We start from the raw sequence: 230,686 nt of genomic DNA, 5'->3' as shown, positions 1-230,686 counted from the left end.
GAGCCGGTGCGCGCGATCTGGCGCGAACATATCAGCGGAAAACGCTCGCGGGCCTACGAGCTCTGGAACGTCTTGATGTTTCAGGCCTGGCTTGAGCATCAGCATCCCGGCCGCAGCCGCCGCGCCGCCGGCCGCACCACCAGCCCCACCCTGGTGGGCTCACCCTCGATGGTGGGTCGCCGATGAATGAGGTTTTTGCCTGCACCATCCTGATCTTCACCGGCGTCTTCGCCCTCTTTGTGGGCCAGACCCGGCTCCCTGGCGAGGATCGCCGCTTTGTGTGGATGAGCTTCTGGGCGCACGTCATCGCTGCCTTTGTGCTGATCGTGCTCACCTACGAGTTCTTCGGCCGCGGCGATATGGAGGTCTATTACGGCTATGGCGAGGCGCTGGCCGACTACATTCGCGTCGACCCGCTGCGCTGGGGCCCGGAGGTGCTGCGCCTGATCTTCCAGCAGCCCGCCGAGATCCCCATTGAGGTCTTCGGGCAGGAGGGGACGTCGACGACCACGATGATCGGCATCACGGCGTTTTTGCTGATTCTGACGGGCTCTTCGATGTTTGGCTGCGGGCTGATCTTGAGCTTTGTGGCGTTCAGCGGGCAGCTGGCGATGTACCGCACCTTCAGCGCGCATTTCGGCCGCGAGCTGCGCCTGCAGGTGATGGTGGCCACGCTGCTGGTGCCCTCGGCGGTCTTCTGGACGAGCGGGGTCGTTAAGGAGGCGGTGGCGATGGGGGGCTTAGGGTGGATGATCTACGGGCTGCACCGCCTGCTGGGCCGCCGCGGCAAGGGCTGGGGGATTTTATGGCTGGCCGCCGGTGCGGTGGCCGTGGCCCTGGTCAAGAGCTACATCCTCTTTCCGATGGTGGCTGCCGCCGCGCTCTGGTGGTACTGGCGGCGCGCGATGGCCACGCATGGTACGGTTGCGATTGCCAAAAAGCCCTTTCAGATCGCGATCTTAGGGGCGATGTGTGTGGGCGGTATGATCGGCCTGGGGCAGATCTTTCCGCAGTACTCCCTGGACTCACTGGCTGAGGAGACGGCCAACCTGCAGTACCAGGGCGAACGCATCCAGGGGGGCTCCTCGTACAGCATCGGCGACGGCACCACGACCAGCCTGGGGGGGCAGCTGGCCTTTGCGCCGCTGGCGATCTCGGCCTCGCTTTTTCGGCCCTTTATCTTTGAGGCCCATAACGCGGTGGCGGCCATCAACGCGGTGGAGACCACGCTGGTGCTTTTGCTCTGGGTGCGCATCTTATGGGTACTGGGGGCGAGGGGGGCGTGGCGGGTGCTGCGCAGCTCACCGCCGCTGATCTTTTGCGTGGTCTTTGTGCTGCTCTTCGGCCTGGGCGTGGGGCTTGCGACCACCAACCTGGGCACCCTCTCGCGCTACCGGGTGCCCATGATGCCGATGTACCTGCTGGTGCTCCTGATCTTGAGCGCGCGCCCCTGGCGGCTGCGCGCCGGCCTGATGGGAGGCCAGGGGACCGGCGGCGCGTCCTTTGCCGAGCCCACATCGAAGGCACGCACGCGCACATTTGCCTACTTCACCGAAGATTTTCGCAGGGGGGCGAGATGGAGAGGCCGTTAGTCAGCGTATATATCACCTGCCATAACTACGGGCGTTATCTGGAGCAGGCCGTCGAGAGTGTACTGGCGCAGAGCCTGCAAAACTGGGAGCTGATCATCGTCGATGATGCCTCCAGCGATGAGACGCCGGAGATCTGCCAGCGTTATCAGGAGCAGGATCCGCAGCGCATTCGTGTGCTGCGCCACGAGGAGGCGCAGGGCCTGCAGCGCAACGCCAACCGCGTGCTGGAAATGGCCCGCGGTAAGTACATCATGCGCCTGGACGCCGACGACTGGCTCGATGAGTCGGCGCTGCTGGTGATGAGCGAGCGCATGGAGCGCCGCGCGGAGGTGGCGCTGGTCTACCCCAACTACTTCTATGTCGACGCCGAGGGGCGTTTTCTGGGGGTGGAGCAACGCAAGCTCCCCGGCAGCGAGGCGCGCCTGCTCGACCTGCCGGCGCACGGGGCCTGCACGATGGTCCGCCGCCGGGTGCTCAAGGCGCTGGGCGGCTACGACGAGCGCCACAACGCGCAGGATGGCTATGAGCTCTGGCTCAAGGTCTCCCGGCATTATGCGGTGGAGGGGGTGGCCACGCCCCTCTTTTTCTACCGCCAGCACCCTGAGTCGCTCAGCCGTAATGAGGATCGCCTGCTCACCGCGCGTCGCCAGATCAAACGCTCCCTGGCCGAGAAGCTCGAAGGAGCGGTCAAGCCGCGGGTGGTGGGGATTGTGCCCGCCAAAAACACCTACAAGAGCATGCCGGACGTGGTCTTGAAGGAGGTCGGCGGCCGCCCGCTCATCGACCACACCCTGGAGGCGGCGCGGGCCAGCGGGCGTTTTGATGAAATCTGGGTCACCACCGACTGCCCGCGGGTGGTGGAGCACTGCACCATGCGCGACATCCCGGCGATGCTGCGCCCCTCCGCGCTCTCGGAGGCCGACCGCAAGCTCTCGGAGGTTGTGTACGACGCCGTCACGCGTCTGGAGACTGACCACGACCTTTTTGCCGATGTGGTGGTGGTGCTCAGCGCCCACAGCCCGCTGCGTCGCGCCGAACATATCACCAAGGCGCTCGACACTCTGGTGCTTTACGACGCCGACAGCGTGATCAGCGTTTACGAAGACTTCGACATGCACTTTCAGCATGGCGCCGACGGCCTGGAGCCCCTCAACCCCGCGATGATGCGTAAGCTGCGCCTGGAGCGCGAGGGGCTCTACGTCTTTAACGGCGCCATCACCGCGGTATGGCGCGACGCGATCCGCCCGGACGATTACCACGGCAAGAGCATCTCGCATGTGGTGATGCCCTGGCGGGAGAGTTTTCAGCTTAAGAGCGATTTTGATCGCTGGATGCTCGATCGCCTGCTGCGCGAAGACAACGAAGACCGGCAGGAGCCGCCCACGGCTGCTGCTGAATAGTACGCCATGAGCTCTCGTTGAGGTCGCGTCTGCTGCATTGAGTGCACCGCGTGCTGCGTTGCAAAGCCTCGACGATGCTTTCAGCATCGCCTGCGTTTTGCGCCTTGCCCGCGTCACTCTCAATCTCGCATCCAGCGACATCAACATCGGCCCAGGGCGTAAGAAGTGATTTGAGAATCAACAGGTTATGCGCTGCTTGTGAGGCGCCTTTAAGGGGAGGGAAACCATGCTTTTTGTCGCCGAGATAGGACTCAACCATGAGGGGAACTTCGACCTGGCCTACGAGCTGATCCGCCAGGCGAAGCTCTCCGGGGCCGATGTGGCCAAGTTTCAGTTTGGCTGGCGCGACCAGCCCGGGGAGCTCAACCATATCAACCCCGATATGGCCATGCAGCTCAAGCGTTGGTGCGAGTGGTGGGAGATCGACTTCATGGCCTCGATCATCAACGAGGAGGCCCTGGAGCTTGCGCGCCCGCTTAATCCGCGTCGCTACAAGATCGCCTCGCGCACCGTCGTCGATAAGCCGGAGCTTGTGGAGCGGGTGCTGGAGCAGGGGCGCGAGACCTACATCTCGCTCGGCTGGTGGACTGGCGAGGAGCTGCCCTTTGGGCCGCCCACCGACAAGCTGCGTTACATCTTCTGCCGCTCGCATTACCCCACCTACCCGGCGCATCTGGAGGGGCTGCCCGAGCGCTTTGAGCCCGAGGGGTACTACGGCTACAGCGACCACATGCACGGCATTGAGGGCTGCCTGCTGGCGATCGCGCGCGGCGCGCAATTTGTCGAAAAGCACTTCACCCTCGACAAGACCATCCGCGGGGTGCACCGCGACCACATCTTAAGCGCCACACCCTCCGAGCTCCGACAGCTGGTGGATCTGGGCCGACCGCTCAGCCGGCTCGCCAGGGGCTTGAGCGGCGATCAACCCGCCGTGGGCGGCGTGCCGGGCTAAACGAAGCGCGCCGACCTGGTCGGGGGGGCCGGGTCGGCGAAGGCGGAGGTTCTGACATCATTTCAGGGGCAAGGGGCAGGGGGGCGACAATGACGGAGCGAGCAAAAGTGGTGGCAGTGGTCCAGGCGAGGATGAGCTCGGAGCGGCTCCCGGGGAAGGTGCTGATGCCCCTGGCCGGGCGACCGGCCCTCTGGCACATCATCGAGCGCCTCAAGCGGGTCTCGCAGATCGATGAGATCATCATCGCCACAAGCGACCGCACAGACGACGACCCGATCGAAGCGCTGGTCAGCTGGCTGAACACCCCCGGGGTGCGCCTCTTTCGGGGCTCGCGCGATGACGTGCTCAGCCGCTTTTATCTGGCGCTTGCCCAGACCGAGGCTGAGGTCGTGGTGCGCATCACGGGCGACACGCCGCTGATCTGCGTGGAGCATCTTGAGCGCATGCTCACACATCTTCTGCAGAGTGACGCGATCGGCGTCGACGGCCATTTTGCCCGCACCGGCCTCACCTTAGGCTTTGGCAGTGAGGCGTACCGGGTGAGCGCGCTGGTCGATGCCCACCTGCTGGCGATGCGCCCCGAAGAGCGCGAGCACGTCACGCTCTTTATCAAGGAGCGGCCCCAGGTCTACCCGGTCGACTACCTCAAGCCCGACCCGGCGCTCTGCTCGGACTTTCGGCTCACGATGGACTACCCCGAAGATTATGCGCTCTTGCGCGAGATCTACGACGCCCTCTACCGCCCCGGCGACATCGTGGACTGCCGGCGGGTGTTGGAGTGGCTGCACCGCCGCCCGGACCTGGTGGAGCGCAACGCGCATTGCCTGCAGCGCAGCGCCCGCTGAGGCCGGGGCAGGAGCGGGGCGTGAGGAGTGAAGCCGAAAGAGGAGGTGGCCCGACGCTTAAGCGTCGGAGGGCCGCGGCGTTGCTCCCTGCGTCGACCTTAAGGATCGCAGCACCGGGCGCGGTCCTCCGACCTCGGGCATTGTGGCGTTGAGGCTCAGGTAATGTTCCCGCAGCACCTCGCCAAGCTCGGTGTACCACTCCTGCGCCGGCGATGAGGCGCGCCACTGCAGCGTCAGCGTGCGCCCGGGCGGGTCGTCGCCAAAGCTGCGCGCGACCAGATCCTGGCCCGGGCGCACCTCCGCGCTCAGCGCGCTGGCCGGCAAGAGCGTGGCGCCCAGCCCGCTCTCCACCATCCGCACGAGCGTCGCGACGCTGGCCGCGGTCACCGTGGTCGCCGGCGGGCTTCCCGCCAGCCGACACACATCCATCGCCTGATCCCTCAAACAGTGGCCATCCTGCATCAAAATCAGACTCGCCCCGGCAATCTCGTCGGTGGCGATGCGCTCCGGCGCGCTCAGCGGATGGCCCGCCGGCGCCACCAGCACAAAGGGCTCCACGATCAGGTCCGGCCCGCTCAACCCCTGATCCTCAAAGGGGCGGGCGAGTAACCCCAGGTCGATCGCCCCCAGGCGCAGCTCCCTTAAAAGATCGTCGGTCTGCAGCTCCTCGATGGCAAAGGCCACCTCGGGGTAGAGCCTGCGAAACTTCGCCAGCAGACCGGGCAGCCCGTAGGGCGCGATGGTAGGGATCACCCCCAGGCGCACCGTGCCCTGGCGCGCGCCGGCATACGCCCGCGCCGCGCCCACCAGCTCCTTCGCCTCCAGCAACAACCTCCTCGCCCGCGCCACAACCTCCTCGCCAGCCCCCGTCAAGAGCACCCGCGGGCGCGCCCGCTCGAAGAGCTCCACGCCCAGGAGCTCCTCCACTTCCCGGATCTGCTTGCTAAGTGCGGGCTGGCTGACCGAACATACGCGGGCTGCTTCCACGAATTGTCCGCTGTCTGCCAGAGCCACGATGTACTCGAGTTGGCGAAGGGTGGGCAGCATCTTATTAACCTGAGGTTATGGGAGGTATATCTACAATATCTTTGTCTTATGCACGACGCGTGTTTAAAACAAGCTCCGTCAACGGGTCCGGGTGCATCAGGCGTCTGCGACCCCCTGCAAAACCAACATCCCATCATCCACATCAGGAGAGGCCATGTCCGAGAACGCGAAAGCGAATAAGTGTCCTGTGATGCACGGCTCCACCGGCCCCCGGCCGACCGGCTCGATCGCCAACAAGCACTGGTGGCCCAACCAGCTCAACCTGAAGATTCTGGTGCAGAACACCAAATCGGTGGACCCGATGGGCGAGGAGTTTGATTACGCCTCGGAGTTCAAGAGCGTGGATCTGGCGGCGGTGAAGGCCGATATTGAGAAGGTCCTGACCACCTCGCAGGATTGGTGGCCGGCCGACTACGGTCACTACGGTCCGTTTATGATCCGCATGGCCTGGCATAGCGCGGGCACCTACCGCATCAGCGACGGCCGCGGCGGCGCCACCTCCGGCACGCAGCGCTTCGCCCCTCTGAACAGCTGGCCGGACAACGCCAACCTCGACAAGGCTCGCCGACTGCTCTGGCCGGTGAAGCAGAAGTATGGCCGCAAGATCTCGTGGGCCGACCTGATGATCCTCACCGGCAACGTCGCGCTGGAGTCGATGGGCTTTAAGACCGCGGGCTTTGCCGGCGGCCGCGCCGACGTGTGGGAGCCGGAAGAAGACATCGACTGGGGCCCCGAGACCGAATGGCTGGGCGATAAGCGCTACAGCGGCGACCGCGAGCTTGCCAACCCCCTGGCCGCAGTGCAGATGGGCCTGATCTACGTCAACCCCGAGGGCCCCAACGGCAAGCCCGACCCGGTCGCGGCGGCGCGCGACATCCGCGAGACCTTCGCCCGCATGGCGATGAACGACGAAGAGACCGTCGCCCTGATCGCCGGCGGCCACACCTTCGGTAAGACCCACGGTGCCGGCGATGCCGCGCACGTCGGACCGGAACCCGAGGGCGCCGGCATCGAAGAGATGGGCCTGGGCTGGAAGAGCAGCTTCGGCAGCGGCAAAGGCGCCGACACCATCACCAGCGGCCTGGAAGGCGCCTGGACCCCCACCCCCACGAAGTGGGACAACAGCTTCTTCGAGACGCTCTTCGGCTACGAGTGGGAGCTCACCAAGAGCCCGGCCGGCGCCTACCAGTGGACCCCCAAAGATGGGGCAGGCAGCGACACCGTGCCCGACGCCCACGACCCCGATAAGCGCCACGCCCCGATGATGGCCACGACCGACCTCGCGTTGATCATGGACCCGGCCTACCGCGCCATCTCGGAGCGATATTATAAAAACCCCGACCAGCTCGCCGACGCGTTTGCCAAAGCCTGGTTCAAGCTCACCCACCGCGACATGGGCCCGACCTCGCTTTACCTGGGGCCGGAAGTTCCGAGCGAAGAGTACATCTGGCAGGATCCGGTCCCGGCGGTCGACCACACGCTTATCGACGCCGACGACATCAGCGCGCTCAAGGCCAAAATTCTCGACTCCGGCCTGAGCATCGCGCAGCTGGTGAAGACGGCCTGGGGATCGGCCACGACCTTCCGCAACAGCGACAAGCGCGGCGGCGCCAACGGCGCCCGCATTCGCCTGGCGCCCCAGAAGGACTGGGCCGTCAACGAGCCCGCCGAGCTCGCCACGGTGCTCAAGGTGCTCGAAGAGGTGCAGACCGGCTTCAACAACGCCCAGTCTGACGACAAGCGCGTCTCGCTTGCCGACCTCATCGTGCTCGGCGGCTGCGCGGCGGTCGAAAAAGCCGCAAAAGACGCCGGCTACGACATCGAGGTGCCCTTCACCCCCGGTCGCACCGACGCCTCCGAGGCCCAGACCGACGCGGACTCGTTTGCGCCGCTCGAGCCCAAAGCCGACGCCTTCCGCAACTTCTACACCGAAGGCCTCAAGCGCTCGGCCGAAGAGCTCCTGGTCGACCGCGCCCAGCTCATGACGCTCACCGTCCCCGAGATGACCGCGCTCATCGGCGGGATGCGCGTCCTCGACGCCAACACCGGCGGCGACAAAGCCGGCGTCTTCACCGACGCCCCGGGCACCCTGACCAATGACTTCTTCGTCAACCTCCTCGACCAGAACCTCGAGTGGCAGGCCTCCGACGATAAGGGCTACCGCTTCGAAGGCCGCGACCGCGGCACCGGCGAGGTCAAGTGGTCGGCCACCCGCGCCGACCTGATCTTCGGCAGCAACTCCCAGCTGCGTGCCATCGCCGAAGTCTACGCCTGCGACGACGCCGACGAGCAGTTTGTCAGCGACTTCGTGGCAGCCTGGAACAAGGTGATGAACCTGGATCGCTTTGATATCGCTTAAGTGTGAGTCGGAGGGGTGATGCCCCTTCGACCCGCATAGCATCAGGACTTCGGGCCTGATCGCCAAACCCCTCGCCGCATCCGCGGCGAGGGGTTTTTTGTTGGGGGAGGCGGATGTAAATGGAAATGGGGGCGCCGCGTGCCGTGTGCAAGACCAGAGCCCATTCAATGAGCGTCGGGCATTCAATGATTTTGGTGAGCTTGAAGCTCAGATATTCTTTGGAGCGTCTTCGCTGTCGATGGGGGAACCCTCTTTCGTGGATGACTACTGCCAAGGGCAGTCGACATGCTCGGATACGCTGCTGGACGCGAAGTACATTCGGGATAACGCGGGACGATTGATGGAGCGTTGGGTTAGCTACAAATTCCCGACGTCCGTTCCGAGAGCTGCGCCCTCATTTAACAACCAGCAGTTTAAGTACGACACGCGTGGTCACCTCGCCAATTTTGTGGAAGAGCGCAACTCCCTCAATCCCATGATACGGGCTGCGTCAACGTTTGAGGTGGACTATACGCGTGGCGTCCATGGATCTGTGACCGCCTGGGACACGACCTTTAACACCCAGAACTTCGTTCATGACGCGAACCGTACAGCGGATGGCCGCGCCATCGCATTCAATCTCGATTTTGGAAGCGGGGTTACCGAACCCGTGAAGTACGAGGATCGGGGCTTCATCGCCGAGCTTGGAGGGTTCTCCTTTGAGTATGATCAGTGGCAGCAACTGACCTCGGTACATCGAAATGGACAGAAGTACGCCGAGAGCTACCTTTACGATTTTGCCGGAAGGCTCGTCGCCACCATCAACCGCAATGATTCGAGTGGTTCTACGATCGACTTCCTTATTCTCGATGGCGAAAAAGTCGTCGAGCAATGGCGAGGCGCCGCAAGCCAGAGCGCGGGCGGCGATCAGCTTGAATTGCGCGGCGAGTATTTCTGGGGGCCGCTGCAACAGCAGATGATTGCGGCCCGCACGGCGGATTCTAACTTCGACCTGGTATTTACTCTCACCGACGCCCTGCAATCCATCATCGGCGTCTGGAACGAGGACGAGCTACGCATCTCCGAATACGCCGAATACGATCCCGAGGGGCGTATCAGCGCCCGCGCCCCCGATGACACGGAGGATTGCTCGGAGCGCAACCTGGCCGAGACGCCCTGCCACATCGGCAGCCTGCCGCACTTCGGGTTTACCGGCGCCTTCCGCTCCACCACCACCGGACTCTACCGCTTCGGCGCCCGCTGGTACTCGCCGCGTTTCGGCCAGTTTATGAGCCCGGACCCGCTGTGGTATGTGGATTCGTTTGATGTGTACGGGTATGCGGCGTTTGATCCGGTGAATCGGTGGGATCCGAGTGGGATGGCGTCGGAGGGGATGGGGGATGCTGGAAGGAAAGGGTTGTGGTCGTGGATAAAAGAACTTTTTGGATTCGGGGGCGATTCGGTAGGTTTAACTGAAAATGAAGAACAGTGGCCAGAGCCGGAGCTAGGTGGATCGAATTTTGGGGATGTGCGTCCACTTGGGCCCTGGGGAGGCCCTTGGGATGGAGCCAATTATCGTCCAGGGCTTCCATCTTATCATGAATCTAAAGCAGAGAATCGAGAATCAAGGCCCGAAGTTTCAAGGGATGGAAATAATATCACCATAACGCTCGATCTATATTTTTACTCGCACCATTCTCCTCCTTGGGTTACACAAAGGTTAGTTGATCGGCTTACACAAACGGCATCCGAAATGTGGTCAGGTCAGTTTGGTAGATATAATGTTACGACTGAAGTTAGGGGGCACATGCATAAAAAGCCATTTTGGCGCCGTAGCGGTCATCAGGTTCATGTAATACGTGATGCACGGGCGATTGACACTAGTGGTGAACATGATGTGATTGCGCGTGTTATAGATGGCGAAATGGAGATAGGGACAAGAGTACCGGAGGATACGTTCGCACATGAGGTAGGTCATCTGCTGGGCCTAGGTGATAGATATGTGAGCGATGGGGGGGCTACGTACCCTGGATGGGAGGGTAATATTATGGGGAGAAATAATACCTCACGTAGTGTTTGGGAGGTTAACATATTAAATATTCTAGAATTTCACGGCCTTGCTGAGCCAGGAGATTATCAATGATTTTAATGGGGCATAAGAGATCTGTGGGACATGCGTTAGCTGTTGTTGTAGTGCTGGTGTTTTTCTTGTTAGGAGGGGTTTTTTTTGATGCGCTTTTCTATCCGGCGGTTAGTTTCTTTGACAGTGAAAGTTTGAACGAAAATGTGGAAAGGGCAGATTGGAAGGTTTATCCAATCGGTTGCCATATTATTCAATTGCCCGACTCCCATAAATTGATTGGTTTTGTTAAAGGGGATCGTCGTTATTATTGGGCAGTTTCTGCGGAGGTGATAGACAGCAAAACAACGAGTCATGAGTTTAAATTGGACTTAACAGGGGCTTCTTCAAAGGCGTTTTCAATAAAGTATTTTAATGAGCGTGACTTTTATTATTTATACGAGAAAATTGATATTGGTTGGCCGCATTTGGTTGATTATGTAGATGATTTTTTTAGTGGGCATGTTGCATACTTAGGGTTAGTGGAGTCTTCAACGTCTAGTGATCAGGGTCTGGTTTTTCAAAACTATTATAAAGAGGGTCGAAATGAAAAACTCGTAGATGCTATTTCTGTACAACCTTCAATGCCAATCAATAACAAGTTTGGTGTTTTTTTTGAAAATCTATTGGAGCCCTCAAACAAGAATTACAACCTTATGTTGGAAGTCGCACGAACCTTGAGGTTAGATCAAAGAAACTTCGCTCGTTATTATTTTGATGATGGTGAAAGAACTCCTTTTGAAGATATGGATTCGGAATATGGTTTGTTTGAGGTTGCGTCAATATCGGCACAAGATTTCGAAGCACTTCCAGGCGGAATGGATCAAAATAAATTTTGGGGACATGGCGACCGGCGTTGTGATGATATTAGCGTAGGCTTGTTGCGGCCGAAGCGTTATCTTCTTGACTATCGGGATGTGATAGAGCAAAGTTTTGAAGAATAATTGAGATTGTTGGATGTGCAGTGCCCCCCCATAAATCAAGCCACCAACTCGCCAGACTGAGCACCATACTCAGCCGGCGATTTATACCCGAGCGCCTGGTGGAGCCGCTGAGTGTTGTAGGTACTCGACTCAGACCTCGATTGCCTCCCGAGCCTGCGCAAAGGTCTTAAAGTCGGTCATCCAGATGCACTTTCCTTCAGAGAGCGGAAGACGCGCTCTATCAGCCCGTTCCGCAGCGGCATCCAGGGTGAGATACGCTTCCAGATCAGGCCGTACTGGTTGGAACCCCCGGTGAGCGCCTTCGACGTGAATGCCGCGTGGTTGTCAGTGCGCAGCACGAGACGCGACTCGCCATTAGCGCAGAGGTTTCGTTGTCCCCGCGAAGACCCGTCTTCAACGCGTCCGCCTCATACGATTCACTCCCAACGTCACTAACAAAAGCGCGGCCAGCGAACCACCGGGGTGCCCGGCCGGCACGCTGGCGCATCCGCCTGCGTGGCCGTCGTTCGATGGGCTGGTACCCGCATCGTTGTCTTCCGCCTCGTCTCCCTCGCCAGTGTCGGGGCTGCTGCCATCCGGTGCGCCGCCGTCCGGCGAGCCTGCGTCGGGTGTCCCTACATCCAAACTGCCTGCGTCTGGCTCGCCGCCCGTATCGCCGCAGGCCGTCGTTACGCGCTCACTCCCCTCCAGCGCGCTGCTCTCGCAGGTCGCGTCGCCCGGGCAATCCGCGTCGCGGGTACATTCCAGCTCCGCGGCGTCGCCAAAGTCGCCGTGTGTGCTATTGGCGCGAATCCGAAAATCCGCCACGCAGAAGGTCGTGTCTTCGGCAAACCCGCCGTTGGCCCAGCCGAGCAGGTAGCCCTGGTCGATGAAGTTGCCGCGCTCCGCAAAGGAGATCTGCTCGTGGAGGGGGACGTCGGCGTAGGAGACGACGTCTTCATCGAGGTTGCCGGTGATGCGCTGACCATCCTTGAAGATCTCAAAAAAGCCGAAGTCGCCCTCTTCGCGGGCCAGGTCCAGGAAGATGTGAATGTCGATCCAGTCGCCAAGGCCGTCTTCGAGCAAGAGGGGCATGATGCCCTCTTTCATGGCGTGGCCGTAGTTGGCGCCGTCCACGCCGATGTAGACCGAGGGGGAGGCCCCGCCCTCGGCGGGCCAGCTCTCGCTGGAGACGGAGATGTTGGCGTTGACCTTGCCGTAATCGCCGGACCAGAGCACGAAGTTTTTGTGGTTCCCGGAGGTGTGGGCGTAGTTCGCGGAGACAAAGAGTTTGAAGGAGATCTCCAGCTGCACGGCGTCGATGGGTAGCGCGAAGCGCCGCTCCGCCCAGCCGTGGCCGGGCTCGGGATCGTCGGGTCGGTAGTCGAAGATGAGGCCATTGCCGTAGGCATCGGAGCCCGGGCAGACGGCGCCGTAGGTGGTTCCGGCTCCGGACGACGCCTAGAAGCCTTCTTCATACGCGCTCTCGAAGTCGTCGGAGAGCTCCCAGTCCGGGTTGACCAGCTGTGTTTGCGCGTGGGCGGCGGCGGGAAGTGCCAGAAGCGCGGCGGTCACGAGTAGGATCGGCTTCATGGGAGTCTCTCCGGGGCTCGAGGCGCGGTCTCGTTGCGACTTCACGTGGGGGAAGTGCGTCGAGGTCGATGCGCGTGAGAGTTATAAAATAAGGTGAGCGCAGGGGAAGGGCGTCTGCCGACACGATAGAGCCGGCAGACGCCTTGCGCTCAGAGACTGTCATTCCACGTGATGTTGTCGACAACGATCTGGGTGTTGGAGGCGCCGGAGGTATTGAGAATTTCGAGGGTGATATCGCCGGTGAACTCGAGGTCTTCGATGATGAGGGTGTGGAGGGTGTCGTCGTAGGGGTCGGTGCCGAAGAAGTGGCTTTCTTCGATGATGGTGCCGTTGATGGCGACGGCGATGAGGCGAGGGGTGGAGCTGGTGTGGGCCTTGCGGTATCGGATGTAGAGGTTGACGAGGGCGTCATCGGCGATGACGGTGCGGATGGAGCTGCCGTCTTCGCGGAGCATCAGGCCTTCGCCGTCGATTTCGTAGGTAGTTTCGGAGCGGACGCCGTTGAGGGTCCAGGTGTAGCCGGCGTCGGTGGTGATGGTGGTGCCGTAGTTGTAGCTCGTGCCGAGGCCGTGGCCGTCGAAAGGCTCAAAGCCGTATTCGGGGACGCTGATGGTGGAGTCGAAGTCGCCGAACTGGTAGGCGCCGATGGTGCAGGAGTAGTGGACGGGGCGGACGACACCGCGCTGGTCGGAGGTGTTGTCGCTCGTATCGAAGGAGAGGGAAGGGCAGGCAAGGGCGGAGAAGGAGAGCTGTTCTTCGAAGGCGGGGTCGATGGCCATGGTGTGGGTGGGTCCGCCGTTATCGGCCAGGGGGAGGAGGGGGTTGGGGAGAGCGCCGGGCTGGTCGTCGGCGTCGTAGTTATGATCCCGGGAATAGAAGCGGGCGCTCCCACCGCCGGTGCAGCGGCGAAGGGAGTCATTGCCGACGAAGATGTTGGCGAGGTAGTCGACGCGGTGGTCGTAGTAGGAGCCGGTGCAGGCGGCAGCGAGGGCGGAGCCGTTGGGGGCGGTGTTGTGGGAGAAGGTGGAGTACTCGAGTTCGTAGAGGGCGGTTTTGTCGGAGGCAACGACGGGGTAGTCGAAGTAGATGGCGCCGCCTTCGTCGGTGGCGGTGTTGTCGGCGAAGGTGGAGTTGGAGATGAGGGTGTCTTTGCCCAGGTAGGTGGCGCCGCCGAGGGTATCGGCAGAATTCGCCTGAAAGAGGGAGTCGCGGATCTGGGAGTAGGTGGAGGCGTGTTCGCTTAAGAAGAGGGCGCCGCCGGCCCCGGAGAGGCTGGTGTTTTGGGTGAAGGTGGAAGCCGAGACATAGATGCGTTCATCGGACTGGTAGAAGAGGGCGCCGCCATCGTCGAGGGCGGAGTTACCCGTGAACTCGGATTTAATGATGCGGAGGCGGTAGGCTTGAGTGCTGCTGGCGATCGCGCCGCCGGAGCGCGCGGAGTGGTTGTTGAGAAAGCGGGTGTTCGTGACAAGGGCGGGGGAGGCATTCTGGTAGATGGCGCCGCCGTCGTCGGTGGAGGAGTTGTCTACAAAGAGGGAGTCGTAGGTGTTCAGGTAGCCGTGGGCTTGAATGACGGCGCCGGGGTGGTCGTTGTGGAAGCCTGTAAAGCGCAGGCCGCGCAGGGTTAAGTCGCCGTAGTAGTTGATCTCAAAGGCGCGGTTGTCTGCGGAGGGCTCGATGGTGAGCTGATCGGCGCCGGGGCCGATGATCTCGAGGGCTTTGTTGATGGTGATGCTGGAGTCGAGGAAGAGCTGGGAGATGGAGGGGTCGAAGGTGATTTCGCTGTCTTCTATGACGCGGCCGACGACTTCGCGCAGCGAGCCGGTGGCGCCGTCCCGGGTTTCCCAGACCAGGGTGGGGACGGGGGCGACGATGTCATGGGAGAGCACGTCATCGCTGGAGATATCGAAGAAGCCGTCGAGGTTGGTGATGTAGTAGGGGTTGCCGAATTCGTCGGTGCCGAGATCGTTGGAGGCGATGGCGAAGGTGAAGTGGCCCGGGTCAAGCGTCAGGGAGGTGGTGCCGGAGCCGCTCAGGGTGAATTGTTGGGTGACGCCGCTGGTGGAGTCGGAGAGGGCAAGCGTCAGCGAGCCTGTGTCGGGGAGGGTGTGGGTCAGATGTAGGGTGCCGGGCACGGACGCGTAGTCGACGGTGGCGTCGGCGGTGGCGTCGCTGGAGACGTCGATGGTGAGGGAGCCTGGCGAGGGGAGGTAGGTGGCGTCGTAGTAGGGGGTGGAGACGGTGCTTGTGTTGAAGGAGATCGTGTAGGTGCCGGGGGTGATGTCGTTGAGGAAGGCGTCGTTGGTGAAGGGCGTGGGGGAGGGGTAGGAGGGGCCCTGGAGGGTCAAGGTGTAGTTGGCGTTGTCGGGGAGGCCGGTGGCGGCGATGGAAAGATCGCCGGGGAGGGCCTCGTAGGTGATGGTGGTGGAGGCGAGCTCGTCGCTGCGCACGTTGATGGACGTGGAGGCGGCGCGGTAGATGACGAGGCCGTCGATGACGTCCGGGGCGGTGATGGTGTGCGTGCCCGGGGTCTGCGCGCGCAGCGTTGTGGAGACGCTCAGTGGCGAGGTCTGGCCGTCGGGGTCGGTGACGATAACGCCGGGGATGAGGCCGGCGGGAAGGCCCTCGATGTTGACTCGAAGATCACCGGGGACTTTTGCGTAGGCGATGGAGAGCGCTGTGGTCTGCTCGCTTCGCACCTGGGCGACTTCGTCCTCGGCGCGGTAGAGCAGGCCATTGCTGCCCAGTTGGGCGCCGGAGAGGGTGTAGTTTCCGGGCTCCAGGTTCTGGAGAAGACCGCCGGGGGAGGTTGTGGTGGAGAAGCCGGCCGGGCCGGTGACTGTGAGCACCGGTGAGAGGTGGGAGGGGTGGCCGGAGGCTTCGACCTGCAGGCGGCCGGGGACGAGGGCGTAGGCCAGGGTGGCGTCGGCGGTGGCGCTGAGGACGTCGATGGTGACGGGGGCGGCGCGGTAGATGCGGTTGGTGAGCGAGACGTCGGCACCGGAGATGGTGTACTGGCCCGTGGCGAGGTCGTTGAGGTGATCGCCGGGCCGGGCGGTGGCGGAGAAGCCGTCGGGGCCGGTGATGGTGAGGCGCGGGGACTGGTTGGAGGGCAGGCCGGTCGCAGCGAGCTGAAGCGCGCCCGCGACTTCGTCATAGTCGAGGGTGACCTCGGAGGTGGTGGTGCTGGCGACGTCGACGGTCTGCGAGGGGGCGTCATAAAACACACCCGCATCTTCGACGCGAGGGCCTGAGACCACATACTCACCGGGCTGAAGACCCTCGACGGGGGCGTGGGGTTGGGCGGTGGTCGAGAAGCCGTCGGGGCCGGTGATGGTGAGCTCCGGGGAGTGGCCTGCAGGGAGCCCGGTCACGCGGGCTTCGAGAGCGCCGGGGATGATGTCGTAGAGGATGATGACGGTCTCGTCATCGTCGCTGGCGAGCTCGATGGTCTTGGTCTCGGCCTCGTACCAGTGGTCGCCGTCTTGAACGACCGAGGGGCGAACCTGGTAGGAGGCGGGGGTGAGGTCGGTGAGTTCGGTGGACTCGGTGAGGGTGAGGGTCTCAAGACCTTCGGAGCGCAGCTCGACATCGGCGGCGACGCCTTCGGGGAGCCCGGAGATCACCACCTCAAGGCTGGCGAGCACGAGTGTATAGTCGACGGTGATCGTCCTGGTTTCGCCGGCCGTGATTTCGAGGCCCTGGTTTTCGGCCTCAAAGGTGGAGAGGCCATCGAGGTAAGGGGCCGGTCGGAGCTGGTAGGAGCCCGGAATCAGGATGATTCGGCCGGAGCTGCCGACGTCGAGGAGGCCCGACGTGCCAAATACCTCCATCTCAGGCCAGGCGCCCTCGGGAAGTCCGGTGACGGTGACCTCCAATACGCCTTCATGATCTTCGGGCTCGCGGTCCGGGTCGGTGTCCGCATTCGCGTCCGTACCGGTGTCCGGGAGGGTGTGGTCGCCCGTATCGCTGGTGTCTCCAACTCTTCGGTTATCACCGCCCTGGTCGCCGCAGCCGAGGGTGAAGAGGGCGAGGAAGCAGAAGAACACGAGTCGATTCAGGACAAGCATTATGAAACCTTTTCAGAGAACGCGCAGCAGCGTCGCGGACGGTTCGCAAAGTTAAAAAGAGGCGCCGAAGGCGCCATCGTGTCTGTCGGGATATCAGAAACGCAGGCAGAGTTTAAATGGGGAGGAGGGCGCGTCGGGGTGGGGTGGTGTGGTTGATTTGCCTGTCATGTCGGTGGTTTACGCGGGGTTGGCGTGGCGAAGTGGCGAGCTGAAAGTGACTGAAAATTGGGCCCTCGAAGGCGTTGGTGCGCTATCAACTTCTGCTCAAGACGTATGAAGAAACCCTTCCGAAGACTCCGGATCGCGTCAGGTCATGCAGACACATCGTCTGGACGCTCCGGATCGTTCATCCGCGATATTCAAACGCGTTCGGAAGTGTCCTCGGAGCTTCTTTGAAGCGCAGCCAGAAGATCGGAAGTGTCCCGAACCTCTGCCTGCACGGACCGCAAAGGTTCGGGACGCTTCCGAACCTTTGTTTGCACGGTCGGCAAAGGTTCGGGACGCTTCCGAAGGTTTCTTTCCCTTTCGAAATGGCGTCTGGAGGGTTCGGATGCCTTATGGCGATTCGCAAAACGCGATCGGAAGCGTTCTGAAGCCTCCCGCACATGAAAAGTAGCGTTCGGTAGGCTTCGGAACGTGTTCTGCGTTGGCCGGGGAGCGATCGGGAGGGTTCCGAAGGTCATTCTGAGGTTGGGATTTGTGTTCGGAAGGCTTCGGATCGCGATTCTCAAAATGGGACACCCCGATCCGAAGCGCATAAACACTGACGAATCGTGTCGTCGGAAGATGTCTTGTTTTCCGCGCGCGAGTGCCCGGCCCGGGCAAGCCAGAGGGCTGTATCGTCTTATTAGAATAGCGGTTCGGCCTACTTCCCTGTCTTTCCCTCATCGAGCAGATCTTCTTCCCCCGAGGCCTCGCGCTCTTCGTCGACCTGGCGTTCGATCTCGTCGTCGAGGCCGACGTCGAGGACCTCGTCTGTGGGGATGCTGCGCACAGGGGGCTTCTTCCGGGGAGGTTGGGGTGAGGCTGGCGAGTCGGCGCCGACGATGTTGATGGTGTAGATGGGGGAAGGCATGTCGATGCCGACGTCATCGAAGGCTTCTTTGACCCGGCGGATGGCTTCGCTTTTGACTTTCAAAAAGCCGACGGCGCGTTGGTCGACCCAGGCGGTGAACCAGATGGTGACGCTGGAGTCGCCGAGCAGCTCGACGAGCCCCTGGGGTCTGGGGTCTTCGAGCACGCCTTCGAGGGCTTTGAGGGTGGAGACGCCCAGAGTGAGGGCGCGGGGGAGATCTTCTTCATTACCGACGCCGACGCAGAAATCGAGGCGGCGGCGCGGGTTGCGGGAGAAGTTGGTGATGTTGGATTTGAAGACGGTGGCGTTGGAGATGCGCACGTGATTGCCGTCTTCGGTCATGAGGATGGTCTCGCGCATGGTGAGGCGGACGATGCGGCCGCGGAACCCTTCGATGTCGACGAGGTCGTTGGCCTCAAAGGGGCGGCGCACGCTCAGGAGCACGCTGGCGAGGTAGTTTTCGGCGATGTCACGGAAGGCGAAGCCCAGCGCGATGCCGAAGACGCCGGCGGTGCCGAGGACGGCGCCGACGATGGTGGTGGCGTCGAGCAGATCGAGGGCGATGAGCAGGCCACCGAGCACAATGATCACGCGCAGGGCTTGTTTGATGAGCCCGCGGGCCAGCACGTTGCGGGTGAGGCGCTCGAAGGGCCACTCCCAGAGCACGAGGGCTTTGGAGAGGAACCAGAAGATGCCGATGATGAAGATGGCGAGCAAAAAGAGAGGGATACGGCGCACGAGGTTGAGCGCGAAGTCGCGAAGGCGCTCCCAGGTGGGGGAGAGGCGATCGGCGACGTCGACGGCCTCGGTGAGTTGGTTGTCGACGTAGAGGACGCCGGGCATCCCGCTTGCGAGCTCTTCGGCGCGGGTGCTGGCCTCGTTGGTGGCGGATTCGCCGCGGATGCTCACAACGCCGTTATTCACCTCGACCTGTACGTCTTGCAGGGGGCGGATCTGTGCGAAAATGGCTTGCAGGCGCTCGGCGATGACCTCATCGGCGGAGAGAGCTTTGGGCTCGGGTTCTTCGGTGTCTGAAGAGGTGTCTTCAAAGTGCTCGAAGTCAATGTTGTTCTGTACGTAGACGACCCCTTCGAAGCGCGATGCGATGTCTCCGGCCAGCTCTTTGTCGGCGGAGCTTGGGAGCTCTCCGGCAAGGCGCACCACGGAGGCGCGCACATCGATGACGACGTCTTGCAGGACGTCGATGGCTTGAAAGGTACGGCGGATCTGGGCCTGCAGGGCTTCGTCGGCGGCGCTCTGATCGGGGAGCTTAAGCGGGACGGTGCGTTCTTCGACCGGTTCGGCTTCGGCGTCACTGTCGGGCTCCTGGGCGCGTAGTGGCAATGCGCAGAGGAGCACGAGGGCCAGTGTGAAGAGAGGGGTTAACAGTGGGGTCGGTCGAGGGTGGCGGGGGGCCATCGGGGAACTCCCAACATGGGTTCAATCCAGTTTCATCGCGCGCAGGGAGCCAAAGATATAGGTCTTTTGCGCCTGATGTGCACGGAGGTGGGGCAGAGCAAGCGCGACAGATGGAGGTGTACGGGCATCATCCTTACGTCCTGTCAGGTAGGCAGCAAGCCGCACTTTTCAACCGGGTTTTGGGAGAGGGGGTGTGTGTCGAAGTGTGAAGCCCGCGGACGAGCAGGTGCGCTTTTGAGCCGGAGTGTTAGTCTAGCGGTCAACGAGGCACAGCGTGGGTGGTAGGTATTCAACAGAGTGGGCTCGGGAGAAGACTATGATGGGAAGGACGTCGGTGTGGGGCCTATGTTTGGCGGTGGCGATCGGGACGTGGACGGGATGCAGCTCCGCGGGGAGCGCGGAGGGCGAAGATGTCAGTGTGGGGGAAGAGCGCGGAGGGAGCGATGAAGATGCTGACGTCGCTGGGGGAGAGGACGATAGCGGCGATGGCCGCGATGGCGGACTCGACGGTGGCGACGAAGAGGGGGGAGAGGGAGATGGAGGGAGCGTCGATGGCGGCGCGGAGGAGGATGGAGGATCGACGAGCGGCTGTGTGGCGCCGTCGCCCCCTTCGTTTGACTATGTGGTGGCCCCCGGAGGTCGTGCCGGGGGAGCGGGGACGCTTGACGACCCTTTGAGCCTGGAGGCGGCGTTCTCCGAGGCCGGCCCGGTGGGGCCGGGGGATCGCGTGATGCTTCGGGGCGGTGTGTATGAGGGGAGGTATGCGCCAGGGGTGTCGGGGGAAGAAGGGGCGCCGGTGGTCTTTTTCGCGGAGCCCGGCGAGCGAGTTACGCTGGATTCGGGTTCAGCTACCGGGGTGGGGAGTGAGCTGGATACGGGCGTTCTGGTGGAGGGGGAGTGGGTGGAGCTTCGTGGTCTGGAGGTCACGAGCAGCGCGGAGCGCTCCGCGCTCGTGAGCGGGCTGACGATTTACGGGGCGAATACGAAGCTCATCAATTCGGTGATTCACGATACCGCCCAGGGGATAAGCTTCTGGAAGCCTGCGGTCGACAGTGAGCTCTATGGCAACATAATTTTTAATAATGGCTATGAGGGCACAAGTCGGGGGCATGGCCACGCGATCTATACGCAGAACCTCGAGGGTACAAAACGCATCGCCGACAACGTGATCTTTTTCGGCTATGCCTTCGGTCTGCACGCCTACACCGAAGGCGGCGATATCCAGGGATTTGATATTGAGAAAAACGTCTGGTTTCGCACCGGCGCCTCGCGGCCGGGGGCATCGAGGGTGGGAATCTCGGACGGGGCGTTGATCGGGGGGTTGCAGCCGGTGGCGCGCGCCACACTCCGGGGTAACCACAGTTGGGCGCCGACAATAAATGCCCGCAGCACGCGGGTGGGCTGGGGCGGATCGGTGCAGAATGAGGACATTACCTTCCTCGACAACTACCTGGTCGGGCTCGTGGCCGCCCAGGGACATTGGAGCACGGGGGTGTTGGAGAACAACGCCTTTTACAGCGAACTCAGTGGGATTGACCCGGCGATGTACCCCGACAACCTCTATGGCGGGTCACTTCCCACCGAGAATCGGGTGGTCTTGCAGGTCAATGAATACAGCGCTGGTCGCGCGCACCTGATCATCTATAACTGGGAGATGCGGGAGGAGGTGGAGGTCGATCTGGGGGCGTTCGCAGACCCCGGTGCCTCGTATACGATCCGCAGCGTATATGATGTGTGGGGTCCGCCCGTGGCGCAGGGCACCTACGAGGGCGAGGGGGTGCGTGTGCCGATGGGAAGCGTGGCGCCGCCGCAACCCGCGGGCGATCTGCAGGGGATTATCGGTGATGATGATCCGGGGGCGGCGTTCGGGGTGTTTGTGGTGGAGGTGGGGTGTTTGTGAGGCAAGGGTGGTGATGCAGTAGGGATTTTCAGCAGTCTAACCAGGGAATGTGCTGGATCGGTTCCATCCGTCTGCTCCGCCAGGATGGGCGGGGGTGAAGTGATGAACGTGAAGACACGTTTGCCAGATCACGGCTGTCTACCAGGTGCCGCTCAAAACTTGATACATTTGCTCTTTGCAAACAGCCAGAGTTTGAACATGACTCGCCAGGCGCGACGGTGAACGTAAACATATGCGGCTTAAAGACGTCATGCTTGAATCGTCAGAGGTATATGACGCCAACTTCCATGATGTTGTAGATGTCAACATACTGCTGGCCATCATGAATGTAGGTCACGTGAACTTTTTCGTCGTCTGTCACGTGAACCGAAATGACCTCGAAGAGCTCGGCAGCGTTCTGGAATTCTTCGGAGGTCGTGTTTATAAATGGGTCATCGGTGGGAACGAGGGGCGTATTGTAAATGCTGGTGATCGTGGGAGGCGGGTTTTCAGGACCACAATCGTCAAACATATCGGTGCAGGCCGATGTTGCGAGGCTGGCGAGCAACACAGCGACGCCAGTAAAGAGGGAGAGAAGAGCGCGTTGTTTTAATGTATGGTTTTGCTGGGTCATTGGTTTTCTCCCGCTAGCGTAAGTACGGATTGTTGTAATGAAGACGTCGACACTTCCCCTTGTTCTTGCGGGCGTAGACGATAAGTCAGTCCACTTTCATTAGAGCCAATTTTTAACGACCACACTCCATGGAGTGTGGGCCTGAAACTTCCAGCCCTTAAGGCGAGCTCCTGAGCCATAAGGCCGTCACTTCCGGGCTCGTGAGAAAACTCAAGTCTGGCCGAGTCTACGCCTACAGAACATGCAGTGTCGGCGTGAGCAGGGTTGGTGCCTGAAAGCGCGGCGGTGAACGCCAGGGTGGCGAGGCCGAAGAAGAAGGGGGCGGCGAGTGCGCGGGGATGAGGGGGCATAGCGCTTGCTCCGACAGGGGGATGGGTATGAGGGGGAAGTGTGGGGAAATGGGGATTGTGATTCAAGGTATTCGCGCGGATTTTCGGCGCCGGATATCTCGAGTTGGGGTAGAGCTTAGAAGAAGGCGTGGCGGGGAGTGAAATTAGAGTGAATGGCGTGTGGGGGCTGAAAGGAAATTAAAACGTGTTTTGTGTGAGTCTGGCGTGGTGCTCAGACAACAAAAAAGCCGCCCCGGAGGGGCGGCTTTTTTGTTGGTGTATGAAGTAACGAATTACTCAACACAATCGATGAGCAGGTACCATTCAGGCACTCCTGCAGAGGCGTTGGTCCATTCGTATTCCATCAGAAGGGTCCAGTCACCCGGTGCTTCGGTTCCATGCAGCGGGGTAAGCGACTCAACCGGCTCGCGCGTGGTGGGGAAGGTGACATCGAGGGCGGAGGAGTTGACCGACGTAGCCACATTGAGCAGGCGGTACTCATCACCACGCGGGTCGATCAGGGTGACGCGGAGGTCATCCTGGTAGGTCCCGCTCGTTGTGGAGAAGTACACCTCAATGCTGCCGACACGCGCGCAGGATTGCGGCACGGTGACCGTAGATTCGGTGGGCTCGAAGGTTCCGCTGGAGGCGGGAAGGTTCAGGGAAATATCGGTCTCGCCAGCCTGGAAAAGGGTGGAGAGGGCGAACGACACCTCCGTCGAAGCGGCGATTTCGGAGGTCGCCGTGATGACGAGCACATAGGCAGCAGGCTCCAGTTCACCGGCGCGAAGGGTGGAGCTATTCGAGCCGGTAACGATGGAGTTGTAGGCGCTGTCGAGGATTTCAAACTCAGCGGTGGCCTCACCGTCGAGAGCGATGACCCAGTTGATGAGTTCGGCGGGCTCAAACATAACATAAGCGGTCTGGCCGGCTTGAAGGGCGTTGCCCAGTTCCACCGAGTCGCCGTCGGAGACTTCGCCAGCGTTGGCTGCTACGCGCACGTTAATGCCGGCCACGAGGCCTTCAAGTGCGTCCTCAGACGTATTTTCGAAGGTGACGGTGACTTCCGTCTCCTCGAAGGCGAACCATTGCAGCGCGCGCGTTCCGGAGGCCGCGGTGCGGGGGCGCAGCGCAGAGCTTTCGACGACGGCTTCGCCAGCGACCGAGATGCTGGCGTTGAGGTTAGCTTCGTCACCATTCCACTGGCTGATGGTGATGTATTCACCGGCAGCGAGTGTGATGGTTTCGGTGATGGTGGCTTCGCCGTCGAGGGTCTGGCTGGAGTTGGGCTGGGCGCTGTAGGCCGTGGCCGGACCGTCGGCGTAGACGCGATCGACGAGGAGGAAGAAGTTCTCGGCGGGGGCGTCCAGAATGAAGACGCCACCGTCGATAGCGACGGTCTCTGCCAGGGTCGTGGCGTCGGTCCAGATCTGGACTTCGGCCTGCGCGTCAGACGGTACCTGATCGAGGAAGAAGACAAACTGATCGCCCGCGGTAACGCCGCTGACCTCGTAGAAGTTCTCGGTCAGGTCACGAACATCGCCGCTGATGGTGTCCTGAGGGAACTCAACAGCGGTCGGCGTCGGCGCGTCAATGAGCTCGATGCTGCCGACGTAGCCCCAGTCTTCGTCGCCGGCGGGACCGGCCAGCTCGAGGAGCTGGGCGATGGGGCCGACGTTGAGGGCGTAGACGCCTTCGGTGGGGATGACGATCTCGCGGCTGAAGTCCAGACCGGCGCCAGCGTCGCTGGTGCGGCTGAAGGGAGCCGGCGGCTCTTCGGCTTCGGGGTCGACGGGCTCGACGGGCTCGGCGACTTCTTCCATGAAGACGAAGCCAGGCTCGGGCATGCCGTCGGCGTGGATGGCCACGCGGATCCACTGGCCCGGGGTGCCGTTGATAAGCAGGGTGTCGAGATCCTGGACGTACTCACCTTCGACCACCTCAGGGGCGTCGATGTTGCCGGTGAAGACCAGCGCTTCGCCGGAGACGAGGTCGACCGGGGTCTCGCCAGCTTCGTCGAGGTTGAGGGTGGCGGTGGCGGCCAGGTCGGCGACGACGCCGGCGCGCAGGAGGCAGGTGCCTTCGATCTGGATGGTGCCCGCGCCGCAGCTCAGCTGGGAGGTGGGCACGCAGGTGCGGGTGGCCACGTCGAAGCTCGTTCCATCACCGCAGGCCGCGTCGGAGGGGCGGCAGCGGTCCTGGCTGTCGGGCTCGGTGCCATCGCCGCAGACATCGTCAGCGGGGACGCACTGGTTGTTGGCGACGACGGTGCCTTCGGCACATTCGACCGCGTCTTCGGGCACGCACTCCCCGTCGACTTCGATGGTGCCTTCGGCGCACTGGATGCCGATGTTGGGCACGCAGCGGCCTTCGCCGGCATCGTAGGTCGTGTTTTCACCGCAGATCTCGCCGGTGGGCTCGCACTGGCCCTCGTCGTTGAGGACGGAGCCTTCGCCGCAGTTGGATTCATCGACTTCGCACTGGCCGTCGACAAGGTAGGTGCCGGGGCCGCATTCACGCTGCTCGACCTCGCCACCGTCACCACCGCAGGCGATGGCGCTGGCAGCCAGGATGGCGAGCGCGGAGAGTTTTGTCAGGGTACGCATGTATCGAATCTCCCGTGATGATTGGGTCTTTCGTAAGGTTCAGGGTGTGCCGCGCCCGGAGGGGGCGCGGCACCAGACGCCGTGGCAGGTTAGATGCTGCAAGTCAGGTTAACGCCCCAGCTGTTGACGGTGCCGGTATCGAAGGAACCGCCACCATCATCGTAGGTGTCAGTGACGGTAAGCGTCCATTCGCCCGAGCCGCTCTCGCCAACAAACGCGTCGAGTGATTCCTCGGCGTCGATATCGTCGGGGATATTACCTACCAGAAGGCCACCGCTGATGTGGTCGGCGTGGACGAGGACTTCGGTGCCTTCAGGGCTGGTCAGGACAACATCAAGGTCGCCGATGAAGCCATGAGCAATGTCCAGGTCGACCGTGATGCTCTCGATAATAATGCAACCCGCGGTGCTCAACGAAGAGGATACGGTGCGCGTGGAGGGTGAGATTTGAAGCCCAGGGCTCACCGATTCATTGACAGCGGGAACACCGGTCACTTCGTCGAAGTCCAGGTCGAAGGAGTAACCGTCGGCGAGCGCGCTGTTAGCGACGACTTCGACGATGATGAGGTCGTTGCTGGCGTAGAGGTCTTCGAAGTTGATGAGGTTACCGACCTGCTCGCGCAGCGTGTTGCGGCTGGCGCGGGAGAAGACCTTGGTGCTGATGGCTTCGCCCTGCGCGACGGAGAAGGTCATGGAGATGAGCATCGCATCGCGTACCCGGAAGAGGTAGTAGTCACGATCGCCTGCGGTGTAGGCGCCGGTGGTGCCCAGATCGAGGCTTCCCAGGGAGGCTTCGAAGAAGTCGGCGTCGGTCACACCTTCGAACTCGTAAGTGGGGCGCAGGATGGCGTCTTCGGTCTCGTTGGTGAGCTCCACGCGGTAGTCGCCGGGGCCGGGGGCAAGCTCCAGGAACTCGTAGTCGCCGCTGGCTTCGGCTTCGAAGATGACAACATCGTCGGGGTTGTAGACGCGGATGGTGGCGCTCTCGCCATCGGCGAACTCGGCGCTGCCGCGGATCAGGTCGTAGGTCTCCAGGGTGAAGGTCTCGGAGATGATCTCTTCCGGGACCAGGGCCTGACGCTCGGTGGCGTCGAGCTCCAGGGTGTAGCCCTGGGTGAGGGCCTCGTAGGCGCTGATGGCGAAGATGTAGGAGCCCGGGGTCAGGAGCGTGAACTCGAGGATCTCAAAGGTGCCTTCTTCGAAGAACTGCTCAGAGACGAAGTTGTCGGAGCCAATGATGACCGCGTCGGGGTCGCCGGCGCCGGGGTTCTCTTCATCGTCGATCCACTGGCCTTCTTCGTCTTCTTCTTCGGGCTCTTCAAAGACGAGCTCACCGGTGCGAAGGAAGCCTTCAAAGCTGGCCGGGGTGGTGATGTCGAGGCGGTAGAATGCGAACCCACCTTCTTCAAGCTCCTCTTCACGGGTGAAGGTGAAGCTCTCATCGCCCGCCACAGGGATGGGGGTGGGGTCGATGATGGTGATCACGGGCACGAAGTCGTAGATGGGCGCCGACCAGTTATCGTTGGTCATACCGACGGTGTAGGTGCCGCCGTCGACCGCGAAGAAATAACGAGCATCAGGTCGCGTGGAGAACGAGGTGGTGCCATTAAGAGGGTCGGTGTTGCCGTAGCTCGCGAGCTCCTCGCCGTTTTGCGACACCTGAAACTGCGCATTGAAAGCGCTGGGGTTGGACGTGGTGTAGCTGATCTTGACCATCTGTCCGGGCTGGGTCGTGACTTCAAACTCATAGGTCTCGTCGATATCGACGTCGACCGCACGCTGGGTGCTGATTTCAAAGCCAGTGGCGGGGCCGGTCTGGCGCTCCACGTCGAAGAGGAGGAAGACCGGCTCGCCGGAGGCGGGGCGCTCGGGCACGAAGGAGCCGCCTTCTTCGAGGTCGAAGGACTCGGTGAACTCGGAGAGGCTGGCCCACTGGTCGACCACGGCCTGCGCGTCGGCGCCGAGCATGTCGACGTTCATCGAGAGGTTGAATTCTTCGGGGAACTCGACCTGGTAGAGGTTCTCGGTGAGATCGGCGAGGTCGCCGGTGGCGACGGCTTCGATGCCGGGCCAGGGCTTGGGCTCGGGAGCCTCGATGCGGCTGATCTGCGCAACGTAGGCCCAGGTGCCGTCACCGCTGTTGGCGGTGCCGTTGAGCTGGTTGAGCGCGTTGGCGATGGTGAGGGTGTAGTCGCCATCTACGGGCATCGCGAAGGTGCGCTGCGCGACGTTGGAGAGGGCGGAGCTGGTGGCGCGATCGTAGCCGCTGTCGTTGACGATGATGGCCATCGGCGAGGGCAGGCCGCGGGTGAAGACGGTCAGCTCGAACCAGTCGCCGGCTTCGGCGCTCAGGGTGAACTGATGCTCACCGGCGTCGTTGGCCTCGATGGTGCCGGCGAAGACCAGGCTGGTCTCCAGCTCGGGGATCGTGAGGGCGTTGTCGCCGCCTTCGGCGTAGACGACGTCGGCGCTGGACGCGAGGTTGTCGGCGACGGTGTCGACCGAGATGCAGCGGTTTTCCACCTCGAAGGTGTCGTCGCCACATTCGACGTTGCCCAGGTCGACGCACTTGCCGAGCGCCACGTCGAAGACGGTGCGGTCGGCGCAGACGGTCTCGCCGATGAGCGCGCAGCCGGCGTCGGCAAACTCGGTGCCTTCGCCGCAGATCTCTTCAGTGAGCTCGCACTGGCCGTTGGCGAGCACGGTGTCTTCGCCGCAGGTCAGCGGGTTATCGACCAGGCAGCGGCCATCGATCTCGATGGTGCCCTCACCGCAGACGATCTCCTCGGGGCCCACGCAGGTGCCCGACTCGGTGTCGTAGACGGTCTCGTCACCACAGAGCTCCTCGGTGGGGACGCATTGATCGTTTTCGTTGAGGGTGAGGCCCGCGCCGCAGGTGTCTTCAGCGAGGACGCAGGCGCCTCCGCTAAGCTCGGTGCCGGGGCCACACTCTAAGAGGTCAGGGGCTTCGGTCTCGCCGCCGCCGCAAGCGGCCAGGGCGAGTGCCAAAATCCCACTGAGGGGAAGGTTCCAGGGGGTGAGTCGCTTCATCCGATTCATCTCCGACTTTCTGACAAGTCCGATCGTGGGTTCTCGTCGATGGGTTAGCGCGGCCGGCTCAACATGTGATGCGCGACCGGCTGGCCTGCAGGCGTTCGGGCACGGCAGAGCCAGGGTCTATGGGGACCGTGGGGGAGACGATAGTCAGCAACCCCCTGTTGATGCAACCAAATTCTGGATCTTCAGGCGGGCCGCGCCTTTTCGGGGGGCGCCGAGGAGGGGGTGGGGCGGGCGCCGCGGTTAAGCAGCATTCCGAGTGCGCGCAGCAGGAGCGCCAGCAGCGCGGCGACCAGGGTCTGGCTTGCGCCCACTGACCAGTCGGTGGCCAGGGCGAGCATGTAGCCGAGCAGGCCGGAGGCAGCGCCGGAGGTTGCGGCGATGATGAAGACCCACTTCAGCCCGACATTTAGCCCGAGGGCGCCGATGGCCGGCAGCACAGTGAGGCCGAAGGTGGGCAGCGCGCCGAGCGCGCGGGTGGAGAGGCCGGTGAGCAGCGCGATGGCGCCGAAGAGGATCGCGTCGAGCCTGCGCACGGGCACGCCCTGGGTGCGGGCGACCAGGGGATCGAGGCTGGCGAAGACAAACGCGCGAAAGGCGACGAGCTGGGTGACGACTACGAGCAGGGTGGCGCCGAGGATGGCGTAGAGATCGCTTTCGCGCACGAGCACCGCCGAGCCGTGAAGCACCGCTTCGACTTCGTGGAGCTCGTGGGCGATCAGCGGGCCTAAGAGCAGCACCAGGGCTGTGGGCACGATAAAGGCCACGCCCAGAAGCGCATCTCGGCCCAGGGTGGGGCGCTCGCCAAGCCATACCAGGCTGAAGACGACGATGGTGGAGAGGAGGATCGCCAGCGCCGGGGCCAGAAGTTCAGCGAGGAGGCCGGCCAGGCCGAGCTGCGCGCTCAGGTAAAAAGCGATCGTGACGCCCAGCGCGGAGGTCTGGCTGAGCGCGGCGCTGACAAAGACGATGCGGCGGCTGACCACGTACACGCCGAGAAGTCCCAGGCCCAGGCCTGCGATCATGGCGGTGAGGATGGGGTCGCGGTAGAGGTCGCCGTAGAGCGCCAGAAATTCAAACATAGGGGTGCCCGCGAAGATCAGTGGGTGTGGTGCGGATCGTCGAGGCAGTCTTTCAGGCACTCCTCGATGGCGATGTGGCCGCGGCGGTCGATGCGCATGATGCGACTTGAGGCGCTGCGCGCAAGGGCGGAGCCGTGGGCGATCATCATGACGGTGACGTCGAGCTGCTGCTGGATGCCGTGGAGAAGTTCAATGGTGGCGGCCTCACGCTCGGGGTCCATCGACGCGGAGGGCTCATCGAGGAGCAGGAGGCGGGGCTTTCCGAGCAGGGCGCGGGCCAGGAGGATGAGCTGTTTCTGGCCTTCGGAGAGCTCGCGGAAGAGGTGATCGCAGAGGTGGGCCATGCCCACGACCTCCAGGGCTTCGAGGAGCTCGGTGCGGCGCGGACGGATGCGCAGCGCGCTTAAGCCCCGGCCGCGGTGAAGGCCCGTGGCGAGCACGTCGAAGACGGTGGCGGGCAGCATTGGATCGAGGGTGCGGGTCTGGGGCACAAAGCGCAGGGCGTCGGCCGGAAGGCTCCAGTCGATGCGCCCGCTCACCGGCGGGATCAGCCCGATGAGGGTCTTAAGCAGGGTGGATTTGCCCACGCCGTTGGGGCCCTCAATGAGCATGAAGGTGCCCTGGTGGAGGTGAAAATCCAGGGGGCCGAGCAGGCCCTTGCCGCCGTAGCCGCAGACCAGCCCCTGCACCTGCAGAAGCGTGGGCTGGCGCGAGATATGATCCTCGGGCAGGCAGGGCGGGATGGTCTCGTGGGCCACCTGGCCGGGCTGGTCGAAGTTGGGGCGAAGATCGGTGTCCGGGCTCATGCAACGCGTCCGAGCAAAGGTTCGGGAAAGAGGCTGAGGGCCGCTAATTCAGGGGGCCGGGGCCGGATTCAGAGTCTCATAGATGCGCTCGGCCAGCGCTTCGAGGTGCGCGACGTAGCGCTGACCTTCGGAGGTCTGGGCGGGCAGGCGCAGGAGTGTGGCGTCGGAGCGCTCGCTGAGCTGCTCGGTGGTGCGCGTGGGGTAGTAGTTGAGCTGGAGGATGGCCGGGATGTTGCGCTCCTGAATCGTCTCTACAAGGCGCGCGACGTGGCGGGGGTTGGGGGGAACGCCGGGCTTGGGTTCGATCTGCATGACGTCGGTGAGGCTGAGCCAGCCGGCCACGTAGGTCCAGGATTTGTGGTAGGTTACGACCTGGCGGCGCTCGGCGGGAAGATCGCGAAATAAGAGCTCAAAACGCTGGGCGACGCGGATGAGATCGCGGGCCAGATTGCGGCTGCGCTCCACGTAAGCGTCGGCGTTGGGCGGGTCGAGCTCGGCCAGGTGGCGGCCGAGCGCCAGCGCGACGCGCGCGCCCTGGCGGGGGTCGGTGGTGTAGTGGGGGTTCCCGCCGGGGTGCACATCGCCCATGGTGCGATCGACCGGGCCGCGGGGCACGTCGGCGGCCACGATATGGGCGGAGGCGTCAAAGTAGCCGGGCTGGCCGGGTTGAAGTTTCGGATTGCGCGCGCCGGTGATCAGCGTGGGGAGCCAGCCAATTTCCAGGTCCATTCCCACCAGCACGAGCAGGTCGGCGCGGTGGAGCAGGGGCACGAAGCTGGGGCGAGGATCGACGAAGTGGGGATCGTCTCCGGGGCGCACGAGGGTCTCGACGGTGCCCTGGTCGCCGAGCACTTCGGTGGCGATGGCGCCGAGGTCGGGGGTGGTGGCCACGACGCGAAGTTCGGCTGTGGCCGGGGAGGCGACCAGGAGCACCAATGTGGCGATGAGGCCGAAGATCGCTTTGATGATGGCGGTTTTCTGGCGTTTGAGCGGGTGTGACATCGGAGCTCCATCCGGGTGGAGAGGCACATAGTGAAGCGCAAAAGCTCTGGGCGCGGCGCGCCGGGCGCGGACCCTAACGTTGAACGGTCGTGAATGCAAATGTATTGCAACAACGCCGGGGGAGGTGGGGCACAGGGCAATCGCAAAGTGGGTCCCCACCATCCGCCACCGTAGGGGGACCCCTTGTGGGTCCCCGCCCTGGGAGTTCCGGAGGGGCACAAGACCCCTCCCTACGGATTGGGTGGGTTCTCCATAAAAAAACCTCGTGGGACTTTGCGATTGCCCTGAGGGGGGCAGCGGTGCGATTGACTTCTGTGCGGGGGCGCTGCGATAGTCCGCCCGAGCGCCTTCTTCTAAAAGATGCGCTTCGTGTCAGGGAACCCGGTGCAAATCCGGGACGGTCGCGCCACTGTGTGCAGCGAGCCGACGGCCAGATGCCACTGTCACCTCGGTTGAGGAGATGGGAAGGCGGTCGGAGGCGATGAGGGTCGAGGTGAATGATCGACGCTCGGGAGCTGTGAGTCAGGATACCTGAACATCATAAAGATCGTTTTGCAGACCTCTTCGCGACAAAGAGCGCCGCATGATGTTGGATTTCAGGACAGCCCCCGGGGGGCTTGTGCGCGTGGTGCGCGCGCTGGCGTGGTGCGCCGGGGTGGGCGTGTGCGTGTGCGCCGCTGGAGAGGCCGCAGCCGGGGAGGCGGAGCGCCTTTTTGAAGAGGTTGCGTCTGCGGGCGATCTGGAAGGTGTTGAAACGATTGGGGTATTGGCGTCGTCGGCGGGAGCATCTTCCGAAAGGGAGGGGCGCGGCGAGGAAGGTGCGGGGGACGAAGTAGACGAAAAAACGCTGCGCGGGCGCACGGTGGTGGGGGATCGGAGCGCGCGCGAGGACGCGCGCCACCCGTCGGGGTTTGTGACCCGGGTGCGGCTCGGGGAGAGCGTGGCGGCCGAGGAGACCCTTGGCGAGTCGCTGGCGCAGGTGGAGGGGGTGCAGCTCTCGAGGGCGTCGAGCCCGGGGCAGCCGGCCTATGTTTCGGTGCGCGGCGGAAGCCCCCGCCAGCTTGTCGTCTACCTCGACGGCCTGCGCCTGAGCTCGCCGGCCGGTCTTGGCTTTGATGTGGGGCAGCTCGGGGTGGGGGGCCTGGCCTCGGCCGATGTGTTTCGCGGGGGGGCGGCGGTGGTGCACGGGGCCGGCGCGCTGACCGGCTCGGTGCAGTTAAACCCGCGGGTGCCCACCCACGGGGTTCGCGCCAGCGCGCGGCTGAGCGCTGGAAGTTTCGGGAGCGCGGGCGCGCAGGCCGCGCTCGGTGTGGCCGGGCAGCGCGCGGGGTTGCGCCTGCACGCCGGCGTGCGCCGCAGCGAGGGCGATTTTGGCTTTGTGGACAATCAGGGTGTTTTGCAGGCCCGGCGCAACAACGACCACCGGCGTTTTGGTGGCGGGGGCACCGGCGTGCTCAAGGTTGGCGAGGGCGGTGAACTTCGCCTGACCACCCTGGTGGAGGAGGGCGCCGGGGGAAGCGCTGGCCCCTCGGAGTTTCAGCGCTCTTTTGAGCTGGCGCGGGTCGACGATCATCGCCGCCTGGCCAGTCTGCGCTACACCTTTGAGGGGGAGCGCTGGCAGGCCCACGCCGACCTGGGTGCCCAGGACCGCGCGTACCGCTACGAGAACGCCCGCGGGCATATGACGCTTGAGCATGTGGAGGCCTACTCGCGCCAGCAGACGGTGGCGGCCACCGGCGGGGCGCGGCTCTTTGCCGGGGCGCATCTTCTGAACCTGACTGGTGAGCTCAGGGCGGAGCGTTATGAGGCCGCCGATGGCGCGTCGACCCTGGGGGCGCAGCGCCTCAATGCGGCGCTGGCGCTCTCGGAGGAGTGGTTGCTGGCGGGCGATGCGCTGAGTCTTGTGGGGGCGCTTCGCGGAGAAGTTCTGCGCGAGCAGGTGTCGGATCTTTCAATGGATTCAAGGGTTTACGTGCCCCTTGTTCCGGCCATCGGCGCGATCTGGCGGGCGCATCCGCGGCTGGAGGCGCGCGCCAACCTTGCAAAAACCTTCCGTTCGCCGCACTTCGACGAACTTTATCTTTCGACCGAAGCGGTGCGCGGCAACCCCGATCTTTTGCCCGAAGAGGCCGTGGTGGCCGACGCGGGCCTGCGCCTTCGGCTGGGCCCCGAGGCCAACCCGCAGGCGCTGGAGCTGGGGGCGGCCTATTTTCATAACGAGATCGGGCAGATGATCCTCTTTTTGCCCATCTCGGCCTACGTCTACCAGGCTCAAAACCTCTCCGGGGCGCGCGCCCACGGGCTGGAGGCGACCCTGGGCTGGGCGCCCTTTGAGCGTCTGCGTCTGGATGGAAGTTACACGCTGACGCGGGCGTATTTGACGATCGACCAGGGGGGCAGCCCCGCGCAGCTTCCGCATCAGCCGCGCCACCGCGCCTTCTTGCGCGCCACGCTCGATCTGGGCGGTCTTCTGCCCGCGGAGACGTTTCAGACCTTTCTTAAGGACGCGCGTCTTCAGGCCACGGCGCGCTATCGCAGCCGAGTGCAACTCGACAACTTTGGCAGCCTGCAGAGCCCCGGGGCGCTGCGCCTGGATCTGGGCGGTCGCGCGAGCCTGGGCGGCGGGCTTCGCTTAGGGCTGGAGGTGCAGAACCTGCTCAACGATCAGCGCGCGCAGGACTTTTTGCAGCGCCCGCTTCCGGGCCGTGCGATTTTTGTCTCTCTGGAGCTTCTGGCCGAGGATTTTTGATGTCTTTCGATTATATCAATTGTTTCAATGGGTTGTGGGGCGCTGTGCTGGTGGCAGGTTTCGTTGCTGGCTGTGGCGAACCTGTGGATGAGGCGCAGCCGGCCGGTGCGCTTGTGGAGGTCTGTGAGGAGGGGGGCGCAAGCTACGATCTTTTTGTGGACTCGCGGGTGAGCACGACCGGGCCGCTGGCCAACGATCTGGCCAAAGGGTCGAGCGGGGTGTGGGTGGTGGAGAGCGGCGCCAACACACTGAGTCTTTTTGATGTGGCGCGCGAGCGTTATGTGGCCGGGGCGGCGGCGCTGGGCAGCGATCGTAACCCTTATGCGGTGGCGGTGGAGGAGGGGGCGGCGCCCTCGGGGGCGGAGCGGCTGTGGGTGGCCAACTATTCGGCGCATAGCGTGAGCGTGGTCGACGGCCAGACAGGCGATATCATCGCGGAGATCGAAGATCTTTCGTTCAAAAACCCCTCGGCGGTGGCGGTGGGGGAGCGCTACGTGTACGTGGGCAACGTCAACTATTTGAGCGTGGCGGAGGGGTTCGGGGAGGGGAGCATCGCGGTGATTTCGCGCGACGCGCTGGAGGTGGTTGCGAGCGTGGCGACGACGTTTAAGAACCCGCACTCGCTCAGCGTGGAAGAGGTCGATGGGGAGGAGGTGCTGGTGGTGAGCGCCGCTGGCGAGGTGGTCTTTGGCGCAGAGGGCGTGACGCTTCGGGGGGAGGCCGGCGTGGAGCTGATGCGATTTGGCGCCGATCCGACCTCACCGGAGGTCGCCTCGTACGCCTTAGGTCAGCGCGAGGGCTCGGTGGTGGGGGCGCCCGGGCGGCCGGTGCGGGTGCCGGGCACCGATCTTTTGTATTTTAGCAGCGCGACCGCGCCGGTGCTTTTTGCCTTCGATCTTGGCGAGACCCGCTGGCTGCACGACGCCTCAAATCCTGTGGAGGTCTATGCTTCGAGCGGTGATGCCACGCATAGCCTGGCGGTCGATAGCGCCGGGCGGCTCTGGCTCACCGCCTTCAACCAGGATGCCCTCTATGTGTGGGATCCCCGCTGCGATACGCTGGCTGCCGGGCCGATTCCGCTGGGCCAGGTCGACGATCTGGTGGAAGGTCCGCAGTCGGTGACGATCGTCGAGGACGCCGAGGGCATCGACGCCTACTACCTGCTCTCCAACGCCAACACCCTGGGCCGCATCCGCCTGTTATTTTAGTTTAATAAACAGGGGGTTGGGGGGGAGTGAGGTGTTTGGGAAAGGTGAACAAGGGTGTAAGTTGTTGATATGGCTTTGGATTTTATGAGGTGTTCGCTGCGCGTTTGAGGGTTGCAGCGCTTTCCAATCATCGAAATACGTTGAGAAAAAAGGTGAGGGTTATGGGTGAAGGTAAAAAATTTCAGGATCCGAATATCGCGATCAATCGCGTGTATACGCGCAAGGGCGATGCGGGGACGACGCGGCTGGTGGGTGGGCAGAAGGTCAAAAAGAGCCACGATCGCATTGAGACCTACGGTACGGTCGATGAGTTGAACGCGGTGGTGGGCGCGGCGCGCCAGACGATCGCCGAGGTGTATGCGGGCCATGAGGGTTTTGAGGGGTTGTCGAAGGTGCTCTTTAAGGTGCAGCACCAGCTCTTCAACCTGGGGAGCGTGCTGGCGACCCTGCCCGAAGATGTAGGCCCGAAGATGCCGCGGGTCGACGCCGACGATGTGGCGGAGCTGGAGGGGTTGATCGACCGGTACAACGAGGAGCTTCCGCCGCTGCGATCCTTTGTGTTGCCGGGTGGCACGCGGCTGAATGTGGAGCTGCATCTGGCGCGCACGGTGTGTCGGCGCGCGGAGCGACTGGCGGTGAAGCTTGGCGATAGCGAGGAGGTCGATGCGCAGGCGGTGGCCTATTTGAACCGCTTGAGCGACGCGTTTTTCGTGTTCAGCCGCTGGGCGTCGGTGGCTGCCGGGAGTGATGAGGTGCTCTGGGACCCCAACGTCTGAGCTGGCGTGTGGTGTGGGGGGGCGGCCAGAGGCGGCGTGGTGGTGGGGGTTAGAAGCTGATGTTGAGGCCGCTGCTGAGGGCGGCGCTGATGTTGAGCGCCGGGTCCAGATCGGTGAGGTAGGCGTGCAGGCGGGGGCGCAGGTAGACGCCGACGCCGTAGCCGAGCTCGATGAGCAGATCGAGGTCGAGGGCGGCGGTGAGCACGGAGCGATCCGGGTTGACCTCTTCGCCGCGCACGGCGGTGCCCAGAGCCAGGGCCACGTCGAATTGCACTTTTTCCATGCTGCGTCCGGCCGAGACGAAGAAGCCACCGACGACCATCAGCGGGTCGTCGTAGCCGAACTCGCGCATGCGCTCCTGGTTGACGTCTTTGCGGATTTCGAAAAAGAGCATCTCCACGCCCCCGTAGAGGCCGATGGCGATGTCGACGGGCCGCGGTGTGCGCTCGTCGCGGGTGCGGGGCTGCACCTGAAAGCGGTAGCCCAGGCGGGCGTGCAGGATCTCCCAGGCCTGAAAGATGTCGGGGTTATCCTCGTTGATCGATTCGAGAAAAGGGGTCTCAAACTGGCCGGTGAACTGCTCGCGGGTCATCATGGCGAGGAGGTCGGGAAGCACCATCAGCCCGGGGATGCGCACGTCAATGTGGTATTCGCCGGCTTTGTAGCGAAAGCCCATATCGGCGTAGCGAAAGAGGTAGGTGTCTTCGGCGCCGAAGAGCATCTGGCCATAGAGCCCCACGCGTAGCGCGAAGCGCTCGTGGGAGGGGCCGACCAGGCGCACATTGTCGGGAAGTTTTTCAGCAAAAGGAGCGGTCGAGTCAGGGGTGGTTTGAGCGTGGGCCGGCGCGGCGATTATGAGGGCGATGAGCCACGTGGAACAGAGCAGCGCCGCCCTCCAGAACGCGTGGCGGGCGGCGCGTGGTCGCTTTGTTCTCTCATTCACCAGAAACATCGGGGTGCCGGGCAATCGGACAATTCAGGTGCAAAAAACATCTGAAGTTGAATTTATTGATCGTAATATAATTAAAACTACTGGTTTGGTGAGCTGGCCGAGGTGGCGCCGAGCGCGGGGAGGTAGGCCAGGCGCAGGTAGTCGAGCACCATGCGCCGGGCGTTGTAGCGCCAGCCCAGGCTGAGCATGGCCCACTTCATGCGTGCGATCCAGCCCGCGCGCAGGCCGCGGTGGTCGAGCTCATAGTAGAGGGGGAGCACTTCATCTTCGAGCACCCGGTAGAGTTCTTGGGCGTCGAGGGCGTCCTGGGCCTCGGGGTCGGGGAGCTCGGCGCCCTGGCCGATGGCGAAGCCGTTTTCGCCATCAAAACCCTCGGCCCACCAGCCGTCGAGGATCGAGCAGCCGAGCGCGCCGTTGAAGACGGCCTTCTGGCCGCTGGTGCCGCAGGCTTCCTGGGGGCGGCGCGGGTTGTTGAGCCAGAGGTCGACGCCCTGGACGAGGTGTCGGGCGATGTTCATGTCGTAGTCGGCCAGAAAGACCACCCGGCCGCCGAGGGCGGGGTCGGTGGTCAGCCCGACGATTTTTTCGATGAGCGCTTTGCCAAAACGGTCGGCGGGGTGAGCCTTGCCGGCGTAGATGATCTGGATGGGGCGCTCGCTGCTGTGGATCATCGCCTTAAAACGCTCCAGATCGCTCAAAATCAGGTCGGCGCGTTTGTAGGTGGCGAAGCGGCGGGCGAAGCCGATGGTGAGAACGTCTTGATCGAGGCCGCTGCCGGGGCGCACCTGGCCCGGGCCATCGCCGCGGGGGCCGGGCTGGGAGGCCAGGCGCGTCTGCACAAAATCCAACAACTTCGCCTTGAGGATCTGGTGCGTCTCCCAGAGTTCGCCGTCATCCATCGCGGCGATTTCTTGCCAGGTCTCGGGGCGCTCCATGCGTTTATGCCAGTCGGGACCTAAGTGGCGATCGAAGAGCGCGCGCATCTGCGGGGCCAGAAAGGAGGCCACGTGAATGCCGTTGGTGATATGCCCGATGGGCACCTCGTGGGCGGGGCGCTGCGGCCAGAGGTTTTGCCACATCTGGCGGCTGACGCGGCCGTGGAGGTTGCTCACGCCGTTGGTGAACTGGCTCATCTTCATGGCGAGCACGGTCATGCAGAAGGGCTCGTTGGGGTCGTCGAGATCCAGGCGCCCCAGACCGTGGAAGGCGCGAAGATCGAGGTTGAGGCGCTCGCGAAGATCGCCCAGGGCCTCATCGATCATCTCCGGGGCGAAGCGGTCGTGGCCGGCGGGCACAGGGGTGTGCGTGGTGAAGACCGTCTGCCGGGCGACGCGCTGGCGAGCCTCCTCCCAGTCGATGCCCTCCTCGGCCATGCGGCGCGCGCAGAGCTCCAGGGTGGCAAAGGCGCTGTGGCCCTCGTTGAGATGAAAGACCCCGGGGCTGATGCCGAGCTGGGCCAGGGCGCGCACGCCGCCGACGCCGAGCAAAACCTCCTGGCGGATGCGCGTGCGCTGGTCGCCGCCGTAGAGCTGGGTGGTCAGGCGGCGATCGTCAGGCGGATTGAGATCGATGTCGCAGTCGAGGAGTAAGAGGCGAGTGCGGCCGACGTGCGCCTCCCAGACGTGCAGGCGGATGGGGCGGCCGGCGACTTCGACCTGCACCACCCGGGGTTGGCCGTCGGCATCCAAAAGCTTGCGGATGGGCAGGGTGTCGACGCGGGTGCGACCGTAGAGCTCGCTCTGGCGGCCCTCCTCATCGAGGGCCTGCTGAAAGTAGCCCTCGGCATAAAAAAGCCCGACGCCGACGATGGGCACGCCCAGGTCGCTTGCGGCCTTGAGGTGATCGCCGGCCAGCACGCCCAGGCCGCCCGAATAGATCGGCAAAGACTCGTGCAGGCCGAACTCCGCGCAGAAGTAGGCCACCGGCCGGCGGTGCAGGGGGGCGGCCTCCATCAGGGTGGAGGGGCCGCGCTCGCGCAGCTCGTCGGCCTGGCGGCGCGCGGCCTGCTGGATGCGGCTTGCCAGCGCGCCGCGGCCGGCGCGCGCCTCAAGCTCCCCGGGCTCAAAGCTCTCGATAAAGGCGATGGGGTTCTGGTGAAGCCGCGACCAGCGCTCGGCGTCCAGCGTCTCGAAGATCTCCCAGATCTCCGGGTGCCAGCTCCACCAGAGGTTCGCGCTCAAATTCTTAAGGTGTCCGACCAGCTCAAAGGAATCGCTCATGAAATCATGGCTCCAATGGAACGCCGTGAGCTGTCGTCGATGACGCGTCTACTGCATGGAGAGCACCCCGGGCTGTGTTGCAAAGCCTCGACGATGCGAAAGCATCGCCTGTGTTTTGCGCCGTGCCCGAGTCACTCTCAATCTCGTATCCGTCGACATCGACTTCTGCCCATGGTGTTGGTGAGGCGCGGTCAGGACGGCGAGAGCGCGCGGGTAGGTTGTGGTACCGCGACTATTTGATGATGAGTTCGACGGAGGGGCCCGTGGAGAGGGTAACTTCGCCGGACTGGGCCACGTGCATATCCCCGTCGATGGTGTAGTTGATGGGCTCCGAGGAGCGGAAGACGGCCCGGGAGCTAACCTCGCTGCGAATCTTACGCTCGTCGACGGGCAGGCCAAGACGAATTCTCGGCAGCGCGAGCGCAATGTCCACTGGACCGCCGGTCACGCCGAGCAGATGGAAGGTATTGTCGCGCTCCTGGCAGCGGATAAAAGGCCGAAACCCGAGGCCGATCTGGTCGACGGTGCTGGCGAGCACCGAGGCGTAGTCGCGCTCCTCCCACATGCTTTCGTCGAACTCGATGCTGGCGTTGAAGGGGCGAAAGAGGCGTCGGGGAAGCTCCCCGCCCACCGGCATCGTCCCCAGCGCCTTGCCGAGCAGCACCCCGGCGGTGGTGGGGCTGGGGTTGCCGGTGGCGTAGTACTCTTCGAGAAAATTCGAGACGATGCCGTTGCCAAAAATAAACCCGTAGCGCTCGCCAGTCTCATCTTCGACCTTGAGGATATCGCGGCGCGTCGTCTCAAAAGGCTGGCCGGTGTAGTACTTTTCGACCAGGTTCGCCAACAGCTTGGGCGGCGCCCCGCTGATGCCCACGGCGTTGGAGACGGTGTTCATCGTGCCCCCCCGCAACAGCGCAACTTTCGGGAGCGGCTCGTCGCCGTAGACTTTAATAAAATTGGTCAGCGTGACGTGGTTGGTGCCGTCGCCGCCGTTGAGCGCGAGGATCTCGATGCCGTTGTCTTTAAACTTACGGGCGACCTCCTCGACGTCTTCGATGCGGTTGGTCAGCTCGTAGGTGTCGTGCTGGCCGAGCATGTAGCCCAGCCGGCGCATCCGCTCGGGGTAGCGGCGGTTACGGCGGCTGTGGGGGTTGGTGATAATTCCGATGCCAGGCATAGGCTGTCCGCGAAAACGGTGGGCGAATTAGGGGCGCGGCGCGGTTTTTCAAGAGTGCGGTCGGAGCGCGGCGCTCAGGAGTCAAACGGCGCGTAAGATAACGATCCGGGCAAAGGGTGGCAACGGTGCCGAGCGTCCCAGGACGAATCCAGCGGCGTTGTCCGGGATTCGCGGTAGCGCTGTGCCGAGCGTCCCAGGACGAATCCAGCGGCGTTGTCCGGGATTCGCGGTAGCGCTGCTACAGCTTCATCCCGGCCTCCTTGCTGGGCTTCGCCCTGGAGACGCTCGGGTTGGGGGGGGCGCGGAGGTGGCGTGCGGGTTGTGGTTAGGTGGTTGGGTGGTTGGGTGGTTGTGGGGCGCCGGGGTTCGCGACGTGGGTCGATTCGTGAGGGTGTCTGGTGGTGTGCGGGTTGTGGTTAGGTGGTTGGGTGGTTGTGGGGTTGTGGGGCGCCGGGGTTCGCGACGTGGGTCGATTCGTGCGGGCGGCCGGTGGCGTGCGGGTTGTGGTTAGGTGGTTCGGTGGTTGGGTGGTTGTGGGGCGCCGGGGTTCACGACGTGGGTCGATTCGTGAGGGCGTCTGGTGGCGTGCGGGTTGTGGTTAGGTGGTTCGGTGGTTGGGTGGTTGTGGGGCGCCGGGGTTCACGACGTGGGTCGATTCGTGAGGGCGTCTGGTGGCGTGCGGGTTGTGGTTAGGTGGTTCGGTGGTTGGGTGGTTGTGGGGCGCCGGGGTTCACGACGTGGGTCGATTCGTGAGGGCGGCCGGTGGCGTGCGGGTTCGAGATCGAGATCGAGTCCGAGATCGAGAACGAGCACGAGTACCAGTACGAGATCGAGTACCAGTACGAGCACGAGTACCAGCACGAGCACGAGTACCAGTACGAGCACCAGTACGAGTACGAGATCGAGAGGGGGGGGAGGTGACCCGGGTCGGAAGGCGTTGCGGGAGCGCGCCGTGGGGGAGGTGACCCGGGTCGGAAGGCGTTGCGGGAGCGCGCCGTGGGGGAGGTGACCCGGGTCGGAAGGCGTTGCGGGAGCGCGCCGTGGGGGAGGTGACCCGGGTCGGAAGGCGTTGCGGGAGCGCGCCGTGGGGGAGGTGACCCGGGTCGGAAGGCGTTGCGGGAGCGCGCCGTGGGGGAGGTGACCCGGGTCGGAAGGCGTTGCGGGAGCGCGCCGTGGGGGAGGTGACCCGGCTCCTCGGCGGTAGGCCGGGCGGCATTTTCGCCCTGGCGAAGCTCAGAAAAGGCCCGTGGGGTGGCGCTGGAGCCCTGGCGAGGCTCGGGAGGGGCAGGTGGGAGGGCAGGGGGGCGAGTTCTTCATACGAAGGGGGTATGGGAGCTTCGGGGGAAGGGGGTGTCGGACATCCTGGCTGACAGGAGGGGCCTTGGGGCGCAGGGATGTCGGACACCCTCCGGGGCCGGAGGGGCTCTTGTTTCGGAGGCTTAGCGGCGCTCGGAGACAAGACCGGGTCTTGTTTTGGAGGGTGTGGATCACCCAAAATGGGTAGGTTCTGGTACTTTCGGCGCCGGCGTGGCATCCTGAGCTTCTGGTGAACAACGAGATGCGGGGCCGCGGCGCGTGAGCTGGCGCGGGGCGAGCTGCTTGCAAGCGAACCTACTTTTCAGGTCGATACGACGCCGGTTCGCTACGCGCCGACCCTTCAAAGCCTGGTCGATCCTGCTACGGGGGCGTACGCGCATATCGACTCCGCGACCCACGTCAACCACTACGGGTGGTACCGCATCAGCGCTATTCGCTGAGCGCTTTTGAGCTCGGGGAGCAGATGCGCGCGCGGGTTACGGGGCAGGCCGGGCAGATTGTGACGGCGTTTCACCACAACTGGACCGGGGAGCCGGCCTCGATCGAGCTGTCCCGCGACGGGGAGGTCATCATGGCCGACGTTGCTCGCCCCGGCGCTGGCAAGCAGTCTCTGGAGACCGGGCCGAGTGATTTGGCGATCTACACGGTATCTGATCCACGTTCAGCCCTATGCGTCGCAGATCTCCAGACTCTGGCTTGTCGTAAAATGTTCGGTGCCGGAGTGAGCGTGATGCGCACTCATCCCATCCGCGTGATGACCGAACTCCAAAGGGCGAACCACCAGACGCCCGCACGAATCGCCCCACACCGCAAACCCGGGCGCCCCGCAACCCCACAACCACATAACCACTCAACCACAACCCGCGCCCCTCCCAACGCCCGCACGAATCGCCCCACACCGCAAACCCCGGCGCCCCACAACCACACAACCACCCAACCACCTAACCCCAAAGCGGACCCCCAAACGCCCGAACGCATCACCCCACACCGCGAACCCGGGCGCCTCCAGCGGGCGCCTCGTCACCCACTTGTAAAAAACCTTTATTGCCCCACTCGGGTGAGGGGGCTAAAGTCTGCGCACTCGTGAAGGAGCTGGAAACGCGCGGCGCTTTTTCGTCGGTTTAACGCCGGCCGGTCGTGCGTGGTGGTCAACCCTGGTAGTTGCGGACGGGCAGACGATGTCGAAGAAGGTTGTGATCCTCGGTGGTGGTGTCGGTGGGATGAGCGCGGCTCAGGAGCTCGCTGAGCGCGGTTTTGATGTGGAGGTCTACGAGCGGCTCGATGTGCTGGGCGGCAAGGCCCGCAGCATTCCGGTGCCGGGCTCGGCCAGCGGGGGGCGAAAGCCGCTGCCGGGGGAGCACGGCTTTCGCTTCTTTCCGAGCTTTTACAGACACACCTTCGATACGATGAAGCGCATCCCCTACGGCACCAACCGTCGCGGGGTGTACGATAACCTCATTGAGACCACGCACGTGATGGCGGCGCGCGAGGGAATGACGGAGATTTCCTTTCCGCTCTATTTGCCCGAGCGGCTGGATGACTGGGAGATGCTCTACCGCCTCATTGTGAAGAATGAGGCGAATATCCCGCGCAGCGAGATGCTCTTCTTTGCGCGCAAAGTGCTGCAGTTTTTGACGGCCTGCACCGAGCGGCGCAACACCGAGTACGACGACATCACCTGGTGGGATTTTGTGGAGGCCGACGGCAAGTCCGACGAATACGTGGACTTTCTGGCCGTGGGGCTGACCCGCGACCTGGTGGCGATGCAGGCCGAGATCTCGAGCTCGCGCACCGTGGCGCGCATCTACGTGCAGCTGATGCTGGGTATTTTGCAGCCCTGGCTGCATGTCGACAGCATCCTCAACGGGCCCACCACCCGGGTGTGGATCGACCCGTGGGAGGCGTATCTGACCCAGCTCGGCGTGAACTTCCATAAGGAGGCCAGCGTGGACTCCTTTGAGTTTGATGAGGCCAGCGGGCGTATCAGCGGGGTGAACATCACCCAGGGCGGCGACACCTTTAAGGTGGAGGCCGACTACTACGTGAGCGCGCTGCCGGTGGAGGTGATGGCTCAGAAGGTAACGCCGGAGATGGGGCAGAAAGATCCGATGCTCGCCACGCTCGACCAGCTGCAGACGGGGTGGATGAACGGGATCTTGTTCTTTTTGAACAAGGATATCTCGCTGAACCACGGGCATATCCTCTATGTGGACAGCCCCTGGGCGCTGACCTCGATCTTCTCGCAGAACTTCTGGGAGGACATCGACCTCGATGAGTACGGCAACGGGGATCTTGAGGGGATTTTGTCGATCTGCATCTCGGACTGGAACACCCCCGGGGTGATTTACGGCAAGGCCGCGCGCGATTGCACCGCCGAGGAGATCAAGGAGGAGGTCTGGGCGCAGATCACAAGCCGTCTCAACGACACGGGCACCATCTACCTGGATCCGGCCGACGTCATCGAGTGGTTCCTCTCGCCGACCATCGACATTCAGCCGGGGCAGCCGACGAAGAACACCGAGCCGCTTTTGCTGAATACGGTTGGCTCGCTGCGCTACCGGCCGGAGGCCGCCTCGCAGATCGAGAACCTCTTTCTGGCGAGCGATTACGTGCGCACGAACACCGACCTGGCGACGATGGAGTCGGCCAATGAGGCGGCGCGGCGTGCGGTCAACGGGATCCTGGGCCGGGAGGGCTGGGTGCTGGGGCTTTGCCGTCTTTATGAGCTGGAGGAGCCGCTGATCTTCAAGCCCGCCCGCGCCATTGATTACCTGCGCTTTAAGATGGGGCTTCCCCAGCTCGACTATCTTTGAGGCGAGGCGCGCGCCGTGGTGAGGGAAAAATCTTTCCTTCGGCGGCGCGCGCACGTAAGCTTGCAGCACCTGAGAGCCACGCACTACCCCGGCCTCGCCACCCTCCCTTAGCGGAGCCCTGGCGAGGCAAAGTTTGCCCGAGCCCCCGGAGCCGGGAGCGCAGAGAGGTTGTATCGATGTTGGACGTAAAGTCGGAAGGGTGGATGGAGCAAACCGTGCGGCGCTTTATGCCGGAGGGGGAGCTGGAGGACTCGAACAAGCTTTTTCGGGCCCGGGTGGTGGTGGCGCTCTCATTTGCGCTGGCGGTCTTTGGTCCGATCTATGCCGCGCTCCTCTATGTGGTCACCGGCACGCGGGCCGAGCCCGTTGCGACGATGCTGGCGACGCTCGGGGTGGTGGCCGGGCCCTTTTTGATGAAGGCGAGGGTGCCGCTGGTGGTGGTGGGCAACTGGCTGACCTTTTGCGGCTACGCGCTCTTTGCCTTTGTGGCGTCGAGGGAGCTGGGGCTGGCGGTGCTGATCTGGCAGGTGGTCTTTGCGATGTTTGCCGCGTTGATCGCCGGGAAGCGCTCGGCGCTGAGCTGGCTTGTGATCATGTCGTCGACGACGGCCTATTTTTACGTCAGCCTGATCCGCGGGGCGCCGCCGGAGGGGGTGCTGCTCAACACCACGCAGCTGATCTGGGAGATGAGCCTGGTCATCGGCATGTTTGCCGCGGTCATGGTGCTCACGCTGACCTATGAGACGATCAAGGAGTGGGCGATCACCGAGGTGCGTCGCAGTGAGGCGCAGACCCGGGCGATCTTTGATGCGGCGCCCGACGGTATTTTGACGCTGAGCAGCCAGGGGGAGGTCGGGCGGGCGAACGCCGCGGCGATGGACCTGTTGGGCTATGAGCAGCAGGAGCTTCTCAAAGTTCCCTTCTTCAAGATGGTCCCCCAGATCGCACAGTCGTCACCCACCTCGCCGCACGCGAGCGAGGGGGCGTCGCAGGATGGCGAGGAGGTGTTCAGCAAGGCGCGCCCCAACCGCGAGGGCATCAGCGCCTGGCTGGGGCGCGGTCATGAGACCGAGGCGCACCGGCGAGATGGGCAGGTGTTTCCGGCGGAGCTGAGCCTGACGCGGATCGATGAGGAGGAGCGTTTTGTAGCGATCCTGCGCGACATCACCGAGCGTCGCGAGTTTCAGGAGAGCCTTAAAATTGCGCGTGACCAGGCCGTGGAGGCCAACCACGCCAAGAGTCGCTTTCTGGCCAATATCAGCCACGAGCTGCGCACGCCGCTCAACGCCATCATCGGCTACAGCGAGCTGATCCTCGACGATCTGCAGGAGCTGGAGAAGGTCGACTCCGCCGATCTTCGCCCCGACGTGAGCAAGATCGGGAAGGCGGGGCGCCACCTGCTCGGGCTGATCAACCAGGTGCTGGATCTGGCCAAGGTCGAGGCCGGCAAGATGGACGTGTACGTCGAGACGATCGACGTGCGCGAGCTCATCGAGGAGGTCTCCGACACAATCATGCCGGTGATCTCCAAGAATAGAAACGTGCTGGAGGTCAGCCTCACCCGGGCGCCGCGCACGCTGCGCTCCGACCGCATGAAGTTGCGTCAGGTGCTGATCAACCTGCTCTCGAACGCCTCGAAGTTCACCGAAGAGGGCTCGATCGAGGTGCGCGTGACGGCGATCAGCGAGTCGCAATGCTGCTTTGAGGTGATCGATTCGGGCATCGGCATTGCGCCCGATAAGCTCGAGGCGCTCTTTGAGGCGTTTCGTCAGGCCGATGACTCCACCACCCGCGAATACGGGGGGACGGGGCTGGGGCTGACGATCAGCCGGCATTTTGCCGAGCTGATGGGCGGCACCATCGGGGTGGAGAGCGAGATGGGCAAGGGCTCGACCTTCCGCGTGACGATCCCGATTCGCCTCGATGAGGTGGGCGCCGATGATGGCGAGGCCGGGGGGGAAGATGGCGCGCTGGTGGGGCTGGAGGAAGACTCCAACGTTGAGGAAGAGCTTGTGGCGCTCCCCGATGATGCGCCTCAGGTGCTGGTAATCGACGATGACACCACGGTGCATCAGCTGATGACGCGCTACCTGGTCAAGCAGGGCTTTCGAGTGCACACGACCACCGGCGGCGAAGACGCGCTGGCGATGGCGCGGCGGGTGCGCCCGGACGTGATCACGCTCGATGTGCTCATGCCCGAGATCGACGGCTGGGATATGCTCAAGCGGCTCAAAGAAGACGAGGCGTTGAGCGGTATCCCGGTGGTGATGGTGACGATCATCAGTGAGAAGAACCTGGGGATATCGCTGGGGGCGTCGGATTATCTGACCAAGCCGGTCGATCGTCAGGAGCTCTCGCGGGTGCTGCATACCCACGTGAAGACGCCGGGGGTGGGGCCGGTGCTGGTGGTCGAAGATGATGATGCGACGCGCGAACTTCTGATGCGCACGATTCGCGGCGGGGGCTGGCAGGTGCTGGGCGCGCGGGACGGGCTGGAGGCCCTCGATACGATCGATGGGGGCGTGGTGCCCAGCGCGATTTTGCTGGACCTGATGATGCCCAGGCTTGATGGGTTCGGGTTGTTGGAGCGTTTGCGTAGGCGTCCGGAGGCCGCGCAGATTCCGGTGATCGTGTTCTCGGCAGCCGACCTCGATGCGCGTCAGCGCGAGCGGCTCAGCCAGGATGTGACGCGCATCTTGAAGAAGGGCGGCTTTGTGAAGCAGCAGCTGCTCAACGATCTTCGTCTGGCCATTGAGTCGAGCAGCCGCGCGGCGGGGTGATGGCGGCGACGGTCAACGGGTCTCCAAAATGATGAGGCCCGGGCTGACGACGCGGTGGGTCACCGAGCGGCCGACCAGGGCCTGGATGCGGGCCAGTCGGCGGGCGATGTCGCGAGGCTCAAAGCCCGGGAACTTGCCGCGGGCGTAGGCGTTGGCCACGCGATGGCGAGGGGAGAGGGGGCGCGCCAGCGATTTGGTGGCCTCGACGGCGCGGCTGGCGAGCTCTTCGGCCAGGATCAGCGCGTCGGAAGGCTGGCGCGCGGGGCGCAGGCCGCGCTGGGCTTCGTGGAGGATGTCCAGGGAGAGGGGCAGGGCCTCGGCGCGGAAGTTATGCAAAAGGGCCAGCGCGCGGGGATCGTCAGGCGCGGCCACCGGTGGCGCGTTATCAGGGAGCGACCGCCGGGGCTCGGGTGGGCGACGGGTCAATGAGGCGACCGCGTCGAGGACCTCGTCGATGCTGGCGCAGCGCTGCCCGAAGAGGTTGGGTAAAAAGAGGGGCTCGGTGCCGGCGAGTTCTCCGGGGTTGAAGTTGATGACGGGGCGGCCGGCCAGGTGGGCTTCCAGGCCGGTGGTGCAGCCGTCGTGGATCACGCAGCGGGCAGCCAGCAGCCAGGGGGCCACCGAGCCCTCGTGGAGCACATGCACGTGGGGCAGCCCGGCGAAGATGCGCTCGTAGAGCGCCGGATCTTCGGAGGGGTGGGGACGCAGCACGATGGGCTGGTGGCGAAAACGCAGGCTGAGCTCGTGAACCAGGCGCACAAAGCGGCTGAGCTGCTCGGTCTGGCGCGCCCAGCTCTCGATGGTGCGGCGGCGGCTGGCCGAGCACTCGGGATCGAAGCCGTTGTAGGCGCTGAACACAAAATCGCGGCCCATGCGGTTGTTGGTGCGCGCCAGGTTGGTGTTGATCAGGATGAAGTCGCCGTAGCGATGGCGCTGGCGCGCGGTGTCGGCCTCAAAATAAGGGCGCCAGCGGGGCAGGTAGAGATCAAATCCGGGGTGGCCGGTGGTCTGGATATGCTCGGCCAGGTGGGGGGCGCGCGCCCGGTATGTGTCGCGCTGAAAGTCGCCCCAGGTCAGCAGGTAGTCGTCTGCGGCCAGGTGGCGCGGATCGATGCGGCTGTGCAGCACCTCGCGCCAGCGATCTTCGGAGCCCGGGTAGACCGCCCCCTCGGTGTCGAGGTGAATGAAGCGAAAGTCGCGTGATTTCAGGAGGTTATAATCGTCGAGGCGGTCGGGGAAATGAGGTCGGATGGCATTTTTGCCAAAATAGACGCCATGGTCGAGCAGGCGGCACAGGCGCATCAGCGTCTCGTGCTGGCCGATGTAGACGCGGTTATGGGCGCGGGCGGCCTGCACCGCCATCGCCAGGCGAAAGTCGAGCTCGCGGTTGATGGTCTCGACCGGGAAAAGAATGGGAATGGGCGCGCTCATTTTAACCTCAGCTGGCGTGCTCCGGGCAGGCTGGAAGGCGGCATCTCGGCGGCCTGGACCATCTGCTGGAAGGTGGGGCAGCGGCTGGCGAGCTCGTCGTAGGTACCCTGATCGATGAGCCGGCCCTGATCGAGGACAAAGAGGCGATCGCAGTGGCGGACGGTGCTCAGGCGGTGGGCGATGATGATCAGCGTGATGCGCCCGGAGAGGCGCTCGATGGCGCGGGTGATCTCGCGCTCGGTGGTGTTGTCGAGGGCGCTTGTTGCCTCGTCGAGCACCAGGAGATCGGGGCGGCGGTAGAGGGCGCGAGCGATGCCTAAGCGCTGGCGTTGACCGCCGGAGAGGCGCACGCCGCCTTCACCGATCTCGGTGTCCAGGCCGTGGGGCAGGGCGGCGATGGTGCTGGCCAGGCGCGCGTCTTCGAGGGCGCGCCAGACCTCCTCGTCGTTGACGGTGGCGTCGGGCAGGCCGAAGGCGATGTTGCGGCGGATGGTGTCGTCCATCAGGTAGACGGGCTGGGCGATGTAGCCCAGGCTGGCCTGCCAGCTGGCGAGCTCGGCGTGGATGTTCTGGCCGTCGACGAGGATCTGGCCCAGGTCCGGCGGCAGGAGCCCCAGGATGAGATCGACGCAGGTGGTTTTGCCGGCGCCGGAAGGGCCGACAAAAGCCACGGACTGGCCGCGCTCAATGCGCAGGTCGATCTCGTGCAGCGAGGGCGTTGTGCTCTGCGGGTAGGTGTAGCTGACGTGGTGCAGGCGCAGCTCGCGCTCCAGGGGGCGCGGGTGCTGGCGCGCGTTGGCCAGCGCCTGGCGGTGGGCCTCGGCGTCTGGCGAGGCGGCGGCGCTGGCGAGGGTTAGCGGGCTTTGCTCGGCGCTGGGTGTGTCGGATTTTTCAGTGAATTCAACATCTTGCGCGTTGAGGGTGGAAGGGGTGTGCGACGCGGCGGACCTGGCGATCTCCGCCAACTCGCCGGAGCGCAGGGCTTCGAGGTCGGTGGCGATCACATCGACGCTGGGGCGGAAGTGGCGGATGCTGGTGAGCGCGGCGATGATGCGGGTGAGCGAGGGCATCATGCGCACCGCGGCCATGGCGAAGAGGCCGAGCACCGGCAAAATCTGGGTCAGCGGCTGGCCGCGGGCGATGAGCAGGAGCACCACCAGGATCATGCCGCCCAGCCCCATCGTCTCGATGACATGGCGGGGGATCTCTTTGATGAAGGAGTGAAAGCGCATCGCGCGGGCGTAGCGGGTGCTGTGTTCGGTGTAGGTGTTGAGGAAAAAGTCCTGCACGCCCAGGAGTTGGGCTTCTTTGACGCCGCCCAGGCCCTGGTTGACCCACTGGATCATCTGACCGGCGTGGTGCTGCTGGGCCTTGCCGAGCACGGCCGACTTCTGGCGTACCGAGCGGTAGAAGCCGTAGCTCACAAGACCGAAGCTGAGCATGGCAATCGGGGCGATCAGGGGCTCGACGGCGGCCAGCAGGAGCGCAATGACGCCGACCACCATCAGCTCGACCGCCAGGGTGAGCAGGGGAATGACCACGTGCACAAAGCTCAAGCGCACCTCTTCGTTGACGTTACGAAGAAGCTGGGCGCTGTTGCGGTGCAGATGGAAGGCGTAGGGGCTGTAGAGGTAGGCGCCGAAGATGCGGCGAGAGAGGCGGACCTGGTTGTCGAAGACGAAACGAAATTTGAGGTGGTACATCAGGCCCAGAAAGAGGTTTTTGAGGGTGAAGGTCAATAAGAGGGCCAGGCCCGCGGCCATGACCACGCCGTTGGCGGTGGTGACGCCCAGGGTGTTCAGGAGGTCTGCGGCCAGCGGGATCTCATAGGCAGCGCTCGGGTCGTTGATGAGCGAGATAAAGGGCATGACGATGCCCACGCCCAGGGCTTCAAAGCCGGCGCCGATGAGCATGAGCAGAAAAAGGCCGAGGAGTTGTCGGCGTTGACGAGGGTCGAAGAGCGACCAGATCTGTCGAAGCAGTGGCATGAATTCCCCCCCACAGGGCCAGTTCGGGCAATGCAGAGGAAGGTAGGCACCGGATAGGGTGGCGAGAAGTTGGCCGTGGCGAGTTTTCGAAGGGGCGGAGTTTTTGAGGTGGGGAGCTTGCCGGACGGCGGAAGGGTGCGCACCTTTAGGTGTGTCGCCATGAGGGGTTGATGGGGTGATTGTCTAAATAAATCAAGGGGTTGTCTTCTGTCGGCGTGAGCCTTAAGGGGTGTCCTGGCGAGCGGGTGGTCGGGCGCAGATAGGCGATGGCAGGGAAGCCAAGCGTGGGGGGTATCGGGTGAGTCAACGCAGCCATATTGTGTATGTGAGCAGCGACGGGATGATGGAGCCTCTGGGCACCTCCCAGGTGTTGCGTTATGTGCGGGCGCTGGCCGGTCGCGGGGCCTGGCGCTTTACGGTGGTGAGCCTGGAGAAGGGGGCCGACCGGGCCGAGCGCGACGGGGAGCGCGAAGAGGAGCTGGCGCGAAGGCTTGCCGCTGAGGGCATCGGCTGGGAGCGGGGCGATTATGATGGCAGCGGCGGGCCGGCGGCGGCCGCCCGCAACGTGGCGCGGCTGCGCGCGTTGTTGCGCGGGGTCAAGGCTTCCGGGCCCGTCGATCTGGTGCACGCCCGCAGCTATGTGGCCGCCTCGGTGGCGCGCAGTCTGGGGCTGAGATACCTCTTTGATATCCGCGGCTACTGGGTCGATGAGCGCCTGGAGCAGGGGCGCTGGTTTGATGGCGCGCTGCGCCTGAAACTTGCGCGGGCCTGGGAGCGGGATCTGTATCAGCAGAGCGCGGCGGTGGTGAGCCTGACAGCCGAGGCCGCCGAAGAGATCAAGCAGGGTAAGTTTGGGCCATGGCCGGTGGATCGGGAGGTGGAGGTGATCCCGACCTGCGTGGACTATGGCGAGTTTGGCCTGGGGGGGCCAGGCGACGCCGGGGTGGTACCGGCGCCGGTGCGTGAGCGATTGCGCGGGGCGCTGGTCGTGGGCATGGTCGGGGCGGTGAGTCAGGCGTACTGCGTGGAGGCCAGTGTGCGCCTCTTTGAGCAGGTGCTGGCGCGTCGACCCGATGCTCATCTGCTGTGTCTGACACGGCAGGCCCCGGCGTTGCTGGCAATTCTGGAGAAAGCGCGCCTGGATCCGGCGCGCTACACGATCACCAGCGCGCGCCACGATGAGATGGCCAGCTGGCTTGCGTTGATGGACTGGGGGTTGTTGTTACGTGAGGAGGCGCCCTCGCACCGGGCGGCGATGCCCACCAAGCTGGCGGAGTTTTTCGCCAGCGGGGTGCGCCCCATCCAGTGGGGGTGCAACCGGGAGGTGCGCCGCTGGGTGGAGCGGGCGCAGAGCGGGGTGGTGCTCGAGGATTTGAGCGAGGCGGAGCTGCGCCGGGCCGCCGAGGTGATCGCCTCGTCGGAGCGCTGTATGCACACCGCGCTTAAAGCGCGCTGGATGACCCAGGCGCATTTCGACTTAAGCGAGGGGGTCAGGCGCTATGCCGGGATCTACGAGCGGCTTCTGGGGCAGCGTGAGCAGCTCAGAGTGCTTTTTTTGACCGAGGGCAAGACCGTGCCGGCTTCGCGTTACCGGGTCGAGCAGCTGGTGCCGCATCTGGAGGCGCGGGGTATTCGCTGTGAGGTGCGCGCGGCCTACGGGGAGGGCTACAATCGGCTGGGCGACGGGGGGACGGCCCGGGTGATCAAGCTCGCGCAGAGTTTGAAGCGGGTGCCCTGGGCGTTTTCGGCGGCCGATTACGATGTGGTGTTTTTGCAGCGTCTGGCGCTTCCTTTCAGCGGGGCGCCGGAGGCGCTGGCCGCGGCGCGCAACCCGCGGGCGGTCTTCGATGTGGATGACGCGATCTTTCGAGGGCCCGATGGGGGTGAAGATAAGCGAGGGGCGCGGGCTTTTGAGCAGGCCTGCCGCTCGGTGGCGCATGTGATCTGTGGCAATGAGTATATCGGGGCCCATGTGCCGGCCGGAGTGCCCACGTCGGTGATTCCCACGGTGGTCGATACGCGGCGATTTCGGCCGGCGGCCCACCGCCCGGGGGGGCCGGTGGTGGTGGGGTGGATGGGCACGCGCTCGAACTTTAAGAGCCTGGAGCTGGCCGCCCCTCTCTTAAGGCGGCTGGTGGAGGAGCGCGAGGATGTGGTGGTGCGCCTGATCTCCAACGGGGAGTTTTTGCCCCTGAAGGGCGTGGAGCGGGTGGAGCAGCGGGCCTGGTCGGCCGAGCGGGAGGTGGCCGAGCTGCAGGGTTTTGATGTGGGGATCATGCCGCTTCCGGAGAACGCGGTCACCAAGGGCAAATGCGGCTTTAAACTTCTGCTCTATATGGCCTGCGGGGTGCCGGTGGTGGCCTCGGCGGTGGGGGCCAACCGCACGATCCTGGAGGGAAGTCGCGCCGGGGTGCTGGCCGATACGCCACACGACTTTGAGGAAGGGCTGCGTGAGCTCATCGACTCTCCGCAGCTGCGGGTGCGTATGGGCCGGCGTGGCCGACGCCGGGTGGAGGAGCAGTTTTCGGTGGAGGCGGTCATCGATCGTTATGTGGCGATCTTGCAGGAAGTGGCCGGGCTGGAGACGCATAGCGAGGCGGCCGGCGGGTGGTTGCGGGCCGCCGGGGGGTGAGCGTTCAGCGGGAGGGGGCGCGGCGTTTGCCGGGGGGCGATGTCAGCGACGCGCTTTTGCAGACGACGGGGTGCCGGGTGAGGTTGATGGTGGATGTGTCGATCTGTCGGCGCGGCGAAAGGCGCGAGGGCAGAGCTTGATGATGGACGATGGAGGTATGGGGCGCCGCCTGTGGCGGCGCTTTCAAAGCGCGGCGAGTGGTCCGGGCCGCGGTGGGTCTTGAGAGGAGGGGAGCATGGAAGCGAACCACCTGTTGGTGACGGGCGGAGCGGGGTTTATCGGCGCAAACCTGGTGCGTTATCTGCGCCGGGAGCATCCGCAGACGCGGGTGAGTGTGGTCGATAAGCTGACCTACGCCGGCAACCGGCGCTACCTCGAAGAGCTGATTGCTCAAAGGGAGGTGCCGCTGATCGTCGCCGACATCGCCGACCGGGATGCCATGGAGGGCCTCTTTGCCCGGTCGGATTTTGACGGGGTGATTCACCTGGCGGCGGAGTCGCACGTGGATCGCTCCATCAGCGGGCCTGCCGACTTTGTGCAGACCAATGTGGTGGGCTCCTTTGTGCTCCTGGAGAGCGCCCGACGAGCCTGGGAGGAGCGGGGCATCCGGGGGCGTTTTCTTCACGTGTCCACCGACGAGGTCTACGGGAGCCTGGGGCCGAAGGGGGCGTTCAGCGAGCGTTCGCCCTACGATCCGAGCAGCCCTTATTCGGCGACCAAGGCGTCGAGTGATCATCTGGCGAGGGCCTACCACCGCACCTATGGGATGGATGTGGTGGTCACGAACTGCTCCAACAATTTTGGGCCCTACCAGTACCCGGAGAAGTTGATCCCGGTGATCATTCGCCGGCTTCGCGATGGCCAGGAGGTGCCGGTTTACGGCGACGGGCGACATGTGCGCGACTGGCTCTTTGTCGACGACCATTGCCGGGCGCTGAGCATGGTCTTTGCGCAGGGAGAGTCCGGGCGAAGTTATAATGTGGGCGCGCATAATGAGTGGACGAACCTCGATCTTGTGTACGCGCTCGGCGATCTGGTGGACCGGCGCATGGGGCGTCCGGCGGGCACGGCGCGTCGGATGGTGAGTTTTGTGCAGGACCGCCCCGGCCACGACCGGCGCTATGCGATCGACGCCACCCGCATCCGCAGCGAGCTCGGCTGGGAGCCCCGCTGGAGCTTTGAAGAGGCGCTCGCCCACACCGTGGACTGGTACCTCCGCCATATGGAAAGAATCTGGCCCGGGGGGGGATTGTCAGCGAGCAGGCGCGTTTAAGTTCAGTGAGGAGGCGCCGGCAGGGGGAATTGCACCAGGCAGCAGGGCGCACTCCGAATTAAGACATCCATCATTCACGCTCAATATTGCGAGCGACGCAGCGATACCAGGGGGGCATCATGAGGGGAGTGGTTCTTGCGGGGGGGACGGGGAGCCGTCTCTTTCCGCTGACAAAAGTCACCAACAAACATCTCTTACCGGTAGGGCGCCAGCCGATGCTGGTGCACCCGATCTTCAAGTTGCGCGAGGCCGGCATCACGCAGGTGCTCATCGTCACGGGCACCGAACATATGGGCGATGTGGTGGGGCTTTTAGGCAGCGGTCGCGACTTTGGCTGCCAGTTCACCTACCGGGTTCAGGATGAAGCCGGAGGTATTGCTCAGGCCCTCTCGCTGGCCGAGAACTTCGCCGGCGGCGAGCCGGTCTGTGTGGTGCTGGGCGACAACATCTTTGAGGACAACATCGCCGATGAGGCGCGGCGCTACCGCGAGCAGGGGGGCGGGGCGAGGATCTTGCTCAAAGAGGTGCCCGACCCGGAGCGCTACGGGGTGGCCCGGGTGGAGGGGGACAGGGTCGTTGAGATCCTGGAGAAGCCGCAGCGTCCGCCCAGTCAGCTGGCGGTCACCGGCGTGTATTTCTTCGATGGTGAGGTCTACGACATCATCCGCGGCCAGCGCCCTTCGGCACGCGGGGAGTATGAGATCACCGATGTGAATAACGCCTACATCGAGCGCGAAGCGTTGAGCTGGGGCAGGTTGCGGGGATGGTGGACCGACGCCGGGACCTTCGCCTCGTACCATCAGGCCAACAGCTGGGTGATGGCCGCAGACCGGGAGCGCTTATGAGCCGCGCAGAGGAGCAGGAGTCTCTCTCGAAGATCGTCGGCGTGGTGGTGCGGCCCTTGAGTCGCCACCGCGATGATCGGGGTTGGTTGACCGAGCTCTGGCGTCATGACCAGCTCCCGCGCGAGTTCTGGCCGGTGATGACCTACCTCTCGCAGACCGAGGCCGGGGTGGCGCGGGGACCGCATGAGCACGTCGACCAGGCCGACTACTTCTGTTTTATGGGGCCGGGGACCTTTCGCTTGCATCTCTGGGATAACCGCATGGCCTCGACCAGCTACGAGCGCTACGAGTCCTTTGAGCTTGGAGAGGAGATGCCCTCGGCGGTGATCATCCCGCCGGGGGTGGTGCATGCCTATCAAAATATCAGTCGCGGACCGGGCTGGGTGATCAACTGCCCCAACCAGCTTTACCGCGGCGAAGGTTACGCTGAAGAGGTCGATGAGATTCGTCACGAAGACGATCCTCACTCACCCTTTCAGCTCGGGAGAGCGCGCTAGTTTGAGGCGCTTCAGGGGGGCGCGCGCGCCGGGGGGAGCGCGCGCAACCTGACTCATACGCGTCGGGGAACCTCCTCATCGGAGTGATCCGGTGGGGCGGTCGCCCCGACGCGTTTTCAAAACGCACATCATCATCGGGGGAGAAGATGCGGGCTGCGCGCTTTGTGATCTCGCTGGATCTGGAGCTTTACTGGGGCGTGCGCGACCACCGCCGTCTGGAAGACTACCGTATGGCGCTGCTGGGGGTGCGCCGGGCGGTCCCGGCGATGCTCAAGCTCTTTGAGAATTATGGGGTGATGGCCACCTGGGCGACCGTGGGCATGCTCTTCTGCGAGCACCGCGACGAGCTGCTCGCCAGCCTCCCTCGCCGCATTCCGGCTTACCGCGACGCCTCGCTCTCGCCCTATCCGCATATCGCGTCGATCGGAAAAGACGAGGTCGAAGATCCCTTTCATTACGGGCTCTCGCTGATTCGTTTGATCGAGGCCAGCCCCGGGCAGGAGATCGCCTCGCATACCTTCTCGCATTATTATTGCTATGAGCCGGGGCAAGAGGCCGCAGACTTCGAGGCTGATCTGGAAGCGGCGGTCGCAGTGGCGGCACGGCGCGGGGTGCGTTTGACCAGCCTGGTCTTTCCCAGAAATCAGGTGCGCCGAGAGTACCTGGATATCTGCCGGAACCTGGGCCTGGAGGTGTATCGAGGCAACCCGCCCGGGTGGCTGTACCAGGCGCATGCTCGCGCTCGAAACACCGGGGTGCGCCGGGCGGCGCGCCTGCTCGATAGCCTCACACCGTTGACTGGGGCGCGCTGCGTCTCGGCGGTCTCTCCGCTGGTGCGACAGCCGATCAATGTCGCTGCGACGCGTTTTTTACGCCCGCTGGCCACACGGAGCCCCTGGCTTGCGCGCCGCCAGCGTGCGCGCATCTGCCGCGAGATCGACGAGGCAGTGCGGTGCGGCGGCGTCTACCACCTGTGGTGGCACCCCCATAACTTCGGGGTGGGGCTGGAGGATCACCTCTCGGAGCTGGAGTACATCCTCGAACATATGGCGCGCTGGCGCGAGGCCGGGCGCATGGTCACCGCGACCATGGCCGATGTGGCGCGCCAGGGCCTGGGCTATCAGGAGGAACCATGGGTACGCCCCGCGTTGTGATGTTGGCCGGTCCGGGCGATGTGACGCCGATGCTCTACCATGAGCTCAGCGCACGTCTGGGACCGGTGCCGGTGATTATGGAACGCCCGATGTCTCGTGCCGACTTTTTGCGTCGACGTGCGCGTCGTCTGGGCTGGCTTCAAGTCGGCCACCAGAGCCTCTTTCAAACGACGGTGGCGCCGGTGTTGCGACGCCGTGGGCGCCGACGCATCGATGAGCTCTTACGCACCCATGAGCTGCGTGGTGACCCGATCCCCGAAGCGCAGATCATCGCCGTGCCTTCCGTCAATTCGGATGAGGCGCGCGATGCGTTGCGCGCGCTGGAGCCCGAGGTGGTGGTGATCAGCGCCACGCGCATCGTCAGCAAAGCGACGCTGCGCTGCGTCGAGGCGCCTTTTATCAACCTGCACACCGGCATTACGCCCTATTACCGCGGGGTGCACGGGGGCTACTGGGCACTGCATCAGGGCGAACCGGAACGCTTCGGGGTGACCGTTCACCTGGTGGATGCGGGCATTGATACCGGGGCGATTCTCGCGCAGCGGGTCATCGAGCCCTCCGTCGAAGATAACTTTGCGACCTACCCCTACCTGCAGTTCGCCCACGGAGTGCCCATGGTCGGAGCTGCGGTTGAGGGCTTGCTGACTGGCGAGCAACCGCGCTGGCGCGAGCCCGCCGTGCGTGGCGGGTTATGGTCGCACCCCACGGTGCTCTCGTACCTGCGTGGGCGCCGACGCGGCGTGCGTTGAGGGCGCTGAGGGACGAGACCCGGCGCGTCATCCAGGCGTAAATAGGTGCGAGTGCGGCGTTGATGTGGTTTTGTGTTAGGCCTAAGTGGTTGAATATAAACAAAAAAACCGACCCTTTGCGGGGCGGTTTTTTTGTGGCTCGAGAAACGCCGCGCTGCAACGCGGCGTCGATGCATCAGCGGCCGTAGTACTCGCGGTACCAGGTCACGAAGCTGGCGATGCCCTCTTCGATGGGGGTGTCGGGCTTAAAGCCCACATCGTTGATGAGGTCGTCGACGTCGGCGTAGGTGGCCTGCACATCGCCGGGTTGCATGGGCAAGAACTCTTTTTGAGCTTCCTGGCCCAGGCAGTCTTCCAGCGCCCCGATCATGTCCATAAGCTGCACCGGGTTGTTGTTGCCGATGTTGTAAATGCGGTAGGGCGCGGCGCTGGTGCCCGGGTCGGGTTCGTCGCCCGACCAGCTGGCGTTGGGCTCGGCGACGCGGTCGGTCACGCGCACGACCCCTTCGATGATGTCATCGATGTAGGTGAAGTCGCGCTGCATATCCCCGTTGTTGAAGACCTTGATGGGGCGGCCCTTGAGGATGGCGTCGGTAAAGAGAAAGAGCGCCATGTCGGGGCGGCCCCAGGGGCCGTAGACCGTAAAGAAGCGCAGCCCGGTGGTCGGCAGCCCGTAGAGGTGGCTGTAGGTATGCGCCATCAGCTCGTTGGCTTTCTTGGTGGCGGCGTAGAGGCTGACCGGGTGGTCGATATTATCGTGGATCGAGAAGGGCAGGGAGGTGTTGGCGCCGTAGACCGAGCTCGATGAGGCGTAGACCAGGTGCGGCGTTTCCTGATGGCGGCAGCCCTCGAGGATGTTGGTGAACGCCACGATGTTGGCGTCGATGTAGGCGTGAGGGTTCTCCAGCGAGTAGCGCACGCCGGCCTGGGCGGCCAGGTGCACGACGCGATCGAAGTCGTGGGCCTTAAAGAGGGCGGCGACGCCCTCGCGGTCGGCCAGCTCCAACTTCTCGAAGCTGAAGTTCGGGTTGGTCTGTAACCGCTCCAGCCGCGCCAGCTTGAGGTTGGGGTCGTAGTAGTCGTTGATGTTGTCGACGCCGACCACAGAGTCGCCGCGCGCGAGCAGGCGCGTGGCGAGGTGGGAGCCGATGAATCCGGCAGCGCCGGTGACCAGGATCTTCATAGAGAGCTCGTCGGGTCGAGGAAGTGAGAAGGATTAAGAATTAGAGCCGAGCGTCGGAGTCGCCGGTGGGAAGGACATATTTGATGTCGTAGACCACAGCGCCGTCTTTGCCGAGGGCGCGGATGTTATCGGCGCCCATCTCGCGGAACTCATCGTGCGCCACGGCCAGGATGATGGCGTCGTAGTGGCCCGGCTTCGGCTCCTGGATGGGGTCGATGCCGTACTCGTGGCGGGCTTCTTCGGCGTCGACCCAGGGATCGTAGACGTGCACGCGAGCGTGGTAGGTCTCCAGCTCGCGGATGATGTCGATGACGCGGGTGTTGCGAAGATCGGGGCAGTTCTCTTTGAAGGTCAGCCCCATCACCAGCACGTTGCTGTCGACGACCTGGAGGCGTCGCTGGGTCATGAGCTTGGCGACCTGGTGGGCGATGTGGCTGCCCATGGAGTCGTTGAGGCGCCGGCCGGCGAGGATCATCTCGGGGTTGTAGCCGATCGCCTGTGCTTTATGCGTCAGGTAGTAGGGATCGACGCCGATGCAGTGGCCGCCAACCAGGCCGGGGCGGAAGGGCAGGAAGTTCCATTTGGTGCCGGCCGCAAGGAGCACCTCTTCGGTGTCGATGCCCAGGCGGTTGAAGATCAACGCCAGCTCGTTGATCAGCGCGATGTTGACGTCGCGCTGGGTGTTCTCGATGACCTTGGCCGCTTCGGCCACCTTCACGGAGCTGGCTTTATGGGTGCCGGCGGTGATGATGGAGCGGTAGAGCGCGTCGACGAAGTCGGCGGCCTGCGGGGTGGAGCCGCTGGTGACTTTGACGATGGTGGTCAAACGATGCTGTTTGTCGCCCGGGTTGATGCGCTCGGGGCTGTAGCCGACGTAGAAGTCCTGGTTAAAGCGCAGCCCGCTGGTCTCTTCGAGCAGCGGCACGCAGACCTCTTCGGTGGCGCCCGGGTAGACGGTGGACTCGTAGATCACCACGTCGCCTTTGTTGAGCACCGCGCCGACGGCGCGGCTGGCGCTCTCCAGGGGGCTTAGGTCGGGGCGCTTATGCTCGTCGATGGGCGTGGGCACGGTGACCACGTAGACGTTGCAGTCGGCGATGTCGTTGAGCTCGGTGGTGTAGCGCAGGCGCTGGGCGCTGACCAGATCGTCGGGCTCAACCTCCCGGGTGCTGTCTTTGCCTTCGCGCAGCTCGTTGACGCGGCGCGGGTTGATGTCGAAGCCAATGGTGTCGAAGCGCCGCCCGAACTCTACGGCCAGCGGCAGGCCGACGTAGCCGAGCCCGACGATGGCGATCTGAGCGGTGTCGAGGGTGGGGGTGCCCATGAGGTCTCCTGCGAAGACGAAGGTTAGCGAGGTTGGGAGCCCGGACGAGGGTCCAGGGCGATGATGGTCGCCGGATCGCGGCTCTCACTGCTGCGTCCGATGGCGTCATAATAAAAACCGGCCGCGCGCATCTGGTGCGGATCGTACTGATTTCGGCCGTCGAAGACGACTCTCTGGCGCATCAACCGCGCCATAGCTCCAAGATCGGGGTGGCGGAAAGGTTTCCACTCGGTGACCAGAATCAAGGCGTCGACTCCTTCTAGCGCGGCATACTGGTGTTCGGCCAGCATAAGATGCCGGCGATCGAACCACTCCTTCGGGAAGTGCTCGCGGGCCGCTTCCATGGCCACCGGATCGTAGGCCTGAATGCGAGCACCTCGCGCGATCAGATGCTCGAGCAGGGTGCGGGAGGGGGCTTCGCGAAGATCGTCGGTGCCCGGCTTAAACGCCAGCCCCCAGAGCGCGAAGGTCAGCGCGCTTAAGTCCTCACCGTAGCGAGCGATGATCTTTTGTGCCAGTCGCTCTTTCTGGGCCTGATTTCGTCGCTCCACCGCGTCGAGGATGCCCGGCTCAATGCCCTGGTCTCGGGCCATATGGCAGAGGGCGCGCACGTCTTTGGGAAAGCAGGAGCCGCCGTAGCCGCAGCCCGGGTAGATGAAGTGGTAGCCGATGCGCTCGTCGGAGCCGATGCCCAGGCGTACGTTTTCCACATCCACCCCGAGCGCTTCGCAGAGGTGGGCGACCTCATTCATGAAGGAGATCTTGGTGGCGAGCATGGCGTTGGCCGCGTATTTGGTCATCTCGGCGTCGCGCGTGCCCATAAAGAGCAGGCGCTGGTGGTTGCGGTTAAAAGGGGCGTAGAGCTCGGCCAGGCGCTCGCGGGCATGCGCATCTTCGGTGCCGATGATGATGCGGTCGGGTTTCATAAAGTCGTTGATCGCCGCGCCTTCCTTCAGGAACTCGGGGTTGGAGACGACGACCACGCGGTGATCGGCGCCGCGGTGTTGCAGATGATGCTCGATGGTCTCCTGGACCATGCGCGCGGTGCCCACGGGCACGGTCGACTTATCGACCACGATGGCGTCGCTTTTGAGGTGCTCGCCAAGCTGGCGAGCGACCTCCAGGACATGCTGCAGATCGGCGGAGCCATCCTGGTCCGGAGGCGTGCCCACGGCGATGAAGAAGACCTCGCCAGAGTCACAGGCGTCGGCCAGGGAGGTGGAGAAGCTCAGGCGTTTTTGAGCGATGTTTCGTTTTAAAAAATCGTCAAGTCCGGGCTCGAAGATGGGGCTTTTGCCCTGGCGCAGCTGCGCGACTTTGCGGGCGTCGACGTCGACGCAGGTCACGTGATGGCCCATCTCGGCGAAGCAGGTTCCGGTGACCAGGCCGACATATCCGGTGCCGATGATCGTGAGGTTCATGGTCTCTCCTGAAGAGGGTAGCGCGCCTGGCGAGCAGGTCGGCCGGAGCGCGTGGGTCAGCGGCACCAGGAGCGCCGGGCATCGTCAAGGGTGTCAGCGGGCGGCGCGAAGGCGAGGAAGTTCGAGGACCGTCGCGTCGGTATGCGGACTCTGGTAGTCGGGGATGAGTTCCCCGAGCAGCACGCGCACCGCCGGGTGGTCGCCGCGATCGGCCGCCGCCAGAAGCTCGCAGTAGAGCGCGTCGAAGTGCTCGGGAGGATCGCTGGATTTTTTGCCCACAAAGATCTGGGCGTGCTCGGTGCGATCGACCTCTTCTTCGTCGAGGGTGAGCTCTTCGAAGAGTTTTTCGCCGGGGCGAATGCCGGTGAAGACGATCGGGATCATCGCTTCATTGGCGCCGGAGAGTCGGATCATGTCGCGGGCCAGATCGGCGATGCGCACCGGTCTCCCCATATCGAGAATGAAGAGGCTGGCCTGGCTCTCGAAGCTGGCCGCCTGCAGGACCAGCTGCACCGCCTCGGGGATGGTCATGAAGTAACGCGTCATCTCGGGATGGGTCACCGTGACGGGGCCCCCGCGGCGGATCTGATCGCGGAAGATCGGCACCACTGAGCCGTTGGAGCCGAGCACGTTGCCAAAGCGAACGGCACAGAATCGCGTGCCCGGATGCTCCTGCCCCTGGCGTGCCACGATCCACTCGGTGACGCGTTTGGTCGCGCCCATCACGCTGGTGGGGTTGACCGCTTTATCGGTGGAGATGAGCACAAAGGTCGCCACGCCCATCTCGGCGCTCAGGCGCGCGACGATCTCGGTGCCGCGTACGTTGTTTTTGACGGCCTCAGCCGGGCTCTGTTCCATGAGGGGAACATGTTTGTAGGCCGCGGCGTGCAGCACCACCTGGGGGCGATGTTCCTCAAAGATCGCGCGCATGCGCGCGGCGTCCGCCACGCTGGCGATGCAGGGGACGATGGGACGATCGTTCTGGGGATTGAGTTCGCGATGAATCTCAAAGAGCGGGGTCTCGGCCTGCTCGACCAGCATCAGGGTCGATGGTGAAAATCCGGCGATCTGGCGGCAGAGCTCACTGCCGATAGAGCCTCCCGCGCCGGTGACCAGCACCCGGCGATCTTTGAGAAAGCCGGCCAGCGACTCCAGGTCGAGCTCCACAGGATCGCGGCGTAGCAGGTCGGCGATGGAGACCTCGCGCAGACGGTCCAGCGAGATCTCCTGATGAAGCATTGCCTCGACCGCCGGCAGGATGCGGGCGTGCACCCCCAGCGGTCCGGCCAATTCAATGACGCGCCGCACCTGGTGCTGCTCCTCAGGGGGGAGCGCGATGATGATCTCTTCGATATCGTGGCGCGCCACCAGCTGAGCGATGCGATCGATTGGTCCCTCGACGGGGATGCCGTGCAGGCGCAGTCCTCGTTTGTAGGGGTCATCATCGACAAAGAGCAGGGGGCGCAGGCGCAGGCTGGGGCTGCGGTTGATCTCGCGCACCATCAGATCGCCGGCGTCGCCGGCGCCCACGATCATCAGATTTCGCGCGCGTCTCGGCGTGGCGCTCAGCGCCATCGCTTCGCGCACCAGGCGCAGCGCGCCGCGCACCCCCCCCAGCAGCACAAGACTCAGGGTGAAATCGAGCAGGTAGATCGATCGCGGAAAGATCTCCGGGCGCAACACCAGCGTGTTGACCGCCATAAAGAGCAGCGCCGAGATCGCCAGCGCATACGCCAGTGAGATGATGTCGTAGAGGCTGACATACTTCCACCACCCCTGGAACATCTTGAGGTAGGCAAAGACGGCGGTCTTGATCGCCAGCAACACCAGCAGACCGCCGCCCAGGGCGGGCAGGTATTCGGCGGGGATGCGAAGATCGAAGCGAAAGAGAAACGCCCCCACATACGCCGCCGAGAAGAAAACCAGGTGGGCCAGCGCTAAGATCACGCTGCGCCAGCCGGCCGGCAGACGACTCAGAGGTTCCATCCATCGCGACAGCGTGTTCATCGCCATAAGCGATGCTCCCATGCGCTGGCCGAGACAGCCTGGCTCAAAGGCGCGTTGCGGCGCGTTACTGCCCGAGATGCGGCAGGTTAGCGCGGTTCGAAAGGTTCCCCCCACGCGTTGGTGGGTGCTGCGAGCGCCTCATTCCTTCAGGCGCGGGCGTTCACCAGCGAGTACGAACGCCATCAAAAAGCGTATGTGGCAGAAGCTAACCCCCTGCCTTCGTCGGTCAACGCGATCAGGGATGACGCGCACATTCGGAACGCAGCTGACGCAGCGCGCGCTGATGAGGTCCCTGGCCGTGGTCGCGGATGAGCGCGGCAAGCTCGATGCATTTTTTATGGCGGACCAGAAAACGCCCCAGATCGCGGGGCTCATCGTAGTGACGGACGAGTCGCTCCAGCAGCACCTGCGCCCGCCGAAGATCGCCTTTCGACTCGGCGATCGCCGCCTCACTTCGCCAGCACACCCGCTGGTCGCGGGGACGTAAGGGGGGCGCGCAGCCCAGCGCGTAGACTTCGCCAAGCAGGGCCTCGCGGGCGCTGCCGGCCTCTTGGGCCCGATGGTCCGGGGAGGCAATCAGGAGCAGATCACGCGCCACGTCGGCCCCGAGCCATCCCCCCCGCAGTGCCTGCTCGGCCAGCGCCAGGGCGGCCTCGGGGCGCTCCTGGCGGTGGTAGATCTGCATCAACTCGCGCAGCGTCTGTTGTTGAACATCGTGATGTTCGCCCGGGTCGGAGGCCAGCAGCTGTCCCGCCCATAGCTCAGCGAGCTCCCAGAGCTGCTGCTCCCGATACAGGCGAACAAGCCCCAGGCCCAGCCGCGGGCTTTGGGGCCGCTCCTCGAGGATGGCCAGCGCCAACTCGACGGCCTGCCGTGGCCCTTCCTCCCGGGCGCACTCGTTCAGCGCAAAGCCCAGCAACTCCTCGCTGGCATCGCCCAGCGCCCGGGCGCGCAGCCTCGTCTCTTGAAGATCGCGCAGCAAAAATGCCGCCAGCCAGCTGGCCGGCGCCAGATGTGGCTCGGCGTAGAGCTCTCGCCAGACCCCGGCGGCCTCCTCCTGGTGACCGTCGGCGACCAACGCACGGGCCAACACCAGACCCTGATGTGGAAATGGATTAAGCGCATAGGCTCGTCTGGCGAGCACGAGCGCTCGATCGGTCTGACCGGCCTGCCGCCGATCCACGCTCAGGTTGGCCAGTGTCGCCGCGTCGGTGGGAAAAAGCGCCAGGTGATGCTGCACGTCGGCATCGTTCTCAGCGTTCTCCTGTGACGTTCCCTGATCGTAAAGCCCCCAGATCAGCCCGCCGGCCAGCAGCATCCCCGCAGCAAGCGCGCCCGCAAGGGTGCGATAGGCACGTCGGCTCAACGGGCGATGGTAGCCCGGGAGAGTCTTCTTGCCGCCGGCCGCGCAGAGCTCAATGACCATTAGCGCTGGCAATGAGATCCCCAGCGTGAAGAAGGGAAAGTGGAAGATCGATGCCACACCCAGCCCCACCGCAACGGCCACCGCGATCGCGCCCATGCGCGGGTTGTCGCTGGCCAGCGCCTGGCGCACGAGCAGTACCAGGCTCAAGCCCAGCAGAACGATCGCGGCTGCTCCCACAGGCACGCCGTAGGCGAAGAGCCACTCCACAGGTTCATTTTCAATGGTGGGTACGCTGTGCATCCCCACGATATGCGGATCGAGGTAGGTCGGTAGCGCCAGCCCCACCGCGCCGGCGCCGGCACCGGTCAGCCAGAAGTCGCCTGCGGCGCGAAGCGCCGCGCCGCTCATATGAACGCGCACCTCCAGGCTGGTCTGGGCCAGGGAGTCGGCCACACTGAAATGTTCAGGCACGAGCAACCCGCCCACCACCAGTGCTGCGGCGAGCCCGCTGCCGATCCAGATAAGTCGGGTGTGGGGGGGCTTGTCGCCGTCGCCAGTGTCGGAGGCGCGCGCTGTGGCATGCCGAAGCAGGACCGCTCCGCCCGCCAGGGCACTCAGCCCCAGCGCCAAGAGCGAGCCCTGGCTGCGGTGGGCCAGGGTCAACATGCCGAAGAGCGCAGCAAACACCATCATCGTCGCGCTCAACGCGCGCTGACGCCTCGCCCACACCACCGCGGCGCCGGCGCTGATAAGGGTGGCCAGCGCGTAATAGGTCGCGGCGTGGTTGGTGCTTACAAAGGGGGCCCAGGCGCGTGGGGAGAGGCTGGCCTTATAGACGCCCATGATGTTTTCGGTGCCGCTGAGCATTTGCACCGCACCGGCCAGCGCCACTGCCATCGCCAGAATGGAGGCGGCTACCAGCCCCTGACGGCGCAGCGCCCGCCAGCGCCCCAGGTTACTCACCGCCAGCGCCCCCAGGCAGAGCGCGAACCACTTAAGCGCCATCGACGCGCTGGCCGGCGCGTTGAGCGAGAGGGGGCGAAACGCCGGCATCGCCACGTCGGTAAAGGCCGCTTCCCAGCTCAGCCGCAAGGCCTCGGCAGCCCGGGGGCTTACAAGTTCAATGAGCCCCACTGGCATCGGCAGCGCCTGAAGCAATGAGACCACTCCCAACATCGCGAAGACGGCCGCCGGAATAGAGCAACGTCGCATCTCGGTTGGCCGGCCGTCCTCCGCGAGCTCGCCGATGATTACGACCGCCAGGGCAAGGGTCGCCAGCAACGCCGCGCTCAGCGCATGCACTCCTCCAACCATCAGTGGACTTGCCAGCATCAAAATGGCGAGCAAGATCGTGGAGACCTTAAGCCAGCGCGGGCGGGATTTTTGTCGGGCCATCAGGCGCCTCGTGGTGTGGCCAGGCCGAAAAGTGGGCGGCGTTGACGCCGCTCCTTCGAGTCTCTACGATCGCGCGCCGCGTCGTCAAAAGGCCCCCGTGGCCCCCATGACCTGAGAGCACTATGTCGGACCAGTACGGATTCCAGGAACCACGCCCCAGCAGCGCGCCTGAAGAGCGTGGCGAGTCCCTTGGTGCCCTTATCGGGCGCTACTGGGCGCTCTTTCGGCGCTTTTATTGGGTGCTTATCCTCACGTCGATCGCGTGTGTCGCGGCGGCCTACTTCTGGACCGAGCGCCAGCCTCGCATTTATCAGGCTACCAGCAAACTGATGTTTCATGAGTCGCGCCCCAATGTCTTTGGTAAGCAGTTTGAGCGGGTGGAGCTCGTGGACCCGGGGGGCCGCTGGCAATTCGAGCAGTTCTGGAACACTCAGAAAGAAGTACTCGGCTCGAAATGGTTTGCCCAGCGCGTCATCGAGCGCGAGGGCCTTCTCGACGCCCCGGGCTTTTTGCCCCCTTCGGTGCAGCAGTTAGATGAGGATGAGCGCATGAAGCGCGCCGTCAACATTCTGCAGCGCGTGGCGGTGTATTCTCTGCAGCGCGACAGCCGGGTGGGCCTTGTGCAGGTGCGTTTTGAAGATCCGGAGCTGGCCGCGAACATCGCCGACGGCATCTCCGAGACCTACGTCGAGTACATCCGCGAGTTCCAGACCGGGGGGCTTCGGCAGCTGGCCAACTGGTTTGACGATTACGTCTCCACCAAGCGCGAAGAACTCGATGAGGCGCGCTCTGAGCTTCAGAAATATCAGCGCGACAACAACATCCTCTCCCACACCTTTGAAGATCGCCGCGAGATGGCCGCCGAAGGGCTGGCTGCGGTCAGCACGCAGCTGCGCGAGGTGCAGGCGCGCCTTTTTGCCGAAGAGGCGTTGCTCAATCAGCTCGAGACGATGGAGTCGCGCGGCGACGACCTGCGCGCGCTGGGCGATCTTGTCGACAACCCGGCGCTCAAACGCGGGCTCGATCGGGAGAGTGAGCTCCTGGAGCGCCGCGCCGAGCTCAAGACCCGTTACCTCGACGCCCACCCCGAGGTGCGCGCCGTCGATGAGCAACTCGAGGTGGTACGCCGCTCCATTGAGGATGAGATCGGGCGAATTCGCACCGCCGTGGCCAACCGCGCCGCCGTCACGCGCCGCAACGCTGCCAACCTTCAGGAAGAGATCGAGCGTCACAAGGCCGAGATCGCCGAGCTCAATCAGATCGGCTTCCGCTACACTGAGATGCGCGACAGCACCGAGACGCTACGTCAGCACTATGAGACGGTGCTCGGCCGCACCAACGAGCTTGACCTCAACGCCCTCTACGAGAGCGAGATCATTCAGATTCTGGAGAACGCCGACGTGCCCGGCGCCCCGATCAGCCCGCAGGTACCCCTGAACCTGGCGGTGGGCCTGCTTCTGGGACTCTTTTTGGGCGGCTCGATCATGGTGCTCATCGATGCGCTCGACACCACGGTCAAGACCGAAGAGCACGTCACCAAGTACACCACTCGGCCCATCCTCGGGATGCTGCCGGCGGTCAACGCCGGGGCTGTCAAAGGCGTTGAGAAGTTCGGCGACTCGGCCCTCGATACGCTCACGCACACCGCGCCGCGGAGCTCGTTTGCCGAGGCGATCAAGACCCTGCGCACCAACCTGATGTTCATGGCGCCGGATAACCCCCCGCGCGTGCTCCTGATGACCAGTCCGGGCCCGGGTGAGGGCAAGACGCTGACCTCGGTGAACATGGCGATCGCGCTGGCGCAGTCGGGCCAGCGCACGCTGGTGATCGACAGCGACATGCGTCGCCCCCGCGTGCACAAAGCCCTGGGCATGGACAATAAGGTCGGCCTCTCCGACGCCATCACCGGTGAGCGCACCTACAAAGAGGCGGTTCGCCCCACGGGCATTGAAAACCTCGATGTGATGACTTGTGGTCCGGTGCCCCCCAACCCCTCGGAGCTTTTGCAGACCGAGCGTTTCCGCAAGCTGGTGCGCGATCTTCGCGAGGATTACGACCGGGTCATCTTCGACTCCCCGCCGCTGGCTGCGGTGGCCGACGCCCTGGTGCTCAGCCACTCTGCCGACGTGGTCTTGTTGATTCTCAAGTTCGGTCAGACCCGCCAGGAGCTCTTGCGCCGCTCCATTGAACAGCTGGAGTCCATCGGGGCGCCCTTCGGCGGCACCGTGCTCAACGACATCGACGAGAACGCCGGCTACGGCTACGCGTATTATTACCGTTACCGCTACGACGATTCGGGCGATGGCGGCGACACGAAGGGCGGGAAGATGGCCAGCTGAGCCAACCTCCTCAATGTTGTGTGGATCTCAAGCGTCCGCCGCTCGTTAAGAGCGGGGGCGCTTTTTTGTGGCGTTCAGCCCAGCGCCTCGCGCACCGCGTCGGCGACCGCCTCGCGCTCATCGTCGCGCAGCTCCGGGAAGATCGGCAGCGCCAGGACCTGCTCGCAGGCCAGCTCGGCGCGCGGAAAGTCGCCCCGCTGGTAGCCAAGCTCGCGCAGCGCCGGCTGGGTGTGCAGGGGCTCGGGGTAATAGACGGCGCTGCCGATGCCACGCGCCTCCAGGTGGGCGATCAGGCGCGCGCGATCGGCCACGCGCACCACGTACTGGTTGTAGACGGGACGATGCCCCGGGGCGTGGCGGGGGAGCTTGAGTCCCTCAAGGTCGGCCAGGGCTTCGTTGTAGTAGGCGGCGTGGGCGCGGCGGCGCTCGCAGAAGGAGTGAAGATGGGGGAGCTTGGCGGAGAGGATCGCCGCCTGAAGGGCGTCGAGGCGGAAGTTCCCGCCCACCTCCACGTGATGGTACTTGGGGCTTGCGCCGTGGCGCGCCAGCAGCCGCAGCCGCTCGTAAAAGGCGGCGTCGTCGGTAAAGACCATGCCGCCGTCGCCGGCCGCGCCCAGGTTTTTGGTGGGGAAAAAACTCACGCAACCGGCCAGTCCGAAGCTCCCGGCCTGCCGCCCCTCAAAACTCGCGCCGAGCGCCTGGGCGAGATCTTCGATCACCGCCACCCCCGGCGCGTTCTGCACCGCCGCCATCACCTGATCCATCGGCGCGCATTGACCAAAGAGGTGGATCGGAAGCACCGCCCGGGTCTTCGCACCCAGCGCGTCTTCGATGTGTGAGGCGTCCAGGTTGAACCCCTCCGGCTCAATGTCGACGAACACCGGCCGCGCCCCCAGGCGCATAATCGAGCCGACCGGGGCAAAAAATGTAAAAGGCGACGTGACGACCTCATCGCCGGGTTTAAGATTTAGCGCCATCAAGCTCAGCAGCAGCGCGTCGGTCCCGCTGGAGACGCCCACCGCATGCGCCACACCCACCGTTTCGGCCAGGGCTTGCTCGAGCTGCGTAACAAAAGGACCGCCGATGCAACGCTGCGTTTGCAGCACCTCGTCGACCACCGGGCGAATCTCGTCTTCAAGCGCGGCGTACTGACGCGTTAGATCAAAAAAAGGAACACCCATTGCGATCTCCGGGGGGAGGGCGCCAGCAAGGCGCCTCAACACACCATCAAAAACAGTCAGACTGGCTTCAGCGCGCCTTCAGCCAGTTGGTAGCGTTGGCCACACTCTGCGCAGCTGCACTCCGGCGCTGGCGCCGGCAGGGTCAGCCCGCAGCAGCAAGCCCACCCGATCTGGCGAGCGGGCTGGCCGACGACCAGCGCATAGGGCGCCACATCGGCTGTGACTACCGCGCCGGCGCCCACAAGGGCGAATGCGCCGACCTCCACCCCGCACACCACCGTGGCGTTGGCGCCCAGGGTTGCGCCTCTGCGGATGATGGTCGTCTGGTAGGCGTGCCGCCGCGAGACATGCGCGCGGGGGTGACGCACGTTGGTAAAAACCACGCTCGGGCCGCAGAACACGTCGTCTTCGAGCACGACCCCGTCGTAGACCGATACGTTGTTCTGGATCTTCACCCCATCGCCGATCACCGCGCTGGGAGCCACATACACGTTCTGCCCCAGGCTGCAGCGCCGACCAAGGGTGGCACCGGCGCAGACATGGGCAAAATGCCACACGCGCGTGCCCGCACCCACTTGCGCACCTTCATCGATGATCGCGCTGGGATGGGCCCAGGGCGCATTCTGATCGCCGTTGGTGGTCATGGCTCAGCGCTCCAGCCGCAGCGGTTGATGGGCTCGCATCGAGGCATAGGCCGCGTCGATGATCGCCAGCGAGCGCAGCCCCTCCTCGCCGGTGACAATCGGCGCGTCGACGACCCCGTCGAGATGATCGAGGATCGCCCCGAAGACATGCGCGTGCCCCCCGGAGAGGATGTCCTGGACGGAGCTCGCAAGCCCCTCAATCGCATCATCCTGCGGGGTGTGCTCCTCAAACTCCCAGGCCTCAATCTGGTCGCAACGTGCTCCTCCCAGCCGCACCGTGCCACGTTCTCCGAGCACCGTCAGGCTGGTGGTGATGTTGCGAGGGTAGGCCAGCATCGAGACGTGCACGCTCCCAAGCGCCCCCCCGGGCCAACGCAGGGTCAGCAGCGCGGTATCTTCCACATCAATGCGTCGCCCCAGTGTGCCACCGGCCGCATAGAGCTCGTCGGGCTCATCGAAGATCCAGGCCAGAAGATCCACATAGTGGCTGGCCTGATTCATCAGGGCGCCGCCGTCGAGCTCACGCGTTCCCCGCCAGGAGGCCGCGTCGTAGTAGGCCTGATTGCGGTTCCAGTACACCTCCAGCCCCACGCTGAAGATGCGCCCGAAGCGCCCCCTGCGCACCGCGTCGCGCAGGGCCAGAAAGAGCGGATGATGGCGCAGTTGCTTGATTACAAAGAGCTCGTGGCCGAGCTCCTGCACCTGCTTGACCATGGCGCGGGCCGCATCAAGCGAGGTGCTCAGCGGCTTCTCCAGGATCACGTCAGCGCCATGGCGAGCGGCCACCAGCGCCTGCTCGCAGTGCAGACCGGTCGGTGTGGCGATGCTCACAAGTTCTGGAGAGGTCTCAGCGAGCAGGGCATCCAACGAGGCGAAGGCGGGCGCCTCAAGGAGGGTAGCCAGCGTTTGCCGGCGGTATGCGTCGGGATCGACCACACCGACCACATTGAGGCGTTGGCCGTGCCACTGCAGCGCGCCCGCGTGGCGCTCGGCAACATGGCCGCAGCCAACCAGCGCCAGGGTACGGGGAGCAAGCGGGGGGAGGGGGGCTGTATCGCTCAGGGGGAGCCTCACTGCAAAAATCGTCGGGGCATCGGCCGGCAAGAGATACACCGAAACTTTGCCCACTTCCAGGGACTTCGCCGACTCGCCACCGCGATCCGCCCCGGTGCGTATGGCTCCAGCGTGATGTTCCCACCCGGTGCGCCTTCATGCCGCCTGCGCCGCCGCGCGCTCGCTGGAATATCCTCGCCAACGCGTTGTATTCACATCGCGTACCCGCGCAGCCCGAAGACCTCGCCAACAGCTTGCGCTTCGCGGCGCACTTCCCTAGGGTTCGCATCTGTCGGCACCACGTTCGTCAACACAGCATCGTATCGAAGCCATCGCCTATGAGACTCCTCATCCCACAGCATCAGCAGCTGCGGCGCCCCTTCGGGTGGGCGCTCAGTCTTGTGCTCTGGGCGGTGCTGCTGACTCCGATGAGCGCCTCGGCGCTGGAGGGCGTGCCTGTGCAGCCAACCTGCACCGGAGGCTTTGATCATCCGATGCAGGCCGCGGCTTCGTCGCAGGCTCGCGAGGTCTTCGACCGCATGGTCTCCTGGGGTTACGGCCCGCTGACACCGGTGGAGCCCGAGACCTTTGACAGCCCGGCATCTCGGGCCGCACAAAAGCCTGTCGCCGACCAGAAAGAGCCCTGCGGAGCATCTTCGGGCATCGATCCCACCAACCCCGAATACAACATCTGCTTTGAAGGCACCCGCGAGCCCGTCTCCACGCTCCCCGATCTTCTGGCGCGCTATCAGGCCGAGGAGGTCGCCGGCACGCTCTTTGATGTGGTGGCGCAGATGGGCGTGCAGAGCACCGGACATATCCCCCGTCATCAGCAGGCTCCGGCGGCGCTCCCTGAGCGCCCCTGGCTGGCCGCCCTGGTCGATTTGATGGAGCGCAGCGCCCCGCTGCAGCAGGACAGCCCGCTGACCTGCTCGGAGTACAGCGAGCTCTGCCGCAGCCTCCCGCCGGCCACAGCCGGCGTGGCGCTCAGCGGGCTTGTGCCTGTGCTCTCCCCGATTGAGCTCAACGCGACGCGTTACCCTGAGCTTTCTTCGCCGCCGACGCAGCCCGCGCTGGAGCGCCTGCGCGTCGGTCCCGCTCTGGAGCACCGACGCCTGCTCGAAGAGCCCCCTCAACACAGCTAAGCCGCCCCCACAGCCTGAATTCGGCCTGCGCCTCAAACGCCCTGCATTGCGTTTGACGCTTGAGCCTGCGCGCGCGCTGTGTAACAACCTGCGCCCGCACACGCTGTGGCCGCATCGCGGCTTGAATGCTTACGTATCAACACGTGTTTGTTTCACGATTCGGTGAGTTGTGCGCTGCGCCCGACTTACCCCCAAACCTGAACATCAGGAGTAGACCCATGGCAGGACATTCCCAACAGAGCAACGGCGTAGGTGCGCTGATGCTCATCGCCGTCGCCGTGATTTGCCTCGGCATCGGCTTCTTTATCGGCAAAAACAACGTCACCCCCACCGCGGGTGATGCCCCCGGCGCCGCCGTCGCGTCCAGCGCGAACGCTGGCAAAGACAGCGCCAAGATCCCGGTGGGCGACAGCCCCACCTACGGCCCGGCCAACGCGCCGGTCACCATCGTTGAGTTCACCAGCATGCAGTGCCCCTTCTGTGGTCGCGCCGCTGGCACGCTCAAGGAGCTGGCCGACAAGTACCCCAACGACGTGCGCCTGGTCTTCAAGAACTTCCCCCTCTCCTTCCAGGCTCAGGCCAAAGACGGCGCGCGCGTCGTGATGGCCGCCGAGCGCCAGGGCAAGTTCTGGGAGATGAAGGAGAAGATGTTCAGCGACCTTCAGGCCTACCGCTCCGGCGACGTCAAAGATCTTGGCGCGAAGTACGCTGCTGAGCTCGGCATGGACGTCGAGAAGTTCAAGGCTGACTACGACGATCCCGCCATCGTCGCCACCATCGACGAAGACCAGAAGCTCGGTGAGAGCCTGGGCGTTCGCGGCACCCCGCACTTCTTCGTCAACGGCGAAGTCGTCAACGGCGCCCAGCCCCTGGCCCGCTTCGAAGAGATCGTTAAGAAGCAGCTCGGCGAAGTCGAAGAGATGCTGGCCGCCGGCACCAGCCGTGACGGCATCTACGCGGCGATGGTCGACAAGAACTTCAAGAGCGCGCCCGCCCCTCAGCAGGCTGAGCGCCAGCCTGAGCCCGCCACCGAAGTGCACATGGTTCCGGTGCGTGACGCTGACTACACCAAGGGCGCCAGCGCCGATCAGGCGCTTGTGACCATCATGGAATTCTCCAGCTTCCAGTGCCCCTTCTGCGCTCGCGGCTCCGAGACCATCAAGCAGCTGGTTGAGAAGTACCCCAACCAGGTCCGCGTGGTCTTCAAGCACTTCCCGCTTGGCTTCCAGCAGCAGAGTGAGCCGGCCGCGCGCGCGTCTGTCGCCGCCGGTAACCAGGGCAAGTTCTGGGAGATGTACGAGCTGCTTTACGACAACCAGCGCGCGCTGGGTGAAGCGAAGTTCGAAGAGCTCGCCGGCCAGCTTGGTCTGAACATGGACAAGTTCAAGGCTGACTACGCCGCTCCGGCCACCGCCGAGATCGTCAAGCAGGCCCAGCGTGACGGCCAGTCTGCCGGCATCCGCGGTACCCCGGGCTTCCTGGTCAACGGCATCAAGGTCGTCGGTGCGCAGCCCCTGGCTGTCTTCGAAGATCACGTCAAGAAGCAGGTCGAGATCGCCGAGAAGATCAAGTCCGACCGTAACCTCTCCGGCGACGCCCTCTACGAGGCCGTGGTCGAGTACAACAAAGAGAACGTTGCCGAAGCTGCTCCTGCTGCTCCGGAGCGTCCCGCAGCTCCCGCGCCCAAGATCGATGACGACGCCCTCTCGGTGGGCAACTCCCACACCTACGGCCCGGCCAACGCCCCGGTCACCATCTACGAATTCTCCAGCTTCCAGTGCCCCTTCTGCGCCCGCGGCGCCGAGACCCTGGATCGCGTCAAGGAAGAGTATGGCGACAAGGTGCGCGTGGTTTACAAGAACTTCCCGCTTCCCTTCCAGGCTCAGAGCGAGCCGGCCGCCCGCGCGGCGCTTGCCGCCGGCAAGCAGGGCAAGTTCTGGGAGATGTACCACCTGCTCTACGAAAACCAGCGTAGCTTCCGCGAAGACGGCCTCTGGGATCGCCTCGCCGGTGAGCTTGGCCTGAACATGGACAAGTTCAAGGCGGACTTCGAAGATCCCGCCATCGCGCAGCAGGTCAAAGACGAGTCCGAAGAAGGTCGCTCGGTCGGCGTGACCGGCACCCCGGCGTTCTTCGTCAACGGCACCCGAGTCACCGGCGCGCAGCCCTTTGAGAAGTTCAAAGAGCTGATCGACGCTGAGCTCGAAGGCTAAGTCGTGTGACCGCCGAACCTTCGGCGGTCCGACGCGTCGCAACACACGCCGCCTCCCAATCGGGAGGCGGCGTTTTTTTTGGATAGTCGGAGCTCGGACCACCTCCGGGTCGAGCCCGCGCGACGCGCGACTTTTGCCAGCGCAGCTGCCCGTGCTACCACGATCCGCGACGACGACAATGTTGCGATGCCTTCAAGGCGTCCACCCAATGATTGAGAAGAAGATGCGCATGCCAACCCTCTCTTACCCGCATAAAACAACGACCTCTGGCGCGGCCCTGTGCGCCGCGCTGGTCGCGATACTTCTCGCGGTCGGCTGCGCCGCCACCCCGGCAACCACCGAGACCCCGGCGGCGCCTGCCTGGCAGCAGAGCGAGCTGGTCCCCCTTGGCGAGAGCCCCCGCCAGGGCAACCCACACGCCCCGGTGGTCATCGTGGAGTTCTCCAGCCTGCAATGCCCCTACTCGGCCCGCGCTCGCCAGACGATCGTCGAGCTACTGGAGGCCTACCCGCAGGAAGTGCAGCTTGTGTACAAGCACCTCCCGCTGCCTTTTCAGCAGGAGTCGCGCCCGGCCGCTCTGGCCGCCGAGGCCGCCGGCGAGCAGGGCGCTTTCTGGCCGATGGTCGACAGCCTCTACGCCAGCCAGCGCACCATGGGCGAGATCGGCGCAGAGGCGGCTGGCAAAGAGCTCGCCGCGCGCATCGGTCTCGATGAGCAACGCTACGCTGCAGCCCTGGCCAACCAAATCGCCCTCGATGCGCGAATCCAGCGCGACGTGGAGCTCGCCGGCGAGCTCGGCATCCAGGGCACACCGACCTTTGTGATCAACGGTGAGCCGGTGCGCGGCGCGCAGCCCCGCGAGGTCTTCGACGCCGCCATCGCCCGCGCCCTGGAGCGCCACGCCCTGCTCGAGGCCGAAGGCGTGCCTGCCTCCGAACGCTACGCGCGCTCGGTGGAGCTCGCGCAGATTCAGGCTCGCGAGCAGGCCGAGCAAGCCCGCGAGGAAGCCGCCCGCGCTCAGCAGCCCGCCCCGCAATTCGTCGCAATGCCCGTCGACGGCGACGAGCTCATCCACCAACCCGGCGACGACTTCCTGGTCACCATCGTGGAGTTCTCCAGCCTGCAGTGCCCCTTCTGCGCCCGCGCCGTCCCCACCCTCGCGCAGCTCAAAGAACGTTATGGCGAGAAGTTGCGCGTGGTCTTCAAACATTTTCCCCTTGGATTTCAAGAGCATAGCGAACTTGCTGCCCGGGCAGTCGTCGCCGCTCAGGAGCAGGGCAAGGGCTGGGAGATGCGCGACGCCATTTACGCGCGCCAGGGCGAACTTGGCCCCGAACTCATCGAAAAGCTCGCCAATGAGCTGCAACTCGACCTCGCTGCGTTTACCGCCGCGCTGCAGGATGAAGCGGTCGCCGAGCGCGTTTCGCGCCAGCAAGAACAGGGCCTGAGCGCCGGCGTGCGCGGAACTCCCTCTTTCATCATCAACGGGCGCCTGATCGTCGGCGCCCAGCCCCTGGAGGCCTTTGCGGCCATTATCGACGATGAGATCGCACGCGCTCAGGCCCTCAGCGACCAGCACCCCGAACTGGACAGTGAGGCGCTGTACGAGCGTCTGATCGAAGATCGCCTGGCATCGGCTGGCGAATGATGGTCGTCGGTCCCCTGCCGGCACGATTCTCGGGAAGATGGACCGCTGTCCGAACGTGAAAGGAGATATGATGCGATATGGGTTTGAACTCCGAAGTGGTCTTCTGGCGCTTGCGCTGACTCTTAGCGCATGCGGCACCACGCAACCGGCCGACGTTCAGGAGCAGAGCGCTGCGGAGCAGCCGACCATCGCGATGGTTGATAGCGAGCTCTTGCCCGTGGGCGATAGCCCCATCCGGGGCGCCGCCGACGCCTGGGTCACCCTCGTCGTCTTTGGCGATTTTCAGTGTCCCTTCTGCGGGCGACTCGCCGCTACGCTCGATCAGGTGCTCGCTGAGCAGCCGCAGGGGCGCGCGCGCCTGGTCTTCAAACACGTACCGCTGGACTCCCATCCCCACGCCCGACTCTTTGCCCGGGCCAGTGAGGCGGCAAGGGAGCAGGGCAAGTTCTGGGAGATGCACGACCTGCTCTTTGACCGCGCCGCCGAGCTTCGTGAGGGCAACCCGCAGGCCGAGCTGCGCCGCCTGGCCGGCGAGCTGGACCTGGATGTTGAGAAGTTCGAGCGCGACCTGGCCGACCCGAAGCTCCACGAGCGCGTCGCCCGCGATGAGGCTCTGGCCGAGGAACTCGGGCTTGAGGCGGTGCCCGCCGTCTACATCAACGGTGGCTACATCCCCGGCGCGCAGCCCCCCGCGGTCTACATGCGCGCGATCTATGATGTTGGCGAGGCCACCCGGGGCGCGGTGGAAGATGGTGAGATGAAGCGTGAGGAGGTGTACGCCCACAGCGTTCGGGCGCTCCTGCCGCGTTCACAGCAGGCCCAGGCCGCCCAGGCCGAGCAGGAGAGCGCGCAGGCTCGCATCGCGCGCGTGCCCGTGTACCAACCCGGCCGCCCGGTGCTCGGCGACGATGATGAGGCGCTGGTGCAGATCGCCCACTTCCACAGCCTGGGCTCTGAGCCCAGCGTGGAGATGCATCGCCGTCTGGCGGAGCTTCAGGCCGGCGATCCGCAACGCATCCGCGTGGTGACCTTTCAACTTCCGCACAGCGATGACGAGGTGCTGGCCTTTGCCCACCGCGCGCTCGCTGCGGCTTCACACGATGACGCCGCCCGCGGCCAGCAATTCCTGAGCTGGCTGGCCGAACTCCCGGAGGATGCCTGGTCGCAGGGGCCCGAGTTGCTTGAGCGCATCGACGCAAAACTCAAAGAACTCGGCGTCGACCCTGAGCGCGTCAACTCCGACGAGAGCCGTGCGCGCCTCGCCGCCGACCAGCGCCTGGCCATCGAGCTCGACGTGGTCGGCATCCCCACCACCTTCATCAACGGCCAGCGGGTCGTGGGGCTCGCCCCCCTCGACGAGCTCAAGCGACAGGTGGAAGAGAAGGTGGCAATCGCCGAGAGGGTCGCACAGGTACGCAACATCTCCGGGCAGGAACTCTACGAAGCCATGCTCGATGCTGCAGAACAGCAGCCCGCCGCGCGTTGAATCAGAGCAGCAAAAACGCCGCCAGCAGCCCCACCGCCATGATCGGCGCAAGCCCCATCGCCACATAGGCCCCCAGGCGGCGAGAGCCGATGATGGCGCTCATGATCGCTTTGACCAGGCTGTTGGTCAGGATCGCAATGACAATGGCCTGGGTGGCCAGCGCCGCGCTCAACTCGCCGCCGGCCTCCATTCGCGCGACTGCCAGGCTGATGGCGTTGGTCTCGGCCAGACCGCCGAAGATTGCGGTGAGGTAGATCACCTGCGAGCCGTAGATCTGGCCAACCCCCTTGGCCACGCCGATGATCACCACCAGCAAGAGCGCGAACTTCAGCGCCGGCACAAGCTCAAAGGGGTTGCGGATCTCCAGCGCCATTCCCTCATCGAGCGTCGCCGGCTCATCGCGACCCTCGGGGCGATCGCGCACATGGCTGACCAGGGTGACCCAGAGCAGCCCGGCGACCACCGAGCCCGGGATCGCCATGAGCACAAAGGGCAACCACAGCGTCTTGACCAGCTCCAGGTTCACCACCGCCACCGCCACGGTCACCCGCGCGAACATGAAGGCGTTGGCCAGCATGATCGCAAAAGCCGCCGATAAGAGCACCGTGCGCGAGCGCGGGTTCTGATGCACCTGACGCGACATCGCCAGCGCCACCGCTGTGCTTGATGCCATCCCGCCGAGCACCCCGGTGAGGACCAGCCCGCGGCTTGTGCCCAGAAAGCGAATCGCAAAATAGCCCAGAAAGCTGATCCCGCTGATCAGCACCACCAAAAGCCAGATTTCGCGCAGGTTATAGATCCCCCAGGGATCCACCGGCTGGTCGGGCAAGAGCGGCAGCAGCACCACCGTCACCAGCAAGAACTTCATAGTGGAGACGATCTCCGCCGGCGTGAGCAGGTGCACAAAGGTCGTGGTGTGGCGCTTGAGCGAGAGCACAATGGCCACGATCACCGCGATCGACGCGGCCACCATCGGCATGCTCGGCACCAGCACACCCAGCACAAAGACCACCATCGCCGAGATCTGCGTGGTGATGCCCACCTCATGCTCGGTGGCGCGGCGCTCATGCCAGAAAAAAGCCACGAGCAACGCGAAATAGCCCAGCCCCACCACATAGGGAAGCCCCGGCAGGATGTTCTGCGCGATCACCGAGACGGTGCCCAGCAGCGAACTCAACGCGAAGGTGCGCACACCCACGCTCCCCAGTGGGCTCTCCGGCTCCCGGTGGCTCTGGCGCTCCAGTCCGATGATGCCGCCCAGCGCCAGACTTACCGCGACGGCACGCACCATCCCAAAATCAAGTGCAGTGGAAGGTTCCAAGGTTAAGGCACGCGCTCCATCAGGCGCACCTCACAGGTGTCGCCCGGGCAGTAGTAGTACGAAACCAACACGTGGTCGCGGTGATCGATGGCGGTGGAGACGCCGTAGGTCGGGCCTTCAAAGACGCGCTCGGAGCTCCACTGCCAGCGCTCTTCCTCGCTTCGAGCGATGCGCAGATCTTGCTCGTCGGCGTTGTGGTAGGCCACAAAAAGCGTCTGGTCGCGAGCTTCGATCATCGACGAGAGGTAGTAGGTCTGGCCGTTGTTGAAGAACTCGCGTTGCGAGATCGGATCTTCGAAATCTCCGCAGTCGACGACCAACCCGCTGTTGCCTGAGCCGCTCACGCAGAGCTGCCCGTTCTGGCGGTAAACCAGCGCGCTGACCTGGGTTGTGTAATCTCGCTGGGAGGTCGTCCAGGCGTCTTCACCTACGTCGTAGCGCGAGATCTGGAAGTTGGCGCCCATCCCCCGGTGAATCAGGTAGAAGTCCAGGGCGTTGCCGGCCTTCAATCCTTCATCAAACGCCGCCGAGGTGGCTGGCGAAAGATCGCGCAGGCGCCGCCACAGCGGGGTGGGGTTGGCGGTGTTGTACGTATAGAACTCGACGCGATCTGCGCTCTGCTGCGCATAACTCAGATAATACCGCGCCCGGTCATGGGTGATGTCAAAGCCATCGGCCGCGCTCACTCGCCCCTGAGCCACCCGGTCGACGAGCCAGCCGCCCTCCGGGCGGCGTTGGGCGAGCGCCAGGCTCTGGTCGGGCGCGTCGAGGTAGACCGCCAGAGGTTCGTTGGCGTGAATCACCGAGAGGCCAAAGAGCCCCTCGTGGCGATCGATCGACTCGTAGGACCACGACCCACCCACCGGGCGGCGCGCCACCACGAGCTCCGGGTCAGCGCAGAAACGATCGGCGCAGCGATGGAACCCCAGCCAAACCGTGCCCTGGCGGTCGACGACCACGCTGGTGCGATCGTTGCTGGCGAAAGACCTCGGCAGCCCCTCGGCCACAACCTCACTGCGCCACTCGGTCTCCTCCCACTCAGGCGGCTCCGGCTCGATCTCCGGATCGGGAAACGCCCAGTCCCAATCCTCCGGATCTTCCGGCTCACCCCCCACGTCGATGGGCACAAAGCCCTCATCCGGCTCGCCGGCATCGTCGGGAGGAAGCCCTACATCGATCGACGTCTCCATCGGGGGCTCTTCGAACTCCCAGAAGTAGTCGTCTTCGTCGTGGCAGCTGCACCCGTTGAGCGTGAGCAGCGAGGTGGCCAGTGCGTAGAAGATCAGGCGGCTGCTTGTGATCAGTGTGCGAGACGTCACCCTTTACCTCCGTCCAGAGTTCGTGCGGCAGCGGGACGTGCTGCTGCCCCGGGCTGGTCAAAGGGCAAGTCTCGCAGATTCTCCAGGCGATGACCATCGCCTCGCCAGCTCAAGAAAAACGAGCCCGGGCTGACTTGTTTCAGCCCGGGCTCACCCCTACGCACCCTGCCGGTGCGTTACTGCTCCTGGATCACGCCGTGCGCACTTCAATCTTACGCGGTTTGGCGCTCTCAGCCTTTGGAAGCGTCAGCTTGAGCACCCCGTCGGTGATCTCAGCGCTGATCTTCGTCTGATCGATCTGCTGGCCCACGCGAAACTGCCGCATGAAATGCCCCACCCGGTACTCCGAGTAGAGGGGCTGCCAGCTCGGGTCGACCTCGCGTACGCTTCCCACAATCGTGAGCAGGTTGTCGCGCAGGTCGATCTCAAAATCTTCCGCAGCGGTGCCGGGCACATCAGCCACCAGCGTCAGCGCTTTGGAGGTCTCGTAGATGTCGACGTTGGGCCGAAAATAGCTTCCCTCGCGGGTGCCTTCGGCCTCCTGCAACTCTTCCTTATGGTGAACGGCGATCTCCTGGCTGGTGCTCTGGGGGTTGCCGTTGGAGCTCGTCGTGCCTTTGCTTGTACGGGCCATGTTCGTCCTCCCTGAAGTTCGGGTGATACACCGCGCCAATCAGCGCTCCGTCATCAGCGTCTCGGGATCATTTGATGGTGATACGTCGCGGTCGCGCATCTTCTTTGCGCGGCGCAATGATCTCCAGAATCCCGTTGGTGTAGGTCGCCTCGACCTTCGAGACGTCGATAGGCTGGGGCAGGGTGATGGCGCGGCGGAACTGGCCGGCGTCGCGCTCGCGGCGATGCACATCGGCATCGTCCATGCGCTCTGGCGTGCGCTCTCCGCGAATCACCACCTGATCGGCTTTGGAGCTTACGTCCAGCGAATCGCGATCGATGCCGGGCATCTCCGCGCGGATCATAAACGCGTCGCCGTTATCGTAGATGTTGACCGGGGGGAACACGCCCATGGTGCGGCGGCTCGCTGTCTGCCCGTCTCGGCTCTGGAAGGGGAAGCTCGAGGGCCCGCCCATCATCGAGCGTAGCTCTCGGCGAAAAAGCTGGTAGGGGTCGTCAAACCACGGCGAAGTACTCATCGAATACCTCCACTTGGAGTTACAACTGGGTTCGTAGGAACGACGTCATAAGTCAAAGTGCCGGGCTCTCCGGAGTAGCCTCTTGCGCTCAAGCAACCTAAGCAGCGGGTTCGCAGCGTCAAGCAACTTGCAGCGCGCTCGCTCCTTCAACGCGAAAAGGTCGCGAAAACTAAGGGCGATCCTGAGTTTAAGGGGGACCCAGACGCTCCCCTCGCGAGCACGCTTGCCAGCCTAATCCCCCCCCACTAGATTGACCGGTCCGGTCCGGTGCTCACAGTGAGCGGGCCGATTTTAATGACGCTAACGCCGAGGGAGGCCATGCGCTTTGTCGAGTTGATCCGCAAGAAACGTCAGGGTGGTGAGCTGAGCGAGCAGGAGCTCAAGCGTCTGGTCGATGCCTACACCACCGGAGAGGTGCCCGATTACCAGATGTCGGCGTTTCTGATGGCGGTCTACTTTAAGTCGATGACCTCAAAGGAGCTCTCCGCCTGGACCGAGGCGATGTTGCACTCCGGTCAGGTCCTCGATCTCTCGAGCATCGCCGGCGCCAAGATCGACAAGCACTCCACCGGCGGGGTTGGCGATAAGGTCTCGTTGATTCTTGCGCCTCTGGCGGTGGCTGCGGGCCTTAAGGTGCCCATGATCTCCGGCCGAGGTCTGGGGCATACCGGCGGCACCCTCGACAAGCTCGAGAGCATCCCCGGCTTTAACGTCAACCAGAGCGTCGAGCGTTTTATCGATCTTGTCGACACCCTGGGGCTCGGTCTCATCGGTCAGACCGGCGAGGTCGCTCCGGCCGACAAAAAGCTCTACGCGCTGCGCGATGTCACCGCGACCGTCGAGTGCATCCCGCTCATTGCCAGCTCCATCATGAGTAAAAAACTCGCCGAAGGCATCGACGCGCTCATCCTCGATGTGAAGGTCGGCTCCGGCGCCTTTATGAAGAACATCGACCGCGCCCGCGAGCTCGCGCAGACGATGATCGGCATCGGCAAGGCCATGAACCGCCCGGTGCGCGCGCTCATCACCGATATGGACCAGCCCCTGGGGCGCACCATCGGCAACAGCCTGGAGGTCATCGAGAGCATTGAGACCCTGCGCGGCGAAGGCCCCGAAGATCTCACCGAGATCACCCTGGAGCTCGTCACCGAGATGCTCGACGTGGCCGGCAACGTCACCGACCGCGATCAGACCAAGCGCCGCCTGCTTGAACTTCTGCGCGACGGCAGCGCGCTGGGCGTCTTTGAAAAGATCATCGAAGCGCAGGGCGGCGACGCCTCGGTCTGCGCCGACACCTCGAAGTTGCCCACCGCCAAGCACACCACGGTGCTGGAGGCCTGGGAGGGCGGCCATATCAACCGCATTCAGGCCGAGTCGGTGGGCATCGCCGCCATGGAGCTCGGTGCCGGTCGCCGTCGTAAAGAAGACACCATCGACCCGGCCGTCGGCCTGGTGATGGAGGCCAAGCGTGGCGATAAGGTCGAGCCCGGCCAACCGGTGGTCACCATCCACTACAACGACGATCGCGAGCTCGATAAGGTCAAGCAGATGCTGCGCGAGGCCATTGTGATTGGCGAGGCCCCCACGGATGTGCCGCCGCTGATTCTCGATCGCCTTAGCTAAGTCGTTGAATTTGAAGGTGTAACGAGGTTGAGGTGGTTGTGATTCAGCAGCGCGCCAGAGGTCTTTTTAAGAGTCGGATGCGAGTTCGCGTAGGGCTCTTCGCGGCGTTGCTCCTGCTCGCGGCCTGCGATCGCCCCGCTGACGCGCCCGTTGAGGAGTCCTCGCAGGCTTCCGGTGACGAGGCATCCGGCGACGATCTTCTGATGCCCGAGGACGAAGAAGGGCAGGGCGGCTTTGCCTTCGACGAAGATCTGCTGCTGGAGGGCGCCGAGTCGTTGAGCGACCAGGCCCCGCCGGCCGAGTGCGTCGGCGCTACCGCTGAGGAGGCCAGCGCCGAGTCCCATCCGCGCATCCTCCGCGGCCTGGTGCTTGCCCCGCAGGGCAAGCTCGCTCACCGCACCGACCTCCTCGAACTTTTGATCCCCTCCGCGCACGCTGCCCCGCTGGAGGGGGAGCTCCCGGTGGCCGACGCCCGGGTTGCCCTCTATGAGGGCGATGCACGCGGCGAGCCGGCTGGCGAGCCGCTGATCGAGACGATCAGCGACCGCGCCGGCCAGTGGTGTGTGCGCCTGCCCGACGGGGTCGCGTTTGGCCCGCAGCTTCTGCTCGTCGCCAGCGCTGGCGAGCACCGGTTGCGCCGTCCGGTGCTGCACGCCAACGACCTCGATCTTTACTCCCAGCCCGAAGCGCTGCTCCGCCTGCTCATCGAGGAGGGCTTGACGCTGGACGCGCTCTCCACGCCCACCTACCTCAACCTCGACGTGATGGCCCAGAGCGCGGTTGACCTCATCGAACCGGTGCAGGTCGAGGGCACAAGCGGGCTGGAGAGCCTGCTGGCGCGCCTGCATAAAACGATGGCCGAAGACGCCCGTTTGAAGGAAGCCATCGCGCGCCTCTATGCCGAGTGAGCCGCACCGGGCTTGAACTTCTCGGGCATCGGTCGTCTCTTAAGAAGACGCAAAAAAGCCCCCGACGCCATCTGGCTTCGGGGGCTTTTCTCGTCTCGCTTTAGCGCGATAAGCCGGGTTTTGTCCCGCGCACAAGGCGCGGTGACGGTCATTCATCTAGGCCCCACGTTGCCATGGGGCTCAAGCGGTTACCTGAGGCCGCGGGGCGGGCACCCCGGAGCGCTCCTAAAGAGCGCTCAGCCTCTGTTTACCTTGCATCGGGTGGGGTTTACCTGGACGAGCGACGTCACCGCCGCCCCGGTGAGCTCTTACCTCACCTTTTCACCCTTACCGCGCTGAAAGCGCGCGGCGGTATATCTCTGTGGCACTCTCCCTGGGGTCGCCCCCGGTCGGTGTTACCGACCACCCTGCCCTGTGATGCCCGGACTTTCCTCCCGCCGCCCCTCCGAGGAGGCGCGGCCGGCGACCGTCTGCGCTAAAGCGAGACGAACCCGGAGGTAACCCCCCGGGTTCATCTTTTCAACCTGAAACCACCGGCGAGGTGGATTGGGTCGCGCTTCTGTTGCTCAAATCAGGCTTCCATCGCGTCGGAGGCCGACGACTCGCCCAGGGCATCTTCCCAGAAGTAGAGGATGCGGTTGCAGCTCGGGCAGATCTCCAGCGTGTTGCCACGCTGAACTTCGATGTACTGCTGGGGTGGAAGCGCCATGAAGCAGCCTTCGCAGTGGCCGTTTTTGCAGGCCACGACCGCAAGGCCCGGGCGGCGGCTGCGGATGAAGTCGTACTTGTGAATGACGCGCTTGGAGACCTGACCGCGGGCTTCTTCCTGGCGGTTGGTCAGCTTGTTGATGACCGCGTCGAGCTCGGCCAGGCGCTTCTCGGCTTCGGCCTCATCGGCGGCGATGCCTTCGCGCAGCTGAATGATCTTGTCTTCTTTCTCTTTGATCGACTCCTGGGTCGACTCGATGACTTCCAGAAGGTGCAGGAGCTCCTCTTCGGTCTGCTCGCTGGACTTCTTGAAGCTCTCGATCTCCTTCTCGACCGCGTTGTATTCTTTGGTCGAGCCGATGTCGCGAAGACGCTTCTGACGCATGGTCAGGTTTTCGTTGATCTCTTTGAGATCATCTTTCTTCTGCGACTGAAGGGCGCGAATCTCTTCGAGCTCTTCTTTCTGGGAGTTGAGGTCGTCGACGAGCTTGTCCAGGAAGCCGGTGTTTTCCTGGATGCGTCCAACGATCTCTTCTTTCCTGGTGGTGATCTCGTCGAGCTCCAGGTCGATGTTCTGGAGTTCTCGAAGTAGTGCCAGTTGCTCTTTCAAATTTCACCTCGCCGAGTGATGGGTGCCCAATAGAAAAGCGCCTGAGCGAAGGCTCAGGCGCTTTCTTGGAGCGGTGGACATGTTCGTGAAGTTGGTGCGGGGCTGCGTCGGTTGGACCTGTCGCGCGTAGGAGCGGCGTCCCGCCGCCAGGAGGTGGCGTCGGGAGAGGCCCCCTCGAAGGAGGCCGGTGGGTTTTGAGCGCGCGACGAGCTGCATGATCTCCTGTCAACCTGACGTCTGACGCGACCTTTAAATAACACCCGGAGGTGAATCGGGTCGCGCGTGTTTGCCCGAGCAAAGTCGGGCGAGTGGGCCCACCTGGGTTCGAACCAGGGACCAGCCGGTTATGAGCCGGCGGCTCTACCACTGAGCTATAGGCCCAGGTAACCGGGCCAGCATGGCCCTTGTCGTGCGTCGAACGAACCCTTAGCAGGGGGTCACTATTTCGAACCTGCTAAGCATGCCGCGGTAAATCCTGCGCCGCAGCAGGCCAAGTGTCATAACGAAAGGGCCTGCAGGGTGCAAGCGGCTTTTCGGTGTCGCCCCCCCTGTTGGGAATATTTAAGCGGGGCGTAAGCGGCTGGATTTATTGATAAATAACCACGCCTCCGAGACTTTTTAGCGCCTGGTGTCGAATTTTTTGAGCGCGTCCGATCCCTGCGTTGAGGGGTGTTTTGGGCGATCGTCGGCGCGCGAACGTCGCGGGAGCAGGCGGCCGGTCGAGGCTAAGTTAAAGGGAGATAAGCCTTTTTTCGCGAGGTCGATTCGCCCTCGAAAAAAAAGATGGCCGAGTGTGCACAAACACCTTGACGACCCACCGACCCTCTCTTATTGTCCGGCTCCGCTTCGAGGAGAAAGGGTTTACACCCTGACCCCGAGGCCTCCTGAAACGGGCGCATAGCTCAGCTGGGAGAGCGGCGGCCTTACAAGCCGTAGGTCACAGGTTCGAACCCTGTTGCGCCCATCGAAGGCTGTAAGGATGTTTGAAAAGTAGGAACTACGGGGTAGTAGTTCAGTTGGTTAGAATGCCGGCCTGTCACGCCGGAGGTCGCGGGTTCGAGTCCCGTCTACCCCGCTCACTTAACGCAAGTTAAGTGACGCAACGCACGAAAATTTGAGAACTACGGGGTAGTAGTTCAGTTGGTTAGAATGCCGGCCTGTCACGCCGGAGGTCGCGGGTTCGAGTCCCGTCTACCCCGCTCACTTAACGCAAGTTAAGTGACGCAACGCACGAAAATTTGAGAACTACGGGGTAGTAGTTCAGTTGGTTAGAATGCCGGCCTGTCACGCCGGAGGTCGCGGGTTCGAGTCCCGTCTACCCCGCTCATCGAGAGCCACCCACGTTTGTGGGTGGCTTTTTGCGTTGGGGCGTCGGTTGACAGCGGGCGGTGCCCGCTCGCAGAGTGGGCCGGCGCGCAACGCGCAACTTCTCTGAGGTGACGATGCTTCGCCCCCCCCCGCACATCAAGTCCATCGCAATGCTGGTGCTGGTACTGCTCTTGAGCGCCTGCCAGAGCACGCCGACGGCAAAGCCGGGGGCTAACGCCTGGGCTACAGCCGGCGGGATGCCGGCCGGAGCGGTGGCGCGCGCGTCGATGCCCGAGGGCGGTCCGGCGGGCTGGGAGGAGAGCGGGGGCGGCGGGGCGTCTGCGAATTCGGGCATATTTACAACGGCGTACCGGCTCTACTCGCGGCATCTCACCGCGGTCGATGGGCCGCGCTGCGAACATCGCCCCACCTGCTCGCGTTATGCCTATGAGGCCGTGCAGCATCACGGTTTTCTGCTGGGCTCCTGGCTGGCTGTCGATCGTCTGATGCGCTCGAACAGCTCCAGCGTCTTGCGGCGCCTGCCGATCGAGAAGATCGAGGAGGGCTCCGTCTACTACCGCGATCCGGTCGACGATAATGACTTCTTCCTCTAGCCGAGATTCGAGCTCCTCGGGGACGTATCGCCGCCACGCGTTGGGGTTGGCGCTGATGTGGGTGCTGGCCGCCGGGGTGGGTGTGGGGTGCGCCGAGTCGGAGCAGGCGGAGAGTCCGCCGCCGCTTCGGCCGCTCGTTTACACGGAGCATCCGGACCTGACGCCCGAGGGGGCCGCGGTGCGTGAGGGCCGCTTGCTGCGCCAACTTCGTCAGGGTGCCGAGCTCAGCGGCGGGTGGGGGCGGCTGGAGAATCAGAGCGATCGCGAGATGCCCCTGATCTCGGAGGGCGAGACGCTGGGTGAGGCGATCTTCGAGGCGCTGACCACCCGCGATGAGGCGCTCTGGGATCACCTCTACGTCGCCCCGGAGAGCTACGCGCAGCTGGTCAACGTCAGCGAGGAGAAGGCCCACGAGTTTGTCGATGTGCAGATGGGCGGGGCGTTGCAGACCTGGGAGATCTTTACGCCGACGCGCAGCTCCGAGGGGGCTGGCGGGGGCCTGGGCGAACTTCTGGAACTTCAGGGGCTGGAGCTCGGGGAGGGCCGCACCATCAACGGACCGGTTGCAAAGGCAGATGAGCGGGTCGTGCAGCACTGGGGCAATGTGCTGCGCCTGCGCTATGCGGAGGCCGATGTGGTCTTTGAGCTGCGCATCTCGCGCATCTTCCGCGTGCCCTCCCCGCAGGATCCCACCCGCGAGGTGCTCGTGCTGGCGTCGCCGGTGGAGGCCGACCGCCGCCTGCGCACGCTGGTGGCGCTGGGGCTGCACTTAAAGCCGGAGCTCTTGCGAAGCCGCGAATACCCCTTCCCCTTAAAAGAGGGGAACTTCTGGCGTTTTCGGCGCTACAACAAGGCGCTGGGTGAGGATGAGGAGGTCGATCCGCTCGACATCGCCATGGGCGGGCAGGCCGCCGCCGGCACCCCGCGCAGCCCTGAGGTGGTCATGGAGGTGCTCGGCGTGGAGCAGTACGGCACCTGGCGCCTGGTGCATGTGATGCGCTCGTATGAAGACGCCGACTTTACGCGCGCCCACGAGCGCTGGGTGCTCACCCCGCGGCGAGTCTATGTGTGCGACAAGCGCTGTCAGGCGCGTATCGACGATCTGAGCTACCTGCTGGAGTATTTTGAGTATCAGGTGCCGATCTTCAGCTTTCCGCTGGAGCCGGGCCAGAGCTGGGGACGCGCGGGCCTGGCGGCCGATGAGGAGGGGGGAACCTTCGTGGTCGACGGCAGCTGGCATAGCGTAGAAACCCCGGCCGGCGGTTTTGTGGGCACCTACGCGATTGAGGGGACCGGGCCGCTGACGCAGTCGAGCCCCTACTTCAAACTGCCCGGCCAGCGGCGCTACTTTGCGCCGGGGCGAGGGGTGGTGCGCCGGGAGCTGCGCGAGCCGGATGCGCGGGGCAACCTCATTGATGTGGTCGAAGATCTGGTCGAATACCGCATCATGCCCTGAGCCGGGCTCAGAGTGCGGAATCCTCGAGAAGTTGGCGCAGGGCGCGCTCGATCGCGAAGACGTGCGGGTCGTGGGCGCCCTCGGCGCGCAGGGCTTCGGCCAGGCGCAACACGTACTCGGTGTTGGGGCCGCTGGGGCCGTGGCTGCGCAGCACGTGGTCTGCGATCGCCTCCACCGGCGCCTCGCCCAGGTAGTGGGGGTTGTCGACGCCGGCCAGGTAGACGAGCGCCTCATCGATCAGTGGGGCGTTTTGGTCGGGAGCAAAGACCGGCAGAAGATGGCGCTCATAGCCGCCCTGCTCGCGCACATCGAGTTGTTGGAGGATGCGGGCGCTCTCGGAGGCGCCGAGTTTAAAGGCGACGCCGAAGGTGGTTGCGCCCGGGTCGGGAAGAAGGGTGACGACGCGCCCCGGGGCGTTGGGAACACCTCGGTGGTCGGGGGAGCCCTGGTAGAAGACGCGGCGAAACCCACGAATCAAGCCGGGCTGGCGAGCCTCAAAGGCAAAGCCCGGGCGCCAGATCAGCGAGCCGTAACCAAAGATCCACATCGTAGGTATACCGCGGCAGAAGGAGTGGGAGGCCGACATCCTCGAGCAGGGCATCGGCCGAGACACTCTGACTCTTAAGGCGCAGCGGGCCGATGTCCAGCGCCGAGGTCAGGCGCGGGGCGCAGCTCATCGAGCAGGCGCTGGCCGTGGTCGTTGAGGAAGGCGGCGAGCTCGGCGTACCAGTCGCCGAAGGAATCGAGTTGAAGGTGTTTGAGGGCGCGGTTCTCCAGCACCGAGTAGGTCGGGCGCCTGGCCGCGGCCCCCCAACTCTGGGAGTCGACCGGGCGGAGGCGCGGGCGAAGATCGAGGTGGTCGAAGAGGGCGCGGGCAAAATCGAACCAGGAGCACTGGCCCTGGGCGGTGGCGTGGAAGATGCCGAAATCATCGCGCGTGGACAGGGCGATGGCGACCTCTGCCAGGGTGCGGGCGGGCGTGGGCGTGACGATCTGATCGTTGACGATGGCCACCGGCTCTGAGCCCTGGCCCACGCGCAACATCGCACGCACGAAGTTGGGGTGGGAGGGGCCGTAGAGCCCGCAGCTGCGCAGCACGAAAGTTCTGGGGTTATGCTGCAGCGCCAGGCGTTCTCCGAGAAGTTTGCTGCGCCCGTAAACCGAGAGTGGATTGGGCGCGGCGTCTTCTAAGATGGGGCGGCTGTGTCCCTCGCCAAAAACGTAGTCGGTGGAGAAGTGCACCAGGGTGATCTGGCGCTCGGCGCAGGCGTGGGCTAAAAATCCCACACCGAGCGCGTTGGTGCGAAAGGCCGCCTGGGGCTCCTGCTCCGCCCGGTCGACCTGGGTGAACGCCCCGGCGTTGAAGATGCGCGTGACCCCGGGGTAGCGCGCTAAGGTAGCTTCGATGCTCTGCGGATCGTCGAGGTTGCAGCTCTCCAGATTGACACCCACGGCCGCCTCGCCACGGGCTTTGAGCGCGGCCATAAGTTCGCTCCCCAGCTGCCCGGCGCTGGCAATGACGATGGTCGAGACCATAATCTCCCCCCTCCTCAAGATGATGGTGACTTCGCCCCTCGCAGACTCGAAGAGCATACGATGAACCTAAGCACCGACCGGCCCACCTCCCAGCCAACCCGCTCAGCCGGCGGCAAAGCAGACGCCGCGGAGAGGTCTTCATGATCATCATCAAACGCGCCTTCGCGATGTTCCTGTTGCCCCTGGGCATGGTCGCCGCGATCCTTCTGGTGGGCGTTGTGATCGGGTGGCGCTGGCCGCACAGCCGCGTCGGTCCGCTGCTGGTCCTTGCGGCGACCGCCGGCCTGCTCTTTGGCAGCTGCTCGCCAGGCGCAAACCTTATGCTGCGCCCGCTGGAGGAGCGCTACCCTCCCTTGCTCGAGGTCGACGCCGGGGCCATGCGTGAAGTTGACTACGTGATGGTCCTGGGCGCGGGTTTTGTCGACGACGATCGCTACCCGCTCGTCGCCCAGATCCACGAAGAGGGCGTGATGCGCCTGGTCGAAGGCATCCGCATCCTGCGAAAGCTCCCGCACGCCAGGCTCGTGGTCAGTGGCGGAACGCGCAAAGACGGGCGCACCAACGCCGAGGCCACCCGCCAACTCGCCATCGATCTGGGCGTGGCGCCCGAGCGCATCGTGATGGCCGATCGCGCCCTCGATACCGCGCAGGAGGCCCGGGCCTTTGAGGCGATGGCCGGCCCCGGCGCAAGCCTTGTTCTTGTGACCAGCGCCTCGCATATGCCCCGGGCGATGCAGCTCTTTGAGCGTCGCGGGCTCAAACCCACCCCCGCCCCCTGCGCCCACCGCGTCATTGAGGGGCAGGGCGGTGGTCTCTGGCCCAACGCCACCCACCTGCGAAAAACCGAACGCGCCTTCTACGAGTGGGCCGGCCGCCTCTTTGTGACGCTGGGCGGAAGTTGAGCTCGCTTGATCTGCTGGTGATGAGGGGGGAGGTGTTTACGATTTTATCAAGGCGTTCTCTCTGGTCTGTGCGACCGGTGGGGCGCGCTGCCTGAATCCGAAGGCAGGGGGCACGTTCAGACGCCGTTGGGCGCCGGTCTGCAGCTCTGCTCATAATGGTCGGGCCGCCGGCGAGCATCTTCGCCACATGTTGTTCAGGGGGGGCCTGGGCTTTTGCCAAGGGAGGACGTCGCATGAAGGTGCTCATCACCGGTGCCGGCGCGCTGCTCGGACAGGGGATCATCCGCGCACTTCGCGCCACCACGCTCGACGCCACGATCATCGCCGTCGACCCCAGTCCGCTGGCTGCGGGCCTCTACTGGGCGCATCGCGCCCATCTGGTTCCGCTGGCCGCTGATCCGGAGTTTTTGCCTCAGTTCGAGGAGATCCTCGCCAGCGAGTGCCCCGACGTGGTTCTGGTCGGCACCGATGTGGAGCTGCGCCTGCTCGCCGCCCATCGCGCCCGCCTCGAAGAGACCTACCACACTCGCCTGCTCATCAGCCCCGAGCAGGTCGTGGCGATCGCCGAAGATAAATGGCGAACCTACGAGTTTCTGCGCGACCGTGGTCTGGGCTGCCCGATCTCCGCCCTCCCGGCCGACGCCCGCCAGCTTATCGACGCGGTGGGCTTTCCGTTGATCGTCAAACCCCGGGTGGGCTGCCGCTCGGTCGGCGTGCACATGGTTCATGATGAGGCCGAGCTCGACCGTGCGCTGCAGTTGGAACCCGACGCCATCCTCCAGGAGTGCGTCGCGACTCCTTTTGACGAATACACCGCCGGAGCGCTCGTTTTTGAGGGACGCTGTGAGGCCTCGATCGTAATGCGTCGGCTGCTGCGCGATGGCAACACCTACCAGGCGTTTGTGGCGCCTTATCCCGAGCTCAACGCCCAGGTGCGCGAGATCGCCGAGGCGCTGGGGGCCTTTGGACCGGTCAACGTGCAGTTCCGACTGGATGGCGAGCGCGTCAAAGTCTTCGAGATCAACGCGCGCTTCTCTGGCACCACGCCCCTTCGGGCCTGCGCGGGGTTTAACGAGGTGGAGATCGCGCTGCGTCACCTCCTCTATGGCGAGCCGGTGGTGCAACCCCCGGTGCAGTCGATGACCATTTTGCGCCACTGGGCCGAGACGATCGTGACCGACGATGTGGCCCAGGCGACCCACTCCCTGGTTTCACCCAACATCGCCGGGATGCGCGCGGCGCTGGGGATCCTCTGGTGAGGCTGGCACCTCCCGCATCCCGACAGGGTGCGGGAGCATAACCTCAAAAAACCACCATCGCCGCGGCCCGTTAAGGCTGTGGCGATGGTGGTTTTGTTTGTTAAGTTGTTGGTTTTGTTGTGCTTTATGCGCCTTTGCGCGCGGTGGTGAAGTCGTTGCCGGAGGCCTCTTCGTCGGTGGCTTCGTCGCCCATAAACTCGGGCATCGTCGCATGCCCGCTCTGGCTGATGCCTTCGCGCGCGAAGACCTTACCCACCGTGCCCACCAGGATTTTCAGGTCGAGGGCAAGCGAGCGGTGGTCGACGTACCAGACGTCCAGGGCAAACTTCTGATCCCAGCTCAGGGCGTTGCGCCCGTTGATCTGAGCCCAGCCCGTGACACCGGGACGCACCTCATGACGGCGCGCCTGTTCGGCGCTGTAGCGGGGCAGATAACGCATCAAAAGCGGACGCGGCCCCACAAGGCTCATCTCGCCACGCAGCACGTTGATAAGCGTCGGGAGCTCATCGAGGCTGGTGGAGCGCAAGAATTGCCCCACCGGGGTAATTCGGCTCGCCTCACTGCCGATATCATCCTGGCCGGGGGCCGAGAGGCGCATGGTGCGAAACTTGATCAGCTTAAAGGGCACGCCATGCAGTCCGGGGCGCTGCTGCCGATAAAAGATCGGGCGGCCCATCGTGGCGTACACCGCCGCCGCGCTCGCGGCGAGCACCGGGGCGGTGGCCACAAGGCCGGCGCCGGCGGCGACAACATCCATGGTGCGTTTGAGGTGGTCGTACAGGGGCATCTGCGCTCCTCAGTAAAAGGTTGGGCAGCAGGAGGGTAGTCGATCCTGCGCGGCGGGCAAGAGCCAGCAACGCTGGCTGCCCGGCGCAGGTTGGTCGAGACGGCATGGTGGCGATTCGGGGCGGCGGGCAGAAAGACTCGTAGCACAGCGCTGCGATCAGCGCTCGCCAGCGCGCACCACCTGCTGATCGTCGAGGTCCTGCAGGATGTGGGAGCCGTTGCCCACGATCACGTCGGCGCCCACGCGCACGCCCAGAAAGATTGTGGCACCCATGCCCACCACAGACCGGGGCCCCACCTGGACGCCCCCGGCCAGGAGCGCGCCGGGGGTGAGGTGGGCGTGGTCGTCGATGACGCAATCATGGCTGACGACCACGTTGGAGTTGATGATCGTGTTATCCCCCAGGCGCACACACGAGCTGACCACGGCGCCGGCGAAGATCTGGTTGCCCTGGCCCATCTGCGCCGAAGACTCCACCGCGGCGCGAGGGTGAATGAGGTTGGGCATCAAGAAGCCCTCGCGTTTAAGGCGCGAGAAGAGCTCGGCGCGCAGCGCGTTGTGGGTGACCGCGCCCACGCCGAGCGCGGCCAGGCGCACGCCGCGCTCGCGCAGCCCGGCGAACATCGAGGCGTCGCCCAGCACCGGCACTCCCAGCAGCTCGGCGGGGCGGTCGGGCGCGTCGTCGATGATGCCGATGATGCGCAGATCGCGGCGTCCTTCTCGGACCATATCGATGACCACGCGGGCATGACCGCCGGCGCCATAGATCACGATGGCGTCACCGCCGCCGCCTACCTCCATGTCGGCGCGGGCCTGGCTGGCCTGATCGCGGGGCGCGCGCAGCGCGCCCTGGCCCTGGCCCAGATGCGCCAGAATATCGCGCTCGGTGAGGATGCCTTCGTGCGGAATGGTGCGAAGATCAACCTCATACTCACTGGCCAGCGCTGCGGCGCGGCGCGTGGCGCGCGGAAGATCACCCTCGGCCTGCGCGCCGGCTGCGGTCTGAGCCGAGGAGAGATGCACCGGCTCCTCGGCCGTCGCTGTCAGCGCGCACAGGGGCTGACCGACCTTTGCGCGCTGGCCCTCACGCACTCCCAGCGCGCGCACAAACCCCTCGCAGGGGGCCTCCACATCGGCGGTGGCTTTGGTGGACTCCAGGGTGCAGAGCACCTGACCGCGCTCCACCTCCTGTCCTTCTTCCACAGGAACCTCAACAACCTCCACTTCATCTTCGTTGGCGTTGAGCATCGGGATGTTGACCCATTCCATGATTATCCTCAGTGCAAAACATCAGGGGGTGAGCGGTGGTGTTCAAGATGTTCAAAAGGCACCGACGCGATGCGGCGCATTAGCCGGTCGCGCTGCGTGAGGAGCTCGCCGGCGCCACGCGCCGCATCGCGTTGAGAAGATCGTCGACGTCGGGCAGCGTCGCCGCCTCCAGCGCCGGGCTGTTGGCGATAGGGACGTTGAGGGCAGAGACGCGTTGTGGCTGGGCGCGCAGCGCTGCCCAGGCTGCAGCCGGAAGCGCGCTGATCACCTCCGCGCCGAACCCACCGGCGCCTGGCGACTCTTCGGCCACCACAAGATGCCCGCTGCGCGCGACCGATTGGGCGATGGCATCCATCTCCAGAGGTTGAATGGAGGTGGGCAGGATCACCTCGCAGTAGCGCTCATCCTCAATAAGAAGGCGCTCGGCGGCCTCAACCGCAAGCTCAGCCATCCCGCCGTAGGCCACCAGCGTGACATCGGCCATCTCAAAGCCCCCAAAGCTCAGGCTGACGGTGGGGTAGGGGCCCGCGCTGACGCGCGCGGCCATCGACTCGCAGCGCCCCTGATCGATGAGGCGCTGGCGTCGCGCGTACATCTTTTTATTTTCGACAAAGAGCACCGGTCGCCGATCGTAGAGGGTGGCCGTCTCCAGCAGCCGCCCGCTGTCCACAAAGGGGTTGGTGGCCACAATGGCAAGGCCCGGTGCGCCCAGAAAGTGCTTCTCCAGGGTCTGGCTGTGGGTGGGGCCGTAGCCGCGCCGCCCCCCCATCGGCAGGCGCACCACCAGAGGCACATCGACCTTCTCGTTGTACATCCACGAGTACTTGGCCCCGTGGTTGATCAGCTGATCGGCGGCCAGCAGCACAAAGTCGCCAAACATAATCTCGACCACCGGCAGCAAGCCCCCCATCGCCATGCCGATGGCCACCCCCACAAAGCCCGCCTCCGAGATCGGTGTCGTCCACACCCGATCTTCAAACGCGGTGGAGAGCCCCCGGCTCACCTTGAAGGCCCCGCCATAAGGGTCGAGAAGATCTTCGCCGATGAGGTGCACACGCTCATCGGCCTGCATCATGCGATGCAACGCCTGATTAAGAGACTCCAACACAGTCTGACTCATCACCGGCTCCCGGTTCGGGTGAAAGGTTCGGCCTGGTGGCCTCGGCGCGCGCTGCGGCTCAGGTATGTGGTCCGGGCATCCCGCGCAGGAGGGGATCGTCGAGCTGCTCAATCGAAGGCTGCGCCTGGGCTTCTGCGGCCTCAAAGGCCTTCAGAAGCCGCGCCTCCACCGCCTCTTCGATGGCCCGGGCGCGCTGCCCGCTGACGCGCTGGCGCTGCTTCGGAAGGGGATCATCGGCGCGCCGCGCCTCGACCTCTTCGGCGGGCCGCTGATCATCGCTGCGGGAGTGGTGGCAGAGGCGGTAGGTGTGGATCACCTCGAGCCGGGGGCGCACGCTCTGGCGAACGTCCTCGATGATGCCCCCAAAGTGGTCGTAGATGTCTTCGGCGTCGGTTGATTCGATCTCACCGGCTTCCAGCCCGAAAGCCCGCGCCCGCTCCAGCATCGAGCCGGCCACCTCCCGGTAGCTGGGCGTGGACTGCGCCCAGGCGTTATCTTCCAGAACGATCAGCAGTGGCGCGCCCCACAGGCTCGCCATGTTCAGGCACTCGTAGAGCACGCCCTGGCCCAGGGTGCCGTCGCCGATAAAGACCACCGCCACCGCATCTTCGCCGCGCACCTTTTTGGCCAGCGAGAGCCCCAGCGCTCCGGGCACAATGCCCCCCTGAATGCCGTTGGTATAAAAGCCCCCGTCGCAGATGTGCTGGCTTCCGCCGCGCCCGCCCACAAGCCCTCCTGAGCGCCCCATCAGTTCGGCGGCCAGCGCCTCGGGCTTATCGCCCCAGACCAGGTAATGACCGTGGCAGCGGTGATTGCTAAAGACCACATCGCCGGCGCGCAGATGGTTGATCACCCCCACCGCGTCGGCCTCCTGGCCGATGTACGCGTGGGTGGTGCCCACCAGCAGGCCGCGATCAAAACGCTCCAGAAGCTGCTCTTCAAAGCGGCGGATCAGGCGCATCTGAGCGTAGAGCTTCTCGCTGAGCGCGCCCTCCATCTGCGCAAATCGCGCTCCGGGATCGATGCGCTCCTCGTTCTGTTCGGGTTGCTCCTTACGCTCTGCTGCGACCATCCTTTCCCCCTTCTGGTAGTCGAGAGCGAGCGCCTGCGCTCGCCATCCAATCCCCGGCCTGGCCGGGGCCCCGTTATGACTCAGTTTGCGGCGATCAGGCGCATAGAACCTGCCTCAACCACCTCTCTTCAAACCTTTGCTCGGCCTGCTCGCCAGCGATGTGTGCTGCTGCTGGCCGCTTCCCCCCGCCCTCTGCTACGCTTCTCAAAGCAGCGCTCCCCGGGCACCTCCACAGCACCGTGCACAGGCCTGCACCGCCGCGCCTCCTTCCCACCTCCATCCCGCTCCTCTGGCGCCCATGACGCTCGCCATCTTCATCCACGACAGCATCTTCTACCCCCGCAACGACCAGATGTGGGCCCCCGGTGCCCCCGACCGCCGCACCTGGGAGCCCTACCTCACGGTCTTCGACCGCCTCACCGTTGCCGGTCGCCTGCGCCCCACCTCCCCGCCTGCGGGCGCCTCGCGCGCCGACCGCCCCGGGGTGAACTTCGTCGCGCTCCCCGATCTGGCCAGCCCCGCCCGCTGGCTCACTCGCATGCCCGAGGCCGCTCGCCAGATCGACGCGCTCATCGCCCCGGCCGACCTGGTCATCGCCCGCACCAGCGTGCTGGGAAACCTGGCGGCCTTCTGCGCGCTGCGCGCTCAAAAGAACCTCGTCTTCGAAGTCGTCGGTTGCCCCCTGGGCGCCTACTGGCATCACGGCTCGATCTTCGGAAAAATCTACGCACCGCTGGCCGCCCTTCAAACCCGCGCGCTGGCCGCCCGCGCCCCTTTTGTGCACTACGTCACTCGTCGCTACCTCCAGGGCCGCTACCCTGCCCGGGGCCAGATCCTGGCGCTGAGCGACGCCCGCATCGATCTCCCTGACGAGTCGGTGCTGCGCGAGCGCCTGGCCCGCATCGACGCCGGGATCTCACACCCGGCGCGCGTGGGCATGATCGCCGCCTTCGACCTCCACTACAAAGGCCTCGACGTGCTGCTCAAGGCCATAAGCCTGCTGCCTGCTCACCTGCGTCCCACGCTCCATATCGCCGGCAGTGGCGAGCCCGGGCCCTGGCTTGCGCGCGCCCGCCAGATGGGGCTGGACGGGGTGTTGCACTTCGAGGGGGTGCTGCCGCGTGAGGAGGTTGTCGACTGGCTCGATACCCTCGATCTCTACGTGCAGCCCAGCCGCGAAGACGCGCTGCCCCGATCCGTCGTCGAGGCCCTCTCCCGCGCGGTGCCCACCCTGGGAAGCAGCGCCGGTGGCCTGCCCGAGCTCCTGCCCGAAGACGCCCTGCACACCCCCGGCGACGCTCAAAAACTCGCCGGCGACCTGCGCCGCTACCTCACCCAACCTGCCCTCTTAAAGGCCGCGGCAACCCGGGGCGTTGAGACCGCCGGAGAGGTCGCCGACCCCGCCAGAGCCGCAGAACATCACGACTTTCTGCGTCAGGCGGCGAGTCTCGCGTAAGGTTGCTCCACGCGCTCAACCGTGCGTCCCGGGTTGACTCTGAGCCACCCCGAACTTCATCGCCAGCGCCTCATCGAGCTCCGGGTAAAAGAACGCAAAGCCCGCATCGAGCAGCCGACGCGGCACGACCCGCTGGCTGGCCAGGGCGGTCTCGCGGGCAGCATCGGCCCCAAGGATCGTTTTGACCGCCGCGCCCGGCACCGGCGTCACCCGCACCCCACCGAGCACCCGCGCCATCGTCGCCATCACCTCGGCGTTGGTCTGGGCCCGCGGCGCCACCAGGTTGACCGGCCCCTTAAGCGCCTGCCCTTTTTCGTCGGCCATCAAAAAGAGGATCGCGCCGAGCACATCGTCCAGGTCGATCCAGCTCATAAACTGCGCGCCGCTGCCGATGCGCGTGGCGCCCCCGAACTTCTGCGCGCGCCGAAGCTCGGCGAACGCGCCGGCGCGAGGGTCGAGCACCTGGCCGATGCGCAGATGGACCGTGCGCACCCCCGCGTTTTGCGCGACCTCGGTGGCCGCCTCCCACCCCCGGCAAACTTCGGCCAGAAAGCCGCTTCCAGCGTCGGCGTTCTCATCGAGCGCCTCTTCGCCGCGATCGCCGTAATAGCCAATGGCGCTCGCGCTCAAAAAGATCTTCGGAGGATCCGTGAGATCGGCGATGGCCCGGGAAAGTGCAGTGGTGCCCTTGACCCGACTCTTCGCAATGCGCCGCCGTTTAACCTCCGACCAACGCCCTCCCAGCACCGGCTCCCCGGCCAGGTGCACCACCGCGTCGAGCCCTTCGAGCTTGCTCTGCTCCACCTCACCGGTGTCCACCGACCAGGCGATCTCATCGGGGGCCACCGCACGCCGGCGCACAATCTTAAAGACCTCATGGCCGCCGGTGCTCAAGAAGGCCACCAGCGCTCGCCCGATCGTGCCGGAGCTGCCGCTCACCGCCACGCGCAGCGGCTTTTTCGAGAGCGCCTGATGCCGTCGAAGATCATCGCCGGTGCGCCGGTGGCGAAACGCAAACATCGCCTCCACCAGCTCTTCGGCAAAACCTCCGCCGAAAAAACGCCCCAACGCCCCCATCGGCAGCGCGTAGTCAACCTCATCGATCAGCAGGCTCTGCTGCGGCCCCAGATCTTCAAAACGATGGGTGTGCGTCCAGCGTTTAAAGGGGCCGCGCACCTGCTCGTCCACAAACTGATGCCCCTCGATATGGTCGCGGTGGTGGGCCTCCCAGACCACGCCCACCGGCCCCTGTTGGATGCGCATCACAAGGCGCGCGCCGTCGGCGATGCCCCCGCTCTGCTCCAGCACCTCGATGGACTCCCAGGGGGGCACCAGGCGCTCAAAAGCCCCGGGCCGGGCGTGCCAGTCGTAGAGCTCCAGCGAGCTGACCGGGTAGCCGGTGCGGCGAGTGAACTCAGGCATCTTCGACCTCGGCGGCCCAGCGCTCGATGTAGCCATCGACCTTCATTTTGCGACGCGTGCTGTCGGAGGTCATGTAGCGGATCTTGCCAAAGATCTCGCGCTCCGGCCCCCAGGCCCGGTCGTAACGCCCCAGCACCCAGAAGATACCGCTGTATGAGTTCGGATCTCGCCCGTCGATCGCATAGCGGTTGTTGAGCTCGATCATGATCGCCAGTGCTTCTTCCGGGGAGCGGCTCCAGTGGAGGATCTTTTTGCCCCAGAGCATGCGCAGGTAGTTGTGCATCACCCCGCGGTGCACGAGCTCCATCTGCGCGGCGTTCCACAACGCGTCGTGGGTGTGGCCGGCGGCAAACTCTTCGAGCGAATACACATGCTCGCGCACATCGTCGCGATGCTCCGCCAGGGTCTGCTGCGCCCAGTCCGGAAGGCTCTCAAAGCGGTCGTAGCCCTCGGGATTAAAGTGACAGAAGTTGAAGCCGACCTCGCGCCAGCTCAAAAGCTCATCGAGAAAACTCTCCGCGCCTGGGCTCATGCCCCAGAAGCCGGCGCGTTTACTGGCGTGTTTGGGCTGCGTGTCAGAAGGGCTCCACCCCTCGCGCTCGGCCACCGCCCGGAAGACCTCGTGGGCGCTGATATGACCAAAGTGCAGGTAGGGCGAAAGTCCGCTGGCCGCGCCGTCTTCGACGTCGTTGCGATCGTCAGCGTAGCGGTCGAGCCGCCAGCCTAAAAAGGTGTTGAGACGCGCCTGTGCTTTTTTCCAGCCCCCCCGAAGTTGCTCGGAGGGGGCGATGGAATGATCGATAGGGAGCGCGGCCAGCGCCTCGCGCTCGGCGCGCAGCAAGGCCTCCTCAGCCCGGGGCCAGCGGGACTCCACCTCGTCGCCGAGCGTTTCGATCGTCGGCAGCGCTACCCCTTCAAAAGGCGATGCGCGAGGGAAGTCGTCGACCCAGGCGTTGAGGTTTTTGTGCAGAAAACGACGAAAGTCGTACGCCCGCGAAAAGATCTTGTCGGGCAGGCGCATCGGCACCACCCCGTTGGAGTCGACGAGCTCCAGGCGCACCGCGATCTTCTCGGCGGCGGCCTGATGCATCTTCGGCAGGAAGAAGGCCGGATAATCATCGCTGATGACCACCGCCGCGCGCCCGGCCAGCGCCTCAATCAGTCCTTTGCCCGGCGCGTCCTCGCGTTCCACAAAGGGGTAATAGAGCAGGGGCGCATCCTCAAAGGCCTCGGTCTGGGCGGCCATGCCCTCAAGTACAAAGGCGTGAAAACGGTCGTTGGCCCAGCGGTAGCCGTGGCGCAGCGCTTCGAGCACCACCAGGGGTTTGTTGAGCTCGGCGGCCAGGGCCACGGCCCGATCCAGGGCAAAGTTCCAGTGGGGGCGGCGGTTGGCCACCATCCAGTAGAGCACAAACTCCCCCTGCTCGCGCACCGGGGCGTCGTTGATCGCGCGGATGCGGATCGCGGGCGCGCCGCCGGCAGGTGCTCCGTCAGGGTGGGGTGAGGACGGCGTCGACATGGTCACCTCAGATAGCGATCGAAGTTGCAGATATTCAGGCAAAATCCCCGCATCGCGGGGAGCTCGCGCCAAGTGTCGCCACCTGCACAAAAAAGCAAGTCGCCCTCGCAAAGAGAATTTGGCTCTGGCCATCGCTGCAGGTGTGCGCAGGTTCTGCCCCACACTGGAAGCCGGCGAGGGATGCCGCATCGCCGCAGCCCTCGCGGCCAAAGACGACTTTTCTCAAAGGGAGCAAGCTATGAGCGATCATGTCTACAAGGTCATTACGCTGGTCGGATCTTCGCCAGATGGCATCGAAGCCGCCGTGGACAACGCCCTGAAAAAGGCCGGGGAATCGGTGCGCAACATGCGCTGGTTTGAAGTCAAAGAGACCCGTGGCCACATCACCGATGGCTCGGTGGCCCATTATCAGGTCAAGGTCGAGGTGGGCTTCACGCTCGACGAGTCGCCCTGATCTTCGGTAGATCGTGGGCGGCGCATTGGCGCGCGATCACGACGTCTGAAGGCGGAGGGAGCGATGTCTGAGAAGTACAGCAATCGTCATAAAAAACGTGTGGTGCAGGAGGGCGTGCGCGCCCTCAAAAATAAGCCCGGCTGGGACGTTGAGAGCTTTGTGCCCGCCAGCGCGCGCGCTCAGGAGCGGCTGATGGAGCTCGATCAGCAGTCGCGCGATGAGAAGGTCTACGACCAGGCGCAGCGCTGCGAGGCCTGCGAGACGTTGCGCGAGCGCAGCGGCGACGCCACCGCCCTCTGCGAGACCCATCTGGCCGAGGCCATGGGCTTTTAAGGCGCCACAGCGGCGGCTGACCAACGCATGAGATCACGCTAAGGGGGACGAGTGTCGGGGGCAGGGGCGGTCGATGATGCGTCACGAGGTCAGCTCAGCACTACGGCGCGCGCGGGGCTCTTTGCCCTGGTCGCCGTGCTCTGCGCGCTGCCTCAGGTCTTGACCTGGCTGGGCATTAAAGTGGCTGCCAATCGGGTCGATGAGGTGTTGGCCGACCTCACGGACCTCGATGCCCTGCGCGCTCAGGCGGCATCCCTGCGACTTCATGAGCTGATGCTGGAGGTCAGCGTCTACACCGCGCTGGAGTGGACGGTGGTCTGCCTGAGCCTGGCCACCGCCGCGCTGGCCGGGGCGCGCGCGCGTTTTCAGCCCGACGCTGTCGCCGCCATGATCACCGCCGTGGCGCTCTGGGCGAGTTTCATTACGGGTTGGCATCTGCTGGCGTTTTACGGGCTCTCCAATCGGGTGGTCAGCCCGCCGGAGTTTCTGTTTTATAACTGGGCGATCTCCCAGACCTTCACCGCCGCGATCTTTGTGGTGGCGAGCTTCTGGGCGATCTTCGTGGAGCGCAAGGGGATCCGCACCTCACCGCCGCTGCGGCGCACGTTGCTCTTCGCCATGGGGGTGATGCTGGCCGCGATGGCCTACCTCTCTGTCAGCCTCACCGCCGCGGCGACCACGCTGCCGCTGGATCTTTCGCCGGGGCGGCTGCTCTCGCGACCGATGGATCTTCCCGCGCTCCTGCTCTTCGCGCTCTTGCTGCTGGTGATCTTTCCCTGGGTCGATCGGGTCTACCGCAGCGTCTTCTCCTTTGCGCTCTGGCTCAGCGCGCTGCCTTTTGTCGCCAGCCAGCTCTACGCAGCGCTGGCCTCCGAGGCGCTCTACGATCCGGGGTTTCTGGCCTCCCAGCTCACCCGTACTGGCGGGTTTGCGATCATCTTCCTGGGGCTGGTCTTGCACTACAATCAGCTCTGCGCCGAGGAGATTGTGCTGCGCTGCCAGGTCAGCGATCGGGAGATGCGCACGCGGATGCTCATCAGAAACGCGACCGAGGCGATCATCGTCTTTGACGCAGACACGCATATCAAACAGTGGAATCCGCGCGCCGAAGAGCTCTTCGGCATCACCCGCGACGACGCGCTGGGGCGCCCTTTACTGGAGTGCGTCACCATCGACGCCGACCCGATCGATCTTCCCGGTTTTTTGCGACGGCTCATTGAGGATCCTCAAGGCGACGCCTCCAGCCGAATCTATCAGGCGCGGGCGAGGGGCCCGCAGCGCACAGAATGGATCCCGATCGAGTACACCATTGTGGGCGCTCCGACCCGACCCGAGCCTGTCTTCTCGGCGTTGATCCGCGACGTCTCCGAGATCAACGCGATGCAGCAGCGCATCGCGCAGGTCGATCGTCTGGCCGCAGTCGGGACCCTGGCCGCCGGGGTGGCGCATGAGATCAACAACCCGCTGGCCTATATCTCCAGCAATATTGTTTTTGCGTTGGAAGCGCTCAATGAACTTCCCGAGCTCCTCGCCATGTCACAGGCGGAGCGCGCCAACGGCACCGGCGACCGCATCGCTGAACTGTTGAAGGAGCTGCAGCACTCGTTGGAGGCGGCGCAATCAGGCAGCGAGCGCGTCGCCCACATCGTGCGCGATATGCTCTCGATCTCCCATCGCTCGGAGCGCACCGAAGCCGAGGCCATCGATCCGCTGGAAGCCATCGAAGCCGCATTGCGGCTGACCCGGGCGCAGCTCAACCATCGCATCACCCTGAGCACCGACTTCAAGCCCACCCCTTCTGTGGCTGCGGACCCGGCGCGCCTGACCCAGATCGTGGTCAACCTGCTGGTCAACGCGGTGCACGCCGTGGAGGATCTTTCCGAGGAGCGACGCGCCATCACGCTGCGTCTCTTCTCTCGCAAGCATCAGGTCATCCTTGAAGTGGAGGACCGGGGCCATGGCGTGCCCGAGGAGCTTCACGAGCGCATCTTCGACCCCTTCTTCACCACCAAGGCTGTGGGGCAGGGCACCGGCCTGGGGCTCTCCCTTTCACGCTCGATCGCCCATGAGCTCAAAGGCCAGCTGCGCCTGTGCCCCTCGGAGCGCGGGGCGCGTTTTCAGCTCAGCCTGCCAGCTCATACCGGCGACGAGCGTCGCGACGCGCCCCCGGCAACGCGTCGCTAAGAGGCGCGTAGCGTCTCATGCTCAGGAGCCCTGGGTGCCCAGCTCAATGAGCTCGACCTTATAGCCGTCAGGATCTTCCACAAACGCGATCACGGTCGTGCCGTGCTTCATCGGCCCGGGCTCACGCACCACCTTACCGCCGGCGGCCTTGATGGCGTCGCAGGTCGCGTAAATATCATCGACGCCCAGCGCGATATGCCCGTAGGCGTCGCCCAGATCGTAGCTGTCGCGGTCCCAGTTGTAGGTCAGCTCCAGCGCCGGGTGCGTCGACTCGGGGCCGTAGCCCAGAAAGGCCAGGGTGAACTTGCCCCCCGGATAGTCTTTCTGGCGCAAGAGCTCCATCCCCAGAACTTCGGTGTAGAACTGGATCGAGCGCTCCAGGTTTCCGACGCGCAGCATCGTGTGCAGAATTCGCATACATGTCTCCCTTTATGGGCATGAAAGGTAGGATATCTGGCTCCACCGTCCCCGCACTTTCGGGGGGTGAAGCGCCGCGAAACCTAAGCCCGAAGGCCAGCTTCGACAAGCGCCAACACAGGCCCAGACCCACCCCGGGGTCACGCGCCGAGGTTGCGCCAGAGGGGGCTCATCCGTTAGGCTGCGGCGCAGACGCGCCGCTTTTTAAGCTGTTTTGTTGATTCAATTTTCCCCAAGGAACACCCTTTATGGACGCACCTAACATCGCGATCTTCGCCGACTTTGAGAACGTCGTCATCGGCGCCAAAGACGCGAAGTACGACGACTTCGACATCCACCTCGTGCTCCAGCGCCTGCTCGATAAGGGCAACATCGTTGTCAAAAAAGCCTACGCCGACTGGGACCGCTACAAGTCCTCCAAAAAGCCGATGCACGAGTCGGCCTTTGAGCTCATTGAGATCCCGCACGTGAGCTACTCGGGCAAAAACTCCGCCGACATCCGCATGGTCGTCGACGCCCTGGACCTCTGCTACACCAAGTCCCACGTCGACCTTTTCGTGATCATCAGCGGCGACTCCGACTTTTCGCCGCTGGTCAGTAAGTTGCGGGAAAATAACAAGAAAGTGATCGGCATGGGGGTCAAGAACTCCTCCTCCGATCTGCTCATCGAGAACTGCGATGAGTACATCTTCTACGACGATCTGGTGCGCGATAAGCGCAAGTCCAAGAAGGCTGATAAGAACAAAGGGCGCGACCGCAGCAGCGCGAAATCGCGCAGCACGAGCAGCTCCTCGAGCAGCAGCTCCAACGGTGCCAGCGCCCCCGCCGAGAGCGCGCCCAAGGCCGCGCCGGCCGCTCAGCACACCAAGGCCGATGAGGTCGGCTCCAAAGAAGAAGCGCTGGACCTGGTGCTCGACACCACCGAGTCGCTCTTCCGCGAGCGCGATGAGAACGTCTGGGGCTCGATGGTCAAGCAGACCATCAAGCGCAAAAAGCCCCACTTCTCCGAGACTTTCTACGGCTACCGCAACTTCAGCGATCTGCTGGAAGACGCCGAAAAACGCGGCCTTCTGGAGCTGAAGAAAGATGAGAAGTCCGGCGGCTACATCATCCTGGGCTTCGGGCCTCAGGCCTGATTTTTTGCGCGAGCCACGACCATGCAAGCCTACCTCGACCTGATGGCCCACGTGCTGGAACACGGCACGGTGCGCGACGATCGCACCGGCACCGGCACCCGTGGCATCTTTGGCCACCAGATGCGCTTTGATCTCTCGGAGGGCTTCCCGGCGGTGACCACCAAGAAGCTGCACTTTCGCTCGATCATTCATGAGCTTCTGTGGTTTCTTCGCGGCGACTCCAACATCGCGTATCTTAAAGAGAATAAGGTGCGCATCTGGGATGAATGGGCCGACGACGAGGGCAACCTCGGGCCGGTCTACGGGGTGCAGTGGCGCTCCTGGCCCACCCCCGACGGGGGGCATATCGACCAGATCGCGCGTGTGATCGAGCAGCTGCGCACAAACCCCCACTCTCGCCGCCACATCGTGAGCGCGTGGAACGTGGCCGATGTCGAGTCGATGGCGCTTCCCCCCTGCCACACCCTTTTTCAGTTTTACGTGAGTGAGGGGCGGCTGAGCTGCCAGCTCTACCAGCGCAGCGCCGATATCTTTTTAGGCCTGCCCTTTAACATCGCGTCGTATGCGCTTTTGACCTCGATGGTGGCGCAGGTCGTGGGGCTCAAACCCGGCGACTTTGTGCACACCCTGGGCGATGCGCACCTCTACCTCAACCACATCGAGCAGGCGCAGCTGCAGCTGAGCCGGGAGCCGATGGCGCTGCCCACCCTCTGGCTCAACCCGGAGATCAAAGAGATCGACCAGTTCACCTTCGAGGACATCCGCATCGAGGGGTACGCGTCGCACCCGAAGATCAGCGCCCCGATCGCGGTCTGATGATGGAGATTGTGCTCATCGCTGCGCTGGACGAGGGGATGACCATCGGCGGCCAGAACGATCTTCTGTGGCGGCTGCCCGACGACTTTGCGCATTTCAAAAAACGCACGCTGGGCCGCCCGGTGATCATGGGTCGAAAGACCTTTGAATCACTGGGAGGTCCGCTTAAAAAGCGCCCCAACCTGGTGCTCACACATAACGAAGATTATGAAGCCGAGGGTGCCGAGATCTTCCATGATCTCGATGAGGCGCTGCGCTCGGCCCGCGTCGATCATCAGGCCGAAGAGGCGATGATCGGCGGCGGCGCCACGCTCTATGAGGCCACGCTTCCCATCGCGGATCGTCTGATCCTCACGGTGGTGCACGGCCGCCACCAGGGCGACACGTTTTTCCCCGATTTTCAGAGCGAGGAGTGGGTGGTGGACGCGGTGGAGCATCACCCGAAAGACGCGCGCCACGCGCTGAGCTTTACGATCGTGGAGCTTGTGCCCGCGGCCGATGCGCCCGCGCGGCGCGCGGTGCGCAGAGTGAAAGCGCCGGGAGCAGAGCTCCCGGCGATCTTGCAAAACCTCAACCCTTAAAGCCTGCGTTGCGGCTTAGAAGGGGGGATCTTCGGTGGTCGGGTCGCGGTCGTCCATCACATCATCCCAGATCTCTTCGAAGAAGTTGCGATCGTCGTGGGTGATGTCGGCGCGCACCTCGCCATCGCGGTTATCTTCGGTGATGACGTTGACGTAGAAGTCGTCGGCCTTCATGCGCAGCGTCTCTTCGGTGCTCAGCGTGGCGGTGTACCAGAAGCGCACGCTGTCTTCGTCGATCATCTCGTAATCGAGGTTGAAGAGTAGCGGGCCGGTGTCTTCATCGTCGTCGGTGTCGTGGAGGTTGATCGCGCCACCGTTGATCTCGACGAGATCGCTGGAGAGGTTGTCGACTACGCCGCTGATCACCAGCACGTTGTCGCGGCGCAAAATCGCCCACATCCAGCCCTCGGCGTCGCTGTCGACATCATGGGGCTGGGCCTCCGGAGTGAGCATCAGTCCCCAGGAGTCGTCGATGCCCGAGACGCTGGGCGAAGACTCAGTGAGCTGCGCGCGCAGCTCGCCATCGGGGTAGGCCGCGCTGTGCACGGTGATGTAGTAGCGCCCGGCGCGAAACGCCTGAACCTGGTCGGCGGTCAGCTCAATGTCTTCGGAGAAGGTGCCGCCGCGCTCGTCGTCGTTGACGTCCACGTCGAAGGTGAAGAGGCTGCGGGCGGTCTCCTGATCGGTATCTTCGCGAAGATGTACGGCGCCGCCGCCAAAGGTGCGCAGGTCGGCCACCAGGTTATCGAAGTCGCCCTCGATCCTGAGGACGTCATCCTTATCAAGCGCCACGTCGATGTCGCCGGTTCCGGTCGAGGCGACCGCCGGCTCCATGAAGTCGCCGGCCAGCGCACTGGAGTAGCTCTGCGTGACATCATCCGTCGGATCGAGCTCGGTGCCGCAGCCCCACTGCAGGGTCGCCGCCGCGCCGATGAGGGAGATGCTGATCCATCGCATCGTTCTCATAATACTGCTCCTTGGTTGGTACGGCCTTCGCCGGTGCTCGGCCCTCGGTGGAGGTCCTGCGCCCTGTGCCAGCCGATGATCAACGTCATCTCGCCAGCCGGAAGACTCCTGCCAACGAGGGTGAGACGTTGAAATGCGAATAGTGTGAATTTCGACATTGATGAGGGATGGTCAATCGGGTGAAAAGAAAGGAGCCGCTATGGCGCGGCCGGCGCTGATGAGCCGGGCGAAGTTGTTGCGCCTTATCAGGCGCACCGATACACTGCGGCGAGCCTGGCGCGGATGTGCGCTGCGCCCGCCTGGATTGAACGCGCTCCGGCCTTTGTCGGGCGCACCATCTGCGATGAGTGCGATATGAGCACAACGATCACCGCCCGCACCGCCGATCTTCGCGCGGTGTTTGAGTCTCTGGAGCTCTTCCAGACCCTGAGCGCCGCCGAGGTCAGCGAGGTGGTGGGGGCCTGCACCGTCGAGGCGATGGAGGCCGAGAAGATCCTCTTTGAGCAGGGCGATGAGTCCGACGCGCTCTACATCGTGCGCAGCGGCACCCTGGAGGTCTCTGCGGTCAGCCCGCTTGGCGAGAAGGTGGTGCTGGCCACCCTTGGTGAAGGCACGGTCGTGGGGGAGATGAGCCTGATTGAGGGCGGTCCGCGCTCGGCCACCGTCAGCGCGGTCGATGAGGTCGAGATGCTCAAGCTCTCACGGGCCTCCTTTGAGGCGATGCGCCGCGCCGGCAGTAAGGCCGCCTACAAGATCATTCTGGGGCTTGCGCGCACCGTCGGTGAGCGACGTCGCCAGACCGACGAGCGCGTCCAGGAGGTCTTTTTAGACCCGGACGACCATATCGACGCTTTTGAGAGTCAACTTCACGATATGCTCGGGCGCCTTCGTAAAGCCTGAGCTTCCAACGCCGGACCTCACCTATGCCGACCGATCGTCACCGCCTGGCCCGCGAGGCGCTGCGTGCGCGACCTTTCTTTGACGCGCTGAGCGACGAGGAGTTCGACCACCTCATCGACGCCTGCGACCTGCGCACGCTCGCCCCGCGCGAGGTGCTCTGGGCGGTGGGGCGCGAGGGGCAGTCCTGCTACGTGCTCATCTCCGGGCGTCTGGAGCAGTCGCTGACCCGCCAGCCCGTCGGGCGTAAGGTTGAGCAGATCGATCGGCCCGGCACTTTTATGGCGCTCTCGTACCTGGTCAAACCCTGGCGGCATCACAGCTCGGCCGTAGCGCTGGAGCGCAGTGTGGTGCTCAAGCTGGACCGCGAGCGTTTTGAGACCATGTTTGAGGCCGGCGACTCGGTGGCGTTTCGGCTGGTCGATGAGCTGGCCGAGGCGCTCGTTCAGGAGATGCGCGACGCCAATGAGCGTCTCCACGAGGTCTTTGGCAACCCGGCCGAGACCCTGCGCCTGCTGCGCAGGCGCACGCGAAACGCCTGAAACGCTTTTAAATTCATACACTTAAGTGGCTTCGTTGGTGAGCTGGAGGTACGCATGAAGATCGGTGTGATCGGAGGTGGTTCCTGGGGAACAGCGCTCGCAAGACTACTGGCCGACCAGGGCCATCAGGTGATGATGTGGGTGCATGAGCCCACGCTCTCGGCGTCGATCAACGAGACCCACCAGAACGCGGTCTACCTCGAAGGCATCGATCTGCCCGAGAACCTGCGCGCGACCAACGACATGGAGGAGGCCGTCAGCGGCAAAGAGATGATCGTCTCGGTGCCGCCCAGCCACGTTCTGCGCGAGGTCATGACCCAGGCCGCGCCCTTTTTGCCCGACGGCATCCCCATCGTCAGCGCCACCAAGGGCATTGAGAACGACTCGTTGATGCTGGTCAGCGAGATCCTCGAAGACGTGCTCGCCCCGCGCTTTCACCCCTTTTTATGCTACCTCTCCGGGCCGAGCTTCGCCCGTGAGGTCGCCACCTGCAAACCCACCGCGGTCACGATCGCAAGCTACAACCATCGCCTGGCGGTGAAGGTGCAGCAGGTCTTCAGCACCACGTATTTTCGCGCCTACACCTCCAACGACGTGGTGGGCGTGGAGATCGGCGGGGCGCTTAAAAACGTCATCGCGATTGCATCCGGTGCGGTCAGCGGCATGGAGCTGGGCCTCAACGCCTCGGCCGGCATGATCACCCGCGGGCTCAACGAGATCACTCGCCTGGGCGTGCGTATGGGGGCCAACCCGCTCACCCTGACCGGTCTGGCGGGTATGGGCGACCTCGTGCTCACCTGCACCGGGGGCTTGAGCCGTAACCGCACCGTGGGCTTTAAGCTCGGCCAGGGCATGACCATCGACGCGATTTTGAGCGAGATGAACATGGTCGCCGAGGGCATCAAGACCTCGCGCAGCGTGCATAACCTGGCCGCCAAAATCGGCGTGGAGATGCCCATCAGCGAGCAGGTCTACCAGGTGATCTACGAGGGCAAAGACACCCGCCAGGCCGTCAGCGACCTGATGTCGCGTCCGCTCAAAGCGGAGCTCGGCGGTTGGATGTGATGTGCCTTTAAGCTCTTGATAATAAAAGAAAAACGGACGCCCGAGGGCGTCCGTTTTTTATTGCGCAGAGCCTCACCGGCCCCTCGTTGGTGACGAGGAGCGCAGCGTTCAGACCGTGGAGCCGTGCAGCTCTTCGAGCCCCGGGGTGCCGGGGGGGTTGGGCAGGAAACGCAGCTTCGGGTTCTGCTGGGTGCAGTAGTTGAGCGCCCAGTCGTTGCGGAAGAGCACGATGGGAAGATCGTCGCGGTCGCGCAGCACCTTGGTGTAGTCCTGGCGGTTGAACGCGTCTTCGTCGAAGGGCTCGCCATCGACCCAGCGGGCGTGTTTGAAGTTGAGCTGACGCAGGTTGACCTTGACCTTGTACTCGTTCTCCAGGCGGTGCTGGAGCACCTCAAACTGCAGGATACCGACGGCGCCGACCACCGCGTCGAGGTCGCCCAGGTGGGGCTGGCGGAAGACCTGAATCGTGCCCTCCTCGGAGAGCTGGTCGAGGCCCTTGGTGAGCTGCTTGCGTTTGAGCGCCTCTTTGATCTCGACGACCGCAAAATGCTCGGGGCTGAAGCGGGGGATCTCGGTCTCTTCGACCGGGCTGCCGGTAAAGAGGGTGTCGCCGATGCGGTAGTTGCCCGGGTCGTAAAGCCCGATGATGTCGCCGGCAAACGCGCGCCCGGCGACCTCGCGGTCTGAGGCCATAAAGGTCTGGGGGTAGGCCAGTTTGACCTGACGGTTGTCGCGCTTGATGGTCGCCTGCATGTCTTTTTCAAACACGCCGGAGGTGATGCGCATAAAGGCCAGGCGGTCGCGGTGGGCCGGGTTCATGTTGGCCTGGATCTTAAAGACAAAGCCCGAGAACTCAGGGCGCGTCGGGTTGACCGCAAGGCGATCTTTGGCCTCGGCCGGCGAGGGCGCCATCTCGACAAATGCTTTGAGGAAGGGGCCGACGCCGAAGTTGGTCATCGCCGAGCCAAAGAACATCGGGGTGAGCTCGCCGGCGCGCACGCGCTCCAGATCGAAGGGATCGCCGGCGATGTCCAGCAGCTCAATGTCGTCGAGGAGCTTGAGGTAGCGGTCGGTGCCCAGGAGTTTTTCGGCCTGCGGATCGTCGAGATCGACGGTGACCTCTTCGACGATCGACTCCCCGTGGGTGCCCTGGGAGTCGAAGACGATGATCTTTTCATTGAGTCGGTCGTAAACGCCCTTAAACTCCTTACCATCACCGATAGGCCAGTTGATGGGGCAGGAGCGGATGCCGAGGATCTCTTCGATCTCCTCCATCAGCTCCAGCGGCGGACGGCCGTAGCGGTCCATCTTGTTCACAAAGGTGAAGATGGGGAGTTTGCGCATCGCGCAGACCTTAAAGAGCTTGATGGTCTGCGGCTCGACGCCTTTGGCGACGTCCATGAGCATCACGGCGCTGTCTGCCGCAGCGAGCGTGCGGTAGGTGTCCTCCGAGAAGTCGGCGTGGCCGGGGGTGTCGAGCAGGTTGATGGCGTAGTCGCCATAGGGGAACTGCAAGACCGAGGAGGTGATGGAGATGCCGCGTTGCTGCTCCATCTCCATCCAGTCGCTGACCGCGTGTTTGGCGGCGCGTCGGCTCTTGACGCTGCCGGCCAGGTGGATGGCGCCGCCGTAAAGCAGAAGCTTTTCGGTCATGGTGGTCTTACCGGCGTCGGGGTGCGAGATGATCGCGAAGGTGCGCCGGCGTTGGACCTCCTCGGCGATTTTCTTGGGGGAGAGGTCGGTGCTCATAGGTGGATCGCTTTTTTTGAAGAGACGTCGAGGTGGGGCCAAATTTTAAGGGCCCCGGGCGCGCGCAGAATAGTGCGGGGGCGCGGGGCTTACAAGCGCGGCAGCGCGCAGGGGGATTCCGTGAGGCAGCGAGCGCAGCAGGGTGATGGGTTGGAGGCGTGGATCGTACTTCTTGTGGGGGTGTGTCTGGGGCTGTGGGCCATGAGCTTGAGCGGGTGTCAGGCCAGCAGTGAGCCTCAACAGCCCGACGGCGGCGAGGGCGTGCCGCCGGAGGTGATCGGGGAGTTCTGCGAGCTCTATGATGCGATGGGGCCCTATGAGGTAGGGATGCGCACGCTGCGCATCGATGAGGAGCACCTGATGGATGTCTATTATCCGGCGATCGATAATAGCCCGATGCAGCAGGTCGCCGTCGATGTGCGCGAGCAGATGCCCGACGATTTGCGGGAAGTGCTGATCGAGCCGGGGTGGCGCTGGATGATCGAGGCGCGCCACGACGCCTATAATCACCGCGATGGCGGGTTCGGGGTGGTGCTCTTTGCGCACGGGCCGGGAGGCTTTGCCGGGCAGTCGGCCGATGTGCTGGTGCAGATGGCCAGCCACGGGCTTGTGGTGGCCGCGCCGCAGATCAGCGAGTGGGGGTTAAACGAGGTGCTGGCCACGGGCGCGCCGGGGGGCGATCGGGCGCTGGAGGTGCTGCGCGCGGCGCGCGTGACCCTGGAGGAAGATGAGGGGTTGGGGCGCGTGATCGCAGACGATCAGGTGGTGGTCGTGGGGCATTCGGCCGGGGCGCGCGCCGCCTCTGCGATGCTTGGCGACGAGGGGGTGCGCGGGGCGGTCTTCTGGAACGCGTCTGCGGCGGTGGCCCGGGAGCAGGCCCGCGTGATGTGGATCGCGGGCGACGCCGATCTTCTGGCCACGCCTCAGCGGGTGCGGGAGCGGCGCGAGGCCAGCGAGAGCCAGGGGACGCTGGTGGAGGTCGAAGGGATGGGGCATCTGAGCAGCACCCGGGTCTGTGAGCTGCTGGGCGGCCCACACGCCATGGTGGCGCGCCTTGTGGATGAGGGCGTGGAGGTGCCTCCGATTGTGGCGCTCACGCTGGTGCGCTCCTGCGAGGAGGCGACTCTGGAGCCGGCGCGCGCCCGTGAGGTGGTCGCTCACTACACCACCGCGCATGCCCTGAGCGCGCTGGGAAGAGAGGTGCCGGATGAGGCGCTGGGGCCCGATTCTGCAGCGTGTTTTGCGGACGTGCGCCTGAGTGTGGAGGGGCAGTAGGGCGAAGAACGTGTGCGCGCCGCCGGAAGGGGAAAGGCCGATGAGGCGCATAAAAACTGGCGCTGCGGCCAGTTTGCAAAAAGCCCCCTGGCGAGCAACGCTCGCCAGGGGGCTCTCTACCACGCGATCTTCGGGTGGGGAACTCAGGGCTCTTCGGCGTACTTCACCGTGCAGCCGTAGGGCTGGGCCTCGGTGGTGGCAATGTCTTCGCCGGCGGCGATCGCGGTGAGCGCGGCGTCGACGTAGTTGGTCGGTTCTTCCTTCTGGCCGCGGGGATCGTCGTCGATGCCGCCCATGTAACGCAGGACGCCGGTCGAATCGATCACGAACATATGCGGGGTGGTCTTGGCCTGGTAGAGGCGGCCCACTTCACCGGAGGGATCCTGGAGGATGGGGTAATCGAACTCGCGCTTCTCGTTAGCCTTCTCTTTCCACGCCTGGGAGTCTTCGGGGGTGTTGTCGTGGGTGGTGTCGATGGCCAGCCAGACGATCTCGTCGGTGCCGCCGTGCTCTTTGAGCAGGGTGTCGAAGGTGCCGGCGTCGTAGTGGCGGTTGACGTAGGGGCAGGGGATGTTGAACCACTCCAGCACCACGGTTTTGCCTTTGTACTGGCTCAGGGTGTGGGAGTTTCCGGCCTCATCGACCAGCGTGAAGTCAGGTGCCGGCTCGCCGACGATGGGTTTTTCGGGGGCGGCGCCTTCCTGGTCGCCCTGGGCGGCGGCGGCCTGACGGGCGGCCTCGCTGCTGCCGGTGGCGGTGCCTTCGGCGGTCTCGGCAGCTTCACTCTCAGGAGCGGTGGCTTCGGCGGGGTTTTCGCCGGGATCTTCGGCGGGATTTTCGCAGGCGCTCAGCGCGCTCACGCCCAGGGTCAGGGTGACGATCATCATCCATTTGAAGCGGTGCATGGTGTCTCCTCAAAAAGGGTCAGCGTGGGGGCCTCACGGCGCGTCGAGGCCTAAGTCGGGGTCGGGCTGCAAAAGGTTGAGCGGCCGCCTGAGTGTCAGGGTGAGGCGAAGGCTTCAATCACCATCTGACGGGTGAGAAGTTCAGGCAGGACGCGGGGATCCTCGGGTGAGTCGGGGTGGTAGAGAAGGTACATGGGCACGCCGGCCTTGCCAAATTCGGCCAGTTTGGCGCGGATGCGATCATCGCGGCGAGTCCAGTCGGCGATGACCATGGCGACGTTGTGTTCTTCGACGGCGGCGATGACCTCGGGGGTCTCCAGGACGTTGCGTTTGTTGACCTGGCAGGTGATGCACCAGGTGGCCGTAAAGTCGATAAACACCGGTCGGCCGGCGGCCAGCTCGGCCTGGACGGCCTCTTCGCTCCAGGGGATCCAGGCGATGCCTTCGTCGTCGGTCGAAGCGCTCTGGGTGGTTGCCGATGCCGGGTCGGGAACCTCGGCGCTGAAGTCGAAGGTCTGCCAGGCGCTGATGGCGATGAGGATCAGGGCGCCCAGGCCACCGAGGAGACGTTTTGCGGAGCTGCCAAACTGTACCTGGCCCCATATCCATGCGGCGAGCGCGCAGCTGAGCAGGAAGATGAGCTGGGCGGTCTGGGCCATCGCGCCGCTCATCTGGCCGATGAGCCAGAGCAGCCAGATGACGGTGCCGAGCAGCGCGAAGCCCAAAAACTGTTTGAAGATGAGCATCCAGGGGCCCGGACGCGGCAGGAATCGGGCGGTGTTGGGGATGAGGGTGAGCGCGACGAAGGGGGCGGCCAGGCCCAGTCCCAGGGTCATGAAGATCAGCGCGATGACGAGCGGGCTGCTCGCCAGGGCAAAGCCCACTGCGGTGCCCAGAAAAGGTGCCGAGCAGGGCGTTGCCAGCACCACCGCCAGCACGCCCTCGCCGAAGCTGCGGCGGAGGCCGCCGGGTGCGTCGGTGAGGTCCTGGAGGCGGCCCGGGTTGAGGGTGACCTCGAAGACGCCAAAAAGGTTGAGCGCGAAGATCACCAGCACGGCGCCGACCACTGCGATGAAGCGCGGTTCTTGAAACTGGAAGCCCCAGCCCACTTGAGTGCCGAGCTGCTGCAGGGCGATGACCACGCCGGCCAGGGCCATCATCGAGGTGACGATGCCGGCGGTGTAGGCCGCGCCGTGCACATAGACGCTCTGGCGCTCCTCATTGGCGAGTTTGACGAATGAGAAGACCTTGATGGCGAGCACCGGGAAGACGCAGGGCATCAGGTTGAGGAGCGCGCCGCCGGCGAAGGCCAGAAGTAAGATAAAGAAGATCGAGGGGGTGTTTTCGGTGGGCTGTGCGGGGGAGGTGGGGCTGGCGGTGGGGTCGGTCGGAGCGCCGGCGCCCAGGAGCATCGCCTGCGCTTCAGCGCTCTCGGTGCGGGGGAAGAGGAAGTCGACGAAGGTGGGCAGCGGTTGGCCCTGGTCGTCGGTGAGTTTAAGCACGCCGCTCAAGCGCTGGTCGCCCGAAGGTGTGTCGGAACTTGTGCGTCCTTGAAGCTCGATGAACCAGCCGGAGTGTGCGGTGGGGTGCGGGCTGACGCGGGCGATGGTGAGGCGGCTCTGCGGCAGCGTATCGAAGACAAAGGCGTCGGCGGGGCGTTCGGGCGGGGGGCCGAGGTTGAGGCAGTCGGGGGCGTCGGGCGTGGAGCAGCCGATGATCGCGAGCTCGGCGCGGAAGTCTTCGCCGGGGGCGATGGGGGCTTTGGAGTATCGGAGTGAGGCGGTGAGTTTACGCTGGGAGGTGGTCTGCGGCGTGGCGTTGCGAGCCTTGGCGAAGAGCGCGGTGACGGCGTTTTGAGCCGGCTTGGGCGCCTCGGTGATGAGGAGCGAGCGGGTGAGCTCGGCGCGGCCGGGGATGCAGTCGACTTTGCAGACGAGGTAGTCGACCTCGGCGTTAAGCTCGACCTCGGCGCCGGGCTGAAGATCGGCGGGGAGGGCCACCTCCCAGTACAAGAGCACATGGTCGCCATAACCAAAGGTTATGATCTCGCCGCCGGCTTCATGGAAGACGGTTGGGGCGGGCCATCGGAGCTCGGAGATCTGACCGGCGGAGGCGGTGAGGCTGGCCTCGGTGCTCATGCCCCCCTGGCCGGAGTTGCGCCAGTAGATGTGCCATTTGGGGTCCATCTCAAAGAGGACCCCGGCGGTGATGGTCCGACCGGGGGAGGCCGTGGTGTGATCCAAGATCAGGCGTTTTTCGACGCGGGGATCGCCTTCATCGAAGGCGTCTTCGGCGTAGGCGCCCTCGGGGACCTCAAGCCCCTGCGCGCTCAGCTGCAGCGGCGCGGCCAGGAGCGTGAAGAACGCCAGGGCCGCCACCATCGCGAGCGCGCGAAAGCGGCTGCGTTTCGAGGGGGCTGATGTTGAGCGAGAGGTTGCCGCCCGGGAGGGGCGACGGGCGATGGGATGAAGAAGACGACTCATGACGCGCTACCGCAAATGAGGACTGGAGGTACCGGGGCGCAAACATAGCCCGCGATGCGCACCATTCCAGTCGCGGGGCGCGAATTATCGGATGCGCAGCTCGTCGGTGCGATCCGGGTCGGCGTCGGCGGCGCTGAGCAGGCCGATCTTGACGAGCACCTGGTCGACCTGCTGGGGGCGCATGTAGGCCATGATGCCAAAGGTCAGGGCGCAGACCATGGCGAGCAGGTGCATCTCGGCGGTGCCCTCGGAGACGGTCCAGCCCTGGAGGCGGGCGTTGAAAGCGCCGAGCACGAAGCCGATGAGGCCGCCGGCCATCGTGGCGCAGATCGAGTAGATCACGCGTTGTTTGGCGTCGGCGGGGATTTCATTCATGCCGAAGGAGGGGATCTCGAAGGTGCGACCGCCGATCTGGACGCGGCGTGCGCGCGCGGGCTTTTTGCCGGCGGCGGCCTGCTGCTGTGCGCGGGCGGCTTTGAAGGCCTCGGCGGGGATGAAGCCGGTGTTGGTCAGGTGCTCGGCGTCATGCGCGCTCTGGGAGGCATAGCCTTGCTGAAGATGTGCGGCGTTATGCTGCCCGGTGAAGCCCTGCTGGAGATGCGCGGCGTTATGCTGTCCGGTGAAGCCTTGCTGGAGATGTGCGGCGTTATGCTGTCCGGTGGCAGACCCTTGCTGAAGATGGGCGGCGTTATGCTGCCCGGTGGCATGACCCTGCTGAAGATGTGCGGCGTTGTGTTGGCCGGTGGCAAAGCCCTGCTGAAGATGCGCGGCGTTATGCTGCCCGGTGAAGCCCTGCTGAAGATGTGCAGCGTTGTGTTGGCCGGTGGCAGACCCTTGCTGAAGATGTGCGGCGTTATGCTGTCCGGTGAGGCTCTGCGCGGGCACGGTAGCGCCGGGAGGAAAGGTCTCCTCGGGGTCGTGTTGGGCGAGGCTGGGGCCATGACCGGGAGGGGGCGTGGGATCCTCGGCGTAGATCATCACCGTGGAGACGCGGTCGTGGTTGGCCTGCGCGGGCAGGTCGCCGGCGACGTTGAGGCGCGGTTTGGAGGGGCCCGGTCGGGGGGGCGCGGGCTGGCGTTGCGAGCCGTCGTCCGAAGACATAGCAGGTGCTCCAGTGCAGGTAAGGGGCCGGCTGTAGGCACGGGTCCTACCTTAGCGCGCCAAAGCCTCGCTCACAAATCGAGCGGAGGGGCAGGAGCAACATCCAGGGATGGGGGAAAAGAGGGGGGGCGCTCAGTCGTTGCAGCAGGCGCCTTCGGCGCGCACCAGGCGCTGGTTGGCCACGTGCGTGCCCACCAGAATGCCAGAGCCGAGCATGGTCAGGCCGGCTTCGGCCAGCTCGGCGTGAAAGAACCCGTGCATGAAGTCGTGCAAAAAGGTGTGCATAAAGCCGGTGGCGATCAGGATCGAGACGCCGGCGACGGCGCCGGCCACAATGCGAAGATCACGGTGAACTTTAAAGCCCGGCCAGAACGCCAGGAGCGCCACGCCCAGGAGCAACACCACGAGCACCTGATGAACCAGGGCGTCGGCCAGAAATCCCAGGGCGGCCAGTGAGCTGACCAGCGCCGGGGTCAGCGCACAGTGAATGATGCAGGCCACCGAACCGATGATGCCGAGCCGATCCCAGAAAGCGGTCTGGGGTTCGCTGTGGGCGTGCATCGCGGCCGATGCGTCGAGGTCGAGTTGTGCGCTTGCGGGGCCAGGTTTCACGGTGGTGCTCCGGAGAATGATGCCGGCCGATAAGGGTCGACCGCGACAGGGATGGGGCTTAGCGCAACTGATATGCATTTGTCAAACCAGCGCCTCCCCTCAAACATTGCATCTCGGGGATCATTCCCGGGGGGGGGCGGAGTCGGCTTCGGCCGATGAGGTTGGGGTGTAGCGGGGCAGGGAGACGCGGAAGGTTGCGCCTTTGCCGGGCTGCGACTCGACGGTGAGGCTGCCCTCAAACGACTCCACGATCTGGCGGCAGAGGGAGAGCCCCAGTCCGCTGCCCTCACCGGCGGGTTTGGTGGTGAAGAAGGGCTCGAAGATCGCGTCCTGGATATCGAGGGGGATGCCCGGGCCGTTGTCGCTGATCTCGACGATAACCTGATCGTCGAGCTCAAGAAGATGCACGTCGATGCGGTTTTCATGGCGAGCGCGGTTGCTCAGGGCGTGGGCGGCGTTGGTGAGCAGGTTGATGAAGACCTGGGTTAGCCGAGGTTCATCGGCGAGCACCGGAGAGGTGTCTGCGATCGTCTGATGCAGTGAGGCGCTGCGCTGGATGAGCTGGCGGGTCATGCGCAGGGCGACGTCGAGGGCGTCGGCCACTGAGACTTTATGGCGAGGTTGCTCCTGAAAGCCCGAGAGCAGGCGAAGGTCGTCGACGATGCGGCGGATGCGCTCGGCGCCCTGGCGGGCGGACTCCAGGCTGTGGTGGCGCTCCTCCTGGTCTTCGGCCTCGTCGATGAGATCGAGGTTGGCGATGAGGTAGGTCAGCGGGTTGTTGATCTCGTGGCCGACGCCGGCGGCCATGGTGCCGATGGTGATCATGCGGTCCATCTGCGTCATGCGCAGCTGCATCTGTTTGCGGGCGGAGAGATCGCGGGCGAAGAGGGTGAAGATGGGCTCGTCCTGGGGGCCGCTGGCGGCCAGGGAGAGCTCCACGTGCACCTCGTTGCCGTCCTGGTGGAGGAACACAATCTCGAAGGGGCCACCCAGCGCGTAGCTGTGGATGTTACGGGAGGTGCGGTCGGTGACCAGGCGCTCGAGCTGGTCGGTGAAGTAGGGGCGGTGGGCCCGGGGGATGAGCAGGGTGGTGATGTTTCGTCCGACGATGTCGTCGACGCGCCAGCCAAAGAGCAGGGTCGCAGCAGGGTTCCAGAGCTCAATGACGCCGTCGTTATCGAAGGCGATGATGGCCTCGGCGGCGCCGTCAAACATGGTGCGGATGCGCGTCTCACGCTCGCTGATAGTGCGCAGGAGGTGTTGCTCCTGGCTGGTGGAGCGGATGTAGTCGAAGATCAACCCGCTGAAGATCACCGCTGAGGAGAGGGCGCTCAGGCCGTAGGCGGCGTTGAAGGCGGCGTCGAAGATCTGGGTGGAGCCGAAGATCAGGTAGCCCTGGGCGGCGAGCAAGGGGAGGATGCTCAGCCAGAGCGCGAGGGAGAAGTGGCTGCGAAAACGGCGGTGGATGCGAGGAAAGAGGCCAAAGGCGCAGAGGGCAAAGATCAAAAGCGCGGGCAGATCCCAGGGGCGAATCAAGATGGCGTCGGGGCGGGTGGTCTGCGGAAGATCGAGGTAAGAGGCCAGCCCCAGCAGCGTCAGGGCCAGTGTGCCAAAGAGGGCGAAGACGCCGAGCATAAAGCCGGGGCGAAGCAGGGCGAGCTGGCGTCGGGGCCATAAGAGCAGCACGCCGGCGCCCAGGATGAGCAGGGCGTTGAGGTGGCGGGTGATCGTCCAGGTGAAGGGGATGTAATTCTCGATGTCGCGCGCGGCGTAGAGAGCGCCGTCGACGGTGAGGGCCTGGATGATGGCGACAAAGCCCGACCAGAAGAGGGTGATGCTGATGACCGAGGTCAGCGCGGAGCGGCGCACCAGAAAGCGGGCGAGGCTTAAGGTTGCCGAGCTTAGTGCGAGGATGCCGCCGAGCATCAAGAGTGTGCTGTGGGTAAAAGCTCCGCGCAGAGTGCCCAGAGTCTCTGCCGCTGAGGGCAGCGGCAGGCTCAGGCTAAATCCCATCGCGATGGCCAGCGCCGGGAGCACACAGACCAGGATGAGCAGGGCGAAGAGTGCGGCGAGTCGTCCCGGTGGTGTGGTGCGTTGAGCGATGGGTGGGTAGGGTTGAACCGTCACATCGAGCTCCCCTGCAGGGCGAATTTCAAGGCGCGCTGACGGGGAGGGGCTGGCGCGCTACGATAGCGCCTGGTCGATGGATGCGGGACCTCCCTGCATCAAAAGTTAGGCACCCGACCCCGATGTCCCACGCGGGCGTGTGGTGCGCGCGTTGAGAGAAGTGATGAAGTTAAGCACCTACCATCAGCAGAGCCGCGATACCTGGCATAGTCTTGTGCTGGTGATGCCGCTTTTTGTGCTCTATCAGCTCGGGGTGTTGTGGACCGGCGGGGTGCGAAACGGCGTCGACTTTATGACCGATACGCTCTGGTGGGCGGTGGGCGGGGAGCTTCACTACTACCTGGGCGTGCATGTGGGGGTGTTGTTACTGATGGTGGTCGCGGCGGTGATGCTGCGCAAAAAAGAGCGGCTGCGGCTGAGGGTGTGGCCAGCGGTGGTGGCGGAGAGCGCGGTGTATGCGTTCTTCTTCGGCGCGGCGATCGTGGCGATTATGGACGCGCTGGGCTTGAGCGCGCTCCTAAGTGTGGGCCTGAGCGTGGGTGGGGAGGCCTCGGTGCTCGATAATCTGGTGCTCAGCGCGGGGGCGGGGCTCTATGAGGAGCTCGTCTTCAGGCTGGGGCTGATGGGCACGATGGTGTGGCTGGGCCACCGGGTGGTGGGCTGGCCCAGGTGGTGGGCGGCGCTGTGGGCGGTGGTGCTCTCCAGTGTGATCTTCAGCGCGGTGCATCATATGGGGCCGCTTGGCGAGGAGTTTGCGATGGGGGTGTTTGTCTTTCGGGCCATCGCCGGGGTGTTGCTGGCGTTGATCTTCTATTTGCGCGGGTTTGCAGTCGCGGTGTACACCCATGCTCTCTATGACGTGCTGGTGCTTGTGATCCTCGCATCAAACGGGTGAGATGCCCGGCCCAGCTCCGATGCCCGGGAGTCCTTTGTTATGATGCTCAACGCCTCAGAGCTGCTGGTGGTCGCCGCGATCATTTTCGTGGTGGTCGGCCTGCAGAAGTTGCCGCAGATCAGCGCGGCGGCCGCGCGCCTTCGGTTGAGTTTTCAGAAGGGGCTGGCCGATGATGTGATCGATGTGAGCTCGACCTCCGGTGAGCTCGACCACGAAGAAGCCTCCGGCGAGTCGACGGAGCCGACGCAGACGAGAGAGTCATGATGATAGTGGCCGAGGTGGTATCCGGCTTTACGTGGACCCCGCTGACCTTTTACGCGGCCGCGGCGCTGGCGCAGCTGGTCGTGATTTTGCTGAGCTTTCGCTTCACCCAGCTCAACCCGGATTACAACACCTTTGCGAGCGCGCTTGTGGTGGTGGTGCCGGTGAACGTGCTGGCGTATCTGACGCGGGATTTCGGGGTGACCGGGGTGCTGATCGTCGGGGCGACGCTCTTCGGGTTGCTGGTGGGCATCGCCCGCGGCGATGTCTTTCGCACCGGGGTGGCCTGGATGCTGTGCCTGGCAACGTACTGGGGCATGGCCAGCTACATTGTGCCGCAGGCCGACGGGCTGAGCCTGGAGCAGATCGGCGGGATGCCGAAGGTTCTGGTGCAGGGCGGGCTGGAGGCCGAGCCCTTCACGGAGAGTGATGTCGACAACCTCTCCAAAGGAAAGGGCGAGTAAGCCCAGAGCCCGGGAAGTCGGGCTTTTTCCAGACGAAGTTGACGCCAACGGGCGCGCCGATGCGGCGCGCCCGTTGGCGTTTTAGCGCTGGTTTTTCAGGGGGAAGTTGCGGGCGCGGGCGCTGTGGGCCTCAGCGCTGGTGCTGGGCGATGGTGGCGTCGACGTCTTTTTTGAGGGTGTCGAAGTCGACGTTTTCATCGAAGATCACGATCAAAAAATGATTCAGGCCGTGGCGGGTGATGTAGACGCACTCGCGGGCGTCGGCGCTGACTTTGCTCAGGTCGGTGAGGACGGTGGCCTCATTGGCGCCGGCGATCATGGAGCGGGCCTGGCCGCGGGTGGCCAGGGGGTTGCCCTGCTCATCGATGAGCACGAGTGCTTTGACGCGATCGTGGCGGAGCAGGGCGTCGAGGATCTGGGGAGCGGGGGTGGTCACGGGGGAACTCCAGTGTGGCGTTAGCGGTGGGTGCGGGCCGGGGTGCGCTCGGAGTGGCCAAGGGGCATGCTGGATTGGGCGCGGATGGTGTGGCCGACAAACTCCGAGTCGCCCTCAAGCTGCAAGTAATGCTCGGCGATGGGGCCGAGCATCGCGGCGTTGTCGGTGCAGAGCGAGGGGGGCGCCACAAAGAGCTCGAGTCCTTCGGCCTGGCAGGCCTCTTGAGCGCGCTGTCGCAGCCGGCTGTTGCAGGCCACCCCGCCGGAGAGCACCAGGCGTTTGAGTTTGTGCGCCTCACAGGCGTTAAGCGCCTTGAAGAGGAGCACGTCGACGACGGCCTCCTGGAAGGAGGCGCAGAGGTCGTTGAGCTGCTGCCCCTCGGGGATGCCGTGGGCGTCGATGTGCTGGGCGACGGCGGTTTTGAGGCCCGAAAACGAGAAGTCGAAGTTTTTGCGCGTCCACATCGGGCGCGGAAACTCAATGGCGTCGGGGCGGCCATCTTTTGCGAGGCGGTCGATGGCCACGCCGCCCGGATAAGGCTGCCCGAGCATGCGCGCGACCTTATCAAAGGCCTCGCCGGCCGCATCGTCGCGGGTGCGACCCAGGAGCTCGTAGTTGCCCAGGCCGCGCACGATGTAGAGGTCGGTGTGGCCGCCGCTGACGATGAGCCCCAGGTAGGGAAATTCGGGGTTTTTGACGGTGTCGCCTTCGAGCAGCACCGCGGTGAGGTGGCCTTCGAGATGGTTGAGGCCCACCACCGGCTTGTTGAGCGCGAAGGCCAGGGCGCGGGCGGTCTCAATGCCTACCAGCAGGCTTCCGACAAGGCCGGGGCCGCAGGTCACGCCAAAACCCTCGACGGCGTCGAGGGTGAGCCCGGCGTCATCGAGGGCCTCGTTGAGGACCTGGTGGATGTCGCGGATGTGGTTGCGGCTGGCCAGCTCCGGAACCACCCCGCCGTAGCGGCGATGGATGGGGATCTGGCTGGCGACTGCGTTGGCCAGGATCTGGCGGCCGTCTTTAATGAGCGCGACGGAGGTCTCGTCGCAGCTCGATTCGATGGTCATGACCAGCATGGTGCTGCCTGTGGTGCAAGAGGTGCAAAGGCTTAGAACTGCGACTCAAGGATGGCGCGGACCTCGTCGGCGCTCTGGCCTTCGGGCTCGATCTCCAGAAACTTCTCGTAGGCGCCTTTGGCCTGATCGCGGCGACCGGCCAGCTGGTAGGCGGTGGCGAGCTCCAGGTAGAAGGCGCCGGTGCGCATGCCCAGCCGCTCGGCGCGGGTGAGGTTTTCGATGGCCTCGGAGTTTTTGCCGTCGTAGAGGGCGGCCTGACCGTGCAGGAAGGCGACCTGGCGGTTGTTGGGGGCGCGCTTGCTCAAATCGCGGGCCAGGGGAAGGGCCTCATCAATACGCTCGCGCTGGACCATGGTGCGCAGGCGTTGGATGTCTTCGTTGACCGTGGTCTCGCGGTCAGGGGCCGGGGTGGTCTCAGCGGCGCGAAGTTCTTGTTCCTCGGGGGCCACAGCCGCGTTTGCAGGGGCAGCCTCCTCGGCGGGTTGCTCCTGTGCGGCGGCCACTTCGGCAGCGGCGGCTTCTTCGGCGGCCTGATCTTCGGCCGAGGGCGCGGCGGCGTCGCTGGCGGCGCGCTCGCTGGCGAGCTCCACGGCGGCGGCTTCGGCCGACATGCCTTCGAGGCGCGCGCGGGCCAGAGCCTGATCGAGATCAAGGCCGGTGGGCTCTTCGTCTTGAGCGACCTCCCCGCCAGCTTGAGGCTCCTCCACTTCGACCGCAGGCTCCTCAGGCTCAGGTTCGGGCTCCTCGGCGCTGGCCACCTCCTCCGGGATCGCGTCGGCCGGCTCCGGGCCCGACGACATCTGCATCGCTACCAGCGTGATGGCCACAAGCGCCATGATCGCCGCGACGATCACCCACAACTTCCAGCTCTTCGACTCTCCGGCCAGTTCCTCGCCAAGATCGTCGTATTCATGGAGGTTTTCGCCCTTCTGAAAGAACGAGGCCTCGGAGAGCGCGCCGCCCAGCTGCACGCGGGGGCGAGCGTTGGGGGTGTGGTCGGCGTCGGTGAGGGTGGAGACGGGTTTGGATTCGGACTCAGACTCGGACTCGTTCTCGTTCTGGTCCTGGTCCTCGTTCTGGTCCTGGTCCTTGTGCTGGTCCTGGTCCTCGTGCTGGTCCTGGTCCTCGTGCTGGTCCTGGTCCTCGTGCTGGTCCTGGTCCTCGTGCTGGTCCTGGTCCTCGTGCTGGTCCTGGTCCTCGTGCTGGTCCTGGTCCTCGTGCTGGTCCTGGTCCTCGTGCTGGTCCTGGTCCTCGTTCTGGTCCTGGTCCTCGTTCTCGTTCTGGTCCTCGTTCTCGTTCTGGTCCTGGTCCTCGTTCTGGTCCTGGTCCTCGTGCTGGTCCTGGTCCTCGTGCTGGTGCTCGGACTCGTTCTGGTGCTCGCTCTCGGTGTTCTTTTCGGCGAGGTAGGTGTCGAGGTCGGGGTCGGTATCGACCTGTTTGGCGCGGGCGTCGGCGTCCTGAGGTTGGGGGGCATCGCCCTCCTCGAGGGAGGTGTGGGCGGTGCTGGGGTCGATCATCGGAGCGGGGGTGGGCTCGTCGTCTTCGAAGGCGGAGCCGGGTGCGGTGGTGCCGGAGGCGCGACGCTTTTTGAGGGTGTATTCGGTGGAGACGATGGTGTTGTCGGCGCTGTGACGCTGGACTGCGGGCAGGGTGGCTGTGTTGGATTCTTCTGTGTTTTCAGTGGGTTGCGGCTCTGCGTTTTCGTCGCTGTGTGAGGTGTCGAGGGGCTCGGGTTCGGACATCTCCTCGAGGTTGACCTCGGGGGCGAAGTCCGGGTTGGCGAAGGCGTCGTCGTCGGCGGCTTCGGGTTCGGCGGGGGTGTCAGCGGCGGGTTCGTCGTCGTGGGCGTCGGTGTCTTCGAGGGCCTGGGCCTGAAGCTCGGCGTCGTCTTCGCGGGCCTTTCGGGCCTCGTCGCGGGCGCGTTTGATCTCGTCGGGGATGCGGATCTTGGCGGTCTCGCGTTCGCTGCGCTCGGTGTCGTGGGGATGGGTGGGGGCGTGCTCCTCACCGACACCGGGAAGGGTGCCTTCGGGTTCGTCGTCGAAGAGGCCGAAGGCGTCGTCGTCGGTGTCGTTAAAGGCGTTGTCGTCGCCGAAGAGGTCGTCGTCGCTTAAGGGATCGCCGGCGGAGTCGGGGGCAAAAGCGTCAGCGCCGGAGGCGTTAGGCAGCGGCTCATCGATCGCCAGCGCCTGGGCCGGCGAGGCGCTGGGGGTGGGGATGCGCTGGCGGCCGGCCGGGGGCTTCTGGGCCAGAAGATCGGCCACGTAGAGCTCGCCGGTGGCGTCGCCGGCGGGGACTTCGCGATCTTCGAGAGGTTCGGGCGGGAGCTCCTCGGAGGTGGGCGCGTCGAACTCGGCGGTGGGCACCGGCTGAGATTGCGCGCGCTCCATGGCTTCTTTTTGTTCGGCGAGGTGGCGGGCCTCGGCCTCGCGGCGTCGCCGTTCTTGATCTTCGAGCTCGCGCAGACCTTCGGCGTGGGTGTCGGGGAAATCGCTCTCGGAGGCGGGCTCTTCGAGATCCGCGGCGGGGATCTCTTCGGTGTTGGGGCGCTCTTCGCCCTCGTCCCAGTGGAACTTCCAGTGGCCGCCGCCGGAGCCCTGGCGAGGCTCGTCGCCCTCGCCGGGCTGTCGGGGGAGCTCCTCGGTGTCGATCTCGTCGCCGGCTGCCGCCATGGCGCGCTCAATATCGCCGACGGCCGGTTTGCTGATGCGGTCGGTGGAGTCGGAGAACTCCTCTTCGTCGCTCTGCGAAGGATCGTCGGCCGGCGCCGCCACGCGGCCCGAGGGGGTGCGAAGCCAGTCGTCGAGGTTGGAGGGGGAGGGCTCCGAGGGCGCCGGCTGGCCGGCTGCCGGGATGACCTCGTGGAGAATGTCTTCGTCGACGAGCTTTAAGATGATCTGCAGGGTGGTCACATCATCAAGCGGGCTGTCGTCGATGACGTCGCGCATGCGACGGTAGCCGTCGAAGAGGCGCACCAGGCGCTCGACCTCGGCCGGGAGATGGGCGAGCAGCGCCGGCAATCGCTGGTAATCCGCCTCATAGACCCGCTCCAGGGGTGGCATAATGCTCATCAATTCGCCGAAGCGGTCGACGCGCTTAAGTCCTTCGAGCAAAAGCTCGGAGGCGTCCTTTTCGATATGGTCGGTGCGCTGGTCGGTGTCGTGGTAGCGGACCACGAAGTCGCCCTCGGGCCAGAGCATGATGCGGTAGATGGCGTCTTCACCCTGGAGCTTGCCGCAGACCGCGTCGAGGAGGTTGCCCTCGCGAAAGAAGACCGCCGCCAGGCGCGAGCCGCGGCGGATGCGCACCGAGCCCGAGCGCTGCTCCTGCTCGATGAGCTGGAGCAGGTCGATCATGGTGATGTCGCGCAGGTTGCCCTGCATCTCATCGCGCTCCGCGCCGCTGAGCTGCTCTTTGGCGCGGCGCTGGATCAGCAGCTCGGCGCGGGTGGTGATCTCTTTGATGTAGACCGGCTTGGTCAGATAATCGTCAGCGCCCAGCTCAAAGGAGCGCATCTTCTCGGTGATGGAGCGCTCTTCGGTCAGAAAGATAAAGGGGATCTGCTCGGTCTCGGGCGCGATCTTTAAGTCGGCGCAGAACTCCAGGCCGTCGCCGTCAGGCAGCGTCGTCTCGCTGATGATCAGCGCGGGTGGAGCAGCCTCAATGAGCTCGTGGGCGCGGGCGATAGCGTCGGTCAGGACGACGCGATAGCCGGCCTTCTTGAAGCTGACCTCCAGGACCTTCTGGGACTTGGTGTCCGCATCGACAATGAGGATGGTATCGTTCGCCACGCGAACTCCTTGACCGTGCGCTGAAGAGAGGGTCTGAAGCGGCGCTTCAAAGTGCCGACGAGGGACCAGACCGCAGACGTAAAACATCGGGATTCCAGGTGCACCGTAAGCCCTGCAAAGTGGCACGGCGGCGCGGGAATCTTAGACTCTGCGCCGCCGCCACACAAGGCCGCCGGCAGGCCACCTCAGGGCAATCGCAAAGTCCCACAAGGTTTTTTTATGGAGAAACCACCCAATCCGTAGGGAGGGGTCTTGTGCCCCTCCGGAACTCCCAGGGCGGGGACCCACAAGGGGTCCCCCTACGGTGGCGGATGGTGGGGACTCACTTTGCGATTGCCCTGCAGCCCACCTGTGGCGCTTAAGCCGGGTGGTGAACGTGGTTCGGGTCGAAGTGATGGACCGGCTCCACGAAGTTCTGCTTGTCGTCGTAGAACTCAATGTTGAGGTGGTTGTGCGGGTTGGCCGGGTCGACGAAGACGTCGAACTCGGTGCCGGCCAAATCGTGGAGGCGGCTCATCCGCTCAATGATCTCGTCGCTGCGACGAAAGGGGTTGGTGCTGGTGGCAGCCAGGGTGATCTTGTTTTCGAAGGGCTGCCCGCGATGCTCAAAGGTGTAGTTGAGGTAATAGAAGGTCTGGTTGCCCTCGGCTGAAGGTGCGCTGGTGATGCCGGTGAAGGTGCCCTTGAGCTTGAGCCAGTTGGACGGCGGGGGCTGCCAGGCGTCGCGGATATAACGGGCGCCCAGGATGACCAGGGGAATGAACATGCCCACGATGCTCACGGCCATCGCGGCGATGATGGGCAGCTCCAGGTTGGTGAGCATCTCGCGTAACACGAGGATGGCGCCGACAAAGCCGGCCGCCACCACGATAAAGCCGATGATACCGGCCAGAAAGGTCACCGCGGTGCCGGTGGCGTTGACCAGAGCTTTTTCGCGCTCGCGCTGGCGGCGGGCGATGTCGCGCTCAAGCCTGTCAATATGGATGAGCGTCTGGGCGCTTTTGAGCTGCTGGAGATCCTGGAGAAGATCTTTTGCCGAGGGGTAGCGCTCGTCGATGCGGGGGGCGCAGAGGCGGCGCAGCACGCGTTTGAGGTCGGTGGAGACGCCGTTGAGTTCTTCGATCATGGCCGCGGCGTCTTCGCCGTGAAGATCGGAGGGGGTGCGTCGGGTCAGGCATTCCAATGAGGTGATGCCCAGGGAGTAGAGGTCGCTTGCGGGCAGCGCGCGGCCCATCAGCTGCTCCGGCGGCATATAGCCAAAGGTGCCGATGATGGTGGAGCCGCCTCCCATGGTCAGGCGCACCACCTCGCGCACCGCGCCGAAGTCCACCAGGGTGGGGGTCTTGCCCTGATCGCACATGATGATGTTGGCCGGCTTTAAGTCGCGGTGGACCACCGCCGGCTCCTGGCTGTGCAGGTAGTCGAGGATCTCGGCCAGGGCGATCATCAGCTCCAGGAGGCGCTCCTCATCAAAACGGGTGTCGCTGTCGAGAAGTTCGCGTAGATCGCCCCCGCCGGCGTAGGCCTGCACGATATAATAACAGACCGCGTCGCCCTCCCCCTCGCAGAACGCGTCGATGTAGGCGGGGATGCGCGGGTGGTCGAGCTGCTGGAGGATGCGGGCCTCGCGCTCAAAGAGCTCAAAGTCTTTGAGGGTGGCCAGGCGAGAGGGGTAGAGGGCTTTAAGCGCGACCGTCTGGCCGCTGTGGTGGTCGGTGGCCAGGTAGGTGCGGCCCATCGAGCCTTCGCCCAGGATCTCGCTGCAGTGGTAGCGACCGTCTTTGAGGGTGAGCATCGCGCGTGACTCCGCCGAAAGCAGGCAGTGGGGTGGAGGAGGCGCGATTGTAGAGGCAGCCGGCCGCCCGGGGCAACATCCAAGGCGGAGGTTGTCTGATGCCGCAGGGGCGGCAAGCCTTCAACCTCGCAGGAAGGCGGCCAGAGGACGAAGATCGTCGATGTTTTCGGAGACCGACTTGAGCGTGGCCACAATGGGGATGGCTAAAAGCAGGCCGGGGGCGCCCCAGATCCAGCCCCAGAAGATCGCCGAGAGCAGCACCGCCAGGCTGTTGAGCTTGAGGTGGCGGCCGATGGTAAAGGGGGTGACCAGGTTGCCCTCAAGTCCGGTGATGCTGCCGTAGATGAGCACGCACCAGAAGACGTCGGTGAGGTCGCCAAATTGCATGTAGGCGACAGTCGCCGGGAAGACCGTGCCGATGATGGGGCCGACGTAGGGGATGAAGTTAAAAAGCCCGGCGAAGATGCCCAGCAAGAAGGCAAAGTCGAGCCCGTAGATGTAGAGGGCCACGCCGGTGATGATGGCCACGCAGGTGTTGGTGGCGAAGCGGTTAAAGAGGTAGCGCTGCACGTCTTCGTTGACGTTGCGCAGGATCACGTCGATGGCGTGGCGGCTGCGGGGGCCGTTTCCGGCCGCCTCCAGCACCCGCTGGCGCATGCCCGGGCCCTGAGCCAGCACGAAGACGAGCACGAAGATGCACATCAGGGCCTGGGCTAAAAAGCCCAGAAAGCCGGTGATGCCGCCGGCGATAAAGGAGGAAGTCGTGCCCCAGAAGTCGCCGCTGCCCTGGTCGAGGAAGACCTGGACGCGCTCGGCGGTGTCGTTGCGCTCCTCATCGCCGGCGGGGGCAGCGGCTGGCGAGATGGCCTCGTCTTCGCGGCGCAAAGGCTCCAGCGCGCTCTCCACGCGCAGCTGCAGCTCGGTGACGTTGCCGCGCAGCTCGGTGAGGTTGTCGACCAGGCGATCCTGGTAGTTGGGCACCTCCAGCGCCAGGCGTCGGACCTGGTCGCCGATGAAGGTGCCCACCACGCCGGTCAGGCCCACGGCCAGCACGACGATGATCAGGGCGGCGGCGCCGCGCGGCAAAAAGAGACGCGTGCCCGGCAGGCGCACTCGCATTAAGGCGCTGACAAAGGGGGCGAGCACGTAGCTTAAGAAGAAGGCCAGGGTGACCGGGATGAGGATCGTTTTGGCGAAGCTCAAGACCGCGATGGTGGCGGCCAGGGCGATGAGCACCAGCGCGATGCGCATCACGTGCACATCATGAAGCGCGGCGAAGGTGCTCGTGCGCAGCTCATCGGAGCTGGCCGAGGCGTCGGCGGTGCCGACGCTCGACTCGCGGGGCTCGGTCTGGGGAGGTTCGGGGGTCATGGCCAGGGGGATGCGCTGAGAGGGGGCGCATGCGTGTGAGAGGTACGACGTGAGAGAGCGGGCCGCGGCGCGGCCCACCGGCAGGCTACCATAGCGGGGCCGGTGGCGAAGTAAATACGTGCTCAGCGGGCAAAATCACAGGGGCGATTTCAGGCCGTGCGCATCTCCATGGGCTGGGAGAGCAGCCAGAGGGCGGCGACGCTGAGCAGGAGCGCGAAGATCGCCACCGGGATCAGCGCTTTGATGGCCTGGCGGCGGTTGCCAAACATGCGGTGGGTGGCGCGGTTGACCAGCCAGAGCGTGGCCAGGTTGCCCAGGAGCACCAGCGTGAGCTGGGCGCCCCAGAGCCAATCCAGAGGTACGACCATCGAGAGGGGGCTTTTGGCGGTGCCAAAAAGATCCCAGCCCCAGCCGAAGGGGTCGCTGATCAGGCGCAAAAGCTTGCTGCCCTCGTAGAAGAAGTGCAGCGCGTTGTGCGCCAGGTGGTAGGCCAGCGCCACCGGCAGCAGCGGGTAGGCGTAGGCGATGAAGAAGTCGCGCAGGCGGTAGAAGACGTTGCCGCTGGCCAACTTCGAGAGCCAGCACACCCCCAGGTAGAGGAGCGTGGACGCGCCGAAGAAGCCCACCATGCCCAGGGTGAAGGTGAGCAGGTAGCCCGGGTCAACGCCGAAGGTGGCCTCAAGGGTGTCGCGCAGAGGCGGGACGGTCTGGCGGGTCCACACCGGGATCATCGCCAGGCCGTGGAAGATCGTTACCAGGAAGATCGCCAGCAGCAGCCAGGCCTCATCGAGGCGTTTTCGGTGCGGGCCGAGAAGATCGGCGATGGGGGCGCGCACGTTGATGGCGATGTTGTCGTGCGGGCAGGTTTTGAGGCACTCGGTGCACATGGTGCAGTAGCTGTTTTCGTTCATCGCCCCCATAAACTCGCCAGTGGGGCAGGGCAGGCCGCGCTCGTTGCCGTGGAAGCAGTCTTTGGTCTGGCAGGACTTGCAGATCTGGGAGTCGCGGCGGCGGATCTCCAGCATGCCGGTGGTGCCGTAGGCGCCGGTGACGCGGCCGACCGGGCAGACGTAGCGGCAAAACCCTTTGCGCTCGAAGACAAAGAGGGAGGCGGCGGCCATCGCTACCATCGTAAGGCCCATGATCGAGGTGAGCGCGGGGCGGTAGGGCGCTTCGTAGGCCAGCTCCAGCCAGGTCAGGGCCATGAACATGACGATGGCCGGGTAGAGGTTGCGAAGGGCTCTGGGCCAGGTGCGCTCCAGGCCGATGGGGCGGTCGCGGCCGGGGAGTTTGCGGCTCAAGCGCTTGATCCAATCCGGCACCGCCATCCAGGGGCAGACCGTGCACCAGATCTCGCCGGCGAAAAACGCAAAGAAGATCAGGCCCATCCACCAGATGTTCCAGGTGAGCACCGGCGCGATGTTGCGGGAGGGATCCTGAGAGCCGATGAGACCGGCGACGATCACCAGCACAAAGAGCGCGACGACCGGCAGCTGCACCAGAGGTTGGAAGCCCCGCCAGGTGACAAAGGCTTTGAAGAAGGCCAGACGCGTGAGCTCAAAGCGGGGGTAATCCCAGCGTTTGGAGGTCTTTTGCATGTTGCGCGTGGGTTTGCCCAGCACCAGCAAAAGCCCAAAGGAGAGGGCGATGAGCAGGGCGCAGCCCAGATAGAAGATCCAGTTGGGGACGCCGGGCATCAGCGCGCGTTCGGGGCGCTCGGCGATGACTTCGGCCTCGCTCATCAGCGCGTCGCTGTCGAAAAATCCCCCTTCATCGAGCTCGCCGAAGATGGCCTCATCACCCGGGGCGACGCGGCGCACGCGGTGGGGGACGACGTCCATGCCGCAGATCGGGCAGGAGGTGAACTCCTCAAAACGAAGATCGTTGCACTCCATCGGGCAGATCCACTCCAGGACTTCTTCGGAGGCATCCCCTGAAGCGTGCTCGTGCGCGTGGCCGGTGTGATCGTTTGTGGCGAGTGCCTGGTCGGAGTCCTGCGCCAGAACGCCCTGCGGCAACATGCCCACAAGGACGGTGAAGAGGACGAGGCTTAAGATCCGCCAGATAAAGTGAGGCATGGGAGTGACCTGCAGCATACGGCAAAGACGCGGTGGTGCTTGACGTGAGGCGACGCGATTGGAAAAGACGTGGAGGCGCCTGTTGGATTCCCGGCGCGATCGCTATCAGGAGAAGTCGATGTCTGCACTCGAGATCCGCGACTATGTCGCCCGCGCGCGCCGCGAACCTACCACAGAGAACATTGAGGCGCTCTGGCGCGCGGTGTTTTTGCTCAAGGGCTGGTACTTTTTGCCCACCGAACGCCAGGATGGTCCATCGACGCCGATGGTGACCCTGCTGGGCGATGAGCCCTGGCTTTTAGCCTTTACCAACGTGCGGCGGATCAAGGAGTTCAGCCGCCAGGTGGGGCGGGCGGCGCCCGATGGCTCGGTGCAATTATTGGTCCTCGACCCGCGGGAGTCGATGGAGCGAATCGTCGCAGTTCAGGATCAGATCGTGGGGGTGGTCTTTAACATCGGAAGCGAGGAGACCTTTAGGGCGCCGGTGGCCGCGATCAAGGCGTATGCGGCCAGGATGGGGCTCGACGATCTGGAGTGAGGCGGGGGGATGTGGGCGCGCGGTGCGACGTCGGACCGCACCGCGCGTTTGATGCATCGGCTTAGATCGAGATGTCGTGATGGAGCGCGGCCCGGAAGGGGGCTAGCTCGGCTTGAGGGGCGGTCTCGCGGGCGCCGAAGTGGCTTAAGGTCTCTTCGGACTTCTGGCGGGTGCCGTTGTTGAGTTTGAGGCCCATGACATCGAGCTTTGTGCCTTCAAACTGGGTGGCGGTGCGGGTGAGTTTGACCTCGAGGTGATCGGCGGGTTTACCGATGATGTTGAAGAGGTCGGCCAGGGTGGTTGAGCCATCGTTGAGGGCGGTGGCGAGCTCTTCGGGGGTGCGATCGAGGGTTTTTGCGAGCTCGGGAAGATCGTGCAGCGTGACCTTGAGGTGAAGTTCATGCTCGGGGCCGGCCAGGTCGCCGGTGAGTTTGAGGTCCACCTCCAGGGTCTGGGGGGTGATGTTGTGGAACTCCACCGCCATGGTGGCCTCGGCCGAGAGGCCGGCTTTCAGGCCCACCTGCCCACCGGTCTGGGAGGCGAAGATTTCGGCGAGTGTGCCGGAGGCGGCGTCGGGGGCATTCTGGGAGAGGGAGGCGAAGACTTCGGGGGGAAGTTGAATGAGGTCTTTGCCCAGGGAGGCTTCCTGTTTGATGCCGATCTCCAGACGTTCGATGTGGACGTTGTCGTCAGGGATGTGTTCGCGGGCGACGGACTGGGTGAGGCCGATGTCGATGCCGAGCGGGAGTGTGGGGAATGCGGCGGAGGCGGAGGCGGAGGAGGCTAACTCCTGGCGTACGGAGACGAGGTTTTTTTCGAAGGTGTTGCCGAGCGTGTCGGGGTCGACGGGCACGAAGGCGGCGGTGGTGACGTTGCGGGCGCGGTTGAGCTGGGCGGGATCGCGAGTGTCGAAGCGCAGGGTGACCTGGTTGGTGTATTTCAGGCCCGCGTCGACGGAAGCGCCCTGACCCTGAACGCTTTTTCCAACGACGGCGGCTCCGGCGTCGGCGTCTTTGATGGTGATCTCGATGAAGTTGGGATTTTTAGCGTCGCGGGTGATCTCGATGGTGCGCGAGGAGCTGACGCTGATCCCCAGACCGGCGGCGACTTTGACGAGGAGCTCACCGCTGATCTCGCGGGTTTCTCCGGGTTGAAGATCTTCGACCATCGCGTTGAAGTTTTCCTTCGTGGGGAGGGCGTCTTTTGCGTTGACGAGAGCTTCGGCGATGTCAGGGACGGCATTGAGGGTGTCGAGGGCGATGCCGGCGACGAAGAGTGAGCCCGAGAAAGGTGCGACGAAAAGTTTGGCGCCGATCTGAGCCAGGCTGTCGTCGCTGAGGCTAATGGGGCCGGCGATCCAGTCTTGGGCGGCTTTGAGAGGGGTGAGCGCAGCTTCGATGTTGGCGCGATGTTCGACGACGGTCTCACCCAGGTCGCCGGCGAGTGTGTTGAGGGCAGTGTTCACCGCGTCGCCGGCCATCGAGCCAACTCCGACGATGGCGGAGTCGACGACGCGGTTGGCCAGCTCGTAGCCTTTGTAGAGGGTCGCGGCATCTTGCAGGCCTTCTTTGATGCCATCTTTGAGGGCGGTTTTTGCCTCGTCGATCTCCTGATCGATTTTTTTGTCGATGGCGTCGGAGACGGCGGCGTGGGCTTGTCCCAGGGTTTTTGCGGCGTCGGTGAGATTCGCTCGGGCCTCGTTGATGTTGGCTTTGGCTTCGTCGACTTTTTCATCAAAACGCTGCTCGACGCTGCTGGCGACCGTGGTGAGGGCGTCTTTGCCCAGGGATTTTGCGGCGTCGACGGTGGCCTGGGCCTGGTCGATGGAGACTTCGATGGCCTGGACGAAGAGCTCGGGGTTGTCGGCCAGGGTCTGGGCGGTCTTCTCAAGCGTCTCGGGGTCGAGGTTTTCGGTGACGCGGGTGACGGTGTCTTCGACGGCCTGTCGGGCCTGGGCGATGGCCTCGGTGGTGGAGGGGGAGGGCTCAAAGAAGTCGACCACCGGGGCGAACGCCTCCCGGGTCAGCGAGCCCGGGTCGCCCAGGGCGTCGCGGGCGCGCTCCAGGCCGCCTGCGGCGGCGTTTCTGGCGCGCTCGAAGAGGGAGGGCTTCTGGGGCTCCTCCCAGGCGTCGGTCTGGGGGGAGGTTTCGCTCACCGAGGATGCGCCCGAAGCGCCGGCGCTTTGCGCTGGCGAGGAGGTGCAGGTGGGGGGAAGGGGCCCGACAAAGTCATCGTCGGTGGGGAGGGGGGCGGGGGTGTTGGAGCCGTCGATGCGGGTCATGGGTTCTCCGATGGGTCTCTGGCGAAGGCAGGCGCACCTCGCGCGTCGCTCGTGGTCAGGGTCACCTTCTTATTGTCGAGCGCTGGCGGAGAAAGTTGCGGATGCGGAGGTAAATAATCGCGCATCCGTGCATGCATGTTGGTTAAGTGGTTGATTTTTATGGGGTATTGGGTGTGTTGTTTCGAGGTTGATTAATTCCTAGTGCATCGCTATGTTTTCTCGTGTCCGCAATTCATAGTTTGCGGATAGGAATTATGGATGAACAAACCCGCCCGGCTTCAGACCGGGCCTGAGTGACGTAGCGAGGGCAGTGATGGGCATGATCGAAGCGACGAAAAAAGCAGGGCAATGGTCGATGTGGGCTGCGGCGGCAGTGGCGCTGACGCTCTCGGTGGGGTGTGGCCAGGAGGCCGCCCAATTCGATACGCCCGAGGGCTGCTCGGAGGAGACGGGGACGTGTGAGGCGGAGGTTTTTGTCAATGCCGAGGAGTTTGAGTTTCTTCGGCGGCAGGGCGCGCTGGTGCTCGATACGCGCCAGGACACCACCTACGCCACCGGGCATGTGCCCGGTGCGATCAACATCGACTGGAAGGTCTTTGCGAAGCCGGAGTTCAACGGCATCATCCACGAAGATCCCGGGTTTCTGCAGAATGAGGCGCGCAAGCACGGCATCAACGACGATCAGCCCGTCCTGATTTACGGCGGTGGTGGCAGCTCGGAGTCGGCCTCGGGTCGCGTGTTCTGGACGCTGGAGTACCTGGGACACGACAACGTCTACCTGCTCGACGGTGGCTTTGATCAGTGGACCGGCGCGCGTTTTGAGGCGATTGAGGCCGGTGTGAATGAGGCTGTGGAGGGCGACTTCACCGTGGAGTTGCAGCCGCAGCGCCGCGCGACCATCGAGGAGGTTGAGGCGGCGATTGAGGATGAGACGATCCGTCTGGTGGATACGCGCACCATCGAGGAGTGGTTTGGCGAGAACCTGCGCAATAATGACTATGGTGGCCATATCCCCGAAGCCGTGCACTACCACTGGGAGAATGTGTTGTCGGAAGACGGCACGCTTCGCCCCGCCGACGAGCTTCGCGCTGAGCTCGAAGCGCTGGGCATCGTGGACGGCACCCTGGCCATTCCCTACTGCCAGAGTGGCGTGCGCAGCGGCTTCTTTTACGCGGTGCTCAAGTACCTGGACTACCCCGAGCCCAAGAACTACGACGGGTCGTGGTGGGAGTGGTCGCGCGATGAAGATACGGTGAAGGTGGTGGAAGAGCGCGACTAAGGCTCAGCGCCCGGGTTTGTGGCTCCCGGTGAGCCGCGCACGGCGTATGACGATCAAATAAAGCGCGCTGCTGAGACGTCCTACGTTAAGGCGGCGCGTTTTTTTTGTTCGGGATGCTACGACATTCAGAGTGATCCGAGTGATGTGATCATGGCGCACCCTGCTGGCGAGCGTTTATGAGGGACGCGCGAAGGTTGAAGGTAGAAGGAGCGGTTTTGGCGACACAACGCAGAAGATTTCGAGGTGTGGGAGGGGCGCTGGCGACGCTTGTCATGGGCGCATGGTTACTCTGCGCAAGCGGAGCGATCTGCCCGGTGCAGGCGCAGGAGTCTGCGACTTCCGGAACTCTGGAGAGCTTTGGGGAGCAGGCCGTTGAAGTGTTCGTGGATGTGGAGCGCGCCCGGGCGCTGATCGCCGAGGGGGCGGCGGTGCTGGATGCGCGCGAATCCTCGGATTTTCGCCGGGGACATCTTCCGGGGGCAGCAAACGTGCCGTGGACGACCCTTGTGAGCGGGGAGCAGCAGGGGGCGCTGGCGAGCAACGCGCATCTTCAGGTGAGGTTGCGCGAGGCCGGCGTGTTTAACGGTAAGCCGGTGGTGGTCTACGGGGGTTGGCGCGCGCCGGGGACGTGGGGCGAGGAGGGGAGGCTGCATTGGACGCTGGAGTACGTGGGGCATGGGCGGGTCTATGTGCTCTGGGGGGGCATTCAGGCCTGGGAGGCGGCTGGACACGAGCTCGAATCCGGAGCGCAGGCCGACCGAAGCGCCGGCGATTTTGAGGTGCGGCGCCGGGAGGCCTATCGGGCCACCACTGCCGAGGTTCAGGCGGCGCTCTCGCGAGACGACGTGGCGCTGCTCGATACCCGCGAGGCCGAGGAGTACGGCGGCAAGGTCAAGTACGGGGAGTCGCGCGCCGGGCATATCCCGGGGGCGCAGCATCTCTGGTGGGAAGATCTTTTTGAGGGGCAGCGGCTCAAATCCCGCGCACAGATCGAGTCGATGCTCAAGGCGCGCGGGGTGGAGCGCACCGACGAGGTGATCGCGTATTGCACCGGGGGCATCCGTTCGGGCTTTGTGTATTCGGTGCTGCGGGCGCTGGGTTATGGGGAGGTTGCCAATTACGACGCGTCGATGTGGGAGTGGACGCGTCAGAGCGATCGGCCGGTGCGGGTGCCTTAGGGCAAGAATGGGGATGCAGCGCGATCGCGGTGAGGCCGAAAGGGTGTCCATTCACCGCAGATCGCGTGATCGGGGGCGCGCGCGGGCGTTGCGGAGGCTAAGTCGTCGAAAAAAGACGAAAAGATGTGAAATTGAAACTGATTTTCATTGTTAGGGTGGAGTGATTACGCTATGGAAGGAGCGTGGTTTGACGTCCACCGAAGCGATGAGAGCAGCGATGACGCTTGGCGAATTGATGACAAATGGGGGATGGGCGATGGCCCCGATCTACGCCTGTTCGGCGTTGATGGTGGCCATTTTTGTCAAAAAAGCGCTGGAGTTTCGGGCGCAGCGCCTGGGCCAGGTGCAGTGGCTGGGTGAGGTGCTCGAGGCCATTGATGAGGGCGATATGGCCGGGGCGCGCGAGCGTGCCCGGGGTAGCGTTCACCCGGTGGGGCGCGTGATCGACGCGATGCTGGAGACTTTTGAGCGTCGTCCGGATCGTGTGGAGGCCGAAGCCGCGCGTTGCGGCAGCCTGGAATTGCAGCGTCTGGAGAAAAACGTCGGCGCCCTCTCGTTCATCGCGCAGGTCGCTCCGCTCCTGGGGCTTCTGGGCACGGTGGTGGGGATGGTGGAGCTCTTCATCGGCATGCAGGGCGCGGGCGCGGCGATGGTCGACGCTCAACTTCTTGCCTCGGGCATCTGGAAGGCGCTTCTGACCACGGCCGCCGGCCTGATGGTGGCCGTGCCTTCGCTGGCCGGCTACACCTTTTTGAACGCGCGCACCGACGGCTTCCGGCTGACCTTGAGCGACGCGATCTCGCAGGTGCTCACCGCGCTGCCGCTGCCCCAGACCGATCCGGGGCAGAAGCGCCCGGTGCCCACGCTGGTGCGTGAGGCGGCCGATGCAGTTTGAGAGTTTTGAGCGGGAGTCGCCCACCATCAACGTCTCGGCGCTGATCGATGTGGTCTTCATCCTGCTGATCTTCGTGGTGCTGGCGGCGAACTTCGATCGGGTGCGCGAGATGGGCGTGGTGCTGCCCCAGGCTGAGTCCACAAGCGCGGCCACTCCGGAGGCGCAGACGCTCACGCTGAAAGCCGATGGCTCGATGATGTTGGGCGACGACCCGGTGACCCGCGAGGGACTGGGCCAGGCGTTGCTTAAGAGCCGCGAGAGCTTTGAGGTGCTCGTGCTCGTGGGCGACCGCCAGGTGGCGCTGGAAGAAGCGGTGTTTGTCTTTGATGAGGCGTCGAAGGCCGGGTTTGAGTCGGTCTCCATCGCCACGCGCAAGGCCGACTGAGCGCGTGATGACGGAATCTTCGCAAAGGGTGGGGTGGGGCAGACCGCTGGGCGTGGTGCTGGCGTTGCATCTGGGCCTTGCGGCGGTGCCGCTGAGCTTTGATCGCGCCGAAGAGGTCGATCCGGAGCCGATCACGCTCACCTTAAAAGCGCCCGAGCCGGTGGCCGAACCGGTGGAGCCTTTGCCCGAGCCCGAGCCAATGCCTGAGCCGGAGGTTGTGCCCGAGCCGCCGCCGGAGCCCGTCAAACCGCCGCCTCGCCAGCAGGTTGAGGCGCCGAAAGTGGCGAGCTCCGAGGTTGTGGTCAACGAGCCGGAGCCCGAGATCGTGCCTGTGCCCGAAGAGGCGCCGGTGAGTCTGGAACCTCCGGAGGAGGTGGCGCCGGAGGCGACTGAGCCTGTGGAAGAGGCGCCCGTGGTCGATGAGCCCGCGCCCGATCCTGAGCCCGCCGAGCCGCCGGCGCCGCTTGTCGATCCGGTGGACTGGGGGGCCTACGAATCGCGCATCACCGGTGCCCTGGAGGCCGAAAAACGCTACCCGCGCATGGCCCGCCGCATGGGTGTGGAGGGGGAGGCGGTGGTGCGCATCATCATCCGTCGTGATGGCACCCTGGCGCAGCCGCCGCAGCTTGTGCGCTCCAGCGGAAACAACCTCCTCGATAAGGAGGTGCTGCGCATGGTGGAGGCCGCCGAGCCTTACGCGGGCCTCCCCGAAGACGCGGTGATCGACGAGTTTGAGCTCGTCGTTCCCGTGAATTTTTTGCTCGAGTAAGGCCGCGCCCTGGCAAGCGTTTGTCAGGGAAAAAAAAATTAAAAAAATCAGGCGCGAAGATCTTTGTGGATCTTGGTGACCGCGCGCTCCACGAAGGTCGTGGGGCTGTGGTTGATCGGCGGCGCGCCGTAGACGAGCTCCACACAATCAAAGCGGTTGGGGCCGCGCAAAAACCAGCCCGGCAGATACGCGACCGCGCGAAAGCCGATGGCGCAGAGCTGGTGGTAGGCCTGCTCGTGGTTGACCGGCAGGGTCAGGCGCACATCGCGCACACCTTTTTTGCGCACCCGCTCGGTGAACTCTTTGATGATCTCGACGGGGAAGGTGCCCGCGGCGTTCTCGATGTAGATGTAGTTTCCGCGGGAGTGGTAGGTCGGCCAGATGCGCCCGGAGATCACCGGCGCGCCGGTGCCGCGAGGGCAGCCCACCGGAAAACTTTTGGGGTAAGGCACGTTGCGCTCGGCCTCATCGAGAAGATCGATGATGCGCATGGCAAAAGGCGTCGATGTCAGCGCGTTATGCGGGGGTTCGGCGCGTCGGTGCTGGCCGCCGGGGTTGATAAAACCCATGATCAGCTCGGCCTGGCCAATATCCTGGGAGCCGGGCGCCGGGCGATAGCCCCAGCAGGTCGCGCCCATGTCGCGGCCGCGGCGAAAGCTCGACTCGGTCGAGGCGCGGAAAAACGCCACGCCGTACGACTTTACCCCCAGCCGGCGCAACGCCTCAAAAAGCGCCTTCGCAATCTCGCCGCGGCGAGGGTGCGCTGAGACGCTCAAGGTGCTGATCTCCAGCGACTGGTTCCAGCTGCGCACAAAGGCCAGCCCGCAGCCCAGAAGATCGCGCTCGTGGGTGGCCACCACAATGGCGATCTCGCCATCGCTGAGCAGCTGCGCCAGCGTATCGGGCTTGAAGAGCTCCTGATGAGCAAACTCCGGCCCGTGAATCGAGCGGTAGAACTGGCTGAGGCGCCGGGCCTGTTCGGGGCGCGCAAGTGAGAGTCGCATAGGCGATAGGGGAGGCCGAAGAGGTTGCCAGGGGCTTTGCCGGGAGCGCGCGCAAGGGTGGCTCCAGATCGGCCCGGCATTCTCGGCATCCCTTCAAAAGATGTCAATCGGGGGTGTAAACAGATGTAAGGGTGTGGGGTCAGGGGGATGCGGTGTGGGGAGGTTCGTGTGGGCGAGGGGTGGGGTGCGTTTTGTGGTTAGGTGGTTGGGTGGTTGTGTGGTTGAGGGCGTTGGGGGGTATGCGGTGTGGGGAGGTTCGTGTGGGCGTGGGTGGTATGCGGGTTGGGGTTGGGTGGTTGGGTGCGGCGCTGCTTATGTGGTCGTCGAGGGAAGTTGTTGCTAGGGTGCGGCGAGGTTGCCGGTTGAAAACGTCAGTGTGGGAGTAGGCACGATGGCATCACCAGTCAGAGCGGCGGTTCAGGACATCAAGCGCCTGCGGACCATCTCCAGTGTGCTGACCCGGCACGGGTTTTCGGCGGTGGCGCGGCGGGCGGGGCTGGGGCGTTTTGTGGGCGACGGGGGGCTGCGCCAGGAGAGTGAGGGCTTTGAGGGCGATGAGGCCGTGGAGGCGCTCATCGGTCCGGACCGCTCCGAGGCGGCGGTGCGTTTTCGGCGTGTGCTCGAAGACCTGGGGCCGACCTTTGTGAAACTCGGGCAGGTGCTCTCCACGCGCCCCGACCTTGTGCCCAAGGAGTTCCTCGACGAGCTGCGCAAGCTTCAGGACGCGGTCAGCCCGATGCCCATGGAGACGATCCGCGCGCAGGTGGAGTCGAGCCTGGGGCTGACGCTGGAGGAGGCCTACGCGAGTTTTGAGGAGAAGCCGCTTGCGGCGGCGAGCATCGGTCAGGTTCACCGCGCGACGTTGAAGGATGGCACGCAGGTGGTCGTGAAGGTGCAGCGCCTGGGTATTGACGAGCAGATTCGCGCCGATCTCGATCTTCTCTATTATCTGGCCCGCTTTTTGGAGGCGACGGTCGAGGAGATCGAGCTCTACTCGCCAACGGCCATCGTGCAGGAGTTTGAGCGGGCGATCCTGGCGGAGCTGGACTTTCGTCAGGAGGCCAAAAATGTGCAGGAGTTCGGCAAAAACTTCGCGGATGTCGCCGGCGTCAGCGTGCCCTTTGTCTACGACGAGCTGACCCGCGCCGAAGTCATGACCATGGAGTTTGTGCAGGCCGGCAAACTCGCGGATATCGAGGGGGGCAGCGAGCTTGCGGAGACCGTGCTGCATAACCTGCTCGACGCCATGGTCAAGATGGTGCTCTACGACGGGTTTTTTCACGGCGATCCGCACCCGGGCAACATCATGGTGCGCGACGATGGCTCGCTGATTTTTATCGACTTCGGGCTTGTGGGGCGCCTCTCCAGTCGGCAGCAGGACGACCTGATCGGGCTGATCCTCAACGTGCTCACCGGCGATGTTGACGCGATTGCCCGCGCCCTTCTGGAGATGGGCGATCCGGTGGGGCGGGTGAACCTGCGGGAGTTTCGCTCGGATGTGGAGCGGGTGCGCGATAAGTACATCAGCGCGACGGTGGGCGATTTTGATGTGAGCCAGTTCATCCAGGAGGTGATGGACGCGGCGCAGTACCACCGCATTCGCCTCAACCCCAACTATGCCGTGCTGGTGAAGACGGCGGCGACCATCGAGGGCATCATGCGCCGGCTCAAGCCGGATATGGACGTGATGGCCATCGGCCTGCCCTATGCCCGCGATCTGGCGCTGAAGAAGTATTCGGCCAAAAAGCTCGCGCAGTCGGCGCTGAGCGCGGCCGTCGGGGTCTCGAGCTTTGTGACCAAGGTGCCCCAGCAGCTCGACCAGGTGCTCATGGACCTGGAGGGCGGAAACCTCACGGTGACGGTGCGCAACGAATCCCTCGACCAGCTCGGCGAAGTTCTCAACACCCTGGGCACTCGCCTCTTCTTAGGCGTGATCGCCTCGGGGTTGGCGGTGGTGGCGGCGATGCTTTTGCGGCCCTTCGATCGGGAGATTTTCGGGGTGTCGGTGCTTTTGATCATCGGGATTCTGGCGGCGCTCTCGGCCACGACGCTCTTCTGGTGGTCGCTGGGCTGGCATGTGGCGGCGAGCCGTAAGGGTAAGAAGTTGCGCCTGGGACCGCTGATGCGGCTTATGCGGCGAGATTGAGGTGCGCGGGCGCCGGGCAGGTGTTTTGGGAACTCAAAACGTGAGCGCGAGGGTCGATCGGGCGATTTTCCAGCCCAAAACACGTGAACGGGGGCCGAGCACGCGTTTTGGAAACCCAAAACGCGATCGCGAGGGTCGATCGGGCGATTTTCCAGCCCAAAACACGTGAACGGGGGCCGAGCACGCGTTTTGGAAACCCAAAACGCGATCGCGAGGGTCGATCGGGCGATTTTCCAGCCCAAAACACGTGAACGGGGGCCGAGCACGCGTTTTGGAAACCCAAAACGCGATCGCGAGGGTCGATCGGGCGATTTTCCAGCCCAAAACACGTGAACGGGGGCCGAGCACGCGTTTTGGAAATCCAGGACGTGTTGTCGAGGGTCGATCGGGCGTTTTGAGCTGAGATGTCGTGATCGCATCGCTCGGGCAGGCGTTTTGAGTTGAGATGTCGTGATCGCATCGCTCGGGCAGGCGTTTTGAGCCGAGATGGCGTGATCGCGTCGCTCGCGCAGGTGTTTTGAGCGTTGGGAGTCGAGTGAGACCCGTCCGGAGTTCTCTGCGCTTTGCCCCGAAAGGCCGACGCTGATAAGGCGGAGGGCAGAAGTCGAGGGGCCGGCCTGTGCGCAGGCCCCGCAGAAGCACGAGCGAGTGAGCAGGGCATGAGCAAGACGATCGACGACGTGGTGATCGCCGGGATCGACGCGAACTTTGAAGGGTGGGTCGAGCTTGAGGGCCGCCGGGTGCTGGCGCCGGGCGTGGTGCCGGGCGACCGGGTCGATCTGGAGGTTGTGGCGTCGAGTCAGCATCACCCCCGCGACTTTGCGCGGGCGGCGCGGGTGCATGCGCGCGGGGAGGGGTTTGAGCTGCCGGTGTGCGCGCACGCCGGTCCGGTGCGCGGGCGCTGCGGGGGGTGTCCGGGGATGCACGTGCGCGCCCCACTCCGAGCGCAGATTTTACAGGATCGCGTCACCGAGCTGCTCGGCGACCGCCAGCTGCGCTGGAGCTGGCACGAGGCTCCGCGGCCGCTGGGCTACCGCAACCGCTCCAATTTTGTGGTCACGCGTCGCGCCGGGCGGCTCCTGCTGGGCTCCTATGCCCCGCGCAGCCAGGATGTGGCGGCGATGTCGGGCTGTCAGGTGGTGCGCCCGATTCTTTCGCGGGTGCAGGCGGAGTCGGAAGTGCGTTTGGGCGCGCTCGGTGTGCCGGTGAGCGATGAAGCGCAGGGGCTGCGCTACATCTCGGTGCGGGCTGCCGGGCAGCCGGGGGCTGGCGAGGTGGTGGTCGTGGAGCTTGTGGTGCGCGAGCCTGACGCCGACTGGCTGGAGGCGGCCACCGAGGCGATCATGGCCATCGAGGCGGTGCAGGGCGTGGCGCTGACGGTCAACGATCGCGACACCAACGCCATCCGCGTGGACGCCTCGCGCACCCTGGCCGGGGATTGCCGGCTGATCGAGCGTTACGGGGAGGTGGAGCTCGCCATCGATCCGGGCGCTTTTGCGCAGCTCAACGTGGAGGTGGCCTCGACGATGTACCGCCAGGCGGCCAGCTGGGTGCAGGGCGCGCAGGTGATCTGGGATCTCTATTGCGGCATCGGCGGGCTGGGGCTTAACGCGGCGGTGGGTCGCGAGAACGTGCGCATTTTTGGCGCCGAGAGTGTGGCTTCGGCCATTGAGAGCGCCCGGCTCAACGCGGCGCGCGCTGGCGTGGACGCGCGCTACCGGGTCGTCGACCTGGGATCTGCGGACTGGCGGGCCGGCTGCCCCGACGAGGGGACGATGGCGCGGCCGGAGGCGATCCTGCTCAACCCGCCCCGCAAAGGGCTCTCGCGAGCGCTGCGCGAGGGCCTGAGCAAGCCCCGGGCGTTGGGCGCGAAGATGCTCGTGTACATGAGCTGCGATGTCTCGAGTTTTGCTCGCGACACCGAGGTGTTGGAGCAGGCCGGCTGGCGGCTCGTGGAGCTTCAGGCCCACGACATGCTCCCGCAGACCACCCATGTGGAGCTTCTGGGGCGTTTTGAGCTCACCTGAATCACCCTGAGGCCGCCCCCGCGGTTTTGAGATGCGGCGAGTGGTGTAAGGTGTGTGCGCTCAGTCGGCCGACCAGGTGCGCTCTAAGAAGCCCTTGCGGCCGCTCCCCTCGTAGTAGCGCTGATAGGGGGTGGGGTTCTTTTTATAATAATCCTGGTGGTACTCCTCGGCGATCCAGAAGGGCCGGGCGGGCTTGATGGGCGTGACGATGGGCTCGTCGAAAGGCCCCTCGGCTTCCAGCGCCGCTTTGGAGGCCTCGGCCTGCTCGCGTTGCAAGTCATTGTGGGTGTAGACGCCCGGGCGGTACTGCGAGCCGCGGTCGGCGAACTGCCCTTCGAGGTCGGTGGGATCGTGGGCGCGCCAGAAGACGGTGAGCAGCTCGTCGTAGCTGACGATGTCGGGGTTGTAGAGGAGCTCCACGGCCTCGGTGTGGCCGGTCTGGCCCGACGAGACCTCGCTGTAGGTGGGGGCTTCTTCGGGGCCGTCGGTGTAGCCGGAGGTCACCGAGACGACGCCTTCCAGACGCTCAAAAGGGGGCTCCATGCACCAGAAGCAGCCCCCGGCGAAGGTGGCGCGCGCCAGGCCCTCGCTCTCAAGATCGGGGGTGGAGAGCTCGGTGCCGCCCCGGCGAGCGGGGGATTCTTGATCGGCTTGATCGACAGCGGCGCCGGGCTGCTCGCTCTGCGCTGCGTCGCCGTTTCGATGGGTCTCGGAGGGCTGGCAGCCCGCGACCAGCCCGGCGATGAGCAGGAGAATGGCGAACCAGGCGGTGGGAAGAAGTTGGCGGGACATCAGGACCTCAGGGCGGTGGGAGTTTTTAAAAAGAAAGACGTTTCAACGGTATCATGGGGGAGAAGTCGCGCATGTGGGATGCGCCGCGGCGGCCCTCGCGCTACCTTGAGACTGAACACCGGTTGCGTTCTGGCGAGCGGGCCTTGTGAGAAAGTGGAAGAACGACGGGAGTCCTATGACAGCAGAGCGGATGATCGCGGCGATCGACTTGGGGTCCAACTCCTTTCATATGGTGATCGCGCGCCAGAAGGATGGCCAACTTCAGGTCGTGGACCGCCTTAAAGAGATGGTGCGCCTGGCCGCCGGTCTGCGCGACGATAAGACCCTGAGCACCGAGGCCCGCGCCCGCGCGCTGGGGTGTTTGCGACGTTTTGGGGAGCGCCTGCAGGGCATTGAGCCGGGCGATATTCGCGCGGTGGGCACCAACACGCTGCGCAAGACCCGCGATCCGCGCGCCTTTATGGAAGAGATCCAGGAAGCCCTGGGCGGGGTGCCCGTCGAGATCATCAGCGGTCTCGAAGAGGCCCGCCTCGTCTACCAGGGCGTCGCCCACACGATGGAGCCCGGCCCGGGGCGCCGCCTGGTGATCGACATCGGCGGGGGCAGCACCGAGTTTGTGGTAGGCCAGGGCTTTGAGCCCCTGGAGCGCGAGTCGAAGTATATGGGGTGCGTGGAGTGGACGCGGCGCTACTTCCCGGACGGCAAGGTCACCGAGGCGGCGATGGCCGAGGCGATCCTGGCGGCGAAGCAGGAGGTGGAGATGCTGGCCACGCGCTACCGCCAGCTCGGATGGAGCGAGGCGGTGGGATCGTCGGGGACCAATAAGGCAGTAGCGCAGGTGCTCGATGAGAAGGGCTGGAGCCGCGGCGCCATCACACCGCGCGGGTTGCAGCGGTTGCGGCGGCGGCTGATCAAAGATGGTCAGGCGCTGCCGGAACATCTTCCCGGGGTCAGCGAGGATCGCGCGCCGGTCTTTGCCGGCGGGGTGGCGATCTTGAGCGCCGCTTTTGAGATTTTGCAGATCGAGCGGATGGTCCCAAGTGACGGCGCGCTGCGCGAGGGGCTGATGCTCGATCTTGTGGGGCGCTTAAGCCGCGAAGATATTCGCGAGCAGACTGTGGCCACGCTCTGCGCGCGCTACGGCGTGGACATGCCGCATGCCGCGCGGGTGGAGGCCACCGCGCGGGCGCTGTGGGAGCAGGTCGCCGTGGGCTGGAAGATCGACGATCCCTACCTTGTGACGGTGCTCGGGTGGGCGGCCCGGCTGCATGAGATCGGCCTTGCGATCGCGCATTCGCGCTACCACAAGCATGGCTCGTACCTGGTGGAAAACTCGGATATGCCCGGGTTTTCGCGCCAGGATCAGCATCTGTTATGGGCGCTTGTGCGTACGCATCGCCGGGAGTTTAAGCCGCATCGTTTTGACGGGATGGCCGGCAAACTTCCGCGCTCCGGAAGGCGTCTGGCGGTGCTCTTGCGCCTGGCGGTGCTGCTCAACCGCAACCGGGTCGATCAGGCTGTGCCCGAGTTTAAGGCCGAGGTGCAGGGGCGAGTGCTGACGTTGAGTTTTCCGAAAGGGTGGTTGCGCTCGATGCCTTTGACGCGCGCGGTGTTGCGCGAGGAGGCCGAGCGCCTGGAGGCGGCGCGCATTCGGCTCAACCTGCACTGATCCCGGAGTGAGCTGTGGGGGCGTGGATTGCGCGATCGCCGCGCGGCTGCCATAGATGGGGGGCTGGAGAAGAACTTTTCACCTGCGAGGCTTTGACCTCGGGCGCTGGGCGCACACACTTGCCCCGGTAGCGTGAAGAACCTGCAAAAGTGTCTGGTACGTTTGATGTGTTGGTTACGAGAGGTTGAGATGAAACGGAGTTGGCGCGGGGTGCTCCTGATGGGGGTACTTCTCGGGGCGGTGGTGCTCTCGGGCTGTGGCCGGGAGTTTGCCCCCTACTGGAAGATCGACAAGCTGCGGTTGATGGCGATCAAGGCCGAGCCGGTGGTGGTGGCCGGTCAGGGGGAGACCACACTCTCGGCGGCGGTGTACGCGCCCGAGGGTCAGGAGGTGAGTTACGCCTGGTCGTGGTGCCCGCTGGAGAGCTCCGCGGCCGACGGCTATGAGTGCCCCCTGGGCGATGAGGAACTGGCCGAGCTCGGTGTGCAGGGCATCGACTTTGAGCTGGGGAATGAGGCGGAGGTGGTCTTTGAGAACCCCTTCACCGAAGCCCAGGTGCTGGGGTTCTGTGAGGCGATTCAGGAGGCGATCGCCGAGCGGTTCGACGACCCGGAGCTCGCGCGATTCTTGCCGGTGACCGACTGCAGCCGGGGCTATGAGATCTCGGTGAGGCTGGAGATCTCGGCGGGCGATGATTCGCTGGTCGCGTCGAAGTCGCTGATGCTCTCGACCGGAGGGGAGAACCCGAACACCAACCCGGTGATGATGGCGGTGGAGGTGCGGCCTGAGGATCCGAGCGATCTTTCGGAGCTGCGCGATCGGGCTGGCTGGGAGGTTGAGGCCGACGCCGCACACGACGATCAGTGGGTGGCCATCCCCGAAGACGGGGATCTGCGCGTGCCCACCGGCGTCTCTCTGGAGCTGCGCGCGGTGGTGAGCCCGGAGAGCGTGGAGACCTACCAGCCTCCCACCCCGGAAGGGGCTGAGGAGCCACCGCCTGCGCGCGAAGAAGCCTTCGTCTTCCGCTATTTCACGACCTCCGGCACCCTCGGCGGCTCTCGCCGACTTTTCGTACTGCCGGATACCACGCTGGAAGAGGCGCCGATCACCACGCTGGTGGTCTCGTCGAACCAGGCCGAGGTGGAGTGCCAGGAGCCCGAGGCTGAGGGCTGCGGGGTGCGCCTGTGGTCGGTGGTGCGCGACGCGCGCCTGGGGGGGGACTTTATTGAGCGGCGCCTGCTGGTGGTGGAGTAAATGATGATGCTGATGAAGACTCGATGGATGCCTGTGGCGCTCGCGATTTTGATGATCGCGACGACGCCGGCGACGCTTTTTGCTCAAGAAGCTCAAGAAGAGGAGGCGCCGGCCCAGGCGCCTCAGGAAGATGGGGCCGAGCCCGGTGAGGCGCCCGAAGAGGCGCCGGCCCAGGCGCCGCCCACCCAACGCACGGCTCGCGGGGAGCTGCAGCCTCCGCAGCTGCTGCGCGAAGTGGAGGCCGACTACACCGATGAGGCCGTAGACGCCCGGGTGGAAGGCGCGGTGATCCTGGAGCTGACCATCAACACCGCCGGCGACGTCTCGAAGGTCGAGGTGGTCGAAGGCCTGGGCTTCGGCCTGGATGAGTCGGCCGCCGAGGCCGCGCGTCAGTTTAAGTTTGAGCCGGCGCGCCTCAACGGTGAGCCGATCCCGGTCTCGCTCAACTTCACGGTGCGCTTTAGCCTGCCGATCTTGCCCGCGGAGTTTACCGGGGTGGTGCTCGACCCGGACTCTGGCGAGGGCATTGAGGGGGCCGAGGTGCGCATCGTCTACACCGGCGATGAGTACGAGCCCAAACCCGAGGCCAGCGCGCTGAGTGAGGCCGACGGCAGCTTCTACTTCGGCAATGTGCCCCCGGGCGACTACCAGGTCTTTTTGCAGGTCGACGCCTACCTCGACTTTGAGACGGATATTGAACTTCCCGCCGGTCAGCTCGTGGAGGTGGAGTACCGGGTGCCGCGCGCGCAAGACAACGTGATTGGCGAGATCCGCGAGGCGGGCTCGCGCTCGCCATTGGCCGGTGTGGAGCTGCGCCTGCTCGATGCTCAGACCCAGCAGGAGGTGCGCCAGGGCTTCAGTGAGGCCGGCGGCCGCTTCGGCTTTGCCGGGGTGGAGCCCGGCCAGTACATCCTGCGCGCGGCGTCGTCGGGGTACGTCACCTCGACCTTCGAGGTGGAGGTGGCCGGCGGTGAGGTCACCAGCGGCAACTACTACGTGCCGGCCGACGATGAGGGCACCTTCCGCGGCCGCACGGTGACGCGACGTCAGCGCCAGGAGGTCAACCGTCAGACCATCGAGCTCGATGAGGTGCGCCGCATCCCGGGCACCGGCGGCGATGTGGTGCGCGTGGTGCAAAACCTCCCCGGGGTGGCGCGCGCGCAGTTCATCAGCGGGCAGATCATCGTGCGCGGCTCCTCGCCAAACGACACCAAGATCTTTCTGGAGGGCGACTCCATCCCGCTCGTCTACCACTTCTTTGGTGGACCGGCGGTCATCAACACCGAGATGGTCGAGGCGATCGACTTCTATCCGGGCAACTTCTCGACCTACTACGGCCGGGCCACCGCCGGGGTGATCGATCTTCGCACCCGTTCGCCGCGCAACGATCGTTTTCACGGGATGGTGGAGGTCGATCTTCTCGACAGCTCCGCGATCGTGGAGGGGCCCATCAACGATCGGTGGAGCTTCGCGTTGGCGGGGCGTCGCAGCTATTACGACTTCTTCCTGCCCACGGTGCTGCGGGCGCTGGAGATCGATACGGTCGTGGCGCCGCGCTACTTTGATTACCAGAGCTGGGTGACCTACCGCAGCGAGAGCGGCGCCCATAAGGTGGAGTTCTTCGTCTACGGCTCCGATGACCAGATCGAGGTGGTGCTTCCCGATGGGGAGCCCCAGGGCGACCAGTACGTGCAGGTGCGCGACGCGGGCTTTGGTAACTCCTTTCATCGCGGGCAGATTCGCTGGGAGTGGAAGCCCGAGGGCGGCGCGATTGAGAACACCCTGATGACCTCCTTTGGCCTGAACACCGTGGCGCTGGAGGCCGGCGAAGACATCTTCTTTGATCTGGATTATTACCAGTCGCAGGTGCGCAACGATCTTCGCTGGAAGCTCTCCGATAACCTGCGCCTGCGCACCGGTGTGGACGCGCAGCTCTCCAACGTCGTCTACTCCTATGCGGTGCCGGCCTTTGAGACCTCGCCAGACGACGGCGTCTCGCCAGACGGGCAGGGCGGCGCGCCGAACATCGGCAACGACGGGCTCGTGGGCTCGCGCTCAACCCCCGAGATTCTGCCGGCTGTGTACGCCGAGGCGCAGTACAAAGCCTTCGATCGCTGGACGCTGACCCCCGGCGTGCGCGCCGACTACTTCGGTCCCGTCAACGAGGTCTCCATCTCGCCACGCTTCTCCTCGCGCTTTGAGATCAACGAGGCGGTGGTGCTCAAAGGCGGCGTGGGCCTCTTCACCCAGCCGCCGATCCCGGGGCAGACCGAGGAAGATTTTGGCAACCCCGACCTGACCTTTGAGAAGGCGATGCACTACGCGGTGGGTGCGGAGTGGCAGCCGCGCGCGCACCTGGAGGTCGACGCGACGCTCTACTACCGCGACGCCTTCGACCTGGTGAACGACACCTCGGCGCAGACCGTCAACGAGCAGACCGGGGAGCCGGAGCCGTTGATCTACGAAAACGAAGGTCAGGGGCGCTCCTACGGGCTGGAGCTTCTGCTGCGCCATTACCCCAAAGATAAGTTTTTCGGGTGGTTGAGCTACACGCTCTCCAAATCCGAGCGCCTCAACCTGCGCACCGGGGAGTGGGATCCTTATAGCTACGACCAGACCCATATCCTGACGATGGTCGCCGGCTACAACCTGCCCTGGAACCTCGACCTCTCGGCCCGTTTCCGGGTGGTCACCGGCAACCCGGAGACGCCGGTGATCGGCGCGTCTTTTGATGCCGATAGCGACAACTATGAGCCCCGCTACGGGGTGCCGAACTCGGTGCGCTCCAAGACCTTCCATCAGCTTGATCTGCGCCTGGATCGTCGTTTTATCTTCGATACCTGGACGCTGGCGGTCTATCTGGACATCACCAACGTCTACAACGCCCAGAATCAGGAGGGCACGCGCTACAACTACGACTATTCCGACTCTGAGCCGCTCACCGGGCTGCCGATTTTGCCGACCTTTGGTGTGATGGCGCGTTTCTAATAGGGCGGCTGGTTTCCGGGCCTTCGAGATGACTTTTTATTGGAAGTCCGACGTCGTAGTACCAGGAGCGGATGGCCCCCCGGGGCCGATGCCGCTTCTGTTGGCGTGTTCTGGATAAACGCCCTGACCCAACCCCTGTCTCGCAGGAAGACCGATATGATGACAATCAAAGACCACGCTGGCGTTTACCTCGCCATCTTCGCATTGCTGCTGGCGCTGGCGGCGGGCTGCGCGCATCAAAACTCCTCCGAGCCGACCGGCTCCTCCGAGCAAGCCAGCTCGCCGGCGCCGGAAGCCTCTGAACCGAAGACGCCGCCGGCAGATTGTATCTGCCCGATGCATTATATGCCGGTCTGCGGCGAAGACGGCGCTACCTATGGCAACGCCTGCCAGGCGGCCTGCGTGGATGTGAGCGTGGCCCACGAGGGCGAGTGCGAGGCGATGAGCGAGGAAGAGGCGGGTGAGGAGGAGAGTGCGCCGGTCTGCGCCTGCCCGCGCCACCTCGCGCCGGTCTGTGGCGAGGATGGTGAAACCTACGCCAACCCCTGCCTGGCGAAGTGCGCCGAAGTGGGTGTGGCCTACGAGGGCGAATGCGCGGCAGCCAGCGACGAAGAAGCGGGTGAGGAGGAGAGCGCACCGGTCTGCGCCTGCCCGCGCCACCTCGCGCCGGTCTGTGGCGAGGATGGTGAAACCTACGCCAACCCCTGCCTGGCAAAATGCGCCGAAGTGGGTGTAGCCCATGAAGGCGCGTGTGGCGAAGAGCAGCCGGGACAGGAGGACTGAGCCGGGCCCCGCGTCGAAACGAGGTGGCGGCCTCAGAGTTGCGATTCGTTTCACAGTTCTTTGAGCGCGTGTCGCGTGGATCAGTCAAAAATTTGAGGGAATGCGACTGCCGCCGACGTCAGAAGATGCCCCGGAGGCCCTGTTTTCGGGGGTTCCGGGGTGTTTTGCTTCTCTGGCACGGGCTTTGCTCTTGCGTCGGGACGTTCGCGACTTCGACCGATCAACGACCAGGGAGGTCATTATGATGATAACGATGACAAAAATGATGAATGGATGTGGACTTCGTGGCGCGCTCTGCGCGCTCTTGATGGTGGCGCTTATGGGCTGTGGTGGTGAGGTCGTCCCGGACGACTCCGCCAGCTCGCAGGGGGCCATGGAAAACGACCAGATCAACAACCCGGACCCGGATGGGGAGTCGCCGGCCGATGAGCTGCCGCCTGGCGAGCAGCCCGACGACTATTTCGAGAACGAAGACATCGATGAGGATGCCTACCCGGCCGAGCCAGGCCCCGGTGAGACGCCTCCGCCGGCGGATTGCATCTGCCCGATGATTCACGCGCCGGTATGCGGTGAAGACGGCAACACCTACGGCAATGATTGCCAGGCGGCCTGCGTCGATGTGGCTGTGGCCTATGAGGGTGAGTGTTCCGAGGATGACTCGGGCATCTGCTACTGCCCGCAAGAGTACGCGCCGGTCTGCGGCGCCGATGGCCAGACCTATTACAACGCCTGCGAGGCAGATTGTGAAGGTGAGGCCGTGGCCTATGAAGGTGAGTGTGAGCCGGTGGAGCCGGTTGAGTGCATCTGCCCGATGATTCACGCGCCGGTCTGTGGTGAAGACGGCAACACCTACGGCAACTCCTGCCAGGCCGGCTGCGCCGATGTGGATGTGGCCTACGAAGGTGAGTGCCGCGATGAGGGTCCGGGCGACTGCATCTGCACCGAAGAGTACGCGCCGGTCTGCGGCGCCGACGGTGAGACCTACTCCAACGGCTGCAAAGCCGGCTGCGCCGGCGTCGACATCGCCCATGAAGGCGCGTGCCGCGCCGATATCCCCGGCGACTGCATCTGCCCGATGATTCACGCGCCGGTGTGTGGTGAAGATGGCAACACCTACGGCAACTCTTGCCAGGCCGGCTGCGCCGATGTGGACGTGGCCCACCAGGGGGCGTGCGGCGGCCTGTAAGCCGTGCTGAGGGCCATTCGCCCGATATGAAGTATATGAAGTTGCGAACGCGGCGGCGCTCCGAGAGGGGCGCCGCTTTTGTTTGCGCGTTGGAAAGCACGGCGGCCTGAGAGAGGGGCGGTCGCGCTACATCTGCACACCATGCTTAACAAGGCGAAACCTCACTTCGCTGAGGGGCGCCGCTATACTCTACCCACTTCGAGCGACCAGGGGCCCTTGCAGGGCACCCTATCGCCAGGGACGCGTGGGGCCCGGGCATAAGCGACGTCGGCGCAGCGAGTGAGGGCGCAACGACCGACGTCAGCCCGGGCACCCACTCGCCCTTACACCGACAGGGCGCGCCTGTGGGTGTGCCTCTCTGGCGATGGCGTGCCCTGCAGGGGGAGCTCGCTTTCGACGTCGGGCGTCTGCCCCCGGGGGCGTCTTCATCGGATTTTTGGTGAATGGTTAAAGGAGAGACAATGCAATCGATGTGGAAGTCATGGTGTGGCTCGCTGGCGATGTGTGCGTTGCTGGCGCTGATGGTGGGTTGCGGCAGCACGGAGAGCGAAGATCCGGCAGCCTCCCAGTCGGCGCTGGCCGGGGAGTCGCTGAGGGACGCCGTCGAGCTTGAGGAGCGTTGCATCTGCCCGCATGTGGTCGCCCCGGTCTGTGGTGAGGATGGGAACACCTACGGGAACTCCTGCCTGGCGGCGTGTGCCCGGGTGGAAGTGGCCTATGATGGCGAGTGCCGCGATGAGGGCTGCAACTGCCCGGCGGTCTACGATCCTGTCTGTGGTGAGGATGGCGAGACCTACGGCAACGCCTGTGAGGCGGGCTGTGCCGATGTGGGCGTGGCGTATGAAGGGGAGTGCCGCGATGAGGGCTGCGCCTGCCCGCGCGTCTGGGATCCTGTCTGTGGTGAGGATGGCGAGACCTACGGTAACGCCTGTGAGGCGCGCTGCGCAGGCGTGGCCGTGGCCTATGAGGGAGAATGCCGCGATGAGAAGCCGGAGTGCCGCACCGACCGCGACTGCAAAGTGGGCGGCTGCTCCGGTCAGCTCTGTGGCTCGATCAACGACGACCTGATCAGCACCTGCGAGTACCTGCCGGAGTACGCCTGTTATGATCAGGAGTACACCAGCTGCGGCTGCTTCGGCGGCAAGTGCGGTTGGGAGCAGACCGAGGAGCTGGAGAGCTGCCTGGAGACCGCAGGTCCGGGCGGACCGGTGCTCTCGGAGCTTTGAGACGCTGCGTGTTGCCCGGTCGAGGCTGAAGGTCGGTCGGGCAGGATGAGCAACGCCAACGCCGGCGCTCCGATCGGAGCGCCGGCGTTTTTTCGATCCGGGCAGTCCCATAGACCACGACTTTTTCCCTGCGCCCTCCACGTTGTTATATTCGAGGGGAGGCTCTCTCGGGTGGTGTTCTCAAGCTCGGACGCAACGATGAAGATATCTGGCACCAGGCATCGCGCGGTGGTCGCGACCTTTCCGGCGGTGGCGTTGGGTCAGGACGCCGCCTTTGCCTGGCTGTGGGCGTTCGCGGCGCTCGTGCTGGCGGTGGCGGGCGCCTGGCTGTGGCGACGCGCGCGCGGGGCGTCGGGGCCGGCCGCGCCCGATGCCTCGTCGACCGCCGCGCTGGAGGTGGCGCGCGCCCTGCGGCTGGAGGGCTCAGCGCCCCCCACGATGGCGACCCCGACCCGGCTGGAGGGTGGGGCGGCCGCGAGCCCCGGGGAGGCCACGCGCGCCGCGCTCAAAGAGAACCTCCAGGAGTTATTGGCCACTGGCGAGTCGGCGCCGCATGCGCGCGAGTGCCCCGGCTGCGGGCGCACCTTTCCGGCGGTGCTGGAGCGTTGCCCTTATGACGGACAGGCGCTTAAGGCGGCTGCCGGAGGGCAGGCGAAGGCGGAGCAGCGCGGTTGCGCGCGCTGCGGGCGGCGCTTTGAAGCCAGCGCGCGTTTCTGCCCCCACGATGGTCTGGTGCTCAGCGATGAGCTCGTGGGCAGGGCCGCCCGCGCCACTTTTCGCGTCTGTCGCACCTGCGGCTATGAGGGGGCCCCTGGCGAGTCGCGTTGCCCCCACGACGACGAGGCGCTCGTGCCCCTGGAGAGCGCCGAGAAGGCCGGGGTGGTGCCCACCGTACCGCTGCTGCGCTGCCGGCGCTGCGGGCGCTACGGGGAGGTGGGGCAGGTGCGCTGCCCGGTCGACGGCACCCTGATGATGCCCGAGCTCAACGTGCGCCTGACCGCGCTTCCGCCCACCGGGTTCGGGCCGCGGCGCAAGATCTGCACCCGCTGCGGGGAGGCCTTCTCGGTCCACTGCGAGTTCTGCTGCTTTGATGGCGAGGCGCTCGTCGGCCTGAACTGAGGCGCGCGCGCTGCTTAAAGCATCTGCGTTGAAGTTCGGGGGGAAGATCGGGTAGCGTCGGCGCCGATGAAATCTCACCGAGACAGATGGCTTGAGCAGGGAGAATGACGATGCGTAAACGCGTGGTGATGTGTGCCTCGATGATCGGCACGGGGATGATGCTTGTGGGCGGCGCGGCCTGGGCTTGTGATGTGGACTGTCTCGGAGGGGAGCAGGGCTTCTCGCTGGCCGGAGCGACCGTGCCCGCCAACATCACCGCCGGCATCTACGCAGCGAGTTACGATGGGACGGCGCCCACGAATATGCAGCTCTTTAACGCCAACAGCGGCGAAGAGGTGCCCATCGCCGTGCAGTCGGTGGAGCTGCCGGGGCGAGAGGAGCGCTGGTTCTATGTGTACTTTAACGGGGAGCTGGAGCCCGGGCAGAGCTACCGCCTGGAGCCCGGCCCGGAGTGTGGTCCCTCGCAGCTCCCCGAGTTCGTCTTTGATGTGGTCGACGAGGCGCCGCTTCCCACCACGCTGGGCACCCTGCGCCTCTCCGAGCCCCAGGCCGGTGATCTGCAGGTCTCCGCAGGTGACGCCTGCAGCGCCGAGATCAATGCCAGCTGGGTGGAGGTCGAGGTCGAGCTCAGTGATGAGGCCGAGCCCTGGGCCGACGCCCTCTTTTTTGAGACCCGCGTCGATGGGGAGCGCTGGTCGCCCCTGAGCACCGTTGGCGAGGAGCGCGTGCCCGGCTCAAGCTGGGTGGGGCGCGGCTTTGATCGCGTGTACACGAGCTGCGAGAGCGAAGACACCGGCGTCAACGGCGGCGTGGAGGCTGGCGAGGTCAACGTGATGGTTGCCGCGTTTTTGCCTGGCGAGGATTTTCAGGCTGTCGCCGGCAATGAAGACGTGGTCCTCGACTGCGAAGCCCCCACCCCGGGCACCCCCGACGGTGGCGACGGCGGCGATACCACCGATGGCGAGCGCGTCGACGAGGATAGCGAGGGCGGCAGCGAGGAGGAGGGCGGCTGCACCCAGGCGCCTGTGACGGGCGGCCCGAGCCTTCCTTTCCTGCTCGGCGCGCTGGGGTTGGCGGCGTTTCGGGCCAGGCGGGAGATCGTGTTGCATTGAAACAGGCTCGTCGCTCTTCGGGAGGTTTTGCCCCCGCAGTGCATGACGGTGCTTAAGGCTTTTGGGCGTTCGTCTTTCTCGTCGATGCGAGGAGCGAGGGCTCAAAAGCCTTTTTTTCGGGATTTGATGAGCGACGAAAGTGCTCGCGAGCGTTTTTTTCCGGATTTGATGGTCGGGGCAGGTGCTCGCGAGCCCAAAAATCGTTCATCGATGAAGGCGTCGGGTGCTCGCGAGCGTTTTTTTCGGGATTTGATGATCGGGGCAGGTGCTTGCGAGCCCAAAAATCGTTCATCGATGAAGGCGAAAGGTGCTCGCGAGCCTTCAAACGCTTCATCGGATCGCGATGGAAGTGCTCGGGAGCACTTTTTCGTCATTAATCTTGAAAGCCTGTTCAGGTGTGTCGAGCTTTGAGCGGGTCGGAGAGGTGGTTTTAGACCCCGAGCATTTTTTCGCACATGGAGAGCACCTCGGGCTGCGTTGCAAAGCCTCGACGATGCTAACGCATCGTCTGCGTACGGCGCCTTGTCCGAAGCACGTTCAATGTCTCAGTCATCATCATCCATGACTGCTTCACGGCGTGGTCGAAGGAAGGGGCAGAATCAATGGCCTGGAAAGAGGGGGCGGGGGAGTCTCGGCAGGTCGCCGCGCTCGGGGGCGTTCGTGTGTCGCAGCACGTACATCGGGCCTTCAAACGCCTCCACATCAACGGAGTCGCCCGGCAAGATGCAGGCCTCGTAAACGTGGAAATCGCCATCGGTGATGAAGAGGGCGCGTTGGCGGAGGAAGCGTTTAAACGCCTTATAACGCGCGCTCGGTGCTGCACTTATCGAGCCGTTGAGCGAGAGGCCGGGGGTGTCGATGGGCTCGACGGGGGATTCCAGATAATACGACCCGGGCTGGAGCTCGAGCTCGCCATTGAGCGTCAGGGCGACGCCGCCCTGCTCCTGGAGGACCCACTCTGCAGGGCGGGCATCTCCGGGGGTGTCGAAGAGCACGCAGATCTCGTAGGCGATGCATTCGCGGCCGCTGACAGGCGCGGTGATGGTCTCACCCAGGGGCTGCGCGGACATCTCGGCAAGTGTCTTCTCCGGCGCGGCATGGGGCGCAGGTAAAGGAAGGGGAACATGCCACCTGTGAGGGAGGCGCGTTTGACGCTTGAGCCACAGGACGGAGAGAGGCCTGGGTGCCACATAATAGAGGAGCGGCACCAGCAAGACCCCGCCGACCAGGGAAAAGAAGATGCCGCCTTCGACGAGGGAGGGTGAGAAGTAGTCCGGAGCGAAGAATTCGCCGAGAACGCATACGCTAAATACGAGGATGAAGAAGCTCAGCGAGGTGAAGAGCACCGCGCGTTTGATATGCGGAGGCGCCTGCATCCGCGCCTCCGCCTCCATATCGCGGATGCGGCCGGCGGCAGGCTCCAGACCAAGGTCGATCCACTCGCTTTCGCCGCAGGAGGGGCATGCGCACGCGGGCATCGTGTTGTCGTCATCGCGCGGAGGGAGAAAGAAGTCGCAGGCTCCGCAGAGAAAGGCACAGTGAAATTCAGCGCGCTCCGGCTCGTAGTCGCCTACGGGTTCGCGATTGAGCTTTCGCAGCCTTCGGCGCTGGTTCGAGAGCTCAATGCGTCGATTCAGGTCGCGCTGACGCTGCCGAATCGCCCTCGCCGCGTCGGCCAGTCCTCCTGCACCTCCGATAAAGATCATCTACGCTCCTCAGGCTCGTTTCCATGGGGCGACATCCCTGTCGTATCGCCAGCAGGCTTCGTGACACGCACTCTAACCCGAACCACGGAGCAGATTCGAGGTCGAAGCTCAACGCAGCCCGGGCGGCATATGATGTTCACCTGGCGAGGAGCTTTGAGATTGTGAGGTGCCGAGCTTTTAGCGGGGCGGAAAGGTGGTTTCAGACCCCGAGCATCGTCTCGATATTGAAGCCGTGGACATAAAAGACATAACCCGCGGCCAGGGCCTGAGCGGCGGCCAGCGCCCAGACTTTGGAGGGGAGGGCGCGGCGGTCGAGGAGGGCGCGCAGGATGATGAAGAAGAAGAGCGCCAGCCCCCCCGAGGCAAAGCCGATGCCCAGGGTGGGCGCGCCCAGGGAGGCGGCGATGGTGACGGCCGGCAGCATGGCTGCGCCCTGCAAAAAGCGCTGCGGGGGGATCAGGCCGAGGATGAGATCGTCGGGGTTCTCGGCCTTCGCGGCGTTGTCGGGCGTTGTGGCGTTCTCAGCGTCGGGCGTCTCGTGCATCGCGCGCTCCATGAGGTCCGGGACGGGGTGCTCTGCTAAGCCCTTATCGTCGTTGCGTTATTTCCACCAGCGCCACCGCTCTCCCTGATTAAAAAAATCACCGCTCTCCCTGATTAGAATAACGTGGGGAGGGTGTCGGTGTAGGGGGGGTAGACGACGCCGGCTTCGGTGATGATGGCGGTGACGAGGTCGGCGGGGGTGACGTCAAAGGCGGGGTGGGCGACGCCGACGCCTTCGGGGGCCATCTGGCGGCCGCCGATATGGGTGACCTCGGTGGGGTCGCGTTGTTCGATCTCGATGTCGTCGCCGCTGGCGGTGTTCAGGTCGATGGTGGAGAGGGGGGTGGCGACGTAGAAGGGGATGTTGTGGTGCTTGCAGAGCACGGCCAGGCCGTAGGTGCCGATCTTGTTGGCGACGTCACCGTTGCGGGCGATGCGGTCGGTGCCGAGGATGACGGCGTCGACCTGGCCGAGCTTCATGAAGTGGGCGGCCATCGAGTCGGTGATCAGCGTGGCGTCGATGCCTTCTTTGACGCACTCCCAGGCGGTGAGGCGGGCGCCCTGGAGGTAGGGGCGGGTCTCGCCGACCCAGACGTGTTCGAGTTTTTGGGAGGCGTGCAGGGCGCGGATGACGCCCAGGGCGGTGCCGTAGCCACCCGTGGCGAGCGCGCCGGTGTTGCAGTGGGTGAGGATGCGGGTGGGGCCCTCAAAAAGGGCGGCGCCATAGTTGCCAAGGCGCAGGTTATTGTCGCGGTCGTCCTGGAAGATCTGGTCGGCTTCGTTGAAGAGGGCGTCGGTGAGCGAGGCGTTGTCGGCGTCGCGCAGGCGTTCAGCGACGCGAGCGCAGCGCTCCAGGGCCCAGAAGAGGTTGACGGCGGTGGGGCGAGTGCTGGCGAGGAGCTCGCGGATGCGCGAGAACTCGGCGGGGCGCTCGTGCAGAGGGCCTTCAAAGGCGCGCATGCCCAGGGCCATGCCGAAGGCCGCGGCGATGCCGATGGCCGGGGCGCCGCGGATGACCATCTCGCGGATACCGCGGGCGACGTCTTCGGCGCTGTGCATCTTCAGCCAGACTTCCTCGGTGGGGAGCTGGCGCTGGTCGAGCATCAGGAGGCGGCCGGTGGCGCGGTCGCCCTCCCAGCTTAAGGGGACGACGTTGGAGGCGATGGCGTCAGTCATGAGAGTCGCTCGCGAAAGATCGAGGTTAGCAGTCGAGGGTCGGGCTCAACGTGGGCGCGGCGCATGGCCTGGCCAATGAAAAAGCCCAGGAGTTGGGTTTTGCCCTGGCGGTAGGCTTTGAGCTGGTCGGGGTGATCATCGAGCACCGCGTCGACCAGGCGGCCAAGGAGCTCAGGGTCGCGACATTGCCGCAAAGCGCGCGCTTCGACAATGCCCAAGGGGTCCTGGCCTGTGCGCGCGACCTCTTCGCAGAGGGCCGCGGCGACCGTGGCGCTGAGCTCACCGGCGGCCTGCAGGGAGGCGATGGTGGCGAGCTGGGCGGGGGTGATGGCGAGGGCGCTCAGGTCGGGGTGATCGGCGTCGAGCAGGGCTAAGAGCGTGTTGATGAGGAGGTTCGCGCAGGCCAGGGCGCGGGTGTGGCGGGCATCAATGGGGAGGTCGGGCGGAAACTCTGCGGTGGCGTTTTCGAAGAAGGTGGCGCGGGTGGGGGACTCGCAGAGGGTGCGGGCGATGGGGGCGGGGAGGTTGAAGGTCGTGGTCAGGCGGCGCTCGAGGGCGTCGGGGTGTTCGGGGTGGTGCTCGCGCAGGCGCTGGATGCGGGCCTCGTCGAGGAGCAGGGGAGGAAGATCGGGGTCGCGCAAAAAGCGGTAGTCGGGAAGGGCGTCGCGCTCGCGCAGGAGCACGGTCTGGCGCGCGCGATCGTCGTAGGCGCGGGTCTGGGAGCGGACGGTCTGACCGGTTTGAAGGAGCGCGATGTGGCGATCGATCTCGAAGGTCAGCGCCTCGCGCACAAAACGAAAAGAATTGAGGTTTTTGAGCTCGCAGCGCACCCCGGGCTCGGTGGAGCCTGTAGGGCGTACGGAGATGTTGGCGTCAAAACGCATTGAGCCCTCCTGGAGGTTGCCGTCGCAGATCTGCAGCCAGACGAGCAGGCGGTGCAGGGCGCGTAGCGCCGCTTCGGTGGCAAGCGGGCAGTGCAGCGCCGGGGCGGTGACGATCTCGATGAGCGGGGTGCCGGCGCGGTTTAAGTCCACGAGCGTGTGGTGGGGGAGGCGGTCGTGGAGGGAGCGGCCGGCGTCTTCTTCCAGGTGAATTCGCTCCAGGGGGAGGGTGTGGGGTTGGCCCTCATGCTCAAAGAGGATGCGGCCGTTCTGGCAGATGGGGCGCTCCTGCTGGGTGATCTGATAGCCCTTTGGGAGATCGGGGTAGAGGTAATGTTTGCGGTCAAAATGGCTGATGGGGTTGATGTCGCACCCAAGGGCAATGCCGGCGACGAGGGCCAGATCGACGGCGCGCGCGTTGAGTTGCGGCAGGGTGCCCGGCAGCCCCAGATCGAAGGGGGTGAGCAGGCTGTTGGGGGCGGCGTCGGTGGTGGCCGGCAGCGGCCCCGGGCTAAAAAGCCGGGTGCGGGTGAGCAGCTGGCAGTGGATCTCCAGGCCGATGTCGGCCTGCCAGCGGGAGGTGTCGTAGGTGGTGGGCGTCATAGGGCGTGGGTCGGTTCAGGGGCTGGTGAGGAAGGCTTCCAGGGCGCGGGCGATGGCGAGCAGGCGGGCGTCGTCGCCGCGGCGGCCGATGAGCTGCAGGCCGAAGGACAGGCCGGCCTCATCACAGCCCAGGGGCAGGGAGATGGCGGGCAGGCCGGCCAGGTTGGCCGGCAGCGTAAAGCGATCGCGGAGGTGCTCCGGATCGTCGGCGTTCTGAAGAGCCGGGGCGGTGTCGGGGGTGGTGGGGGTGAGCAGGGCGTCGACGTGGGTGAGCGCCTCATCGAGGGTTTTCTGGATATGGGCGCGGGCGTTTTGAGCGTTGGCCAGGGTGGTCTGGCCGCTGAGCAGGCTGTGACCCAAAACCAGGCGGCGCTGCACCTCCTCGCCGAGCAGCGCGCTGCGGGTGTGGGCGGCGAAGGTCTCCAGGGTGCTCGGGGCGTTGGGTGAGAGGGCTGCGCGCCGGCCAAAGCGCAGGCCCTCGTATCTGGCGAGGTTGGAGGCGGCCTCCGCCGAGCTGATGGCGGTGTAGGTGGGGCCGGCGAGCTCGAGGTGCTCGGGGAAGAGATCGAGGAGGGTGGCGCTGGCCGAGCGCAGGCGCTCGATAAGGGCGTCGAAGGCCCGGGCGATGGCGGGGTGTATCGGAGTATCTTCCATCAAGGCAGGGAGGAGGCCCAGGCGGAGTGCGGGGATGGAGGGGATGGGGTGTGTGCTTGCTCGCTCAGGCCGGTCGGTGAGCGCGCTCGGGTCGCGAGGGTCGGGGCCGGCCAGCACATCGAAAAGAAGCGCGGCGTCGGCGACGCAGCGGGTGAGCCAGCCGACGTGGTCGAGGCTTGAGGCAAAGGCAATAAGCCCGTGGCGGCTCACGCGGCCGTAGGTCGGTTTGAAGCCCACCACGCCGCAGGTGCTGGCGGGCTGGCGCAGGCTTCCGCCGGTGTCGCTGCCGAGCGCGGCGGGCAGCCAACCCGCGGCCACGGCGGCGGCTGAGCCGCTGGAAGAGCCGCCGGGGCTGTGCGCGGGGCTTAAGGGGTGGAGGGTGGGCTTAAACGCCGAGTGCTGGCCGGTGGAGCCCATCGCGAATTCGTCGAGGTTGGTCTTTGTGACGATGAGCGCGCCGGCTGTGCGCAGGCGCTCGACGACGGTGGCGTCGAATGGCGAGCGGTAGCCTTCAAGGAGGCGCGAGGCGGCGGTGGTGGGGAGATCGCGGGTGCAGAGGTTGTCTTTGACGCCGATGGGCAGGCCGGCCAGGGGGCCTTCGGCCGTGAGCGCGGCGCTTGCGACCTCCTCGGGGGTGGCGCTGGAGAGCAGCGCGCCGAGAGGGTCGCCCTGGCTTTTTTTGAAAAAACGCTCGGCGGGCCGGGGCAGGGCGGCAAAGGCGTCGAAGGTGCCGTCGAAGGTGCCGCGCTGGCTCATGGCGAGGGCTCGGCGTCGGAGGTGGGGAGGGCGGCGGGCATCGCCAGAAAGCCCTGGTGGGTGTGGGCGGCGTTATGCAGGGCCTCCTCGGGGCTTAAGGGGGGCGCGGGGGTGTCAGGGCGCTCGGTGATGGCGGAGGCGCCGGTGGGTCGGAGCGCCAGAGGCTCAAGGTCGGCCGCAGGTAAAAGCGCTTGATCGAGGCGCTGAAGGTGCGCCCGGAGCGCGGTTGCGGCGGTGGGTCGGAGCGCCAGAGTGGCGAGTTTTTCGGGGGGGAGGTGGGGCATAACTTTAAACCATGCGCGTGTGACGGGCCTGTGAATTCTCACTCTATCGTGGGGAGTCGACTTGTCGAGCCTGGCGAGCGGACTACATTCGGCCCGCGTTTCGGGAACGCACAAACCACGAAGGAGCAGTGATGAACACGACGAAGAGCACGTTGAAAAAAACGATCGGTGGGCTGGCAGCGGTGGCGATGGTGGCGGCGTGTGCCCCCTCGATGGCCAACGCCTTTGATGATGTGAGCGCCAGCGAGGTTCAGGATCTGCGGCGGCAGGGAAGCGGCACGGGTAACCTGAGCGTGCAGGTGAAGGTGGAGGCGGATTCGCGTCGCGATAACGCCGCCGACGCTTCCGATTTTGAGACCGAGTTCGAGGTGAAGGTCTTTCGCAGCGGCCAGCCCGTGCGCGACGCGCAGGTGACCGTCTCGGCCTTTGAGGGGCCCGAGTGGACGCTGCGCCACGATGACGACGGGGAGTACGAGCGTGAGGTGCGCGGCTACCACCGCGCCTACCGCGTCGATGTGGTCGCCGGCGACGATAAGGTCGAGGGGGTGTATCTGGCCGGTCCGGCGGTACCCACCTTCACTGCCCCGACCCCGGGTGCCAGCGTGCCCGGCGACCAGCCGGTGACGGTGAGCTGGCAGGCCGAGGGCAAGGCCGATGAGGCCTGGCTTGAGGGGGAGGAGTTCGAGAAGGTGCGCGTCGATGAGGTGAACACCTACACCGTGCGCCCCGAGCAGCTGGAGCGGGAGTGGGACGAGGTCGAAGAGAACGAGTTTGAGCTCGTGCGCGTCAACCGCATGCCCATCAGCGGCGCGGCCAGCGGCTCGGAGATGATCATCCGGGTCAAAAACGAGGTGGAGGTGCGCGTGGAGCCTTCGCGCAGCTGACTTTCACATTTTACGCATGAAAAAAGCCCCCGGACCCCGGGGGTTTTTTCGTTCAGGCCACGATCTGGAGCTCGGCGAGTGGTTCGCTCGGCGTCGAGATCAACAAGGAGGGGAGAGAAGCCAGGGTGCGGGTGGAAGCCTGATGGAAAGGTTCAAAAAATGAAGCGACCGAGGGTCATGCCGATGGAGAGGGAGGCGACAAGACCGCCGCCCCCCTGGCCGCCCAGGGTGTAGCCGGCATGGGCGGTGATCCAGAGGTCGACGCCGGCGAAGCGGTGGCCGAGGCCGCCGGTGAGCAGGAGGTTTGTGCGGTGTTCAAAGCGCTCCAGGGGGGCCTGGGCGGCGTAGTCGACCTCCAGGCCCAACGAGGCCAGGAGCGTGCGGCCCACAAAGCGTTGATCGAGGCCCAGTGTGGCGCCCAGCGCCGGGGTGAGGTGGTCGCGGGTGAGGAGCATGGGGGTGAGCTCGGCGCGAAGGTGCAGGGGGCGGCCCACCCGGCTTAAGACCTCCTGGTTGAATCCCAGCGGCACCCCCACGCCGCGACTGGCGAGCTGGTAGCGTGCTCCCACCCAGCCCGCGCGCGCCTCGGTGCCGCGGGAGAGGTAGAGGGCGCCGCCTTCGGTGCCCGCGCTCAGCGAGATCGCGTGCGGACGAAGCGCCAGCTCCGTCGCCCCAACACTCGCCGGAAAAAACACCAGCATGGCGAGGAGGGGGAGCAGCGCGCCCGAGAAGGTCCGGTGTCGTTGGCGTAGAGACATGGTTGGCTTCATGGGGTTCATCATCAAAAAAATCAGGGGGCGATGAGGCCTTCGGGCCAGAGCTCGGGGGCATCCAGTGGCGAGGGGTCGCGGGGGGAGAGGCCCAGGTGATCAAAGACCAGCAGATCGAGGGCAGCGAGTACGCGGGCGCGGGCCTGGGGGGTGGGGATGGTGGCCGCAAGGTCGCTCTCGAGCTGGGAGGCGGTGGGGCTGTCGATCATCTGAAAGTGGTTGGCGCCCTGGACGATGGCCAGCGGTACGGGGTTTGAGAAGTCGGCCAGGCTCTCGTCGATTTCACGAAAGGAGATGCGGCCGTCGCGCTCTCCGGCCACCGCCAGCACGCGGTCGGCCGGGTCGCGGGGATTTTGGAGAAGCTCGGCGTCGGCCGGGTCCGGGGTGCTCTGCAGCAAAAAGAGGTGCGAGAGGTCGTCGGGGCGGCGAAGCCAGGCCTTGGAGGCCACCACCCCGCCCAGGCTGTGACCCAGCGCCAGCCCGGGCTCCGGGGCCAGCCGGCCTTCCAACACGTCGCCCTTCCTCGCCGAGGCGTCGCGAAGGGCGGTGATGACGTCGGCGCCGTTGCCGGTGGCAAAAATCGCAAAATCCAGGGGGTGGTCGGGGCTTAAGACCACGTAGCCGCGGCTGGCCAGGTGCATCGCCAGCCAGCCGTACTGCTCCGGGCTGACCGCGCCGCCCTGGATGAGCAGCGCCAGCGGATGTGCTTCATCGGCGGCGTTTAAGCCTGTGGGCAGATAGATCAGCGTGCGCACCTGCTGGTCGACGCGCACCCGAACATCCCGCTCCAGGAGCGCTACGCCGTAAGGGCCGCGCTCCGGGGCGTCGATCGAGAGCTCGGGGGCGGGCCGCAGGAGATCGACGGGATCGGAAGGGCCGCAGCTGCTCAGGAGAGCCGCCAGCATCAGGGCCAGCGTCAGGATCAGCGCGGGCCGAGCCTGGCGCGTCGTCGGGCTATGTCGAAGCATCCATCATCCAACGTGAAAAGTGGCGAGCGTGGTCCACCCCGGGGAGGGCGTCGGGGGGATTGTAGTTTGATTGACATTAATGGCCAGGGGCGGGGGTGCGACCGGTGAGGAGCTGCAGGGCGCGGTAGAGGTCGGTGCGGGTGATGATGCCGAGCACGGGGCCTTTTTCGGGCATCACGAGCACGCGGGGCTCGTCCTGGCGGCCCATCATCTCGAGCAGATCGGCGGCGGAGGCGTCGGGGTCGATGCGCTCGGGGAGCTCGGTGAGGTAGTCGCCGATGGGGGCGTCGGGAGGGGCGCCCTGGACGTTTTGCAGGGTGATCATGCCGCGGAGCTGGCCGGAGTCGTCGTGCACGGGGTAGGCGTGGCGCGCGTCCCGGAGCATTTTCGCCAGCAGGTCGCCCACGCTGAGCGTGGCGGGAAGGGAGACGACCGGGGTGCTCATGAGTTCGTGCACGCGCAGGTCGCTCAAAAGCTCGTCGGCCAGCTCAAAGCGGGCCTCGGCGGCCACGGCGATGTAGATGAAGAGGGCGATGAGGATCAGAAAAATATTGAGGCTAAAAATTCCCACGACGCCCAGCGCAATGGCGAGCACGCGGCTGACGGTGGCGGCGATCTGGGTAGCGCGCATGCGGGGGAGACGCATCGCGAGCAGCGAGCGCAGCACGCGGCCGCCGTCGAGAGGAAGGGCGGGGATCAGGTTAAAGAGCGCCAGCGCCACGTTCATAAAGGTGGTGTAGGCGACCACGAAATAGAGCGCCGGCCATTGTTCGGGGAGCACGAGGAGCAGGAGGGCGCCCAGGGCAGCGAGCAGCCCGCTTGTGATGGGGCCGGCGATGGCCACGACGGCCTCGGCGCCGCGCTGGGTGGGCATTTTTTTAAACTGTGCCATGCCGCCGAGCAGCCAGAGGGTGATGCGCTCGGTGTTGACGCCGTAGCGACGCGCGACGATGGCGTGGCCCAGCTCGTGGATGACCACGCTGATAAAGAGTGCCAGCGCCGCGGCCAGTCCCAGGGCGTAGGGCAAGATCCCCTCGTTGAGCGCTCCCGGGGTGATGGGGAGGTTGAAGAGGGCGACAAAGGGCGCGATCTGCCGGGCGATCAGCCAGGCCAAAAGCGGCAGAATGAGCAAAAAGGTCAGGTCGAGGTAAAGCGGGATGCCCAGCAGGCGAAAGGGCAGGCGCAGGGCGTGCTTAAACATCGTCGACTCCCGGGCCGAAGAAGGTCGCGTGTGACAAGGCGAAGATCGGCACGGGCGGTGATCCCCCAATGGATTTCGCTCAGGGAGGAAGCGAGGCGGATCGCCGATCGCTCAGGTTTTATGCGCCTGATCGCGCGTACTTTAAATTGAAGTAGGCGTGATCAAGCGCTGATCGCGTGTGCTTGAGTTTGAAAGAAGGTCGATCAGGCGCTGATCGCGTCTGTCTGCAGCGCCGAGACACGTGATCAGGTGCTGATCGCGTCTCGCTGCAGCGCCGAGACACGTGATCAGGTGCTGATCGCGAGTATTTCAACGTGAAGGAAGGGAGATCAGGTGCTGATCGCGAGTATTTCAACGTGAAGGAAGGGAGATCAGGTGCTGATCGCGCGTGTTTCAATTGCGGAGGCCGGCGATCAGGTGCTGAGAACGCGTGTTTCAGCTGCGGAGGCTGTCGATCAGGTGCTGATCGCGCCTATTTCAGCCCTTCCGGCGAGCGATGGCCATCAGGCCCAGATCGCCGAGGGTGGGGCGCACGCTGATGTCGACGAGGCCGGCGCCCTGGAGCAGGGTTCGGAGGGTGGACTGGCGCATCGGGGCGCGGGATCGGCTGGCCAGGCGCCAGCCGACCATTGAGAGGGCGAAGCGCCCGGTGCTCACCGGGTGGCGCAGGGCGTGCTGGCGGGCGTCCGGGTTGGTCAGGGCGCCGGCGGTGGCGTGGGGCAGAGAGGCGTCGGCGTTGGGCTCCAGGAGCGCCAGCCGACCTCCCGGGCCGAGCGCGGCGCCCAGCGCTGAGAGGGCGCCTTTTCGATCGGGCAACAAATAGAGAAAGGAGTGGCCCACGATCAGATCGAAGGGTGGCAGATCGGCGGGCAGGGCGTACACATCGGCGCGCTCAAAGCGCAGGTTTTTCAGCGCGCTGTAGCGGCCCCGGTGGTGCTGGCGCGCACGGGCGATCATGCGGTCGGCCACGTCCACCCCCAGGATCTGCGCGTGGGGGAGGCGTCGCGCCAGGCCAAACGCGCTCTGCCCGGGTCCGCAGCCCACATCCAGCACGTGTCGCACGCGGCTTAAGTCGTCGGATTCGCCAAGGGCGTCGATCAGGCGCTCTACCTGGGCGCTCCAGAGGGCCTGGTGGGTGAGCAGGTCGTAGCCCGACGCGGTGAGGTTAAAGAAGGTGCGGTTGCTTGACATGGGGATGCCTTTAGAACTGACCCATCAGCCCGGCGCCGGCGGTGGCCGGGATGCGAAAGCTCAGCCCGATGCTGATCGCGCTGTAGGCCGGCTGCGTCAGCCCGCGGGTGGCCTCGATAAAGAGCCCATAGGAGTCTTCGCCATAGGCCAGGTAGCTGCCGCAGAAGAAGGAGCCGTCGGAGCGGGTCTGGCACTCGGAGGTCACACTATCGCTAAAGCCCACCGACTCCAGGGTCAGCCGCAGACTGAGCGAGGGGCCGCGTCCCACGCCATCGCCGGCAAAGCGGTAGGCGGGGCGCGCGCTCGTGATCAGGCGCATGGCGCGGGTGCCGCCGAAGGTGCCGCCCCCTTCGGTGCGCACGAGCGGGATGTAGCTAATGTCGAGGTGCGGGCCGTGTGCGGCGACCGGATCGACAAATAAAAAATGCGCGCTGTAGCCCGCGCCCACATCAAAGCGGCGCGCGCCCCAGCCGTGGATCATCTGCAGGGGGTTGGCCGTGAGGGAGAGCGGCATGGTGATGCGCGCGTTGTCATCGGGGATGCCCGCGCTTGCGCCCACGCCGATGGCCATCTCCATGGGCGGGGTCACCCAGGCCACGGGCAAACAGCCCGCGCTCAAGGTCACGAGGGCGGCGATGAAGGTCAGGAGTGTGAGTCGGAGGGGGCGCAAAGACAGCTCGGGGCGATGCGGAGGGGGGAGGTGCGTCATGGGGGGATCGTGCCCGCAAATCGCCGGATTGTCACGTGGGAGCCTACTTTGCTATGCGTCAGGTCCGCGGATGCCTGCATGATAACTTTGAAGCCATGGACAAAATATGTTTGAGCGAAGACTGGACGAAAGGGTGGCGCTGAGGCTTTTGAAGGTCAGCGATAAAGAAGAGCTTTTCGGGGTGGTAGACCGGGAGCGCGAGGAGCTGCGGCGCTGGCTTCCCTGGGTCGACGCCATCACGAGCGTCGACGATTACGACGGGTACATTCGCTCCACCCTCGATCAGCTGGCTCAGGGCGACGGGTTTCAGGCGGCGATCAGCGTGGAGGGGCAGATCGCGGGGATGATCGGGGTGCACGGGGTGGATCGCGCCAACATGAGCACGTCGATCGGCTACTGGCTGAGCTCAGCGTACCGCGGCGAGGGGATTATGACGCGGGCGACGGCGGAGGTGTTGCGCTGGGCGTTTGAGGATGAGGGGTTGGAGCGGGTCGAGGCGCGCTGCGGGCGCGAGAACCTGGCGAGCCGCGCGGTGGTCGAGCGCCTGAGATTTGTGGAGGAGGGGGCGCTGCGCCGCGCCGAGCGTCTGGTTGATGGGTGGACGGACCTGGTGGTGTATTCGATGCTGCGCTCGGAGTGGGAGGCGGCTCAGGCGCAGCAGTGAGAGCGCAAAAAGTGCTTAAAGCTCGCGGCGCGTAAGCCAGAGGTCGTCGCCCTCTTGCTCGACGACCATGGCAAAATCGGCGTCGGCGCGGCGCGCGCAGAAGGGGATGTCGTCGGAGAGGTATTCGGGGCGCGTGGGGTCGGCGAATTTTTGGGCGGCGCGGCTCTCCCAGACGCGGCGGATGGCCTCGGCGTCGTCGGGCTTACCCAGTCCATGCAGCCGGGCTTGAAGCCATTGAGCGGTCGCCAGATCTTCATCGCCCTCGGGGTGGCTGGCGAGGATCTGCACGGTGGGGGAGGGCTCGGGGTGGGCGCTCAGATACGCCTGCGTGGCGGCCACAGTGCTGCCGGCGTTGGCCAGGCCGGTGACGAGCAAAAGGCCCGAGAAGCCAGCGGCGGCGTGCGCCACGGCCTGCACGCCGTTGGAGGTGGTGAGGACCAGCGTGCGGTCTTTGAGATCCGCGCGGGCGGTGAGCGCCGGGGAGTTTCCCAGGTCAAAGTCGTCGGGTTTGATAGCGTTGCGCTCCCCGGCCAATAGCCAGCCGGGGTGCTGGCGCGCGCGCTGGCGAGCCTCGTCGATCGATGCCACCAGCAGAATGCGCGAGGCGCCCCCTTCAAGCGCGACCTGGGTGTGGGTAAAGGCGCGGATGGTGTCGATGACGATGCGCACCGCCGCCGGCCCGAGCTCGGGACGGTGGCCCTGAAAGATGGCGACCCGGGGCCGCGCCAGCGTCGCGCTCATAGGCCAAAGAGCCCGTAGAAGAGCATCGAGTCGGGGTTACCCCCGGTGATCGCGCCCATGGCGCTGGAGACGGCCATATGCGGGGCGTTGAGCTGGTCCTGGATGGCTTTGCGCTCCTCGGTGGAGAGCGCCTTCCAGGTCTCAAGGGTCTCGCGGTTGATGGCGCCGGTGATGAGCAAGAACTGGTTGGCCATGGCGTCGGCGTAGGTCTTGCGCTCCTCCTCGCTGAGGGAGGCCGGGTCGAAGTTTTCGTCTTTGTTGGCGTCGACGAGGATCTGGCGAACTTTTAGAAACTCGTCGCGTTGGGCGTCGTGGTCGTCGAGCAGGGCCTGGGCGACGGCGTCGCTCCAGGGCTCGTTGCCCTCCTTGTTGCGGTTGCCGGCGGCGGTCACGCGGTTGATCAGGCGGAACTGCAAGAGGCGCTCTTCAAAGGCGCGGCCGCCGTGCTCCTGGACGTGGGCGTTGAAGGCGTGGCCCAGCGCCTGGGTGCGGTCGACGGTGCCCTTGAGCGCGCGCAATTTTTTGAGGCCGGCCAGCGTGCCGTCCTGGTTCTCGTCGAGCTTTTTGTTGGTCTCAAACTGCTCGCTCATCTCGCGCACTTCGCGGGAGTTGCCCCAGGCTTCCATGGCCTCTTTAAAGTCGCGGGCCTCGGAGGTGGAGATGGGCTGGTCGAGGGCCTCAAAGAGCTCGTCGATGCTGCGATCGTTCTGCGAGGCGCCGGCGTTTTGCGACCCTTCCTCACCGGAGTTCGCCGCGGCGGACGGTGCCGTGCTGCCGGCCGCACCGCCGCCCTCCTGCATGGCGCCAAGCCCTTCCACCGCGCTCATGATGCCGCCGAAGAGGCCCTGCGGCGCGTCAGCCTGCGCTTCGTTTTCGATGCCCTCGCTCAGGCTGGAGTAGGCGAAGTAGCCGGTCGCGCCCAGGCCCACCGCGCCGATAAAGAGCAGGCAGCCACAGCCGGCCAGGGCTTTAAACCAGGGAAACCCGTTGCTGGAGGAGGACGCGGTGACCGAGGCGGTGGGATCGGCGCTGAGGTTGGGGCGCATAAAACCTCCATAGAAGGTGAGGCGATGGGATCGTGGCTCGCCACACCGGGCCTCGCCAGGTCGCTTGAAAGCGAGGATGGCGAGCCCGGGGCGCGGGCCGTGGCGTCATGAAGAAGCGGGAGCTTAACGCTTGATGACGTAGCTTTCCAGCGCCTGATCGACGGCGGCGGTGGCTTCATCATAACGATCCTGGCGGCCGCCGGCTTCGATGAGGTGGATGCGCTCGTCGGTGACAAAAAGCGCCACGGTGTAGCGGTAGGGGGCGCCGTTCTGGTCGCGGCCGAACTCAAAGCGCAGGCCTTTTTCGCCGGAGGCGGCCTCGATGTCGGACTTTTCCAGAAGGGCGTAGCCGCCGCGGGTGCGCATGCGCTCCATCACGGCCTGCTCCCAGAACTCCAGCGACGCCGGCGGCGCATCCGCACCACGCGACTCGCCGACCTCGAAGGTCTGCGCGCGCACGACCACGCCGTGGTGGGTCATGGCGACGTAGTCGGCGGCGGTGTCTTTGGTTTTGGAGACCTCCACCATCTGGTCGGGGGTGGTGATCTGGAAGTCGGCGCAGGCCGCCGTGCTCAGGGAGATGGCGAGCAGGCTGCCGAGGAGCGCACGTTTGAGCAGACAATTTGAACGAAAAATCATCGCGTGGCCTCCGGGGCGCGCAGCAACGACTCCAGGCCGAGCTCGTTGAGCCAGGGGAAGGGCAGGAGGTAGTCGTCGGCCGGAAGTTGGGTGTGGTGACGTTGCTGAAAGTGCACGTCGATGGTCGAGAAGGCGATCTGCTGGGAGAGGTTCTCGATCTGCGAGCGCAGCTGCTCGATCTCCTGCGTCAGGCGCGCGAGCTGGGCTTCGACCTTGAGCGTGTCTTCGACGCTCTGGGCGCGCTCGAGGATCGCGCTCATACGGGCGTGCACCTCCAGGGCGTTTTGCAGGCGGATGTTCAAGTCGCGAAAGCTCTCGGAGACGTCGTGGGCCTGCCACTGGGTGTGGGTGACATCACCGAGCTTCGAGAGGGCGTCGAGGGCCTGGCGAAAGTACTCGGCGGGCACGCGCAGCGTGAGCTGGTTGGTGGTGCGGCGAGAGGCGTAGCCGCCGAGGTCTTCGACAATCTTGAGGGCGGCTTCCTGGGTGGGGTTCACCTCGAAGATCGCCATGTGCAGAGACGCCGTATAGACGAGCAGGCGTGTGGGTCGGGCCTGCTCTTCAGCCGATGGCGAGGTGGAGGCGCCGCCGGTGGTCTGTGCGGAGCCCGCGGCCAGGGGAGGCGGCGTCGGGGAGGCGCCGCCCTGGGCTTGAGGCCGGGCTTGCGGGCGCGAGGGAGCGCGGCGCGCGGCGCTGTCGGAGGCGATCGAGGGGGCGTCGGACTCGTAGGCGATGGCCTCCACGTCATCATATCCGCCGTAGCTCGGCGCCTGGCTGTAGTCGGAGCTGGCGGTGCCGGCGCAGCCGATCAGGGTGGCGCCGAACAGCGCGAGCCCCAGCCTGCGAAGACTCTGGCGAGCAAAGGTTCTCATGGTGCGTACTCCAGCTTCACGTCAAAGGGACGGTAGGACTCGTCGCGCAGGAGCGCGGAGTTGCCGATCTGGCCGTACTGGTTGCTGCCCCAGCATTTGATGTTTTGCTCGTCGACGAGCACGCAGGAGTAGGCGTTGCCGGCCGAGACATCGACGCCGCGCACGATGTTGTCGTCGACGTCCAGGTAGAGATCGATGGGGGAGCTCCAGTTGTTGTTGGTGCCGTCGCCGACCTGGCCGACGCTGTTGACGCCGAAGCAGCGGACGTTGGTCTGCTGCGCGTCATTGCGATCGACGACCATGCAGAGGTGGTGGGCGCCGGCACCGATGGTCAGCGCGGCGTCGCCGGTGCTGATCTGGCGCGGGAGGAAGGCCGCCTGGTTCAGGAAGGCGGTGGCGATGGGGTACTCGTCTTTCTCGCAGCGGTTGTTCTCGAGGTTGCAGGTAAATTCGGTGTTTTCGCAGGGAGTTTCTTCATCACACGTGCCATCGGAGACGGTGCGCACGCTGAAGCGGGCGACCGCCGGGCCGTAGGGGGGGAAGACCGCGCAGCGGTCGGCGTTGCGGCCGGTCATTGCGCCTTGCGTGTTGAAGTAGCCATCCCAGACAAAGCAGGTGTTGCCCGTGGAGGAGGCGCGGTGCATCGCGCCCCAGCAGAAGACTTCGCCGTCGGTGGTGCGCGCGCAGGTGAAGTCGTTGCCGGCGGCGAGCTCTTCGACCTCGGTCAAACCGGGGACACCTTGCGGGACGGGCTCCAGCGTCACGTTATCGAGGGGGTCGTTTCCGAAATATCCAAAGGCGTCGACGATGGGCAGGCTCGACTCGCTCAAGGTGCCGACCTGGCCAAAGCGGTTACGGCCCCAGCAGCGCACGGTACCGTCGTCGAGGAGCGCGCAGCTGTGATGGCTGCCGGCGACCACGTCGACCACGCCCGAGCTCAGGCCTTGAACCTGCATGGCCACGCCGACGTTGATGTTGCTGCCGACGGCGATGCTGGCGCTGCCGATCTGACCGAAATCGTTGGCGCCCCAGCAGCGCACCCCGCCGTTGACCACCGCGCAGCTATGCGCGAAGCCGCTGGCGATGGCGGTGGCGCCGGAGTTGATGGCGCGCCCGCCGGGCACATCGCTCCCCACCGTCGTCCCGAGGCCCAGCTGGCCGCGCTCGTTCTCGCCCCAGCAGAAGACCTCGCCATTGAGGCTGAGCGCGCAGGTGTGTTCGCCGCCCGGCGCCACGTCGACCATGGTGGGAAGGCCGCTCACATCGACCGGGTTGCGCTGGTCGCCGTTGGCGCCGTTGCCGATCTGGCCGCTGTTGTTGCGGCCCCAGCACTTGAGCTTGCCCGAGCCAACCGCGCAGGCGTGCTCATCGCCCACGGCCATCGCGTCGACGCAGAACTCGTCGCATTGAACCGTGCCGCCGCAGCCATCGTCGATGGGGCCGCAGAGGACCTGGGCCTCTTCGCAGGTGATCGGCGTGCAACCGCAGATGTTCTCCTCGCCGCCGCCTCCGCAGGTATCAAAGAGGGTGCAGACCTGATCTTCGGCGCCGCAGTCGATGACGCGCTCTTCGCCGCAGCTGTCGACGATGGTGAGCTCGCCACATTCGGCGGCGTTCTCGGCGCAGTGTTGCTCGTCGGTGAGCGCCGGGGTGCAGCCGCATTGGCCTTCGATGCCGCCGCCTCCGCAGGTCTCCGGATCGCCGCACTCCGGCCCGCAGCTCTCAACCGTGCGCAGCTCCCCGCAGCTATCTTCGATGACGTGGCTGCCGCAGCTAAACGAGCTAAGCTGGCAGAGCTGCTCGTCGCTCTCCCCCTCGCAGGCGTCGGGCGCGTCGACGTCGGTGTCTCCGGCGTCGGGGTCTTCGGCGTCCGGACCCACATCGCCCGCGTCGTCTTCGGCGTCCGGACCCACGTCGCCGGCGTCTTCCTCGGCGTCGGGGCCTGCGTCTTCAGGCTCCCCGACGTCGGGGCGGTCGTTGGTGGGGGGAATCGTGCGCGTATCGGGGCCTTCGCTGCAGGCGACAAGGGCCGTAAGCAGGCCAATGGCGAGCGCGTGACGCGTCAGAAGGGTGAGGCTTTTCATAATACGTTCCGAGGATGAGCCAGGGCGGTGGGCAAAACGTTGGGATGGGCACAGGGCGTATGGCGAGGGCGGTGCGTCGCGGTATCCCCCGCCGGAAGGCCCGGTGTGGGCGGCACCCTAGCAAAACGCGCGTGGATTTCTAGTCGACGGCTGCGCGCGGCGCGCAGGCGCGACGATCAGGGCGCCGGCGCCGTGAACATAAAGTGCGGGTGAGAGCGCAGCGAGAGCTCGATCGGGTAGTTGACGGTGCACACGCCGCCCTCGGGCGCGTCGAAGGTCGTGGCGCTGAGCGTCTCGGTGATGCAGCGGTTGGTGTTCTCATCGTCGATGGTGCTGGCGACCTTGATATGCGAGGTCGAGCCGTCGGGGAAGATGATGAACTGGGCGAGCGCCGCGCCCACGAGCCCGCGCTTCTGGGAGAGGGCCTGTTCGTAGCAGCCGTTGATCGTGTCGTACGCCTCATAGAGCACATCATAGATATGCTCGTTGTTGCAGCGCCCCTCCTCGCGGGCCTCCGGGGGCAGCGCCTCGCGCTGGGCCTGAGCCTGCGCGCCGCTCCCGAGCACCAGCTGCACCTCGCGCGCGCCATGCTCGCGCAAGAAGGAGTAGCTCAAGATCACCTCGCGGCTCGACGCCCCACGCGCGCCATCCTCCACAAGATGCGGGTAAAGGGCCTCCGCCACGCACTGACTCAACGCGGCGTCGCCCAGAGTGTCGGCGTGGGTCTGAAGCCCCACTGGCGAGTTGTTGGCGTCGAGCTGCCAGGCAAACTGCACCATGCCCGCGACCTCCGCGTTCTGCGCGAGCGCCTGACGGTAACAGGCGTTGATCTCGGCCTCCGCCGCGCTCATCGCCCGATGCAGGATGCGGCTGGGCTCTTTTGCCTCTCCGTCGGTCTCCGCCGCGCCCGCTTCGGCGTCGGCGCTCAGCGCGGCCTCGCCGGACGCCTCGGCCGGCGCGTCATCCGTGGGTTGCGGCGCGCTCTGGCAGGCGCCAAGCGCACCGGCAAGGGTCAGCGTGAGCAGGGCGATAGGGGCAGTCGGGCAGAGTGCGCGCATGGCAGACCGGAGGCTCGGGTGATGGGAAGTGGCTCCGGACCATGTAAATATGGGATCGGGTGTGGTGCAAGGGGGAAATGGCGCTGCGGGGAGGTTTGGTCGGCCAGGTCTATACGTCAACACTGCTTCGTATGGGGGGCATGATCTTTGTGTGGATCGGCACGCTGAGCTATACGTGGAGCTTCACTAGCGTCTAGGAGAACGTTCATGATGATGCGAATAATAATCTTTACCGGTTTGATTTTTGGGGGGGCTGCATGTGTCGATCTGGAGCCCTATAATGGTTATTTTACAACGCCCCCGGATTCCAGGGTGTGCAACGGAAATGAGCTTGCAAATGCCGTCGCGAACTTTAAAAAGCCCGAAGAGTTTGAGGGCCATGAAGATGTTTACGCTACCCGAGACTTCTGGCAGTGGAGTGGGTTTGCCGCAGGAAGCTCCACTGCGTTGACGGGGCGGGATTATATGCATTCAACCTATGTGCCTTCAGAACATTGGATCGAAGAGCATGAGCCCGCGATATTTGATTTTAGCGCGACGCTTTTTGGCTTTCCTGGTCAGGTTCGGACGTATGATCTTTATGTGCTGGTAAATTTTAGACCCGTTCCTTTTGCTCTGAGGGAGATTGAAAGTTCGGACGACTACTCATCATTTGAGGATGTGGATGTGGAGCGTGAGCTGAAGTTGATCCACGACTTCACACTCGAGAATGAGCAGCCTCGGGTTCAGTCGATCTATATTCCACCCTCTTCCTTCGAAACTATAGGAACACAGGATGTTCGGGTCATCGAGTTGATTCGTTATGAGCCGAATGAGCGGTGGTCGTTTCTTAATCGGAAGGTTCGTTTTGACACCCCCGTTATTGTGCATCGCGGGGCGACGGGGTGCAGAAGTGTCGATTATTCTGTGGAAACGACAACACTGTCTTACGAGTCTCATTTTCAAACGCTTCGCACCGGAAACTCCACGCTTTTATTGCCTCCGGAAGAGAATGTTAGTGAACCGTTGGACGAAGCGTGGAAAGATGTTTCCGTGTTTAGTGAGACGTTTGACGTCAACGACGATGTCGTTGAGTTGAATCTTCAAATGATGGCATTGAATGAGGGTGTTCCGGCGCGTAAAGAGTATGTTGCAGTTTTTATCGATGGCGAGTTTTATGACAGTCTGTCGGGGATGGTTGAGATGCCTGAAGGTCAAAGTTTTGAAGAGGTGAGCGAGAATGCAAAGGTTATATCTTTCCCGATTCAGGTCGATCTCAGCGACAGGGTTGGTGAGTATGTTCGTGTGCGAGCGATTCGATTTCCTGATCCCTTCAAACTTCGAGCATGTACTCGCGCAATACATTGCCGCGCCACATCATCCAATGAGTTGGTGTTGAGAAGGATGGTGGGAAGTTGAAAAAAACCGCCAGCCCAACTTCGGCTGGCGGTTTCTTTGTGATCGTAATCAACGTTAAAACAGTCATCAAATTGACGACACCCACCGTCCACAACGAAGACACCGGGATTCACATCTACTAAAGCGGGTCTATCGAATTGCTCAATGAATTCAAAGGGTTAGTGGTCATTAAGATCCCGCACCATCGTCAAATACTTCAGCTTACCGTCGTTGGATTTACCCCGGTAGGCGGTGTCGAAGCCGTAGGCGCGGCAGAGGTCGAGGCCGGCGCGGTGGGTTTCGGGGACGTCGACGCGGGCGCGGCGGAAGCCGCCCTGGCGGCCGCGGCGCAGGTAGTCTTCGATGAGGGCGTGGCAGAGGCCGCGGCCGCGGTGGTCGGGGTGCAGGCCGAGGCGAGTGATGACGAAGTCGTTGTCTTCGAGGGGGGCAAAGAGCTCGCGCAGGCGCTCGACGCGCTCGCGGAGCATGGCGTAGCTGCCCTCGCCCATATGACGAGCGACATCGAGGAGGTCGGCCTGGCGGGCGGTGCGCAGCTCGGTGCCGCTCAGCGCGATGTAGCCGCCGGCGATGCGGTCGTCGAGCATGAGCAGGCGGGCGCGCTGGAGGGTGATCTCGGAGTTGTCGCGGAGCATCCAGCGGGAGAGGGTCTTGTCGATGTCGGCGCCCTGGAGCAGGGCGTCGTCGTAGGGTTGGCCGGCCGGGCGCACCCAGGTGAGAAGCTCGGCGATGCGGCGCTCCAGGTCGGGCGTCTTATGGCCCCAGCGCAGGGGTGGGGTCTGGGATGGGTGTCGCAGGTTCATGATCACGTCCTTGTCGTCGAGGCGTCAGGTGAGTCGAAGTCTCGGATTTGCATCGATGTCAGGGGGGCGCCGGCGGCGGTGTGGGACCGGGGGCCGGCGGTGGTCGGGAGCGAAGGAGGGCGTGTGGGTCGGCCAGCAGAAGTTCGGTGGCGGTGTCGACCAGGCGCGCGGCGTCGACCAGCGTGACGCGTGTGCGGCCGAAGGGCACCACGTGCAGGTGGCCCCGGGCGTGCAGGGTCTGGGAGAGGGTGATGGTGGAGAGGGTGATGGATTGGGGTAGGCGGCGCTGCTGAAAGAGAAAGCGCCGCTCCATGCTTAAGCCCTGGTCGATGCAGGGGCCCTCGATCTCGCGCAGGTCGAGGTAGGGCACGCGGGCGCGGGCCTCGGCGATGTGCAAAAGCGGTGAGTGCTGAAGATCGAGGCCGATGAAGAGGGCGCGGGCGTTGAGGGCGATGAGCGTGTCGAAGGCCGAGCCGGGGCCGAAGGCCCCGGGGGTGTCTCGGGCGCATAAGGTGTGGGCGAGCGGCCCCTCGGCGCAGAGCGACTGCAGAGCGTGGGAGGAGCGGTGGGCCCGGGGAAGTCGGCGCAGGTATTCGTTAAAAGGTGCGGCGGTGGGTGTGAGCTGGCGGTCAAAGGGCGTGCCGGCGGCAAAGGATGGCGAGTAGCTGGCGGTGACGAAGGTGGCGCGGGTGCCGGTGAGCTGGCGCAACGCCGCGTAGTAGCGCGAGGGCAGCTCGTGGAGCGGGCAGTCGCGCAGGTGGCCGGCGGCCAGCAGATCGACGTGGAGTAAGAGTAGCTCTGCCGGCCCCAGGCCTAAGGCGCTGAGCGCGTGTCGCAGGTGGTTCAGGGTGAGGGTGTGCACGGCTCAGCTCCGCTCGTTTTCGAGGTGACGGGCGATGGCCTCGCGGTCGGGGGCGCCGTTGCTCTGGCGCGCAAGCTCGCGCACCGGGAGCACCCGATCGGGGACGAGGTGGGCGGGGAGCTGTCGGCGGCAGGCGGCGAGTATGGCCTGGACGTCGAGGGGTTGGTCGGCGCCGGAGACGACCAGGGCGATAAGGCCCGAGGGCCAGGCGGTGTCGCGGGGCCAGGGGACCACCGCGACGTGGCGATGGCCGCAGGCCTGCTGCAGGGCGAGGTCGATTTCGCTTAAGTCGACGAGCTCGCCACCCAGGTAGATCTGGTCGTCGAGGCGCTCGCCAAGCTCGATCTGGCCGCCTTCGAGGATGCGGGCGTTGTGGCCGGTGCGCAGCCAGCGCGAGGGCAGCGCGGCGCGTGCCGCCGAGGGGGGAGCCGCGTCGAGCTCCACCAGGGGGGCGCGGGTCGAATCCGGCGATTTGCCGCAGGGGACCTGAGGGCCGCTGACCACCAGCTCGCCGGGCTCGCCAGGGGCGTTGGCCCGGAGCTCGTGGGTGATGGTGGCGGCCATATGGGCGTCGAAGAGGGAGAGGCGGTCGGCCTCGATGCTCTCACGCTCGCCAGGCGGCAAGGTCTTGGTTTTGCTGGTCTTTTTGGTGGTGTCTTTTCGGCCATTGAGAGGGCGTGTGGCCAGCGCCGGGCCGGCTTGAGGCGGTCCCCACATCGAGGTGATGAGGCTTCGGGGGGCGGCCTGCTGCCAGGCGTGAGCGAGGTCGGTGTCCAGCGGCGCCCCGAAAAAGATCGAGGAGCGCAGGTCGCCAAAGACCCCCTCCCCAAGCTCGCCGGTGCGCCAGAGGCCGGCGGCCAGCGCCGGCCAGCCGGCGATACGGGTGAGGCGATGGGAGCGGATGCGCTGACCGAGCTGGCGGCGCTCGTTGCGCCCCAGCGCCACGAGCGTGGCGCCGGCCTGCCAGGTGGAGAAGATGTCGTGCAGAGACTGGCTCAGGCGCAGATCAAAGAGCTGGGAGACGCGATCGTCGGGATCGAGATCGAGGCTGCGCGTGACCTGGTCGATATAATGCACAAGCCCCTGATGGCTGAGGCTCAACGGTCGCGGGCGCTCGGAGCCGCCCACGTAGGTCAAAAAGGCGGGGCGGCCGGGCATCGCCGGAGCCTCAAGCTCGGCGCTGCATTGGGCCAGCGCGCGGGCGTCGACGAAGCGGTGGCGGCGATGGCGGGCGGCCAGCCCGCGCAGATCGTCGAGCTGAGGGGTGAGGATGAGCAGCGGTCGGCCGCTGGCTTCCAGCAGGCCGTCGAGGCGGTCGGCGGCCTCCGCGCCCACCACCAGGGCCTCCACCCCGCTATGCGCCAGGATGGCGTTGATGCGCCGGGGCGGATCGTAAGGGTCAAGCGCCAGCAGCGTGCGGGCGCAGCCCGGTGCGGCCAGCGCGCCGGCGTAGGCGCTTACGCTGTGGGTGGCGTACACCCCCAGAATCGGCGCCTCGCCAGGGGCGTTGGTCTTGACCTGCGCGGCGATGGCGCCGGCCAGCGCGGCCAGCGCTTCGTAGGTGAAACTCTCCCCTTCAAGGCGTAAAGCTGTGCGGGTGCAATGCAGCTGGGCGGCTCGCACAAAGCCGCGAAGCAACGATGCCATGGGTCCCCCCCGGGATATCGGAAGCAGTGTGTCGTACGCTAAAAAAATTAGACGCCGGCTGCGGCGTGGAAAGGTTCTAACCCGCAGAGTTTTCTCAGTTTTTTACACCACGGACCGATTGTTGGAGAACAGCGCCATGCTCACCATCGATGTGCTCACCCACCGCGCGGAACATCTGGGAAAGTCGTTTAAAAAACGCCTCAAACTCTTTGGTCGCCAGCAGGCCGATCGCGATGATCGTGCGCTCGGTGAGGAGGGCGTTGAGGCGTTGGAGAGCTCCGGTAAGTCCTCGAAAGATAAGGGGAAGAAGGGCACAGGTAAGAAAGAAAAGACGTTAAAAGCGATCGCGCGGGAACGTGTGGATTGGGAGAGCCTGAGGCGGCAGGCGGTGGAGGTGGCCGACCTGGAGGTGACGCTCAGCGGGTGGGGGGCCGGCCAGACCCGCGCGCTGATGGTCGACGGGGAGGTGCTGGCCGCAGAGCTAAGCGTGGGGCAGGCCGTGGAGCTCAAGAAATGGCTCAAGCGCCTGCGTCAGCTGTACGCGAGCGTCGGGCGCAGCGTCGAGGTGGCGCGGGTGGAGGCGGTCGCCGGGGAGCTCGATGATCTCTTGGAACGCTGGCGCAGCGAGGAGGTGCCCACGGTGCGGGTTGGCGAGGCGGTGGTGGCGTTTGTGGAGCGCGGGGCGTAGGGCACCGTAGGGGCGTCCCTTGTGGGCGCCCGTGACGCTGGCGAATCGGTGGTTCTGCGTGACGCCGGGGTCGGGGGTGGGCACAAGACCCACCCCTACGGAAGATGGTAGGGGTGCGTTTTAACGACCCCACCCCCCCCAGCCGTAGGGGCGTCCCTTGTGGGCGCCCGTGACGCTGGCGAATCGGTGGTTCTGCGTGACGCCGGGGTCGGGGGTGGGCACAAGACCCACCTCTATTTCTTTCGCTCCACCAAGGGCGCGGAAAAGTTCAGCTCCATATCCCAGGGGAAGCGAATCCAGGTGTCCTGGGTGACCGTGCGCACGCAGTGGTCGACCAGCGGGCGCCCCTCGGGTTTGGCGTAGACGGTGGCGAAGGTGGCGCCGGGGAGCATCTCGCGTAACTTCCGGGCTGTGGCTCCCGTATCCACAAGATCGTCGACCAGGAGCATGCCCGTGCCGTCGCCGGCGGCGGGTTTGATAACCCGCAGGCTCTCGGAGCGTTCTTGCGCCTCGGTGCCCTCGTAGCTGGCGATGCAGACGGTGTCGATGAGGCGAATGTCGAGCTCGCGGGCGACGATGGCCGCCGGGATGAGGCCGCCGCGGGTCACGGCGATGATGCCTTTGAAGGGGTAGGACGCATCCTCCATCAGCATCGCGCAGAGCTGGCGGGTGTCGCGGTGCAGTTCTTCCCAGGAGACGAAGAAGTCCTGATTGTAGGCGGCGCTCATGGGGTTCTCTCGGCAGCGGGTAAGGAGATTGAGAAGATGCTGCCGCAGATCTTTAGCACTCAGCGGTCCCGGTCGGCCAGCAGGGCTTCGGCGGCCTGGCGGCCGGATTGCAGACAGAGAGGCACGCCGCCGCCGGGGTGGGCGCTGCCGCTGGCCAGGTAGAGGCCATCGAGCCCCGGGGCGCGGTTGGGCGGGCGTTTAAACGCCGCAAATTTGGAGTTCGAGGCCGCCCCGTAGATGCTTCCGCGGCTTCCCACAAAGGTTTTTGCCAGATCGTCGGGGGTGCGCGTCCAGATCGGGGTGTCGTCGGCGTCGATGAGGCCCGCGCTGATGAGGCGTTCGGTGATGAAGGCAGTGTGCGCCTGCCAGTCCACGCCGGTGCTGCCGTCGGGGGCGGTGGCCGGGGCGTTGGTCATGGCGAAGATGGGTTCGTGATCCTCCCAGCCCCGGGCCCGGTGCGCTTTCTCCTGGGCGCAGAGGTAGATGGTAGGATCGCGCGGGGGCTGTTCGTGATCGAAGATGTCCACGAATTCTTCCAGATACGCGCTCTGTGGGAAGAGCACGGCGTGGGCGGCGCGCTGGCTATCGGGGCGTCGTCGCGCTTTGAAGAGCGCGGTGTAGCCGGACATCGAGGGGGTCGGGTCGGGCTGAAGTCCGTGTGGCGAGTCGGGGGGCAGCAGATCGGCGACGAGGTGGGCGACGTCGGCGTTGATGATGACCCGGTCGGCTTTGAGGCGTTCGCCCTTCACGCTGAGCTCGAAACCCTCATCTGTGGTGAAAATACCCTCCACGGGGCTCTCAAAGGCAAAGCGCGCGCCTTTTTGTTCGGCGGCCAGGTGCAGAGCACTGGCGAGCTGTCGCATGCCGCCTTCGACGCCGTAGCAGCCCATGCCGAGCTCCACCCAGGCGATGCAGTTGAGGGTGGCCGGGGCCTGGCGTGGATCGGAGCCGTTGTAGGTGGCGTAGCGGTAGAAAAGATCGCGCAGATATGGCGAGCGAATCTGGGCGTCGATGGCGCCCTTCATGGTGCGCATCGGGTCGACGGCGCGCATCTTCGCGAGCGCCGAGAAGCCGAGCTTTAAGACGCCGCCCAGCGAGGGGGCGGGGCCCATCACGAAGTTGGGGGCGGCCGCCTCCCAGATGCGGCGGCAGTAGGCCAGATAGCGCTCAAAGTCGTCGGCGGCATCGCGCCCGAGCGTCGCGGCGATTGAGGCTGAGGTGTCGGCCGGATCGAGGTGCACATCAAGCGAAAGGTCGCGGTAGATGTAGCGAAAGAGGTGTTCGGGATGCACCAGTTTGAGGTGATCTTCGAGGCGAAGATCGGCCGAAGCGAAGAGTTCCTCAAGAACGCCGGGCATCGTGAGCACGCTGGGGCCGGTATCAAAGCTGACGCCTTCAAACTCCGCGGTGCCGACCTTGCCGCCGGGGCCGCTCAGCGCGTCGAGGACGAGCACGTCGAGGCCGGGCTGTGCGCTCAGGCGCAGGGCGCTGGCGAGCCCGCCCATGCCGGCGCCCACGATGATGACGCGTTCCGGTGCGGCGCTCATCGTTGCTCCTTCGTGCGCGGTGCGGTTTGCTCGGGCTGAGTGACGCCTGCGCCGGGCAGAAAACTCGTCACCAGGCGGCTGACGCGTCCTTTTTTGGGGCCGGTGAAGAGGGGAAGCCACATCGAGTTCTGGCGAGCATTCTGCATTACGCGCATGCGCACCAGGGGGCGATGCACGTCGAGATCGATGCGCGCCGGGTCGCAGACCTCGCTGATGCCGCGCGCCGTTTCGCCATGCTCCAGATCCAGGGCGCTGGCGGCGGAGCGAAGGTAAAAGGGCCCGCTGTCGATGCGCTGGCGGTTGTCGATGGTGATGATGGCCCGGCCGTCGCGCTCGAGCACCTGTTCGGGCCACCAGCGCAGCCCGCCGAGGTTTTTAGAGGGGCGGCGCTCGCGCAGCTGAAGATCAGGAATCATGCGGGCCTCGCCATTGCCGTCGATCTCCAGCACCAGGGTTTGTGGAGGTTCGGAGGCATCGGTGGGGTGCAGCACGTAGTAGATCAGCTCGCGGGAAGGGAAGGCCAGCCGGCCCCAGGTCCACACGTCGATGCCCAGCTCATGCATCGGACGCTGGCCGCCGTTGCGGTCGTGGTAGACGCGGCCCTCAAAGGTCGATGTTTGACCGTGGGCGCTCAGGGTGGCGCGGGCGCGGGCGTTGCAGAGCAGCGGCGTCCAGTCGTGGTCGGGGAGCGGGTCGAGGAGGCGGTGGGCCGGGTCGGGCTTCTGGCCGGAGTGGCTCACCGCGCGTCCCTGCGCCTCAATGAGGGCGGTGGCGATCTGCCCATCGGGCATGCGCAGGTGCAGGTCGAGTGTAACCCGGCGCTCCTCGCCGCGCTGGATACTCTCGAGCGCGCTCAGCCCGAAGGTCCAGCGGTCGCCCTCCTGGCCGGCGTCCCAGAAGACCTCTTCTGGCGAAAACTCCTGGAGGACGTAGAAGTCGAGCTTGCCGCCCTTAAAGCTCGCCAGGTTGAGGCTGGGGCGGTTTTTGGGGAGCTGAGGCTGGCCGCGGCGCGATGCGCTGGCGTAGCCGGGCAGAAAGGGCAGCCCGAAGCTCCAGATGCACACCAGCCCGTCGCCTTTTTCGTCGATGAGATCGAGGTACCACCAGGCGAAACCGCCGGCGCTTTTGAGAAGATCGGGATGAACGCCGCTTCCGGCCGGGGAGAGGTGCAGGAGGTTGCTCACGGTTGAACCCCCGGAAGTCCGCGCAGCTCGCGGTGAAGGTCGTTGTTATGCGAAGGCATCTTCGCGCCGGCTCCGCCCAGGGTTCCCAGCCAGGCGACGCATCCGCGGGCGGCGAACCACAGGCGCGCGACCGGCGCGACGACCGTGCGGCCGAGCATGGGGTTGGCGCCGCGGGCGCGCAGCTTTTCGCCGATGGCGTGGTAGACGCGGCTGGCCACCATGATCGCCGCGCGCGAGCGGGTCGGGATGTAGATCATGCCCGCCTCGCCACTGCGATAATAATGCTCGGCCAGATCGAGAAGATCGGTGACCACCTGCGCGAGCGCCTCGGTGTTGACGCGCTCCTCCAGCAGGTGCTCCGGGCGGATGCCGCGAGCCTCCAGCCGACGCGAGGGGATGTAGACGCGACCCATGCGCGCGTCCTCGAGCACGTCGCGGCAGATGTTGGTCAGCTGCATGCCCACCCCCAGATCGATGGCGTGGGCGATGGCGTTTGGGTCGCGTACGTCGAGCACCGCGCACATCATCACGCCGACGGTGCCGGCGACCCGGTAGGCATAACGCAACAGGTCGGCGTCGCTCTCAAAGCAGACCTCGCCGAGATCGCTCTCGACCCCTTCGATGAGCTCGAAGACGTAGGCCAGGTCGAGGTCGCGGCGCTCGGCCATCTGCAAAAAGGCCTCGACCAGGGGGCGCGCCGGGCGCTCCCGGCGCAGCTCCTGGCGCAGGTAATGCAGCCCGCGCTCGGCCGCCAGCAGCGTGATGGCCTCATCGGCCGTATCGTCGATCAGGCGGCAGAGCGCGTAGAGGTGGGCGGCGTCGCCGCGGCAGTCCACCGGCAGAAAATGCGAGGCCAGGCGAAAGGAGCGCGACCCCACCGCCAGGATCTGCTCGTGGGCGCGCACCAGGTCGGTGGAGGTCGAGAGCTGGGAGTGGGGTGCGGCGCTCATGCGGAGGCCTTTCTCCGGGAGGAGGCAGAGGGGATGGGCAGGTGATCGGCGGGGTTCTGCGCGGGCACGATCTTCTCGAGCACTTTCGAGGAGGTCAGCACCCCGGGAAGGCCCGCGCCCGGGTGCACGCCGGCGCCCACAAAGTAGAGTCCTTCAACGTCTTCGGAGCGGTTATGGTAGCGGAACCAGGCCGACTGCGTAAGGCGAGGCTCGGGGCCAAAACCGGCGCCGCTGGCCGAGCGAAGTTCTTGCTGGAAGTAGTCCGGACTGGTCCAGAATTTGGTGGTGATATGCTCGCGAAGTCCCGGCATGTGGCGCTCTTCGAGGCTCTTGAGGATGCGCTCCATGTACTCGGGGCCCTGCTCCTCCCAGTCGATGCCGCTCTCGTTGTTGGGCACCGGGCTGAGCACGTAGAAGCAGTCGTGGCCTTCGGGCGCAAGCGAGGCATCGGTGGCGGTGGGGCGGTGCAGGTAGAGGGAGAAGTCGTCGGCCAGGATCTTTTTGTTGAAGATATCGTCGAGAAGACCTTTGTAGCGCGGTCCCAGCACGATGGTGTGGTGCTTGATGTCTTCGTACTTTTTGTCGGTGCCGAAAAAGCCCACAAAGAGGCCCATCGACTGCTTGACGCGCTCGACGCGGCGGTCGGAGTTTTTGCTGCGGTGCTCCGGCGCGATCATCTTCTTGTAGGTCATTGAGGGGTCGGCGTTGCTGACCACAAACTGACACGCGATGCGCTCGCCAGACTCGGTGCGCACGGCTTTTGCCTTGCCGTTCTCGACCTCGATCTCGGCGACCGGGGTGTTGAAGCGAACCTCCACGCCGATCTCGTCAAGCAGGCGCATCAGGCCGTCGACAATCGCGGTGGTGCCGCCTTTTGCGAAGTGCACGCCCCACTTACGCTCCAGCCAGTGGATGAGCAGGTAGATCGAGGTGACGTTGAAGGGGTTTCCGCCCACCAGCAGGGGCTGGAAGGTGAAGACCTGCCGCAGACGGTCATCTTTGATGTACTTGGCCACCAGGCTGTAGACCGAGCGGTAGTTCTCGAGCTTCATCATGTCAGGGACGACCCGCATCATGTCCATGATGGTGTCGAAGGGCTGGTCGGCGAGCTGGGTGTAGCCCACGTCGAAGATCTTTTTGGAGTGTTCGGCCAGGCGCTTGTAGCCCTCGACGTCGTCGAGGTTGAACTCGGCGATCTGCGAGAGGAGGCGCTCTTCGTCACCGACGTAGTCGAACTCCGAGCCGTCGGTAAACGTGATGCGGTAGAAGGGGTCGACGGGCATCATCTCGACAAAGTCGTTGATGTCGCGGCCCACCAGCTCAAAGAGCTCGTCGAAAAGGTAGGGGGCGGTGATGACGGTGGGGCCGGCGTCGAAGGTGTAGCCATCGCGTTTAAAGACGCTGGCGCGGCCGCCGGGCTGATCGCGAGCTTCCAGGAGGGTGACCGGGTAGCCCATGGCGCGCAGGCGGATCGCCGCGGAGATGCCGCCGAAGCCCGAACCGATGACGATGACAGGAGAGGATTTGGACACGGTGATGCTCCGAGGTGCGGGTCCGGTGCTGGACCCGAAGATGAGAAGAAGACGTCGTTGGTGATGCCGATGGCGCTCAGGCGCATCGGATACTCAGGGAGAATGATCACCAGATTATCCTGTTCAAGTCATTTGAACAGGTTTTGAATGACTTTTTTGATTCAGCTGATGCCGACGCATGCGCGGCAGGTCCCACCAGGGGATGTCGGGGCGCTCGTGATGCTCCCAGTGGTAGCCAAAGTGGTAACACGTCAGAAAGGAGAGCCAGGGGGCGAAGTCGTTGGAGCTTGCGCGATGTTGGTCGGCGTAACCTTCGGACGGAGCGCGGTGCGGCAGGTAGGTGCCGAAGTAGAAGAGCTGCAGGGTGCTTAAGAGTGAGGGCAGCACCCAGAAGAGCAAGAGGTTGGGGAGCGCGACGCCGACGAGGTGGTGCAGGATGTTGAAGACGATCGCCATGCCCACGATCTGCCCGACGCTGACGTAGCCTTTTAAGAAATGCAGGTACCAGCGCAGGGGATCGGGGTGTTCGCCGTCATGAAAATCCGGATCGTCGCCGGAGGCCGGGTGGGCGTGGTGCTGATGATGGCTCTTCAAGAGTTTGCTGTAGGAGAAGAGCGCGTAGAGCAGGACCGCCAGCCGGCCGATCGCGTGATTGAGTCGAGGGTAGCGCGGCGCGACGGTGCGGTGCATCGCATCGTGAGCGGTGATGAAGAGGCCCGTGTACAGGAAGGTCTGCAGGGCGACAAGCAACATCCCGACGACAACACTGACCGGGGTCAGCGCCAGCGGAAAGTTGAGGGCGGCAGTGAGTGTGAGGGACCAGAGCATAAGGATGATCGCTGCGCTCAGAAGTCCGCGGGTGGTGTGATGTGCGGGGCGTGTGAGGGAGGTCATGGCGTGGAACCTCCCGGTTTTGAAGAAGAATTGAACATGGTCTGGAGGGTCTTCGGGGCGACGCGCAGGGCGTGGCGCGCCAGGTGCAGGCGCAGCGGGTTGGTGGCCTGGCCGAAGACGCGCCACATCACCGCAGCGAGCCGGGAGGGGGGGAGCGTGGCGGCCATATAGCCCTGCCAGTCGGCGTCGGGCAGAGAAAAGAAGGTGTCGAAGAAGGCGGTGAGGCGCGTGGTGTTCATCTCCAGCACGGCTTCCTGACCGAGCTCATAGAGGGCGCGAGCGCGACGTGCGGGCGGCGGCCACATCAGGCCCAGGGCGCTGCGGGCGATGTCCTCGGGGGGTAACTCGCGCTTGAGCGCTTCGGTCAAAAGGTCGGCCAGGGGCGCGCCTGTGCGCAGGCTATGCGCCAGGGAGTAGCCCGTGGCCGGATGCACAAAACCGGCCGCCGCGCCAAACGCCACGATCGGCGGGGCGCCCTCCTCAAGCCCGGGCAACTCGCCGCCCATCGGGATCAGGCAGTGTTCGACCTCCAGGATCTCGGTGGGAAGGGCGCCGCGCTCGTTGAGACGGGCGCGGAGGCGAGTTTCGAGCGCGTCGAAGGGGAGGGGCTCGCGGGTAACGAGGGCGGTCTCTTCGACGAAGTAGAGATCCTCGCCCAGGTGCATGCCGTAGAGAAAGGTCGGCGTCTGATCGGCCCCGGAGGTGGGTGGAGGCCGAAAGTCCATCATGACGAAGGGGTGGCCCTCCAGCGGGTCGCGCTCAAAGCGAGCCAGCCACCCCAGCGCGCTCTGCACCCCCGGCGCTTCGGGTGGGGTGGGATCTGCACCGACCGCCGCGCCGGCGCGATGCCTTAAAAACCCGCGGCCGGTCGCATCCATGATCGCTCGTGCTTCGAGGGTGCGGCCTCCCTCTAAGTTCAGGCGAAGTGGGGCGCCGGCGACCTCCTGCGACACCGCGCCCGCAGACTCGCTGATGAGGGTCGCACCGTGGGTGCGGAGCTCGTCGCGCAGGCGCTCGCGAAAGGCCTCGGGGTCGACGCGCACATAGGCCCGATCGAGGGGGGTGGGTCGTGTGGGGTGCAGCCACACGCAGGCCTGATCGAAGGTGGCAAGGGTGGGCACCTCGATCTCCAGGCCCTCGAGCTCATCGCGCCACACCCCGTAGGTGTTGGGCCAGGGCATGTCGAGCTGAGCGTCGACGATGGCGAGCTCCACGCCGCGGCGCGCCAGATGGGCGGCCAGCCACAGGCCCGCCGGGCCGGCGCCGACAATAACAATGGGAAAGGTCAGGGTCACGAGGATGCTCCGGTACAGCCGTTCAAACGTGGCGACGTCCCGGACTGAACGTCCGGACAGAAACGAAGCATCGAAACGGATCTTCAGGGGTCAAGCTCTCCTGAGGCAATCCTTTCGGGTGAGGGGCGTGGCGAGGTTGAAATCTTCGCAGACACCCTACCACACGCAGGAGGGCGCGGCCCTCTCGGACCGCGCCCTCGCTGCTTGAAAATGCCTTTATGTGGCTAAAATGCCTTATAAATCAGGCGTTTGCGTGTGTCGTTCTTCTGGCGTTGAGACTCAAGCCTCGGCCGCCACCGGCTGCGTGATACCGGCGATGATGGCGTTGAGGGTGGGGCTGGGGCGCATCGCGCGCGCGGCCAGCTCCTCGTCGGGGAAGTAGTACCCGCCGATGTCGACCGGCTCACCCTGCACGGCGATGAGCTCGTTGATGATGGTCTCTTCGTTGCTGGCGAGCTCTTCGGCGACCAGGCCAAAACGCTCGGCGAGCTGGGCGTCGCGCGTCTGGCGGGAGAGCGCCTGCGCCCAGTAGAGGGCCAGGTAGAAGTGGGAGCCGCGGTTGTCGATCTGGCCCACTTTGCGGGCCGGGCCCTTGTTGTTCATCAGGTAGTCGGTGGTGGCCTGGTCGAGGGCTTCGCCCAGGATGCGGGCGCGCTCCACGCCGAAGGTGTCGGCCAGGTGCTCAAAGCTCACGCCCAACGCGAGGAACTCACCGAGCGAGTCCCAGCGCAGGTAGTTGACCTTGTTGAACTGCTGGACGTGCTTGGGCGCCGAGCCCCCGGCGCCCGTCTCAAAGAGGCCGCCGCCGGCCATCAGGGGCACGATCGAGAGCATCTTGGCGCTGGTTCCGACTTCCAGAATCGGGAAGAGGTCGGTGAGGTAGTCGCGCAGCACGTTGCCGGTCACCGAGATGGTGTCCTGGCCTTCTTTGATGCGCTCCAGGCTCACGCGGGTGGCCTGCTGCGGGGGCAGGATGCGGATGTCCAGCCCGCTTGTGTCGTGGTCTTTGAGGTAGGTGTTGACCTTGGAGATGAGGCGGGCGTCGTGGGGACGATCTTCGTCGAGCCAGAAGATGGCGGGCACGCCGGTGGCGCGGGCGCGGGTCACCGCCAGCTTGACCCAGTCCTGGATGGGGGCGTCTTTGGTCTGGCACATCCGCCAGATGTCGCCGGGCTGCACGCGGTGCTCGGTGAGCGTCTTGCCCTCGGCGTCGACGACGCGGACCACGCCGGCGCGGTCGATCTCAAAGGTCTTGTCGTGCGAGCCGTACTCCTCGGCTTTTTGCGCCATCAGGCCCACGTTGGGGACGCTGCCCATGGTGCGCGGGTCGAGCGCGCCGTGGGTTTTGCAAAAATCGATGACCTCCTGATAGACCGCCGCGTAGCTGGAGTCGGGGATGACCGCCTTGGCGTCCTGCGTGTTGCCTTCGGCGTTCCACATCTGGCCGGAGGTGCGGATCATGGCGGGCATCGACGCGTCGATGATCACGTCGCTGGGCACGTGCAGGTTGGTGATGCCGCGGTCGGAGTCGACCATGGCGATGTCCGGGCCGGTCTCGTAGGCCTTTTTGAGATCCTTTTCGATCTCGGCCTGCTGGTCGTCGGGCAGGGTTTTGATCTTCGCGAGAAGATCGCCCAGGCCGTTGTTCACATCGACGCCGAGCTCCTCAAAGGTGCCCTGGTGCTTTGCAAACACGTCTTTGAAGTAGGTGCGCACGGCGTGGCCGAAGATGATGGGGTCGGAGACCTTCATCATGGTGGCCTTCATGTGCAGGCTGAAGAGCACACCTTCGTTGTTGGCGTCTTCGACCTGGGCGTCGAGGAAGTTCAGAAGCTCCTCGCGCTGCATCACCGAGGCGTCGATGACCTCACCGGCCTGCAGGGGCAACGACTCTTTGAGGACGAAGGGCTGGCCGTCGTCGGCGGTCAGCACGATCTTCGCGTCGGTCGGCGCCTCAAGGGTCAACGAGACTTCAGTGTGGCGAAAATCGCCCGCGCCCATCGTCGCCACGTGGCTCTTTGAGTCTTTCTTCCACTCGCCCATCGAGTGCGGGTGTTTACGGGCGTATTCTTTGACGGCTTTGGGGGCGCGGCGGTCGGAGTTGCCCTCGCGCAGCACCGGGTTCACCGCGCTGCCCTTGACGCGGTCGTAGCGGGCGCGGGCGTCTTTCTCAGCGTCGTTCTGCGGATCTTCGGGGTAGTCAGGGATGTCGTAGCCGGCGGCCTGCAGCTCGGCGATGGCCGCTTTGAGCTGGGGGATGGAGGCGCTGATATTCGGCAGCTTGATGATGTTGGCCTGCGGGGTCTTGGCCAGCTCACCGAGCTCTTTGAGGTGGTCGCCGACCTTCTGCTCCGCGGTGAGGCGGTCGGGGAAGACGGCCAGGATGCGGGCGGCCAGCGAGATGTCGCGGGTCTCCACGTTGACGCCGGCGGTGGCCGCAAATGCCTCCACGATCGGGAGGAAGGAGTAGGTGGCCAGGGCCGGGGCTTCGTCAGTTTTGGTGTAGATGATCGTCGGTTTTTGAGTCATGGCGTCACCGTGTGGGAGTATGTGGGAGCGCGTAGCGTCGAGCAAAGTCCTGTGAACCAATGCGCCGCAGTCAAGTGCACGCAGGGGTTTTGGCAAAGATGGCGCGCTGAAGTCAACGCGCAGAGTCTGGCATGTTCACCGGGCATAACGCGCCGGGGCGCCCACTTGTGCCCGCGTGCGCTCAAAAAAAGCCGGAGTTTGAGGTCGAGTTGGGTGTGGGAAAGGCTCAGAGGGCCGGGTCGGCCTCGCGTCCGAACCAGACATGGGCGTATTGGCCGGCGATGCCTACGCCGATGGCGCCCCAGGGGGTCGACCAGCTGCCCTCGTTGAGGATCACGGCGTTGTGGCCCGGGGAGTTCTGCCACAGGCGCAGGGCATTGTCGGGGGCCATGAAGGTGGACATCGCCGAGATCTCGTAGCCGTCGCCCGGGTAGTCGCTGAGCTCGCGGGGTTTGTCCCACATGCAGCTGGCCTCGGCGTGATCGGGGGTGTAGCAGCAGGCCGTCCAGCTGCCCTGGTCCGACCAGGAGTGCAGGTTACACTCGCCATCGGTGGTCTCGGGGTGGGCGTTGAGGTCGTCGACGTGGGCGGCGGCCACCGCGCTCAGGGAGGGGGAGAGGGGAAGCTCGGGGAGCCCGTTTTCGGCGCGGTAGGCCATGATGAGCTCGTAGAGCTCAAAAGCCTCGGCGGTGGTCCAGGCGGGGTGGTCGGGATCGCCGGCGTCGTCGACATCGTCGCTATCTTCGACGTCGTCGCCGACATCCTCGACATCTGCCGGATCGTCGGCGTCATCTGGATCGGCCACATCGCCAGTATCTGCGGGGTCTTCGGCGTCTTCGGTGTCGGTGGCGTCGGTGGGATCTTCGGTGTCGGAGGCATCTGCGGGATCTTCGGCGTCTTCAACACCGTTGGCGTCGCCGGCGTCGTTGCCGCTGTCGAAGATGCTGCCCACGTCATCGCCGGTCGGGATACCGCGGCGTGGTCCGTCATCGTCGCTGCAGGCCATGGCGAGGAGCAGGGCGCATAGCGCGAGCGGCGTGATGAGCGTGCGGTGCGAGGTCGGGCGCGGCATCGGTCCTCCAATCATTTTTAGCGGGGTCGACCGACGCAGGAGCCGCGCGGACCGACATCATCGTTTTATTAAAGATGCTCCGAGTATCGGGGAGGACCACCCGAAGTTCAATGTCGACGCCGACGTGTGGTTTCGACTCAGCGCGAGCTCAGGGGCCAGGCCTCGGCCAGCAGTTGCAGGGAGCGGGCGCGGGAGGCGTGGGAGGCGGTAAACGTGGCGATCATCAGCTCGCTGGCGCCGGTCTTTTCGGCAAAGGCGCGAAGTTCGCCGCTGACGCGCTCGGCGGTGCCGATGAACTGCAGCTGGCGGTGTCCCTCAATGAGGCGGCGGTCCATGGGGGTGTAGGGGTAGGCGACGGCCTCCTCGGGGGTGGGGAAGGGGCCGGGCTGACCGCGGCGAAGTCGCACCATCGCCAGATCCCAGGAGGTTGCCAGACGTTGGGCTTCTTCGTCGGTGTCGGCGACGATGGCCGCGGCGGCGACGAGCACGTGCGGCTCAGGAAATTGCGCTGAGGGGGTGAAGTTGTCGCGGTAGGCGTTGAGCGCGGGCAGCGGATCGGTGGGGCTGAAGTGGCTGGCAAAGGCATAACCCACGCCGAGCTGGCCGGCCATCTTCGCGCTGGCGCCGCTGGAGCCCAGAAGCCAGATGGGCGGAAGCTGCACATCGTCGGGCATCACCTTGATGCGCGCGAAGGGGTGCTCCTCGGGAAGATCGCCGGCGGACATGCCGCGCAGCTCCTGAAGTTGGGAGGGAAACTGGTTGGCATCAAAGGCGCGCAGCGCGCGCAGGGTGGCCTGGTCGGTGCCCGGCGCGCGGCCGATGCCTAAGTCGATGCGATCCGGGTGCAGGGCCTCCAGGGTGTGGAAACGCTCGGCGACCTGCAGGGGCACGTGGTTGGGGAGCATGATGCCGCCCGAGCCCACGCGGATGGTGGAGGTATGCGCCGCCAGGTGCGCGATGAGGATCTCGGGGGCGGAGCTTGCCACCCCCTGCATGCCGTGGTGTTCGGCGACCCAGTGGCGTTTGTAGCCGAGGGATTCGGCGAGTTGGATGAGTTCGACCGACTGGGCCAGAGCCTGGGAGGGGGTGATCTCGGAGCTTACGGTCGCCAGATCGAGGACAGAGAGGGGAATCATGAGGGCATCCTTGCAGTAGGCATCAGCGCGTGTTCGCCACCCCCCACGAATGGGGGGCAGGCGAAGTTTGTCGTAAAGACTATTACGCCGTGAGCTATCGTTGGCGCCGTGTCTGCTGCGTTGAGAGCGTCCCGGGCGGTGTTGCAAAGCCTCGACGATGCTAAAGCATCGCCTGCGTTTTGCGCCTTGCCCGAGAAGCCCTCAACCTCGCAGCCATCGACGTCAACTTCTGCTCACGGCGTAGTAAGGCGCAACGCCGGGTGCTTCTTCCCCGAATGCTCTTTTGTGAGGAGGTGCAGGTTCAGCGGGGGCCAGCTTCAGCGCAGTGTGGCGCCCTGCGCGCTGAGCCAACTCGCTGCACGATCGCGCTGGTCGCCCTGGAGCACGATGGTGTCGTTTTCGAGGGTGGCGCCGCAGCCCAGGACGCGTTTGAGCTGGCCGACGAGGTCTTCGAGCGCATCTTTGGACGGCACGCCCGCACCGGCCTTAAAGCCGCCCAGGAGGGTGACCGTTTTGCCCCCTCGCCCTTTGCGCTCCACGCGCAGGTGCAGGTTTTTTTGGCGATTGAGATCGAGGGGGGCGGCGTCGGGAGCGTTTTCGTCGGGCGCTTCGGCGGTGTTTTCCGCGTCATTTGTGGGTTCTGGCGAGGCACCAAAATGAGCGGCGAAGGGGTTATGGCCAAAGCCTTTTGCGTCGGCGTCGGGGGCGATTTTTTTGGATTTGCTGCGCTTGCCCATGGGGTCGCTCCGGGGTCTGAGGGGAGGGGCATTGAGACTCTTATGGCGCGGATCTGCTTGAAAATAAAGGGGCGGACGCCGGTGTGTCGCGGATGCTCAGTGGCGAGGAGCGGCGCGGGCCCTGGCGAGTGTTAAGGGGGAGGGGTGGCATCACACGCGTGGCTGTTTCCGACGTTGAGGCAGGGGGATCGGGGCTGGTCGGTGGTCTGGCGAGATGCGCTGGTCGGGCTGACACTCTGGGTGGTGATGGTGCCCGAGGCGATGGCCTATGCCACGATCGCCGGGGTGGCGCCGGTGGTGGGGCTTTATGCGGCGATGGCGGCGTTGGTGGCCTATGCGGCGCTGGGGCGATCGCCGAAGGTGGTGGTGGGGCCGATGGCGGCGACGGCGGCGTTGAGCGCGGCGATGCTCGGGGCGCTGGGGCCGGCGGATACGACGGAGGCGCTGGCGCTGACTGCGGGGTTGGCGGTGGCCAGCGGGGCGGCGGCGCTGCTGGCCGGATTGCTGCGCCTGGGCTTTGTGGTAGCGATGATCTCAAGGCCGGTGCTTAAGGGCTTTGTGGTGGGGTTGAGCCTGGCGGTGGTCTGGGGGCAGCTGCCGGTGCTGCTGGGCGCGGAGCACGCTTCGGGCGGTTTTTTTGATGTGCTGCATATGTGGGGTGACGTCGGCGACTGGTTCAACGGGGTCAGCGCGGCGCTCGGTGTGGGGGCGCTCGTTGTGATGCTGGGTTTTCGCCGTTTTGCGCCGCGGGTGCCCGGCGCGATCGTGGCGGTGCTTGTGAGCATCGGGCTGGCGTGGGCGCTGGAGCTGCGCGATGTCGGGGTGGTGATGGTCGGCGCGCTGGCAAGGACGCCGCCGCAGGTGGGATTTCCGGAGTTGAGCACGCTGCGCTGGCAGGAGCTCATCGGACCGGCGCTGGCCGTGGCGCTCGTCGGGTTTGCCGAGGCGGTGGCCGCGGCGAGGGCGGTGGGGTCGAAGGTGGAGGGCAACGCCGAGCTTGTGGCGCAGGGGGCCGCCAACCTGAGCGCGGGGCTTGTGGGGGGAATGGTGGTCAACGGCAGCCTCTCCAAAAGCGCGGTCAACCGCGACGCCGGCGCGCGCACGCAGCGCAGCGGGTTGGTCGCGGCGCTTCTGGTGGCGATCACGCTTTTGTGGCTCGGCGGAATTTTTGGAAGTCTTCCCTCGGCGACCCTGGCGGCGGTGGTGATCGCCGCGCTCTGGGAGCTCATTGACTTTAAGGGCCTGCGGGCGCTCTACCAGGCCACGCGGTGCCATCATGTCGCCGGCGTTGCGGTGTGGGCGGACGCGGTGGCGGCCTGGGTGACCTTTGCGGGTGTCGTGCTGGTGGGTGTGCTTGAGGGGTTGCTGGTGGGGGTGGGGCTCTCGCTGGTGCTGATGCTCTACCGGTCGAGCTGGCCGCATATCGTGGAGCTGGGGCGCGTGGGGGAGGATGAGGAGGCGCCCTACGGTGATCTGGCGCGTCACCCGCGTGCGAAGCGGGTGGAGGGGGTGGTGATTTTGAGGGTGGAGAGCGGGCTGTACTTTGTGAACGCCGACCATGTGCGCGGGGAGCTGCGCAAGGCTGCAAAACGCCCGGGGGTGCGCGCGGTGATCTTAGACGGGGAGTCGGTGCCGGTCATTGACATGAGCGCGGCGCATATGCTGGTGGAGTTGGCCGGGGAGTTTCGCAAGCAGGGTCAGCACCTCGCCATCGCCCGGGATATTGGCCAGGTGCGGGACCTGCTCGCCAGCGAGGCAGAGCAGGCCTCGATGCTGCATTTTACCTCGGTGGTGCAGGCGGTTCGGGCGCTTGCGAGAGGTTGATTCGGGCTAAATGTTCAATAAAATCAATGCATTGTGTCGAGTGTGGTGCGGCCGTTAAGGCTGAGCATTCCCTGTCGCGAACGCCTCATTCGGATTGAAATGTATTGCGCATGTGGGCGGCGACGCGGTCCAGCGCCTGGTCGAGAAAACGGCGCAGCTCGTCGTTTTCGACCTGCTCGTCGAGGGCCTGGCGCATGCAGAGCATCCAGGCCTGGCGGGCGTCTTCGTCGATGATGAAGGGGGCGTGACGCATGCGCAGGCGCGGGTGGCCGTGCTTTTCCATGTAGAGGGGCGGGCCACCGAGCCAGCCGGTCAGAAAGAGCACGAGCTTCTCGCGGGAACTCTTCAGGCTGCGGGCATGCATCGCGCGGATGGTGGCCGCCTCGGGCAGGGTGTCCATCAGGTCGTAGAAACGATCGACGAGGGTCTGCACGGCCTCGGCGCCGCCGAGGAGCTCATAAGGGGTGGGTTGTTCGGGGGGCTGCGTCATCGGGATCACGTCGCGGAGGTTGAGGCAGATGGCGGTCGCGGCCATCGATAGTCGCGGCTTGCGATCGGGTCAACGGGACAGGATGTCGGGATCATCCCGATGATGATTCAGCGGCGCATGATGATGTCGAAGCGCCCCTGCTTCTCAAAGCCCTCCGGCCCATCGCTCAGATCCATGATGAGGGTGGGATCGTCGGAGGCGCACACCCCGCAGGAGTCGTTGGGAGCGAGGTAGGGGTCGTCGGCGAAGTAGAGCTGGGTGGTGAGCGGGATAAAGCCGGGGCGCGTGATGGTGAAGTGAATGTGGGCGGGGCGAAAGGCGCCGGCGTTGAGGTAGTGGCCCGGGCGGATGGTCTCAATGCGGTAGTTGCCAGACGCGTCGGTGACGATCTGGGCGCGAAGGCGGTAGTTGGCGCCGGAGTGGTAGTTGCCCTCGGCGTCGGCCTGCCACACATCGATCAACGCGCCTTCGATGGGGGTCTGGCAGTCGGGCTCAAAGACGGTGCCTTCGATGAGGATGCGCTCTCCGGGCTCTTCGGCGCTGGCGAGCTGGATACGTTGCGGGGCACCGGGCTCGTAGAAGGGCCCCTCGATGTCGGAGCCGGTGGGCTGGCATTGGCCGGCGTCGACGTCGGGGCTCCCGGTGTCGGAGGCCGCGTCGAGGCCCGTGTCCGCGCCGGTATCCGTGCCGGTATCCGTACCGGAATCGGGCCCGGCGTCGGGGGTGCGGTTGGTGGAGGTCTGGCCGCAGGCCAGCGCGCCCACGCCCACGAGCCCCACCACCGAGCTCCGGCTGAGAATTTTCAAAAAGTCTCGGCGCCCCAGGGCGGGGCGGCCCGGGGCGGTGAACTTGCGTGTATCGTCAGACATCGGCGCGCCTCATCATCGGGACGTCGGGGGAAAGGATCGCCGCCGGGCTCCCGACTCGCGCAAAGCGCGTCATCGGGGAAGGAGGGCGACACCGTAAAACCAACGCTTCGAAGATAGGACGCTGAGGTGCTGAACTCCATCGAAACGTTTCGATGGGTATGTTTCGTTTTTGTTAACACATACGCCCGGCGCGCGGCTCGAACGCGGAGTATTGACCGCAGAAGCTCGTTGAAGGAGCCGCGCGCCGGGCAGGGCGATTCGGTTCAAGCGTGGGGCTGCACGCTCTCATGCAGATCGTCCATGTCGCCGCGGCGGTAGCTCTCCAGAGCCTTTCGCACCAGGCGACCGTAGTTCTCGTCGGCTTTGTCGAAGAGCTCAAGCTGGCGTTTGATGATGTCTTTTCGGCAGCCGCCCATGGACTCGACGATGTTGACGGCCAGGCGCACCTTCTCGTCGCGATCCATCAGGCGGAAGAGGTCGCCGGCCTGGGTAAAGTCGTCGTGATCGACGCGGGAGTCCCAGCGGTCGACGGTGACATCGCCCAGATGCCAGGGGGGCTCGTTGTAGTCGGGGTTGGGGCGCGGAGCGCCCTTGATGCTGTTGGGATAGTAGTTGGGAAAGCCGGTGCCCTCATCGTGCATGCCGCCGAACTGGCCGTCGCGCAGGTAGTTATGCACCGGGCAGCGGGGCTTGTTGACGCTTAAGTCGCGGTAGTTGACGCCGACGCGGTAGAGGTGCGCGTCCTGATAGGAGAGCAGCCGCGCCTGGAGCATCTTGTCGGGGCTCGGGCCGATACCGGGGACAAAGGCGCTGGGGTTGAAGGCCGATTGCTCCACCTCGTGGTGGTAGTTTTTGGGGTTGCGGTTGAGCTCCAGCTCCCCAACCTCGATCAGCGGGAAGTCGCCGTGGGGCCAGACTTTGGTGAGATCAAAGGGGTTCCAGCGGAACTCGTTGGCCTCATCCTGCGTCATGACCTGGATGTAGGCCTTCCAGCGGGGGAAGTCGCCCTTGTTGATGGCCTCGATCATATCGCGCTGATGGCTCTCGCGATCATGGGCGATGAGGTCTGCGGCCTCGGCGTTGGTCAAACACTCGATGCCCTGCATCGTCTTAAAATGAAATTTGACCCAGACACGCTCCCCCTCGTCGTTGATCATCGAGTAGGTGTGGCTGCTGTAGCCGTTCATGTGGCGGTAGGTCCGCGGGATGCCGCGGTCGCCAAAGAGCCAGGTGACCTGGTGCAGGCTCTCCGGGCAGAGGCTCCAGAAGTCCCACTGCATGTTGGCGTCGCGCAGGTTGGTCTCGGGGTGGCGCTTCTGGGAGTGGATGAACATCTGGAATTTGTAGGGGTCGCGCACGAAGAAGACCGGGGTGTTGTTGCACACCAGATCCCAGTTGCCCTCGTCGGTATAGAACTTCATGGCGAAGCCGCGGGGGTCGCGCTCGGCGTCGGCCGCGCCGCGCTCCCCGGCCACGGTGGAGAAGCGCACCACGCATTCGGTCTTTTTGCCCTTCTTCGAGAAGATCGAGGCTTTGGTGTAGCGGCGGATGTCGTTGGTGACCTTGAAGGTGCCGTAGGCGCCGGTACCTTTGGCGTGCACGACGCGCTCGGGCATGCGCTCGCGGTTGAATCGCTGGATCTGCTCGATGAGGTTAACGTCCTGCATCAGGAGCGGGCCGCGTGGGCCGGCGCTGAGCGCGTTCTCCTGATCGCCCACCGGGGCGCCGTCGGCGGTGGTCAAAAGCGGGCCTCGACCGTTGCTGCTGGAGCGACCTTTGCGCGCGCCCTTGCCCGAGGACTTTGAGGCGCGGGACGAGGCGCGCGTCGACTTCGAAGGTTTCGATGACTTTGACGACTTCGACGCCTTCGACGACTTCGAAGCTTTCGCGGAGGTCGACACGGCGGAGGACTTCGAGGCTTTCGAGGACTTCGAGGCTTTCGAGGACCCGGACGATTTGGACGTAGCCGACGACTTTGAGGCGGAGGACGTTGAGGATTTTGAGGTCTTTGAAGACGTCGATGCGCGGGAGGTCTTTGCTGCCTTAGCCCCCCTGGAGGAGGGACCCGCTTTGGAGGCGTCGTCCTTTGCCGACGTGGTGTCACCGGGGGAGGACGCGGGAGCTTTGGCCTTTGCGGCCTGCTCGAGCTTTGCGCCTCTGGAGGCAGCCGCACCCCGGGAGCCGGCTTGAGATGCGGACGTTTTGCCGGAAGTGCTGCCTGGGTTGCGCGGCGATTTCTTGTCGTCTCGGGACGAGCCAGCCATGGGGCCTCCTGCGGTCGGGGGGAACGTCGTTGGGGGTCAGTAGCGAAGAACATCTACGGCCAACTACGTGCCTCTCCCCGATGAGGAGACAGCGTCTGGGGGCGCGCCGGGCGCGCATCTGAATGAGGCGTGGGGGGAAGTTTAACCACCTCTCGACGAGGGCAAGACCAGCGGTGGAAAAAATCTTCGAAGGGCGGATCAGGCTGGATTTTCCACGTCTTCGAGCTCTTCGCCGTCGACATAAAGCCAGCGCTCGGCGCCTTTTTTGTCGGGATCGGCGCGGCGCACAAAATGGCTGCGCTCCACAAAACTAAAGGGCAAACCATCCTGCACCAGCGTCACCTTAAAGGTCACATAACCTTCGGGCTCGCCGACCTCCCATTCGGTGCTCAAGATTCGCAGCTCAACGAAGTCGGTGGCTTTGCAGTAGCTCAGAAGTTCGCGGCGCCAGGCGGCGCGGTCGGCGTTGGCGCGCGGGCCCTGCGGGTCGGTGGTGGCCATCAGGTAGTCGACCTGGCCGAGCGCAAAGGCGGAGAAGCGCGAGCGCATCAGCTCTTCGGGGGAGCTGGCGGGGAGGCCGCGGTGAAGTTTGCCGCAGCAGATGGCGGTGGGTTTGCCGCTGGAGCAGGGGCAGGTGCGTCGTCTCATGATGTGTAAGTCGTTGAAAGTAGGTTGGAATCTGGCTCAGGGGTCTAGCTTTCGGGCAGGCGAGTGCATCGCGCTGTGGTGGTGCGGTGTGGCGCGACTTCATGATCCCATAGCCCGGAATGACCGGGAGGAGAAGTGATGAAACAGGCGCTGATCATTTATGAGTCGATGTACGGCGACAACGAGAAGGTGGCCTACGCTATCGCCCAGGGGTTGGCCACGCAGATGCGTGTGGACGTGATGGAGGTGAGCTCGGCGCCGCCCAGGGTCGACACCTCGATCGATCTTCTGGTGGTTGGCGGTCCCACGCATATGACGCGGATGAGCAGCGAGAAGTCCCGCTCGCGCGCCGGCAATGAGGTCGATGAGGAGGAGTGGGAGCCGCTCTCGGAGACGGGCGTGCGCGAGTGGTTGACCCGGCTGCGGGCCCGCGGGGAGATGGGGCGAGGGGCGGCGGCGGCCTTTGGCACCAACCTCAATGAGCCGCGGTGGGTCTCGAAGTTGGGGCAGGCTTCGCACGCCATCGCCCGCAGACTCAAGCGCCTGGGCTTTCAGATGATCGAGCCGCCGGAGACCTTCTTCGTCGAGGAGGTACAGGGGCCGCTGAGCGAGGGGGAGGTGGAGCGGGCGCATCGCTTCGGGGTGCAGCTGGCGCGGCATTTTGCCGAGGCGCCGCGCCCTCACGCCTGACGTCACCTTCACGTCAGGGCGTGGCGGTCGGCGTAAAGGCGCATCACAAAGTCGCCGGCGGCGGTGTTGCGAAAATCGTCGATGAGACGTCGAAGATCGTCGGGGGCGCTCTCCAGCGGGGGGAGCGGGGCACCGTATTCGGGCGGGGCGACCAGGGGGCCGGCCAGGCTGGCAAAGGTCAGGTCGGCGGCGCTGAAAGACTCGCCCCCGAGGTAGGGCCGGCCATCGGCCAGCGTCTGAGCGACGCGGGCAAAAAGGTCGTCGATGCGGCCGCGGGCGCGCTGGGTTCGCTCGGGGGTGATGCCGTAACTCTTTGAAATGGCTCGGCGAACTGCGCCGAAGCTAAGACGCATTACCGAGGACTGCCAGCCTTTGCCGCTGCTCACCATGAAGTCGCGGGTGTAGCCCGGGTGCTCCAGCAGCACAGCATAGATCGCCAGGCGCACTGCGGGGCCTAAGCGGCGGTCGAACTCTTCCTCCCAGGCCTCAATGGCGTCGGGCTGCGCCTCATCGAGCGGGGTGGCCGGGAAGAGGCGAGTGCCGCTGCCGACCTGATCGCAGAAGTGGAGGATGTCGGTGGAGTCGCCCACCGTCTTCTCGCCAGCCTTGAGGATGGGCACCGAGCGCTGGCCGGCGGGCATCGCGCCGGCCAGGTGCAAAAGGGGCAGATACGCCCGTTCCTCAAAGCCCAGCCCGTGGTGGTCGAGCGCCCAGCGGGCTTTTTCGCAAAAATGGCTGAAGGGGATCGTGATCAGCGTGTAGGGCATGGCGAGGCTTTTCTGGCGAGAAGATGCGCGTTGGCGGGTGATCAGTCGCGCTCGCTTAAGGGGCGGCGGTCGCGTCGCTCACGGCGCGGGGCGCTGGTGGTGTTGGAGGACGCATTGTTGGACGACGAGGCGTCGGACTTCTGCGAGGCCGCGCGGCGCTGCGCGCCGCGGCTACGGCGTCGGCTCGACCCCCGGCGCTTCGATCCTGAACCTCGCGAGCTCCGGCCGGAGCCCTGGTTGGCGTCGCCGCCCTGCGGGTCGCTGTTGCGCTGGCCGCGGCCCTGCGCGTTGCGGCTCTGGCCCTCGGCGCTGGCGCTTTTCTGACTCGAGGGGCTCTGCTCACCCTTATTCGAGCCTCCTCGCCGGCCGCGGCCGGAGCGCCGGCGGCGGTTGCGCTGGCTGCTGGCGCGCTCGCTCTTCTCGGAGCTGCCGCCCTCGCCACTGGCGCTGCGGGTCTCTTCGGTGCTCTTCTGCGAGCTGCGCGCGTTGCTGCTGCGGCTGTTTCGGCTGCTGCGGCTGTTGCGACGGCGGTTGTTTCCACCACCGCGGCTCTTGCGGCCGCCGCTGCGTCGTCCACCGCCGGAGCGCCGGCCGCCGCGGCTCTTGCGCTTGCCGCCGCCTCCGGACTGCGCCGCCTTCATCACCTTCTCGCTGTGAAAGGCCTGCTCGGTATCCACCGGGATCGCTTCGCCGGTGATCTTCTCGATGTCGCGTAGGTAGTCGCCCTCGGAGTCGTCGCAGAACGCAATCGCGGTGCCGCTGCGCCCGGCGCGGCCGGTGCGACCGATGCGGTGCACGTAGCTCTCGGGCTCGTTGGGAAGATCGTAGTTGAAGACGTGGGTCACGCTCTCCACGTCGATGCCGCGGGAGGCCACGTCGGTGGCCACCAGGATGGTGATCGAGCCGTCCTGGAAGCCGTCGAGCGCGCGGCGACGCGCGTTCTGGCTCTTGTTGCCGTGGATGGCCGCGGCCTTAAAGCCGGCGCGCTCAAGCTTCTTGGTCAGGCGGTTGGCGCCGTGCTTGGTGCGCGTAAAGACGATCGACGAGTCGACCTTCAGATCGACGAGAAGTTCGCAGAGGAGCTCGGCCTTGTCGGATTTTTCGACAAACATCACGCGCTGGTCGATGGCCTCCACCGTGGTCGATTCCGGGGTGATGTCGATGCGCACCGGATCGCTCATGAAGGTGTTGGCCAGCTTCGCCACCGAGGGGGGCATCGTCGCCGAGAAGAGCAGGTTCTGGCGCTCCCCGCGCATCAACTTCAGGATGCGCCGCACATCCGGCACAAAGCCCATGTCCAGCATGCGGTCGGCTTCATCGAGCACGAAGAAGTCGACGTTTTTGAGATCCACAAAGCCGCGGCCCTGCAGGTCGAGCAGGCGCCCGGGGCAGGCCACAAGGATGTCGACGCCCCGCTCCAGAGCGCGGATCTGGGGCTTTTCGTTGACCCCGCCAAACATCACCAGGTGGCGCAGCGGCAGGTGCTTTCCATAAAGTTCAATCGACTCCCCAATCTGGGCGGCGAGCTCGCGGGTCGGCGAGAGGATCAGGGCGCGGATGGGCCGCTTGCCGCGGGGGGGCTTCTCGGCGGCCAGGTGCTGAAGCACCGGCAGCGAGAAGGCTGCGGTCTTGCCGGTTCCGGTCTGCGCGCATCCGAGCACGTCGCGGCCCTTGAGCAGCGTGGGGATGGCCTGGGCCTGAATGGGAGTGGGGGAGGTGTAGTTCTGGGCGGCGATCGCCCGTTGAAGAGGTTCGATCAGGTCGAGCTTTGCAAAATCGTTCAAGGAGATACCGTGGTAAGAGGGGCGTTCCAACTGAGCGCCGCATGTGTTTGGTGCGTGGTTAACAGATCAGGCACCCCCACACCAGCATCAACGCCGCATCAGCTCACCAGGACGACCCCAGCGGCGTCGCTGCGGATTCGCAGTAGCGCTGCTACAGCTTCATCCTTGCTCCTTGCTGGATGCCGCCCTGGATGCGCTGATGGTTCGGGGGTTAACCATAAGATGACCCCAGCGTCGTCGCTGCGGATTCGCAGTAGCGCTGCTACAGCTTCATCCTTGCTCCTTGCTGGATGCCGCCCTGGATGCGCTGATGGTTCGGGGGTAAACCCTGGGACAACCCCAGCGTCGTCGCTGCGGATTCGCAGTAGCGCTGCTACAGCTTCAATGCATCAACGCACCAGGACGACCCCAGCGGCGTCGCTGCGGATTCGCAGTAGCGCTGCTACAGCTTCATCCTTGCTCCTTGCTGGATGCCGCCCTGGATGCGCTGATGGTTCGGGGGTTAACCATAAGATGACCCCAGCGGCGTCGCTGCGGGCTCGCGGTAGCGCTGCTACAGCTTCGCCCTTGCTCCTTGCAGGACTTTGCCCTGGGTGCGTTGATGGTTGGGGGGCAAATGTAAAATGCGTTGATGGTTTGGGGGTACGCTGGTGAATCAAACTTCCCCGGCGCGGATGGTTGGCGGTAGGCGGAGCATGTCTCGGGTGGGGAACGCAGGGGGGAGGGCGAACGTTCCCGGGAGTGTTGAGGCGCGGGGGCCTGACCCACACGATCGTGGCGGCTGTCGACCCGGCCGGGCGCGCGGGTTAGGTTAGGCGCGTTTGAATCTTCTCTTATGCGTAGGGAGCGACCTTATGAAGATGACCCACCTGACCTGCTTTAGCTGCGGCTGTGAGGCCGAGCTTACCGGCGTGTTTCGCTCTACGACCTGCCCGGCGTGCGATGCGGATATGCGGGTGTGCAAAAACTGCCGCTTTTACGACACCAGCGCCTCCAAAAGTTGCCGGGAGCCGGTGAGCGAGCCGGTGCACGATAAAGAGCGCGCGAATTTTTGTGACTTCTTTCGCCCCGCGCCTCCGAAGGGGGATGGTGGTGGGGAGGTGCGAAGCGAGGCCGATGAGGCCCGGGCGAAGCTTGAGGCGCTTTTCAAGAAATAGCGCCGACACGCCAATGAAGACGTCACACGCCACTCAGAGGGCGATGAATCGCTATTGGCGTCGGGGGCCGATTGCTAACAGGGGAGCCATAGAGACGGGGTGAGGTGTTTGGAAAAAGCGGTAGGGGGAGTGTCAATAAGTAAGTGACGCCACAAAACGGGGCATAAGCCAGAGCCGGAAAGGGAAGCCTTCGGGTTTCAGGCACTTTCAGGCGACGTAAAAGTCATGGTCTTTATTATGAGGCAGGTTGTGATGGTTGATGCACAAACGTCTGACGCGGGTAGAGGACACACTGGCCCTGGTGGGAAAACAGAGATTTGAAGCATCCCACGCGTTGAAGATGACGGTTGTATGTTTAGGGTAGGTCAAAGATGAGGTGCATATGAGTGACAATATCCCGAAGGCTGTAGAGATCATGCTATGCATGGGAAGGCTGGCGCGACGAAGTGATGTCGAAGTTTTGTCTGTAGCCCGTGACGGAGGTCCGAGGGTCGGGTGGAAAGATCGTGTCCCGGAAGATATGTATCGTTTCAGCTTAGTGAGCGATGGGGTGTATTTTTACTGGAAATTCTCCGACGATGATGGCTACACAGCACATGATATCGCTGTGAGAGGGCTTGATACGAATAGTACCATGCATCCTTTTTACCGAGATTCAGCGATTAGCCGGGTCGATGATGAGGGGACTGAGTGGATCTTAATTGAGGGGACGGGGGACGCTGGAACTGAGATGAGTTTAAACCTGGAGGAGACCAGGTTTCAGACGGTGCCGGGTGGAAAGGCGATCGATGTGTCGTCCTTCGACGAACTCATACAAAAGGCGATCGACGCTAACTTCGCGCTAGGCTGGCGAGGTGACGAGCCGAACTTCGTCGATGAGGTCAACGAGCGCCTTAAAGAACAGGTCGCTCCGCGAAAGACCTTTAAAATCCGGGTGGACTCCAGGCGAGACATCAGTGCCTCGGAGTATCGGCGCCACTATATGTATGAGCTCGCCGAGGGATCGTTTGACAGGCATATGGAAGCCGTGGGGCGTCCGGAGCGCGCAGCGACCCTGGATAAAGAGGAGAGAGGGAGGGTTTTTGACGAGGTTTTCGGCGATATCAGCGCCTTTGATGCGAAGCTGGCCAAAAAAGTACTCATGGCAAACACGAATTACTGGGGTAAGAAAAAGACGAAGGGCGCGTTCAAAAAGCATTACAGATGTGATGGCAAGCCGCTGATTCGCTATGTGTTTACCGTGGAGAGATTGTATACCGATGGTCGTTTAAAGGTTGAGAGTCCAGATGAGCTTCTTTGGCGGATTCTGATCGATCGAGAAAGCGCAGATCTTGATGCTATAGTGAAATATAGTAAGCGGTGGCGCGGGGGCGACCTGGACTCAGATACACTTCGCGAACTGCTCAGGATTGCCTACACTGGTAAATTGGGGTGCCATATTCGATCACATACGCACTCGGAAACTCTCAAGAGTTGGGAAGATACGGATTATCGAGAGTGTCAGATCGATTTTATCGTCGAGTCCGACGTAGGATTGGACTTTGCAGAAGGAGAGACGTGGGACGTGTCGCTTCTCCCCAAAGGTTTTTGAAATCTGGCGTCGGGTTGAGCTTTGATGACAGGGCGTCGGAAAGCGAAAACTCGTTTGTGGTGTGATGGGCGGGGATGGTGTCTGTCGTGATCGGGCCGCGCTGGAGGGCAGGGCTGCATCGGGGGGGAGGCAGCGAGGCCGATGAGGCCCGGGCGAAGCTTGAGGCGCTCTTTAAGAAGTAACGCTTCGGGGCAACGCGAGCGCTCAGCCGTACACAAGCCGCCGCATCCTCCCCGGCACGATCGCCATCAGGATCAGCGAGAGGGCCACAAGCCACACCACACTCACACCCACCTCCGGGGTCAACTCGCCCGTGGCCAGCCCCCGCATCAGGTGTACGCCGTGGTAGAGCGGTGTGCACCAGGCGATCTCCGCGCCGAAGGGAAAGCGCTCCACCGGGAAGAAGATGCCCGAGAACAAAAAGAGGGGCGTGATGAAAAGCGTGTAGAAATAAGAGTAGAGATCGATGGTGCGAATAAAGGTCGAAAACCACATCCCGATCAGTCCAAAACACGCGCCGATGAGCATGACGCCAAAAGGCATCAAAAGCGCAAAGGGGCTGGTGAGAATCGGATAGCCCACAAGACCCATAGCAGCTAACACAATTAAAAATCCCGCGCCGTAGATCGAGGCGCGGGTCACCGCCCACATCAATTCGCCGGCGGCGACATCCTGAATCTGGGCCGGCGTGCAGAGGTAGGCGTCGTAGAGGCGATCGAAGTTGAGCTTGATAAAGAGGTTGTAGGTCACCTCGAAGACCGCGCCGTTCATCGCCGCCGACGCCAGCAGACCGGGTCCGATAAAGGCGATATAATCCTGCCCGCTGATGCCCTCGCCCACATAAAACCCAAGCCCCAACCCCATGCCCACAAGATAAAGCAGGGGTTCAAAAAAGTTGGGCAGAATATTCTTGAGCCAGGTGCGGCGGTACACGGTGGCGTTTCGCCACCAGACCGCCAGGGCCATCTTCAGGTCAATGTCGCCGGGAAGTCGCATCGTTTAATCCTCCAGGCCGCGGCCGGTGAGCTCCAGAAAGACATCTTCGAGGGAGGCGCGCCGCACCATCGCCGGGTGGTCGGGTAAGTTTTTGGTCAGGTCGCCGACCAGCGCTTCGGGACTTTCCACGTAGAGGAGCACGCGGTCGCGCAGGTGCTCCACGCGTTGCGCGCGCTCAAGGAACGGCCGGGCATGGTCGGGAAGTGGCCCGCGGCGCAGGCTGAGCTCGATGACCTGCGGGGCGCTGCAGCGGGCGATGAGGCCTGTGGGGGTGTCGCAGGCCACGATGCGCCCCTGGTCCATGATGGCGATGCGGTCGCAGAGGCGCTCGGCCTCGTCCATGTAGTGCGTCGTGAGCACAAGCGTGACGTTGTCTTCGCGCAGGCGCGCCAGGCCGTCCCAGACGTTCTGGCGAGCGCGGGGATCGAGGCCGGTGGAGGGCTCATCCAGAATCACGTTGCGGGGGCGGCTGATGAGCCCGCGCGCGATCATCAGCCGGCGCTTCATGCCCCCGGAGAGGGCCTGCACCCGCTGGTCGGATTTTTCAACCAGGCCCGCAAACTCCAAAAGCTCGTCGCAGCGCCGGTTCGCCTCGGCGGTCGACATGCCGTAAAAGCGGCAAAACACCCGCAGGTTTTCGCGCACCGTCGTCTCGGTATCCAGATTATCTTCCTGGGCGACGACGCCCATCTGCGCTTTGATCTGGCGGTCGAAGTCGCCGCTGGCCGCGTCCAGCCCCAGCACCTCCAGCTGGCCGCCGTCCACCGGAGACGCCCGGTAGATCATGCGCATCGTGGTCGTCTTGCCCGCGCCGTTCGGCCCCAGAAAACCAAAACACTCCCCGCGCTCAATCTCAAAATCGATGCCGTCGACGGCCACAAACTCGCCAAAATTTCGACGCAGGCCGCGCGCCAGCACCGCCGGCGCTTTTTCGTTCAGGGTGGGAGATGAAGCGTCAGGAGGCATCGCTGGAACTCCGTTTTTTCTAATCAGGTTTTTCTAATCAGGTTTTTCTAATCAGGTTTTTCTAATCAGGGTTTTTGATCAGGGGTTTTCGAACAAAAAATGAGATGCAGGGGGCTCTGCCAGGGCTCTGCGGAGTCGGTTGTAGCAGAGGAGGGAGGATGGGCGCGACGGGCACGATGGCGGGGCGGGAGGTTGAGATGTAAAATTATGTTATTGGGTTTGCGTGCGAGGAGAAATGGGATATCGGGGGGCGACGCGTCGCAGGGCGCGGCAGGTGAGGCCCTGAAGCACGATAGCGCACAATCAGGAGGTGCAGGTTGAAACACGAGCAGCAGCGTAGCGTTCTGAAGGGATGGATGAAGCTCAAGGGCCTGATGGGCGCGGCGGTGGCGCTGGGGGTGATGGCGTCGGCGTCGCTGGCGAGCGCGCAGGAGAGCGAGGCGGTCGAGGAGGAGGCGGAGGCGGAGGCGATTGTCTTCGGCCTGGATCTCTTTCCTTACGTGGGGACGTCGTCGGCGCTTCCGGACGCCCCGCGCGTGGTGTCGTTCAATATGGTCGGGGGCCTGAGCGGGGGAACGCGGCTCTTTGAGTTGGGGGGCGCGCTGAATATCAACACCGGGGATGTGCGCGGCGTGCAGGTGGGCGGGGCGGCCAACATCAACCGCGCAAGCCGCGCCGGGGTGCAGGTGGGCGGGGCGCTCAACCTCAACGGCGGCCAGGTCAGCGGCGTGGGTGTGGGCGGAGCGGCCAATATCAATGGCGGGGATGTCGCCGGGGTGCAGGTGGGCGGGGCGCTCAACGTCAACCGCGGCGATGTCGCAGGCGTGCAGGTAGGCGGGGCGGCCAATATCAATGGCGGAGATTTTCGGGGCGTGCAGGTGGGCGGGGCGCTCAACCTGACCCGCGGCGATATGCACGGGCTGCAGATCGGCGCGGTGAATATCACCGGCGGCAAAGCCCGCGGATTTCAGATCGGGGCGGTCAATATCGCCGATGGCGAGCACGTCGGCATCGCCGCGGTGGGCATCTACCGCGGGGGCTACGTCTACCCGCAGGTCGACGTCTCCGATGAGGGGTTTGTGCAGGCGGGCATCAGGCACGGGGCGGGGGCCTTCTACCACAGCTACGCCCTGGGCACGCAGGCATTCGGCCGCGGCGAGGGCCAGGGGCCGGGGCTCGCGCTCTCGATTCGTATGGGGTGGCGCAAAGCGCTGAGCGAGGCGGTGGAGTTTTCGCTCGACGCCGGCGCCACCTCGTTGATTGGCGAGGGGGGGCATAACCCCTTCTCACTCTACAAGGTGCGCCCGATGGTGGCGGTGGAGCTCGGGGAGCGCCTGGCGCTCTTCGGCGGTCCGACGCTCAGCCTGGACGTGGCCAACAGCGCGGAGGGCGCGCTGCCGGAGGGGCTCCTCGGCGGCTGGATGTTCGGCGACCAGGTTCAGCTGCGGCCCGGCGCAACGGTGGGGCTTCGGGTGCTGACGCGCTGATCGTCCTGGTAAAGTGCCAGGCTCGTCAGCTGGCGAGGGTATGTATGAGAGCGCGGTCCGGGGCATGGTCGATGCCTCGGACTGCGCTTTTTCATATTTATATAGTTAAAGGGATGGGGGATGGCCTCGGGTGGGGAAAAGTCGCGTCCGAAACGATGCTATGTCGCAAAATACCACGGTGGGGGTGGGGTCGACGCGATGGATTGTGCCAGACTGTCACGGTCGGGTGGGGGGTAAGGTGATGGCATGTTGCAAAATACCACGGTGGGGGTGGGGTCGAAGCGATGGTCTGTTGCAAAATACCACGGTGGGGGTGGGGGCGAGGCGATGGTCTGTGCCAGATTGTCGCGTTTTTGGGGAATTGGGGGGATGGGGGGGTGAGCGGCCGACCTTCGAGGCACAACCCGCGAAGGAGTAAATTAGGGCGTTTTTCATCCCAATTCGATCATTCATTGCCTGTCCCGTGGTGTCGCGTCGCTTTAGCCTTGAAGGCGTAGTGCGGGCTCAACCCCATTGGGAGGCTCGCTTCGTCGGCAATACAATAACATTGAGGGGGGGCGCGTGTGATGGCCTTCCTGAAAGTTGGAGGCTCATGATGGAAGGACAGCAGCAAGAACAATCGTTTTTGAAGGGTTTTAAGGGCGGGTTGGGTCTGATCGCGGCGCTCTTTTTTGTCTTCGTGCTCGCCCCCTGCGCGATGTGCGGCGGATTGGCGGTACTGGGCAATACGGTAGGGGAGTCCGAATCGACCCGAGAGATGGCGGCGATCGAGCAAGAGGTGGACGACGTGCTGAGCGGCCGAAGGCCACCGACGGCGGAGAAGGAAGAGTCGGATTCGCCAGGCGCATCGGGTGAGTCGCGCCCATCGCCGCGAGGCAAGTGGCATGTGGACGTGAGAACCTCGGAGATGGATGACTCGAAGACGGTGGTCCTTGCGTTGGACTCGGAGAATCGAGTCGAGAACTGGCTCAGTCAAAAGAAGCAGGCCCGGTTGTTGATCCGTTGCCAGGAGAATCGGACCTCGGCCTATGTGAATACGGGCATGCAGGCGAACCCTGAGCTGGGAAATTACAATAAAGCCCACGCGCGTATTCGACTGGATCAAGACGAACCGAAGCGAGTGAACATGAGCGAGTCGACTGACGGGGAGGCTCTGTTCTTTCCCGGGAGCACCCGGTATCCCAAAATGATGGAAGGTAAGACGAAAATGCTTTTTGAGTTTACGCCCTTTAATCAGGGCAATGTTCGTTTCGAGTTTGATTTGACAGGCATCGATGAGGTTTTGCCTCAGGTCAAGGAGGCGTGTGGCTGGGGTTAAATGGTCTTTTTTAGTCGTCGGGGCGCTTTGAGCCCCGGCGCCCATCCTGCTACAACGAGCGCTCAATCCGACGATGGTGAGATGGTGTGCTCAGGGAGCAAACGTGGCGAGGTGGCGGGCCTGAGGGGCGCGCGCACGTGATGCCGGGGAGGTGGCGATGGTTTTGGAGACGTTGGAGCAGTGGATCCTGCCGGTGGCTGCGGTGGTTGCCGGCGTGGGGGGTGTGGGGGCGATCGCCTACTATCTGTGGCGCCTGCAGCGCGTCGATGCGTTCTGGGAGGCGTTTCGGGAGGCCCGGGGGTGGGATAAGCCGCATGATAAGCTGATGGATATCGCGCTCAAGGCCGAGACTCGTCAGGGAGCGGTGCGCATGCAGGCGGGGTACACCGAGGGGGGGAACGGTCGCCCTCCTCTTTTTGTGTTGCGTTTTGATTTTGATGCGCCCTTTCCCGAGGAGCTCAAGGTCATACCGCGTCGATCGGATCTTCGTGAGCAGCCTGCCGATGCGCGTTTTGGGCCCGAAGACTGGAAATTTCATCATGAGTTCTCGGTCCATAAGCCCTCGCCGGAGTGTGAGGTGTTCGGGCGCCTGGCCAACCCGGAGTTTGCGCAGGTGATGCTGGAACTGAAGCGTCCCGGGGTGAGGCTGTGGTTGAAGGAGGGGAGATTAAGCCTGACGCATACGATGCGGCTGACGCTGGATCAGGAGGTGCTCGGGAGGCTTATCGATGAGGCGATGGCACACGCGCAGAAGATCGCGGCGATGTCGGGGCTCACGCCCCTCGAGGATGAGCCGCCGAAGAGCGAACCTGGGGGCGCGGAAGTGAATGATGTTTGGGAGCGGGAGGTGGCGAGCTCCAGGGTGGAATGGTGAGGGGGCTAAACGTTTGTTCTAAACATGAGAGGGGTGGGTATGGATATGACCTTTGACGAGATCGGCAATCTTATCTCCTGGATCTTCGGGTTCGCGCTTTTTGCGACGATCGGGGCGGTGCTCTGGGGAGTCTGGAAGTACGATGATCCCCTTCGGGATATTCGTATTGCGCGGGGATGGAAACTTGTGGAGATCGAGGAGGGAAACGCCACGTGGAGGATCGTCATTCGTGTGGGGTCGATGCGTTTTCGCATAGGGAAGATGCACCTGGGAGACGACTACCGGCGAGGTTTGTCGTATGGCTGGGCGTTTGACCTGGAGTTTGATGCGCCTTTTCCTGGCGAGCTTGTGGTGGGGCAGCAGGGAGCGGAGGCGGGGAAGAGGCTGGATTTGCGTTTGATGGAGGTGGACGACACGTTTTTTGAGGCGTTTCCGGGGCACATACCCGGGGAGCGAGCGATGACGTCACCCTTGATGAAGGCGCGATTTGTGGAGCTGCTCGAGGCGTTTGAAAAGGATGACTACCGCCTGAGGTTGGCGGGGCGCCGGATTTGCATCTTCACGACCGAGGATCCCATAACGGAGAAGCGCCTGGAGGAGCACATCGATCGATGTCTGGAGGCCGGCAAGGAGATCGCGGCGTTGGCGGGGCTTAGCGGGGGGGGACATGCGTGGCAGAAAGTGCAGGGGGAGGAGTCCCTCGCGCGCGAGGCGTGGGGGCAGGAGGAGGTGCGCTCGCCGGTGGAGTGGTAAGGGGATGGTGAGAAAGGCCCGTTAAATACATTTGAATAGAGAGGGGAGGACTTCGTCTAAGCAGGCGACGCAAAACAACGTGAGCTTTTCCAGAAGATTCGCCACAGGCGAACGCCCGGAGAAGTTGAATATGACCATGGTCTTACAAACCGTGGTCGGAATGCTCTGTAGCGCGCGATGCCTGCGGGGTTTCTGCGCGTAAATACACTTTAATTTCAGTCTTTTGTGCGACATAGGGTGGTGTGATGAAGACGATGTCAACACGAGAAATTTCCGGAATTTCGCTCCTGTCCACCGTGGGAGTTGTGCTGGCGCTCGGCGTCATGGGGGCCGGGTGTGAGGGCTGTACGAGTTATTTTGAGCCCGAGAACAACCTGGAGGTCTACGAGGGGGCGCAGCCCGAAGAGGTGGAGTTTGCCTCGTACTGTCAGGGCGTGGAGCTGTCACGGCAGGGGGCCGAGCCCTTTGAGCGGGTGGACATCGATCTGCAGGTGTTCGATGTGGATGTGGAGGGGCCGAAGCTGCGGGAGGGGCTTTTTGTCGCCGAGGTGATTTATGGCGAGGGGGAGGGCGAGTCGTACACGATGCCGGTGTATTACGATGTGGTGGAAGAGACGCACTTTATCGTCTCGCCGCATCATCCCGACTCGTTGGAGGGGGGGCCGGTGGGGCTTCGATTTGACGATGGTCAGACGGCCTGTGAGGGGGAGTTTGACTGGGAGGTGGAGGCTTTGCCGCCGGCGCCGGGCGCGCTCATCGAGGCGTTGGAGACGAGCTCGGAGCTGGCCGTCGAGCTTCTGGCGACCTACGGGCTTACAGCACAGGAGGTGATGAGCGGGGATCTGGAGCAGATCCCTGTGATGGCGATACCGCTTGCGATTCAAGCCTGGGCGACGGCCCATCCCGACAATCCCGACTCGCTCAAGCGCCAGATCGAGGAGGGGCGTCTGGCGCTTTCTCCAGACGCCGAAGATCTGGAGGCGGTCGACCGGATCGTGGGCAAGCTCGGATTTGCGACGCGAAATCGCGAGGCGATTCTCGAGGTGGCGGAGCTTGAGGCCGAAGGGTTTGAGACCCGTTATACCGACCGCGGCCCCTCGGAGGGGTTGGGTTTTGGCGACGATCTGGGGAGCCGCCAGCAGGGCATCTGCGGCAGTCTGAGCCGATTTGTGGAGGTGGAGATCAACTCCTCAGACGACCTCTCCTATTACATGCGAAAGGCGGCCACCTCGGAGGCGTTGGCCGAAAGCACGGCGATGGTGGCGCAGGCGGTCGGGCTGCTTTCCAGCATTCCGGCACCCTCGGCGATTGTGGGTAAGTTGCTGGGCATCTTTTTAACGATCGATCAGCTGATGAAGAGCGCGCACGCCAACGCGTATCCCCGAGAACTTTACGCACCGGAGGTTCGAAGCTACGCGCCGAACTTTCTGGAGGACTACACACAGGCGGAGGAGTGGTCTGACTACTATATCTCGGCCAAGGCGCCCGGTTGGGATGTGACCAAAGATATCGGACAGCAGCTCGCCGGTCTGGCCTTTTCGCTGGCGGGGCGTTTTGACAAGGCCACCGGTCGTCAGAGTGACTCGGTGATCAACGAGCTTCTCGACAGCTTTGGGCTTGAAGACGATCTGGGGCGCGAAATCAGCGAGGCGTTGTTGGGATTTGTTCAGCAGCTCGGTCCGATGGAGTCGCTGGGGGGATGGCTCGATGGCAGCGGTGCGTGTGTGCTCAATCCGGGGCCCTGGGAGAACATTCGGGTGGGGATGACCGGCTCGAAGCTCAAGGTGGAGTACCCGGGGAAGATCGGGTCGCGGGCCAACGGCGCTGATGTTCGGGAAGGATTTTGTGTGGATGGAGGGCCGGGCGGTGTGCTCAACAGCTATGAGCCGCAGCGTTTCGGGGAGGGAGCGATCGAGGTGAAGGCCAATGGCTCTCGAGCGCATTTTCCGCCGGAGAGTAATGAAGGTAGCTCCCGCTGGGTTAAGAATATTGCGATTTTGCCCATTGAGGTTGTGATGGAGACGCCGAATGTGGCGGCGTTGCCCGGGGAGACGGTCACGTTGGAAGCAACCATTGAGAATGCCCACGACCCCTCCGGGATCTGGGAGGTTGTGATGGGTGAGGCGACCCTGGAGAACGAGCGGCGCAACGATAATCAGCTCAGCGTGGATGTGGTGCTGCCGGATAACGAGGAGGCGTTTCCGGTGGTCGTAGAGCTGCGGAGTCGTTCGAGCCGGGGCTTGCGTAGCGCGACGTGTGACCCGGTGCCGCGGACGGCGACCGCAGTGATCCGCGATGAATCCTTTTTGCGCATCAACCCTCGCGCGCGCTGTTTGAGCGAGGATGAAACACATCAGTTTGAGGCGGAGTACGCCAGCGCCGATCCGAGCGCACGGCCGGTGTGGTCGGCCAGCGACGGGAGCATCTCGCAAAACGGCCTCTTTGTGCCCGGAGAGGCTGAGGAGGTGACCATCACCGCTCGTCTGGAGGGGACGGAGCTGACGGATTCGGTGCGGGTGCGGGTGGGGCATTGCGAGTGTTTCTACGACATCCGGGTCAGTGGGATGGCCAACGGCACCATGGGTGCCTTCATGGGCATTACCGGTCTTTATGCGGATGGCATGCTGCTCATTGAGATGGGATATGAAAACCAACCCAACCTGCATGTGATCACCGCCGAGGTGCCCGGACCTTTCCCAACCGTGGTGCCTGCCGGGGGTGGGGTGCATCTTGAGGAGATCTATTATGGTGTTTTGCAGACCCCGGCGGCCTGGCTTGATGAAGAGACGGCAACGCTCATGATCACCCGCTGGACGCCCCAGGGGTATGTGGAGGGACGTCTGCGAGGCTACTCGCCGGGAGGTCTGGCGCGTTATGGCGGTGAAAATGTGCCTTATATGGGGGGAGCTTATATCGAGATCGACTTTATGGCGCCGATCCGCACCGCGGAGAGTCCACTGGGCGGTTTGTTTACAGACTGCCCGCTGCGTCGCGAAGAAGGCTCATTGCTCTAACCCGAAGGTGGTGCGCGCTTGATGTCAGTGGGCTCGACGGGCGAAAAAGAGGCTGGACGCGCGGCGGTGAGCTTCTATGCTGGCTCCACTCCCATTCAGGGTTTGGAATCGACGGGTTGAAAGGATTGAAGCGACGCGGCGTTGCGCGTGCGCGGACATGGAGTGTGTGCGGCGATGGGTAAGGAAAAAACGGGTGAAGAATCGACGCTTAAGCAGATCGGGGGCATGGTGGCCCTCGGGTTGTTTGGTGTGATGGTGGTCGCCAGCTTTCTGACCGACACGGTCTCTGCGGAGCTGGAGTGTGTGGGGTCCAGGTGCCGCATCGCGCATACCTCGCGCATCGGCACGACGAGCTATGGGGATGTGTTTGATGTGAGTCGCATCAAGCAGGTGGAGCGGAGCTATTATCAGCCCAGCGGTCGCTCGAGCCGTCAGGGATTGTTTAGTGACTACGAGTACTACGTCACGGTGACGATGCCCGATGAGTTTTCGGGCTCGCGGGTCAGTGAGGCGATGCCGGCGGATCTGGTCGACCCGCTGGTGCAGCGCATTGATATGATGCGGACGGTGCGGGGGCGCTGAGCGTCGGGCGGCGTGAATGCTCAGCCGCGCTGGTTACGTGTGATCCAGCGATCCAGCGCGTTGGCAAAGGCCTGTTTCTGGGACTGACCGTAGGGAGGCGGGCCGCCGGTCATCACGCCCAGGTCGCGCAGCTCTTCTTTGAAGTCGCGCATATTTAAGGCCTCGCGCACGTTTTCGGCGTCGAGCTCGCGGCCGTAGGCCGTAATCACTTCGCAGCCGCGCTCAATCACGCGGTCGGCCAGGGGGATGTCGGCGGTGATCACCAGATCGCCGGCCTCACAGTGTTCCACGATGTAGTCGTCGGCCACGTCGGCGCCGGCGGGTACCACGACCGTCTGCACGCGGGCGGCGCGGGGTTTGGGGAGCCAGCGGTTGGCGACGAGCATCACGTCGACGCCGCGGGTCAGGGAGGCTTTGGTCAAAATATCTTTGACGGCGCCGGGGGCGGCGTCGGCGTCGACCCAGATGGTCATGGGGGCTTCCGGGGTTGGGGTGGCGAGTGGGGGGCGCGCGTCGGCGACCTCTGTCGATCTGACAATCGGATAAGGGTGTAGCGCAGCGGACGGGGCGTTGTCAGCGCTCTTCTGGCGCTGCGTCGCCGGGAGCGATTCCTTGAAATCGCACCGTATGGCGTGCACCTTTGGGCGCGTCGGTTGGAACTCAGGAGCGCAGCGAAGGCAGGAGACGATGGGCAGCGAAGACGATTTAGAGGTTGGCGATGGCGTGGTGATCCCGGGGTGGGAGCTCTACTTCACGAGCACGCGCTCGGGGGGCCCGGGGGGCCAGCATGCCAACACGTCCAACACGCGGGTCATTTTGCACTGGCCGGTGGCGCAGACCACCGCGCTCGACGAGGCGCAGAAGCGGCGAGTGATGGCGCGTCTGTCGGGGTACATCAATGAGGAGGGGGTGATGATGATGGCGTCGAGTGAGACGCGCAGTCAGCATCGCAATAAGGAAGACGCGCGAAAGCGCATGGCCGAACGGGTGCATAAAGCCCTGCAGCGGCCCAAGCGCCGGGTGCGCACCAAGCCCTCGCGGGCGGCGAAGCGCCGGCGTGTCGAGGAGAAGCGGCGCCGGGGGGAGAAGAAGGCGTTGAGGAAGGCACCCAAACGTCGGGATTGGTGATGAGGAGCAGCAGGGGAGGGGCAGTGTTACGATGGGGGTGGGAAGAAGGAGCCAGGAAGACGCTCTTATAAGAGTGGCCCAGGGAATGACTGCGGCGCGCATCGAGCCGATGGCAACACGGCAGTCGTTGGCGCGAATGGGATTGAATACATCGGGAGGATGGCATGCAAGGTGGCAGAAGATGGATGGGCGCGGCGCTCTTTATGGTCGTGGCGGGCGTGGGATGTGCGGCTGATCGGGGCGGGGAAGATGCGGCCGGCGAGGTCGCCTCGGCACGCGCACCGGTCGAGGATGAGCAGACCCGCGCGGCCAATGCGCGATTTGCGGTCACGGTGGTCCATGAGGGGGAGATGGAGACGCGCGTCTACGACGGGCTGGGCTCGCAGCACTCCGCCTTTGCCGGGCTGGTGGTGCCCGGGGCCACCGGGATGTGGCGCTGGGAGGAGGGCACCCGCCAGGTTGCCCAGCCCGACTGCGGCTGCGTCTCGGAGCAGATGATGGAGGGGGCGGAGGAGCCCGATCCGAAGGCGTGTTTGACGGATCGAGCGGTGATGACCGGGCGTTTTATCAACGACACCACCGGGGAGTCCTGGGCGCCGGAAGAGACGACGATGGCGCCGGAGGATCGCTGGTGGGAGGTGTCGATGACCCCGGTCGGGGCGGTCGGCAGCGTGGGGCTTGTGACCCTGTGTGTGGATTCGTACTACTGCGGTGCGGCCCACCCGGGGGTGGAGTGCGAGCAGCTGGCGATCGACTTCAGCGGCGGGGAGCCAACGCAGGTGGAGGTGGGTGCGTTGAGCGCGGCGCTGGGGGCGGAGCATTTTGAGGGGCTGAAGCTCGGCCTGGAAGAAGACGTGGAGGTCGAGCCCGGCGACGGCACTCTGGTGGCGCTTACGCCCTCCTGGGACGCCGAGGAGGGCCGCCTTTTCGCCGAGCAGCATTACGCCTTCGGGGCGTGTTATGCGTGCAGCGACGGGGAGTGGTCTTCGTATACGGTCTCGACCTATGTGGACGAGCGCCCGCTCAACGCCGAGGTGGCCGGAGAGCGGCCCCCGCAGGGGCTTCGCGACCTGTTGAGCGCCTCGGGCTGGGAGGTGCGCGCGGTCAGCCCGGTGCCCCGGATGGCGGTGGCGACGCCTGCGGTGGATTGACCATCACGCTGGCCTGTTTGAAGGGGCTGGAGGTCGAGTTCACCTCCTCGAAATGATCAAAAAAACCCGGCGCGGATGCGCCGGGTTTTTTAATGCCGATCGTGAACTTACGGTGATGCGATGTCTCTTCGTTCAGGCGACATCACCATGGGTTCACAGCCGCAGCTCCCTGATTGAAAAAATCAATCGCGCGGGGGCTTGGGGCCTTTGCGGTGGCTGAACTTCTTGCGGGTGTTGCGCGAGGCGTTACGCCCGGAGCTCTTGCGGCTCTCGCTGCGCGCGGGCTTCGCCGAGCGCGAGGACTTGGAGCTGCGCGAGGATTTGGAGCTGCGCGAGCCGCGACCCTTCGAGCGGCCGCGATGCTTCGAGGAGCGGCTCTTCTTGCCGTTGGAGGCGCGATGCGAGCTGGGGGTGATGGCGTTGAGGTCGGCCATCGTCGGGGGCTTCAGGGCGTCGCCGGCGGCAAGCAGTGAGGCAGCCGCGGCCACCTCCGTCATGTGGAAGCCCTCATCGACCAGGCCCTTGACCAGGTCGTAATGGGGGGAGAGCAGGTCGGGCTTCTCGGTGAGCACCTTGCGCAGTTTGGCGGCGTGCTCGTCGGCGGCGCGGCGCTCCACATCGGCCGCCGAGGGGATCTGCATCGGGGTGACGCTGGTCTTCATCTTGCGCTCGACCTGGCGAATAAACGCCATCTGTCGGTTGGAGATCAGGCTCACCGCCATACCTTCGCGCCCGGCGCGGCCGGTGCGGCCGACGCGGTGGGTGTAGGTATCGACGTCGAAGGGCAGGTCGTAGTTGACGACCAGGCTTAAGTGGTCGACGTCCAGACCGCGGGCGGCCACGTCGGTGCCCACGACCACATCGAGCTGGCGCTCACGCAGGCGGTTGACGACCAGCTCGCGCTGGTGCTGCCCCAGGTCGCCGTTGAGCGCCTGGGCGCGGTGGCCGAGCTCATTGAGCTTTTGCGCGATCTCTTCGGTGTCGGCGCGGCGCTGAGCGAAGACCAGAACACCCTCGTGGTCGCTGGCGCGCAGCAGACGGTCGAGCGCGAAGAATTTTTCCGGGTAGCGCAGACGGATAAAGCGCTGCTCGATGGTCGACTCGGCCTGCGAGGCGATCATCACGCTGCGCGGCTGGTCGAGGTGTTTCTGAGCCACGGCCTCAATAGCGCGGGGCATCGTCGCCGAGAAAAGGGCGGTGCGGCGCTCTTTGGGCGTGGCTTCCAGGATCGTCTCGACGTCGTCGATAAAGCCCATGCGCAGCATCTCGTCGGCTTCGTCGAGCACCAGCGCGCGGACCTGATCCAGTCGCAGGCTCTGGCGACGCATATGATCGAGCACACGACCCGGGGTGCCCACCACCACGTGCACGCCGCGGCGAAGATCGTGGAGCTGACCCACGATCGAGGTGCCGCCGTAGATCGGAAGAATGCGCAGACCGGCGCGGTGGCTGGCGTAGGTCTCCATCGCTTCGGCGATCTGAATGGCGAGCTCACGCGTCGGGGTCAAAATCAGACCCTGCACCGCGTTGACGTTCAGGTCGATGGCGCTGAGCATCGGCAGCGCAAACGCCGCCGTTTTGCCGGTGCCGGTGCGGGCCTGGCCGATGATATCGTGGCCGGCAAGAAGAAGCGGAATCGCCCCGGCCTGAATCGGCGTGGGCGAATCGTAGCCGGCGTCGGTCACGGCGCTGAGGATCGCGTCGCTCAGGCCCAGCTGGCGGAAGGTAGACGGGGGGATAGACGCAGAAGCGTCGACAGAGATGCTCATGATGACTCCATGGTGCCGTAAAAAGGAAATGACGCCGTGAGCGATCGTTGATGCTGTGTCTGCTGCGTTGAGAGCACCAGCGACATCAACTTCTGATCATTGCGTCGTAACGAGCCAGACCCTTTTTTTGGCGACCTCACTTTCGGGAGCATCGGAGCAAAAGGATAGCGCGCTCGGGAAATCGGCAAGTGTGCCCGGCGCTTAGCTCTTCTCAAGACTCGAGTGGACCGTTGAGGCGACACTCGGCAAGCGGCTTGTGACAGCGTTGAGCTCAAAGGTCAAGCGCGATACATCTTTGCGCTGCGAATCCGGCCGGTGGCCGGCCTCTTTAATCCACGTTCTGGAGCATGAACGCCTGTGGAAGACGACGACTTGAAAATCCTTCGCGAGCGCCTGCAGGCTCGCCGCGCCGAGCTGATGGCTCAGGGCGATATTGGCGTCGACCCCAACCGCCCCTCGGCGGTGGAGCACGCCGATGAAGACGAGCAGCCCCTCAACGAGATGAACCAGGTGATCGCCTCGAAGCGAAACCGCATGCGGGTGGAGGAGCTGCGCAAGATCGAGGCGGCGCTCGAGCGTATGGCGGCCGACCCCGAGGAGTTCGGGCTATGTCTGGACTGCGATGAGCCCATTCCCCTGCGCCGCCTGGAGCTGATGCCCTGGGCGACCTTATGCGTACCCTGTCAGTCGAAGCGCTCCGGGCCGCGACGGGACGGGAGACGGCGGCATTTGCGGGATTTTGATGATTTTTGATGATTTTTGATGATTAAGGGGGGATTTTGAGCGCTTCGTGGCTCGCTACGCTTTCGATATACCCCGAAGGGGGCGTAAAGGGGTTCGCGGGCCTATCGTGAAAGGGATGGCGAGGGGGTCGAGGGGTTCGCGAGCCTATCGCGAAAGGCATGGTGAGGGGGTCGAGGGGTTCGCGGGCCTATCGCGAAAGGCATGGCGAGGGGGTCGAGGGGTTCGCGGGCCTATCGCGAAAGGCATGGCGAGGGGGTCGAGGGGTTCGCGGGCCTATCGCGAAAGGCATGGCGAGGGGGTCGAGGGGTTCGCGGGCCTATCGCGAAAGGCATGGCGAGGGGGTCGAGGGGTTCGCGGGCCTATCGCGAAAGGCATGGCGAGGGGGGCGAGGGGATAGAAAGACGCGCACAGGCGGAAAGCGACGCCGGGTCGTCGTGCAATTGACGTCGGCGACGCACTTTGTCAGCCTCGGCACTCATCGAATCGTTGAGAGGCCGCGGCTCGGTGGGAGCCGCGTGAAGCCGAGGAGCGAGCATGCGATGCGAGCGATGTGGTGGTCGAAACCCCTCCAACGCCAGGAACTGTCTGCATTGTGCCGAGCTGTTGACCGGCGCTGGCGCGACCGCTGAGGCGGGGGGAGGGGCGCAAGAAACGAGCGCCTGGTCGGGGAGCCAGGGTGGGGCGGGAGGCGCTGGGGCGCCGCGCTCGGGAGGTTCGCCCCGGGGCGGTGCCTACCCGCAGCAGGGGGCATCGGTGGGGTTTGGCGCCTCGTTATCCGACCTCGGCAGGCCGGCGGAGGGGGCCGAGCCCCCGGGGGGACCGGGCCTGCCGCCAGGCAGCGCGCCATCCTTCGGGAGTTTCTCCTCGCCGGCAGGTAACTCTCGGCCTGACTCGTCGCCCTCTTCGAGCGCGTCCGGCGCCGGGGCCTGGGGGGCGACGAAGGTCACCCGCGGCGCCGACGGCACCTACCACATTGGCGGCCGCGGCGGCACATTAGGGGCCGTGGGAGCGATCGTGTTGAGCGTGTTCCTGGTCTGGGCTATCGCCACCGGTCGCGTGGAGGGCTGGCTGCAGGGCGCCGGCTTTGAGCGTCATTATAAGGTGATGCTCTGCGAGCGCGGGGGCTTAAGCGCCTCGGAGCGCGAGCAGGCCCGCGCTGCAGGCCTGACGCGCGACATGAGCGAAGAGTCGCGCCGCCGCCGGAAGCTCGACCGACAGTACGCCGGCAACGACGCCGCTTCGCAGCGCCGCAGACGCGAGCGCCGTGAAGAGTGCTGGAGTCGGGATGTGGGCCGGGTGCAACCTGAAAAGAGCGCGCTGCCAGAAGGAGCCCATATCAAATCGTATTATAAAAAAGAGGCAGGCGGCGAGGGGTAGACGGCGGCCATGCAGACATCTTTCGCTGTCATGCGATCAGGTTACACCTTGTATCCGACGGAATGATGGGTTGAAATGCCAGGCGTTCGAGCCTGGTGACCTCCTTTGCACGTGAGGCGACTCGCCAGGCGACACGACGATCTCAAAAAAGCCCGGGGGCAGCAGACCGCCCCCCGGCACCCGGGAGCAGGCCATGGCCGAGCAGAACGAACGAACGCAGGGGAAGGTTGAGCTGGAGGTGGTGTACGAGCCCCGCGTGCAGTTGGCGACCCAGCAGTCGCGGCGCCCCCTCTTGCGCCGGGTGGTGGTGCATAACCGCAGCGCGCAGGCGCTGGGGCCGATGGTGCTGCGCATCACCCTGGACCCGGAGATCGCCGAGCCGCTGGAGCTTCGCCTTGAGGGGGTACCGGCCGGCGAGTCGCTGGAGCTTTCGGGCGTGCCGCTGGCGATTGATTTTCATGTTGAGCGTCTCATCAACCAGACCGAGCGCGAGCAGGGTCGTCTGCGCGCGCAGCTTGTCGCCGGGGCGCAGGAACTCGCCAGGTTCTCCGGGCCCCTGGAGGTGCTGGCCTATAACGAGTGGCCGGGGCTTGGGGCCGGGGCGCAAACCATCGCCGCCTTTGTCACGCCCAACCATCCCGGCGTTGGGCGTTGGCTGGAGCTTGCGCGCCAGGGCCTGCGCGCTCGCCAGCTTGATCCCGGCCTGGAGGGCTACCAGAGCGAGAGCCCCGAGCGGGTGGCGCGCCTTGCCTGGGCCGTCTACGCCGCGGTGCGCCAGGCCGGGGTGGGCTACGCCAACCCCCCGGCCAGCTTTCAAGAGAGCGGCCAGAAGGTGCGCACCCCCGAGCAGATCTTTTCCGATAAGATCGCCACCTGCCTGGACCTCTCGGTGCTGATGGCCTCGGCCCTTGAGCAGATTGGTCTGCATCCGCTGGTGATCTTTGTGCGGGGCCACGCTCTGGTCGGGGTGTGGCTGCGCGAGATGACCTTTGATCGTGCCGTGGAGACCGACCCCCAGCAGATCTACAAACACGTGCGACTGGGGGAGTGCCTGGTCTTCGACTCCTCGCCGGCCGCCAGCGGCGCGAGCTTTGATGAGGCCATTAAGATTGGCCGCGCGCATCTAAGTAACGCGGCGAATTTTGTGGGCGCGGTTGATGTGCGGGTCTGTCGTGATGAGGGCGTGCGCCCGCTGCGCCTGCAGCGCGAAGCGGCCTACCAGCCCGTCGCCGCCGCGCCCCAGGCCGACACGATGGGGGGCGGGGAGGCGCCCACACTGATTCTGCCCGGGCCCATGCGCCCGGAGGCCGCCCCCGACCAGAGCCCGGCTGAGCGCATCGATATCTGGAAAAAGCGCCTGCTTGACCTGACGATGCACAACCGCCTGCTCAACCACCGCGACACCAACAACGCGATGACCCTGCTGGGCGACTTTCCTGCGGCGATCGAAGATCAGCTGGAGGAGGGCCAGGGCAAAGGTCTCAGGCTGGAGCCCCGTGACCGGGCGCGCCCCGATCAGAGCGAGGAGGAGGTCTTCGCCGCGGCCCGCGCCCGCCTGGGCCAGGGGGTTCTGCGCGTTGATCTGACGCCGGCGGAGTTTGAGAAACGCGCGGTGCATATCTATCGCAACAACCGCACCATCACCGAGGAGAGCGGCACCTCGGCGCTCTATCTGGCGCTGGGAATGCTGCGCTGGAAGGAGAGCGAGAGCTCCGACCGCGAGCGCGAGGCGCCCATTCTGTTGATCCCGGTGACCCTGGAGCGTGAGCGCGTCGGCGGTCCCTACCACGTCTGCCGCAGCGATGATGATCCGCTGCTCAACCAGACGCTGGTCGAGAAGATGCGCACCGACTTCGGCATGGAGCTGCCCCGCTGGGAGGAGCTTCCCCGCGATGAGAGTGGCGTCGATGTGGACGGGGTGCTCCAGGCCTTTTTGCACGCGGTGCGCGATGTGCGCGGCTTTGATGTGGAGCGTAAGGCGGTGCTGGCGATCTATGAGTTCCGCAAGTTCATGCTCTGGCTCGACCTGCACAAAAACACCGACGCGCTGATGGCCAACCCGATTGTGCGCCACATCCTGGAGGGGCGCTCCCGCGAGGAGCGCCTGGAGCAGCCGGCGCCCTTTGTGAAGCCCGAGGAGATCGACCAGAAGCGCCCCGCCCACGAAGACCTCTCGGTGGTCGACGCCGACTCCTCCCAGCTTGCGGCGATCTTCTCGGCGCTCGACGGCAACTCCTTTGTGCTGCAGGGCCCGCCGGGCACGGGCAAATCGCAGACGATCACCAACCTCATCGCCCAGCTGCTCGGCCGCGGAAAGACCGTGCTCTTTGTCTCCGAGAAGCCCGCCGCCCTGCAGGTCGTGGAGCGCCGCTTAAAGCAGGTGGGGCTGGGGCCCTTTACCCTGGAGCTGCATTCGGACAAGGCCAGCAAAGCCCAGGTGATGGCGCAGCTTGAAGAGCCGCTTACGACGGGCTGGCCTAAGCAAGCGCCGGAGTGGGAGCGCCACAGTGAGGCGCTTGAGGAGCGCCGCGCCCGGCTCAACACCTACGCGCGCCTGCTGCATCAGGAGGGGCCTTTTGGGGAGTCGCTCTTCGACGCGATCGCGCGCCTCTGCGAGCTGCGCGAGGCCCCGGCGGTGCTCAAGCTCTCCGGGGAGCGCGGGCCGCTGCCGGACCGCGACGCCTACGCGAAGATGCGCGAGCGCGTGGAGATCCTTGCCCGCGCCACCGAGGAGCTGGGGCATCCGCGCGACAACCCCTTTGAAGGGGCGAGCGTGCGGGAGTGGTCGCTGGGCCTTCAGCAGCGCGTGGAGGCCGCGCTTGAGCGCGCCGCACACACCGGTGAGTCGCTTGCGCGGGCCACCGACGCGCTCTGCGAGGCGCTGCATTTTGAGGAGGCCGCGCTGCAACGCGCCGGCCGCCTCTTCGACGAGGCGATGGAGCTCGTCTTAAGCGCCCCCTCGCCGACGCCGCAGCTTTTGAAAGCTCCGCGCGAGCAGATCGGCGCGCAGCTTGAGCAGGCCCAGAACTACCTGCGGCAGCGCCAGCAGGTCGACGCCCGGGTGCGCGAGGTCTTTGCGCCGACGCTCTACCGCGAGCCGACGCTCGGGCAGGAACGCGAGCGTTTCGCGCGCTGGGCCCAGGCCTTTGTGCTCCTTGCCTGGATCATGCTGTGGGGGGCGCGCCGCAGGTTGCGGGCTCACGCCAGCGGCGATCTTCCCGACAACACGCAGGTGCTCGGGCTCTTGCAGAGCGCCGACCAGGTCAACGAGCTCGACGCTCAGGTCGAGCCCGCCCTTAACGCCTACGCCACGCTCTGGGGCCATCATTGGAAAGGGCCCGAGACCTCACCGGAGGCTCTGGCTCGGGTGTGGACGCAGACCCGGGAGGTGCGCGACCGCCTCGCCAGGCTCAACGAGGTCACCCCGCAGCTGGCCAGCGTGCTGGAGGAGCTCGTGGTGCGCGCCGGCGATCGCCTGGCGCCGGGCACCCGGGCCCACACCGCGATCGAGGGCTTTGAAGCCGCCCGCAACGATTACGCGCAGGCGGTTGAGACCCTGCTCACCGAGCTTCAATGGCCCGCCGAGCGCTTTGAGGCGCTGCGTCCGCCGGCGCAGCGCGAGCGCATCGCCCGGTGGCAGGCCGAGCTTGCGCGCCTGCGCAGCTGGTGCGACTGGAACGCCCGCGCCGAGCAGGTCCGCCAGCTTCCCGGCCAGGCCCCGCTGGTCGACGCGCTCTTAAGCCGCACGCTCGACCACCGCGCCCTGCTCGACGCGATGGAGCGCGGGCTTCGCGAGGCCTTTGTCGACCACTGCTTCAACCAGCACGCGGCGCTGGAGCGTTTTCGGGGCTACGCCCACGACCAGCTCATCGCGCAGTTTCGCCAGATCGACGCCGGCGCTCAGCGCCTGGCCCGGCTCAAGGTCCAGCACACCCTGGCGCGCCGCCTCCCCGACCCCCATGCCCCGGGAGAGATGGCGCTTCTGCAGCGGGAGTTCCGCAAGAAGCGGGCCCATAAGCCCGTGCGCACCCTGGTGGCCGAGGCCCCCAGGGCGCTCGTGCGCTTGAAGCCCTGCATGCTCATGTCGCCGCTCTCGGTGGCACGCTACCTGGACCCCTCGCTCGACCTCTTTGATGTGGTGATCTTTGATGAGGCCAGCCAGATTCCACCCTGGGATGCCATCGGCGCGATTGCCCGCGCGCGCCAGGCGATCATCGTCGGCGACAGCAAGCAGCTTCCCCCCACGAACTTCTTTGAGGCCAGCGCGAAGGATGATTTCGATGAGGAGCAGGATCTTCAGGACATGGAGTCGATCCTCGACGAGGCCATCTCCTCGGGCGTGCCCGAGCTCACGCTGGACTGGCACTACCGCAGCCGCCACGAGTCGCTGATCGCCTTTAGCAACGACCGCTATTACAACAACCGCCTGCACATCTTCCCCTCGCCACACCAGCAGGTGCCCGAGCTCGGCGTGAAGTTTGTGCCCGTGGAAGGCTTCTACGACCGGGGCGGCTCGCGCACCAACCGCGCCGAGGCCCAGGCGGTGGTCGCCGAGATCGTAGCGCGCCTGCTCGACCCGACCCTTCGCGAGCGCTCCATCGGCGTGGTGACCTTCTCCCAGGCCCAGCAGCAGTGCATCGAGGAGCTGCTCGACGAGGAGCGCCGCCGCCACCCCCAGATCGAGCGCTTCTTTAGCGAGAGCGACGAGCCCGTCTTCATCAAGAACCTGGAGAGCGTGCAGGGCGACGAGCGCGACGTGATGTTTTTCAGCATCGGCTACGGCCCCGACCAGGTGGGCAAGGTCACCATGAACTTCGGGCCGCTGAACCGCGAGGGCGGGGAGCGCCGCCTCAACGTGGCCATCACCCGCGCCCGCGAGCTCCTCAAGGTCTTCAGCACCCTTGAGCCCCATCAGATCGACACGAGCCGCACCCAGGCTGTGGGTGTGCGCCACCTCAAGACTTTTTTGGAGTACGCCAAACGCGGGCCCGCCGCGCTCTTTGAGGAGGTCACCCAGGCCTCCATGCACGACTACGACTCCCCCTTTGAGCGGGAGGTCGCCGAGCGCCTTCGCCAGGCCGGCTGGGAGGTGCACACCCAGGTGGGCGTGGCCGGCTACCGGGTGGACCTGGGCGTGGTCGACCCGCAGCGCCCCGGTGCCTACCTGCTGGGCGTGGAGTGCGACGGCGCGAGCTACCACAGCTCCAAAAATGCCCGGGACCGCGACCGGATTCGCCAGGGTGTTCTGGAGAACCTGGGCTGGACGATCCATCGCATCTGGTCCACCGACTGGTGGCATGACCCGGCCGGGCAGACCGAGCGGGTGGTGGCGCTTTTGCGCGAGCTCAACCTCAAACCTCGTCAGGGCGCAGTGGTCTCCGGCGAAGCTGGCGGGGGCTTGAGCGCGGCCTCGGAGGTGGAGATTTCCGAGGCGGAGCTCGACGTCATCACCGACGTTGAGGTGGAGGCGGCCCCGGTGGCGCGTTCTGCCGCCGAGGAGCGGGTTGCCCGGGCGACGCCTTCGCGCCAACCGGCTGATTTTGCGCGTGAATTTAAGATGCCCTCACAGGCCAGTAAAACTCGCCAGGCCCCCGCGACGCCCCCGGCTGAGGTGGCGCTGGCAGAGAAGGTCGCCACCGCCCCCGCAGCCACCGCCCCTGTGGAGTACGCCCCGGTGGAGCGGGAGATCGCCGGCGCTGCAGCCAACTCCCGGTGGCCCGAGAGTGCCAGCCCCTGGCGCGATCTTGCCCCCCACGAGCACCTCGACCCCGACGGGTTTTATGAGGGCCACAACGACGCCACGCTACTCGTGGAGCTCTCGCATCTGGTGCGCCACCACGGCCCCGTCAAGGTGGAGATGGTCGGAAAGGCTGTGAGCCAGGCCTGGGGGCTTTCCCGCTACGGCCGAAAGATCGCGCAGCGGATCGAGACCCTGCTCCAGCGCTCGCCAGAGGTGCGCGTCGTCGGCGACGTGGCCTGGCCGGTCAAACTCGACCCGGCCACCTGGCAGGGCTTCCGCTACCACGATGAGAGTTCCCAGGGCCGCGCCATCGACGAGATCCCGCAGCGCGAGCTGGAGAATGCGCTCCTCTGGACGCTGGAGCGCGCCTTCGGCTTAAGCCGCGATGAAGCCATCAGCGAGACGAGCTCCACCGTCTTTGGCTACAGCCGCATGGGCTCGCGCATCCGCTCGGAGCTCGACGCCGCGCTTAACAGCCTCATCGCCCGGGGGCAGGTCGTGGAAGAGGAGGGGGTGTTGCGACCGGGGCGGTGAGGAACACTCCCAGGGCCAACTCCCCCTGCACACGCCCCCCCAACTTCGCTATACTCCCCCATTCAACTCACGACGACGGCGACCACACGGGGCATCGATGCGACGCGCACGCCACTGGCTGGTGATTCTGGGATTGGGAGCGATGCTGACCGCTGCGGGGTGCGAGCAGGTTCGCGGCCTTATCGAGGGGCCGGCCACCTGGCAGGCCCA

At 64.8% G+C, this 230,686-nt stretch carries 179 protein-coding genes, 5 tRNA genes, 1 other RNA gene and 1 riboswitch (2 of these 186 running past the window's edge); of the genes, 88 read left to right on the top strand and 97 right to left on the bottom strand.

The features are described 5' to 3' along the window. From asnB to FRC98_RS12785, 5 genes are all read left to right on the top strand, one after another. Nucleotides 1-186 carry the 3' end of an asparagine synthase (glutamine-hydrolyzing) gene (gene asnB, locus FRC98_RS12800; protein ID WP_146981829.1) on the top strand. Its footprint begins 1,929 nt before the window's first position, so 186 of the gene's 2,115 nt are visible here — the last part of the coding sequence; its start codon lies off the left edge, out of view; it ends in the stop codon at nt 184-186. Further along, nucleotides 183-1,592, top strand: a complete 1,410-nt coding sequence (locus FRC98_RS21550; RefSeq protein ID WP_230467564.1) for a hypothetical protein — start codon at nt 183-185, stop codon at nt 1,590-1,592. The genes asnB and FRC98_RS21550 overlap by 4 nt, the downstream gene beginning before the upstream one ends. Continuing rightward, nucleotides 1,577-2,992 carry a glycosyltransferase family 2 protein gene (locus FRC98_RS12795; protein ID WP_230467563.1) on the top strand — a complete coding sequence of 472 codons (1,416 nt, stop codon included), beginning with the start codon at nt 1,577-1,579 and terminating at the stop codon, nt 2,990-2,992. The genes FRC98_RS21550 and FRC98_RS12795 overlap by 16 nt, the downstream gene beginning before the upstream one ends. A 226-nt stretch (nt 2,993-3,218) precedes the next feature. After that, a complete protein-coding gene (locus FRC98_RS12790; RefSeq protein ID WP_146981827.1) occupies nt 3,219-3,944 on the top strand; it encodes an N-acetylneuraminate synthase family protein in 726 nt (241 codons plus the stop codon). A gap of 110 nt (nt 3,945-4,054) precedes the next feature. Next, complete coding sequence (locus FRC98_RS12785; protein WP_230467562.1) at nt 4,055-4,789, top strand: cytidylyltransferase domain-containing protein; 735 nt, start codon at nt 4,055-4,057, stop codon at nt 4,787-4,789. A 57-nt stretch (nt 4,790-4,846) separates the two neighbouring features. Here FRC98_RS12785 and FRC98_RS12780 read toward each other — a convergent pair whose 3' ends face one another. Then, the gene (locus FRC98_RS12780) at nt 4,847-5,836 is read right to left on the bottom strand and encodes a hydrogen peroxide-inducible genes activator (RefSeq protein ID WP_146981825.1); all 990 of its coding nucleotides are present in this window, start codon (nt 5,834-5,836) and stop codon (nt 4,847-4,849) included. A 154-nt stretch (nt 5,837-5,990) separates the two neighbouring features. Between FRC98_RS12780 and katG the strand changes: the two genes are divergently transcribed. The 3 genes from katG (at nt 5,991) to FRC98_RS12765 (ending at nt 11,237) form a co-directional block, all read left to right on the top strand. Beyond that, the gene (katG, locus tag FRC98_RS12775) at nt 5,991-8,195 is read left to right on the top strand and encodes a catalase/peroxidase HPI (RefSeq protein ID WP_146981824.1); all 2,205 of its coding nucleotides are present in this window, start codon (nt 5,991-5,993) and stop codon (nt 8,193-8,195) included. A gap of 145 nt (nt 8,196-8,340) precedes the next feature. Then, complete coding sequence (locus FRC98_RS12770) at nt 8,341-10,317, top strand: RHS repeat-associated core domain-containing protein (protein WP_146981823.1); 1,977 nt, start codon at nt 8,341-8,343, stop codon at nt 10,315-10,317. Next, the gene (locus FRC98_RS12765) at nt 10,314-11,237 is read left to right on the top strand and encodes a hypothetical protein (RefSeq protein WP_146981822.1); all 924 of its coding nucleotides are present in this window, start codon (nt 10,314-10,316) and stop codon (nt 11,235-11,237) included. Before FRC98_RS12770 ends, FRC98_RS12765 begins: the two co-directional genes overlap by 4 nt. Nucleotides 11,238-11,630: 393 nt before the next feature. Here FRC98_RS12765 and FRC98_RS12755 read toward each other — a convergent pair whose 3' ends face one another. The 4 genes from FRC98_RS12755 to FRC98_RS12745 form a co-directional block, all read right to left on the bottom strand. Then, nucleotides 11,631-12,530: an MYXO-CTERM sorting domain-containing protein gene (locus tag FRC98_RS12755; RefSeq protein WP_146981820.1), complete on the bottom strand. Its 900-nt coding sequence runs from the start codon at nt 12,528-12,530 to the stop codon at nt 11,631-11,633. 147 nt (nt 12,531-12,677) lie between these two features. After that, complete coding sequence (locus tag FRC98_RS22035) at nt 12,678-12,809, bottom strand: hypothetical protein (protein ID WP_283809651.1); 132 nt, start codon at nt 12,807-12,809, stop codon at nt 12,678-12,680. A 149-nt stretch (nt 12,810-12,958) separates the two neighbouring features. Then, nucleotides 12,959-16,879, bottom strand: coding sequence for a hypothetical protein (locus FRC98_RS21545; protein WP_230467561.1), 3,921 nt, complete (start codon nt 16,877-16,879; stop codon nt 12,959-12,961). Between the two features lie 865 nt (nt 16,880-17,744). Continuing rightward, nucleotides 17,745-19,373, bottom strand: coding sequence for a BON domain-containing protein (locus FRC98_RS12745; protein ID WP_146981819.1), 1,629 nt, complete (start codon nt 19,371-19,373; stop codon nt 17,745-17,747). 316 nt (nt 19,374-19,689) lie between these two features. On the opposite strand from FRC98_RS12745, the gene FRC98_RS12740 reads away from it, so the two are divergent. Further along, the gene (locus FRC98_RS12740; RefSeq protein WP_146981818.1) at nt 19,690-21,273 is read left to right on the top strand and encodes a right-handed parallel beta-helix repeat-containing protein; all 1,584 of its coding nucleotides are present in this window, start codon (nt 19,690-19,692) and stop codon (nt 21,271-21,273) included. Nucleotides 21,274-21,535: 262 nt separating this feature from the next. Here FRC98_RS12740 and FRC98_RS12735 read toward each other — a convergent pair whose 3' ends face one another. The 6 genes from FRC98_RS12735 to FRC98_RS12710 all read right to left on the bottom strand — a co-directional run bounded on the left by FRC98_RS12735 (nt 21,536) and on the right by FRC98_RS12710 (nt 30,767). Continuing rightward, the gene (locus FRC98_RS12735) at nt 21,536-21,886 is read right to left on the bottom strand and encodes a hypothetical protein (RefSeq protein WP_146981817.1); all 351 of its coding nucleotides are present in this window, start codon (nt 21,884-21,886) and stop codon (nt 21,536-21,538) included. A gap of 622 nt (nt 21,887-22,508) precedes the next feature. Next, nucleotides 22,509-24,821: a proprotein convertase P-domain-containing protein gene (locus FRC98_RS12730; RefSeq protein ID WP_146981816.1), complete on the bottom strand. Its 2,313-nt coding sequence runs from the start codon at nt 24,819-24,821 to the stop codon at nt 22,509-22,511. An 89-nt stretch (nt 24,822-24,910) separates the two neighbouring features. Beyond that, nucleotides 24,911-27,871 carry a proprotein convertase P-domain-containing protein gene (locus tag FRC98_RS12725; protein ID WP_230467560.1) on the bottom strand — a complete coding sequence of 987 codons (2,961 nt, stop codon included), beginning with the start codon at nt 27,869-27,871 and terminating at the stop codon, nt 24,911-24,913. Between the two features lie 191 nt (nt 27,872-28,062). Beyond that, nucleotides 28,063-28,959 carry a metal ABC transporter permease gene (locus FRC98_RS12720; protein ID WP_146981814.1) on the bottom strand — a complete coding sequence of 299 codons (897 nt, stop codon included), beginning with the start codon at nt 28,957-28,959 and terminating at the stop codon, nt 28,063-28,065. Between the two features lie 17 nt (nt 28,960-28,976). Continuing rightward, nucleotides 28,977-29,765, bottom strand: coding sequence for a metal ABC transporter ATP-binding protein (locus FRC98_RS12715; RefSeq protein WP_146981813.1), 789 nt, complete (start codon nt 29,763-29,765; stop codon nt 28,977-28,979). Between the two features lie 48 nt (nt 29,766-29,813). Next, entirely contained in the window at nt 29,814-30,767 is a 954-nt protein-coding gene (locus FRC98_RS12710) for a metal ABC transporter substrate-binding protein (RefSeq protein WP_230467559.1), read from the bottom strand. Between the two features lie 344 nt (nt 30,768-31,111). Further along, nucleotides 31,112-31,321, top strand: a riboswitch (cobalamin riboswitch). A 29-nt stretch (nt 31,322-31,350) separates the two neighbouring features. Here FRC98_RS12710 and FRC98_RS12705 point away from each other — a divergent pair. From FRC98_RS12705 to FRC98_RS12695, 3 genes are all read left to right on the top strand, one after another. Next, nucleotides 31,351-33,516, top strand: a complete 2,166-nt coding sequence (locus FRC98_RS12705; protein WP_146981811.1) for a TonB-dependent receptor plug domain-containing protein — start codon at nt 31,351-31,353, stop codon at nt 33,514-33,516. Further along, nucleotides 33,516-34,724 (top strand): hypothetical protein, encoded by a 1,209-nt coding sequence (locus FRC98_RS12700; RefSeq protein ID WP_146981810.1) that lies wholly within the window; start codon nt 33,516-33,518, stop codon nt 34,722-34,724. Before FRC98_RS12705 ends, FRC98_RS12700 begins: the two co-directional genes overlap by 1 nt. Before the next feature lie 161 nt (nt 34,725-34,885). Continuing rightward, the gene (locus FRC98_RS12695; protein ID WP_146981809.1) at nt 34,886-35,500 is read left to right on the top strand and encodes a cob(I)yrinic acid a,c-diamide adenosyltransferase; all 615 of its coding nucleotides are present in this window, start codon (nt 34,886-34,888) and stop codon (nt 35,498-35,500) included. Nucleotides 35,501-35,549: 49 nt separating this feature from the next. On the opposite strand, the gene FRC98_RS12690 is transcribed toward FRC98_RS12695, so the two are convergent. From FRC98_RS12690 to FRC98_RS12680, 3 genes are all read right to left on the bottom strand, one after another. Continuing rightward, nucleotides 35,550-36,443 carry a hypothetical protein gene (locus FRC98_RS12690; protein WP_146981808.1) on the bottom strand — a complete coding sequence of 298 codons (894 nt, stop codon included), beginning with the start codon at nt 36,441-36,443 and terminating at the stop codon, nt 35,550-35,552. Between the two features lie 86 nt (nt 36,444-36,529). After that, nucleotides 36,530-38,671, bottom strand: coding sequence for an alpha-glucan family phosphorylase (gene glgP / locus FRC98_RS12685; RefSeq protein WP_146981807.1), 2,142 nt, complete (start codon nt 38,669-38,671; stop codon nt 36,530-36,532). A gap of 232 nt (nt 38,672-38,903) precedes the next feature. Next, complete coding sequence (locus tag FRC98_RS12680) at nt 38,904-39,848, bottom strand: diacylglycerol/lipid kinase family protein (RefSeq protein ID WP_146981806.1); 945 nt, start codon at nt 39,846-39,848, stop codon at nt 38,904-38,906. A 762-nt stretch (nt 39,849-40,610) separates the two neighbouring features. Here FRC98_RS12680 and FRC98_RS21540 point away from each other — a divergent pair. From FRC98_RS21540 to FRC98_RS12665, 3 genes are all read left to right on the top strand, one after another. Beyond that, nucleotides 40,611-40,769 (top strand): hypothetical protein, encoded by a 159-nt coding sequence (locus FRC98_RS21540; protein ID WP_230467558.1) that lies wholly within the window; start codon nt 40,611-40,613, stop codon nt 40,767-40,769. A gap of 1,574 nt (nt 40,770-42,343) precedes the next feature. Beyond that, complete coding sequence (locus FRC98_RS12670; RefSeq protein WP_146981805.1) at nt 42,344-43,978, top strand: hydroxysqualene dehydroxylase; 1,635 nt, start codon at nt 42,344-42,346, stop codon at nt 43,976-43,978. A 176-nt stretch (nt 43,979-44,154) separates the two neighbouring features. Continuing rightward, nucleotides 44,155-46,758, top strand: coding sequence for a response regulator (locus FRC98_RS12665; RefSeq protein ID WP_146981804.1), 2,604 nt, complete (start codon nt 44,155-44,157; stop codon nt 46,756-46,758). Between the two features lie 12 nt (nt 46,759-46,770). Here FRC98_RS12665 and FRC98_RS12660 read toward each other — a convergent pair whose 3' ends face one another. After that, nucleotides 46,771-48,189: a surface carbohydrate biosynthesis protein gene (locus FRC98_RS12660; RefSeq protein WP_146981803.1), complete on the bottom strand. Its 1,419-nt coding sequence runs from the start codon at nt 48,187-48,189 to the stop codon at nt 46,771-46,773. Beyond that, on the bottom strand, nt 48,186-50,177 hold the full coding sequence (locus FRC98_RS12655) for an ABC transporter ATP-binding protein (protein ID WP_146981802.1): 1,992 nt from the start codon (nt 50,175-50,177) through the stop codon (nt 48,186-48,188). Before FRC98_RS12655 ends, FRC98_RS12660 begins: the two co-directional genes overlap by 4 nt. A 298-nt stretch (nt 50,178-50,475) precedes the next feature. On the opposite strand from FRC98_RS12655, the gene FRC98_RS12650 reads away from it, so the two are divergent. The 6 genes from FRC98_RS12650 (at nt 50,476) to FRC98_RS12625 (ending at nt 57,327) form a co-directional block, all read left to right on the top strand. Beyond that, nucleotides 50,476-52,809, top strand: a complete 2,334-nt coding sequence (locus FRC98_RS12650; RefSeq protein WP_146981801.1) for a glycosyltransferase — start codon at nt 50,476-50,478, stop codon at nt 52,807-52,809. A gap of 235 nt (nt 52,810-53,044) precedes the next feature. Further along, complete coding sequence (gene rfbB / locus FRC98_RS12645; protein WP_146981800.1) at nt 53,045-54,082, top strand: dTDP-glucose 4,6-dehydratase; 1,038 nt, start codon at nt 53,045-53,047, stop codon at nt 54,080-54,082. Nucleotides 54,083-54,201: 119 nt separating this feature from the next. After that, entirely contained in the window at nt 54,202-54,927 is a 726-nt protein-coding gene (locus FRC98_RS12640; RefSeq protein WP_146981799.1) for a sugar phosphate nucleotidyltransferase, read from the top strand. Next, nucleotides 54,924-55,424 (top strand): dTDP-4-dehydrorhamnose 3,5-epimerase family protein, encoded by a 501-nt coding sequence (locus FRC98_RS12635; RefSeq protein ID WP_146981798.1) that lies wholly within the window; start codon nt 54,924-54,926, stop codon nt 55,422-55,424. The genes FRC98_RS12640 and FRC98_RS12635 overlap by 4 nt, the downstream gene beginning before the upstream one ends. A 146-nt stretch (nt 55,425-55,570) precedes the next feature. Then, a complete protein-coding gene (locus FRC98_RS12630) occupies nt 55,571-56,578 on the top strand; it encodes a polysaccharide deacetylase family protein (protein ID WP_146981797.1) in 1,008 nt (335 codons plus the stop codon). Further along, the gene (locus tag FRC98_RS12625; RefSeq protein WP_146981796.1) at nt 56,557-57,327 is read left to right on the top strand and encodes a formyl transferase; all 771 of its coding nucleotides are present in this window, start codon (nt 56,557-56,559) and stop codon (nt 57,325-57,327) included. Before FRC98_RS12630 ends, FRC98_RS12625 begins: the two co-directional genes overlap by 22 nt. Nucleotides 57,328-57,502: 175 nt before the next feature. On the opposite strand, the gene FRC98_RS12620 is transcribed toward FRC98_RS12625, so the two are convergent. From FRC98_RS12620 to FRC98_RS12600, 5 genes are all read right to left on the bottom strand, one after another. Continuing rightward, nucleotides 57,503-58,510, bottom strand: a complete 1,008-nt coding sequence (locus FRC98_RS12620) for an NAD-dependent epimerase (protein ID WP_146981795.1) — start codon at nt 58,508-58,510, stop codon at nt 57,503-57,505. 40 nt (nt 58,511-58,550) lie between these two features. Beyond that, on the bottom strand, nt 58,551-59,834 hold the full coding sequence (gene tviB, locus FRC98_RS12615) for a Vi polysaccharide biosynthesis UDP-N-acetylglucosamine C-6 dehydrogenase TviB (protein WP_146981794.1): 1,284 nt from the start codon (nt 59,832-59,834) through the stop codon (nt 58,551-58,553). A gap of 23 nt (nt 59,835-59,857) precedes the next feature. Beyond that, on the bottom strand, nt 59,858-61,255 hold the full coding sequence (locus FRC98_RS12610) for a UDP-glucose dehydrogenase family protein (protein WP_146981793.1): 1,398 nt from the start codon (nt 61,253-61,255) through the stop codon (nt 59,858-59,860). Between the two features lie 93 nt (nt 61,256-61,348). After that, complete coding sequence (locus FRC98_RS12605) at nt 61,349-63,268, bottom strand: polysaccharide biosynthesis protein (protein ID WP_230467557.1); 1,920 nt, start codon at nt 63,266-63,268, stop codon at nt 61,349-61,351. Nucleotides 63,269-63,497: 229 nt separating this feature from the next. Then, on the bottom strand, nt 63,498-66,023 hold the full coding sequence (locus FRC98_RS12600; RefSeq protein ID WP_146981791.1) for a tetratricopeptide repeat protein: 2,526 nt from the start codon (nt 66,021-66,023) through the stop codon (nt 63,498-63,500). Between the two features lie 122 nt (nt 66,024-66,145). On the opposite strand from FRC98_RS12600, the gene FRC98_RS12595 reads away from it, so the two are divergent. Beyond that, complete coding sequence (locus FRC98_RS12595; RefSeq protein WP_146981790.1) at nt 66,146-68,362, top strand: polysaccharide biosynthesis tyrosine autokinase; 2,217 nt, start codon at nt 66,146-66,148, stop codon at nt 68,360-68,362. 74 nt (nt 68,363-68,436) lie between these two features. Here FRC98_RS12595 and FRC98_RS12590 read toward each other — a convergent pair whose 3' ends face one another. From FRC98_RS12590 to FRC98_RS12580, 3 genes are read right to left on the bottom strand one after another with little or no spacing between them, the layout of a single operon-like run. Next, nucleotides 68,437-69,543 (bottom strand): DegT/DnrJ/EryC1/StrS family aminotransferase, encoded by a 1,107-nt coding sequence (locus tag FRC98_RS12590; RefSeq protein WP_146981789.1) that lies wholly within the window; start codon nt 69,541-69,543, stop codon nt 68,437-68,439. A 56-nt stretch (nt 69,544-69,599) separates the two neighbouring features. After that, on the bottom strand, nt 69,600-70,187 hold the full coding sequence (locus tag FRC98_RS12585) for an acyltransferase (protein WP_146981788.1): 588 nt from the start codon (nt 70,185-70,187) through the stop codon (nt 69,600-69,602). A gap of 3 nt (nt 70,188-70,190) precedes the next feature. Further along, nucleotides 70,191-71,261, bottom strand: a complete 1,071-nt coding sequence (locus FRC98_RS12580; protein ID WP_146981787.1) for a Gfo/Idh/MocA family protein — start codon at nt 71,259-71,261, stop codon at nt 70,191-70,193. A gap of 317 nt (nt 71,262-71,578) precedes the next feature. Here FRC98_RS12580 and FRC98_RS12575 point away from each other — a divergent pair, with 317 nt between their 5' ends. The 4 genes from FRC98_RS12575 to FRC98_RS12560 all read left to right on the top strand — a co-directional run bounded on the left by FRC98_RS12575 (nt 71,579) and on the right by FRC98_RS12560 (nt 77,732). Beyond that, entirely contained in the window at nt 71,579-72,385 is an 807-nt protein-coding gene (locus tag FRC98_RS12575) for a hypothetical protein (protein ID WP_146981786.1), read from the top strand. Nucleotides 72,386-72,603: 218 nt separating this feature from the next. Beyond that, nucleotides 72,604-74,598, top strand: a complete 1,995-nt coding sequence (locus FRC98_RS12570) for a DsbA family protein (RefSeq protein ID WP_230467556.1) — start codon at nt 72,604-72,606, stop codon at nt 74,596-74,598. Between the two features lie 229 nt (nt 74,599-74,827). Beyond that, entirely contained in the window at nt 74,828-76,246 is a 1,419-nt protein-coding gene (locus FRC98_RS12565; protein ID WP_230467555.1) for a DsbA family protein, read from the top strand. A 70-nt stretch (nt 76,247-76,316) separates the two neighbouring features. Further along, a complete protein-coding gene (locus FRC98_RS12560; protein WP_230467554.1) occupies nt 76,317-77,732 on the top strand; it encodes a DsbA family protein in 1,416 nt (471 codons plus the stop codon). A 1-nt stretch (nt 77,733) separates the two neighbouring features. On the opposite strand, the gene FRC98_RS12555 is transcribed toward FRC98_RS12560, so the two are convergent. From FRC98_RS12555 to FRC98_RS12540, 4 genes are all read right to left on the bottom strand, one after another. Beyond that, the gene (locus FRC98_RS12555; protein ID WP_146981782.1) at nt 77,734-79,023 is read right to left on the bottom strand and encodes an MgtC/SapB family protein; all 1,290 of its coding nucleotides are present in this window, start codon (nt 79,021-79,023) and stop codon (nt 77,734-77,736) included. Between the two features lie 32 nt (nt 79,024-79,055). Next, nucleotides 79,056-80,372, bottom strand: a complete 1,317-nt coding sequence (locus FRC98_RS12550; RefSeq protein WP_146981781.1) for a hypothetical protein — start codon at nt 80,370-80,372, stop codon at nt 79,056-79,058. A 190-nt stretch (nt 80,373-80,562) separates the two neighbouring features. Continuing rightward, nucleotides 80,563-81,006, bottom strand: coding sequence for an Hsp20/alpha crystallin family protein (locus tag FRC98_RS12545; protein WP_146981780.1), 444 nt, complete (start codon nt 81,004-81,006; stop codon nt 80,563-80,565). A 67-nt stretch (nt 81,007-81,073) separates the two neighbouring features. Continuing rightward, complete coding sequence (locus tag FRC98_RS12540) at nt 81,074-81,523, bottom strand: Hsp20/alpha crystallin family protein (protein WP_146981779.1); 450 nt, start codon at nt 81,521-81,523, stop codon at nt 81,074-81,076. Nucleotides 81,524-81,841: 318 nt separating this feature from the next. Between FRC98_RS12540 and FRC98_RS12535 the strand changes: the two genes are divergently transcribed. Beyond that, nucleotides 81,842-83,146: a thymidine phosphorylase gene (locus FRC98_RS12535; protein ID WP_146981778.1), complete on the top strand. Its 1,305-nt coding sequence runs from the start codon at nt 81,842-81,844 to the stop codon at nt 83,144-83,146. A 77-nt stretch (nt 83,147-83,223) separates the two neighbouring features. Beyond that, nucleotides 83,224-84,054: a hypothetical protein gene (locus FRC98_RS12530; RefSeq protein WP_146981777.1), complete on the top strand. Its 831-nt coding sequence runs from the start codon at nt 83,224-83,226 to the stop codon at nt 84,052-84,054. A gap of 93 nt (nt 84,055-84,147) precedes the next feature. Here the strand turns inward: FRC98_RS12530 and rnpB are convergent. From rnpB to FRC98_RS12515, 3 genes are all read right to left on the bottom strand, one after another. Next, an RNA gene (gene rnpB, locus FRC98_RS12525) (RNase P RNA component class A) lies at nt 84,148-84,536 on the bottom strand. An 89-nt stretch (nt 84,537-84,625) separates the two neighbouring features. After that, complete coding sequence (locus FRC98_RS12520; protein WP_146981776.1) at nt 84,626-85,372, bottom strand: zinc ribbon domain-containing protein; 747 nt, start codon at nt 85,370-85,372, stop codon at nt 84,626-84,628. A 309-nt stretch (nt 85,373-85,681) separates the two neighbouring features. Further along, nucleotides 85,682-85,753: transfer RNA gene (locus FRC98_RS12515), tRNA-Ile, on the bottom strand. Nucleotides 85,754-86,263: 510 nt separating this feature from the next. Between FRC98_RS12515 and FRC98_RS12510 the strand changes: the two genes are divergently transcribed. The 6 genes from FRC98_RS12510 to FRC98_RS12485 all read left to right on the top strand — a co-directional run bounded on the left by FRC98_RS12510 (nt 86,264) and on the right by FRC98_RS12485 (nt 88,750). Continuing rightward, a tRNA-Val gene (locus FRC98_RS12510) sits at nt 86,264-86,336 on the top strand. Nucleotides 86,337-86,373: 37 nt separating this feature from the next. Then, a tRNA-Asp gene (locus FRC98_RS12505) sits at nt 86,374-86,447 on the top strand. Nucleotides 86,448-86,497: 50 nt separating this feature from the next. Then, a tRNA-Asp gene (locus tag FRC98_RS12500) sits at nt 86,498-86,571 on the top strand. 50 nt (nt 86,572-86,621) lie between these two features. Further along, a tRNA-Asp gene (locus tag FRC98_RS12495) sits at nt 86,622-86,695 on the top strand. A gap of 119 nt (nt 86,696-86,814) precedes the next feature. Next, nucleotides 86,815-87,294 (top strand): membrane protein insertion efficiency factor YidD, encoded by a 480-nt coding sequence (gene yidD, locus FRC98_RS12490; RefSeq protein WP_230467553.1) that lies wholly within the window; start codon nt 86,815-86,817, stop codon nt 87,292-87,294. After that, a complete protein-coding gene (locus FRC98_RS12485; RefSeq protein ID WP_146981775.1) occupies nt 87,278-88,750 on the top strand; it encodes a hypothetical protein in 1,473 nt (490 codons plus the stop codon). The genes yidD and FRC98_RS12485 overlap by 17 nt, the downstream gene beginning before the upstream one ends. A 7-nt stretch (nt 88,751-88,757) precedes the next feature. Here FRC98_RS12485 and FRC98_RS12480 read toward each other — a convergent pair whose 3' ends face one another. Continuing rightward, entirely contained in the window at nt 88,758-89,297 is a 540-nt protein-coding gene (locus FRC98_RS12480) for a gamma-glutamylcyclotransferase (protein ID WP_146981774.1), read from the bottom strand. A 74-nt stretch (nt 89,298-89,371) separates the two neighbouring features. After that, nucleotides 89,372-90,286, bottom strand: a complete 915-nt coding sequence (gene rfbD, locus FRC98_RS12475; protein ID WP_230467552.1) for a dTDP-4-dehydrorhamnose reductase — start codon at nt 90,284-90,286, stop codon at nt 89,372-89,374. Between the two features lie 140 nt (nt 90,287-90,426). Between rfbD and FRC98_RS12470 the strand changes: the two genes are divergently transcribed. Together FRC98_RS12470 and FRC98_RS12465 are read left to right on the top strand one after the other, a co-directional pair. Then, nucleotides 90,427-91,188 carry an ElyC/SanA/YdcF family protein gene (locus FRC98_RS12470; protein ID WP_146981772.1) on the top strand — a complete coding sequence of 254 codons (762 nt, stop codon included), beginning with the start codon at nt 90,427-90,429 and terminating at the stop codon, nt 91,186-91,188. Nucleotides 91,189-91,421: 233 nt separating this feature from the next. Beyond that, a complete protein-coding gene (locus tag FRC98_RS12465) occupies nt 91,422-92,447 on the top strand; it encodes an ATP-grasp domain-containing protein (protein WP_146981771.1) in 1,026 nt (341 codons plus the stop codon). A gap of 124 nt (nt 92,448-92,571) precedes the next feature. On the opposite strand, the gene FRC98_RS12460 is transcribed toward FRC98_RS12465, so the two are convergent. From FRC98_RS12460 to FRC98_RS12445, 4 genes are all read right to left on the bottom strand, one after another. Then, nucleotides 92,572-93,234, bottom strand: a complete 663-nt coding sequence (locus FRC98_RS12460) for a sugar transferase (protein WP_146981770.1) — start codon at nt 93,232-93,234, stop codon at nt 92,572-92,574. Between the two features lie 156 nt (nt 93,235-93,390). Then, complete coding sequence (locus FRC98_RS12455; RefSeq protein WP_146981769.1) at nt 93,391-94,503, bottom strand: NeuD/PglB/VioB family sugar acetyltransferase; 1,113 nt, start codon at nt 94,501-94,503, stop codon at nt 93,391-93,393. 79 nt (nt 94,504-94,582) lie between these two features. Next, nucleotides 94,583-95,623, bottom strand: coding sequence for an alpha-ketoacid dehydrogenase subunit beta (locus FRC98_RS12450; protein WP_146981768.1), 1,041 nt, complete (start codon nt 95,621-95,623; stop codon nt 94,583-94,585). A 58-nt stretch (nt 95,624-95,681) separates the two neighbouring features. Then, entirely contained in the window at nt 95,682-96,695 is a 1,014-nt protein-coding gene (locus FRC98_RS12445) for a thiamine pyrophosphate-dependent dehydrogenase E1 component subunit alpha (protein WP_146981767.1), read from the bottom strand. Nucleotides 96,696-96,993: 298 nt separating this feature from the next. On the opposite strand from FRC98_RS12445, the gene FRC98_RS12440 reads away from it, so the two are divergent. Beyond that, a complete protein-coding gene (locus tag FRC98_RS12440) occupies nt 96,994-98,151 on the top strand; it encodes a glycosyltransferase family 4 protein (RefSeq protein WP_146981766.1) in 1,158 nt (385 codons plus the stop codon). A gap of 15 nt (nt 98,152-98,166) precedes the next feature. Here FRC98_RS12440 and FRC98_RS12435 read toward each other — a convergent pair whose 3' ends face one another. Together FRC98_RS12435 and FRC98_RS12430 are read right to left on the bottom strand one after the other, a co-directional pair. After that, nucleotides 98,167-99,573, bottom strand: coding sequence for a TIGR01777 family oxidoreductase (locus FRC98_RS12435; RefSeq protein ID WP_146981765.1), 1,407 nt, complete (start codon nt 99,571-99,573; stop codon nt 98,167-98,169). Further along, entirely contained in the window at nt 99,566-101,092 is a 1,527-nt protein-coding gene (locus FRC98_RS12430; RefSeq protein ID WP_230467551.1) for a cryptochrome/DNA photolyase family protein, read from the bottom strand. Before FRC98_RS12430 ends, FRC98_RS12435 begins: the two co-directional genes overlap by 8 nt. Nucleotides 101,093-101,330: 238 nt before the next feature. On the opposite strand from FRC98_RS12430, the gene FRC98_RS12425 reads away from it, so the two are divergent. The 3 genes from FRC98_RS12425 (at nt 101,331) to FRC98_RS12415 (ending at nt 104,063) form a co-directional block, all read left to right on the top strand. Beyond that, nucleotides 101,331-101,546, top strand: a complete 216-nt coding sequence (locus FRC98_RS12425; protein ID WP_146981764.1) for a dodecin — start codon at nt 101,331-101,333, stop codon at nt 101,544-101,546. 63 nt (nt 101,547-101,609) lie between these two features. Then, nucleotides 101,610-101,879, top strand: coding sequence for a hypothetical protein (locus FRC98_RS12420; protein WP_146981763.1), 270 nt, complete (start codon nt 101,610-101,612; stop codon nt 101,877-101,879). Between the two features lie 51 nt (nt 101,880-101,930). After that, the gene (locus tag FRC98_RS12415; RefSeq protein ID WP_146981762.1) at nt 101,931-104,063 is read left to right on the top strand and encodes a two-component system sensor histidine kinase NtrB; all 2,133 of its coding nucleotides are present in this window, start codon (nt 101,931-101,933) and stop codon (nt 104,061-104,063) included. 21 nt (nt 104,064-104,084) lie between these two features. On the opposite strand, the gene gloA is transcribed toward FRC98_RS12415, so the two are convergent. Continuing rightward, nucleotides 104,085-104,480, bottom strand: coding sequence for a lactoylglutathione lyase (gene gloA / locus FRC98_RS12410; RefSeq protein WP_146981761.1), 396 nt, complete (start codon nt 104,478-104,480; stop codon nt 104,085-104,087). 248 nt (nt 104,481-104,728) lie between these two features. On the opposite strand from gloA, the gene FRC98_RS12405 reads away from it, so the two are divergent. From FRC98_RS12405 to FRC98_RS12395, 3 genes are read left to right on the top strand one after another with little or no spacing between them, the layout of a single operon-like run. Further along, nucleotides 104,729-105,616 carry an NYN domain-containing protein gene (locus FRC98_RS12405; RefSeq protein ID WP_146981760.1) on the top strand — a complete coding sequence of 296 codons (888 nt, stop codon included), beginning with the start codon at nt 104,729-104,731 and terminating at the stop codon, nt 105,614-105,616. 21 nt (nt 105,617-105,637) lie between these two features. Further along, nucleotides 105,638-106,432 carry a thymidylate synthase gene (locus FRC98_RS12400; RefSeq protein ID WP_146981759.1) on the top strand — a complete coding sequence of 265 codons (795 nt, stop codon included), beginning with the start codon at nt 105,638-105,640 and terminating at the stop codon, nt 106,430-106,432. After that, nucleotides 106,432-107,013 carry a dihydrofolate reductase gene (locus FRC98_RS12395; RefSeq protein ID WP_146981758.1) on the top strand — a complete coding sequence of 194 codons (582 nt, stop codon included), beginning with the start codon at nt 106,432-106,434 and terminating at the stop codon, nt 107,011-107,013. The genes FRC98_RS12400 and FRC98_RS12395 overlap by 1 nt, the downstream gene beginning before the upstream one ends. Before the next feature lie 15 nt (nt 107,014-107,028). Here the strand turns inward: FRC98_RS12395 and FRC98_RS12390 are convergent, their stop codons facing one another. Then, nucleotides 107,029-107,979, bottom strand: coding sequence for a CHRD domain-containing protein (locus tag FRC98_RS12390; protein WP_146981757.1), 951 nt, complete (start codon nt 107,977-107,979; stop codon nt 107,029-107,031). 354 nt (nt 107,980-108,333) lie between these two features. Here FRC98_RS12390 and FRC98_RS12385 point away from each other — a divergent pair, with 354 nt between their 5' ends. The 3 genes from FRC98_RS12385 to FRC98_RS12375 are packed head-to-tail and all read left to right on the top strand — an operon-like array spanning nt 108,334 to nt 110,483. Further along, nucleotides 108,334-108,879, top strand: a complete 546-nt coding sequence (locus tag FRC98_RS12385) for a cyclic nucleotide-binding domain-containing protein (RefSeq protein ID WP_230467550.1) — start codon at nt 108,334-108,336, stop codon at nt 108,877-108,879. A 23-nt stretch (nt 108,880-108,902) separates the two neighbouring features. Further along, nucleotides 108,903-109,418, top strand: coding sequence for a cyclic nucleotide-binding domain-containing protein (locus FRC98_RS12380; protein ID WP_146981755.1), 516 nt, complete (start codon nt 108,903-108,905; stop codon nt 109,416-109,418). A gap of 54 nt (nt 109,419-109,472) precedes the next feature. Beyond that, nucleotides 109,473-110,483 carry an NAD(P)H-dependent glycerol-3-phosphate dehydrogenase gene (locus FRC98_RS12375; RefSeq protein ID WP_146981754.1) on the top strand — a complete coding sequence of 337 codons (1,011 nt, stop codon included), beginning with the start codon at nt 109,473-109,475 and terminating at the stop codon, nt 110,481-110,483. Nucleotides 110,484-110,591: 108 nt separating this feature from the next. Here the strand turns inward: FRC98_RS12375 and FRC98_RS12370 are convergent, their stop codons facing one another. After that, nucleotides 110,592-112,232, bottom strand: coding sequence for a peptide chain release factor 3 (locus FRC98_RS12370; RefSeq protein ID WP_146981753.1), 1,641 nt, complete (start codon nt 112,230-112,232; stop codon nt 110,592-110,594). 120 nt (nt 112,233-112,352) lie between these two features. Here FRC98_RS12370 and FRC98_RS12365 point away from each other — a divergent pair, with 120 nt between their 5' ends. Continuing rightward, a complete protein-coding gene (locus FRC98_RS12365; protein ID WP_146981752.1) occupies nt 112,353-113,507 on the top strand; it encodes a hypothetical protein in 1,155 nt (384 codons plus the stop codon). Between the two features lie 143 nt (nt 113,508-113,650). On the opposite strand, the gene FRC98_RS12360 is transcribed toward FRC98_RS12365, so the two are convergent. From FRC98_RS12360 to FRC98_RS12340, 5 genes are all read right to left on the bottom strand, one after another. Continuing rightward, the gene (locus tag FRC98_RS12360) at nt 113,651-114,412 is read right to left on the bottom strand and encodes a redoxin domain-containing protein (protein WP_146981751.1); all 762 of its coding nucleotides are present in this window, start codon (nt 114,410-114,412) and stop codon (nt 113,651-113,653) included. A 95-nt stretch (nt 114,413-114,507) separates the two neighbouring features. After that, nucleotides 114,508-116,895: a protein-disulfide reductase DsbD family protein gene (locus FRC98_RS12355; RefSeq protein ID WP_146981750.1), complete on the bottom strand. Its 2,388-nt coding sequence runs from the start codon at nt 116,893-116,895 to the stop codon at nt 114,508-114,510. 84 nt (nt 116,896-116,979) lie between these two features. After that, nucleotides 116,980-117,996, bottom strand: a complete 1,017-nt coding sequence (locus FRC98_RS12350) for a hypothetical protein (protein ID WP_146981749.1) — start codon at nt 117,994-117,996, stop codon at nt 116,980-116,982. Nucleotides 117,997-118,128: 132 nt separating this feature from the next. Beyond that, a complete protein-coding gene (locus FRC98_RS12345) occupies nt 118,129-118,608 on the bottom strand; it encodes a MerC domain-containing protein (RefSeq protein WP_230467549.1) in 480 nt (159 codons plus the stop codon). Between the two features lie 120 nt (nt 118,609-118,728). Then, a complete protein-coding gene (locus FRC98_RS12340) occupies nt 118,729-120,735 on the bottom strand; it encodes a two-component system sensor histidine kinase NtrB (RefSeq protein ID WP_146981747.1) in 2,007 nt (668 codons plus the stop codon). 163 nt (nt 120,736-120,898) lie between these two features. Between FRC98_RS12340 and FRC98_RS12335 the strand changes: the two genes are divergently transcribed. The 3 genes from FRC98_RS12335 to FRC98_RS12325 are packed head-to-tail and all read left to right on the top strand — an operon-like array spanning nt 120,899 to nt 122,355. After that, nucleotides 120,899-121,630: a CPBP family intramembrane glutamic endopeptidase gene (locus FRC98_RS12335; protein ID WP_146981746.1), complete on the top strand. Its 732-nt coding sequence runs from the start codon at nt 120,899-120,901 to the stop codon at nt 121,628-121,630. A gap of 39 nt (nt 121,631-121,669) precedes the next feature. Next, nucleotides 121,670-121,894 (top strand): twin-arginine translocase TatA/TatE family subunit, encoded by a 225-nt coding sequence (locus tag FRC98_RS12330; RefSeq protein WP_146981745.1) that lies wholly within the window; start codon nt 121,670-121,672, stop codon nt 121,892-121,894. Then, nucleotides 121,891-122,355, top strand: a complete 465-nt coding sequence (locus FRC98_RS12325; protein ID WP_146981744.1) for a hypothetical protein — start codon at nt 121,891-121,893, stop codon at nt 122,353-122,355. Before FRC98_RS12330 ends, FRC98_RS12325 begins: the two co-directional genes overlap by 4 nt. A gap of 130 nt (nt 122,356-122,485) precedes the next feature. On the opposite strand, the gene FRC98_RS12320 is transcribed toward FRC98_RS12325, so the two are convergent. The 6 genes from FRC98_RS12320 to FRC98_RS12295 all read right to left on the bottom strand — a co-directional run bounded on the left by FRC98_RS12320 (nt 122,486) and on the right by FRC98_RS12295 (nt 132,899). Beyond that, complete coding sequence (locus FRC98_RS12320) at nt 122,486-122,791, bottom strand: hypothetical protein (protein ID WP_146981743.1); 306 nt, start codon at nt 122,789-122,791, stop codon at nt 122,486-122,488. A 20-nt stretch (nt 122,792-122,811) separates the two neighbouring features. Next, complete coding sequence (gene tsaD / locus FRC98_RS12315; RefSeq protein ID WP_146981742.1) at nt 122,812-123,864, bottom strand: tRNA (adenosine(37)-N6)-threonylcarbamoyltransferase complex transferase subunit TsaD; 1,053 nt, start codon at nt 123,862-123,864, stop codon at nt 122,812-122,814. 32 nt (nt 123,865-123,896) lie between these two features. Beyond that, nucleotides 123,897-127,655: a response regulator gene (locus FRC98_RS12310; RefSeq protein ID WP_230467548.1), complete on the bottom strand. Its 3,759-nt coding sequence runs from the start codon at nt 127,653-127,655 to the stop codon at nt 123,897-123,899. A gap of 358 nt (nt 127,656-128,013) precedes the next feature. After that, on the bottom strand, nt 128,014-129,450 hold the full coding sequence (locus tag FRC98_RS12305) for a serine/threonine protein kinase (RefSeq protein WP_146981740.1): 1,437 nt from the start codon (nt 129,448-129,450) through the stop codon (nt 128,014-128,016). Nucleotides 129,451-129,570: 120 nt separating this feature from the next. Then, nucleotides 129,571-130,821 (bottom strand): AI-2E family transporter, encoded by a 1,251-nt coding sequence (locus FRC98_RS12300; protein WP_146981739.1) that lies wholly within the window; start codon nt 130,819-130,821, stop codon nt 129,571-129,573. 149 nt (nt 130,822-130,970) lie between these two features. Then, nucleotides 130,971-132,899, bottom strand: coding sequence for a 4Fe-4S binding protein (locus tag FRC98_RS12295; protein ID WP_230467547.1), 1,929 nt, complete (start codon nt 132,897-132,899; stop codon nt 130,971-130,973). A 118-nt stretch (nt 132,900-133,017) separates the two neighbouring features. On the opposite strand from FRC98_RS12295, the gene FRC98_RS12290 reads away from it, so the two are divergent. Next, entirely contained in the window at nt 133,018-133,437 is a 420-nt protein-coding gene (locus FRC98_RS12290) for an SseB family protein (protein ID WP_146981737.1), read from the top strand. A gap of 61 nt (nt 133,438-133,498) precedes the next feature. On the opposite strand, the gene FRC98_RS12285 is transcribed toward FRC98_RS12290, so the two are convergent. After that, nucleotides 133,499-135,718 (bottom strand): hypothetical protein, encoded by a 2,220-nt coding sequence (locus tag FRC98_RS12285; RefSeq protein WP_146981736.1) that lies wholly within the window; start codon nt 135,716-135,718, stop codon nt 133,499-133,501. Nucleotides 135,719-136,031: 313 nt separating this feature from the next. Between FRC98_RS12285 and FRC98_RS12280 the strand changes: the two genes are divergently transcribed. From FRC98_RS12280 to FRC98_RS12260, 5 genes are all read left to right on the top strand, one after another. Then, the gene (locus FRC98_RS12280; RefSeq protein ID WP_146981735.1) at nt 136,032-136,997 is read left to right on the top strand and encodes a sulfurtransferase; all 966 of its coding nucleotides are present in this window, start codon (nt 136,032-136,034) and stop codon (nt 136,995-136,997) included. A 272-nt stretch (nt 136,998-137,269) separates the two neighbouring features. Next, the gene (locus FRC98_RS12275) at nt 137,270-138,175 is read left to right on the top strand and encodes a sulfurtransferase (protein ID WP_230467546.1); all 906 of its coding nucleotides are present in this window, start codon (nt 137,270-137,272) and stop codon (nt 138,173-138,175) included. A gap of 256 nt (nt 138,176-138,431) precedes the next feature. After that, nucleotides 138,432-139,070 carry a MotA/TolQ/ExbB proton channel family protein gene (locus tag FRC98_RS12270; protein WP_230467545.1) on the top strand — a complete coding sequence of 213 codons (639 nt, stop codon included), beginning with the start codon at nt 138,432-138,434 and terminating at the stop codon, nt 139,068-139,070. After that, a complete protein-coding gene (locus FRC98_RS12265; protein WP_146981732.1) occupies nt 139,060-139,455 on the top strand; it encodes an ExbD/TolR family protein in 396 nt (131 codons plus the stop codon). The genes FRC98_RS12270 and FRC98_RS12265 overlap by 11 nt, the downstream gene beginning before the upstream one ends. A gap of 7 nt (nt 139,456-139,462) precedes the next feature. Next, complete coding sequence (locus FRC98_RS12260; RefSeq protein ID WP_230467544.1) at nt 139,463-140,224, top strand: energy transducer TonB; 762 nt, start codon at nt 139,463-139,465, stop codon at nt 140,222-140,224. Nucleotides 140,225-140,271: 47 nt separating this feature from the next. On the opposite strand, the gene FRC98_RS12255 is transcribed toward FRC98_RS12260, so the two are convergent. Beyond that, nucleotides 140,272-141,228 (bottom strand): hypothetical protein, encoded by a 957-nt coding sequence (locus tag FRC98_RS12255; protein ID WP_146981730.1) that lies wholly within the window; start codon nt 141,226-141,228, stop codon nt 140,272-140,274. Nucleotides 141,229-141,619: 391 nt separating this feature from the next. Here FRC98_RS12255 and FRC98_RS12250 point away from each other — a divergent pair, with 391 nt between their 5' ends. Both FRC98_RS12250 and FRC98_RS12245 read left to right on the top strand, forming a co-directional pair. Beyond that, entirely contained in the window at nt 141,620-143,374 is a 1,755-nt protein-coding gene (locus tag FRC98_RS12250) for an ABC1 kinase family protein (RefSeq protein ID WP_146981729.1), read from the top strand. 659 nt (nt 143,375-144,033) lie between these two features. Next, on the top strand, nt 144,034-145,401 hold the full coding sequence (locus FRC98_RS12245; RefSeq protein WP_146981728.1) for a class I SAM-dependent RNA methyltransferase: 1,368 nt from the start codon (nt 144,034-144,036) through the stop codon (nt 145,399-145,401). A 60-nt stretch (nt 145,402-145,461) separates the two neighbouring features. Here FRC98_RS12245 and msrA read toward each other — a convergent pair whose 3' ends face one another. Further along, nucleotides 145,462-146,193, bottom strand: coding sequence for a peptide-methionine (S)-S-oxide reductase MsrA (gene msrA / locus FRC98_RS12240; RefSeq protein ID WP_230467543.1), 732 nt, complete (start codon nt 146,191-146,193; stop codon nt 145,462-145,464). Nucleotides 146,194-146,368: 175 nt separating this feature from the next. Between msrA and ppx the strand changes: the two genes are divergently transcribed. From ppx to FRC98_RS12195, 9 genes are all read left to right on the top strand, one after another. Further along, nucleotides 146,369-147,862, top strand: coding sequence for an exopolyphosphatase (ppx, locus tag FRC98_RS12235; protein ID WP_146981727.1), 1,494 nt, complete (start codon nt 146,369-146,371; stop codon nt 147,860-147,862). Between the two features lie 189 nt (nt 147,863-148,051). Then, entirely contained in the window at nt 148,052-149,116 is a 1,065-nt protein-coding gene (locus tag FRC98_RS12230; RefSeq protein ID WP_146981726.1) for a hypothetical protein, read from the top strand. Between the two features lie 12 nt (nt 149,117-149,128). Beyond that, nucleotides 149,129-152,104 (top strand): TonB-dependent receptor domain-containing protein, encoded by a 2,976-nt coding sequence (locus tag FRC98_RS12225; protein WP_146981725.1) that lies wholly within the window; start codon nt 149,129-149,131, stop codon nt 152,102-152,104. A 156-nt stretch (nt 152,105-152,260) separates the two neighbouring features. Next, a complete protein-coding gene (locus FRC98_RS12220; protein WP_146981724.1) occupies nt 152,261-152,887 on the top strand; it encodes a Kazal-type serine protease inhibitor family protein in 627 nt (208 codons plus the stop codon). Between the two features lie 262 nt (nt 152,888-153,149). Continuing rightward, on the top strand, nt 153,150-154,073 hold the full coding sequence (locus FRC98_RS12215) for a Kazal-type serine protease inhibitor family protein (RefSeq protein ID WP_230467542.1): 924 nt from the start codon (nt 153,150-153,152) through the stop codon (nt 154,071-154,073). A gap of 470 nt (nt 154,074-154,543) precedes the next feature. Then, complete coding sequence (locus tag FRC98_RS12210) at nt 154,544-155,299, top strand: Kazal-type serine protease inhibitor domain-containing protein (protein WP_230467541.1); 756 nt, start codon at nt 154,544-154,546, stop codon at nt 155,297-155,299. 198 nt (nt 155,300-155,497) lie between these two features. Then, nucleotides 155,498-156,418, top strand: coding sequence for a hypothetical protein (locus FRC98_RS12205; RefSeq protein ID WP_146981721.1), 921 nt, complete (start codon nt 155,498-155,500; stop codon nt 156,416-156,418). Nucleotides 156,419-156,528: 110 nt separating this feature from the next. After that, nucleotides 156,529-157,530: a hypothetical protein gene (locus FRC98_RS12200; protein ID WP_146981720.1), complete on the top strand. Its 1,002-nt coding sequence runs from the start codon at nt 156,529-156,531 to the stop codon at nt 157,528-157,530. Nucleotides 157,531-157,656: 126 nt separating this feature from the next. Continuing rightward, on the top strand, nt 157,657-157,941 hold the full coding sequence (locus tag FRC98_RS12195) for a hypothetical protein (protein ID WP_146981719.1): 285 nt from the start codon (nt 157,657-157,659) through the stop codon (nt 157,939-157,941). A 188-nt stretch (nt 157,942-158,129) separates the two neighbouring features. Here FRC98_RS12195 and FRC98_RS12190 read toward each other — a convergent pair whose 3' ends face one another. The 6 genes from FRC98_RS12190 to FRC98_RS12165 form a co-directional block, all read right to left on the bottom strand. After that, nucleotides 158,130-159,236, bottom strand: a complete 1,107-nt coding sequence (locus FRC98_RS12190; RefSeq protein ID WP_146981718.1) for a hypothetical protein — start codon at nt 159,234-159,236, stop codon at nt 158,130-158,132. A gap of 199 nt (nt 159,237-159,435) precedes the next feature. After that, on the bottom strand, nt 159,436-159,780 hold the full coding sequence (locus FRC98_RS12185; protein ID WP_146981717.1) for a hypothetical protein: 345 nt from the start codon (nt 159,778-159,780) through the stop codon (nt 159,436-159,438). A gap of 113 nt (nt 159,781-159,893) precedes the next feature. Then, nucleotides 159,894-160,943, bottom strand: a complete 1,050-nt coding sequence (gene mtnA, locus FRC98_RS12180) for an S-methyl-5-thioribose-1-phosphate isomerase (RefSeq protein WP_370469238.1) — start codon at nt 160,941-160,943, stop codon at nt 159,894-159,896. An 8-nt stretch (nt 160,944-160,951) separates the two neighbouring features. Further along, nucleotides 160,952-162,439, bottom strand: a complete 1,488-nt coding sequence (gene gatB, locus FRC98_RS12175) for an Asp-tRNA(Asn)/Glu-tRNA(Gln) amidotransferase subunit GatB (protein WP_146981715.1) — start codon at nt 162,437-162,439, stop codon at nt 160,952-160,954. A 15-nt stretch (nt 162,440-162,454) separates the two neighbouring features. Beyond that, nucleotides 162,455-163,849, bottom strand: coding sequence for an amidase family protein (locus FRC98_RS12170; protein WP_146981714.1), 1,395 nt, complete (start codon nt 163,847-163,849; stop codon nt 162,455-162,457). After that, nucleotides 163,846-164,133, bottom strand: coding sequence for an Asp-tRNA(Asn)/Glu-tRNA(Gln) amidotransferase subunit GatC (locus FRC98_RS12165; RefSeq protein ID WP_146981713.1), 288 nt, complete (start codon nt 164,131-164,133; stop codon nt 163,846-163,848). Before FRC98_RS12165 ends, FRC98_RS12170 begins: the two co-directional genes overlap by 4 nt. A 131-nt stretch (nt 164,134-164,264) precedes the next feature. On the opposite strand from FRC98_RS12165, the gene FRC98_RS12160 reads away from it, so the two are divergent. Beyond that, nucleotides 164,265-165,017, top strand: coding sequence for a hypothetical protein (locus tag FRC98_RS12160; RefSeq protein WP_146981712.1), 753 nt, complete (start codon nt 164,265-164,267; stop codon nt 165,015-165,017). A 152-nt stretch (nt 165,018-165,169) separates the two neighbouring features. Here FRC98_RS12160 and FRC98_RS12155 read toward each other — a convergent pair whose 3' ends face one another. The 5 genes from FRC98_RS12155 to FRC98_RS12135 form a co-directional block, all read right to left on the bottom strand. Continuing rightward, nucleotides 165,170-165,775: a hypothetical protein gene (locus tag FRC98_RS12155; RefSeq protein WP_146981711.1), complete on the bottom strand. Its 606-nt coding sequence runs from the start codon at nt 165,773-165,775 to the stop codon at nt 165,170-165,172. Between the two features lie 32 nt (nt 165,776-165,807). Then, complete coding sequence (locus FRC98_RS12150) at nt 165,808-166,755, bottom strand: alpha/beta hydrolase (RefSeq protein ID WP_146981710.1); 948 nt, start codon at nt 166,753-166,755, stop codon at nt 165,808-165,810. 76 nt (nt 166,756-166,831) lie between these two features. Beyond that, complete coding sequence (locus FRC98_RS12145; protein WP_146981709.1) at nt 166,832-167,956, bottom strand: site-2 protease family protein; 1,125 nt, start codon at nt 167,954-167,956, stop codon at nt 166,832-166,834. 477 nt (nt 167,957-168,433) lie between these two features. Then, the gene (locus tag FRC98_RS12140) at nt 168,434-169,147 is read right to left on the bottom strand and encodes a class I SAM-dependent methyltransferase (RefSeq protein WP_146981708.1); all 714 of its coding nucleotides are present in this window, start codon (nt 169,145-169,147) and stop codon (nt 168,434-168,436) included. Nucleotides 169,148-169,157: 10 nt separating this feature from the next. Next, nucleotides 169,158-169,856 (bottom strand): hypothetical protein, encoded by a 699-nt coding sequence (locus FRC98_RS12135; RefSeq protein ID WP_146981707.1) that lies wholly within the window; start codon nt 169,854-169,856, stop codon nt 169,158-169,160. Between the two features lie 106 nt (nt 169,857-169,962). Between FRC98_RS12135 and FRC98_RS12130 the strand changes: the two genes are divergently transcribed. Further along, complete coding sequence (locus FRC98_RS12130; protein ID WP_146981706.1) at nt 169,963-170,520, top strand: GNAT family N-acetyltransferase; 558 nt, start codon at nt 169,963-169,965, stop codon at nt 170,518-170,520. 15 nt (nt 170,521-170,535) lie between these two features. Here FRC98_RS12130 and FRC98_RS12125 read toward each other — a convergent pair whose 3' ends face one another. The 6 genes from FRC98_RS12125 to FRC98_RS12100 all read right to left on the bottom strand — a co-directional run bounded on the left by FRC98_RS12125 (nt 170,536) and on the right by FRC98_RS12100 (nt 176,960). Further along, nucleotides 170,536-171,261 carry a 2-phosphosulfolactate phosphatase gene (locus tag FRC98_RS12125; protein ID WP_146981705.1) on the bottom strand — a complete coding sequence of 242 codons (726 nt, stop codon included), beginning with the start codon at nt 171,259-171,261 and terminating at the stop codon, nt 170,536-170,538. Then, on the bottom strand, nt 171,258-172,307 hold the full coding sequence (locus FRC98_RS12120) for a hypothetical protein (RefSeq protein ID WP_146981704.1): 1,050 nt from the start codon (nt 172,305-172,307) through the stop codon (nt 171,258-171,260). Before FRC98_RS12120 ends, FRC98_RS12125 begins: the two co-directional genes overlap by 4 nt. A gap of 123 nt (nt 172,308-172,430) precedes the next feature. Continuing rightward, entirely contained in the window at nt 172,431-172,946 is a 516-nt protein-coding gene (locus tag FRC98_RS12115) for a hypothetical protein (RefSeq protein WP_146981703.1), read from the bottom strand. Then, nucleotides 172,943-173,818, bottom strand: coding sequence for a DUF4349 domain-containing protein (locus FRC98_RS12110; protein ID WP_146981702.1), 876 nt, complete (start codon nt 173,816-173,818; stop codon nt 172,943-172,945). The genes FRC98_RS12115 and FRC98_RS12110 overlap by 4 nt, the downstream gene beginning before the upstream one ends. Next, nucleotides 173,815-175,902, bottom strand: a complete 2,088-nt coding sequence (locus tag FRC98_RS12105; RefSeq protein ID WP_146981701.1) for an RCC1 domain-containing protein — start codon at nt 175,900-175,902, stop codon at nt 173,815-173,817. Before FRC98_RS12105 ends, FRC98_RS12110 begins: the two co-directional genes overlap by 4 nt. 176 nt (nt 175,903-176,078) lie before the next feature. Continuing rightward, entirely contained in the window at nt 176,079-176,960 is an 882-nt protein-coding gene (locus tag FRC98_RS12100; protein ID WP_146981700.1) for an AgmX/PglI C-terminal domain-containing protein, read from the bottom strand. 207 nt (nt 176,961-177,167) lie between these two features. On the opposite strand from FRC98_RS12100, the gene FRC98_RS12095 reads away from it, so the two are divergent. Then, on the top strand, nt 177,168-178,358 hold the full coding sequence (locus tag FRC98_RS12095; protein WP_146981699.1) for a hypothetical protein: 1,191 nt from the start codon (nt 177,168-177,170) through the stop codon (nt 178,356-178,358). Between the two features lie 158 nt (nt 178,359-178,516). Here FRC98_RS12095 and FRC98_RS12090 read toward each other — a convergent pair whose 3' ends face one another. From FRC98_RS12090 to FRC98_RS12080, 3 genes are read right to left on the bottom strand one after another with little or no spacing between them, the layout of a single operon-like run. Continuing rightward, nucleotides 178,517-179,158: a GNAT family N-acetyltransferase gene (locus FRC98_RS12090; protein ID WP_146981698.1), complete on the bottom strand. Its 642-nt coding sequence runs from the start codon at nt 179,156-179,158 to the stop codon at nt 178,517-178,519. 58 nt (nt 179,159-179,216) lie between these two features. Further along, the gene (locus FRC98_RS12085) at nt 179,217-180,020 is read right to left on the bottom strand and encodes an AAC(3) family N-acetyltransferase (protein WP_146981697.1); all 804 of its coding nucleotides are present in this window, start codon (nt 180,018-180,020) and stop codon (nt 179,217-179,219) included. A gap of 3 nt (nt 180,021-180,023) precedes the next feature. After that, nucleotides 180,024-181,667 (bottom strand): AMP-binding protein, encoded by a 1,644-nt coding sequence (locus FRC98_RS12080; RefSeq protein WP_146981696.1) that lies wholly within the window; start codon nt 181,665-181,667, stop codon nt 180,024-180,026. A gap of 136 nt (nt 181,668-181,803) precedes the next feature. On the opposite strand from FRC98_RS12080, the gene FRC98_RS12075 reads away from it, so the two are divergent. After that, nucleotides 181,804-182,355: a hypothetical protein gene (locus FRC98_RS12075; RefSeq protein ID WP_146981695.1), complete on the top strand. Its 552-nt coding sequence runs from the start codon at nt 181,804-181,806 to the stop codon at nt 182,353-182,355. 233 nt (nt 182,356-182,588) lie between these two features. Here FRC98_RS12075 and gpt read toward each other — a convergent pair whose 3' ends face one another. The 11 genes from gpt to FRC98_RS12020 all read right to left on the bottom strand — a co-directional run bounded on the left by gpt (nt 182,589) and on the right by FRC98_RS12020 (nt 195,959). Then, a complete protein-coding gene (gpt, locus tag FRC98_RS12070) occupies nt 182,589-183,083 on the bottom strand; it encodes a xanthine phosphoribosyltransferase (protein ID WP_146981694.1) in 495 nt (164 codons plus the stop codon). A 59-nt stretch (nt 183,084-183,142) separates the two neighbouring features. Further along, entirely contained in the window at nt 183,143-184,630 is a 1,488-nt protein-coding gene (locus FRC98_RS12065; protein WP_146981693.1) for a phytoene desaturase family protein, read from the bottom strand. Then, the gene (locus FRC98_RS12060) at nt 184,627-185,814 is read right to left on the bottom strand and encodes a carotenoid 1,2-hydratase family protein (RefSeq protein ID WP_146981692.1); all 1,188 of its coding nucleotides are present in this window, start codon (nt 185,812-185,814) and stop codon (nt 184,627-184,629) included. Before FRC98_RS12060 ends, FRC98_RS12065 begins: the two co-directional genes overlap by 4 nt. Next, entirely contained in the window at nt 185,811-186,764 is a 954-nt protein-coding gene (locus tag FRC98_RS12055) for a phytoene/squalene synthase family protein (RefSeq protein ID WP_146981691.1), read from the bottom strand. The genes FRC98_RS12060 and FRC98_RS12055 overlap by 4 nt, the downstream gene beginning before the upstream one ends. Then, nucleotides 186,761-188,296, bottom strand: coding sequence for a phytoene desaturase (locus FRC98_RS12050; protein ID WP_230467540.1), 1,536 nt, complete (start codon nt 188,294-188,296; stop codon nt 186,761-186,763). The genes FRC98_RS12055 and FRC98_RS12050 overlap by 4 nt, the downstream gene beginning before the upstream one ends. A 123-nt stretch (nt 188,297-188,419) precedes the next feature. Next, nucleotides 188,420-189,190, bottom strand: a complete 771-nt coding sequence (locus tag FRC98_RS12045; protein WP_146981690.1) for a fatty acid desaturase — start codon at nt 189,188-189,190, stop codon at nt 188,420-188,422. Further along, nucleotides 189,187-190,485 (bottom strand): lycopene cyclase family protein, encoded by a 1,299-nt coding sequence (locus FRC98_RS12040; protein WP_230467539.1) that lies wholly within the window; start codon nt 190,483-190,485, stop codon nt 189,187-189,189. The genes FRC98_RS12045 and FRC98_RS12040 overlap by 4 nt, the downstream gene beginning before the upstream one ends. Nucleotides 190,486-190,764: 279 nt before the next feature. Further along, nucleotides 190,765-193,014: an NADP-dependent isocitrate dehydrogenase gene (locus FRC98_RS12035; RefSeq protein ID WP_146981688.1), complete on the bottom strand. Its 2,250-nt coding sequence runs from the start codon at nt 193,012-193,014 to the stop codon at nt 190,765-190,767. A 226-nt stretch (nt 193,015-193,240) separates the two neighbouring features. After that, nucleotides 193,241-194,086: a CAP domain-containing protein gene (locus FRC98_RS21535; protein WP_230467538.1), complete on the bottom strand. Its 846-nt coding sequence runs from the start codon at nt 194,084-194,086 to the stop codon at nt 193,241-193,243. 137 nt (nt 194,087-194,223) lie between these two features. Further along, nucleotides 194,224-195,222, bottom strand: coding sequence for an LLM class flavin-dependent oxidoreductase (locus tag FRC98_RS12025; protein WP_146981687.1), 999 nt, complete (start codon nt 195,220-195,222; stop codon nt 194,224-194,226). A gap of 317 nt (nt 195,223-195,539) precedes the next feature. Further along, nucleotides 195,540-195,959, bottom strand: a complete 420-nt coding sequence (locus FRC98_RS12020) for a hypothetical protein (protein WP_146981686.1) — start codon at nt 195,957-195,959, stop codon at nt 195,540-195,542. Between the two features lie 144 nt (nt 195,960-196,103). Here FRC98_RS12020 and FRC98_RS12015 point away from each other — a divergent pair, with 144 nt between their 5' ends. Then, nucleotides 196,104-197,783, top strand: coding sequence for a SulP family inorganic anion transporter (locus FRC98_RS12015; protein WP_146981685.1), 1,680 nt, complete (start codon nt 196,104-196,106; stop codon nt 197,781-197,783). Nucleotides 197,784-197,868: 85 nt separating this feature from the next. Here the strand turns inward: FRC98_RS12015 and FRC98_RS12010 are convergent, their stop codons facing one another. The 3 genes from FRC98_RS12010 to FRC98_RS12000 all read right to left on the bottom strand — a co-directional run bounded on the left by FRC98_RS12010 (nt 197,869) and on the right by FRC98_RS12000 (nt 200,884). Beyond that, on the bottom strand, nt 197,869-198,318 hold the full coding sequence (locus tag FRC98_RS12010) for a group II truncated hemoglobin (protein WP_230467537.1): 450 nt from the start codon (nt 198,316-198,318) through the stop codon (nt 197,869-197,871). A 62-nt stretch (nt 198,319-198,380) separates the two neighbouring features. Further along, nucleotides 198,381-199,142 carry a dioxygenase family protein gene (locus FRC98_RS12005; protein WP_146981684.1) on the bottom strand — a complete coding sequence of 254 codons (762 nt, stop codon included), beginning with the start codon at nt 199,140-199,142 and terminating at the stop codon, nt 198,381-198,383. A 263-nt stretch (nt 199,143-199,405) separates the two neighbouring features. After that, nucleotides 199,406-200,884 carry a catalase gene (locus tag FRC98_RS12000; RefSeq protein WP_230467536.1) on the bottom strand — a complete coding sequence of 493 codons (1,479 nt, stop codon included), beginning with the start codon at nt 200,882-200,884 and terminating at the stop codon, nt 199,406-199,408. A 46-nt stretch (nt 200,885-200,930) separates the two neighbouring features. On the opposite strand from FRC98_RS12000, the gene FRC98_RS21530 reads away from it, so the two are divergent. After that, nucleotides 200,931-201,332, top strand: coding sequence for a hypothetical protein (locus tag FRC98_RS21530; protein ID WP_230467535.1), 402 nt, complete (start codon nt 200,931-200,933; stop codon nt 201,330-201,332). A gap of 272 nt (nt 201,333-201,604) precedes the next feature. Here FRC98_RS21530 and FRC98_RS11995 read toward each other — a convergent pair whose 3' ends face one another. Next, the gene (locus FRC98_RS11995) at nt 201,605-202,054 is read right to left on the bottom strand and encodes a YchJ family protein (protein ID WP_146981682.1); all 450 of its coding nucleotides are present in this window, start codon (nt 202,052-202,054) and stop codon (nt 201,605-201,607) included. Nucleotides 202,055-202,192: 138 nt separating this feature from the next. On the opposite strand from FRC98_RS11995, the gene FRC98_RS11990 reads away from it, so the two are divergent. Continuing rightward, nucleotides 202,193-202,744 (top strand): flavodoxin family protein, encoded by a 552-nt coding sequence (locus tag FRC98_RS11990; protein WP_146981681.1) that lies wholly within the window; start codon nt 202,193-202,195, stop codon nt 202,742-202,744. An 8-nt stretch (nt 202,745-202,752) separates the two neighbouring features. Here the strand turns inward: FRC98_RS11990 and FRC98_RS11985 are convergent, their stop codons facing one another. Together FRC98_RS11985 and FRC98_RS11980 are read right to left on the bottom strand one after the other, a co-directional pair. Continuing rightward, a complete protein-coding gene (locus tag FRC98_RS11985; RefSeq protein ID WP_146981680.1) occupies nt 202,753-203,511 on the bottom strand; it encodes a glutathione S-transferase family protein in 759 nt (252 codons plus the stop codon). Between the two features lie 41 nt (nt 203,512-203,552). After that, nucleotides 203,553-205,295: a DEAD/DEAH box helicase gene (locus FRC98_RS11980; RefSeq protein WP_146981679.1), complete on the bottom strand. Its 1,743-nt coding sequence runs from the start codon at nt 205,293-205,295 to the stop codon at nt 203,553-203,555. Nucleotides 205,296-206,149: 854 nt separating this feature from the next. On the opposite strand from FRC98_RS11980, the gene FRC98_RS11975 reads away from it, so the two are divergent. Further along, entirely contained in the window at nt 206,150-206,452 is a 303-nt protein-coding gene (locus tag FRC98_RS11975; protein WP_146981678.1) for a hypothetical protein, read from the top strand. A gap of 382 nt (nt 206,453-206,834) precedes the next feature. Next, the gene (locus FRC98_RS11970) at nt 206,835-208,043 is read left to right on the top strand and encodes a hypothetical protein (protein ID WP_146981677.1); all 1,209 of its coding nucleotides are present in this window, start codon (nt 206,835-206,837) and stop codon (nt 208,041-208,043) included. 204 nt (nt 208,044-208,247) lie between these two features. Here the strand turns inward: FRC98_RS11970 and FRC98_RS11965 are convergent, their stop codons facing one another. After that, complete coding sequence (locus FRC98_RS11965; RefSeq protein WP_146981676.1) at nt 208,248-209,039, bottom strand: ABC transporter permease; 792 nt, start codon at nt 209,037-209,039, stop codon at nt 208,248-208,250. 3 nt (nt 209,040-209,042) lie between these two features. After that, nucleotides 209,043-210,005, bottom strand: coding sequence for an ABC transporter ATP-binding protein (locus FRC98_RS11960; RefSeq protein WP_146981675.1), 963 nt, complete (start codon nt 210,003-210,005; stop codon nt 209,043-209,045). Between the two features lie 317 nt (nt 210,006-210,322). Between FRC98_RS11960 and FRC98_RS11955 the strand changes: the two genes are divergently transcribed. The 6 genes from FRC98_RS11955 (at nt 210,323) to FRC98_RS11930 (ending at nt 218,033) form a co-directional block, all read left to right on the top strand. Further along, the gene (locus FRC98_RS11955; protein ID WP_146981674.1) at nt 210,323-211,492 is read left to right on the top strand and encodes a hypothetical protein; all 1,170 of its coding nucleotides are present in this window, start codon (nt 210,323-210,325) and stop codon (nt 211,490-211,492) included. Between the two features lie 595 nt (nt 211,493-212,087). Further along, complete coding sequence (locus tag FRC98_RS11950) at nt 212,088-212,810, top strand: hypothetical protein (protein ID WP_230467534.1); 723 nt, start codon at nt 212,088-212,090, stop codon at nt 212,808-212,810. Between the two features lie 157 nt (nt 212,811-212,967). After that, a complete protein-coding gene (locus FRC98_RS11945) occupies nt 212,968-213,684 on the top strand; it encodes a hypothetical protein (protein ID WP_146981672.1) in 717 nt (238 codons plus the stop codon). 39 nt (nt 213,685-213,723) lie between these two features. Then, entirely contained in the window at nt 213,724-214,437 is a 714-nt protein-coding gene (locus tag FRC98_RS11940; protein ID WP_146981671.1) for a hypothetical protein, read from the top strand. 245 nt (nt 214,438-214,682) lie between these two features. After that, entirely contained in the window at nt 214,683-217,451 is a 2,769-nt protein-coding gene (locus FRC98_RS11935; RefSeq protein ID WP_146981670.1) for an Ig-like domain-containing protein, read from the top strand. 174 nt (nt 217,452-217,625) lie between these two features. Continuing rightward, nucleotides 217,626-218,033, top strand: coding sequence for a hypothetical protein (locus FRC98_RS11930; protein WP_146981669.1), 408 nt, complete (start codon nt 217,626-217,628; stop codon nt 218,031-218,033). Nucleotides 218,034-218,053: 20 nt separating this feature from the next. On the opposite strand, the gene FRC98_RS11925 is transcribed toward FRC98_RS11930, so the two are convergent. Beyond that, on the bottom strand, nt 218,054-218,506 hold the full coding sequence (locus FRC98_RS11925) for a YaiI/YqxD family protein (protein ID WP_146981668.1): 453 nt from the start codon (nt 218,504-218,506) through the stop codon (nt 218,054-218,056). A gap of 214 nt (nt 218,507-218,720) precedes the next feature. On the opposite strand from FRC98_RS11925, the gene arfB reads away from it, so the two are divergent. Together arfB and FRC98_RS11915 are read left to right on the top strand one after the other, a co-directional pair. Next, nucleotides 218,721-219,161 carry an alternative ribosome rescue aminoacyl-tRNA hydrolase ArfB gene (gene arfB, locus FRC98_RS11920; RefSeq protein WP_146981667.1) on the top strand — a complete coding sequence of 147 codons (441 nt, stop codon included), beginning with the start codon at nt 218,721-218,723 and terminating at the stop codon, nt 219,159-219,161. A 164-nt stretch (nt 219,162-219,325) separates the two neighbouring features. Further along, the gene (locus FRC98_RS11915) at nt 219,326-220,312 is read left to right on the top strand and encodes a hypothetical protein (RefSeq protein ID WP_146981666.1); all 987 of its coding nucleotides are present in this window, start codon (nt 219,326-219,328) and stop codon (nt 220,310-220,312) included. A 182-nt stretch (nt 220,313-220,494) separates the two neighbouring features. Here the strand turns inward: FRC98_RS11915 and FRC98_RS11910 are convergent, their stop codons facing one another. Next, the gene (locus FRC98_RS11910) at nt 220,495-222,081 is read right to left on the bottom strand and encodes a DEAD/DEAH box helicase (protein ID WP_146981665.1); all 1,587 of its coding nucleotides are present in this window, start codon (nt 222,079-222,081) and stop codon (nt 220,495-220,497) included. Between the two features lie 357 nt (nt 222,082-222,438). Between FRC98_RS11910 and FRC98_RS11905 the strand changes: the two genes are divergently transcribed. The 4 genes from FRC98_RS11905 to FRC98_RS11890 form a co-directional block, all read left to right on the top strand. Next, entirely contained in the window at nt 222,439-222,834 is a 396-nt protein-coding gene (locus FRC98_RS11905; RefSeq protein WP_146981664.1) for a TraR/DksA family transcriptional regulator, read from the top strand. 1,005 nt (nt 222,835-223,839) lie between these two features. Further along, on the top strand, nt 223,840-224,202 hold the full coding sequence (locus FRC98_RS11900) for a hypothetical protein (RefSeq protein ID WP_146981663.1): 363 nt from the start codon (nt 223,840-223,842) through the stop codon (nt 224,200-224,202). Between the two features lie 193 nt (nt 224,203-224,395). Next, the gene (gene proA / locus FRC98_RS11895; RefSeq protein WP_146981662.1) at nt 224,396-230,476 is read left to right on the top strand and encodes an anti-phage protein ProA; all 6,081 of its coding nucleotides are present in this window, start codon (nt 224,396-224,398) and stop codon (nt 230,474-230,476) included. Between the two features lie 97 nt (nt 230,477-230,573). Continuing rightward, nucleotides 230,574-230,686 carry the beginning of a VIT domain-containing protein gene (locus tag FRC98_RS11890; protein ID WP_230467533.1) on the top strand. The gene runs 3,631 nt beyond the window's last position, so 113 of the gene's 3,744 nt are visible here — the first part of the coding sequence; the start codon lies at nt 230,574-230,576; the stop codon falls past the right edge of the window.

It is taken from the genome of Lujinxingia vulgaris, assembly GCF_007997015.1.
GTDB lineage: Bacteria > Myxococcota_A > Bradymonadia > Bradymonadales > Bradymonadaceae > Lujinxingia > Lujinxingia vulgaris.
The sequence above is the reverse complement of the archived record's forward strand: the minus strand, read 5'-3'. Positions and strand labels throughout refer to the sequence as shown.

What these genes read in the sequence shown, in the direction of transcription:
- FRC98_RS12080 (WP_146981696.1), bottom strand. Translation starts at nt 181,667, where the DNA reads ATGGCATCGTTGCTTCGCGGCTTTGTGCGAGCCGCCCAGCTGCATTGC.
- FRC98_RS12395 (WP_146981758.1), top strand. Translation starts at nt 106,432, where the DNA reads ATGATGGAGATTGTGCTCATCGCTGCGCTGGACGAGGGGATGACCATC.
- FRC98_RS11930 (WP_146981669.1), top strand. Translation starts at nt 217,626, where the DNA reads ATGGGTAAGGAAAAAACGGGTGAAGAATCGACGCTTAAGCAGATCGGG.
- FRC98_RS12790 (WP_146981827.1), top strand. Translation starts at nt 3,219, where the DNA reads ATGCTTTTTGTCGCCGAGATAGGACTCAACCATGAGGGGAACTTCGAC.
- FRC98_RS12130 (WP_146981706.1), top strand. Translation starts at nt 169,963, where the DNA reads ATGTTTGAGCGAAGACTGGACGAAAGGGTGGCGCTGAGGCTTTTGAAG.
- FRC98_RS12220 (WP_146981724.1), top strand. Translation starts at nt 152,261, where the DNA reads ATGATGACAATCAAAGACCACGCTGGCGTTTACCTCGCCATCTTCGCA.
- FRC98_RS12375 (WP_146981754.1), top strand. Translation starts at nt 109,473, where the DNA reads ATGAAGATCGGTGTGATCGGAGGTGGTTCCTGGGGAACAGCGCTCGCA.
- FRC98_RS12295 (WP_230467547.1), bottom strand. Translation starts at nt 132,899, where the DNA reads ATGCCTCACTTTATCTGGCGGATCTTAAGCCTCGTCCTCTTCACCGTC.
- FRC98_RS12210 (WP_230467541.1), top strand. Translation starts at nt 154,544, where the DNA reads ATGTGGAAGTCATGGTGTGGCTCGCTGGCGATGTGTGCGTTGCTGGCG.
- gatB (WP_146981715.1), bottom strand. Translation starts at nt 162,439, where the DNA reads ATGACGCCCACCACCTACGACACCTCCCGCTGGCAGGCCGACATCGGC.
- FRC98_RS11965 (WP_146981676.1), bottom strand. Translation starts at nt 209,039, where the DNA reads ATGCGACTTCCCGGCGACATTGACCTGAAGATGGCCCTGGCGGTCTGG.
- FRC98_RS12620 (WP_146981795.1), bottom strand. Translation starts at nt 58,510, where the DNA reads ATGAAGATCCTGGTCACCGGCGCTGCCGGATTCATCGGCTCCCACCTC.
- tviB (WP_146981794.1), bottom strand. Translation starts at nt 59,834, where the DNA reads ATGGGCACCCCCACCCTCGACACCGCTCAGATCGCCATCGTCGGGCTC.
- FRC98_RS12595 (WP_146981790.1), top strand. Translation starts at nt 66,146, where the DNA reads ATGTCGGACCAGTACGGATTCCAGGAACCACGCCCCAGCAGCGCGCCT.
- FRC98_RS12605 (WP_230467557.1), bottom strand. Translation starts at nt 63,268, where the DNA reads ATGGCGATGAACACGCTGTCGCGATGGATGGAACCTCTGAGTCGTCTG.
- FRC98_RS12380 (WP_146981755.1), top strand. Translation starts at nt 108,903, where the DNA reads ATGCCGACCGATCGTCACCGCCTGGCCCGCGAGGCGCTGCGTGCGCGA.
- FRC98_RS12600 (WP_146981791.1), bottom strand. Translation starts at nt 66,023, where the DNA reads ATGGCCCGACAAAAATCCCGCCCGCGCTGGCTTAAGGTCTCCACGATC.
- FRC98_RS12010 (WP_230467537.1), bottom strand. Translation starts at nt 198,318, where the DNA reads ATGGCCGCGACCGCCATCTGCCTCAACCTCCGCGACGTGATCCCGATG.
- FRC98_RS11970 (WP_146981677.1), top strand. Translation starts at nt 206,835, where the DNA reads ATGAGTGACAATATCCCGAAGGCTGTAGAGATCATGCTATGCATGGGA.
- FRC98_RS12735 (WP_146981817.1), bottom strand. Translation starts at nt 21,886, where the DNA reads ATGACCCAGCAAAACCATACATTAAAACAACGCGCTCTTCTCTCCCTC.
- FRC98_RS12445 (WP_146981767.1), bottom strand. Translation starts at nt 96,695, where the DNA reads ATGGTCGCAGCAGAGCGTAAGGAGCAACCCGAACAGAACGAGGAGCGC.
- FRC98_RS12535 (WP_146981778.1), top strand. Translation starts at nt 81,842, where the DNA reads ATGCGCTTTGTCGAGTTGATCCGCAAGAAACGTCAGGGTGGTGAGCTG.
- FRC98_RS11990 (WP_146981681.1), top strand. Translation starts at nt 202,193, where the DNA reads ATGAAACAGGCGCTGATCATTTATGAGTCGATGTACGGCGACAACGAG.
- gpt (WP_146981694.1), bottom strand. Translation starts at nt 183,083, where the DNA reads ATGAGCGCCGCCTACAATCAGGACTTCTTCGTCTCCTGGGAAGAACTG.
- FRC98_RS12720 (WP_146981814.1), bottom strand. Translation starts at nt 28,959, where the DNA reads ATGTTTGAATTTCTGGCGCTCTACGGCGACCTCTACCGCGACCCCATC.
- FRC98_RS12225 (WP_146981725.1), top strand. Translation starts at nt 149,129, where the DNA reads ATGAAGACTCGATGGATGCCTGTGGCGCTCGCGATTTTGATGATCGCG.
- FRC98_RS12795 (WP_230467563.1), top strand. Translation starts at nt 1,577, where the DNA reads ATGGAGAGGCCGTTAGTCAGCGTATATATCACCTGCCATAACTACGGG.
- glgP (WP_146981807.1), bottom strand. Translation starts at nt 38,671, where the DNA reads ATGAGCGATTCCTTTGAGCTGGTCGGACACCTTAAGAATTTGAGCGCG.
- FRC98_RS12710 (WP_230467559.1), bottom strand. Translation starts at nt 30,767, where the DNA reads ATGTCACACCCGCTCAAACGCCAGAAAACCGCCATCATCAAAGCGATC.
- FRC98_RS11910 (WP_146981665.1), bottom strand. Translation starts at nt 222,081, where the DNA reads ATGAGCATCTCTGTCGACGCTTCTGCGTCTATCCCCCCGTCTACCTTC.
- FRC98_RS21535 (WP_230467538.1), bottom strand. Translation starts at nt 194,086, where the DNA reads ATGCCGCGCCCGACCTCGCACCGCACGCTCATCACGCCGCTCGCGCTA.
- FRC98_RS11950 (WP_230467534.1), top strand. Translation starts at nt 212,088, where the DNA reads ATGGAAGGACAGCAGCAAGAACAATCGTTTTTGAAGGGTTTTAAGGGC.
- FRC98_RS12045 (WP_146981690.1), bottom strand. Translation starts at nt 189,190, where the DNA reads ATGACCTCCCTCACACGCCCCGCACATCACACCACCCGCGGACTTCTG.
- FRC98_RS12350 (WP_146981749.1), bottom strand. Translation starts at nt 117,996, where the DNA reads ATGTCTTCGGACGACGGCTCGCAACGCCAGCCCGCGCCCCCCCGACCG.
- FRC98_RS12245 (WP_146981728.1), top strand. Translation starts at nt 144,034, where the DNA reads ATGAGCAAGACGATCGACGACGTGGTGATCGCCGGGATCGACGCGAAC.
- FRC98_RS12405 (WP_146981760.1), top strand. Translation starts at nt 104,729, where the DNA reads ATGGACGCACCTAACATCGCGATCTTCGCCGACTTTGAGAACGTCGTC.
- FRC98_RS12330 (WP_146981745.1), top strand. Translation starts at nt 121,670, where the DNA reads ATGATGCTCAACGCCTCAGAGCTGCTGGTGGTCGCCGCGATCATTTTC.
- FRC98_RS12705 (WP_146981811.1), top strand. Translation starts at nt 31,351, where the DNA reads ATGATGTTGGATTTCAGGACAGCCCCCGGGGGGCTTGTGCGCGTGGTG.
- FRC98_RS12695 (WP_146981809.1), top strand. Translation starts at nt 34,886, where the DNA reads ATGGGTGAAGGTAAAAAATTTCAGGATCCGAATATCGCGATCAATCGC.
- FRC98_RS12065 (WP_146981693.1), bottom strand. Translation starts at nt 184,630, where the DNA reads ATGAGCGCCGCACCGGAACGCGTCATCATCGTGGGCGCCGGCATGGGC.
- FRC98_RS12150 (WP_146981710.1), bottom strand. Translation starts at nt 166,755, where the DNA reads ATGCTTCGACATAGCCCGACGACGCGCCAGGCTCGGCCCGCGCTGATC.
- FRC98_RS12440 (WP_146981766.1), top strand. Translation starts at nt 96,994, where the DNA reads ATGACGCTCGCCATCTTCATCCACGACAGCATCTTCTACCCCCGCAAC.
- FRC98_RS12120 (WP_146981704.1), bottom strand. Translation starts at nt 172,307, where the DNA reads ATGCGCCCCAACCTCAGCGCCGATCCCACCGCCTCGGTCACCGCGTCC.
- FRC98_RS12190 (WP_146981718.1), bottom strand. Translation starts at nt 159,236, where the DNA reads ATGATCTTTATCGGAGGTGCAGGAGGACTGGCCGACGCGGCGAGGGCG.
- FRC98_RS12450 (WP_146981768.1), bottom strand. Translation starts at nt 95,623, where the DNA reads ATGAGTCAGACTGTGTTGGAGTCTCTTAATCAGGCGTTGCATCGCATG.
- FRC98_RS12480 (WP_146981774.1), bottom strand. Translation starts at nt 89,297, where the DNA reads ATGTGGATCTTTGGTTACGGCTCGCTGATCTGGCGCCCGGGCTTTGCC.
- katG (WP_146981824.1), top strand. Translation starts at nt 5,991, where the DNA reads ATGTCCGAGAACGCGAAAGCGAATAAGTGTCCTGTGATGCACGGCTCC.
- FRC98_RS12665 (WP_146981804.1), top strand. Translation starts at nt 44,155, where the DNA reads ATGTTGGACGTAAAGTCGGAAGGGTGGATGGAGCAAACCGTGCGGCGC.
- FRC98_RS12540 (WP_146981779.1), bottom strand. Translation starts at nt 81,523, where the DNA reads ATGAGTACTTCGCCGTGGTTTGACGACCCCTACCAGCTTTTTCGCCGA.
- FRC98_RS12715 (WP_146981813.1), bottom strand. Translation starts at nt 29,765, where the DNA reads ATGAGCCCGGACACCGATCTTCGCCCCAACTTCGACCAGCCCGGCCAG.
- FRC98_RS12140 (WP_146981708.1), bottom strand. Translation starts at nt 169,147, where the DNA reads ATGTCAAGCAACCGCACCTTCTTTAACCTCACCGCGTCGGGCTACGAC.
- FRC98_RS12205 (WP_146981721.1), top strand. Translation starts at nt 155,498, where the DNA reads ATGAAGATATCTGGCACCAGGCATCGCGCGGTGGTCGCGACCTTTCCG.
- FRC98_RS12185 (WP_146981717.1), bottom strand. Translation starts at nt 159,780, where the DNA reads ATGCACGAGACGCCCGACGCTGAGAACGCCACAACGCCCGACAACGCC.
- FRC98_RS12095 (WP_146981699.1), top strand. Translation starts at nt 177,168, where the DNA reads ATGATGATGCGAATAATAATCTTTACCGGTTTGATTTTTGGGGGGGCT.
- FRC98_RS11945 (WP_146981672.1), top strand. Translation starts at nt 212,968, where the DNA reads ATGGTTTTGGAGACGTTGGAGCAGTGGATCCTGCCGGTGGCTGCGGTG.
- FRC98_RS12325 (WP_146981744.1), top strand. Translation starts at nt 121,891, where the DNA reads ATGATGATAGTGGCCGAGGTGGTATCCGGCTTTACGTGGACCCCGCTG.
- arfB (WP_146981667.1), top strand. Translation starts at nt 218,721, where the DNA reads ATGGGCAGCGAAGACGATTTAGAGGTTGGCGATGGCGTGGTGATCCCG.
- FRC98_RS12725 (WP_230467560.1), bottom strand. Translation starts at nt 27,871, where the DNA reads ATGAAGCGACTCACCCCCTGGAACCTTCCCCTCAGTGGGATTTTGGCA.
- FRC98_RS12025 (WP_146981687.1), bottom strand. Translation starts at nt 195,222, where the DNA reads ATGATTCCCCTCTCTGTCCTCGATCTGGCGACCGTAAGCTCCGAGATC.
- FRC98_RS12135 (WP_146981707.1), bottom strand. Translation starts at nt 169,856, where the DNA reads ATGACGCACCTCCCCCCTCCGCATCGCCCCGAGCTGTCTTTGCGCCCC.
- FRC98_RS12630 (WP_146981797.1), top strand. Translation starts at nt 55,571, where the DNA reads ATGCGGGCTGCGCGCTTTGTGATCTCGCTGGATCTGGAGCTTTACTGG.
- FRC98_RS12335 (WP_146981746.1), top strand. Translation starts at nt 120,899, where the DNA reads ATGAAGTTAAGCACCTACCATCAGCAGAGCCGCGATACCTGGCATAGT.
- FRC98_RS12670 (WP_146981805.1), top strand. Translation starts at nt 42,344, where the DNA reads ATGTCGAAGAAGGTTGTGATCCTCGGTGGTGGTGTCGGTGGGATGAGC.
- FRC98_RS12280 (WP_146981735.1), top strand. Translation starts at nt 136,032, where the DNA reads ATGGGCATGATCGAAGCGACGAAAAAAGCAGGGCAATGGTCGATGTGG.
- msrA (WP_230467543.1), bottom strand. Translation starts at nt 146,193, where the DNA reads ATGTCCCGCCAACTTCTTCCCACCGCCTGGTTCGCCATTCTCCTGCTC.
- FRC98_RS12075 (WP_146981695.1), top strand. Translation starts at nt 181,804, where the DNA reads ATGCTCACCATCGATGTGCTCACCCACCGCGCGGAACATCTGGGAAAG.
- ppx (WP_146981727.1), top strand. Translation starts at nt 146,369, where the DNA reads ATGACAGCAGAGCGGATGATCGCGGCGATCGACTTGGGGTCCAACTCC.
- FRC98_RS12360 (WP_146981751.1), bottom strand. Translation starts at nt 114,412, where the DNA reads ATGCACCGCTTCAAATGGATGATGATCGTCACCCTGACCCTGGGCGTG.
- FRC98_RS12370 (WP_146981753.1), bottom strand. Translation starts at nt 112,232, where the DNA reads ATGAGCACCGACCTCTCCCCCAAGAAAATCGCCGAGGAGGTCCAACGC.
- FRC98_RS12110 (WP_146981702.1), bottom strand. Translation starts at nt 173,818, where the DNA reads ATGAGAACCTTTGCTCGCCAGAGTCTTCGCAGGCTGGGGCTCGCGCTG.
- FRC98_RS12200 (WP_146981720.1), top strand. Translation starts at nt 156,529, where the DNA reads ATGCGTAAACGCGTGGTGATGTGTGCCTCGATGATCGGCACGGGGATG.
- FRC98_RS12390 (WP_146981757.1), bottom strand. Translation starts at nt 107,979, where the DNA reads ATGAGAACGATGCGATGGATCAGCATCTCCCTCATCGGCGCGGCGGCG.
- FRC98_RS12145 (WP_146981709.1), bottom strand. Translation starts at nt 167,956, where the DNA reads ATGTTTAAGCACGCCCTGCGCCTGCCCTTTCGCCTGCTGGGCATCCCG.
- FRC98_RS12680 (WP_146981806.1), bottom strand. Translation starts at nt 39,848, where the DNA reads ATGCCTGGCATCGGAATTATCACCAACCCCCACAGCCGCCGTAACCGC.
- FRC98_RS12740 (WP_146981818.1), top strand. Translation starts at nt 19,690, where the DNA reads ATGATGGGAAGGACGTCGGTGTGGGGCCTATGTTTGGCGGTGGCGATC.
- FRC98_RS12005 (WP_146981684.1), bottom strand. Translation starts at nt 199,142, where the DNA reads ATGTCTGACGATACACGCAAGTTCACCGCCCCGGGCCGCCCCGCCCTG.
- FRC98_RS12530 (WP_146981777.1), top strand. Translation starts at nt 83,224, where the DNA reads ATGCGAGTTCGCGTAGGGCTCTTCGCGGCGTTGCTCCTGCTCGCGGCC.
- FRC98_RS12170 (WP_146981714.1), bottom strand. Translation starts at nt 163,849, where the DNA reads ATGAGCCAGCGCGGCACCTTCGACGGCACCTTCGACGCCTTTGCCGCC.
- FRC98_RS12300 (WP_146981739.1), bottom strand. Translation starts at nt 130,821, where the DNA reads ATGACCCCCGAACCTCCCCAGACCGAGCCCCGCGAGTCGAGCGTCGGC.
- FRC98_RS12105 (WP_146981701.1), bottom strand. Translation starts at nt 175,902, where the DNA reads ATGAAAAGCCTCACCCTTCTGACGCGTCACGCGCTCGCCATTGGCCTG.
- gloA (WP_146981761.1), bottom strand. Translation starts at nt 104,480, where the DNA reads ATGCGAATTCTGCACACGATGCTGCGCGTCGGAAACCTGGAGCGCTCG.
- FRC98_RS12255 (WP_146981730.1), bottom strand. Translation starts at nt 141,228, where the DNA reads ATGCGACTCTCACTTGCGCGCCCCGAACAGGCCCGGCGCCTCAGCCAG.
- FRC98_RS12555 (WP_146981782.1), bottom strand. Translation starts at nt 79,023, where the DNA reads ATGGTGCGTGCCGTCGCGGTAAGTCTGGCGCTGGGCGGCATCATCGGA.
- FRC98_RS12215 (WP_230467542.1), top strand. Translation starts at nt 153,150, where the DNA reads ATGATGAATGGATGTGGACTTCGTGGCGCGCTCTGCGCGCTCTTGATG.
- FRC98_RS11985 (WP_146981680.1), bottom strand. Translation starts at nt 203,511, where the DNA reads ATGCCCTACACGCTGATCACGATCCCCTTCAGCCATTTTTGCGAAAAA.
- FRC98_RS12195 (WP_146981719.1), top strand. Translation starts at nt 157,657, where the DNA reads ATGAGCGACGAAAGTGCTCGCGAGCGTTTTTTTCCGGATTTGATGGTC.
- yidD (WP_230467553.1), top strand. Translation starts at nt 86,815, where the DNA reads ATGCTTCGCCCCCCCCCGCACATCAAGTCCATCGCAATGCTGGTGCTG.
- FRC98_RS12545 (WP_146981780.1), bottom strand. Translation starts at nt 81,006, where the DNA reads ATGGCCCGTACAAGCAAAGGCACGACGAGCTCCAACGGCAACCCCCAG.
- FRC98_RS12265 (WP_146981732.1), top strand. Translation starts at nt 139,060, where the DNA reads ATGCAGTTTGAGAGTTTTGAGCGGGAGTCGCCCACCATCAACGTCTCG.
- FRC98_RS12655 (WP_146981802.1), bottom strand. Translation starts at nt 50,177, where the DNA reads ATGCCACTGCTTCGACAGATCTGGTCGCTCTTCGACCCTCGTCAACGC.
- FRC98_RS12560 (WP_230467554.1), top strand. Translation starts at nt 76,317, where the DNA reads ATGCGATATGGGTTTGAACTCCGAAGTGGTCTTCTGGCGCTTGCGCTG.
- FRC98_RS12660 (WP_146981803.1), bottom strand. Translation starts at nt 48,189, where the DNA reads ATGAGCGCGCCCATTCCCATTCTTTTCCCGGTCGAGACCATCAACCGC.
- FRC98_RS11940 (WP_146981671.1), top strand. Translation starts at nt 213,724, where the DNA reads ATGGATATGACCTTTGACGAGATCGGCAATCTTATCTCCTGGATCTTC.
- FRC98_RS11960 (WP_146981675.1), bottom strand. Translation starts at nt 210,005, where the DNA reads ATGCCTCCTGACGCTTCATCTCCCACCCTGAACGAAAAAGCGCCGGCG.
- FRC98_RS12285 (WP_146981736.1), bottom strand. Translation starts at nt 135,718, where the DNA reads ATGACCCGCATCGACGGCTCCAACACCCCCGCCCCCCTCCCCACCGAC.
- FRC98_RS12570 (WP_230467556.1), top strand. Translation starts at nt 72,604, where the DNA reads ATGGCAGGACATTCCCAACAGAGCAACGGCGTAGGTGCGCTGATGCTC.
- FRC98_RS12455 (WP_146981769.1), bottom strand. Translation starts at nt 94,503, where the DNA reads ATGGAATGGGTCAACATCCCGATGCTCAACGCCAACGAAGATGAAGTG.
- FRC98_RS12635 (WP_146981798.1), top strand. Translation starts at nt 54,924, where the DNA reads ATGAGCCGCGCAGAGGAGCAGGAGTCTCTCTCGAAGATCGTCGGCGTG.
- FRC98_RS12165 (WP_146981713.1), bottom strand. Translation starts at nt 164,133, where the DNA reads ATGCCCCACCTCCCCCCCGAAAAACTCGCCACTCTGGCGCTCCGACCC.
- tsaD (WP_146981742.1), bottom strand. Translation starts at nt 123,864, where the DNA reads ATGCTGGTCATGACCATCGAATCGAGCTGCGACGAGACCTCCGTCGCG.
- FRC98_RS12115 (WP_146981703.1), bottom strand. Translation starts at nt 172,946, where the DNA reads ATGATTTTTCGTTCAAATTGTCTGCTCAAACGTGCGCTCCTCGGCAGC.
- FRC98_RS21550 (WP_230467564.1), top strand. Translation starts at nt 183, where the DNA reads ATGAATGAGGTTTTTGCCTGCACCATCCTGATCTTCACCGGCGTCTTC.
- FRC98_RS12625 (WP_146981796.1), top strand. Translation starts at nt 56,557, where the DNA reads ATGGGTACGCCCCGCGTTGTGATGTTGGCCGGTCCGGGCGATGTGACG.
- FRC98_RS12355 (WP_146981750.1), bottom strand. Translation starts at nt 116,895, where the DNA reads ATGAGTCGTCTTCTTCATCCCATCGCCCGTCGCCCCTCCCGGGCGGCA.
- FRC98_RS12465 (WP_146981771.1), top strand. Translation starts at nt 91,422, where the DNA reads ATGAAGGTGCTCATCACCGGTGCCGGCGCGCTGCTCGGACAGGGGATC.
- proA (WP_146981662.1), top strand. Translation starts at nt 224,396, where the DNA reads ATGGCCGAGCAGAACGAACGAACGCAGGGGAAGGTTGAGCTGGAGGTG.
- FRC98_RS12055 (WP_146981691.1), bottom strand. Translation starts at nt 186,764, where the DNA reads ATGAGCGCCGCACCCCACTCCCAGCTCTCGACCTCCACCGACCTGGTG.
- FRC98_RS12125 (WP_146981705.1), bottom strand. Translation starts at nt 171,261, where the DNA reads ATGAGCGCGACGCTGGCGCGGCCCCGGGTCGCCATCTTTCAGGGCCAC.
- FRC98_RS12470 (WP_146981772.1), top strand. Translation starts at nt 90,427, where the DNA reads ATGATCATCATCAAACGCGCCTTCGCGATGTTCCTGTTGCCCCTGGGC.
- FRC98_RS12575 (WP_146981786.1), top strand. Translation starts at nt 71,579, where the DNA reads ATGAGACTCCTCATCCCACAGCATCAGCAGCTGCGGCGCCCCTTCGGG.
- FRC98_RS12485 (WP_146981775.1), top strand. Translation starts at nt 87,278, where the DNA reads ATGACTTCTTCCTCTAGCCGAGATTCGAGCTCCTCGGGGACGTATCGC.
- rfbD (WP_230467552.1), bottom strand. Translation starts at nt 90,286, where the DNA reads ATGGTCTCGACCATCGTCATTGCCAGCGCCGGGCAGCTGGGGAGCGAA.
- FRC98_RS12700 (WP_146981810.1), top strand. Translation starts at nt 33,516, where the DNA reads ATGTCTTTCGATTATATCAATTGTTTCAATGGGTTGTGGGGCGCTGTG.
- FRC98_RS12610 (WP_146981793.1), bottom strand. Translation starts at nt 61,255, where the DNA reads ATGAACCTCACGATCATCGGCACCGGATATGTCGGCCTGGTCACCGGA.
- FRC98_RS11925 (WP_146981668.1), bottom strand. Translation starts at nt 218,506, where the DNA reads ATGACCATCTGGGTCGACGCCGACGCCGCCCCCGGCGCCGTCAAAGAT.
- FRC98_RS11995 (WP_146981682.1), bottom strand. Translation starts at nt 202,054, where the DNA reads ATGAGACGACGCACCTGCCCCTGCTCCAGCGGCAAACCCACCGCCATC.
- FRC98_RS12290 (WP_146981737.1), top strand. Translation starts at nt 133,018, where the DNA reads ATGTCTGCACTCGAGATCCGCGACTATGTCGCCCGCGCGCGCCGCGAA.
- FRC98_RS12420 (WP_146981763.1), top strand. Translation starts at nt 101,610, where the DNA reads ATGTCTGAGAAGTACAGCAATCGTCATAAAAAACGTGTGGTGCAGGAG.
- FRC98_RS12035 (WP_146981688.1), bottom strand. Translation starts at nt 193,014, where the DNA reads ATGACTCAAAAACCGACGATCATCTACACCAAAACTGACGAAGCCCCG.
- FRC98_RS12590 (WP_146981789.1), bottom strand. Translation starts at nt 69,543, where the DNA reads ATGGGTGTTCCTTTTTTTGATCTAACGCGTCAGTACGCCGCGCTTGAA.
- FRC98_RS22035 (WP_283809651.1), bottom strand. Translation starts at nt 12,809, where the DNA reads ATGAAGCCGATCCTACTCGTGACCGCCGCGCTTCTGGCACTTCCCGCC.
- FRC98_RS12160 (WP_146981712.1), top strand. Translation starts at nt 164,265, where the DNA reads ATGAACACGACGAAGAGCACGTTGAAAAAAACGATCGGTGGGCTGGCA.
- FRC98_RS12780 (WP_146981825.1), bottom strand. Translation starts at nt 5,836, where the DNA reads ATGCTGCCCACCCTTCGCCAACTCGAGTACATCGTGGCTCTGGCAGAC.
- FRC98_RS12425 (WP_146981764.1), top strand. Translation starts at nt 101,331, where the DNA reads ATGAGCGATCATGTCTACAAGGTCATTACGCTGGTCGGATCTTCGCCA.
- rfbB (WP_146981800.1), top strand. Translation starts at nt 53,045, where the DNA reads ATGGAAGCGAACCACCTGTTGGTGACGGGCGGAGCGGGGTTTATCGGC.
- FRC98_RS12565 (WP_230467555.1), top strand. Translation starts at nt 74,828, where the DNA reads ATGCCAACCCTCTCTTACCCGCATAAAACAACGACCTCTGGCGCGGCC.
- FRC98_RS12430 (WP_230467551.1), bottom strand. Translation starts at nt 101,092, where the DNA reads ATGTCGACGCCGTCCTCACCCCACCCTGACGGAGCACCTGCCGGCGGC.
- FRC98_RS12270 (WP_230467545.1), top strand. Translation starts at nt 138,432, where the DNA reads ATGGCCCCGATCTACGCCTGTTCGGCGTTGATGGTGGCCATTTTTGTC.
- FRC98_RS12435 (WP_146981765.1), bottom strand. Translation starts at nt 99,573, where the DNA reads ATGCCTGAGTTCACTCGCCGCACCGGCTACCCGGTCAGCTCGCTGGAG.
- FRC98_RS12765 (WP_146981822.1), top strand. Translation starts at nt 10,314, where the DNA reads ATGATTTTAATGGGGCATAAGAGATCTGTGGGACATGCGTTAGCTGTT.
- FRC98_RS12230 (WP_146981726.1), top strand. Translation starts at nt 148,052, where the DNA reads ATGAAACGGAGTTGGCGCGGGGTGCTCCTGATGGGGGTACTTCTCGGG.
- FRC98_RS12460 (WP_146981770.1), bottom strand. Translation starts at nt 93,234, where the DNA reads ATGCCCCTGTACGACCACCTCAAACGCACCATGGATGTTGTCGCCGCC.
- FRC98_RS12385 (WP_230467550.1), top strand. Translation starts at nt 108,334, where the DNA reads ATGAGCACAACGATCACCGCCCGCACCGCCGATCTTCGCGCGGTGTTT.
- FRC98_RS11935 (WP_146981670.1), top strand. Translation starts at nt 214,683, where the DNA reads ATGAAGACGATGTCAACACGAGAAATTTCCGGAATTTCGCTCCTGTCC.
- FRC98_RS12260 (WP_230467544.1), top strand. Translation starts at nt 139,463, where the DNA reads ATGACGGAATCTTCGCAAAGGGTGGGGTGGGGCAGACCGCTGGGCGTG.
- FRC98_RS12640 (WP_146981799.1), top strand. Translation starts at nt 54,202, where the DNA reads ATGAGGGGAGTGGTTCTTGCGGGGGGGACGGGGAGCCGTCTCTTTCCG.
- FRC98_RS12745 (WP_146981819.1), bottom strand. Translation starts at nt 19,373, where the DNA reads ATGGCCCCCCGCCACCCTCGACCGACCCCACTGTTAACCCCTCTCTTC.
- FRC98_RS12275 (WP_230467546.1), top strand. Translation starts at nt 137,270, where the DNA reads ATGGGCGCATGGTTACTCTGCGCAAGCGGAGCGATCTGCCCGGTGCAG.
- FRC98_RS11915 (WP_146981666.1), top strand. Translation starts at nt 219,326, where the DNA reads ATGCAAGGTGGCAGAAGATGGATGGGCGCGGCGCTCTTTATGGTCGTG.
- FRC98_RS12090 (WP_146981698.1), bottom strand. Translation starts at nt 179,158, where the DNA reads ATGAACCTGCGACACCCATCCCAGACCCCACCCCTGCGCTGGGGCCAT.
- FRC98_RS12730 (WP_146981816.1), bottom strand. Translation starts at nt 24,821, where the DNA reads ATGCGTACCCTGACAAAACTCTCCGCGCTCGCCATCCTGGCTGCCAGC.
- FRC98_RS12585 (WP_146981788.1), bottom strand. Translation starts at nt 70,187, where the DNA reads ATGACCACCAACGGCGATCAGAATGCGCCCTGGGCCCATCCCAGCGCG.
- FRC98_RS12305 (WP_146981740.1), bottom strand. Translation starts at nt 129,450, where the DNA reads ATGCTCACCCTCAAAGACGGTCGCTACCACTGCAGCGAGATCCTGGGC.
- FRC98_RS12155 (WP_146981711.1), bottom strand. Translation starts at nt 165,775, where the DNA reads ATGTCTCTACGCCAACGACACCGGACCTTCTCGGGCGCGCTGCTCCCC.
- FRC98_RS12020 (WP_146981686.1), bottom strand. Translation starts at nt 195,959, where the DNA reads ATGGGCAAGCGCAGCAAATCCAAAAAAATCGCCCCCGACGCCGACGCA.
- FRC98_RS12400 (WP_146981759.1), top strand. Translation starts at nt 105,638, where the DNA reads ATGCAAGCCTACCTCGACCTGATGGCCCACGTGCTGGAACACGGCACG.
- FRC98_RS12100 (WP_146981700.1), bottom strand. Translation starts at nt 176,960, where the DNA reads ATGCGCGCACTCTGCCCGACTGCCCCTATCGCCCTGCTCACGCTGACC.
- FRC98_RS11975 (WP_146981678.1), top strand. Translation starts at nt 206,150, where the DNA reads ATGAAGATGACCCACCTGACCTGCTTTAGCTGCGGCTGTGAGGCCGAG.
- FRC98_RS21545 (WP_230467561.1), bottom strand. Translation starts at nt 16,879, where the DNA reads ATGCTTGTCCTGAATCGACTCGTGTTCTTCTGCTTCCTCGCCCTCTTC.
- FRC98_RS12250 (WP_146981729.1), top strand. Translation starts at nt 141,620, where the DNA reads ATGGCATCACCAGTCAGAGCGGCGGTTCAGGACATCAAGCGCCTGCGG.